The sequence below is a fragment of the Janthinobacterium lividum genome, from assembly GCF_011601275.1.
Classification (GTDB): domain Bacteria; phylum Pseudomonadota; class Gammaproteobacteria; order Burkholderiales; family Burkholderiaceae_D; genus Janthinobacterium; species Janthinobacterium lividum_E.
Genome location: NZ_JAAOLY010000003.1, coordinates 1 through 230686, shown reverse-complemented (window position 1 = coordinate 230686; position 230686 = coordinate 1). Strand labels below are relative to the sequence as shown.

Annotated in this window: 202 protein-coding genes, 7 tRNA genes and 1 pseudogene (1 of these 210 cut by a window edge); 85 read left to right on the top strand and 125 right to left on the bottom strand. The window is 62.8% G+C overall.

Translation table 11 applies throughout. The features are described from left to right. Positions 1-500: the 3' portion of a LysR family transcriptional regulator gene (locus GYK42_RS06335; RefSeq protein ID WP_166446781.1), read on the top strand. 427 nt of this gene lie to the left of the window's left edge; 500 of the gene's 927 nt are visible here — the last part of the coding sequence; the start codon falls outside the window, past its left edge; the stop codon is at positions 498-500. 160 nt (positions 501-660) lie between these two features. On the opposite strand, the gene GYK42_RS06330 is transcribed toward GYK42_RS06335, so the two are convergent. Then, complete coding sequence (locus tag GYK42_RS06330; protein WP_166446780.1) at positions 661-2931, bottom strand: carboxy terminal-processing peptidase; 2271 nt, start codon at positions 2929-2931, stop codon at positions 661-663. A 522-nt stretch (positions 2932-3453) separates the two neighbouring features. On the opposite strand from GYK42_RS06330, the gene GYK42_RS06325 reads away from it, so the two are divergent. Both GYK42_RS06325 and GYK42_RS06320 read left to right on the top strand, forming a co-directional pair. Then, positions 3454-5424 carry a methyl-accepting chemotaxis protein gene (locus tag GYK42_RS06325; RefSeq protein WP_166446779.1) on the top strand — a complete coding sequence of 657 codons (1971 nt, stop codon included), beginning with the start codon at positions 3454-3456 and terminating at the stop codon, positions 5422-5424. Between the two features lie 48 nt (positions 5425-5472). Continuing rightward, positions 5473-5745, top strand: coding sequence for a putative signal transducing protein (locus tag GYK42_RS06320; RefSeq protein ID WP_166446778.1), 273 nt, complete (start codon positions 5473-5475; stop codon positions 5743-5745). 14 nt (positions 5746-5759) lie between these two features. On the opposite strand, the gene GYK42_RS06315 is transcribed toward GYK42_RS06320, so the two are convergent. Next, a complete protein-coding gene (locus tag GYK42_RS06315; RefSeq protein WP_086136657.1) occupies positions 5760-6308 on the bottom strand; it encodes a thymidine kinase in 549 nt (182 codons plus the stop codon). A gap of 290 nt (positions 6309-6598) precedes the next feature. Between GYK42_RS06315 and GYK42_RS06310 the strand changes: the two genes are divergently transcribed. Then, the gene (locus tag GYK42_RS06310) at positions 6599-7990 is read left to right on the top strand and encodes a pyridoxal-phosphate dependent enzyme (RefSeq protein ID WP_431190152.1); all 1392 of its coding nucleotides are present in this window, start codon (positions 6599-6601) and stop codon (positions 7988-7990) included. Then, on the top strand, positions 7987-9168 hold the full coding sequence (locus tag GYK42_RS06305) for a trans-sulfuration enzyme family protein (RefSeq protein WP_205711293.1): 1182 nt from the start codon (positions 7987-7989) through the stop codon (positions 9166-9168). Before GYK42_RS06310 ends, GYK42_RS06305 begins: the two co-directional genes overlap by 4 nt. Positions 9169-9268: 100 nt before the next feature. Here GYK42_RS06305 and GYK42_RS06300 read toward each other — a convergent pair whose 3' ends face one another. Continuing rightward, positions 9269-11482 carry a penicillin acylase family protein gene (locus GYK42_RS06300; RefSeq protein ID WP_166446777.1) on the bottom strand — a complete coding sequence of 738 codons (2214 nt, stop codon included), beginning with the start codon at positions 11480-11482 and terminating at the stop codon, positions 9269-9271. Positions 11483-11495: 13 nt separating this feature from the next. Beyond that, positions 11496-12335 (bottom strand): hypothetical protein, encoded by an 840-nt coding sequence (locus GYK42_RS06295; protein ID WP_166446776.1) that lies wholly within the window; start codon positions 12333-12335, stop codon positions 11496-11498. Positions 12336-12446: 111 nt separating this feature from the next. Here GYK42_RS06295 and GYK42_RS06290 point away from each other — a divergent pair, with 111 nt between their 5' ends. The 8 genes from GYK42_RS06290 to GYK42_RS06255 all read left to right on the top strand — a co-directional run bounded on the left by GYK42_RS06290 (position 12447) and on the right by GYK42_RS06255 (position 19642). Continuing rightward, a complete protein-coding gene (locus tag GYK42_RS06290; protein ID WP_166446775.1) occupies positions 12447-12893 on the top strand; it encodes a DUF2939 domain-containing protein in 447 nt (148 codons plus the stop codon). Positions 12894-13018: 125 nt separating this feature from the next. After that, positions 13019-13522 carry a DUF2939 domain-containing protein gene (locus GYK42_RS06285; protein ID WP_058048724.1) on the top strand — a complete coding sequence of 168 codons (504 nt, stop codon included), beginning with the start codon at positions 13019-13021 and terminating at the stop codon, positions 13520-13522. Positions 13523-13573: 51 nt separating this feature from the next. Then, positions 13574-13786, top strand: coding sequence for a hypothetical protein (locus GYK42_RS06280; protein ID WP_034755154.1), 213 nt, complete (start codon positions 13574-13576; stop codon positions 13784-13786). 5 nt (positions 13787-13791) lie between these two features. Further along, a complete protein-coding gene (locus GYK42_RS06275; protein WP_205711292.1) occupies positions 13792-14181 on the top strand; it encodes a DUF4440 domain-containing protein in 390 nt (129 codons plus the stop codon). A gap of 265 nt (positions 14182-14446) precedes the next feature. Next, positions 14447-16171 carry a methyl-accepting chemotaxis protein gene (locus GYK42_RS06270; RefSeq protein ID WP_166446774.1) on the top strand — a complete coding sequence of 575 codons (1725 nt, stop codon included), beginning with the start codon at positions 14447-14449 and terminating at the stop codon, positions 16169-16171. Positions 16172-16606: 435 nt separating this feature from the next. Then, positions 16607-18901: a TonB-dependent receptor gene (locus GYK42_RS06265; RefSeq protein WP_431190151.1), complete on the top strand. Its 2295-nt coding sequence runs from the start codon at positions 16607-16609 to the stop codon at positions 18899-18901. A gap of 118 nt (positions 18902-19019) precedes the next feature. Then, a tRNA-Leu gene (locus tag GYK42_RS06260) sits at positions 19020-19106 on the top strand. Positions 19107-19405: 299 nt separating this feature from the next. Beyond that, positions 19406-19642, top strand: a complete 237-nt coding sequence (locus GYK42_RS06255) for a hypothetical protein (RefSeq protein WP_166446773.1) — start codon at positions 19406-19408, stop codon at positions 19640-19642. 20 nt (positions 19643-19662) lie between these two features. Here the strand turns inward: GYK42_RS06255 and GYK42_RS06250 are convergent, their stop codons facing one another. After that, the gene (locus GYK42_RS06250; RefSeq protein ID WP_166446772.1) at positions 19663-20586 is read right to left on the bottom strand and encodes a hypothetical protein; all 924 of its coding nucleotides are present in this window, start codon (positions 20584-20586) and stop codon (positions 19663-19665) included. 149 nt (positions 20587-20735) lie between these two features. On the opposite strand from GYK42_RS06250, the pseudogene GYK42_RS06245 reads away from it, so the two are divergent. Together GYK42_RS06245 and GYK42_RS06240 are read left to right on the top strand one after the other, a co-directional pair. Further along, positions 20736-21421, top strand: a pseudogene (locus tag GYK42_RS06245) (IS5 family transposase); the annotation flags it as partial. 363 nt (positions 21422-21784) lie between these two features. Next, positions 21785-26827: a diguanylate cyclase domain-containing protein gene (locus GYK42_RS06240; RefSeq protein ID WP_166446771.1), complete on the top strand. Its 5043-nt coding sequence runs from the start codon at positions 21785-21787 to the stop codon at positions 26825-26827. A 27-nt stretch (positions 26828-26854) separates the two neighbouring features. Here the strand turns inward: GYK42_RS06240 and GYK42_RS06235 are convergent, their stop codons facing one another. The 17 genes from GYK42_RS06235 to GYK42_RS06155 all read right to left on the bottom strand — a co-directional run bounded on the left by GYK42_RS06235 (position 26855) and on the right by GYK42_RS06155 (position 48219). After that, on the bottom strand, positions 26855-28354 hold the full coding sequence (locus GYK42_RS06235; RefSeq protein WP_240943482.1) for a nucleobase:cation symporter-2 family protein: 1500 nt from the start codon (positions 28352-28354) through the stop codon (positions 26855-26857). A 303-nt stretch (positions 28355-28657) separates the two neighbouring features. After that, complete coding sequence (locus GYK42_RS06230) at positions 28658-28837, bottom strand: hypothetical protein (RefSeq protein WP_166446770.1); 180 nt, start codon at positions 28835-28837, stop codon at positions 28658-28660. Between the two features lie 125 nt (positions 28838-28962). Then, complete coding sequence (locus GYK42_RS06225; RefSeq protein ID WP_166446769.1) at positions 28963-29289, bottom strand: hypothetical protein; 327 nt, start codon at positions 29287-29289, stop codon at positions 28963-28965. Then, positions 29286-29783, bottom strand: coding sequence for a glycoside hydrolase family 19 protein (locus GYK42_RS06220; protein ID WP_166446768.1), 498 nt, complete (start codon positions 29781-29783; stop codon positions 29286-29288). The genes GYK42_RS06225 and GYK42_RS06220 overlap by 4 nt, the downstream gene beginning before the upstream one ends. A gap of 14 nt (positions 29784-29797) precedes the next feature. Then, positions 29798-30226: a hypothetical protein gene (locus GYK42_RS06215; protein ID WP_058048714.1), complete on the bottom strand. Its 429-nt coding sequence runs from the start codon at positions 30224-30226 to the stop codon at positions 29798-29800. Between the two features lie 68 nt (positions 30227-30294). Continuing rightward, the gene (locus GYK42_RS06210) at positions 30295-32124 is read right to left on the bottom strand and encodes a hypothetical protein (protein ID WP_166446767.1); all 1830 of its coding nucleotides are present in this window, start codon (positions 32122-32124) and stop codon (positions 30295-30297) included. Beyond that, a complete protein-coding gene (locus GYK42_RS06205; RefSeq protein ID WP_166446766.1) occupies positions 32125-32979 on the bottom strand; it encodes a hypothetical protein in 855 nt (284 codons plus the stop codon). 447 nt (positions 32980-33426) lie between these two features. Continuing rightward, complete coding sequence (locus GYK42_RS06200; RefSeq protein WP_166446765.1) at positions 33427-35241, bottom strand: hypothetical protein; 1815 nt, start codon at positions 35239-35241, stop codon at positions 33427-33429. After that, on the bottom strand, positions 35241-36071 hold the full coding sequence (locus GYK42_RS06195; RefSeq protein WP_166446764.1) for a hypothetical protein: 831 nt from the start codon (positions 36069-36071) through the stop codon (positions 35241-35243). The genes GYK42_RS06200 and GYK42_RS06195 overlap by 1 nt, the downstream gene beginning before the upstream one ends. After that, a complete protein-coding gene (locus GYK42_RS06190) occupies positions 36071-38668 on the bottom strand; it encodes a hypothetical protein (RefSeq protein WP_166446763.1) in 2598 nt (865 codons plus the stop codon). The genes GYK42_RS06195 and GYK42_RS06190 overlap by 1 nt, the downstream gene beginning before the upstream one ends. Next, positions 38665-40134, bottom strand: a complete 1470-nt coding sequence (locus GYK42_RS06185; protein ID WP_166446762.1) for a hypothetical protein — start codon at positions 40132-40134, stop codon at positions 38665-38667. The genes GYK42_RS06190 and GYK42_RS06185 overlap by 4 nt, the downstream gene beginning before the upstream one ends. Continuing rightward, positions 40131-44696 (bottom strand): tape measure protein, encoded by a 4566-nt coding sequence (locus GYK42_RS06180; protein WP_166446761.1) that lies wholly within the window; start codon positions 44694-44696, stop codon positions 40131-40133. Before GYK42_RS06180 ends, GYK42_RS06185 begins: the two co-directional genes overlap by 4 nt. A gap of 114 nt (positions 44697-44810) precedes the next feature. After that, the gene (locus tag GYK42_RS06175) at positions 44811-45146 is read right to left on the bottom strand and encodes a phage tail assembly chaperone (protein ID WP_166446760.1); all 336 of its coding nucleotides are present in this window, start codon (positions 45144-45146) and stop codon (positions 44811-44813) included. A gap of 8 nt (positions 45147-45154) precedes the next feature. Beyond that, entirely contained in the window at positions 45155-45607 is a 453-nt protein-coding gene (locus GYK42_RS06170) for a hypothetical protein (RefSeq protein ID WP_166446759.1), read from the bottom strand. A gap of 74 nt (positions 45608-45681) precedes the next feature. Next, the gene (locus tag GYK42_RS06165; RefSeq protein ID WP_166446758.1) at positions 45682-46887 is read right to left on the bottom strand and encodes a phage tail tube protein; all 1206 of its coding nucleotides are present in this window, start codon (positions 46885-46887) and stop codon (positions 45682-45684) included. A 347-nt stretch (positions 46888-47234) separates the two neighbouring features. After that, positions 47235-47777, bottom strand: a complete 543-nt coding sequence (locus tag GYK42_RS06160; RefSeq protein WP_166446757.1) for a hypothetical protein — start codon at positions 47775-47777, stop codon at positions 47235-47237. A gap of 25 nt (positions 47778-47802) precedes the next feature. Then, a complete protein-coding gene (locus GYK42_RS06155; RefSeq protein ID WP_166446756.1) occupies positions 47803-48219 on the bottom strand; it encodes a FeoC-like transcriptional regulator in 417 nt (138 codons plus the stop codon). Between the two features lie 149 nt (positions 48220-48368). On the opposite strand from GYK42_RS06155, the gene GYK42_RS06150 reads away from it, so the two are divergent. Further along, positions 48369-49082, top strand: coding sequence for a S24 family peptidase (locus tag GYK42_RS06150; RefSeq protein WP_166446755.1), 714 nt, complete (start codon positions 48369-48371; stop codon positions 49080-49082). Positions 49083-49125: 43 nt separating this feature from the next. Here GYK42_RS06150 and GYK42_RS06145 read toward each other — a convergent pair whose 3' ends face one another. From GYK42_RS06145 to GYK42_RS06115, 7 genes are all read right to left on the bottom strand, one after another. Continuing rightward, complete coding sequence (locus tag GYK42_RS06145; RefSeq protein WP_166446754.1) at positions 49126-51012, bottom strand: propionate--CoA ligase; 1887 nt, start codon at positions 51010-51012, stop codon at positions 49126-49128. 102 nt (positions 51013-51114) lie between these two features. After that, positions 51115-52305 (bottom strand): 2-methylaconitate cis-trans isomerase PrpF, encoded by a 1191-nt coding sequence (gene prpF / locus GYK42_RS06140; protein ID WP_166446753.1) that lies wholly within the window; start codon positions 52303-52305, stop codon positions 51115-51117. 120 nt (positions 52306-52425) lie between these two features. Next, positions 52426-55020 (bottom strand): Fe/S-dependent 2-methylisocitrate dehydratase AcnD, encoded by a 2595-nt coding sequence (gene acnD / locus GYK42_RS06135; RefSeq protein WP_166446929.1) that lies wholly within the window; start codon positions 55018-55020, stop codon positions 52426-52428. A gap of 11 nt (positions 55021-55031) precedes the next feature. Continuing rightward, positions 55032-56186 carry a bifunctional 2-methylcitrate synthase/citrate synthase gene (gene prpC / locus GYK42_RS06130; RefSeq protein ID WP_166446752.1) on the bottom strand — a complete coding sequence of 385 codons (1155 nt, stop codon included), beginning with the start codon at positions 56184-56186 and terminating at the stop codon, positions 55032-55034. Positions 56187-56253: 67 nt separating this feature from the next. Next, a complete protein-coding gene (gene prpB / locus GYK42_RS06125) occupies positions 56254-57141 on the bottom strand; it encodes a methylisocitrate lyase (RefSeq protein WP_166446751.1) in 888 nt (295 codons plus the stop codon). A gap of 373 nt (positions 57142-57514) precedes the next feature. Next, complete coding sequence (locus GYK42_RS06120; RefSeq protein WP_034751890.1) at positions 57515-57763, bottom strand: hypothetical protein; 249 nt, start codon at positions 57761-57763, stop codon at positions 57515-57517. Between the two features lie 123 nt (positions 57764-57886). After that, complete coding sequence (locus GYK42_RS06115; RefSeq protein ID WP_070257673.1) at positions 57887-58123, bottom strand: hypothetical protein; 237 nt, start codon at positions 58121-58123, stop codon at positions 57887-57889. Between the two features lie 175 nt (positions 58124-58298). Between GYK42_RS06115 and GYK42_RS06110 the strand changes: the two genes are divergently transcribed. Both GYK42_RS06110 and GYK42_RS06105 read left to right on the top strand, forming a co-directional pair. Further along, positions 58299-59156, top strand: a complete 858-nt coding sequence (locus GYK42_RS06110) for an MBL fold metallo-hydrolase (RefSeq protein WP_166446750.1) — start codon at positions 58299-58301, stop codon at positions 59154-59156. Positions 59157-59283: 127 nt separating this feature from the next. Then, complete coding sequence (locus tag GYK42_RS06105) at positions 59284-60741, top strand: MFS transporter (protein ID WP_166446749.1); 1458 nt, start codon at positions 59284-59286, stop codon at positions 60739-60741. On the opposite strand, the gene GYK42_RS06100 is transcribed toward GYK42_RS06105, so the two are convergent. Further along, on the bottom strand, positions 60728-61633 hold the full coding sequence (locus GYK42_RS06100) for a LysR family transcriptional regulator (RefSeq protein WP_166446748.1): 906 nt from the start codon (positions 61631-61633) through the stop codon (positions 60728-60730). The two genes, GYK42_RS06105 and GYK42_RS06100, sit on opposite strands and share 14 nt — an antisense overlap. Positions 61634-61639: 6 nt before the next feature. Further along, positions 61640-63088 carry a M20/M25/M40 family metallo-hydrolase gene (locus tag GYK42_RS06095; protein ID WP_166446747.1) on the bottom strand — a complete coding sequence of 483 codons (1449 nt, stop codon included), beginning with the start codon at positions 63086-63088 and terminating at the stop codon, positions 61640-61642. 174 nt (positions 63089-63262) lie between these two features. Here GYK42_RS06095 and GYK42_RS06090 point away from each other — a divergent pair, with 174 nt between their 5' ends. The 3 genes from GYK42_RS06090 to GYK42_RS06080 all read left to right on the top strand — a co-directional run bounded on the left by GYK42_RS06090 (position 63263) and on the right by GYK42_RS06080 (position 65459). Further along, complete coding sequence (locus tag GYK42_RS06090; protein ID WP_166446746.1) at positions 63263-63793, top strand: GNAT family N-acetyltransferase; 531 nt, start codon at positions 63263-63265, stop codon at positions 63791-63793. A 120-nt stretch (positions 63794-63913) separates the two neighbouring features. Then, positions 63914-64360 (top strand): glycine zipper 2TM domain-containing protein, encoded by a 447-nt coding sequence (locus GYK42_RS06085; RefSeq protein ID WP_166446745.1) that lies wholly within the window; start codon positions 63914-63916, stop codon positions 64358-64360. 148 nt (positions 64361-64508) lie between these two features. Beyond that, entirely contained in the window at positions 64509-65459 is a 951-nt protein-coding gene (locus GYK42_RS06080; protein WP_166446744.1) for a PP2C family protein-serine/threonine phosphatase, read from the top strand. Here GYK42_RS06080 and GYK42_RS06075 read toward each other — a convergent pair. Next, entirely contained in the window at positions 65440-65859 is a 420-nt protein-coding gene (locus GYK42_RS06075; protein ID WP_166446743.1) for a DUF2177 family protein, read from the bottom strand. The genes GYK42_RS06080 and GYK42_RS06075 overlap by 20 nt on opposite strands. A 152-nt stretch (positions 65860-66011) precedes the next feature. Between GYK42_RS06075 and GYK42_RS06070 the strand changes: the two genes are divergently transcribed. The 6 genes from GYK42_RS06070 to GYK42_RS06045 all read left to right on the top strand — a co-directional run bounded on the left by GYK42_RS06070 (position 66012) and on the right by GYK42_RS06045 (position 74050). Then, positions 66012-66863: a class I SAM-dependent methyltransferase gene (locus tag GYK42_RS06070; RefSeq protein ID WP_166446742.1), complete on the top strand. Its 852-nt coding sequence runs from the start codon at positions 66012-66014 to the stop codon at positions 66861-66863. 226 nt (positions 66864-67089) lie between these two features. Next, complete coding sequence (locus GYK42_RS06065; protein ID WP_240943481.1) at positions 67090-68709, top strand: FHA domain-containing protein; 1620 nt, start codon at positions 67090-67092, stop codon at positions 68707-68709. Positions 68710-69245: 536 nt separating this feature from the next. Beyond that, complete coding sequence (locus GYK42_RS06060; protein ID WP_166446741.1) at positions 69246-69839, top strand: metal-dependent hydrolase; 594 nt, start codon at positions 69246-69248, stop codon at positions 69837-69839. Positions 69840-69955: 116 nt separating this feature from the next. Then, positions 69956-70474: a sigma-70 family RNA polymerase sigma factor gene (locus GYK42_RS06055; protein WP_200899222.1), complete on the top strand. Its 519-nt coding sequence runs from the start codon at positions 69956-69958 to the stop codon at positions 70472-70474. Further along, positions 70471-71436 carry a FecR domain-containing protein gene (locus tag GYK42_RS06050; RefSeq protein WP_166446740.1) on the top strand — a complete coding sequence of 322 codons (966 nt, stop codon included), beginning with the start codon at positions 70471-70473 and terminating at the stop codon, positions 71434-71436. Before GYK42_RS06055 ends, GYK42_RS06050 begins: the two co-directional genes overlap by 4 nt. A 139-nt stretch (positions 71437-71575) precedes the next feature. Then, on the top strand, positions 71576-74050 hold the full coding sequence (locus GYK42_RS06045) for a TonB-dependent siderophore receptor (RefSeq protein ID WP_166446739.1): 2475 nt from the start codon (positions 71576-71578) through the stop codon (positions 74048-74050). A gap of 6 nt (positions 74051-74056) precedes the next feature. On the opposite strand, the gene GYK42_RS06040 is transcribed toward GYK42_RS06045, so the two are convergent. The 5 genes from GYK42_RS06040 to GYK42_RS06020 all read right to left on the bottom strand — a co-directional run bounded on the left by GYK42_RS06040 (position 74057) and on the right by GYK42_RS06020 (position 80859). Next, positions 74057-74944: a pirin family protein gene (locus GYK42_RS06040; RefSeq protein ID WP_166446738.1), complete on the bottom strand. Its 888-nt coding sequence runs from the start codon at positions 74942-74944 to the stop codon at positions 74057-74059. After that, positions 74941-75339: an OsmC family protein gene (locus GYK42_RS06035; protein ID WP_046684109.1), complete on the bottom strand. Its 399-nt coding sequence runs from the start codon at positions 75337-75339 to the stop codon at positions 74941-74943. The genes GYK42_RS06040 and GYK42_RS06035 overlap by 4 nt, the downstream gene beginning before the upstream one ends. A gap of 78 nt (positions 75340-75417) precedes the next feature. Then, positions 75418-76137 carry an SIMPL domain-containing protein gene (locus GYK42_RS06030; protein WP_346768067.1) on the bottom strand — a complete coding sequence of 240 codons (720 nt, stop codon included), beginning with the start codon at positions 76135-76137 and terminating at the stop codon, positions 75418-75420. Positions 76138-76199: 62 nt separating this feature from the next. Further along, on the bottom strand, positions 76200-78521 hold the full coding sequence (locus GYK42_RS06025; RefSeq protein WP_166446736.1) for an SUMF1/EgtB/PvdO family nonheme iron enzyme: 2322 nt from the start codon (positions 78519-78521) through the stop codon (positions 76200-76202). Positions 78522-78540: 19 nt separating this feature from the next. Continuing rightward, positions 78541-80859: a hypothetical protein gene (locus GYK42_RS06020; protein WP_166446735.1), complete on the bottom strand. Its 2319-nt coding sequence runs from the start codon at positions 80857-80859 to the stop codon at positions 78541-78543. A gap of 334 nt (positions 80860-81193) precedes the next feature. On the opposite strand from GYK42_RS06020, the gene GYK42_RS06015 reads away from it, so the two are divergent. The 3 genes from GYK42_RS06015 (at position 81194) to GYK42_RS06005 (ending at position 83448) form a co-directional block, all read left to right on the top strand. Next, entirely contained in the window at positions 81194-81424 is a 231-nt protein-coding gene (locus tag GYK42_RS06015) for a hypothetical protein (protein WP_166446734.1), read from the top strand. A gap of 189 nt (positions 81425-81613) precedes the next feature. Further along, the gene (locus tag GYK42_RS06010) at positions 81614-82312 is read left to right on the top strand and encodes a YXWGXW repeat-containing protein (protein ID WP_240943480.1); all 699 of its coding nucleotides are present in this window, start codon (positions 81614-81616) and stop codon (positions 82310-82312) included. A gap of 107 nt (positions 82313-82419) precedes the next feature. Then, complete coding sequence (locus GYK42_RS06005; protein ID WP_205711291.1) at positions 82420-83448, top strand: transporter; 1029 nt, start codon at positions 82420-82422, stop codon at positions 83446-83448. A 54-nt stretch (positions 83449-83502) separates the two neighbouring features. On the opposite strand, the gene rnk is transcribed toward GYK42_RS06005, so the two are convergent. Beyond that, complete coding sequence (gene rnk / locus GYK42_RS06000) at positions 83503-83910, bottom strand: nucleoside diphosphate kinase regulator (RefSeq protein ID WP_162835757.1); 408 nt, start codon at positions 83908-83910, stop codon at positions 83503-83505. A 184-nt stretch (positions 83911-84094) separates the two neighbouring features. Between rnk and GYK42_RS29530 the strand changes: the two genes are divergently transcribed. Together GYK42_RS29530 and GYK42_RS05995 are read left to right on the top strand one after the other, a co-directional pair. Continuing rightward, positions 84095-84223, top strand: a complete 129-nt coding sequence (locus GYK42_RS29530; RefSeq protein WP_260687188.1) for a hypothetical protein — start codon at positions 84095-84097, stop codon at positions 84221-84223. A 266-nt stretch (positions 84224-84489) separates the two neighbouring features. Then, a complete protein-coding gene (locus tag GYK42_RS05995) occupies positions 84490-86382 on the top strand; it encodes a putative bifunctional diguanylate cyclase/phosphodiesterase (RefSeq protein WP_166446733.1) in 1893 nt (630 codons plus the stop codon). Between the two features lie 174 nt (positions 86383-86556). Here GYK42_RS05995 and GYK42_RS05990 read toward each other — a convergent pair whose 3' ends face one another. Further along, complete coding sequence (locus GYK42_RS05990) at positions 86557-88233, bottom strand: peptide chain release factor 3 (RefSeq protein ID WP_046684614.1); 1677 nt, start codon at positions 88231-88233, stop codon at positions 86557-86559. A gap of 174 nt (positions 88234-88407) precedes the next feature. Here GYK42_RS05990 and GYK42_RS05985 point away from each other — a divergent pair, with 174 nt between their 5' ends. Both GYK42_RS05985 and GYK42_RS05980 read left to right on the top strand, forming a co-directional pair. Beyond that, the gene (locus GYK42_RS05985; RefSeq protein ID WP_166446732.1) at positions 88408-90465 is read left to right on the top strand and encodes a methyl-accepting chemotaxis protein; all 2058 of its coding nucleotides are present in this window, start codon (positions 88408-88410) and stop codon (positions 90463-90465) included. Positions 90466-90691: 226 nt separating this feature from the next. Then, positions 90692-91501 (top strand): Crp/Fnr family transcriptional regulator, encoded by an 810-nt coding sequence (locus tag GYK42_RS05980; RefSeq protein ID WP_034751913.1) that lies wholly within the window; start codon positions 90692-90694, stop codon positions 91499-91501. 64 nt (positions 91502-91565) lie between these two features. On the opposite strand, the gene GYK42_RS05975 is transcribed toward GYK42_RS05980, so the two are convergent. The 12 genes from GYK42_RS05975 to GYK42_RS05920 form a co-directional block, all read right to left on the bottom strand. Further along, positions 91566-92981: a sensor histidine kinase gene (locus GYK42_RS05975; RefSeq protein WP_166446731.1), complete on the bottom strand. Its 1416-nt coding sequence runs from the start codon at positions 92979-92981 to the stop codon at positions 91566-91568. A gap of 144 nt (positions 92982-93125) precedes the next feature. Continuing rightward, positions 93126-93758 carry a response regulator gene (locus GYK42_RS05970; RefSeq protein ID WP_034783185.1) on the bottom strand — a complete coding sequence of 211 codons (633 nt, stop codon included), beginning with the start codon at positions 93756-93758 and terminating at the stop codon, positions 93126-93128. 210 nt (positions 93759-93968) lie between these two features. Next, entirely contained in the window at positions 93969-94373 is a 405-nt protein-coding gene (locus tag GYK42_RS05965; protein WP_166446730.1) for a MerR family transcriptional regulator, read from the bottom strand. Between the two features lie 10 nt (positions 94374-94383). Then, positions 94384-94731, bottom strand: a complete 348-nt coding sequence (locus GYK42_RS05960) for an integration host factor subunit alpha (protein ID WP_010399205.1) — start codon at positions 94729-94731, stop codon at positions 94384-94386. 170 nt (positions 94732-94901) lie between these two features. Then, positions 94902-97328 (bottom strand): phenylalanine--tRNA ligase subunit beta, encoded by a 2427-nt coding sequence (gene pheT / locus GYK42_RS05955; RefSeq protein ID WP_166446729.1) that lies wholly within the window; start codon positions 97326-97328, stop codon positions 94902-94904. Positions 97329-97414: 86 nt separating this feature from the next. Beyond that, positions 97415-98431 carry a phenylalanine--tRNA ligase subunit alpha gene (gene pheS, locus GYK42_RS05950; protein ID WP_034751917.1) on the bottom strand — a complete coding sequence of 339 codons (1017 nt, stop codon included), beginning with the start codon at positions 98429-98431 and terminating at the stop codon, positions 97415-97417. Positions 98432-98575: 144 nt separating this feature from the next. Further along, positions 98576-98935, bottom strand: a complete 360-nt coding sequence (rplT, locus tag GYK42_RS05945; RefSeq protein WP_010399214.1) for a 50S ribosomal protein L20 — start codon at positions 98933-98935, stop codon at positions 98576-98578. 26 nt (positions 98936-98961) lie between these two features. Continuing rightward, a complete protein-coding gene (gene rpmI, locus GYK42_RS05940) occupies positions 98962-99159 on the bottom strand; it encodes a 50S ribosomal protein L35 (protein WP_038493025.1) in 198 nt (65 codons plus the stop codon). Positions 99160-99386: 227 nt separating this feature from the next. Beyond that, positions 99387-99947 (bottom strand): translation initiation factor IF-3, encoded by a 561-nt coding sequence (gene infC / locus GYK42_RS05935; protein WP_205711303.1) that lies wholly within the window; start codon positions 99945-99947, stop codon positions 99387-99389. 12 nt (positions 99948-99959) lie between these two features. Beyond that, positions 99960-101867, bottom strand: coding sequence for a threonine--tRNA ligase (gene thrS, locus GYK42_RS05930; protein WP_166446728.1), 1908 nt, complete (start codon positions 101865-101867; stop codon positions 99960-99962). A 213-nt stretch (positions 101868-102080) separates the two neighbouring features. Further along, positions 102081-102157 (bottom strand) — tRNA-Val (locus GYK42_RS05925). A gap of 80 nt (positions 102158-102237) precedes the next feature. Next, positions 102238-102314 (bottom strand) — tRNA-Val (locus GYK42_RS05920). 136 nt (positions 102315-102450) lie between these two features. Here GYK42_RS05920 and GYK42_RS05915 point away from each other — a divergent pair. Further along, positions 102451-102915, top strand: a complete 465-nt coding sequence (locus tag GYK42_RS05915; protein ID WP_166446727.1) for a hypothetical protein — start codon at positions 102451-102453, stop codon at positions 102913-102915. Positions 102916-102918: 3 nt separating this feature from the next. Here the strand turns inward: GYK42_RS05915 and GYK42_RS05910 are convergent, their stop codons facing one another. Further along, complete coding sequence (locus GYK42_RS05910) at positions 102919-104031, bottom strand: acyltransferase family protein (RefSeq protein WP_166446726.1); 1113 nt, start codon at positions 104029-104031, stop codon at positions 102919-102921. A gap of 139 nt (positions 104032-104170) precedes the next feature. Between GYK42_RS05910 and GYK42_RS05905 the strand changes: the two genes are divergently transcribed. Continuing rightward, positions 104171-105133 carry a succinylglutamate desuccinylase/aspartoacylase domain-containing protein gene (locus tag GYK42_RS05905; protein WP_166446725.1) on the top strand — a complete coding sequence of 321 codons (963 nt, stop codon included), beginning with the start codon at positions 104171-104173 and terminating at the stop codon, positions 105131-105133. Here the strand turns inward: GYK42_RS05905 and GYK42_RS05900 are convergent, their stop codons facing one another. Both GYK42_RS05900 and sugE read right to left on the bottom strand, forming a co-directional pair. Then, positions 105134-105463, bottom strand: a complete 330-nt coding sequence (locus GYK42_RS05900; protein WP_205711302.1) for an SMR family transporter — start codon at positions 105461-105463, stop codon at positions 105134-105136. Between the two features lie 23 nt (positions 105464-105486). Further along, complete coding sequence (gene sugE, locus GYK42_RS05895) at positions 105487-105807, bottom strand: quaternary ammonium compound efflux SMR transporter SugE (RefSeq protein ID WP_166446723.1); 321 nt, start codon at positions 105805-105807, stop codon at positions 105487-105489. A gap of 209 nt (positions 105808-106016) precedes the next feature. Here sugE and GYK42_RS05890 point away from each other — a divergent pair, with 209 nt between their 5' ends. The 5 genes from GYK42_RS05890 to GYK42_RS05870 all read left to right on the top strand — a co-directional run bounded on the left by GYK42_RS05890 (position 106017) and on the right by GYK42_RS05870 (position 109910). After that, positions 106017-106379 (top strand): DUF1304 domain-containing protein, encoded by a 363-nt coding sequence (locus GYK42_RS05890; RefSeq protein WP_070258088.1) that lies wholly within the window; start codon positions 106017-106019, stop codon positions 106377-106379. 164 nt (positions 106380-106543) lie between these two features. Next, entirely contained in the window at positions 106544-107125 is a 582-nt protein-coding gene (locus GYK42_RS05885) for a hypothetical protein (protein WP_166446636.1), read from the top strand. Between the two features lie 72 nt (positions 107126-107197). After that, complete coding sequence (locus tag GYK42_RS05880) at positions 107198-108370, top strand: helix-turn-helix transcriptional regulator (RefSeq protein WP_166446722.1); 1173 nt, start codon at positions 107198-107200, stop codon at positions 108368-108370. 122 nt (positions 108371-108492) lie between these two features. Beyond that, positions 108493-108789 carry an ArsR/SmtB family transcription factor gene (locus tag GYK42_RS05875; RefSeq protein WP_166446721.1) on the top strand — a complete coding sequence of 99 codons (297 nt, stop codon included), beginning with the start codon at positions 108493-108495 and terminating at the stop codon, positions 108787-108789. A gap of 56 nt (positions 108790-108845) precedes the next feature. Next, positions 108846-109910 carry an alkene reductase gene (locus tag GYK42_RS05870; RefSeq protein ID WP_166446720.1) on the top strand — a complete coding sequence of 355 codons (1065 nt, stop codon included), beginning with the start codon at positions 108846-108848 and terminating at the stop codon, positions 109908-109910. Between the two features lie 109 nt (positions 109911-110019). On the opposite strand, the gene GYK42_RS05865 is transcribed toward GYK42_RS05870, so the two are convergent. Beyond that, positions 110020-110187, bottom strand: a complete 168-nt coding sequence (locus GYK42_RS05865; protein ID WP_166446719.1) for a hypothetical protein — start codon at positions 110185-110187, stop codon at positions 110020-110022. A 304-nt stretch (positions 110188-110491) separates the two neighbouring features. On the opposite strand from GYK42_RS05865, the gene GYK42_RS05860 reads away from it, so the two are divergent. Further along, the gene (locus GYK42_RS05860; protein ID WP_166446718.1) at positions 110492-111103 is read left to right on the top strand and encodes a 1-acyl-sn-glycerol-3-phosphate acyltransferase; all 612 of its coding nucleotides are present in this window, start codon (positions 110492-110494) and stop codon (positions 111101-111103) included. On the opposite strand, the gene GYK42_RS05855 is transcribed toward GYK42_RS05860, so the two are convergent. From GYK42_RS05855 to tssK, 12 genes are all read right to left on the bottom strand, one after another. Further along, positions 111100-111645 (bottom strand): HupE/UreJ family protein, encoded by a 546-nt coding sequence (locus GYK42_RS05855; protein ID WP_166446717.1) that lies wholly within the window; start codon positions 111643-111645, stop codon positions 111100-111102. The genes GYK42_RS05860 and GYK42_RS05855 overlap by 4 nt on opposite strands. A gap of 11 nt (positions 111646-111656) precedes the next feature. Further along, positions 111657-112295: an urease accessory protein UreG gene (ureG, locus tag GYK42_RS05850; RefSeq protein ID WP_086144768.1), complete on the bottom strand. Its 639-nt coding sequence runs from the start codon at positions 112293-112295 to the stop codon at positions 111657-111659. Positions 112296-112318: 23 nt separating this feature from the next. Further along, a complete protein-coding gene (locus GYK42_RS05845) occupies positions 112319-112999 on the bottom strand; it encodes an urease accessory protein UreF (RefSeq protein ID WP_166446925.1) in 681 nt (226 codons plus the stop codon). Then, complete coding sequence (ureE, locus tag GYK42_RS05840; RefSeq protein ID WP_166446716.1) at positions 112999-113523, bottom strand: urease accessory protein UreE; 525 nt, start codon at positions 113521-113523, stop codon at positions 112999-113001. Before ureE ends, GYK42_RS05845 begins: the two co-directional genes overlap by 1 nt. 13 nt (positions 113524-113536) lie before the next feature. Continuing rightward, complete coding sequence (gene ureC / locus GYK42_RS05835) at positions 113537-115237, bottom strand: urease subunit alpha (RefSeq protein WP_166446715.1); 1701 nt, start codon at positions 115235-115237, stop codon at positions 113537-113539. A 1-nt stretch (position 115238) separates the two neighbouring features. Further along, positions 115239-115568, bottom strand: a complete 330-nt coding sequence (locus tag GYK42_RS05830) for an urease subunit beta (protein ID WP_034751935.1) — start codon at positions 115566-115568, stop codon at positions 115239-115241. A gap of 23 nt (positions 115569-115591) precedes the next feature. Continuing rightward, positions 115592-115894, bottom strand: coding sequence for an urease subunit gamma (locus tag GYK42_RS05825; protein WP_034751936.1), 303 nt, complete (start codon positions 115892-115894; stop codon positions 115592-115594). A gap of 38 nt (positions 115895-115932) precedes the next feature. Continuing rightward, a complete protein-coding gene (locus GYK42_RS05820; RefSeq protein WP_166446714.1) occupies positions 115933-116799 on the bottom strand; it encodes an urease accessory protein UreD in 867 nt (288 codons plus the stop codon). A gap of 137 nt (positions 116800-116936) precedes the next feature. Then, positions 116937-119141: a two-component system response regulator gene (locus GYK42_RS05815; RefSeq protein WP_166446713.1), complete on the bottom strand. Its 2205-nt coding sequence runs from the start codon at positions 119139-119141 to the stop codon at positions 116937-116939. Between the two features lie 174 nt (positions 119142-119315). Beyond that, positions 119316-121481, bottom strand: a complete 2166-nt coding sequence (locus GYK42_RS29525; RefSeq protein ID WP_166446712.1) for a sensor histidine kinase — start codon at positions 121479-121481, stop codon at positions 119316-119318. Beyond that, positions 121478-124462: a sensor histidine kinase gene (locus GYK42_RS05805; protein ID WP_166446711.1), complete on the bottom strand. Its 2985-nt coding sequence runs from the start codon at positions 124460-124462 to the stop codon at positions 121478-121480. The genes GYK42_RS29525 and GYK42_RS05805 overlap by 4 nt, the downstream gene beginning before the upstream one ends. Before the next feature lie 248 nt (positions 124463-124710). After that, entirely contained in the window at positions 124711-126087 is a 1377-nt protein-coding gene (gene tssK, locus GYK42_RS05800) for a type VI secretion system baseplate subunit TssK (RefSeq protein WP_240943478.1), read from the bottom strand. A 144-nt stretch (positions 126088-126231) separates the two neighbouring features. Between tssK and tssF the strand changes: the two genes are divergently transcribed. The 7 genes from tssF (at position 126232) to GYK42_RS05765 (ending at position 135449) form a co-directional block, all read left to right on the top strand. After that, on the top strand, positions 126232-128037 hold the full coding sequence (gene tssF, locus GYK42_RS05795) for a type VI secretion system baseplate subunit TssF (RefSeq protein ID WP_166446710.1): 1806 nt from the start codon (positions 126232-126234) through the stop codon (positions 128035-128037). Positions 128038-128045: 8 nt separating this feature from the next. Further along, the gene (tssG, locus tag GYK42_RS05790; RefSeq protein ID WP_166446709.1) at positions 128046-129026 is read left to right on the top strand and encodes a type VI secretion system baseplate subunit TssG; all 981 of its coding nucleotides are present in this window, start codon (positions 128046-128048) and stop codon (positions 129024-129026) included. A gap of 28 nt (positions 129027-129054) precedes the next feature. Continuing rightward, on the top strand, positions 129055-129309 hold the full coding sequence (locus GYK42_RS05785) for a PAAR domain-containing protein (RefSeq protein WP_166446708.1): 255 nt from the start codon (positions 129055-129057) through the stop codon (positions 129307-129309). Between the two features lie 12 nt (positions 129310-129321). Beyond that, positions 129322-131916, top strand: a complete 2595-nt coding sequence (locus GYK42_RS05780) for a type VI secretion system Vgr family protein (RefSeq protein ID WP_166446707.1) — start codon at positions 129322-129324, stop codon at positions 131914-131916. Between the two features lie 225 nt (positions 131917-132141). Continuing rightward, positions 132142-133713, top strand: a complete 1572-nt coding sequence (locus tag GYK42_RS05775) for an esterase/lipase family protein (RefSeq protein ID WP_240943477.1) — start codon at positions 132142-132144, stop codon at positions 133711-133713. 56 nt (positions 133714-133769) lie between these two features. Next, complete coding sequence (locus tag GYK42_RS05770; protein ID WP_240943476.1) at positions 133770-134897, top strand: T6SS immunity protein Tli4 family protein; 1128 nt, start codon at positions 133770-133772, stop codon at positions 134895-134897. Between the two features lie 72 nt (positions 134898-134969). Continuing rightward, a complete protein-coding gene (locus GYK42_RS05765) occupies positions 134970-135449 on the top strand; it encodes a GNAT family N-acetyltransferase (RefSeq protein WP_166446706.1) in 480 nt (159 codons plus the stop codon). A gap of 4 nt (positions 135450-135453) precedes the next feature. Here the strand turns inward: GYK42_RS05765 and GYK42_RS05760 are convergent, their stop codons facing one another. From GYK42_RS05760 to GYK42_RS05735, 6 genes are all read right to left on the bottom strand, one after another. Further along, a complete protein-coding gene (locus GYK42_RS05760; RefSeq protein ID WP_166446705.1) occupies positions 135454-135627 on the bottom strand; it encodes a hypothetical protein in 174 nt (57 codons plus the stop codon). Continuing rightward, positions 135620-135997, bottom strand: a complete 378-nt coding sequence (locus GYK42_RS05755; protein WP_166446704.1) for a DUF2750 domain-containing protein — start codon at positions 135995-135997, stop codon at positions 135620-135622. The genes GYK42_RS05760 and GYK42_RS05755 overlap by 8 nt, the downstream gene beginning before the upstream one ends. Continuing rightward, complete coding sequence (locus GYK42_RS05750; RefSeq protein WP_166446703.1) at positions 135987-136247, bottom strand: hypothetical protein; 261 nt, start codon at positions 136245-136247, stop codon at positions 135987-135989. The genes GYK42_RS05755 and GYK42_RS05750 overlap by 11 nt, the downstream gene beginning before the upstream one ends. Position 136248: 1 nt before the next feature. Further along, a complete protein-coding gene (locus GYK42_RS05745) occupies positions 136249-136638 on the bottom strand; it encodes an Imm1 family immunity protein (protein WP_166446702.1) in 390 nt (129 codons plus the stop codon). After that, a complete protein-coding gene (locus GYK42_RS05740; protein ID WP_166446701.1) occupies positions 136635-138275 on the bottom strand; it encodes a SulP family inorganic anion transporter in 1641 nt (546 codons plus the stop codon). The genes GYK42_RS05745 and GYK42_RS05740 overlap by 4 nt, the downstream gene beginning before the upstream one ends. 67 nt (positions 138276-138342) lie before the next feature. Further along, positions 138343-138912, bottom strand: coding sequence for a TetR/AcrR family transcriptional regulator (locus GYK42_RS05735; protein WP_166446700.1), 570 nt, complete (start codon positions 138910-138912; stop codon positions 138343-138345). A gap of 127 nt (positions 138913-139039) precedes the next feature. Here GYK42_RS05735 and GYK42_RS05730 point away from each other — a divergent pair, with 127 nt between their 5' ends. From GYK42_RS05730 to GYK42_RS05720, 3 genes are all read left to right on the top strand, one after another. Then, entirely contained in the window at positions 139040-140026 is a 987-nt protein-coding gene (locus GYK42_RS05730) for an SDR family oxidoreductase (RefSeq protein ID WP_166446699.1), read from the top strand. 3 nt (positions 140027-140029) lie between these two features. Beyond that, positions 140030-140905 (top strand): Ku protein, encoded by an 876-nt coding sequence (locus GYK42_RS05725; protein WP_166446698.1) that lies wholly within the window; start codon positions 140030-140032, stop codon positions 140903-140905. Positions 140906-141025: 120 nt separating this feature from the next. Beyond that, positions 141026-143338, top strand: a complete 2313-nt coding sequence (locus GYK42_RS05720; RefSeq protein WP_166446697.1) for a PAS domain S-box protein — start codon at positions 141026-141028, stop codon at positions 143336-143338. Here GYK42_RS05720 and ligD read toward each other — a convergent pair. Then, positions 143322-145820 (bottom strand): DNA ligase D, encoded by a 2499-nt coding sequence (ligD, locus tag GYK42_RS05715; RefSeq protein WP_205711290.1) that lies wholly within the window; start codon positions 145818-145820, stop codon positions 143322-143324. The two genes, GYK42_RS05720 and ligD, sit on opposite strands and share 17 nt — an antisense overlap. A 210-nt stretch (positions 145821-146030) precedes the next feature. Between ligD and GYK42_RS05710 the strand changes: the two genes are divergently transcribed. The 6 genes from GYK42_RS05710 to GYK42_RS05685 all read left to right on the top strand — a co-directional run bounded on the left by GYK42_RS05710 (position 146031) and on the right by GYK42_RS05685 (position 149297). Continuing rightward, entirely contained in the window at positions 146031-146342 is a 312-nt protein-coding gene (locus GYK42_RS05710) for a hypothetical protein (RefSeq protein WP_058048662.1), read from the top strand. A 223-nt stretch (positions 146343-146565) separates the two neighbouring features. Beyond that, entirely contained in the window at positions 146566-146916 is a 351-nt protein-coding gene (locus GYK42_RS05705) for a hypothetical protein (RefSeq protein WP_166446696.1), read from the top strand. A 37-nt stretch (positions 146917-146953) separates the two neighbouring features. Continuing rightward, the gene (locus GYK42_RS05700) at positions 146954-147295 is read left to right on the top strand and encodes a hypothetical protein (RefSeq protein ID WP_166446695.1); all 342 of its coding nucleotides are present in this window, start codon (positions 146954-146956) and stop codon (positions 147293-147295) included. 120 nt (positions 147296-147415) lie between these two features. Then, positions 147416-148522, top strand: a complete 1107-nt coding sequence (locus tag GYK42_RS05695; protein ID WP_205711289.1) for a serine hydrolase domain-containing protein — start codon at positions 147416-147418, stop codon at positions 148520-148522. Between the two features lie 115 nt (positions 148523-148637). After that, entirely contained in the window at positions 148638-148988 is a 351-nt protein-coding gene (locus GYK42_RS05690) for a hypothetical protein (protein WP_166446694.1), read from the top strand. Positions 148989-149033: 45 nt separating this feature from the next. Next, the gene (locus tag GYK42_RS05685) at positions 149034-149297 is read left to right on the top strand and encodes a hypothetical protein (RefSeq protein WP_046684064.1); all 264 of its coding nucleotides are present in this window, start codon (positions 149034-149036) and stop codon (positions 149295-149297) included. A 68-nt stretch (positions 149298-149365) separates the two neighbouring features. Here the strand turns inward: GYK42_RS05685 and GYK42_RS05680 are convergent, their stop codons facing one another. The 6 genes from GYK42_RS05680 to GYK42_RS05655 form a co-directional block, all read right to left on the bottom strand. Continuing rightward, positions 149366-149923: a fasciclin domain-containing protein gene (locus GYK42_RS05680; RefSeq protein WP_431190150.1), complete on the bottom strand. Its 558-nt coding sequence runs from the start codon at positions 149921-149923 to the stop codon at positions 149366-149368. Positions 149924-150165: 242 nt separating this feature from the next. Next, positions 150166-151611, bottom strand: a complete 1446-nt coding sequence (locus GYK42_RS05675) for an efflux transporter outer membrane subunit (RefSeq protein WP_166446919.1) — start codon at positions 151609-151611, stop codon at positions 150166-150168. 44 nt (positions 151612-151655) lie between these two features. After that, on the bottom strand, positions 151656-154856 hold the full coding sequence (locus tag GYK42_RS05670) for an efflux RND transporter permease subunit (protein ID WP_166446693.1): 3201 nt from the start codon (positions 154854-154856) through the stop codon (positions 151656-151658). A gap of 2 nt (positions 154857-154858) precedes the next feature. Beyond that, positions 154859-156103: an efflux RND transporter periplasmic adaptor subunit gene (locus tag GYK42_RS05665; RefSeq protein ID WP_128142663.1), complete on the bottom strand. Its 1245-nt coding sequence runs from the start codon at positions 156101-156103 to the stop codon at positions 154859-154861. Between the two features lie 271 nt (positions 156104-156374). Beyond that, positions 156375-157235 carry an alpha/beta hydrolase gene (locus GYK42_RS05660; protein WP_058048657.1) on the bottom strand — a complete coding sequence of 287 codons (861 nt, stop codon included), beginning with the start codon at positions 157233-157235 and terminating at the stop codon, positions 156375-156377. Further along, positions 157232-157402: a hypothetical protein gene (locus GYK42_RS05655; protein WP_166446692.1), complete on the bottom strand. Its 171-nt coding sequence runs from the start codon at positions 157400-157402 to the stop codon at positions 157232-157234. Before GYK42_RS05655 ends, GYK42_RS05660 begins: the two co-directional genes overlap by 4 nt. Before the next feature lie 190 nt (positions 157403-157592). Here GYK42_RS05655 and GYK42_RS05650 point away from each other — a divergent pair, with 190 nt between their 5' ends. The 3 genes from GYK42_RS05650 to GYK42_RS05640 are packed head-to-tail and all read left to right on the top strand — an operon-like array spanning position 157593 to position 159978. Next, positions 157593-158555 (top strand): LysR substrate-binding domain-containing protein, encoded by a 963-nt coding sequence (locus GYK42_RS05650; protein ID WP_166446691.1) that lies wholly within the window; start codon positions 157593-157595, stop codon positions 158553-158555. After that, positions 158552-159523, top strand: a complete 972-nt coding sequence (locus GYK42_RS05645) for a D-2-hydroxyacid dehydrogenase (protein ID WP_166446690.1) — start codon at positions 158552-158554, stop codon at positions 159521-159523. The genes GYK42_RS05650 and GYK42_RS05645 overlap by 4 nt, the downstream gene beginning before the upstream one ends. Beyond that, positions 159520-159978, top strand: a complete 459-nt coding sequence (locus tag GYK42_RS05640) for a hypothetical protein (RefSeq protein WP_166446689.1) — start codon at positions 159520-159522, stop codon at positions 159976-159978. The genes GYK42_RS05645 and GYK42_RS05640 overlap by 4 nt, the downstream gene beginning before the upstream one ends. 3 nt (positions 159979-159981) lie before the next feature. Here GYK42_RS05640 and GYK42_RS05635 read toward each other — a convergent pair whose 3' ends face one another. From GYK42_RS05635 to GYK42_RS05620, 4 genes are read right to left on the bottom strand one after another with little or no spacing between them, the layout of a single operon-like run. After that, positions 159982-160482 (bottom strand): DUF1993 domain-containing protein, encoded by a 501-nt coding sequence (locus GYK42_RS05635; RefSeq protein WP_166446688.1) that lies wholly within the window; start codon positions 160480-160482, stop codon positions 159982-159984. 41 nt (positions 160483-160523) lie between these two features. Beyond that, positions 160524-161063, bottom strand: a complete 540-nt coding sequence (locus GYK42_RS05630; protein WP_166446687.1) for a GNAT family N-acetyltransferase — start codon at positions 161061-161063, stop codon at positions 160524-160526. A gap of 15 nt (positions 161064-161078) precedes the next feature. Beyond that, positions 161079-161426, bottom strand: coding sequence for an SMI1/KNR4 family protein (locus GYK42_RS05625; protein WP_166446686.1), 348 nt, complete (start codon positions 161424-161426; stop codon positions 161079-161081). Continuing rightward, positions 161423-161986, bottom strand: coding sequence for a GNAT family N-acetyltransferase (locus tag GYK42_RS05620; protein WP_166446685.1), 564 nt, complete (start codon positions 161984-161986; stop codon positions 161423-161425). Before GYK42_RS05620 ends, GYK42_RS05625 begins: the two co-directional genes overlap by 4 nt. A 178-nt stretch (positions 161987-162164) precedes the next feature. Between GYK42_RS05620 and GYK42_RS05615 the strand changes: the two genes are divergently transcribed. From GYK42_RS05615 to GYK42_RS05605, 3 genes are all read left to right on the top strand, one after another. Further along, a complete protein-coding gene (locus GYK42_RS05615; RefSeq protein WP_166446684.1) occupies positions 162165-162926 on the top strand; it encodes a CPBP family intramembrane glutamic endopeptidase in 762 nt (253 codons plus the stop codon). 136 nt (positions 162927-163062) lie between these two features. Beyond that, on the top strand, positions 163063-163860 hold the full coding sequence (locus GYK42_RS05610; RefSeq protein ID WP_166446683.1) for a DUF6624 domain-containing protein: 798 nt from the start codon (positions 163063-163065) through the stop codon (positions 163858-163860). A gap of 201 nt (positions 163861-164061) precedes the next feature. Then, the gene (locus GYK42_RS05605) at positions 164062-164568 is read left to right on the top strand and encodes an AAA family ATPase (protein WP_166446682.1); all 507 of its coding nucleotides are present in this window, start codon (positions 164062-164064) and stop codon (positions 164566-164568) included. Here GYK42_RS05605 and GYK42_RS05600 read toward each other — a convergent pair. Together GYK42_RS05600 and GYK42_RS05595 are read right to left on the bottom strand one after the other, a co-directional pair. Continuing rightward, positions 164565-165710 (bottom strand): alpha-hydroxy acid oxidase, encoded by a 1146-nt coding sequence (locus tag GYK42_RS05600; protein ID WP_070304600.1) that lies wholly within the window; start codon positions 165708-165710, stop codon positions 164565-164567. The genes GYK42_RS05605 and GYK42_RS05600 overlap by 4 nt on opposite strands. Positions 165711-165792: 82 nt before the next feature. Then, on the bottom strand, positions 165793-166764 hold the full coding sequence (locus GYK42_RS05595; protein WP_166446681.1) for a phytanoyl-CoA dioxygenase family protein: 972 nt from the start codon (positions 166762-166764) through the stop codon (positions 165793-165795). Between the two features lie 115 nt (positions 166765-166879). Between GYK42_RS05595 and GYK42_RS05590 the strand changes: the two genes are divergently transcribed. Then, positions 166880-167755 (top strand): helix-turn-helix domain-containing protein, encoded by an 876-nt coding sequence (locus GYK42_RS05590; RefSeq protein WP_166446680.1) that lies wholly within the window; start codon positions 166880-166882, stop codon positions 167753-167755. Positions 167756-167810: 55 nt separating this feature from the next. Here GYK42_RS05590 and GYK42_RS05585 read toward each other — a convergent pair. The 4 genes from GYK42_RS05585 to GYK42_RS05570 form a co-directional block, all read right to left on the bottom strand. Beyond that, positions 167811-167887, bottom strand: a tRNA-Arg gene (locus tag GYK42_RS05585). 160 nt (positions 167888-168047) lie between these two features. Next, positions 168048-168124 (bottom strand) — tRNA-Arg (locus GYK42_RS05580). 78 nt (positions 168125-168202) lie between these two features. Then, positions 168203-168279: transfer RNA gene (locus tag GYK42_RS05575), tRNA-Arg, on the bottom strand. 82 nt (positions 168280-168361) lie between these two features. Continuing rightward, positions 168362-168438, bottom strand: a tRNA-Arg gene (locus GYK42_RS05570). A gap of 431 nt (positions 168439-168869) precedes the next feature. Here GYK42_RS05570 and GYK42_RS05565 point away from each other — a divergent pair. Together GYK42_RS05565 and GYK42_RS05560 are read left to right on the top strand one after the other, a co-directional pair. Further along, entirely contained in the window at positions 168870-171377 is a 2508-nt protein-coding gene (locus tag GYK42_RS05565) for a hybrid sensor histidine kinase/response regulator (protein ID WP_166446679.1), read from the top strand. A gap of 304 nt (positions 171378-171681) precedes the next feature. Beyond that, positions 171682-172665, top strand: coding sequence for a GGDEF domain-containing response regulator (locus GYK42_RS05560; RefSeq protein WP_166446678.1), 984 nt, complete (start codon positions 171682-171684; stop codon positions 172663-172665). Positions 172666-172740: 75 nt separating this feature from the next. On the opposite strand, the gene GYK42_RS05555 is transcribed toward GYK42_RS05560, so the two are convergent. Next, entirely contained in the window at positions 172741-173136 is a 396-nt protein-coding gene (locus GYK42_RS05555) for a hypothetical protein (protein ID WP_166446677.1), read from the bottom strand. A 282-nt stretch (positions 173137-173418) separates the two neighbouring features. Between GYK42_RS05555 and GYK42_RS05550 the strand changes: the two genes are divergently transcribed. Then, positions 173419-174132 (top strand): sensor histidine kinase, encoded by a 714-nt coding sequence (locus GYK42_RS05550; RefSeq protein WP_166446676.1) that lies wholly within the window; start codon positions 173419-173421, stop codon positions 174130-174132. Between the two features lie 76 nt (positions 174133-174208). Further along, the gene (locus GYK42_RS05545; protein ID WP_166446675.1) at positions 174209-174724 is read left to right on the top strand and encodes a DUF6265 family protein; all 516 of its coding nucleotides are present in this window, start codon (positions 174209-174211) and stop codon (positions 174722-174724) included. 41 nt (positions 174725-174765) lie between these two features. Here the strand turns inward: GYK42_RS05545 and GYK42_RS05540 are convergent, their stop codons facing one another. The 13 genes from GYK42_RS05540 to GYK42_RS05480 all read right to left on the bottom strand — a co-directional run bounded on the left by GYK42_RS05540 (position 174766) and on the right by GYK42_RS05480 (position 188483). Beyond that, positions 174766-176064 (bottom strand): NAD(P)/FAD-dependent oxidoreductase, encoded by a 1299-nt coding sequence (locus GYK42_RS05540; protein ID WP_166446674.1) that lies wholly within the window; start codon positions 176062-176064, stop codon positions 174766-174768. A 15-nt stretch (positions 176065-176079) separates the two neighbouring features. Next, positions 176080-176586, bottom strand: a complete 507-nt coding sequence (locus GYK42_RS05535) for a hypothetical protein (RefSeq protein ID WP_166446673.1) — start codon at positions 176584-176586, stop codon at positions 176080-176082. Positions 176587-176676: 90 nt separating this feature from the next. Beyond that, positions 176677-177441, bottom strand: coding sequence for a transporter (locus GYK42_RS05530; RefSeq protein WP_240943475.1), 765 nt, complete (start codon positions 177439-177441; stop codon positions 176677-176679). Positions 177442-177518: 77 nt separating this feature from the next. Continuing rightward, on the bottom strand, positions 177519-179174 hold the full coding sequence (locus tag GYK42_RS29520; RefSeq protein ID WP_166446672.1) for a methyl-accepting chemotaxis protein: 1656 nt from the start codon (positions 179172-179174) through the stop codon (positions 177519-177521). A 160-nt stretch (positions 179175-179334) separates the two neighbouring features. Next, positions 179335-180717 (bottom strand): multicopper oxidase family protein, encoded by a 1383-nt coding sequence (locus tag GYK42_RS05520; protein WP_166446671.1) that lies wholly within the window; start codon positions 180715-180717, stop codon positions 179335-179337. A 2-nt stretch (positions 180718-180719) separates the two neighbouring features. Then, positions 180720-182093 (bottom strand): TolC family protein, encoded by a 1374-nt coding sequence (locus GYK42_RS05515; protein ID WP_166446670.1) that lies wholly within the window; start codon positions 182091-182093, stop codon positions 180720-180722. Then, positions 182080-182442, bottom strand: coding sequence for a hypothetical protein (locus GYK42_RS05510; protein ID WP_166446669.1), 363 nt, complete (start codon positions 182440-182442; stop codon positions 182080-182082). Before GYK42_RS05510 ends, GYK42_RS05515 begins: the two co-directional genes overlap by 14 nt. 111 nt (positions 182443-182553) lie before the next feature. Beyond that, a complete protein-coding gene (locus tag GYK42_RS05505; RefSeq protein ID WP_166446668.1) occupies positions 182554-182976 on the bottom strand; it encodes a hypothetical protein in 423 nt (140 codons plus the stop codon). Positions 182977-183017: 41 nt separating this feature from the next. Beyond that, a complete protein-coding gene (locus GYK42_RS05500) occupies positions 183018-183530 on the bottom strand; it encodes a hypothetical protein (RefSeq protein WP_166446667.1) in 513 nt (170 codons plus the stop codon). Positions 183531-183688: 158 nt separating this feature from the next. Then, entirely contained in the window at positions 183689-185263 is a 1575-nt protein-coding gene (locus GYK42_RS05495) for a sensor domain-containing diguanylate cyclase (RefSeq protein WP_166446666.1), read from the bottom strand. 155 nt (positions 185264-185418) lie between these two features. Beyond that, positions 185419-185976: an NADPH-dependent FMN reductase gene (locus GYK42_RS05490; protein ID WP_070222187.1), complete on the bottom strand. Its 558-nt coding sequence runs from the start codon at positions 185974-185976 to the stop codon at positions 185419-185421. Positions 185977-186064: 88 nt separating this feature from the next. After that, the gene (gene alr / locus GYK42_RS05485) at positions 186065-187180 is read right to left on the bottom strand and encodes an alanine racemase (RefSeq protein WP_240943474.1); all 1116 of its coding nucleotides are present in this window, start codon (positions 187178-187180) and stop codon (positions 186065-186067) included. 13 nt (positions 187181-187193) lie between these two features. Continuing rightward, the gene (locus GYK42_RS05480) at positions 187194-188483 is read right to left on the bottom strand and encodes a D-amino acid dehydrogenase (RefSeq protein ID WP_070302005.1); all 1290 of its coding nucleotides are present in this window, start codon (positions 188481-188483) and stop codon (positions 187194-187196) included. Between the two features lie 106 nt (positions 188484-188589). Between GYK42_RS05480 and GYK42_RS05475 the strand changes: the two genes are divergently transcribed. From GYK42_RS05475 to GYK42_RS05460, 4 genes are all read left to right on the top strand, one after another. Further along, entirely contained in the window at positions 188590-189090 is a 501-nt protein-coding gene (locus GYK42_RS05475) for an Lrp/AsnC ligand binding domain-containing protein (protein WP_034754979.1), read from the top strand. A gap of 148 nt (positions 189091-189238) precedes the next feature. Continuing rightward, positions 189239-189586 (top strand): hypothetical protein, encoded by a 348-nt coding sequence (locus GYK42_RS05470; protein ID WP_166446665.1) that lies wholly within the window; start codon positions 189239-189241, stop codon positions 189584-189586. A gap of 91 nt (positions 189587-189677) precedes the next feature. Further along, a complete protein-coding gene (locus tag GYK42_RS05465; RefSeq protein WP_166446664.1) occupies positions 189678-190244 on the top strand; it encodes a carboxymuconolactone decarboxylase family protein in 567 nt (188 codons plus the stop codon). Positions 190245-190333: 89 nt separating this feature from the next. After that, positions 190334-191191, top strand: coding sequence for a tetratricopeptide repeat protein (locus GYK42_RS05460; RefSeq protein WP_166446663.1), 858 nt, complete (start codon positions 190334-190336; stop codon positions 191189-191191). On the opposite strand, the gene GYK42_RS05455 is transcribed toward GYK42_RS05460, so the two are convergent. After that, on the bottom strand, positions 191174-192082 hold the full coding sequence (locus GYK42_RS05455; RefSeq protein WP_166446662.1) for a hypothetical protein: 909 nt from the start codon (positions 192080-192082) through the stop codon (positions 191174-191176). The two genes, GYK42_RS05460 and GYK42_RS05455, sit on opposite strands and share 18 nt — an antisense overlap. Positions 192083-192194: 112 nt before the next feature. Further along, a complete protein-coding gene (locus tag GYK42_RS05450; RefSeq protein WP_431190154.1) occupies positions 192195-193160 on the bottom strand; it encodes a GlxA family transcriptional regulator in 966 nt (321 codons plus the stop codon). 135 nt (positions 193161-193295) lie between these two features. Between GYK42_RS05450 and GYK42_RS05445 the strand changes: the two genes are divergently transcribed. Beyond that, the gene (locus GYK42_RS05445; protein WP_166446660.1) at positions 193296-193931 is read left to right on the top strand and encodes a cysteine hydrolase family protein; all 636 of its coding nucleotides are present in this window, start codon (positions 193296-193298) and stop codon (positions 193929-193931) included. A gap of 8 nt (positions 193932-193939) precedes the next feature. Here the strand turns inward: GYK42_RS05445 and GYK42_RS05440 are convergent, their stop codons facing one another. Continuing rightward, positions 193940-194449 (bottom strand): hypothetical protein, encoded by a 510-nt coding sequence (locus GYK42_RS05440; protein WP_166446659.1) that lies wholly within the window; start codon positions 194447-194449, stop codon positions 193940-193942. A gap of 152 nt (positions 194450-194601) precedes the next feature. Between GYK42_RS05440 and GYK42_RS05435 the strand changes: the two genes are divergently transcribed. Beyond that, a complete protein-coding gene (locus GYK42_RS05435; RefSeq protein ID WP_166446658.1) occupies positions 194602-195168 on the top strand; it encodes a YdcF family protein in 567 nt (188 codons plus the stop codon). After that, positions 195165-195527: a hypothetical protein gene (locus tag GYK42_RS05430; protein ID WP_166446657.1), complete on the top strand. Its 363-nt coding sequence runs from the start codon at positions 195165-195167 to the stop codon at positions 195525-195527. Before GYK42_RS05435 ends, GYK42_RS05430 begins: the two co-directional genes overlap by 4 nt. A 4-nt stretch (positions 195528-195531) precedes the next feature. Here GYK42_RS05430 and glpK read toward each other — a convergent pair whose 3' ends face one another. The 8 genes from glpK to glpD form a co-directional block, all read right to left on the bottom strand. Further along, positions 195532-197025: a glycerol kinase GlpK gene (glpK, locus tag GYK42_RS05425; protein ID WP_166446656.1), complete on the bottom strand. Its 1494-nt coding sequence runs from the start codon at positions 197023-197025 to the stop codon at positions 195532-195534. Positions 197026-197113: 88 nt separating this feature from the next. Further along, positions 197114-198841 (bottom strand): ABC transporter substrate-binding protein, encoded by a 1728-nt coding sequence (locus tag GYK42_RS05420; RefSeq protein ID WP_034779106.1) that lies wholly within the window; start codon positions 198839-198841, stop codon positions 197114-197116. Positions 198842-198912: 71 nt separating this feature from the next. Beyond that, complete coding sequence (locus tag GYK42_RS05415) at positions 198913-199215, bottom strand: DUF2160 domain-containing protein (RefSeq protein WP_240943473.1); 303 nt, start codon at positions 199213-199215, stop codon at positions 198913-198915. A gap of 1 nt (position 199216) precedes the next feature. After that, the gene (locus GYK42_RS05410) at positions 199217-200023 is read right to left on the bottom strand and encodes a carbohydrate ABC transporter permease (protein WP_166446655.1); all 807 of its coding nucleotides are present in this window, start codon (positions 200021-200023) and stop codon (positions 199217-199219) included. Next, positions 200020-200904: a carbohydrate ABC transporter permease gene (locus GYK42_RS05405; RefSeq protein WP_034754965.1), complete on the bottom strand. Its 885-nt coding sequence runs from the start codon at positions 200902-200904 to the stop codon at positions 200020-200022. Before GYK42_RS05405 ends, GYK42_RS05410 begins: the two co-directional genes overlap by 4 nt. After that, entirely contained in the window at positions 200904-201998 is a 1095-nt protein-coding gene (locus GYK42_RS05400) for an ABC transporter ATP-binding protein (RefSeq protein ID WP_166446654.1), read from the bottom strand. Before GYK42_RS05400 ends, GYK42_RS05405 begins: the two co-directional genes overlap by 1 nt. A gap of 1 nt (position 201999) precedes the next feature. Beyond that, a complete protein-coding gene (locus tag GYK42_RS05395) occupies positions 202000-203094 on the bottom strand; it encodes an ATP-binding cassette domain-containing protein (RefSeq protein WP_166446653.1) in 1095 nt (364 codons plus the stop codon). Between the two features lie 87 nt (positions 203095-203181). Next, positions 203182-204726, bottom strand: coding sequence for a glycerol-3-phosphate dehydrogenase (glpD, locus tag GYK42_RS05390; RefSeq protein WP_166446652.1), 1545 nt, complete (start codon positions 204724-204726; stop codon positions 203182-203184). Between the two features lie 192 nt (positions 204727-204918). Here glpD and GYK42_RS05385 point away from each other — a divergent pair, with 192 nt between their 5' ends. From GYK42_RS05385 to GYK42_RS05375, 3 genes are all read left to right on the top strand, one after another. Beyond that, entirely contained in the window at positions 204919-205677 is a 759-nt protein-coding gene (locus GYK42_RS05385) for a DeoR/GlpR family DNA-binding transcription regulator (protein ID WP_193316641.1), read from the top strand. A 355-nt stretch (positions 205678-206032) separates the two neighbouring features. Next, the gene (locus GYK42_RS05380) at positions 206033-206536 is read left to right on the top strand and encodes a MarR family winged helix-turn-helix transcriptional regulator (protein WP_166446651.1); all 504 of its coding nucleotides are present in this window, start codon (positions 206033-206035) and stop codon (positions 206534-206536) included. Positions 206537-206621: 85 nt separating this feature from the next. Next, positions 206622-207539 (top strand): pyridoxal-phosphate dependent enzyme, encoded by a 918-nt coding sequence (locus GYK42_RS05375; RefSeq protein WP_166446650.1) that lies wholly within the window; start codon positions 206622-206624, stop codon positions 207537-207539. 3 nt (positions 207540-207542) lie between these two features. On the opposite strand, the gene GYK42_RS05370 is transcribed toward GYK42_RS05375, so the two are convergent. The 7 genes from GYK42_RS05370 to GYK42_RS05340 are packed head-to-tail and all read right to left on the bottom strand — an operon-like array spanning position 207543 to position 218321. Then, positions 207543-209558: a diguanylate cyclase domain-containing protein gene (locus GYK42_RS05370; RefSeq protein WP_166446649.1), complete on the bottom strand. Its 2016-nt coding sequence runs from the start codon at positions 209556-209558 to the stop codon at positions 207543-207545. 4 nt (positions 209559-209562) lie between these two features. Beyond that, positions 209563-210132 carry an adenylyl-sulfate kinase gene (gene cysC, locus GYK42_RS05365; RefSeq protein ID WP_240943472.1) on the bottom strand — a complete coding sequence of 190 codons (570 nt, stop codon included), beginning with the start codon at positions 210130-210132 and terminating at the stop codon, positions 209563-209565. Between the two features lie 24 nt (positions 210133-210156). Beyond that, positions 210157-212826: a nitrate reductase gene (locus tag GYK42_RS05360; protein ID WP_166446647.1), complete on the bottom strand. Its 2670-nt coding sequence runs from the start codon at positions 212824-212826 to the stop codon at positions 210157-210159. 20 nt (positions 212827-212846) lie between these two features. Continuing rightward, on the bottom strand, positions 212847-214085 hold the full coding sequence (locus tag GYK42_RS05355) for an NAD(P)/FAD-dependent oxidoreductase (protein WP_346768065.1): 1239 nt from the start codon (positions 214083-214085) through the stop codon (positions 212847-212849). Continuing rightward, positions 214082-214435: a nitrite reductase small subunit NirD gene (nirD, locus tag GYK42_RS05350; RefSeq protein WP_166446646.1), complete on the bottom strand. Its 354-nt coding sequence runs from the start codon at positions 214433-214435 to the stop codon at positions 214082-214084. Before nirD ends, GYK42_RS05355 begins: the two co-directional genes overlap by 4 nt. A gap of 12 nt (positions 214436-214447) precedes the next feature. Beyond that, positions 214448-217000, bottom strand: a complete 2553-nt coding sequence (gene nirB / locus GYK42_RS05345; protein ID WP_166446645.1) for a nitrite reductase large subunit NirB — start codon at positions 216998-217000, stop codon at positions 214448-214450. Between the two features lie 10 nt (positions 217001-217010). Next, positions 217011-218321, bottom strand: a complete 1311-nt coding sequence (locus GYK42_RS05340) for an MFS transporter (protein WP_166446644.1) — start codon at positions 218319-218321, stop codon at positions 217011-217013. Positions 218322-218643: 322 nt separating this feature from the next. On the opposite strand from GYK42_RS05340, the gene GYK42_RS05335 reads away from it, so the two are divergent. Continuing rightward, positions 218644-220335, top strand: coding sequence for a CehA/McbA family metallohydrolase (locus GYK42_RS05335; RefSeq protein ID WP_166446643.1), 1692 nt, complete (start codon positions 218644-218646; stop codon positions 220333-220335). On the opposite strand, the gene GYK42_RS05330 is transcribed toward GYK42_RS05335, so the two are convergent. Next, positions 220319-221251 carry a LysR family transcriptional regulator gene (locus GYK42_RS05330; protein WP_166446642.1) on the bottom strand — a complete coding sequence of 311 codons (933 nt, stop codon included), beginning with the start codon at positions 221249-221251 and terminating at the stop codon, positions 220319-220321. The genes GYK42_RS05335 and GYK42_RS05330 overlap by 17 nt on opposite strands. Before the next feature lie 128 nt (positions 221252-221379). On the opposite strand from GYK42_RS05330, the gene GYK42_RS05325 reads away from it, so the two are divergent. From GYK42_RS05325 to GYK42_RS05315, 3 genes are all read left to right on the top strand, one after another. Beyond that, positions 221380-221805: a RidA family protein gene (locus GYK42_RS05325; protein WP_166446914.1), complete on the top strand. Its 426-nt coding sequence runs from the start codon at positions 221380-221382 to the stop codon at positions 221803-221805. 247 nt (positions 221806-222052) lie between these two features. Beyond that, on the top strand, positions 222053-222712 hold the full coding sequence (locus GYK42_RS05320; RefSeq protein WP_166446641.1) for a hypothetical protein: 660 nt from the start codon (positions 222053-222055) through the stop codon (positions 222710-222712). A 182-nt stretch (positions 222713-222894) separates the two neighbouring features. Beyond that, a complete protein-coding gene (locus GYK42_RS05315; protein WP_346768064.1) occupies positions 222895-225000 on the top strand; it encodes a prolyl oligopeptidase family serine peptidase in 2106 nt (701 codons plus the stop codon). 67 nt (positions 225001-225067) lie between these two features. Here the strand turns inward: GYK42_RS05315 and GYK42_RS05310 are convergent, their stop codons facing one another. Next, complete coding sequence (locus GYK42_RS05310) at positions 225068-225691, bottom strand: glutathione S-transferase family protein (protein WP_166446640.1); 624 nt, start codon at positions 225689-225691, stop codon at positions 225068-225070. 251 nt (positions 225692-225942) lie between these two features. On the opposite strand from GYK42_RS05310, the gene GYK42_RS05305 reads away from it, so the two are divergent. Together GYK42_RS05305 and GYK42_RS05300 are read left to right on the top strand one after the other, a co-directional pair. Beyond that, on the top strand, positions 225943-228636 hold the full coding sequence (locus GYK42_RS05305; RefSeq protein ID WP_166446639.1) for a M1 family metallopeptidase: 2694 nt from the start codon (positions 225943-225945) through the stop codon (positions 228634-228636). A gap of 535 nt (positions 228637-229171) precedes the next feature. Next, positions 229172-229912: a YceI family protein gene (locus GYK42_RS05300; protein ID WP_240943471.1), complete on the top strand. Its 741-nt coding sequence runs from the start codon at positions 229172-229174 to the stop codon at positions 229910-229912. Here GYK42_RS05300 and GYK42_RS05295 read toward each other — a convergent pair. Beyond that, positions 229875-230504 carry a LysE family translocator gene (locus GYK42_RS05295; protein ID WP_166446638.1) on the bottom strand — a complete coding sequence of 210 codons (630 nt, stop codon included), beginning with the start codon at positions 230502-230504 and terminating at the stop codon, positions 229875-229877. The genes GYK42_RS05300 and GYK42_RS05295 overlap by 38 nt on opposite strands. Positions 230505-230686: the final 182 nt, after the last annotated feature.

Genomic DNA, 230686 nt, shown 5'->3' with positions numbered 1-230686 from the left:
CCTTGCGCGTGGGCACCTTGCAAGATTCCGCCTTCATCGGCAAGCAGATCGGCCTGATGCGTTTCGTCACGTGCGCCTCGCCCGCCTACCTGGCGCAACATGGCACGCCGCACACCCTGGCCGATCTGGCAGTGCACCGGGGCATCATGCATTACTCGGGCCGCACGGGACGCGCCTTCGACTGGGATTTCCAACAAGGCAAGGAAGTCGTACGCGTGCAGATGGCCGGGCCCATCGCCGTCAACGACGCGGACGCCAGCGTTGATTGCGCACTGCAAGGGCTCGGTGTGGCGCAGGCGGCCGTTTACCAAGTGCGCGCGCACCTCGACAGCGGCGCGCTGGTGGCCGTGCTGCCCGACTGTCCGCCGACGCCCATGCCGATGTCGCTGCTGACGCCGCAAGGCCGGCTGGCCACGCCCAAGCTGCAGGCGTTTGCCGGCTGGATCACGGCCTTGCTGGCGGCCCACCCCGACGTGCAACTGCCTACGCCCAAGATCTGAGGCAAAAAAAAGCCCGCTACAGGAGCGGGCTGAATCTATTTTCTTGGAGGAGAATAGAGGAGACGAATGAATTATGCTGCATCGCGGCATATCAATCCAATTGATTGTTGGAATGATAGAAATACACGAAACAGATAACCCTCCCCTTACTCCACGTTCCTTACTTCGCTGTCGCCGCCACCGGCGTCGCCTTCACATCCGCCGCATACGGCAATACCTTGGATGCCAGGCGGGTATCGGCCTTGATCAGCGCCACCTCGTCGGCCAGGATGCGCGCCGCTTCGTTCAGCAGCACGTCCTTGGCGCTCTTGGCCGCCGTTTCGGCGTCCAGCTCGGCGCTCAGGGCCCGTTCGTCGCCCTGCAAGCCGTCATCGGTGCGCAAGGCGCCCTTCACGGCGGCGATCTGCTTGGCCGTCTTGCTGGCCGCTTTCGCGCCCTTCAGCACGTCCTTCGGATCCGGAATCACCACCAGGTCGTCGGCAGGATTCGAAATCTGCGCGATCAGGCGTTTTTCACGGGCCTTGGCGCGCGCTTCCTGGGCATCGCGCTCCTTGCGGCGCACGGTTTCATTGAGCGAAATCTGGTTTTCCTTGCGCTGCTTGACGACGAGAGCGATGTCATCGAGCAAGTACTGGAAGTCCTTGTCCTTGGCCACGCGCGCTTCATGCTTCTTGTCCAGCAGCGGCACGATATCCTTCAGGTCGCCCGTCGGCATATACGGCGCCGGCTTGATAGCCACCCATGGCAGGGCATTGTCATAGCTCGATTCGCCGAAGTTTTCCGTGTCCGACATGGCTGGCAGCTTGATGTCGGGGGTGACGCCTCGCAACTGCGTGGTGCCGCCATTGATGCGGAAGAACTGGGCGATGGTCATTTTCAGCTCGCCGAAGCGGGCTTTCTCGCTGCCCCCGAAACGGTCGAGGTTGAACAAGGTTTGTACGGTACCCTTGCCGAAGCTGCCTTCGCCGATGATGACGCCACGGCCGTAATCCTGCACGGCGGCGGCGAAAATTTCGGAAGCCGATGCGGAACCGCGGTTGATCAGCACGCCCATCGGACCATCCCAGGCCAGGCCCGTATTGGTATCGCTTTCCACGTCAACCTTGCCTTCGGCATTGCGCTGCATCACGACCGGGCCCTTGTCGATGAACAGGCCCGTCAGTTCGACGGCTTCGTTCAGCGAACCGCCGCCGTTATTGCGCAAGTCGATCAGGACGTTGTCGACCTTGTCCTTCTTCAACTCGGCCAGCAAACGGCTGACGTCGCGCGTGGCGCTCTTGAAATCCTTGTCGCCACGGCGGCGCGCTTCGAAGTCCTGGTAGAACGTCGGCAGGGAAATGACGCCGATGCGGCGCTTGACGCCGTTGTCGCGCACTTCGATGATCGATTTCTTCGCCGCCTGCTCTTCCATGCTGATTTTCTTGCGCACCAGCGGCAAGACCACGTGCTTGGCGTCCGGGCCGGCATCGGCCGGCAAGATGTCGAGGCGCACGACGGAATCCTTGGCGCCGCGGATCAATTGGACCACGTCGTCGATGCGCATGCCCAGCACTTCGGTGATGGGGCCGCTTTCGCCCTGCCCCACGCCGACGATGCGATCGCCCACTTTCAGCTTGCCCGACAGGCCGGCCGGGCTGCCCGGCACGACTTCGCGCACGACCGTGTATTCGTCGCGCGTCTGCAGCACGGCGCCGATGCCTTCGAGTGACAAGCGCATGGCGATGTCGAAGTTATCGGAAGCGCGCGGGCCCAGGTAATTGGTGTGCGGTTCGATCGACATGGCGTAGGCGTTCATGAAAATCTGGAACACGTCTTCGCTGTTGAGCTTGCGTGCACGGGTCGTGTAGCTTTCGTAGCGCTTGTCCAGGGTCTCGCGGATGGCCTTGTCTTCCTTGCCCGCCAGTTTCAGGCGCAGCCAGTCGTTCTTGACGCGCTTGCGCCACAGGTCGCGCACTTCCTCGTCATTCTTCGGCCAGGCGGCCTTTTCGCGGTCGATCTGGTAGCTCTCGTCGGCGGCAAAGTCGAACTTGGTTTTCAACAATTCACGGGCATACGCCATGCGCTCGTCGAAACGCTGCTGGTACAAGTTATAGATGGCAAACGGCGACGTCAGGTCTTCATTGATGATGGCGTCGTCGAGCTTGGTGCGCAGCGGGGCGAAACGGTCGATGTCGGCCTGCACGAAAAACAGTTTTTCCGCGTCCAGGGACTTGAAATAGCGGTCGAAGATTTTCTCCGACATGGCGTCGTCGAGCGGCATGGCCTTGTAATGGACGCGCGTCAATACGCGCGATGCCCACAAGGCGGCCTGCGTTTGCTGGGCCAGCGGCTTCATGGGGGGCGGAGGAGCGGCGCTCTTGTCCGTCTGGGCTGCGCCAGCGTTGGCTGACAGGGCAAGCACCAGGGTGACCAGCATCATTTGCTTCTTCATCGGCTTCTCCGAAAATTAGTTGAATCACTCCAGGCGGCGCAGATCGATCTTCATGCGCCTGCCGGCAAGGCAGTAAGGGGAATACACGACTGGTCTGCAGTTATTCTACAGGATACGGCCTGGCAGTCTCCCAAGGAATATCAGTTTCTTCCCGGAAGCTTAAACGCGGATTAAGGACGGCGCATCATTCATTACAAAGTGAAACATTCGTGACAAAAATTGCATCGCCTTTCAGCGATGAGTACCAAAACACATCATTGAAATCAAAAAAGTCAATGAGTCGCCTTTGCAATCCTTGATATGGATGATGTTTTTACGCGAAATATTAATTCCTGCGGGAAACACTTAGTAACAAAAGACAAGCAACATGCTATCATCGCCCCCTGAAATCCAGCTTGCCCGTGCGCGGCTCCCGCAGCCGGCGCACCTCCGTTTCAGCAGTCTCCCCACCAGATCCCCTCCCCGCGTGTCATGTCATGACCAGGAATGGCCGAGGTGATTACCCTTTGCCAGACTCAAACTATGCCTACAATTTCGTTCTCCCCCCGCCACTGGAGTGTCGGCGGCAAGATTACCGTGTTCACGTTTGCCCTCGTCAGCCTGATCCTCGCCAGCCTGACAACCTTGATCAGCATCCGTACCTCGACTGCACTGGAACAGCGCGCCGAAGCAGCCGTCACCAGCGAACTCAATAGCGTCATGACGACCACGCAAGTGTTCCATACAGCCATGGTCAACGAGGCGGCCAGCTTCGCGCGCCTGTTCGCGGCCGAATTTCCCGGCCCGTTCACGGTCGACACGGGCGCCATGGTGGCCGTCGCCGGCAAGGCCACGCCGGCGCTGGCCAACGGCGGCAAGGTGCTTAACCTCGACACAGCCCTGGTCGATCGCTACACGGCCCAGACGGGCGTGATCGCCACCATTTTTGCCGCCAATGGCGATGAATTCGTGCGCATCAGCACCTCGCTGAAAAAGCAGGACGGCGAGCGCGCCATCGGCACCCAGCTCGACCATAACCACCCCAGCTATGCGCCGCTACGCGCCGGCCAGCGCTTCGTTGGCATGGCCACCTTGTTTGGCAAGCAATACATTACGCAATACGATCCCGTGCGCGATGCGGGCGGCAAGGTGGTGGGCGTACTGTTCATCGGCCTCGACATCAGCAAGAATCTGGCCATGCTGAAAGAGAAGATTCGCCAGGTCAAGATCGGCCAGACGGGCTACATCTATATCGTCGACACGGCCCCCGGCGCCAACTACGGCCACCTGGTGCTGCACCCGAACAGCGAAGGCAAGAGCGCGCTCGAGTTCAAGGCCAGCGACGGCCGCCTGTTCATCCAGGACATGCTGGCGCAAAAAGACGGCGCCATGCGCTACACGTGGACGGCGCCCGGTGAAACGGCTGCCAGCGCGCGCGAAAAGCAGCTGTACTACCGTCAATTCAAGGATTGGCAATGGATCATCGCGGGCGGCACGTTCACGGACGAGATCACGGCGGAAGCGCGCCAGTTGCGCAACCAGCTGGCCGTTTCCGGCTTCATCGCCCTGCTCGTCTTCGCCCTGCTGCTGTACTGGCTGGTGCGCACCCTCGTGTCGCGCCCGCTGGCCGCCGCCGAGACGGCCGCCGCGCAAATCGCCGCCGGCGACCTGACGGTGCACCTCGATACGACAAGCCTGGACGAAATCGGCCGCCTGCTGCGCGCCATGAACCGCATCAGCGACAACCTGTCGCAAGTGGTCGGGAACGTGCGCGGCAGCGCCGGGCAAATCGCCACGGCGTCCGGTGAAATTGCCAGCGGCAACCTGGATCTGTCGAGCCGCACGGAACAGCAAGCCAGTTCGCTGGAAGAAACGGCCGCATCGATGGAGGAACTGAGCTCCACCGTGCGCCAGAACGTCGATCACGCGCAGCAGGCAAGCCGACTGGCGCACGACTCGTCCAGCCTGGCAGCGACAGGCGGCGCGGCCGTGGCGCAGGTGGCCAGCACCATGGACGCCATCCGCAGCTCGTCAAGCAAGATCGCCGACATCATCGGTGTCATCGACGGTATCGCCTTCCAGACGAATATCCTCGCCTTGAATGCGGCCGTGGAAGCGGCCCGGGCCGGTGAGCAGGGACGCGGCTTTGCCGTCGTCGCCACCGAGGTGCGCACCCTGGCGCAGCGCTCGACGGCAGCGGCGAAAGACATCAAGGACCTGATCCAGGCGTCCGCCAGCACGGTGGACCTGGGCCACGCACAGGTGAGCCAGGCCAGCGCCACCATGGACACCGTGGTAGCCAGCGTGCAGCAAGTGAGCACCATCATGGCCGAAATCGCCCAGGCCAGCGAAGAGCAGCGCAGCGGCATCGAGCAAGTCAACCAGGCCATCGCCCAGATGGACCAGGTGACCCAGCAGAATGCGGCCCTCGTGGAAGAAGCGGCCGCGGCCGCCGACGCCCTGCAGGAGCAGGCGCAGGAGCTGAACCAGGTGGTGAGCGTGTTCAAGCTGTAAAGCGGGGCCGGTGCTAAGATGGCGCAAACCACCTTGCCAGGAGACGCGATGCACGACGACTATGTTTTGATTGCCCGGCTGATGATCCCCACGGATGCGCACGTCATCCGCGGCTGCCTGGCGGCGGCCGGCATCGACGTGCTGCTGACGGACGACCAGCACATGCAGGCCGACATGCTGCTGGCAGCCGCCATTGGCGGCGCCCGCGTGATGGTGCGCGAGCACGACGTGAAGCGCGCCAATGAGATACTGGCCGCCTTCGAGCGGGGCGACCTGGCGCTATCGGATGACGCCGACGTGGGCGCGCCCGTCGCCGATTAATTTACGAGTAAAAATTACGAGTAAAAACAGCGCCCGCACGCCTGGCGGTAGGCTTCATTGCCGCCTATACTGATCTGCTCGCCTTCCTTGATGCGGCGGCCCTGCTCATCCACGCGGATGTTCATCGTGGCCTTCTTGCCGCAAGTACAAATATTCTTCAATTCCTCGATATCGTCGGCCAGCGCCAGCAGATAGGCCGAGCCGGGGAACGGTTCGCCCTTGAAATCCGTGCGCAAGCCGTAGCAGATGACGGGCACGCCCTTCACTTGCGCCAGCTGGTGCAGTTGCTGCACCTGGGCCGTGCTGAGAAATTGCGCCTCGTCCACCAGCAGGCAGGCCACCTGGGGAATATCGTCGAGGAAATTCGTGTCGGCATGGAAGATATCGACCTGGCGCTGCGGGCCCAGGCGCGACGTGACACGTCCCACGCCGTAGCGGCTGTCGATGGCGGCCGTGTACAGGCGCACCTGCTGGCCCTGCTCTTCATAGTTGTGCGCGACCTGCAACAAGGCCGTCGACTTGCCCGCGTTCATCGCGGAATACCGGAAATAAAGTTTTGCCACTGCCGCCTGCCCTGTCTGAGTAATTTCAATATTATTTAGTATCTTTTCGAGGCGTGATTATAAATCGCAATGGCGGACTTGCGGCAGCTTAATAGTCGCGCCATTGGCGCGGCAAGCGGGATAAAAACGGCGCATACTCGCATCGCGAACCTTGTCGCCGATATGCGAAGCGCGCATATGCAAGCATATAAACATTCGTTCGCCGCACTCGTCCACCCGCCTACACTGCGCGGCACGGAAGGCGGCTCGGGACACAATCCGGAGCCGTTGTTTCTCTGACAGGAGCCACCATGAATGATCGAATGCCATCCCCATCCCAGCCGCCAGCGCTATACAAGCTGATCGGCAACACCCCGCTGGTCGAAGTCACCAGGCTCGACACGGGCCTGTGCCAGCTGTTCCTGAAACTGGAATCGCAAAATCCCGGCGGTTCCATCAAGGACCGCATCGGCCTGTCCATCATCGAAGCGGCCGAAGCGGACGGCCGCCTGCAGCCGGGCGGCACCATCGTCGAGGCAACGGCCGGCAATACGGGCATCGGCCTGGCCCTGGTCGGCCGCATCAAGGGCTACCGCGTGATCCTTGTCGTGCCCGACAAGATGTCGACGGAAAAAGTGCTGCACCTGAAAGCCCTGGGCGCCGAAGTGCACACCACGCGCTCGGACGTGGGCAAGGGCCATCCCGAGTATTACCAGGATTACGCGGCGCGCCTGGCGCGCGAACTGCCGGGCGCCTTCTTCGCCGACCAGTTCAACAATCCCGCCAATCCGCTGGCCCACGAAACGACGACGGCGCCCGAAATCTGGGAGCAAAGCGGCCATGACGTGGACGCCATCGTCGTCGGCGTCGGTTCGTCCGGCACCCTGACGGGCCTGACCCGCTACTTCCGCAAGGCGCAGCCGAAACTGGAATTCGTGCTGGCCGACCCGCAAGGCTCCATCCTCACCGAATACATCGACACGGGCAAGGTGTCGGACACGAGCGGCTCGTGGGCCGTGGAAGGCATCGGCGAAGATTTTATCCCCTCGATCGCCGACATGGACAGCGTCACCAAGGCCTACACCATCACGGACCAGGAAAGTTTTGATTCCGCGCGCGCGCTCCTGCGCGCCGAAGGTATTTTAGGCGGCTCGTCCACCGGCACCCTGCTGGCCGCGGCCCTCAAATACTGCCGCGAGCAGACGACGCCCAAGCGAGTCGTTACCTTTGTCTGCGACACGGGCACGCGCTATCTATCCAAAGTTTACAACGACGGCTGGATGCGCGACCAGGGCCTGTTGCAGCGGGCCGTGTCGGGCGACTTGCGCGACCTGATCGGGCGCCGCTACGACGAGGGCGACGTCGTCAGCGTGGCCCCGGGCGACACCCTGCTCACGGCTTTCAACCGCATGCGCGCCAGCGACCTGGCCCAGTTGCCCGTCATCGACGACGGCAAGCTGGCCGGCATCATTGACGAATCGGACTTGCTGCTGCACGTCTCCAGCGACGCCGCCCATTTTGCATCGCTGGTGGGCGCCACCATGACGACACAGATCGAAACCCTGGCGCCATCAAGCGGCTTGCCCGCCCTGCGTGCCACCCTGGACCGGGGCTTGACGGCCGTCGTCGCCGACGATACCGCCTTCTATGGCCTGATCACCCGCTTCGACCTTCTCAACCACTTACGCAGGACACTATCTTGAGCCAGGAAACCACCCGCAAGAGCCGCCTCGCCACGCGAGTCATCCACGCCGGCCAGTCGCCCGACCCGTCGACGGGCGCCATCATGCCGCCCATTTACGCCACTTCCACCTTCGTGCAGGACAGCCCCGGCGTGCACAAGGGCCTGGACTATGGCCGCTCGCACAATCCCACGCGCTGGGCGCTTGAGCGCTGCGTGGCCGACCTGGAAGGCGGCAGCGCGGCGTTCGCGTTCGCCTCGGGCCTGGCCGCCATTTCGTCCGTGCTGGAATTGCTGGACGCGGGCAGCCACATCGTCGCCGGCGACGACATGTACGGCGGCACCTACCGTTTATTCGAGCGCGTGCGCCGCCGCTCGGCCGGCCACGAGTTCACGTATGTCGACCTGACGAATCCGGAAAACCTGCTGGCCGCGCTGCGCCCGGAAACGAAGATGGTGTGGGTCGAAACGCCGACGAATCCCATGCTGAAGCTGGCCGACTTGCGGGCCATTGCCGACATCTGCAGCGCACGGGGCATCATCGCCGTGGCCGACAACACGTTTGCCAGCCCGCTGGTGCAGCGCCCGCTGGAGCATGGCTTCGATATCGTCGTGCACTCGACAACCAAGTACTTGAACGGCCACTCGGACATCATCGGCGGCATCGCCATCGTCGGCGCGGAAGAACGGCAGGCGGAATGGCGCGAGCAGCTGGGCTTTTTGCAAAACTCGGTGGGCGCGATTGCCGGCCCGTTCGACAGTTTTTTGGCGTTGCGCGGCGTGAAAACCCTGGCCATCCGCATGCAGCGCCATTGCGAAAGCGCCCTGGCGCTGGCGCAATGGCTGGAACAGCAAAAGGGAGTGAAGAAAGTCTTCTATCCGGGCCTGGCCTCGCACCCGCAGCACGCGCTGGCGCAGCGCCAGATGGATGGTTTCGGCGGCATCATTTCCATCGACCTCGATACGGATTTGGCCGGCGCGCGCCGCTTCCTCGAGCGCTGCGAGGTATTCGCCCTGGCCGAAAGCCTGGGTGGCGTGGAAAGCCTGATCGAGCACCCTGCCCTGATGACGCATGCCAGCATCCCGGCCGAACAGCGTGCCAAGCTGGGCATCGGCGATGGCTTGATCAGGCTGTCGGTGGGGATCGAGGATATCGAGGATTTGCGGCACGACTTGCGCACGGCGCTTGATGCGATTTGATGGGTAGTTGTCGGATTACGCTACGCTAATCCGACCTACATGCAACATGTAGTGTAGGTCGGATTAGCCCGCAAGGGCGTAATCCGACGCACCACCAACATCACTCCCCCGGCCGGTACCTGCGCTCCAGGTGCCTGCTTACGTCCTCGGGATAGAACAACACCTCCTTGAATTCGCCGCGCGCATACATGGCCGCCTGGTCCTTGAAGTGCGGCGACTTCGGGTCGCCGCTCTGTCCACCGGCGAGGATGCTTTTCGCCCTGATGCGCGGACCGAATTCCACGGCCGCGACAAAGCTGTTGCCACGTTCACCGTAAATCCTGCGGGTCGCGCTCTTGCTGCTCTGGCCATACGCGGCCAGCGCGCCCCAGTTGCCTGACGCGTAAGGCACGGGCAAGCTCGGTTGCGCATCGTCGAACGGCTGCACCACGTCGCCCGTGAGGCGCTGGAAGCGGTTGATCTCGCCCCATGGCGTTTGCCAGTTGCCGAAATCGCGCTGCAATTTGTCCGCCGCCGTCACCAGCGCGGCCAGCCGCCGGGCCGCCGTGACCTTGTCCGTTGCCAGAAAATCGACCACGGGCACACCCTGCTCGCGCGCCTGTTTTCCCGTCAGTTCGGCCAGCTCCTGGCCCCAGAACACGGCCAGCGAGGTGGCGGTGGACGTCAGCGAGTAGCGCCAGTCCCAGGCTCGCAGCAAAGCCACCTTGTCGGCCAGCGCCAGCTTTTGCGCGTCGCCCGCTGGCAGCGCATCGTAGGCCTTGAACAGCGGCGGCAGCAGCGCTTCGAACGCCGTCAGTTCGCTGTCATACGAGGCGGCGATCAGCTTGTCGAGCGTGAAATCCTTCTTGTTCTGGAAAACCTTGACGGCATGCAGGCCGCGCGCGTTTTCGCCATACACGGACATGTAGGCGGGATAGTCCTGCTGGCGCGGGCTGTAGTCGCCGGCCGCCGAATACGGCCAGTTGTTCGTGTTTTGTATCCAGCCATTTTTCGGATTGAACAGGGTGATGGTTTGCGCCACCGTGTGCAGCCCTTTCCATTCCGTGGCCGGGTCGCTGCCGTCGACGGGCTGCTTCCAGTTGAAGCGCGGGTCGCGCACGGGGATGAAATTGCCGTGAAAGTAGGCGATATTGCCATCCGCATCCGCATACACGGTATTGTTCGACGAATTCGTGCGCAGTTCCATCGTTTTGTAGAAGGCCGCGTAATCGCGCGCCTTGGTGCGCGCATACGACTGCGTCAATGCCTTCAACGGTTCGTTCATCAGGCGCACGGCCACCCAGCGTCCATCCTGCGCGCGCACGATGGGGCCGTGGTGGCTGTAGTAGACGGTGATGGTTTTCGAGCCCATGCCGCCGTTCGCCAGTTTATATGGCAAGGTAATCGGCACGGCTTTCAAGGGAAGCAGGCCGCCGTCATAGCGGTAGAACCATGCGCCACCCTTGTCGACGATGCTTTCCAGGTACTCGTCGATGACGTCGCCGCCGCCCGAGGTATGCATCCAGCCGAGGCGGTCGTTAAAACCCTGGTAGACGAAAAACTGGCCCCAGGTGACGGCGCCATACGCATTCAGGCCTTCGCCGCTGATGACCTGCACTTCGGGACGGAAGTAGAACGAGGTGTGCGGGTTGATCATCAGCATTGCATGACCATTTTTCGTGATGGCGGGCGCGATGGCGAAACCGTTCGAGCCGCTCGGCTCAGGCTCCAACCCAGTTTCCACGCTGGCCAGCGCCAGCGCCACCGATGCAGGCTTGGTCTGCTGGCCGTAAAACGCTTCGAGCTGCGCCAGGTTGATCGATTCGATATCGCCGCCGATGCTGCCCTCGCTGAAACTCAAGGCCATCCACGGCTCGAAATGCACGATCAGCCTGGGTTTGACCTGCGGATGCGTGGCCAGGTAAAAATTCAAGCCATCGGCAAATGCATCCATCAACTTGCGCAGCCACGGCGGGCTGGCGCGGTACTGCGCCTGCAGCTCAAGCGGGTCGATGAAGAGCTTCATGCGCAGGTCGCGGTACAGCTCCCGCTCACCCTCCACTTCCGCCAGGCGCCCCATGGCGTTGATGTAATTGAGTTCGACGCGGGGGAAATCGTCTTCGGCCTGCGCATACATCAGGCCAAACACGGCATCCGCATCCGTCTTGCCCGTCACATGAGGAATGCCCCACGTGTCGCGCGCGATGCTGACATTGGCGGCCTGCGCCTGCCAGCGGGCCATGTCCGTGACAGAAACGGCGGGCGCCGCCAGCACGGGAGGAACGGCAACGGTGCCGCAGGCGATGGCGGCGAACAAGGCACTGCGACGTAGCATGGTCAATTCCAAATCAGGATGCGTCGATTAAAGCGGCTATGCGCTGGTTCAACTCGGTATTTTCCGCCTGCAGCTGCGCCACCCGCTGTTTCAAGCCGGCGATCTCGCCGCGCAGGCGCTCCGCTTCGGATGGCGCCTGGGCCGCATTCTCGGCCCATGGCTCGTTGCCCGTCTCCGGCGTATCCTGCGACACGTGGGGCGCCTTCGGCTCGCGCGGCGTGCGCGTGGCGGCGCGCTGTTCGCGGATTTCCTTGGCCGCCTGGCGCAGCAATTTCTTGCCACCGGCGACAGCCGCCACCTGCTCTTCCGGCGGCAAGGACGCCACGGTGGCCGCCGCATTGATGGAAATCGTGCCCGAACGGACGGCTTCCACCAGTTCCGGCGAAGCGGCCTTCTGGATCTTCTCGATCTGGCTGATCTGGTTGCTGCTCAATCTGGCCGCCTTGGCCACCTCTTCGCGCGTGCTCATGGGTGGCTTCGGCGCGTTTTCGCCTTCGGGCACATCAGCCGCGCTGACGGGCGCCGGGCTGCGCGCGGCGACGATTTCCTTCTTGCGCAGGGCCAGCACGCCGCGCTGGAAGTCCGACACGCTGCGGCGCGCCAAATGATTGTCGATCATCCACAGCATGACGTCGTCGAGCGAAGTAAAGCTGGTGTTCTGGATGGTCTTGAATTCGATGCCGTGCTGGCGGCAGATGGCGTAGCGGTTATGCCCGTCGATCAGCACGTCATTCCACAGCACCAGCGCATCGCGGCAGCCTTCGGCCTGCAGGCTGCGCTCGAGCGCCGCGTACTCGCTGGCGGTGAGCGGGTCGATATACGACTGCAGCACCTGATTGATAGTGATATTCATGGTTGTCCTCAATATTGCGGCGCGATGGTCCGCGCCGGCACGAATGCTACACCATCCGCCACCGCTGGCCGGGTAAAATCACGGCGGCACAGCTCATACAAAACACGGACCATGAAAAGAAAGTACGCCACCGCGATCATTTTTGCCGTCGCCGCCATCGGCTTCACCTGGGTCAGCCCCTACATCGCCATGTACCGCATCAGCATCGCGGCGAAATCCGTGCGCCTGGAAAACCTGGCGCAGCAGGCCGACCTGCCGGCCGTGCGCGCCAGCGTGGCGCGCCAGTTGCGGGCGGCCGGCGAAACGGCCAGCGAAGACGATTTCAAGGAAATGCTCGACGCCATCGTCTCGCCGCCCGGCATCACGGTATTGATCCTGCACGGCAAGCAGGGAGCGGATGGCACGCGCCACGACTTCGGCATGGAGTACCGCTCGTGGAATGAAGTAGTGCTGCGGCGCAGCGGCGCCGGCCCCGCCGCCAGCCGGTTCCTGCTTCGCCGCCATGGCATCTGGGACTGGAAACTGACGGACATTACCTTGCCGCCAGAATTACTCTGACGAAACTTGATCCAAAACAACACTTACCTAAACAGCCATATTGATTTTGAGAAATATTATGTAGAATGCCAACACTTCAGGCGCACCGGGTCGCCAGGCATCCAAGAGATTGCACGATGAAAAGAATGATGCTTCTCGCTGTAGCGGTACTGGTCGCGCTGGCCGGCGTCTTCTATGGCAGCCCGTATTTCACCATGGACAAGATCCACGCGGCGACCATGGACGAGGATAGCCAGGCCTTGGCTGCACAGATCGACCTGTCCCAGTTGCGCGGCAGCCTGGGGCAGCAACTGCATGCCCTGTTCTCGGCGCCGGAAGTGGCCGACGACATCAGTCCCGACGTCATCGATCCCTTGCTCGACACCATGCTGATGCCCGAAGGCATCGTCGCCTTGATGAAACTCAATGACCGCTATGAAAAACCGCTCGCCAAGGTCAGCGACATCAGCGGCCGCAAGCGCAACACCAAGCCCGACTACAAACTGCGCTACACCTCCTGGAACAGCGTCGTGGTACAGCGCGCCCACAGCAAAAGTCATATCGGTGAATTGACCCTGACTCGCGATGGCCTGTGGAGCTGGAAACTCACGTCGGTGGCGCTGCCCAAGAATCTGCTGGCCGACGCTTGAAACGGCCGCGCACTGCTATCATCTGCCCAACCACATTTCTTTGGAGGCAGCATGTCAGACCTGGTACAACACGCCCTGACCCACGCAGGCAAACCGGCCACCACGCCCTGGGTGGTGACCTTGATCAACGGTGAAAAACTCACCGGCCCTATTTCCCCGCTCAGCGACGGCTGCTACGCCATCGGCCTGGGACAAATCAAGTATTTTTCCAGCGACAAGGTCGCCTGCCTGAATGTATCGGGCGCCGGCGCGTTCCCCATCTGAACACCTTGGCAACGGACCACACGCAAGACAACGCACGCCTGGCGGCACATCTGCAGGCGCTGGAAGCGGCGCTGCAAAGCCAGGCCGTGCGCGCCGACAGCGCCAGGCTGGCAACGCTGTTGGCCGACGAGTTCGTCGAATTCGGCAGCTCGGGCACGCTGTGGACGCGCGCGGCAACCCTGTCGGACTTGCCAGGGGAAGACTTTTGCCAGCGCAGCATCAGCCATTTTCAGGCACGCTTGCTGGCCGACGATGTGGCCTTCGTTACCTACCGCTCGCAGCGCCACGCCAGCGGCGCCCTGCCCGCCAGCGCCAGCTTGCGCAGTTCGCTATGGAAGTGGCGCGACGGCCGCTGGCAGATGACATTTCACCAAGGTACACCGATACCCGCATGAACAAGTATTCCATGTCGAAAAGTTGTTTTTTGGCACGCAAAATCTCATTGATCTACTGAAATTTTTGTGCAAAAATGATTTTAATAAATAAAACAAATAAATTATTTAAATCAGTTTTCAAGTAACGCCATCCTCACACCACGAATCCGTGTTCTGGATAGAGAAGCACTGCGCAGGGTACAACTCGCTGCCAGGCAAGCGCCTGGCACCCGTCCCACGCACGCCCCCTTTCTAATCGTCACCACGTATTTTTGGGAGAGACATCATGGATAAATTCACCGTACGCACCCAGCTCACTCTGGCTTTCGGCCTGCTGGTCTTTTTACTCATCGGCATCTCGATCCTGTCCGTACGGAGTTTCTCTACCTTCAACGCCGGCTTTGACCAATATGTCAACGGCATCACGGCCCGCGCCAACACGGCGCACCGCGTGCGTGACGCGATCGACATGCGCGCCGTGGCGGCCAGGAACCTGGTGCTCGTGACCAAGCCGGAAGACCTGGAAATCGAACGCAAGCAAGTCTTGCAAGCGCACGCCAATGTCGTCAAGAACATGCAGCAACTGCTGCAGCTGGCACAGCAGCCGGGAGTATCGGACGAGGTGCGCGCCATCATCACCAAGATCGACAGCATCGAAAAACGCTATGCCCCCGTGGCACTGGGCATCGTGGACCTGGCGCTGCAAAAGAAAACCGAACTGGCCATCGTCAAGATGAACGAGGAATGCCGCCCGCTGCTGGCCGCCCTCGTTGCCGCCAGCGATGAATATTTCGCCCTGACGGAGCAACGCTCCACCGTCATCTTGCAAGAAGACAACGAGCGCTACATTCTCAACAGGAATATCCTCATCGGCGTCAGCTTGCTGTCCATCGTGCTGGCGGCCCTGGCGGGCTGGCTCATCACGCGCAGCCTGCTCAAGGCGCTGGGCGCCGAACCGAAGCAGCTATGCGACGCCGTCAGCCTGCTTGCCGGCGGCGACCTGACGGGCAAACTCAGCGTCGCACCGAACGATAGCGTCAGCGTGCTGTCGGCGCTGCAGCGCATGCAGGAGTCGCTGACTTCGGTCGTGTCCTCCGTGCGCCAGGATTCCGACACGGTCTCCCTTGCCGCCGAGGAAATTTCCACCGGCAATAGCGACCTGTCACTGCGCACGGAACAACAAGCCAGTTCACTGGAAGAAACCGCTTCCTCGATGGAAGAACTCACCAGCACCGTGCGCAAGAATGCGGAAAATGCCCGCGAAGCCAATGTGCTTGCCACCACCGCTTCGGACGTCGCCAGCAAGGGCGGCGCCGTGGTGGGCCAGGTGATGGGCACCATGGAGCTGATCAGCGAATCGTCGCGCAAGATTGTCGACATCATCAGCGTCATCGACGGCATCGCCTTCCAGACCAACATCCTCGCCCTGAACGCGGCCGTGGAAGCGGCGCGTGCCGGCGAACAGGGCCGCGGCTTCGCCGTCGTCGCCACCGAAGTGCGCGGCCTGGCCCAGCGCAGCGCCAGCGCGGCCAAGGAAATCAAGGCGCTGATCGACGATTCCGTGAGCCGCGTCGATGCGGGCTCCAGGCTGGCGGCGCAGGCGGGCACGACGATGTCCGAGGTGGTCGCCAGCGTCGCCCGCGTCAGCAACATCATCGCTGAAATCACCGTGGCCAGCCAGGAACAGTCCACGGGGATCGAGCAGATCAATCAGGCGGTGACCCAGATGGACAGCGTCACGCAACAAAACGCGTCGCTGGTGGAAGAAGCGGCGGCCGCGGCCGAATCCTTGCGCGACCAGGCCAGCCACCTGGTGCAAACCGTGAGCATCTTCAAGACGCACGACAGCCATGTGGCAGCATTCGCGCCAGCACCGGCGCGCGCCAGCCGCAAACCGCTGCGCCTGGTACCGGCGCCAGCCAGCAACCCCGTCAAGCGCCAGGCCGCGCCGGCAAAACACCGTTCAGTACAAGCGGAAGCCGTGACGGCCGGCGATTGGGAAGAGTTTTAATTCAGCCAATACGGGCATGCAGCCTTGCATGCCCTGCGTCACACGCACAGGGGGATAGCCGCAGGCGGTGCCTCCCCTGTCGCGCAGCAACAACACGCCCCTTCCCAAAAAATTCCGCGGCAGCTGTTGTATTTCCAGTGTCCGCAAGCGGGTAGCACGGCAAAAAACATCGCTCTCTTTGCGTTCACGCAGGAAACCCCGTCGCCACGCCCCGCCGATCTCCGCTCGCACAAGCCTGCCGGCACTCCACTATGCACCCGCCAGATATTGACGACAAATACGATTTTATTCGTGTATTCAGTCGAAACGGATATGAATAGCCGTCGCTGGAAAATGGCATGAATACCAAAACTTTCCGTGCTAGCATGACTTTTCGTCCAGCTGGCCAGCGCCAGCTTGCATGCCCCAACAACCTTGACCGACAGGAGCCGTTTCATGATGACACCGCATGCCAGCACAGTACGCCACACCCTGATTGCCCTGGCAATCACTGCCGCCTTCCCCTTGCAGGCGATGGCGCAGGCACAGGACAGCATCCCGGCGCCAGCCGCCGACGCCCCTGCCGCTCCGGCGGCACAGGCCGGACCTGGCCAGCTGGAAACGGTGATCGTGACGGCACAGCGGCGCGCGGAAAACATCAAGGACGTGCCGATGTCCATCGCCACCCTGAAGGGCGACAAGCTCGACACCCTGACGGCCGGCGGCGCCGACATCCGTTTTCTCAACAGCCGCTCGCCCAGCGTCTCCGTCGAATCGGACTACGGCCGCACCTTCCCCCGCTTCTACATTCGCGGCCTGGGCAATACCGACTTCGACCTGAACGCCTCGCAACCGGTGGGCCTGGTGATGGATGACGTGGTGCAGGAAAACGCCATGCTGAAAGGTTTTCCCGTGTTTGACGTCGACCAGGTCGAGGTGCTGCGCGGCCCGCAAGGCACCTTGTTCGGCCGCAACTCGCCGGCCGGCGTGATCAAGTTCGATTCCGCCAAACCCGTCTTCAAGACGGAAGGCTACCTGAGCGGCGGCTTCGGCAAGGATGGCATGAAAAACCTGGAAGGCGCCTTCAACGTGCCCGTCAGCGACACGGTGGCCCTGCGCTTTTCCGGCCAGACCCAGCGCCGCGACGACCGCGTGCACAACCCGCGCCCCACCGGCACGCGCGACTTCGAAGGCTATGAAGACAGCGCCGCCCGCCTGCAGGTACTGGTCAAGCCCACGCGCGACTTCACGGCCCTGTTCAACGTGCACGCACGCAACCTCGACGGCACGGCCACCTTGTTCCGCGCTAATATCCTCAAGCAGGGCACGAACGACCTGGTCGATGGCTTTGATTACGATAACTACCCGACCGACGGCATCAACCGCCAGCACCTGAAAACCAAGGGCGGCAGCATGCGCCTGAAATGGGACTTGCCCGGCGTCACCCTGCATTCGATCACCGGCTACGAAAAACTCGATTTCTTCAGCCGTGCCGACGTCGACGGCGGCTATGGCGCCGTGTACGCGCCGCCGATGGGCCCCGGCTTCATCCCCTTCGTCGTGGAAACGGCCGACGTGATCCCGAACCACAAGCAGATTTCGCAGGAGTTCCGCGCCGAATCGAGCGCAAAAGGCCCACTGCAATGGATAGCCGGCCTGTTCTACTTCAAGGAAGATATCCAGATCGACAGCATCAGCTTTGACAGCCTGGCACCCGGCAATCCGCAAAACAGCGCGTACGCCACGCAAAACCAGAGCTCGAAGTCGTACGCGGCCTTCGGTTCGCTCAACTACACGGTCTCGGACGCCCTGAAACTGCGCGCCGGCCTGCGCTACACGACCGACAAGAAGGATTTTTCCGCCAAGCGCGTGGAAGCGACCACGGCCGGCCCCTTCAACCTGAACGACACCTCGCACAACGTCAGCTGGGACCTGAGCGGCACCTATGTGTTGACGCCGGAAACCAACGCCTACGCGCGCATCGCCACCGGCTACCGCGCGCCGTCGATGCAGGGGCGCCTGAACGGCCTGGCCGACCGCCCTTCGTTTGCGGGCGCCGAAAAAGCGCTGTCCGTCGAAGCAGGCATCAAGCAGGACCTGTTCGACAAACGCGCGCGCCTGAGCCTGGCCGTGTTCCAGTACCGGGTTAAGGACAAGCAACTGACGGCCGGCAGCGGCGCTGTCAACATGAACCAGCTGATCAACGCCGACAAGGCCACTGGCCGTGGCGTGGAACTCGATTTCCAGGCTAACCTCAGCGATTCGCTCAGCATGACCCTGGGCGGCAGCTACAACCACACGGAAATCCAGGACAAGAAGCTGTTCGTGCAAAGCTGCGGCAACGCGCAAAACAACCCGGCCAGCGGCTGCACCGTCACCGACCCGCTGGGCCCGTTCAAAGGCACGGCCTACATCGACGGCAACCCGCTGCCGCGCGCGCCGGAATGGCAAACCAACTTCACTTTGAAATACAGCATTCCCCTGGCAAATGGCGAGTTCTACGCTTACACGGACTGGGCGTATCGCACCAGCTACAACTTCTTCCTGTATGAAGCGAAGGAATACAAGGCCAAGGAACTGCTCGAAGGCGGCTTGCGCGTCGGCTACAAATGGGACCGCTATGAACTCTCCGCATACGGGCGCAACATCACCAACCAGATCCAGTCGCTGGGCGCGATCGATTTCGACAACCTGACAGGTATCGTCAACGAGCCGCGCACGTATGGGGTGCAGTTCAAGGCGACGTTCTGACGGCGGTTCGTTTTGATGGCGGGTAGATAAAACCGCGCTGTCCGGCGCAAACGGGACTGCATGGCTCAGGCACAAGATGGCGTGATGCGCATCACCTGTGCTAGAATCTTGCCGCGCTGCCCGGATGGTGAAACTGGTAGACACTGGAGACTTAAAATCTCCCGCCTGTAAGGGCGTGCCGGTTCGATTCCGGCTCCGGGCACCAGCGCACAGATTCAGAAGCATCAGAAAAGCCATTAACTTCCAAGGAGTTAGTGGCTTTTTTACGTATCGCCATCCCTTAATCCAGATTAAACCCGACAAAAACCAGTAGCGATTACGCCAAATTTACGCCATGATTACGCCTCAACAATCGGTAGATATGGCATCGCGGTGAGCGCGCCCGACCTCTAGCTTATCTTTTGCCGAAGAGGGTAACGTGATGGCATCGCCTCTCTTTCATTCGAATACCGCTTCAAGCTCAACCTGATCGTCACTGATTACGCGGCCAACGCCGGCGCCATCATGGTGGCCCTGACCGCTTTGGAAAGTCCACCAGTTCGATTCGGTAAAAAATTTCCAGAGGAAGAAAATATGGATAAGAAGAAATGTCCTAAAGAATTATATAAAGATATTCTCACAAAAAATCTAGGGCAACGTCTCCAGGAAATGTCCAATACCGAGAGAATAGTATATTGGGGTTTTGTAATAAGTGGAATTATTACAATGATTTTCCTTGTGATTTTTTTAGGGAACCGCTGATTTAATCACTGCCCATCTGGCTACCTGCACGACGGAACAATGCTGGTTGGGCGACGCCCAGGCACTGGCAGAGGCAGTTCAGCCGATTTGATCGATTCAAGGGTTGGTGGCACGTGGCTACAGGTCAATGCCGCTTCGGCCCTTGCCCTTGCGTCGATCGAGGTGGGCGCGAGGAAGACGGCCTGGATCACCGACGACCCGCGCGGGGACATCTGTACCGGCGGGTCCGCATGTACAGCATCCATGTCGATATGCCCGTCATCCAGGCGCCGGATCCTGCGCTGCTTCGCCGGCGTTCCTTGGAAGGCGACCAGCGTTGCCCCCAACGCGAGGGCCGTGTAAGCGATGATGTGCGAAAAGCCCATCAAATCGTTTCTCATGACCGCATCGGCGGCGCCCAGCCTCACGAATCCCGCGTTTTCCCATTTTTCCACGGTGGCTTGCAAATCCTGCGTGTGGTCTAGCAGAATTCGCGCGGCTTCACATGTCTCCGGTTCCAGATGGGAAGTTGCAACCGGGGGCGGCGCACTAAGTTCAAACGTCGTGCTTCCATAGCCTCGCACGGTCCGGCCTGCCTCTCGTGCCTGTGACGAGGCCGGCGCCAGATAGACGGCTTGCGACAGAGCCGGCCAAGCCGTAGACACAACGACAGATGCTCCAATGGCTGCCGCCTCGAAGGGAAAGCCGCTCCGATCCAAGTTGTCGGCTAGCGATGTCTCACCGTACGGGTTGACCCGCACAAAGCCCAACTGCTCCCATTTGCGGACTGCAACCGGCAGGTCCGCGGTGAGTTCGAACTGGATGGTCACCAGGGCCACCTTGCTTGGCCCGATGTAGGGGACAGTTGGCGACACGGGAAGATAGTGTTCGGCAAGCGCACTGATAGTTTCGGGCGTGGGTTCAAGCATGACGTTGTTCGCTTGAGTTCGGATGAACAGCATCATAGCTGAATAAGCTTATGGGCGGTCCTCCAGAACAGGGGCGAATGTGCCCGAATAGTTGAGTATCCAGGGAAGCATTGATTTGAACCGGCAGCGGCCCGCCTGAGATCCTGAACTGGCACAATGACGTCTTCGATTCCTTCCAGACAGCCATGAAGCAAACCACGTTCTCCGACGCCGAGTTCATCCACAAGAAGAAGCAGACTCGCCGAGACCGTCGCTGGTAGCGGCGCTGCTGCCGTATTACCCGAAAGGCGATGGCCGCGGCCGTCCACCGACGGGCCTGGAGCGCATGTATATCGCGCAGCAGTGCTTCGGTTTGTTGGACGAGGGAATCGAAGATGCGATCGACGACAGCCAGTCCATTCGAGGCTTCGTCGGCATTGATCTCACGAACGAATCGGCACCGGACGCGACGACGTTGTTGAAGTTCCGTCGACTGCTGGAGAAGCACAATCTGACACGCCGGATTTTCGATGAGATCAACATGCACCTGGCCAGGAAAGGTTTGGTCATGCGCGAGGGGACGATCGTGGACGCGACATTGATCGCCGCGCCGCCGTCGACGAAAAATCGCGACAAGGAGCGCGATCCCGAGATGCACCAGTCGAAGAAAGGGAACGACTGGCACTTCGGCATGAAGGCTCATGTGGGCGTGGACATGGCGGCCGGCCTGGTGCACTCGGTGGTCGGCACGGCAGGCAATGTAGCCGACGTGACCCAGGCGCATGCGCTGCTGCACGGCGGCGAGAAGGCGGTGCTTGGCGACGCTGGCTACCAGGGCGTTGGCAAGCGTTCGGAAAACACGGACAAGACAATCGACTGGCACGTTGCGATGTTCGGCTCGGGTCGACACTCACCAACAAATGGCTGAAATGAGCCACCTCACGTGCCGGTAACGCGCACCTGGTCAGCGTCCAAGTCGGGCGTGCCGTCGGGATCCGCGCCTGCACCTAACCGGTAAGCAGCATCCACTCATCCCTCCTCCATATCCAACATGTTCGGCACCTCCGCCACTTCCGCTTTGCCGCGACCTCCACCCCGATCAATTCCCTCCCCCACTGGCATTTTTACAACACTCCCCATCAGCCCGCTGGCTCCCCCGCAGGTCCCTGCTGATATAATACTTACAATCAAGTAATATTCCGAAATGTGCGCCTTCCGGCTCCCGCAACCGTCTGTGTACTGCTAAGCCCAGCCCATGCGCTCCCTTTTCGATCACGAGATCATCAAACAGCTGCATAGCGGTGCCCGCTCACGGGTTTACCGCGCCAGGGCTGCGGATGGCACCGCGCTGATCGTCAAGAAACCCAATCAGCAGTTTCCCTCCTTTCAGCAACTGGCGCAATTCAAGCGCGAGTATGCGATCGCGCGCCGCTGCCGCCATCCTGGCGTGGCGCATCCGCTGGCACTGCAGCTGCACGGCGGGTGCTGGACGATGGTCCTCGAAGATGCTGGTGGCCAGGCGCTCGACCAGGTGTTGCGCGCGCAGGTGGCGGCGCGCAGGACGCCGTCGCTGCCTGCATTGGCGCTGGAGGACTTTTTCGACATCGCGCTGCAACTGTGCGTAGCGCTGGAAGAGGTCCATCATCAGGGCGTGATCCACAAGGACATCAATCCCTCCAACCTGGTGTGGAATGGCGAGCGGCGCCTGTTGCAGCTGATCGATTTCGGCATCGCCTGCGAACTGCCATACGAAAACCACGGCATCGTCAATCTCCAAGCCCTGGAAGGCACGCTGCGCTACATGGCGCCGGAGCAGACCGGGCGCATGAACCGGAGGATCGATTGGCGCGCCGATTTCTATGCGCTCGGCGCCACCTTCTACGAACTGCTGGCCGGCCAGGCGCCGTTCGAGTCGCGCGACGAGATGGAACTCGTGCATTGCCACATTGCGCGCAGTCCCGACTGGTCGCACCCGGCGCTGGCAAACTTGCCTGGCCAGCTGCTGCCGATCATCCAGCGGCTGCTGGAAAAAAATGCGGATCAACGCTACCAGAGCTTGCAGGGCTTGCGCAGCGACCTCGAAGCCTGCCGCGCGCAAAAGCCGGCGCAGGCGCTCAAGCTGTCCGACCACAACGGCCGCTTTCTCGTGCCGCAAACGCTGCACGGGCGCGAGGATGCCATCGCCGTGCTGCTAGCGGCGTTTGAACGCAGCGCCGCGGGCACGTGCGAGATGCTGCTGGTGGCCGGCCATTCGGGCATAGGCAAGTCGGCGGTCATCAACGAAGTACAAAAGCCCATCACCGCCCGGCGCGGCTGCTTCCTGTCCGGCAAATTTGACCAGCACCAGCGCGACGTGCCGTATGCCCCGCTGATCCAGGCATTCCAGGGACTGGTGCGCCAGCTGCTCGGCCAGCCCGAGGAAACGCTGCGGCAGTGGTCCGCCAAACTGCATGCGGCGCTGGGCAGCGGCATCGGCATGCTGGTCGAGCTGATTCCCCAGTTGGCGTTGATCGTCGGCCCCACGGACGCGGTGCCCGCGTCGGCGCCGGCACAGGCACAGCTGCGCCTGGACCGCCTCTTCCCCCGCTTCGTCGAAGTCTTCGCCTGCGCCGGGCATCCGCTGGTGCTGTTCCTCGACGACCTGCAATGGGCCGATGCGGCCACCTTGCGGATGATCGAACTGCTGATGGTCTCCTGCGACAATAGCAGCTTGCTGTTCATCGGCGCATACCGCGACAACGAGGTGGGTCCCGCGCATCCGCTCATCGCCCTGCGCGACAAGCTGCTGGCCCGTGACGTACGCCTGTCCACGCTGTTACTGAGCGCACTGACCGAGCCGCAGGTTGCGCAAATGGTCTCGGCCACCGTGCGCGTGACGGTCCCCGACTGCGCGCCGCTGACCAGTATTTGCTACCGCAAGACGGCCGGCAATCCGTTTTTCCTCAACCAGTTCCTCGCTTCGCTCAATGAGACGGGCCAGCTGCGCTACCGGGCCGCCGACGATTGCTGGGACTGGGACATGCCCGCGATAGAACAGGCCAGATATACCGACAACGTGGTCGAGGTACTGCTGGAAAAAATCCGCCGCCTGCCCACGGTGACGCAGCATCTGCTGCAACTGGCCGCCTCCTGCGGCAACCGCTTCGCGCTCGACACGCTCGCGCTGGCAGTGGACCGCGCGCCCCGGAAAACGCAGCAAGACCTGTGGCCGGCGCTCAGGGCAGGCTTGATCCAGCCGCTCGACGAACGCTATAAATACGTCGACGGCGACACCGATGCAGCCAGCAGCGGCGTCGCTTACCGCTTCCTGCACGACCGGGTGCAGCAGGCAGCCTACCTGGTCGCCGGCGACGATATGCGCACGGCCAACCATCTTCTCATCGGCCGCTTGCTGCTGCGGCATACGGCGCCGGAGCGTCGGGACGAGACACTGTTCGAAATCGTCGAGCAGCTCAACGCCGGCCGCGCGCTGATCAACGATGCGGGCGAGCGCGTGCAGCTGGCGATGCTCAATCTCCAGGCTGGCGCCAAGGCACGGCGCTGCGCCGCGTTCCAGTCCACGCTGGAGCACACACGCATTGGTCTCGACCTGCTGCCGGCGCAGGCATGGAACGCGCACGCTGACCTCTGGCTCGACCTGCAGCTGGGCGCGGCCGAAGCGGCCTACCTGTGTGGCCAGTTCGATGCCGCCGAGGCGATCTACCCGCTGGTGCGGGCCCGCACCTTGAGCCCCTTGCTGCAGGTTCGGTGCATTGCCATCCAGGCGCACCAGTATCAATTGCAGGGCCGCCTGCTCGACGCCATCGCCGTGCAACGCGATGGCCTGGCGCTGCTGCACATCGACATTCCGCACGACGTGGCGCAGATGAAGATGCGCTTCGCCGACATCCTCGCCGACATCGGGCGACAGCCTGGCGCGCAGGCGCCCGAGGCCTTGCTGGCGGCCGATGACATGTGCGAACCGGACGCGGTGGCCGCCATGCAGATGATGCAAGGCCTGTGGATGGCCAGCTACTACGCCGGCCAGCAGGATCTCAGCGCGCTGATGGTGGTGTCGATGACGCGGCTGTCCATGCAGCGGGGGAACAGCGATTTCAGCGCCGTCGCCTATGTCGGCTACGCGATGATGGTCGCGCTGTACAGCGGCGACATCGCGCGCGGCTACGAATTCGGCGCGATGGCGATGGCGCTGGCCAGGCGCCGTGCCAACCTGCAGACGCGCACGCTCACGGGCCTGATGTTCGGCGCGCTCAGCAACCACTGGACGCAGCCGCTGCGCAGCTCCGACGCCCTGTACGAGGAGGCGTTTGGCTGGGCCCTGGAAATCGCCGATTTCGTGCAGGTCGGCGTGGTGGCGGCCGTGCGCGCCACCGACCGTATCATCCTCGGCGACTACCTGCCGCACCTGATGCACGATATCGAGCACGATCTGGCGCTGATGCGCGCCAACGGTCAGCAGGCGATGGCCGATTGCTGCGTCGCCGCCGCGGTCCAGCCCATCAAATGCCTGATGGGCCTCCTGCCCCGCCACGACAGCTACGATGATGGGGCCTTCAGCGAGGCGCGCTTCCTCGATCAGTATGGCGACTCGCACCTGTACCGCGCCTACTTCTTGCAGGGGAAGATCCGCAACGCCTACCTGTTCGACGGCGCCGACGCCGAACCGCTGGCCGGCCAGCTCGGCATCGTCACCCAGATCATGCGCGGCCAGGCCAAGGTTGCCGAGTGCAGTTTCTACGCCGCGCTGATCCTGATCCGCGCCTTGCGGCGCCATCCTGCGCGCCCCGACGCGGGCGATCTGCTGACCGTGATCGGCACGCTGCAGGCGAGCCTCGCCAAGTGGGCCAAACAAGGCTCGGACAACAGCGGCGCCAAGCACCTGCTGGTGCTGGCCGAGATGGCGCGCTACCGGGAAGACCTGCAACTGGCCACGCGCCATTACCAGCAGGCGATCGACGCGGCCGGCCTGGCCGGCTACGTCAACATGCAAGCGCTGGGCAATGAGCTATGCGGCGAATGCTGGTTCGATCAGGGACATGCGCGCGTGGCCGGCGTCTTTATCCAGGACGCCATCGCGCATTACGGCCAGTGGGGTGCGCAGGGCAAGGTGGCGCAGCTGCAGGCACGCCACGGCATACTGTTATCAAGGATGGAAGGCCGCAGCACGCAACGGCATTCTGTCTCCCACACGCACGGCAGTTCCGCGCTCGACCTGGTGTCGCTGCTGAAGGCGTCGCAGATCCTGTCGAACGAAGTGGGCCTGCGCAAGGTGCTGACGCGCCTCATTGCCATCGTGTGCGAAAACGCCGGCGCGCAGGTAGCGCGCCTGCTGCTGCTGTCCGAAGGCAGCTACCAGCTGGAGGCCAATATCGATGGCGATGGCGTCACTGTCCTGCAATCGCGCCAGCTCGACCTGAACGCCGCCAGCGACCCGCAGTTCCCGCTGTCGCTGCTGCGCTACGTCGTGCGCACCGGTGCCGAGGTGATCGAAGATTGCATCACGGGCGCCTCGCGCTTTGCCGCCGACCCGTACGTGCAGTTGCACCTGCCGCGCGCCGTCATGTGCCTGCCGATACGCCACGGCGGGCAGATCGGCGGCATCCTGTACTTCGAGAACCGTCTGGCAGAAGCTTCGTTTACGGAAGAACGCGTGGCGTTCCTGCGCATGCTCGGCGCACAGGCGATGATCTCGATCTCCAGCGCCAGGCTGCATGACAGCCTGGAACGGCGCGTTGCCGAACGCACGGAACAGCTGGAAGACGCCAACCGCAAGCTGGCGACCTTGTCCATCACCGATGGCCTGACCGGCCTGGCGAACCGGCGCCATTTCGACGACGTGCTGCGCGCTGAATGTGCGCGTGCCACGCGCGTCGGCCAGCCGCTTGCCGTCATCATGCTCGATGTCGACTACTTCAAGCGCTTCAACGACCGGCATGGCCACCAGGCCGGCGACGCCTGCCTGACCCGGGTCGCGCAGGCGCTGGCGGCCGGCATGCGACGCGCGGGCGACCTGACGGCGCGCTACGGCGGCGAAGAATTTTCGATCGTGCTGCCGAACACCGGCGCGGACGAAGCGCGCCAGACCGGCGAAGCGCTGCGGCGCGCCATCGCAGATCTGGGCATCTTCCATGAAAGTGCGGATACGCAGCAGGTGACGATCAGCGTCGGCATCGCGGTCCAGTCGGCGCCGGGCGCAGCCGATCCGGACACCCTGCTGCGCCTGGCCGATGCCGCGCTGTACCTGGCCAAGGATGCGGGGCGCAATTGCGTGGTGCTGAGAATTCTGCCGCCTGGCTAATCCGCGTTCACGGCGCGGGGCGGCTACTCAATCGCTGCCATGACTGTTCTCCCGCGCCTGCTCCTGCGCATTTTCCTGCGACGCCAATCCGTTGAAGAACAGATTGAGCAGCACGGCGACGATGGCGGCCAGCAGGATGCCGCTGTGCAGCAATGGCGACAAGGCTTTCGGCATGTGCTGCGCGTATTGCTCGGCCACCAGCGGCAGCATGCCGAAGCCGATCGACAGGGCCACGATGAACAGGTTGTTGCGGTTGCTCTTGTAGTCGACCCCGGCCAGGATGCGGATGCCCGTGGCGGCGACCATGCCGAACATCACCAGCCCTGCCCCGCCCAGCACGAACGCCGGCACGGCTTCAGCCGTCTGCGCGATCTTCGGGATCACGCCCATGACGAGCAGGATGATGCCGGCCGCCACGCATACCCAGCGGCTGCGCACGCCCGTCACGCCTACCAGGCCCACGTTTTGCGAGAACGAGGTGTAGGGAAAAGTATTGAAGATGCCGCCGATCAGGGTGCCCAGGCCATCGACGCGCAAGCCGCGGCTGATGTCGGCCTGGGTGATGCGCTTGCCCGTCATCTCGCCCAGCGCCAGAAACATGCCCAGCGATTCGATCATGACGACGATCATCACCAGGCTCATGGTCACGGTGGCAACCACGTCAAAGGTCGGCATGCCGAACTGGAATGGCGTGACGACGGCAAAGGCCTTGGCGCTGGCCACCTTGGCGAAATCGGCCTTGCCCAGCGCAAACGACAGGGCTGTGCCGGCGATAATGCCGATCAATACCGCGATATTCGACAGGAAGCCGCGGCCATACTTGGCCACCAGCAAGATGACAGCCAGCACAAAAAAAGCGATGCCCATGTTGTCCAGCGCGCCATAGCCGGGGTTGGCGATCATCGGCACGGGACCAGCTGGCGCGGGCAGGCCGGCCGCCGTGGCGGCAGCGGCCATCTTGAGGAAAGCGGGATCGGCAATCTGCGCCATGGCCGGCGGCCCGCCCATGGCCCAGTTCACGCCCACGCGCATCAATGACACGCCGATCACGGCGATGATGCTGCCCGTGACCACGGGCGGAAAAAGCGCCAGCAGGCGGCTGATAAAGGGAGCGATCAGCATGGAAACGACGCCGGCGCCGATCACGGCGCCAAAGATGCCGGTGATGCCCAGGGCCGGGTTGTTCGCCATGGCCAGCATGGGACTGACGGCGGCAAAGGTCACGCCCATCATCACGGGCAGGCGGATACCAAAGTATTTTCCGATGCCCAAAGACTGGATCAGGGTCACGAGGCCGCAGCAGAACAGGTCGGCACTGATCAGCGCCGCCACCTGCTGGGGCGGCAGCTTGAGGGCGCGTCCGACGATCAGCGGCACGGCGATGGCGCCCGCATACATGACGAGCACGTGCTGCAAACCCAGCGTAAACAGCTTGCCGGTTGGCAGGATTTCATCGACGGGCGATGGCGCGGCAGGCGTGGCGCCCGGCACGCTGCGGTGGATGGATTTCAGACGGGGAGTGGCCATTTACGCTCCATTTCCTGGGTGACCGCGGCCCGGATGGGCGCAGGTGAAAGGGAAAAGCAAGACAGAAACGGGACAGCAGGAACACACTAGCGGCCGATGATGCATGCGAAGCTCCTAGGATGGGATGACCAAGGTAGCCATGCACGCATCGTGCCAGGTGGATTGTATACAGGAATTGTGCCGAAAATCGCCGAAGATCGTCCAATCTGGCGGTGGGTGCACCGTTTTATTGCGTCCCGCCCCTGCGCATGCACCAGAACGCGGCGTTGGCGGCGGCGCTGGCAGGCCGCTGGTGACTGCTGCTTAGCCGCCGGTGCAGGCATCGAGCAATATTTCCAGCTGGCGTACATGTGCGGCACGCAATTGCTCGCGCGCCAGCAAGGCTTGCACTTGCTCGAAGATGCCGTGGGCTGGCACAGCCGGCAAGACGGGCGCGGCGGGACGCGTGGCGATGCACGGCGCGCTCACCGGCCAAGCTTCCACCTGCGATGCCGGCGCCCATGCCGCGCAGCCGGTCAACAAGCTCGCCAGCAATACCTTGACGGCATACTTGAGACCCTTGAGACCCCGCGTCCTTGCCAGACACCCCGTCCTCCAACGCGGCGGCCTCATAGTATTTCGCTGGCGATCAGCGCCTCGGCGGCACGGCAGGCGTCACCTTCGGGCTGCAGCGCCAGGATGCGCGCCGCAGCCGCTTGCGCATCTGCCTGTCCGGCCTGCGCCGTGGCCAACGCCTGCCGTACCCGCGCCGACCGGCGCGCGCCCTCCTCGCGCATCACATTCAGGACCTGGTTCTGGCGCTGCAACACGGCTTGCAGCTCCAGCACTTGCGCCGCACACGCGGCACGGCCCGTTTCGCGGCCCCAGCGCTGAGCGCAAAACACGGCTGCCCCCAGCAACAGCAGCATGGCCACCATGCTCAATGACGGCTTCATGCCAGCACCTTGCGCGCTGTCTGGTACAAGGCCAAACGCTCAGCCAGGCCGTTCACGCCGCCGTTGATGCGGCGCGTCACCCGTTCCTGGTCGCCCGCGTCCGCCAAGCGATTCAAGCCGCGCGATTGCCAGAACCAGCCCGCCGAGCGGCACGCGCAAGTCGTTTGCTCCAGCAGTTGCGGCGCCGCCAGCAAATCCAAGTCCAGCGCCACACCGCACGCCGCATAGTTGGCGCGCCCCGTCACCTGGAGCAAGCCGCGCCCCTTGAAGCGCACACCATCGCCGGCGACCACATTGCCCAGGTCCACGCGCCCTTCATAGGCCGCGCCGCTGGCCAGCTCGCGCACATAACGCAATTGGCCCGATTCGTGGCCCACCTGCGCCAGGAACGCCGCCTGGCGCAGCGGCGTATCGATGCTGAACTCGGCCATCGCCGCATTCAAGGGCGCCAGGAACAGCGTAGCGCGGCGGCCGGCCAGGGGCATGATCTGCATCAATTGGGCGCCTGTCACAACATGCCCCGCACGTCCTTGACCGCAGCGGCCGCATCGGCCGCCAGTTCGCCGATATCCTTGCCGCGCCGCTTGTCGAACCAGCGCACGCAAGCGCCCAGCACCCACCAGGCGGGCAAGCCGGCCGCCACCATCACCGGTGCGGCGATGAACAAAAAACCCGTAGACGGGTCGCCGCCATACAAGCCGGCCACGGTCTTCGCGCTGTCGAACAGGCTGGGCCACCACGACAGCACGGCGGCCACGAGCACGGGGCCGAGAAAGGTGGAAATGATGATGCTGGAACAAAAACGAATAAATGCCTCCTTGGTGGACTGGGGCCACATGAACATGAAGCCCAGCGACGTGGCGGCGGCGCCGGCCAGCACGGGCACGCCAAACAGTTTGATCAATGCGCCGCCGGCGGCGGTGGTTTCGAGGGCCATGGTTGCCTTTCAGGTGGTGGAAATGAAAAAACCCGCCGAAGCGGGTTTGGGTGTGGCAAGCACAATCTTTATGCCACCTTCACGATGACACGAGCACGGCCATCGTCTTCGATGGCGATGACCTTGCCGATGGCACGCGTGTATTGCTGGAACGTCATGTCGTCCTCGCGCACGGCCAAGCCGCCGATGCCCTCACCTTTCTGCACCGGGACAATGTATTGCCCCGGCGTGGCATCCAGGACGTTCACAGGTACCTGGCCGCAGAAAGCGATGCGGTCAACCTGCTGGCGCGCCACTTCCAGTCCCGCCTCAAATGCCAGGCCAGGTGCGCATTTAAGGCCCCATTCTTCATCGGTATCGCCCGGTATTGTTTCTTGGCGATATTGCGCTTCGCGGGCCGGCACGGCAGGCGCAACCTCAACCAGCTTGCCATTGACCACTTCCAGCACGGCGTCAATGGCAGCCACAGCCTCACTGAGCAGCACTTGACGCGTGGAAGGCATGAGACGTTCAACAGGCACTGGCCGCTCACCCAAATGCCGCGCCCACCGGTCCCCGCCAACCATACAAGGATCAGTCGATTTAACAGCAAAGGCAATGGCACGCTGCCATTGGTCGGTTAGTTTTCCATCAACATCAATGCCGATAATCTGCCCCGGAAGAATACCCGTGCATTCAGGTGCCTTTAACATATATTCAGCGTAATCGGTACCGCCGGCGTTGATGGTGCCAGCGGCGCTAATCGAGCGCGATGTCGTGGAGTTTCGCCCTACGTATGCAACCGAAGCACTGTTGCCCCAACCGCCGGCACCATTGGACGCTCGAATGGCAAAACACGAGGAAGTGACCCCTGTCTCGACGCGTCCGACGTAGCAAAGTTCGCCGAACTCTGCAGTCCTACGGGTTAACTGATGCGCACTTAACGGGAGAACTGGGCCAGCAGTAATAACGCCTGGCAGAATAAGGTCGCCGGTGCCATTAATATCCAGAACTGATGTGACATTGTCAGGCAAGCCAGCATCGACAGCATTCAAACGTAGTTGGAATCCTTTTCCAGAGCTCCCCGGATGACTACGGGCACTCCAAAAAAATCTACCTGCATTGGAATAGCCTGGAACCGATGCGACGCCCATGGAGAGCACCTCATAATATATGCCAGCGCCCCCCGCAGCCCCATCATTCGGCGCCCGAAGAGCGCTTGCCCAAAGAGTACTAGATATCCCTCCGGCAATTATTTGCTTTGGACCAACCAGAACGGAGGAAGAATCGAAAGTAGTCCGCTGCCGCTCGAACGTAACCGTATTCTGCGCACCAAGTTTCAAGCCAAAGATAGAAGACGCCAAGGTCCCGGCTGGGGGCTCAGCCGCCACACCGTAATACGATACGTCAGAATCCTGCCAGCAAGTGGACTCGCAGTAAACGGCCAGGGAGAAGAAGGTGCCGCACAGGATATATACCTGACCATCATCCGCGATGGTCACTTCCGATACCGTGTTATTTGTCGTGCCACCTTCGTTATGGAAAACACCGCGTATCTTGCTGTCGTTGTCTACCCGGAGCTGGATGATGGTTGCCATGGCGTTCGACGTACCGGCAACAGCACCGTACGACGTGGTTCCACTTACACGAATTGATGCCTCCGTCCCCTGCTGTGCGGAATTAAACTTCCCGATTCGCCACCAGCCAGTCTTCATACCAGTGTTCACAATAGTGCCTGGGCCATAGGCGCAAGCTTGCACATATTGAGTTGTGATGATCGGGGCATTCGAATAGATCGTGCCCTTCATACTCCCCCCGGACAATGGCAAGGCATTGTAAGGTCCCGCCGCAAACGCCCGATCCATGTCATTCAATTTCTCGTTGACGTTGGGCATACCGTCATAAAATTTATCAGCCATTTAGATTCCTTCAATTTGTAGTGGTGCAGAATAAGTGTCAAAGTACGGCGCAGTTACCGCGTCGATATTGCTGGCCTTGCCATACAACATGTAGTCCTGCTCCAGCAGCGGGTCCGGGTTTTCCGGGAACAAACTGAACAGCATCGCCTTGCCCTTGCCGTTCTCGCGCAGGATGCGCATGAAGCGCGCGCGGTCCATCGGTGTCAGGTGCGTCAGATTGATGCTCAGCTTGTCGCTGGTCGCGCCCAGTGCGGTTTTCAAGACGCCAGCACCCGTGCGGTAATTTTCACTGCTATCTTGCGTCTGCAGCTGGGCGCCATACTCGGCGTTATATTGCGGTGACCAGTAGTTGCCCACCACCAGACGCGAGATTTCCAGGTAGCCTTCCGGGCTTTGTGGCGCAGAGACGTCGATCACTATCTGGCGCACGCGCACAGGGGCGAACCATGTCACGCCGTCAGAGCCGCCGCCGCGCAGCCAGGTGTTCACGCCGCCCCACTGATACGCGTTCCAGCCGAGCGGCAGCACGCCCCAGGGATAGGAACCATGCACAGCAGCCGGGCACGGGAAGATGCTGCCGGTGTCGAGTACCGGCACGGCGTCGCCCAGCTGGGCATAACCGCGCACGCGCATGCGCGCGCTGCTGGTCATATTGGTGGAGATTAGCGCCACGCAGGCGATGGACTCCTGTGTCGGCCAGGTGGCGGTGATGGTCTGTGCAGTGCCGCTGGCGCGTAACACGGCATTCTTGCTGTCGCGCTGCAGGTTGGCCGGGCCCAGTTCGCCGGTTTGGCTTGATGCAGTCAGCACCGCGCGGTCAGCGGCGTTGTCGTGGATGATGCGAAGATTGCTCATGGCAGCAGTGCCCTTTTCAGGATGAGGTAAGTGGTTGGCAAAATCACCCAGTGGTAACGCCGATAAGCTCGGTACCGGACGTGCGGCGCCACATGCCCCGCCACCGTCGTACGGCGTCGCTACGAAGCCGCAGGCAATGCCCATATCACCGGACCATCATGCGCAATACGGTACGTGGACCACCCGTATCGGCGGCCCAGGCTGAGGCCGTTGGCATTCCCGCTGTGGAAATGATGATGCGGGAACAAGAACGAATCAATGCCTCCCTGGTGGAACGGGGTCACATGAACATGAAGACCCGCGACGTGACGGCGACCAGCCCGGGCACGCTAAACAGTTTGATCAACGCGCCGCCAGCGGCGGTGGTATCGAGGGCCATGGTTGCCTCCAAGGTGGAGAGAATAAAAAACCCGCCGAAGCGGGTTTGGGAGGTGGATGACGGATTTGCTACACGGCCTTGACCATTACGTAGGCCCGGCCGTCCGGCTCGATCGAGATCACGCGGCCGACGGCGTGCAGGTACTGCTTCATGCTGAGATCGTCCTCGCGCACAGCGATGCCCTTGATGCCGACACCGTCCTGCACCGGCACGATGTAGTCGCCAGGATGGGCGCCCAGCACATTGACCGGTACGCGGCCGGCGATGGCGATGCGGTCGACACGTTGACGGGCTGCTTCCAACTTCGCATCAAATTCTGCCATCAGCATGCTGTCTTCATGCGATGCGTTTTCCCAATCTTCCAAAGATTTTGAGTAGGCAGCAAGCTTTACTTCCCACTCTTCATCTGTATCGCCGGGATCTACAAAAGCAGTGCCCATTTCAGGTGTATTCGTCTCTGGAAATTCGTCCAGTTCATGTTCAGCACGCACAGGCATTGCTGGTTTTTCACCTGCACTTGGTTCTGGATGCAGGCCTAAGTCATCGGCCCAAGAATCACCACCTACAAACGACGGGGCCGTGGACTTAATTGCGAACATTACCGCATCGTCCCACTTGTCAGAAACCTTGTTATCACCTGAAATTCCGATGATCTGGCCTGCCATCACCGTATTGCAGCCAACTTTCTTGGCAATGTATTCAGCGTAATCATTACCGCTGGTATTCACAGTTCCACCTGTGCGGATACTGCTCCCGGTCACGGTATGTGTGGCCACGTTCAATGCTGCCCCTGCCGTGTTACCGAAGTTACCGCTGACTACCTTGGCGAGCAGACAGTTAGGTACCGATAGCTTCGATACACCTTGCGCTTCGGTGTTAACAACACCAACTTCAAGAAGTCCCGGCACAATGACGGTACCGTTGCCTGCCACCGAAAGCAGGTCTGGACTAAAAGTGCCAGAACCGGAATCGCGTGCACGAATAGTCAACTTGTAGCCCGTTTTAAAAGGCACTCCCCCATTACCTTCTGAAGACATGAACGACCAGAAGCCGGGATGACTGGTTCCCGTCATACCCGACAAGCCAAGCCGGATAAGCTCATGGCTTGTGCCCGCCGGTAACGAATCGGCCACCACACCTCCTGAGATAAAGGAAGTCGAACCAATATTTCCATCACGGGAACGAATTTCGATATATTGATCAAAACTTGTGCCATTCGCGGAATCGCCCCCGGGACTTCCAGCAGTACCCCGAACACGGGGAGAAATATACCCAACAGTGCCTGGGGATGCAGTAGAGTCCCAAACCAAGGTGCCAGTCGCTGTAGTCGACTCAGGCGGAGCAGCATATGTAGTTGCTTGTATGCCATAAATCTGGAAAGACGCCTGTGCAAATGCCGCCGGAGGGAAAAACAGGTAGACGGATATTTGACCATCCGCTTCCAGATACGCAATGAATCTCGCGTTGTTGGGGACAATACGCGATGCGGTCCAATCAACAGAGATACCTTCCCGGCTCCCAATGACAATGGTCATTGCCGTAAGCTGAGATCCAACCCAGTTACCGAGCACCGCGTCAATACGCACCGATGAATAGGTACTGGATGCACTGGCTCGCAGTGATGCAATCTTGATTAGCCTTTGCGCACCGCCACCGCTCATATAGCTGTATCCAAATTTCCCCACCTCACCAGAACCTATGGGTATGTTCGAACGAATTGCTTTGTCCGCATCAAGCCACGCCGGATCCATATAGCCATTTGGCCCGCCCACCGGCGACATCCCCACCTTCGGCGCATACGACGCCACAACGGCGCCCCGTCCAGCCAACTCGTTCAATCGCTGGATCGTATCCTTCTGACCATAGTAAAAAAAATCCCCCATTACAGCTCCTCAATTTCAATGTTGGTGGCATAAGCCTGGAAAGATGGGGTGGTGATGGCGGCCAGATTGGCCAAGCGTCCATACACCTGGTGCGCCTGCTCCAGCTCGACGTCATCGCTATCCGGATACAGGCTGATGAAAAGCGGGCGCGACAGGCCGTTGCCGCGCACGATGCGCCACAGTTCGGCACGATCCAACGGCGTCATGTGATCGAGCGCCAGCGACAGCTTGCGGAACACTACGCCACGCTCCACCCTCTGTTCGCCGGCGCCATTGCGGTACTGGCTGCTGGTATCGACCGGCGCAATGCCGGCACCATACGAAGCGTTCTGCTCGGGACTCCAGTAAGCCCCTGCGACCAGGCGCGCAGCCTCAATGTAGCCGGCAGGATTGTCGGGATCGGCCAAGTCGATCACCAGTTTTCTGATGCTACGCATCTGGAACCAGCAACGGGCGTAGGTGCCGCCGCCGTAACTGTAGGCATTCAAGCCCAGCGGCAATGCGCCCCAATCCCACATGCCCAGCCGCGCATACTCGCATGCCGGCATGACGCCAGTATCGATTGCAGGCACAGCGTCGCCAGGCTCGATGTAGCCTCGCACGCGGATGGTTGCCGCTGGGGTCAGGTTGCAAAACGGCAGGGCCACGCCACCGATAATTTCCGGTGCCGGCCAGGTCGCCGTGATACTTAGTGCTGCGCCGATTGAACGCAATACCAGAGACTTTCCTTCGCGCTGCAAATTGGCAGGCCCCAGCCCGCCAGCCTGGCTCGACGCCGTCAAGATTGCGCGGTCGGTGGCGTTATCATAAATAATGCGTAGATTTTTCATTAGATTTTAACCAGCTTCCAAGTGATCTCAGTTGGGATAATGTAGCCATTGCCACTGACCGGGGTCCAGGTAAATCGAATGTATATCTGATTATCAATAGGCAGCAGGGAGGCACTAGCACTTTTGAGGCCATCACCAACAACAACAGACGCTTCGCAATAACCATTGCAGCCACCGCCTGGGCTCGATTTACCATCTGAAATCGTCGCGGTGGCCAAAAAAGTGTCCGACGGAGCCTCATGCCATGCAATATCGAATGTCTTCCCGGTATCGATGTAAACGGTAAAGGGGCGATATTCTTCACCAGTCCATCCAACTACCCCTGGGGAAATGGGCGTCTTTCCATGACGCACAAGATTCGGTGATGACAGGAGTCTGCGGGCAAAAGTACCTTCGCCATCGGCAGTGATTCGCACAGCTCCCGAACCTGCATAGATAAACGGCATACTGCCGGTAGCATTAAAATCGATGAACGTCGTGTTGTTTTCGTTTTGGCCACGTCCGGCAATAACGGTTTCTGCCGTCAACTTCCCGGAAAACTCACCATTAGCACCACGCAGTTCACCGCGAAAAGTGCCACTATTCGCGTGCAAATTTCCGTTTCGGTCCAGACACCATCCCGTTGTGCTGCCACTCCCACTCCAATTGCTGCTATAAATATCGCCGCCGATCTGCGCATTCACAATGGCGGCATTGGCGATGTAAGTCGGGGATGTGGACGGCGTGATCTGGCCGTAAATATTGTCGCCGAAACCTGCCCCTGGGCCATCCGCCCAGGCTGACGGCACCGTTTGCGCTGGCAATGCCACACCGAAGTACCACATGGAGAGGAAAAGATACGCATCGGTTCCCCCGTTGCCAACAAGCACGCTGCGTAACATTGCGTAAGCGGCGCCTGTGGGCGCGGCAACAAACAGCGTTGACCTGGGGAAATTAACCAACGCCCCCGAAGCTGACACGTTATCTACAGTATTACCTGCTAACTCCGACAGATAGGCGCCGCCGCTGTCGTAAAAAGCAACGTTTACAGCCCCACGGCAGCGGTGAGCGCCCATGTACACGCTGAACTCGTAACGCACGCCAGGAATCACGGGGAACTTACGATTTACTTCTCCCTGCCTTATACCCACAATAGCGGCGGTGGTGCTAGATGGCACAACTCCAGTGCAGCGAACATAGACACCACCAGCGCCGCTTGGCACGTAGGGAGGGTAGCCCGGCGCAAAAGTAGTCGTGCCGGGTGAGTAGGTGTAATCCAGGATAAAGCCCCCAAGTCCTCCTACACCATCTGCTGGCGGTGAGGGTGCGGAATTGCTGATCAAATTCCCCGCGCCTATCCCCGCATTCAGATAGTTCGACGTCAAGGGCGTGCCGGCGCTGAGGATAATGTTGCCAGCTGTATCCTTGATGCTCAGGCCGCGCGCATCAATCTTTTCTGCCGTCACGGAGTCTGCCGCCAGTGCCTGGGTGGCCACCGACCCGTTGACCAACAGATTGCCGTTCAGCACCGTGCCCAGCACCAGCCATGCGCCGCTCTCAAAATACTTCGTCATCACATGCGTGGCGTCATACAAGGTCACCACATCGCGGTTGATCGGAGCGCCATAACCTGCGCGTCCCAGTTCGTACACGGCAGACGCATCCGACCAAGCCGAATAGCCAGGCGCCGTCACCGTGACGGTACCGCGCTGGCCGGTGGCGCCGTCGGCGGCCAGGCGCGCCGCGGCCGCCCATTCGCCTGGGGCGATATCGTCGGTAGCCGTGCGTGAAACAGCCGTGGCGCCGGACGTGAACAGATAAGCGCCGCCCGCCGCCGGCACCTGGGCTGACCAGCCGTTGCTCAGGCCAGCCAGCGCGCCCGTGGCAAACGTAAACGTACAGGCGGCAGTCGGCAGCGGCGGCGCGATATTGGTCGCGCCGCGCTGGTAGATGCGCACGGGCGCCACATTCAAGCCGTCGGTACCATCCTTGGCCAGCTGCACCGCCCCCGCCCATTCATTGGCGGCGATATTGTCCGTGGCATTGCGCGAGCTGGCCGAAGCCACGCGCACGTACAGCGGCGCCGTGCCGGTCGGGATGTTCTTCGACCAGCCACTGGCCAGGTCGTTGCCGGCCGGCGTCGTGATGGCGGCCGTGGAAAAGGTAAAAATCACATCGCCCGGCGTATCGGCTGGCGCGGCGGCGGCACGCTTGTAGGCAAAGGCCTGGCCCGTGTTCAAACCAGCCAGGCCCGTCTCGCCGGCGGCGCCGTCGAAGACCTTGCTGACCATGTAATTGGCGAGGTAGTCGACGCCAAATTCACGGATGCGCGCCTGCACCAGGGCCGTATCGGTAGTCATGCTGGCAAAATCGACGGTGGCCACATTGCCGTTGACGGTCAACTGCGTGCCGGCGGATACGGAAAACACGATATCGCCCACCACGTTCACGGGCTTGGCCGTGATGGCGATCGAGCCGGGTGCACCTGCGCCGGCGCTATTCACGCGAAAAACGGGCGTGCTGGCGGCCATCAGGATCGCCTTGCCGTCTGCCGTCGTGCTGAAGCGGTCCGCCGTCGCCTGCAGCAGCCTGTCGCGTTCCCCCACGATGGCGCTCATACCAGTACTCCCACCGTCACTCGGCCCGTCAGCCAGAAGCGCGACAGCAGTACCACCACGCCCGGCAAGCCGTCCTGCAAGCCAAAGCGTTCAGCGCGCAACGTTACGGGCTGCCCCAGTTCCAGCATCATCATCTCGGGTTCTCCGTCAAATTCGTAAATGGTGCGCGGCACCTTGTTCAAGGCCAGGCGCCGCTGCGCTTCCGCACGGGCATCGGCTCGCGTCTTGAGGCACGTATCGATCTGCACCGGGTCGTCGGACAGGCGGTAACGCGTGCGCACCGCCTCGTCGACCACGGTTTCGGTCAGCCATTCCATCGCATACAAATCCGCATGCGCGGGCGGAATACTGGTCGTCAGGCCCGCCTGCAGCGTGTAATTGCGGTCGAAGCCGATCTTCACGGCCGCCGTCACCGGCAGGCGCTGCGCGGGACGCAGCGAGCGTTCGCGCATCTGCTCCGGACCGATCGCCAGCGGCAGGCCGGCGGCAGGCAAGGCGATCTGCACCAGGCGCAACTGGCCGGTGCGCGACATGATCGCCTGGGCGCCCACGCTGGCCGCCAGTTGCTGGATGGCCTGCGCCTGGTTCGTGCGGTCCGCAACATACAGTCCCGCCGGCTGCGGGTGGGCCGCATCGAAAGCGGCCAGGTTGTCCAAGTCCAGGTCGGCCAGAGTAAAACGGTCGGCCGCCTTGCCGTAGGCGGTGGCGATGCGCTGCACCAGCGGCGCGATGCGCGGCGCATAGCCGCCGCCCTTGTCGCCCTGCACGCTGGCCGTGATCGTGGTGGAAAATGGATCGGTCGTCAGGTTGAAGCGGCCCGCCTGGTCATTCAAGGCCACGGTAATCGGCTTGCCGTTCGTGCGCACCTCGAACGTCGATTCCACCGCGCCGAGAAAGCCGTATTCCAAGGTGGCCGGATTGGTCAGCAAGGGCACCACGTTGTGGCACTCGCCGAACGGAACCGGCAGGATGGCGTCCTTGTTCGGCGTCGTGCCTCCCAGCTTGGCTTCGGAGATCGGCGTATTCAGGCGCTGCAGCTTATCGCGCAGTACCAGGTTGACCGACTCGCGCCCCGCACTGGCCACGTCGGCGATGATGCCGTCAAAGACCAGCTGGAAGTCGGCACGCGGCCAGGAAGGATCGCCGGCCCAGGCCCTGATGGGCCGGTTCATCCAGACATCGCCCAGCCAGCCATCGAGCTCGCCGTCGCCGTTATCGAGTTCGATATCGCCGCCCGACAGCCCCGCCTCGCCGGACAGGCTGACCTGCTCGGTGAAGGCCAGGCCGCCCTTGGCCAGTGGCTGGTAGGCGGTATTCGCCGGTGCTTCATTCGGGCCGGTCACGTAGGGCCGCGAAGCGATATAACGCGTCACCTCGCTGCCAGCCACATTCACCTGCGCCTCGATCAGCACCATGCGGATGGCTGACGGACTTTGCAGCCACTCCTGAAATTGCGCATCGGTCATGCGTATTCTCCTTTCACTGCATTGGCCCAGGCAGATGCCCGGGACGATTTGTCCACGCCATCGACCACCGTCCTGGCGGCATTGGCGTTCGATTCAAAGGTGGCCTGGATGGTGGCGCCCGTTTGCGCGCGCTGGTCGGCACGCAAGCCTTCGAGCTCCACGCGCATGGCCTGGTTGTCTTCGCGCAGGCCGCGGATTTCGGCGACCAGCACATCGGAACCCACGTTCGCGGCCGAGGAGTAGCGCACGGGGTCGAATACAACCGGTGCTTCCAGCGCTGATTCTCCGAAAGAGGCGGCGACAGGCATGCCGGCAGCAGACGCAAACCGCATGCCACCCGTGATATCGGTCTGACCGCCGGCACGCAACGCAGCACCGAGCGCATCGACCGCTTGTTGGATACCAACCGCCGTCTGGTTTAAGTGAATCAACTGCCCCACTTGCGTATCAAGTGCCGTCAGCTGCTTCTGTGCATCATTTAACTGTGTACCGGTGATTGCAGCCAGCGCTGCCAGTTCGGCCTGGACCCTGGACGCATCGGCGGCATAGCTCGCGCTTGCAGCGTTCACAACCTGGCTAGCCGTCAAATACGCATTGGCCGTACCAGTCAGCGCCGATTGCGCGGTTGCATCGCCAGTCTTCGCCCTGGCCAGCGTGTCCTCGTACTGGCGCTGTGCCTCGGCCAGCTTCTGCATCGGCGTTAAGGTCGACAGGCTGCCCAGCAACAGCGAATCCTTGAAATTGCGGATGCCGTCGCCAAACGTTTTCAGGCGGTCGATGGTGGACTTGAGGGCCGACGACTCCGTTTCATAGGCACTGGCAATATCTTTCCGCGCCTGCAACTGGTCATACAAGGCCAGGTTGGCTGCATCGACTGCTGTACGCTCCCTGGCACGCAATTGCGCCGAAGTCATCGTCATCTGGTCGAGCTTTTCCTGGATACTTTTGCGCTCGTCGGCAATTCCCTGCTCCGATTTGCTCAGGCCTTCCGTTGCCGCATGCGTCTTCGCAAATGCATCGGCCAAGGCCATCAGGCCTGCATACTGCTCGGCCCCTGTCTTGGTGGCCAAAGCCCCGGAATTGACCAGTTGCAATACCGTGTCCTTGAATTGCGCGCGCGTGGTCACACTGGCATAGCCAAGGGCTGCCATCTGTTCCGTCACGTGTTTTTGCACGGGCGCCAGGCGCTCGGCTTCGGTCAGGTAGTTTTCGGCAAAGAACGCGCTCCGATTGCCCAGTGCTTCCACGCCGCCGGCGGCCTTGACCAACTGTTCACGTGCCGCCAGGGACGCCACGCCAACGACGCCGAATGCTTGCTGCGAGGTGCTGCCCAGGCTTGCGAGCACGGCTTCAACGGTCGCGTAATTACCTGCAAGGCGCTGCAGTGCAGCGCTCGCCGACTCGCCTTTCAATTTAAGCTGGGATAAGGAAGGCACCAATTCCATGGCCATGGAATCACCCACGCCAGTAAAGAACTCGGCAATGGCTTTCTGATTGGCCGCATCATCCTTGGTCATGACAATATTGAGCGACTGGGTGCGTGTGGCCAGGCCATCCGTATTCACGCCCAGTGTGCTGGCGAAGGAGCCCGTCACCACCTTCATCTGGGCATAGGTATCGCCAAGCGATGCGGCCAGTTCGGCATCGACTTCAGAGCGGTCGGTGCCTTTCTTATTCGAGCGGAATACGCCGCCCTTCTGGGTCCAGTTAGAATAACTTTCGCCCGTAAAGCCATCGGCACCAAGATTGCCCGTAATGCCAGCACTGCTGACCTTTTTCTCGCCCATGCCGAACAGTCGGTTCGCTGCGCCGCCCAACAAGCCTCCCACCAGCGCGCCCATCGCAGTGCCTACCACCGGGAAAATACTGCCGACGACAGCTCCGATCGCCGTACCAGCATTAACGACGCCATTGCGGCCATATTCACCCGATATCATCTTGCCGCCATACACGCCGCCCATGACGCCGGCGGCGACGCTTGCCGCCGCGCCCACACCGGTGGCAAATGCGCCGTTGGCCCCGGCCGTGTACGGAGTGCCTTGCAGCATGCTCATGCCACGCTGCACGCCATTTGCCACCGAAGTACCAATACCGGATAGTCCGTTGGACAGCGATTCATAAATGCCTTTCGCCGAACTCAAAAGAGACTGGATACCCCCGCCGTTAGCCAAACTGCCCTGCGCCTGCGCGGCGCCCGGATTCAGGAACGAGGCAAAGCCGGCCGCGATGGGAGACATGATCGGTTGCAGCACGAGGTTGTTGAACATGCTCTTCAACTTGTCCTTGAACATCGTCGCCAGGTTCTTGCCGCCTTCGAAGCCGTTCATGAAGGCGTCAGTCAGCGACTTTTCGATGTCCTTGGCGCTGGTAGCCCATTCATCGGAAGCCTTCTTGGCCGCATTGGCAGAGGCCTCCTTGGCAGCCAGTTCCTCCGTGGCAGTCATGCTGCGCTGCTTGGCGTCGATCAGTGCATTCAAATATTCGATCTGCGCGGCATTTTCCTTGCCCACCGCCAGCGCAGCGCTCTGTTCCTTCAGCAACGCCATTTCATTTTGCGCGATGGCGGTCTTGCTCATGCCATACACCGCCACCAGTTTTTCGCCAGCCTCGGCTTCTTTGACGGCATCGGCAACGGCCTGCGTCCGCGTATCGGATAGCGCCTTCGCGTCCGCCAGCGCCAGTTCCGCTGCTTCCTTGACTTTCTTGTCCACCTCGATCTTGTCAAGGTTGTCCTGCATCACCTTGCGCTTGACCTCGAATCCCGCCTTCTCCGATGCCGTGACTTTGTTCGTCCGATCCGCCAGGATTTCTTTCAACAGATAATCGTACTTTTGTGCCTCGTTCAGCTCGTTATAGCCTTCGGCTTCGCGCTTCAGGTCGCGGGCCTTGCCGCGCATGTCATCCATCAAGGATTCAAAAGGCGTTGGCGGAGCGGGAAGCGACGACACGCCTCTAGCAGGCCCGTTCTCCGGTTTGCCGGGCACTCCTTGCTGCTCAAGCTGCTTGAGCTTGCCCTGCAGCGCATTGAATTCGTCCTGCAGCTTTGCCATGCTGTTGCCTAGAGCGGCTTTGTCCAGGAACTGGTATTTTCCCGTGCGATTGCGCACCGCATCCATTTCTGTCGATATCTCTGCCATACGCTCGCCAGCCGGGGTATCTAATCCTTTCTGAGACACGCCCAGCTTTGCCAATTCATTGCGCTTTGTGAGCTGGACCATCTGCTTGTCGAGTTCAGCAATGATATCCTTGGTGCTCTTGCGCATGGGCTCTACGGCCTTCTCCGCATTGTCCTTCGATGAACTTCCCCACATGGCCCAGGCCGTTGCGCCCAAACCCAGCACTGTGACAATCAGCCCGATCGGACCTCCCAGGAATGCCAACGCACCACGCAACACGCCAGCGGTCACGGAAGCAGCACGCATTGCCGCTGTTTGCGCCACCAATGCGGCGGCATGGGCCTCCGCAGCAACTGCGGCACGGGCCTGGGCCGGAATCAGGCCATTGGTGGTCAACGCCAGTGCCACGTCGGCCTGGCTGGTGCGTATCGTCGCTTGCAATTCAACCACACGTGCAGTCGCCAGTGCCGAGGTGGCGGCGGTTGCCGTCACCTCGGCATTCGCCGCTGCCAAAGTGGATGCCAGCAAGGCCCGGTTGGCCGTGACCTTGCTATAAGTAGCGACCACGACGCCGGCAGCCCAGGTGGCAAATTTCGCGGTCGTCAGCGTTTCGAGCACGCCAACGACCAGATTCAGGTTATTCGACAGGAACTCGAGACCGTTCGTCATCAGGCGCACGGCGCCGGTCGATTCCACCTGTCTAGCCGTAAATTCCATCACGTTATTGCTCAAGACGGTAAAGCTGCCGCCGATGGTTTCGAACTGTGCAGCGTCCTTGCGCAACGCGCCCAGTGCGTTCGGCAGCGCGATGGCCATCACGTCGGCAGTGATCAATCCTGCGCCGGCGAGCCCGGCAAACGCTTCTTTCGACACGCCCAGGCCGGCGGCCATTGCCGACATGACTTCGGGCGCGGCCTGGCTGACAGCATTAAATTGCTGGCTGCTCAGGGTACCATCGGCAAAAGCATCGGACAGTCCCTTGAAGGCAGTGGCGGAATCCGCCGCCGATGCGCCACTGATCTTGACGCCAAGATTGAGCGCCTCAGTGATACCGGCCACTTCGGCCTGGCTGATACCCAGTTTTTTGGTCGCATCGTTCATTTGAGCATACAAGCCCGCTGTAGCGGCCAGATCCGTTTGCCCGGAGGAGGCAATGCGCTTGACGTTGTCGTAAGCCTCGCCATATTCCTGCGTTGAGCTGGTCGACAAGCGCAGTTGCGCAGTCAGTTTCGTATATTCATCAGATAATTTAACGATCTGGCCGATATTGTTGGAAATACCCAGGCTGGACAGTATCTCCGTGTATTTTTTCGTGACATCTTCGAGTTTGAAAGTCGACTTGGCAGCCCGCTCGCTGGCCTCGCGCATGCGTTCCAGGTCATCTGCCGCAATGCGCACATTGAGCGTATCGATGCGTATCTGTAGTGTTGCAATATCAACGGTCATAATTTACCCATAAAAAAAGCCACCGAAAGGTGGCAATGCAATCGAGGCCACCTTCGCGACGGCTGTTGTGTTTTCCGTGTCACCTCTGCTGTAAAAATCAGGGCAAAATCAAGGCTAAAGCGACCTGTTTTGATGGGAGATATACGCTGCGTCAAGCTGATCGATCAGCTCCTCTTCCCATACCGTCAGACGGATACGATGCCGCAGTTGCCATGCCAGGATATCCAGGCTGCTCAAGGGATTGACCGCCATGCCGTTCTGCCGCTTGCGGCTCATCTGCACGAAAAACTGCCACACATGCGCCAGTTCAAACGGCAGTTCTGCGCGAACGGGAGCCTGGGGCTCCCGGTAGAGTGGATGGCGCTTCGCGGCATCCAGGTGCTCACCTTTCGCGTTGCCATCTGCCGCCTTTGCCGAACGTTCGAACTGTTCATCGGCAAAGAGCAGCAAGGCAGCGGCTAGACCGTCAAAAAATTGCCGTCCGTCTCAAGTGCAGCCAGCACTTTTTCCTGCCAGGAAGGCATTTTTTCAAAAATCGCCTTCAGCAAAGCTGGGGAAGGCTGTACCGGAACACCCTTGTCGACGAAACCAGGCATGCCCACCACCACGGCTGTGGCAATCTTCAGATTGCGATTTTCCGCCAGGTCATACAGCTCGGCTGCGCCTTCATCGGTCTTCGCATCGATCTGCTTGCTCTTTTGCACCGAGCGCTTGATCGCGTGCAGCGACGTCTCGCGGATCACGGCACGGTACTGGTCGGAGTTCTTGCTGACGATTTCAAAGCCCGCCTTGTGGGCGCCGTCTTCATCAAACAGCACCGACACCAGGTGAACCTGGTCCACGGATTTGTTGCCATCATTCAACAAGGAAATATCAAAACCGGCCGAGGCGATCATTTGTGCGTTGTTCATGTATTTTGCTTTCTTGATTAAGGTAAAAATAAAAAGGCCGCCATCAAGGCGGCCCCGGTGCAAACGCCAGCTGCTTACAGCGCGCTGTCCTGGATGGTCAGGGTGGTCGCTTCATGCTGCGCATCGGCGCCCTTGTAGCGCAGGACGTCGAAGGCGCAGGTGACGATCTTGTTTTTCTCGCCGTCGTCGATCTTGGCCGAGGTGATCTTGATGCGGCCCATGGCCAATGCCAGCACGTCGGCTGCCGGCGCCGTGCCCGACGCCATGGCGTAGGCCAGCGGGATTTCCGTCTCCGACTTGAAGTAGTCGAGGTAGGTGGCGTCCTGCAGCAGCACCGTGAACTGGCCCGAGCCCATCACCTTGCCGCGCGAGGCGGCCGTGGCGTACTTCGAGCCGATCACGGGGTCGACCTTGACCTGGCCATCGAGCGAGACGGACATGCCGGTGCAGATCTGCGACGGGATGCCGTTCACCGACAGCATCGCCGTGGCGCCCGAGAATTTGCCCGTGCCCGGCGCGGCCAGCGGCGTGGGGAAGTACGGTACGGCCGTGGTCGGGCCTTCCGACTTGCCCATCAGGGTGAAGTCCAGGCTGGTGATGCCGTTCGGCTGCACGGCGATATCCATCTTGCTGACCAGCTGGTCGACGAAGCTGCGGTGCACGCCGATCTTCGGGTCCTGCACTTCGGCCGTGAACCAGTCGGTGGTATGACCGGTCAACGGGGTGAAGCTGCGCTTGCCGACCGCCGCCACGCCAACCGAATCGCCGGCCGCCTTGACGATCATCGCCGAGCCGTCCATGAACTGGCCATTCAGGTTGGTGGCCGTGACCGACGTGACGAAGAAGTTCTTCGCGTTGTTGGCGGCGGCCGGCGCCGTCATGCCCGTGATGCGCACCACGCTGCCGGCGCGGAAGCCTTCACTCAGCCAGGAACCGGCGCTGCGCGTCAGGCCGGAGGCGGCCGCAGCGATGGTGGTTTGCGCGGCAGCCACTCCGCCTGCCGTGAAGTCGCGGCGCAGCAGCGCAGCCATCAACGGCGCATACGTGCCGCACGCCGCTTCGGCCTTGATGGCGCCCGTGGTGCGGAAGTTGCCCAGGCGTGTATCGCCCTGCTGCTGGCTGGCGTCGATTTCGGCGCTTGCGTATTTGTCCGCTTCCGTGTCGAAGGTGGCCGTGACGCGGGGGTAGATCTGGCCGGCGCCGGCGGCGGCCTTGCTGCCTTCGGCGCTCTGTTTGCTGATAACGATCAAGCTGTCGATGCCGTTTGCTGTCGATGCCATAAGTAATACCTTTCGTGGGATGAAAAAAAAGACCGCATCTGCGGTCTTGAGGGGGAACTGCCAACAACCAGGAAAATAAAAAGCCCACGCGCGGCGAGGCGGCGGGCTGGCGTCCGGATGGCGCGGGGCCATGCCGGACGGAAGATGGGCGAAGGGGGCCATGAAGGCGGTTCGCTGCGCTGATTTCCCCTATCGGTGGCGCGCCAGCAGCGCGCCTATTACGAGTGGGGAAGCATGTGGTCCTGCTGTACTGCGGTGCTGCTGTCGTTGTTCCGACTGTTGCTGCTTGAACGAGGCTCTATTGTAGGGGGATTTTTTTCATCGCCAGGCATATTGCAAAAAATCTTTCAATGCCCCAGCCGGCGCATGGCGCGGGCGCCGTGCGACTGGAAGATACCTTCCAGTTCGCTGACCATGTCCTTGATGCGTTCGAGCTCGAAGCCGCCGGAGCAGCTGATGGCAGCTTCGCCTGCGCCGTGGCACGCCTTGCAGACGACAGGCGCGCCAGCCTGGACCGCAGCGACGACGCCCGTGCCATGGCACACCTTGCATTTGCTGTCGAGCCAATGCGCGAGCGACGCTTCGGCCACGCGGCGGTACAAGGTATTGGCCGCCTGCATGTCCCAGGCCGTCTTCGCCTTGACCCAGCGCCGCGCGCGGCCCTTCTGCGTCACGGCCACCGTCCAGGCCCGAAGCAGCTGCGCCAGGTTGCCCGCATTGCCTTCGAACAGGCGGCTGACGGTGCCGTCCGCATATTTGACGCGGCACAGCAAGGCGCCCATGTCGCCCGCCAGCGCGGCGGCCGCGATCACGTCCAGGTCGTGGTGGACGGCATCGTCGCGCAGGTTCTGCGACGACAGCGATGCGATATATTTTTCTGCAAATCCCATGATTTCTCCTCGTTCCTCGTTGATACTAATCGTTGTTACTTGCCGGGCCAAACAGGGCCGCCACCAGCGGATCGCGGCGCGCCGCACCGCGTGGCCAGCTGGCCGTGCGGCGAACTTGCGGCGGCAGTTCGGCCCAGCCGTCGACGTCCTCGTCCTGCTCGCCCAAGGCGTACAGGGCGGGCCGCTGGCGTCCCGGCTCCGTGCAATGGCGCTGCGCCAGGTGGATCTGCCCCATGCCGCACATGTGGCGCAAATAGCGGCTCATGGTGCCCGCATCGAGTCCCAGCAAGGCGGACAACTGCGCCGCGCTGGCCTGGCCCTGCTCGCGAATATACTGCGCGATGCGGGCGATATGCAGCTGCGACTTCTTGCTGCGTCCCTGTAACTGGCGCCCCTGCCGTGGCGCCGCCTTGCTTTCAACCAGCTGACTGCTGTTCAACATCTGCCTGACCTCCCGTGGTGTCGCCAACCGGCAGACGCTGTAGTGCGTTTGCGACAGGCAACTATTGGACTTTATCAATCGCTAATGTTAAAGTCAAGCATTTGGTAATTTATCAAACGGTAAATTTCGGGTTTAATGTGGAGATGAATATGTATCAATACAGACGCGACCGCCTGCTGGCCCTGATCCGCGAGCACTACGACAACACGCGCAAGAAAATTTCCGACGTCAGCGGCTGGAGCGAGGCGCGCATCTCGCAAATCCTCTCGCCCACCTACCGAGAAGGGCGCGCCTTCAGTGAAAAGATCGCGCGCAAACTGGAAGCGGACCTGCAACTGGACAGCATGTATTTCGACCAGGGCGCGGCGCCCGACCAGGCGGCCATCGCCGCGCGCGCGCTGGCCGGTGCGCAGCCCGTGGTCGTGGAAGATGGCGAGGATGAACGCTTCTACCCGATCCGCAAGGTGAAACTGCGGCTGTCGGCCGGCATCACGGGTTTTGCCATCGAACCGGAAACGCACGACGGCAGCACCATCAGCGTGCCGCGCAGCTGGGTCGAGCGCAATGGCTACCACCCTGAAAAACTGGTGGCGATCAAGGTCAAGGGCGAGAGCATGGAGCCGGCCCTGTACGAGGACGACGTGGTAATCATCAACACGGCCGACAACCGGCCGGCTGACGGCATCGTGTTTGCCATCAATTACGAAGGCGAACCGGTGGTCAAGCGCATGGCGCGCGATATCGGCGAATGGTGGCTGACGTCGGACAACCCGGACCAGCGCAAATACCACCGCAAGCTGTGCCGCGGTAATGAATGCCTGATCGTGGGCAGGGTCGTACGCAAGGAAAGCGACCGGATTTGAAAGCAAAGTTTATCGATTGATAAACCTTGCTCGCAGCATGGCGCTACGCCAGCGCTGCCTGAATCTGCTGCAGCGATGCCGGGTCGTCCATCGACGTCAGGTCGCCCGGGCTGCGTCCTTCGCAGATGGCCTGGATGGAACGGCGCAGCAGCTTGCCCGAGCGCGTCTTCGGCAGCTGCGTCACGAACAGCACGCGCGCGGGCCGCGCCACGGCGCCCAGCTGGCGGTCGACGACGGCCATCACTTCGCACTCCAGCACCGCTTTCGCTTCAGCGCTGTCGAAGCCTTGCGGGTCCTTCAGGATCACGAAAGCCATTGCCACCTGGCCTTTGAGCTTGTCCTCCACGCCCACCACGGCCACTTCCGATACGTTCGGATGACTGGTGATGCTTTCCTCGATTTCGCGCGTGCCCAGGCGGTGGCCGGCCACGTTGATCACGTCGTCCGTGCGGCCCAGGATGAAGTAATAACCGTCCGCATCGCGCACGCCCCAGTCGAACGTGGAATACACTTGCCGGTCGTTGAAAGTGGACCAGTAGGTATCGATGAAGCGCGCGTCGTCACCGTACACCGTCTGCATGCAGCCCGGTGGCAGCGGGCCTTCCAGCACCAGCACGCCCTTCTCGTTCGCGCCGCACTCCTCGCCCGTCGCTTCGTTGAGCAGCTTGACCTGGTAGCCGTACATGGCCAGGCCGGGGCTGCCCAGGCGCGTCGGCGTATCAGCCACGCCTTTTGCCACCGAAAGGATAGGCCAGCCTGTCTCCGTCTGCCAGTAATTGTCAATGATGTCCACTTTCAGCTCGTCAGCGATCCACTGCGACGTGGTTTCATCGAGCGGTTCACCCGCCAGGTACAGTGCTTTCAATGACGACAGGTCGTATTTGCGCATCAGTTCCACCGGGTGCTTGCGCAGCACGCGGATGGCCGTCGGCGCCGAGAACATGCGCGTGACCTTGTATTTCTCGACGATGCTCCACCAGATGCCCGCATCGGGGCAGATGGGCAAACCCTCGTACAGAATAGTGGTCATGCCGGCGATCAGCGGGCCATACACGATGTAGGAATGGCCCACCACCCAGCCTATATCCGAGGTGGCAAAGAAGGTTTCGCCGGGCTTGCCGCAAAACGTGTACTGCATCGACGACGCCAGCGCCACCGCATAGCCGCCCACGTCGCGCTGCACGCCCTTCGGTTTGCCCGTCGTGCCCGAGGTGTACAGCACATACGACAGCTCGTTCGACTCAAGCCAGGTGACTGGCACCTGCGCGTCCAGGTGCTGCTCGCGCAGGGTGGCGTAATCGACGTCGCGGCCCGCCGTCAGCTCCATCGGCACGAGATGGCGGTCGACCAGCAGCACCTGTTGCGGCTTGTGCGCGGCGATGCGGATGGCTTCGTCGAGCAGCGGCTTGTAGGCGATTGCCTTGCCATTGCGCGAACCGGCATCGGCGGAAAACACCAGCTTGGGCCGTGCATCGTCGATGCGGCTGGCCAGGCTGTTGGCGGCAAAACCGCCGAACACCACGGAATGCACGGCGCCGATGCGCGCGCAAGCGAGCATGGCAAACGCAGCCTCGGCGATCATCGGCATATAGATCAGGACGCGGTCGCCCCTGGCCACGCCCAGCGACAGCAAGATGGCGGCGCAGCGCTCCACTTCGCGCTGCAGCTCGCGAAAGCTGTAAGTGCGCTCCGTGTTCGTTTCCGTGGAAATAGCGATCAGCGCGGCGGCATCGCTCTGGCTGTCGACCCAGCGGTCGACGGCGTTGTGGCACAAATTGGTGGTGCCGCCGACGAACCATTTGGCAAACGGCGGGCGGGAATAATCGAGCACTTGCGAAAACGGCGTATGCCAATCGATCTTTTCCGCTTCTTCGCGCCAAAAAGCATCAGGCGTGTCAATCGAGCGTTGATAAAATGCTGCGAAATTCATGTCTCCTCCGGTATGCGTGCAATCCCTATCGGGCTTGGGCGAACTCGCCTGGCCGCCGCTTTATGTACACCACCTGTGTACCATCTTGCTGCGTATTTCTTATTAAAACGCGTCGCCGGGAACGCGCACCGTTCCTTCCATCAGCACGCGCGCGCTGCGGCTCATGATGGCCTTGGTGACGCTCCAGACGCCATCGGCCAGCGCCGCTTCCGCGCCCACCGCCAGGGTGCCGGACGGGTGGCCGAAACGCACCGAGTTGCGGGGGCCGCCGCCGGCCGCCAGGTTGACCAGGGTGCCGGAAATGGCCGCCGCCGTGCCGATGGCGACAGCGGCCGTGCCCATCATGGCGTGGTGCAGCTTGCCCATGGAGAGGGCGCGCACCAGCAGGTCGATATCGCCCGCTTCCACCGTTTTCCCGCTGGACGAAACGTAGCTGACCGGCCTGGCGACAAACGCCACCTTCGGCGTGTGCTGGCGCTTCGCCGCTTCATCGAGGTGGGAAATCAAACCCATGCGCAGCGCGCCATGCGCGCGGATGGTTTCGAAACGGGCCAGCGCGGCCGGGTCGCCATTGATGGCATCCTGCAGTTCCGTGCCCGTGTAGCCGATGGCGTCCGCGTCGACAAAAATCGTCGGGATGCCGGCGTTGATCATGGTGACTTTCAATACGCCGACGCCGGGCACGTCGAGGTCATCGACAAGATTGCCAGTCGGGAACATGGCGCCACCGCCCCCCTCTTCCTCCGCAGCCGGGTCGAGAAATTCCAGCTTCACTTCGGCGGCCGGAAAGGTCACGCCATCGAGTTCGAAGTCGCCCGTTTCCTGCACTTCGCCGTTGGTCATGGGCACGTGGGCGATGATGGTCTTGCCGATATTGGCTTGCCAGATGCGCACCGTGGCGATGCCGTTCTGTGGCACGCGGGCGGCGTCCACCAGCCCGCTGGCAATGGCAAACGAGCCGACGGCGGCCGACAGGTTGCCGCAGTTTCCGCTCCAGTCGACAAACGGCTTGTCGATGGAAACCTGGCCGAACAGATAGTCGACGTCGTGCTCCGGCTTGTTGCTTTTCGCCAGGATCACCGTCTTGCTGGTGCTCGACGTGGCGCCGCCCATGCCGTCGATCTGCTTGCCGTAGGGGTCGGGGCTGCCGATCACGCGCAGCAACAAGGCATCGCGCGCCGCACCGGGCACCTGGGCGCTGGCGGGCAAATCCTGCAGGCGGAAGAACACGCCCTTGCTGGTGCCGCCGCGCATGTAGGTGGCGGGGATTTTGATTTGGGGGGTGTGGGTCATGTCACTCCTGAAAAGTGGTAGGTCGGATTAGCGGGACATCGCCACGCGTAATCCGACACATTGTTGGCGCGTCTTTTGGCAAATAACGTCGGATTACGCTGCGCTAATCCGACCTACCTGTTACGCCGCCTTGGACGACTCGAGGAAATCCTGCGCGAACCGTTGCAGCACGCCGCCGGCCTCATAGATCGACACCTCTTCCGCCGTATCGAGGCGGCAGGTGACGGGCACTTCGACCGTTTCGCCATTCTTGCGGTGGAAGACGAGGGTCAAGGTGGAGCGCGGCGTGCGCTCGCCTACGACGTCATAGGTTTCGCTGCCATCGAGACCCAGGCTCTTGCGGTTCACGCCAGGGAGGAATTCCAGCGGCAAGACGCCCATACCCACCAGGTTGGTGCGGTGGATGCGCTCGAAGCCTTCGGCCACGATGGCTTCCACGCCGGCCAGGCGCACGCCCTTGGCGGCCCAGTCGCGCGAGGAACCCTGGCCATAGTCGGCGCCGGCGATGATGATCAATGGCTGCTTGCGCTCCATGTACACCTCGATGGCTTCCCACATGCGCGAGATGGTGCCTTCCGGTTCGATGCGCGTGAGCGAACCCGCCTTCACTTTACCGTCCTCGATGACCATCTCGTTTTTCAGGGTCGGATTGGCAAACGTGGCGCGCTGCGCTGTCAGATGGTCGCCCCGGTGCGTGGCGTAGGAATTGAAATCTTCTTCGGGCAAGCCCATCTTCGCCAGGTATTCGCCAGCCGCGCTATCGAGCATGATGGCGTTCGATGGCGACAGATGGTCGGTGGTGATGTTGTCGCCCAACACAGCCAGCGGACGCATGCCTTTCAATGGGCGCGCGCCAGCCAGCGCGCCTTCCCAGTACGGCGGACGGCGGATATATGTCGTCTGCGGACGCCAGTCGTACAGGGGGCTGACCTTGATGCCGTCGTCCGCCTGCGCGGCAAACATCGGAATGTACACCTTGCGGAACTGCTCCGGCTTGACGCTGGAAGCGACGATGGCGTCGATTTCCTCGTCCGATGGCCAGATATCCTTGAGCAAAATCGGCTTGCCGTCCGCATCAATCCCCAGCACATCCTTTTCGATATCGAAGCGGATGGTGCCGGCGATCGCATACGCCACCACCAGTGGCGGCGAGGCGAGGAAAGCCTGTTTCGCGTACGGGTGGATGCGGCCATCGAAGTTGCGGTTGCCCGACAGGACAGCCGTGGCGTACAGGTCGCGCGACACCACTTCATCCTGGATCACGGGGTCGAGCGCGCCCGACATGCCGTTGCACGAGGTGCAGGCGAAAGCCACGACGCCGAAGCCCAATGTTTCGAGCTCCGGCATCAGGCCCGCTTCCTGCAGATACAGCTCCACGGTTTTCGAGCCTGGCGCCAGCGACGATTTCACCCACGGTTTGCGCGTCAGGCCCAGGCGGTTCGCATTGCGCGCGATCAGGCCGGCCGCGATCATGTTGCGCGGGTTGTTCGTATTGGTGCAGCTGGTAATGGCCGCGATGATGACGGCGCCGTCGGGCATCTTGCCCGGTTCGTTCTCCACCACGCCGGATATCCCGCGCGCCGCCAGTTCCGAGGTCGGCACGCGGTTGTGCGGATTCGATGGCCCGGCGATATTGCGCACGACCGACGACAGGTCGAAGTTCAGGACGCGCTCGTACTGCGCGTCCACCAAGCTGTCGGCCCACAGGCCCGTCTCTTTGGCGTACAGCTCCACCAGTTTTACCAGTTCGTCGTCGCGGCCCGTCAATTTCAGATACTTGATGGTTTGCGCGTCGATGTAGAACATGGCGGCCGTGGCGCCAAATTCCGGCGCCATATTGGAAATCGTGGCGCGGTCGCCCAGGGTCAGGTGGGCAGCACCCTCGCCGAAGAATTCCAGGTAGGACGAGACGACCTTTTGCTTGCGCAGGAATTCCGTCAGCGCCAGCACCGTATCCGTGGCCGTGATGCCCGGCTGTGGCTTACCCGTCAGCTTGACGCCGATGATGTCTGGCAAACGCATCCACGAGGCGCGGCCCAGCATCACGCTTTCCGCTTCCAGGCCACCCACGCCAATGGCGATCACGCCCAGCGCGTCAACCATGGGCGTGTGCGAATCCGTGCCGACCAGGGTGTCGGGATAGGCCACGCCGTCCTGTACCTGGATCACGGGCGACATGCGCTCGAGGTTGATCTGGTGCAGGATGCCGTTCCCTGGCGGGATCACGTCGACGTTTTTAAAGGCTTTCTTGGTCCAGTCGATGAAGTCGAAACGGTCTTCGTTGCGACGGTCTTCGATGGCGCGGTTCTTGGCGAAGGCGTCGGGATCGAAACCGCCGCATTCGACGGCCAGCGAATGGTCGACCACCAGTTGCGTCGGGACCACCGGGTTGACCAGGGCCGGGTCGCCGCCCTGAGCCGCGATGGCGTCGCGCAAGCCGGCCAGGTCGACCAGGGCAGTCTGGCCCAGGATGTCATGGCAGACGACGCGCGCGGGGAACCACGGGAAATCGAGGTCGCGGCGGCGCTCGATGAACTGGCCCAGCGAAGCGTCCAGGGTGGCCGGGTCGCAGCGGCGCACGAGGTTTTCGGCCAGCACGCGCGAGGTGTAGGGCAAGGTGGCGTAGGCGCCGGGGGCGATGGCATCGACGGCGGCGCGCGTGTCGAAGTAGTCCAGCCCTGTGCCCGGCAGGGGTTTGCGGTACAGCGTATTCATGTTGGTGCTCATTATTTGCGGTCCTTGATCGGCACGAATTCCAGGTCTTCCGGGCCGACATAGTTGGCGCTCGGGCGGATGATCTTGTTGTCGATGCGCTGCTCGATGATGTGGGCGGCCCAGCCCGAGGTGCGCGAGATGACGAACAGCGGCGTGAACATCGCCGTCGGCACGCCCATCATGTGGTAGGACACGGCCGAGAACCAGTCCAGGTTCGGGAACATGTTCTTGATTTCCCACATGACCGTTTCCAGGCGCTCGGCGATGTCGAACATTTTCGTGGAACCGGCTTCCAGCGACAGCGAACGGGCCACTTCCTTGATGACGACGTTGCGCGGGTCGGAGATCGTGTAGACGGGGTGGCCGAAGCCGATCACCACTTCCTTGTTGGCCACGCGCTCGCGGATATCCGCTTCCGCTTCGTCAGGGTTGTCGTAGCGTTTCTGGATCTCCAGCGCCACTTCGTTGGCGCCGCCGTGTTTCGGGCCGCGCAGCGCGCCGATGGCGCCCGTGATGGCCGAGTGGATGTCCGACCCCGTGCCGGCGATGACGCGGCTGGTGAAGGTCGACGCGTTGAATTCGTGCTCCGCGTACAGGATCAGCGAGGTGTGCATGGCTTTTTCCCACGACGCCGAAGGTTTTTCGCCGTGCAGCAGGTGCAGGAAGTGGCCGCCGATCGAGTCGTCGTCCGTTTCCACTTCGATGCGCTTGCCGTTATGGCTGTAGTGGTACCAGTACAGCAGCATGGAGCCGAACGACGCCATCAGGCGGTCGGCGATGTCGCGCGCGCCCGGCGCGTTATGGTCATCTTTTTCCGGCAAGGTACAGCCCAGCACGGACACGCCCGTGCGCATCACATCCATCGGATGGGCGGCGGCGGGCAGCGCTTCGAGCGCCAGCTTCACGGCCGACGGCAAGCCGCGCAAGGACTTCAGCTTGGCCTTGTAGCCTTTCAGTTCCGCGGAAGTGGGCAGCTTGCCGTGCACCAGCAGGTAGGCGATTTCCTCGAACTCGCAGCTGTCGGCCACGTCCAGGATGTCATAGCCGCGGTAGTGCAAATCGTTGCCGGTCTTGCCGACCGAGCACAGCGCCGTATTGCCGGCGGTGACGCCGGACAGGGCGACGGATTTTTTAGGCTTGAAAGTGGCGGCTTGCGGTGCGGTCATTGTGTTCTCCAGATTAAATAGTCTCGGGTGCGTCACTGCGGGACCGGCATGCGGCCCCTGCTTCTGTTTATTTCTTTTGCGCGGCGAACAGCGCATCGAGCTTTTGCTCGAATTCGTGGTAATTGATCGATTCATACAGTTCCATGCGCGTCTGCATGGTGTCGACGACATTCTTTTGCGTGCCGTCGCGGCGCAGCGCCTGGTAGACGTTTTCGGCCGCTTTGTTCATGGCGCGGAAGGCCGACAATGGATACAAGGCCAGGCCCACGTGGGCGCTGCGCAGTTCGTCCAGGGTGAATAGCGGCGTGGAACCGAATTCCGTGATGTTGGCCAAAATTGGCACATTGACGGCCTTGGCGAAGGTGGCGTACATGTCCAGGTCCGTGATGGCTTCCGGGAAGATCATGTCGGCGCCCGCCTCGACGCAGGCGACGGCGCGTTCCAGGGCCGCTTCCAGGCCATCGACGGCCAGCGCATCGGTGCGCGCCATGATGACGAAGTTCGGGTCCGTGCGCGCATCGACGGCCGCCTTGATGCGGTCGACCATTTCTTCCTTGCTGACGATTTCCTTGCCTGGACGATGGCCGCAGCGCTTGGCGCCCACCTGGTCTTCGATGTGCAGGCCGGCGGCGCCGAACTTGATCATCGATTTGACTGTGCGCGCCACGTTGAAGGCGGAGGAACCGAAGCCCGTGTCGGCGTCGACCAGCAGCGGCAGGTCGCACACGTCGGTGATGCGGCGGATATCGGTCAGCACGTCGTCCAGGCTGGAAATACCCAGGTCGGGCAAGCCCAGCGAGCCGGCCGCGACACCGCCGCCGGACAGGTAGATGGCTTTATAACCGGCGCGCTTGGCCAGCAAGGCGTGGTTGGCGTTGATGGCGCCGACGACTTGCAACGGGGATTCTTCCTGGACAGCCTTGCGGAATGCGGCACCTGCGGAGTATTGAGTCATGTGTTCACCTTATGGGTTTCGGATGGCCCCGAATGTTTCACGGAGTGGCTATGAACATGGATATTGCAAATGCCGTGCCAGGCCGTCTCGGCGTGGCGAAAAACACCTGGCGACAGAGTGAAAACAGGGGTGGGAGCACCAACTGGCGCTGCTGCAGGGCTGTCCCGCCAGGGAACAGCGATGTCACGTTTGGCATAAAAATGTTTCATTATTGTTGCATGCAACGCATTTTTGAAACACTTGTTGAAACATGCAACGCATGGGCAGACGCGCAATAAAAGCCCGGGCTGGCAAGGCGCACAATAAAAACAGCCGGCGGGCGCCGGCTGAGAGTAAGACAAGTGATGCTGGGAGAACAAACTGCAAGGGCAAACTAGGCCAGCCGCACCAGCGGATTGGCGATGATGTTGTCGATCTGGCGCACGGCTTCTTCGCAGGCGGCGGCAATGGCGCCCTCCTCGTCGTCGCGCACGAATTGCATGGTCGAGCCTTCGAATACTTCCAGGCCTTCCGCCGTGGCGCGCTCGATGTCGCAACTGGCCGACCATTTGCCATCGGTGGTGGGCACGGCCAGGGGAACGATTTCCCAGCCTTTATAGTGAATTTTGGAACTGCTATTCATGGGGTGCCTCCTTGGCGACTGACTCAATAATGGAAATCGTAGCATGAAGCGCGACCGGCAGCGACGTGTTTCACGCGCCGGCCGTAGTCAGGCTGACTTTCGGGCTAAACGATTTACGCTGGCTCAAGGGCGCAGCAGGTTATCCACTTCCGTGCGGGCCACTTCCAGGCCGGCCGTGCAAGCCGTCTCGGGCGCCGCATAACCGCCCAGGGTGCGGCTGCGCGTGATCGCCTGTGCTTCCGGCTCGCCTTCGCGCTGCAGACGGTAGGTAAAATCCCATAAGTCGTCGTTATCCTTTTGCGGGGTCACGGAAATCGTAAAACCGCGGTACTGTTCGCTGCGTGCAGTGATATCGTTCATGAAATCCTCCTTGGAAGAATGAGGTTAGCACGCGGCAAGACACAGGGTGCGCACGGTAGTCGCGCGCCTGGCTCGCTCGCTTATCTGTTTTTCGCATGTTAAATGTTAATTTTCAACATTTTTTGGACGAACTCTGACGATATAATGTTATTCCCTGCCGCCCCCTGCCGCCGTGATGACTCCACAAATCCAAGCTTTCTTCGACCCCGCCACCGCCACCGTCACCTATGTCGTGTATGAGGCCGATGGGCACGACTGCGCCATCATCGATTCCGTACTCGACTACGATCCGAAGGCGGCCCGCACTTCGACCGCTTCGGCCGACAAGGTGATCGCCTTCGTGCGCGAACACGGCTTGCAATGCCGCTGGCTGCTGGAAACCCACGCGCACGCCGACCACCTGTCCGCCGCGCCCTACCTGCAGCAGCAGCTGGGCGGCGACGTGGCCATCGGCGCCGCCATCCAGACGGTGCAGCAGGCGTTCGCGGCCGTCTACCACCAGGATGACGCCAGGGCCGACGGCTCGCAGTTCGACCAGCTGTTCGCGCCCGACCAGGTCTTTCACATCGGCAAGCTGGAAGTGCGCGCCCTGCACGTGCCCGGCCACACGCCGGCCGACCTGGCGTACCAGATCGGCGACGCCGTGTTTGTCGGCGACACCCTGTTCATGCCGGATGTCGGCTCGGCCCGCTGCGACTTCCCCGGCGGCTCCGCTGCCCTGCTGTACCGCTCCGCGCAGCGCTTGCTGTCGCTGCCGCCGCAGACGCGGCTGTTCATGTGCCACGACTACCCGCCCAACGGCCGCGAGGCGCGCTGGGAAGTGACGGTGGCGGAACAACGGGCCAGCAACATCCACCTGCGCGACGGCATCACGGAAGCACAATTCGTGGCCATGCGCACCAGCCGCGACGCCACCCTCGACATGCCGACACTGATCCTGCCCGCCATCCAGGTCAACATCAACGCGGGCAAGCTGCCCGAGCCGGAAGACAACGGCGTGCGCTACCTGAAGATACCGCTCAATGCGATCTAGCCTGGCGATGTAGTTCCTTTCCGCTCGCATGGCGTCAGACGCAACAACACAATGCAAATGCTGCGTCTTCCGCCATGCCATATCCCTCAGTACCATGTGGTGACCCTATTCGAGGATCCGCCACGCCATGCATACACCTTCAAAATCCGCCCCACCCGAGCAGCAGGCCATCACGCTACCCGTGCGCGGCGCGCTTGCCAGCCTGTCGCTGGCCATGCTGCTGCCGGCGCTGGGCACCAGCATCGCCAACGTGGGCTTGCCCGACATGGCCACGGCCCTGCATGCGCCGTTCCAGGATGTGCAATGGATCGTGCTGTCTTATCTGCTGGCCATCACGGCCCTGATCGTCAGCGTTGGCCGCCTGGGCGACATGGTCGGCAGGCGCCGCCTGCTGCTGGCCGGCATCGCGCTGTTTGCCGTCGCCTCCATCCTGTGCGCGCTGGCGCCCACCTTGTGGCTGCTGGTCGCCGCGCGCGCCCTGCAGGGCCTGGGCGCTTCCATCATGATGGCGCTGACCATGGCCTTTGTCGGCAGCACCGTGCCCAAGGCCAGGACGGGCAGCGCCATGGGCCTGCTCGGCACCATGTCCGCCGTCGGCACCACGCTGGGCCCCGCGCTGGGCGGCCTGCTGATCGCGCGCTTCGGCTGGCAAGCCATTTTCCTCGTCAACGTGCCGCTGGCCGGCGTGGCGCTGCTGCTGGCCTGGCGCTACCTGCCGGCGGACCAGCGCGGCGCGCACGCCAAACGGCCCGTCTTCGACCACCGCGGCACCGTGCTGCTGGCGCTGACCCTGGTCGCCTATGCGCTGGCCATGACCCTGGGCCGCGGCGATTTCGGCGCGCGCAACGTGGGGCTGCTGCTGGCCGCCTGCGTGGGGGCCATCCTGTTCGTCCGCGTCGAACTGAAGGCGCCGGCGCCGCTGATACGCCTCGCCATGCTGCGCGCGCCCTTACTCAGCGCGGGCCTGGCGACCAGCATGCTGGTGTCGACGGTCATGATGTCCACCCTGGTGGTCGGTCCCTTCTACCTGGCGCGCGGCCTGGGCCTGGGCGCGGCCGTCACCGGCATGGTGCTGGCGGCGGGGCCGCTGGTGGCGGCGTTCTGCGGCGTGCCGTCCGGCTGGCTGGTGGACCGCTATGGCGCGCAACGCATGGGCGGCGCGGGCCTGTGCGGCGCGGCCACCGCCTGCCTGCCGCTGGCCCTCTTGCCCCCCAGCCTGGGCATTGTCGGCTACGCCGCACCCATCATGCTGCTGACGGCCAGCTACGCGCTGTTCCAGGCGGCCAACAATACGGCCGTGATGGGCGGCATCGCCCCCGACCAGCGCGGTGTCATTTCCGGCATGCTCAATCTGTCGCGCAATCTGGGGCTCGTCACGGGCGCCTCCGTGATGGGCGCCGTCTTCGCTGCCGGCGCTGGGGATATCGCCAGCGCCCGGCCAGCGGCCACGATCGTCGGCATGCATGCCACCTTTGGCGTGGCCAGCGCGCTCATTCTGGCGGCGCTGGCGATTTTCATGCTCGGCCGCTCCCTCGGCAGGGCTGGAAACCCGAATGATGCACGCGCAGGCATCAGCCCCCGTTGATCTGGCTCGCGCAGGCGTCGACCACGCAGCCGCGCAGCCAGCGGTGGGCGGGGTCGGCATCCATGCGCGGATGCCACATCAACGACACGGTCAGCTCGGGCATGCGCAGCGGCAGCGCAAACGTGAACATGCCGGCGCACAGATTGCCCGTATGCCGTTCTGGTACGGTGGCGATCAGGTCGGAGCCGGCGGCCAGCGCCAGCGCCGCCGTAAAGCCGCCGACGATGCTGGCGATCGTGCGCTGCAATCCCAGCGCGGCCAGCGCGTCGTCCATCGGCCCCGTATCCTGGTCGCGCCGCGCCACCAGCACATGCTGGCCGGCCGCATAGCGCTCGGCGCTGATCTCGCCTTGCGCCAGCGGATGGCCGCTGCGCACGACGCCCACGAAACGGTCGCCGAACAGCCTGCGCGTGCGCACTTCCGGGCTGGTGAGACTGCCGATCACGCCCGTTTCCAGGTCGATGCTGCCCTCGCGCAGCTGCACGCTTTCCCGGTCGGGCTTTTGCACGAAACGCAGACGCACGCCAGGCGCCTGCGCGCCGATATGCGCGAGCAGCGCAGGACCGAAATTTTCCACGAAGCCGTCGCTCGAACGCAGCGTGAACGTTTGCGCCAGCTGGCGCGGGTCCAATGCCTGCGCCGGCCCCAGCACAGCCAGCACCTCGCCCAACAGGGGGCCCACTCGTTCGCGCAACTCCAGCGCGCGCGGCGTGGGCACCAGCTCACGCCCGGCGCGCACCAGCAACGGATCGCCCGTCGTCTCGCGCAGCCGCGCCAGGGCGCGGCTCATCGCCGATGGACTCAAACGCAAGCGCCGCGCCGCGCGCGTGACGCTGCCTTCGGCCAGCAGGACGTCGAGCGTGATCAACAGGTTCAGGTCTGGTAGCGACATTGGCGCCTATTCACCCTGCTCCGGCGCGCGGCCGATCTCGCCGTCGATATTGGCCAGGAACCAGGCCAGCGACGACATCAGCGCCACGTTGCGCTTCAGGTTTTCGGGGTCGACCTTGTCCAGGGTGTCGGCCGCCGTGTGGTGGTAGTGGAAGTAGCTGTGGCTGTCGACCAGCGGCTCGAAGCTGGGCACACCGCCCGTTTCCAGGCGGTGCAAATCGCCCGTGCCCAGCGCGTCGCGGCGCGTGAACGCGTGCGCGCCCATAGGCTGCAGGGCGGCCAGCAAAGGCGTAAACAGTTTTTCCGCCTTCGCTCCCACGCTGGCCTTGATGCCGAACGGGCGGCCGGCGCCGCTGTCCATCTCGATGGCCGCATATTGTTTGCCGAGCGCCTGCTTGTGCGCTTCGAAATAGGCCTGGCCGCCACGCCCGCCGTTTTCCTCGTTCATCCAGGCGATCACGCGGATGGTGCGGCGCGGGCGGTAATCGAGCTTTTTCAGGGTTTCCACCACGCCCATGGCCGCCACCACGCCGGCGCCGTCGTCGTGCGCGCCCGTCGCCAGGTCCCAGGAATCGAGGTGCCCCGAGACCACCACCACTTCGTCGGCCTTGTCCGTGCCCGGCCAGTCGGCGATCACATTGTAGCTGTCGGCTTCCGGCAGGTTTTGCGGCGTCAGGGTCAGGTGCATTTTCAAGGGGCCGCGCGCAGCCAGGCGACCGATCAGCAAGGCGTCTTCCACGGTGACGGCGGCGGCCGGTATGCGTTTATTCTCATCGAGGCCCGTGGCGCCCGCGTGCGGGATGCGGAAGTTCGCGCCGCCCACCGAGCGCACCAGCGCAGCGGCGGCGCCTAGGTCGGCCGCCGCCTTCGGCCCGAGGAAACGCGAGCGCGAACCCTGGCCATAGGTGACGCCCGCCAGGCCACGCTCGGCCATCTCCTGGTCGAACGGCGTGTCGATCAGCACGATGGCTCCCTTCACTTCCGGCGCGCGCGCCTTGAGTTCTTCCAGGCTCTTGACGATGATCACGGGCGCCGTCAGGCCGGCGGCCGGCGTCGCGCCGGAGCCGCCCAGAGCCGTCAGCACCACGCGCTGCGACACGCCCTGCGGACGGCCGGCATAGTCGACGATTTCCGCCGTTTCCACGCCGCGCACCCAATGCGGCACTTTCACGGGCTGCAAGGTGACCTTGGCGCCCAGCTGGCGCATGGTGTCGGCCACCTGCTGCACGGCGGCGGCGGCGCCAGCGGAACCGGACAGGCGCGGACCGATCAGATCCGTCATGTCGGCCAGGCGGGCGTAGGCCCAGTCGCTTTGCAGCGCCGTATCGCGCACCTGCGCCAGCGCTTGTGGCGTATTGCCCGGCGCGGCGGCAAAGGCGCCGGCGCTGACGATGCAGCCAAGGGCAAGGGATAAAGCGGAACGGCGCAGTGGCGCGCCAGCCAGGATGCTATGCATGTATTCAAATCCAGTCAACGAGGTCGAAGCGGGTACGCCGTGGCCATGGGCAAGGCGCGACTTTTTCTACGATAGCGTATTTATTCTGTCATTGCAGCAACTTTTACGGGATCGATTGCCTGTTCCCCCCGGAGTCGATTACCATCAAGATCGTGATCGCTACCGGAAACCGACATGCTCAAGGGAACCCTCTGTACCGTCCGGCATTTGCAGGCCGCCGACCTGAATACCTATATCTCCCTCGTCAACGACCTGCCCTCGCGCGGCGAGTTTTTCTCGATGCAATTCAAGTCGCCCGAAGCGATGCGGCGCGACTTCCTGCAATCGGGCTTCGTCACCGAGGACAGCGAATTGTTCCTCATCGAAGATCACTCACAGCACATCATCGGCACGATCACGCACTTCAAGAGCCGCACGCCAGCCTCGCGCGAAATCGGCTACCGCCTGTTCGACCGGCAGCGGGACGGGCGCGGCTACATCAGCGAGGCGACGCGCCTGGTGGTGGACTACCTGTTCAGCGCCTATCCGTATCACCGGCTGGAGCTGCTGATGGACCCGCTGAACATCGGCTCCGAGCGTATCGCGCAAAAGAACGGCTTTACCCAGGAGGGCTTGATACGCCAGGCCTTCTTTATCAATGGCGTGATGCGCGATGCCAAAATGTACAGCTTGCTACGCACCGAATGGCAGGCGCGCCGGCGCTGACTTGTTACGGCCGGGGCAGGATTGTAATAAGTTGTATTAGACGTGGAACAAGCTTGCGGCAGCAGATATAGTCCACCTCATGCAGATCATTGTGATCTCGCCGGAATGGAAGGAAATGCCATGTTGAACAAGAAACTCCTGGGTGCGGTAATGGTAGCGGCAGTGGCGGTGTCTTCGGCCGCAGTTGCCGGTGACCGCGACTTCAATACCGTTGCAGGCGCCGTTGTCGGAGCGGCCATTGGCAACAGCACCGGCGGGCGCAATGGCGCGATCGTCGGTGGCGTGCTGGGCGCCGCCGTCGGCAACAGCATCAGCACGAATGACCGCTATTACGACCGTGGCGGCTATCGCGGCGGCTATCGCGAAACTTATTACGCGCCTGCGCCGCAATCGGTGTACTACGCCCCGGCGCCGCAGCCCGTGTACTACGCGCCGCCACCGCGCTACTACGGCCCGCCGGCTGTCGTCTACGTGCAACCGGGCCGCGGCTACTACCGTGATTATGACCGCCGCGACTACTATGACCGTGGTCACGGCCACGGTCACGGCTGGGGCCATCGCCGTTAAGCACGGCCCTGCACTGCACCATGAAAAACCTGCGCCAGCCTGCTGCCGCAGGTTTTTTTGCAAAATAGGCAAGGTATCGCTCCCGCACGATTTCGGCTAAGCTGTGTCCTATGATCAACATTGCTGGCCGCCTGGACCGCAAAAACCGATGCATTCAATCAAAGACGGGCTCGACTTCGGCCCCTGGCTCGACGCCGCCGCCGGCACCAGCGTGGGCGCAGGCCCCGTGCCGCGCCGCGAAAACCAGGACAACTTCCTGCTGATCGATGCCAGCGGCCATGCTGTCTGCCTGTCGCAGCAGGCGCCATTCCACTGCCAGGTGCCGGGCTGGCCGCGCGGCCATGTGCGCGCTGCCGTGCTCGACGGCATGGGCGGCCACGGCCATGGGCGCGAAGCGGCGGAAGCGGCCGTGCAAGGCTTGCTGGCCATGCCCGCCTGCCTCGACACGGCAAGCCTGACAGCCAGGCTCGACCAGTTGCACACGCGCTTGCAGGATACCTTCGCCAGGACCGAACCAGCCCAGGCGCGTCCGCCCGGCACCACCCTGACCTTGCTGGAAGTGCCGCCCGGCGAAGCGCCGCTGCTGTATCACGTGGGCGATTCGCGCCTGTATGAAATTGCCGACGGGGTGGCCAGCATCCTCACCGTCGACCACGTACCGGCCACCGTGTACGCCATGCGCGGCGCGCTCGACGAGACGCGCTGGCGCGCCGCCGTGCATGGCGAACATCATCCGCAAATCTCGCAGGCCTTTATTTTAGGCAACGCCATCAGCGACAGCTTGCAGCTCGACAAGCCCCTGCGCGGCCTCGACGCGGCCAACTTGCCGCCCTTCCTCGCGCACCTGGGCGACCGCCGCGTGCTGCGCGTGCGGCCCGGCGCCCACTATCTGCTGGCCAGCGACGGCTTCTGGGCTTGCGACGATCCGCTGGCCCTCACGGCCCGCTGGCCCGCCCTGTGCGCCGGCAAGACTGCGGCGCAGGCCGTCAGCGCCGTGTTCGACGACTTCCTCTACCAGCCGCCAAAAGGCTTACATAGCGACAACATTACCATGCTGGCGCTGCGCTTCGATGCGGAGTTCAGCCCCCTGACCGGCTAGCAGCCAGGTAGCCGGCCGTTGCCGACATGGCCGACAGCACGGCGCCCCAGGCCATGTCGATCGCCGTCAAGGCCAGCGGCCAATCGCGCAAGGTCGCATAGTTACTCAAATCATAAGTGCCATAGGCAAGCAGCCCGAGCAGCGCACCCAGCGCCGCCGCCGTGCGCCCGCGGCGTGCGCGCAAGCCGGGCAAGATGGCAAACACCACCAGCCCCGCCACGTACAGCAGGTAAAACAGCACGGCCGGCGCCCAGCGTGGCGTGTCCGCCAGCAATGGACCCAGCGCCGCGGCGTACACGGGTTTCATCAGCACAGCCAGCCACAGGGCGTCGAAGGCGAGAAATACGCACAGGGTGGCGCCATAGACAATGGCAAGCTGGAGCGGGCGTTGGACAGGCATGGTCATCTCTCGGCGTCAGGTGGCGTTGGGGAAACGGTTGCGCCAGCATAATGCAAAACGCCGCCGCGCTCATGACGGCCTGTATAAAAATGAACGATGCCCACGGCGCGCGGTCTGACGGAAAGATTTCTCCAACGTCACAGGAGCATGCCATGAGCAACACCATCCCCTCATCAGAGCAGGCCGGCGCCGGCGCGCCCGACTACGCCGCCATCAAGCAGCGCCAGCAAACAGGCTGGGCCAGCGGCGACTTCGCCGTCATCGGCGTGACCCTGCAGCCGGTCGGCGAATCGCTGGCCGAGGCCGCCGATATCCGCGCCCACGAAGACGTCATCGACATCGCCGCCGGCAATGGCAACGCCACCCTGGCGGCCGCGCGCCGCTTTGCCTGTGTCGTCTCCACCGATTATGTGCCGGCCCTGCTGGACAAAGGCCGCGTGCGCGCCGAGGCGGAAGGGCTGGCCGTGACCTTCCGCGTGGCCGACGCCGAAGCCCTGCCCTTCGCCGACGCCAGTTTCGACGCGGCCCTGTCGACCTTTGGCGTCATGTTCGCGCCCGACCACCGGCGCGCGGCCAGCGAAATGCTGCGCGTGCTGCGGCCAGGCGGGCGCATCGGCATGGCCAACTGGACACCGGACGGCTTTGGCGGGCAACTATTCAAGACCATAGGCAAGTATGTGCCGCCCCCGGCGGGCATGGTGTCGCCGGCCCGCTGGGGCGAAGAAGCCTATGTGCGCGACCTGTTCGGCCAGGGGGCGGAGCAGGTGCACGGCCAAAGCAAGGTCTTCAATTTCCGCTACGCGTCCGCCCAACACTGGCTGCAAGTGTTCCGCGATTATTACGGCCCCGTTCACAAAGCGTTTGCCGCGCTGGACGAGGCTGGCGCCGGGGCGCTGGAACAGGAACTGCTCGCTATGCTGGAGCGCCTGAATACGGCCGGCGCCGACGCGCTGGTGGTGCCTGGCGAGTATCTGGAAGTCATCGTCAGCAAACGGCGCGGCTGAACGCAGCCGCATACCGATAGCAAAATAACATATCCAGAAAGATATAAAATGTGTTTTTTAGCAATAGTTTCCATGACATGCATGACAAGGTGTGACCAGAGGCATGAATTTGGGCAAAAAGAGCGCATTCCGGTATCGCGAAAGTTGCCAAGCAGGCGAAAAAGCGCGTAAGCTCTCATGTATAACAGAGGGCAGAATGTCCCCGCTCGATTCGAGTCAGAATGTCATGAAAAAATGCAGCAACCCGGAGCACCCGCACTGTACGTTCTGGGTCTTGCCTGGGGAAACAGTCTGCGCGGGCAACCACCCGCAAGCAACGACTGCCTCCAGCAGCTACGACCTGTTGACCGCACTGCGCAGCGCCCGTTCCGAGCCATCGGCAACGGCGCTTCCGCACGCCCCTGCACATGATTCCGATATTTGCGATGCTGTTATTCGTGATGCCGTTATTCGCGATGCCGCCATTCAAACGGTAAGCCGCTCTGTACCTGCCTCCGCCGCCACCCCGGCCTTCAAGCCAGCGCCCGTTGCGCCGCCAACGGTACCGCCCGCTTACCAGCCCGTGCAAGCCCACCTGCACATCAGCGGCTTCGATCCGCGCGCGGCAGGCGGACGGCAAACCCTGAAGATGGAGTTGCGCGGCATGAGTGCCGCCTGCGCGCCGCAGCTGACCTTGCGCCTGCGCTCGGACCTGATCCCTCGCGGGCACGTGCAGCATGATTTCGTGCGCACCACGCGCGGCGACTGGCGTCCCGTGTTTGTCGAGTTTTCCTCGCGCAACAAGGAACACGGGCAATACCAGATCGAAGTGGAAGTGCACAGCCACGTCGATGGCGCCGTGGCGCAGAAATGGGTGTGCACGTTTGTCATCCTCGTGCCGCGACGCGACGCCACCCTGACGGAAATCCATCAGATCTTCCTCAGCACGCACAAGAACGTGCGCGTGATGGCGGACGACGCTTCGATCGCCCGCGTGACGGGCGGCGACGGCTGCAACCTCGACGTCACGGCGCGCAATGCCGGCATTGCGCACGTGGATCTGTCTGCGCCGCAAGGCAAGATCGACATGGGATTTACCACGATTGCCTGGGACGAGGAGCTGATCGAAGTCGACCTGCCCGCCGCCAGCCACTGCCATCCACACCCAAGCCAGGCCGCCTGTCTCGTCAATGCAGCGCCGGAAGCGGGCGAACAGCGCCAGATCCGCCTGTTCGCGCTGGAGGAATGCATGCTGGGCCGCTTCGAACTGGTGGACCCGGAAGCCGATGTCTTGCTCAGCCATTTCAGCCCCGACGGCCAGGACAACAATGGCTTGACGCGCCGCCTGTCGGGCCGCCACGCTATCATCCGGCGCAGCCAGCAAGGTTTTGAAATTGAGGACGTGTCGCGCTATGGCCTGCTGCTCGACGGCGTGTGGCCAGGCAAGCACAAGCCCGTACCCTTGCGCCTGGGCATGCGCATCGAATTGTCTGCCAGCATCAAGGGCATCGTCGTGCTCAGCGTCACGGCGCTGCTCGCGCATGGCGTGATCCTGCACCGCATCGACCACGGCGCCCGCGCCGAATGCTTTTATCTGCTGCTGCCCGACACCCAGCCCACGCCGGCAAGCCACCTTGCCACGCCGCAAGCCAGCTGCCTTCCCGTACTCTTCCACCGCAACGGCGGTTTCTGGCACCTGGACACGGCCAGCGGCAAGGAAACCGCACTGGCCCCCGCCACCGCGCTCGACAAGCTGAGCGGCTTCGCGCGGCACAACCGCTTCTCCAGCGAACCGTATCCGGAATGCTGGATCATCCGCACCGAAGGCGCGGCGCTGTGCGACAGCACAACCATGCAAACTGCCTAGGAACACTGAACCAAACCTCCTGCGCGTCGGTATAGGCGGCCTGCGATGCTCACCGGCTCGGCGCCCCCGCTCGGCGCCCCGTACAGAGTACGGCTGCGCTTCTCGACCACCTCTCCCTTCCGCTCGCTACGGTTTTGTTCAGTGTTGTAAATCCGCTGTCACCCACAATGCACTAGCGCGGTACCAGTACAAGAAAAATCAGCGACAAGCCAATAATGAACACCGCTTCCAGTGAAAACACGAGGGCGGGAATCTGCAATTCGCGCGGGATTTTCATGGCGACACCTCTTCAAAACGTAAGACTGTTTTCAGCATAGCGCGCCCTGCGCCAATTACATTATCAGCCGCACAACACAATTGACCCGCCGGCATGCATTGCCGAGCCCGCTGGCCTAGCCGCCCCGACACACAATTTAACAAATTATCAGCAGATATTCTGCAAATAGCACCCCTCCACGCCCTTGCATACTGTATATTCATCCAGTTAATATCCCCTGCATTTCACACAACGCCACGCATGGCGTTTTACATTTTCTATGGCTTCCAACAAAGCGCATCATGCGACCGGTTGGGCTGCCGGCGTGATCGCCGCGGCCCTGGTCGCGCACGCTGGCGCCGGTGGCCCCTACCAAGTGCTGAGCCTGCTCGCCTTTGTCATGGGCGCGCTGGGCGGCACGGCGCCGGACTGGCTGGAAGTGGCCTGGTGGGCGCGCACGCACAAGTTGTGGATCACGCACCGCACATGGACGCACTGGGGCCTGGCCTGGATCGCCCTGCTCGTCTACACGTATTTGCAATTGCCGCACCACCTGTGGGCGCCGCCCCTGTTCGGCTTTGCCGCCGGCGGCATCATGCATCTGCTGGCGGACTGGCCCAATCCGCTGGGCGTGCCGTGGATTTTCCGCCGCCACTCGCTGCGCTGGTGGAAAAGCGGGCGCCACGACATCATTGTCATCATCGCGGCCTGGCTGGCCGCCACCATCGTGGCCGACCACGTGTTTTTTGACGGCATCCACTGGCAGCGAAGCGTGCTGGCGCTGGACAGCCTGCTGCACTGGTCCGTCACTGCCCTGCAGCAAGCCTGGGCGGATCTGCAACAGTGGCAGGAGCGCTGGCGCCTCGGTGGCTGACGCCGATTGACGGGGGCCGCATGGCAATGTGATAATGAGTATCATTCTCAAAAAGCCCAGCCAGCCGGCACCCCCGCGTTCCGTCAGCCCAGCTCTTCCCTTGCCTGGAGAACGCAGTGATTACCGTCAGTCCCACCCATGCCAATCACCTGAGCACCCTGTACAGCGAGCATCACGGCTGGCTGTATGGCTGGCTGCGCGGCAAGCTGGGCAACCGCGCCGAGGCGGCCGACCTGGCACAGGACACGTTCCTGCGCCTGCTCGGCAAGCGCGAGGTGACACCGCTGGCGCCCCTGCGCGAACCGCGCGGCTACCTGGCGACGATCGCGCGCGGCTTGCTGATCGACCGCTACCGCCGCCAGGCGCTGGAGCACGCCTACCTGGAAGCGCTGGCGCAGCAAGCCGAACCGGCATCGATCTGCGCCGAAACGCATGCCATCATCATCGAAACCCTGCTGGCCATCGATCGCCTGCTCGACCGCCTGGGCGCACGCACGCGGGCCATCTTCCTGCTGGCGCAGATCGAGGAGCTCAGCTATGTGGAGATCAGCCGGCGCCTGGGCGTATCCTTGCCCACCGTGAAAAAACACCTGGTGCGCGCCTACACGGAATGCCTGATGCTGGCGGCCGCATGATGTCTGGCACATCCTCGTCCAATCCTATCGCCCGCAGCATCCTGGCCGCCGCCGCCCACTGGCACGTGGAACTCCAGTGCGGCAGCGCCGACCCGGCCGCCCTGCGGGCATGGCGCGACGCCAGCGCCGAGCATGAGCGGGCCTGGGAACTGCTGCAACGCATGGACGGCCAGCTCGGCGCGATACCGGCAGCGCTGGCAATGCCCGCATTGCGGGCGGCGCAGCAGCGCCGGCGCGCCGCCGCGAAAGTGCTGGCCCTGCTGGTGGCGGCCGGCGGCGGCATCGCGCTGGGCCAGGCGGGCCTGCGTTCCGGCCCATGGCAAGCCCTGACAGCGTCCTTGCGCACGGCCCCGGGCCAGCGCCGCCGCGTAACCCTGGCCGATGGCGGGCGCATGGAAATGAATACGGATAGCGCCGTGGATGTCGCTTACGGCGCCACGCACCGCCGCATCCGCCTGCACCATGGCGAAATCATGATCACGACGGCACCCGATGCGCGCCCCTTCCTCGTCGACACGCCGCACGGCGTGATCCGCGCGCTCGGTACGCGCTTCGGCGTGCGCTGCGATGCCGACGGCAGCACGGTCAGCGTCTTCGAACACGCCGTGGAAGTGCGCTGCGCGGCGCGCCCTGACGCCGTGCGCCGCCTGGAAGCGGGACAGCAGCTGCGTTTCAGCGACACTGGCGCGGATGACGTGCTGGCCATGCCGGCGCACCAGGACAGCTGGTTGCGCGGCATGCTGGTGGCCGCCGACTGGCCCTTGCAAAAACTGGTCACGGAACTGGCGCGCTACCGGCGCGGGCGCCTCGCGTGCGACGTCGGCGTGGCGCGGCGCCCCGTCACGGGCACGTATCGGCTGGACGATATCGATGCCGTGCTGGAAAGCCTGTGCGCCTCGCACGGACTGCAAGTGACGTACTTCACGCGCTACTGGGCCACGGTGTCGGCCCGAGCCACATAATTATTTTCAGTTTTTTTTGCGCCAGGGGTTGGTGTTTCGCTGCGCTGCTTCGGCTTCCTAGTTAAGTAGCCAATTAAGTAGCCAATCACGTAGTCGATTCATACGCCAATTCTTACCCCTTAGAGCAGAAAGACCGAGCATGCAGCTGACCACCCCCGTCCTCCATCCCGCCGCGCGCGCCATCCGCCTGGCCGTCATCGCCATGGCTTGCGCCGCCCCCGCCGCCTTTAGCGCCGCGCCCGCGCTGGCGCAAGGCCAGGCCGCCACTGCCCCGCAAGCCTACGCCGTACCGGCCGGCCCGCTGGCCACCGCCTTGAATGACTTTGCCGTCGCCGCCGGCGTCAGCCTGTCGACCGATCCCGCGCAGACGCGGGGACTGCGCTCGCCCGGTGTGCGCGGCAGCTTTGGCGTAGCCCAGGGCTTTGCCCAGGTGCTGGCCGGCAGCGGCCTGGAAGCCGTGCAACTGCCGAACGGCGCCTACGTGCTGCGCCAGGCGGCGCCATCGTCCGCAACCGCGGCCGGCGTGGAAAAGACCATGGCGCCCGTGACGGTCAGCGCCAGCATGGAACGCGACCCCGTCAGTGAACACAGCAACTCGTATGCGGCGCGCGCCGTCACCGTCGGCAAGGGCGTGCAAACCCTGCGCGAGATTCCTCAATCTGTCAGCGTCGTCACGCGCCAGAAAATGGACGACCAGAACCTCAACACCATCGACGCCGTGCTGGCCAATACCACCGGCATCACCATGTACGACAGCCCCATGGGCGGGCGTTATGTGTATTCGCGCGGCTTCATGGTCGACACTTACCAGTTCGACGGCGTCAACCGCGCCATGTACTACCCGCAGGCGAACAGCTTTACCAGCAATACGGCCGTGCTGGACAGGGTGGAAATCGTGCGCGGCGCCACCGGCCTGCTGCAGGGCACCGGTTCGCCGGGCGCCGCCATCAACATGGTGCGCAAGCGCCCGCTGGCGGAAAAGCAGGTGCAGCTGGCGTTGAGCGCGGGCCGCTGGAACGACGTGCGCGGCGAAGTCGACGTCACCGGTCCCTTGAACGAGTCGGGCAGCATCCGTGGCCGCGCCGTGGCCGCGCACGAGCAGCGCGATTATTTCTATGACGTGGCCGACAGCCGCACCGACGTGCTGTATGGCGTGCTGGAATTCGACCTGGCGCCGGGCAGCAAGCTGACGACGGGCGCCAGCTACGAAAAGCTGCATTCGACGCCGTTCTTTTCCGGCATGGCCCGCTACCGCGATGGCAGCGATCCGAAACTGCCGCGCGAAACCTTCCTCGGCGCCGACTGGAACCGCTGGGCTAGCCGCCAGACGGTCGTCTTCGCCGAATTCGAGCACCGCTTCGACGCCGATTGGCTGTTCAAGGCCAGCGCCAACTACACGCGCGAGCGGCATGACGTGAAATACATGTTCAGCCAGGGCGCGATCAATCCCGCCACCATGGCCGGCATGATGATGTATGGCGGCGTGTTCGACTACGGCAGCACCAACAAGGGCCTCGACCTGTCGCTCGACGGCAAATTCAACGCCTTCGGCCGCCGCCACGGCTTCAGCGCCGGCATCAACACGAACCGGCTGGAAAGCGACAGCGATTTCAGCCTGGCCTTGCTGCAGCAGCCGAACAACCCGCTGCGCCCAAATCACGGCGTGGCCGAACCGAGCGACGCCTGGTTCCGCGCAAACAGCTACCGCGGCGATCCCAGCTTGACGAAAATGACGCAGACGGGCGCCTACGGCGTGGCCCGCTTCAGCGTCAGCGATCCGCTCACCGTGGTGGCGGGCGCGCGCGTATCGAACTACAAATGGAGCAGCGTGTACCGCGACACGGGCGAGGTGTACATCGATCCGTACCGCGAAAACGGCGTCGTCACGCCGTATGGCGGCGTGATCTATGCGTTTGACAAGCGCTGGTCCGGCTATGCCAGCGTCTCCGACATCTTCCAGCCGCAAAACCAGCGCACGGCCGAAGGCGCCCTGCTCGACCCGCTCAAGGGCCGCAACCTGGAGGTGGGCGTGAAAGGTGAACTGCTCGACGGCAAGGTGAACACCTCGCTGGCGCTGTTCCGCATCGAGCAGCGCAACCGCGCGGAGCTGGACTTGGTCAATACCTGTTCCAGCGGCACGGAATGCTATTTCTCGGCGGGCAAGGTACGCAGCGAAGGCGTCGATGCGGAAATCAGCGGCGAAGTGGCGCCGGGCTGGCAGCTGTTCGCCGGCTACACGCTGAACAACTTCAAATACCTGGAGCAGACGTCGAATGCGGGCGTGATGTTCGCCAGCACCTACTCGCCGCGCCACATGCTGCGCGCGTGGAGCGACTACCGCCTGCCCGGCGCCCTGCAGAAGTGGAGCGTGGGCGGCGGCGTGAACTTCCAGACGGAGAGTTCGCGCGTGACGCAGAACGTCACGGTGGCGCAAGGCGCGTATGCCTTGTGGAGCGCGCGCGGCGCCTACCAGATCGACCGCAACTGGACGGCCTCGCTGTCCGTGACGAACTTGCTCGACAAGCGCTACTACCAGACGGTGGGTGCGCCGGCCTGGGGCAATTTCTATGGCGAGCCGCGCAAGGCGCAACTGACCTTGCGCGCGCGGTTCTAATCCAGCTTATGCCGGAGGACGCAATGGCGCCTTCGGCAGCGGGATGAATTCCGTCTCGCCCGGCACGCTCCCCATGCGCTGGGCGGTCCAGTCGTCGGCCGCTTGCGACAATCGCTCCTTGCTCGAGGAGACGAAGTTCCAGAACAGGAAGCGGTGGCCGTCCAGCGGCTCGCCGCCGATGACGACGAACTGCACCGGGCCGCCGCCTGCCGTTACGACAGGCACCGTGCCCGCTTCCAGCAAGGCCATGGTGTGCGGCGCGAGCGCCACGCCATCGACCAGCACTTCCCCGCTGATCGGATAGATCGCCGCTTCCGGCGGCAAGCCTTCCAGCCGTAATGTACGCCCCGCCTGCAGCGCCACGTCCAGGTACACCGTCTGCATATAGGTGCGCACGGGCGAGGTCTGGCCAAAGGCTGTGCCGATCAACACCTTCACCACGGCGCCATCGAGCGGCACGACGGGAATGTCGGCCTGCGGCGTGTGCGTGAAACTCGGTTCGTCTTCCTCGTGCGCCTTGGGCAGCGCGGCCCACAGCTGCAAGCCGTGGGTGCGGTGCGGTTGTCCGGCCAGGTCGTGCGGCGTGCGTTCCGAATGCACGATGCCGCGCCCGGCCGTCATCCAGTTGATGGCGCCCGGTTCGATGCGCTGGCAGGAACCGATGCTGTCGCGGTGGTCGATCGCGCCTTCGAACAGATAAGTGACGGTGGCCAGGCCGATATGCGGATGGGGGCGCACGTCGTGGTTGGCGTCGGGGGCGACGTCGATGGGGCCGAAATGATCGAAGAAGATGAAGGGCCCGACAGCCTGTTTTGCCGCGGAAGGCAGCAAGCGCCGCACGACGAAGCCGCCGCCCAGGTCCTTTTCGTGGCTTTTCAGGATGGCCGCGCTCATGCCAGCACCGTCGTGATTTCCGTGGTGACGGCCGTCATCAGCTTGTGGATCGGGCATTTGCCGGCCACGGCCAGCAATTCCTGGCGCTGCGCATCCGTCAGCTCGCCCGTCAGGTGCAGGGTGGCGGCCAGGCGGTACACGCCCTTGCGCTCTTCGCTGGCGTCGCGCTCGGTCGACACTTCCACGTGTTCCAGCGGGATGCCCTTGTGCCGGGCGTACCAGACGACGGTGAGCGCCTTGCAGGCCGACAGGGCCGCGTCGTACAGGTCGTGCGGCGAAGGGCCGGCGTCGCCGCCACCCTCCTCCACCGAGGCATCGGCGGAAATGATGTGGTCGCGTACGTGCACGATGTGGCGCATGGGTTGCGACTGGTCGCGGATGGCTTTGATGGTCATGGCGTTCCTTGGTGCGTTTGGAAAGCCACAATTTACACCGTTTGGCCGCTTGGCGCAGCCTGCTGCCCTGCTACCTGGTCATTTGATACGGAATACGGCGTCGACCGTCTGTCCCATCTTGAGGACAGTGACCATCAGCATGTCGTCGGGATTTTGCCGCTGGCGGCTGTTGGCGCGCTGGTAGCGGTCGGACGGCACCAGGCCCACCGCATTGCCCAGGTTTTTCAGCTGGTCCGACGAGATGCCGGCCACGGCACCCACGCGCTTGCCCAAGCCGCGCGCCATGGCGTCGGCCTTGCGCTGCGCATCCTTGACGGCCTCGCCCACCAGCTCCTCTTCCAGGCGGATGCGCTGCGTGGCGCCGAAGGTGACGGCAAACGCATCGAGGTTGGGCATGGCCAGCAGCGGGCCCATGACGGCGGGCCATTTCGACAAATCCGCCACGTTGATATGCACGCTGGCCTTGATCTGGTACTGCGGATTGGCCGGATCCTGTTCTGCGCCCTTGCGGATTTCCTTGCGCACGTCGCGCACCTCGATGCCGGCCGCCGCTTCCGGCAAACCCTGCTCCATTAGCAGCGCCTTGATTTCCGTGATGCGCGTCTTCACCAGCGCGGTGGCCACGTCAGGCGCCGGGTCGAAGGCGCTGACATCGAAGTCGATCTCGCCCAGGTCCGGCGTGACGAAGCTGTAGGCCGTGCCCGTCGCGTGGATGAAGGGATAGGAAGGCAAATCGCCGGCCAGAGCGGAGATGGGCAAGCAGGCGAACACGAGGGACAGCAGGCGGCGTTTGAACACGGACACTCCAGCACGGTTAAGGTGCATGAAGTATCCGCCAAGATGGCCAATATGACAATGGATTAGTCGAGCGTGCGCGCCACGCGGAAGCCCACGATATCGTTCGACAGCACGCTGGAAAAGCCGTTGCGCAGGGCCGAGCGCAGGTAGCGCGGGTGGTACAGCCAGGAGCCGCCGCGCAGGATGCGCCGGCTGCTGTCGCTGCCCTCTTCCCAGGCACTGCCATCGACGGGCGCGCCTTCGTAATTGTCGTGCACGACGTCCTGCACCCATTCCCACACATTGCCATGCATGTCGAACAGGCCCCAGGAATTCGGCGCGAAAGTGCCCAGCGGCGTGGTGCCGCCCCGGTACACGCCGCGCGGGCCGCCGTTGTAGACGTACAGGCCGTCGTAATTGGCTTGCTCGGTGCTGATCGTGTCGCCCACGTTGAAGGCCGTGCGCGTGCCGGCGCGGCATGCGTATTCCCACTCCGCTTCGCTGGGCAGGCGGTAGCGCCGGCCCGTGCGCTCGCTCATCCACGCCATGTACAGCTGCGCGTCATTCCAGCTCACGCCCACCACCGGGTGCTGGTCGTTCTGCACGAAGCCGGGATTGTCCCAGTCCGTTTCCGAGCCGCCCGCCCAGCCGGTCGCCTTGACGAAGGCCCGCCATTCGCCCACGCTGACGGGGTGGCGCGCCAGCGCGAACGGGTGCTCGATGCCGACCCAGTGCTGCGGCGTTTCACGATCCAGCCACGTCTGCTGCGAGCCGGCCTGGATGGCGGCCTTGTGTTCCGTCTCGTGCGCGCCCATCTGGAAGCGCCCACTGGGAATGAGCACCAGTTCCGGCCCCTGCCCCGAGCCATCGAGAAAATCGTCGCGCAAGACGCCTTCCGCATTGGGCACCGGTTCCACGTGCTCGGCTTCCGGCGCCGGCGCGGATGCCGGCGCAGGGGCAGCTGCTGCGGCGGCGCGGCTGGCCTGTTCCTTGCGCGCGCGTTCCTGCTCGGCGCGGTAGGCCGCTTCCGCCTTGGCGACGATGGCCTTGCGCTGCAATTCCTGGTGTTCCTGCAAGGCGGTGGCCGCATCGGCTTCGCGGCGCGCGCGCAGCTGGCCGCGCAGCGCTTCCTTGCGCAGCTTGCGCGCCTCTTCCGCTTCGAAATGGCGCTGCGCCTCCTGTTCGCGGCGCAGTTTATCTTGCCGCTGCTTTTCCAGCGCGGCCGCCTGGATCTCGGCCTTGCGGCGCTGGTCCAGTTCTTCCTGGCGCGCCCTCGCCTCCTTGACCGCCGCCTCGCGGGCCTGTTCGGCCACCAGCGCCGCCTCCCGTTGTTGCTGCGCCTGCTGCGCCGCGCGCGCCTGCTGCTGGCGCGCCTGTTCCGCCAGTTCTTCAGGCGACGGCCCGGCCGCACGCTCCAGGTTTTCCAGCAAGGCTTGCACGGATTGGGGCCGCAGTTCCGGTGTCAGCGAAAAACCGTTCTGCAGTACTTGCCACTGCTGCGCGTTGAGCGCTTGCGGCGCGGACGGCAAATGGCTGGCGCTGCGCGCGTCGTCGAACGGCATGCGCCCTTCGAGCATCTGATAGATCATCACGGCCACGGCGTACACGTCCAGGCCCGGGCTGGGCTGGCGCTGGTTGACGCCGGCCTCGGGCGCCCGGTAGCCGTGCGTACCCGCATTCGGCATGTCCAGCGCCAGGCTGCTGTCCGCATTGCGCACGCGCGAAGCGATGCCGTAATCGAGCAGCTTGACGTCGCCCCTGGCCGTCAGGAAGACATTGCCCGGCTTGATGTCGCGGTGCACGAGCTTGTGCTTTTCCCACGCATACGACAGGGCTTCGGCCACCGGCTGCAGCAGTTCCTGCACGGTGGACAGGGGCAGCGCGCCCTCGCGCGCCAGATAGTGCTCGAGGTCTTCGCCATCGAGGCATTCCATGATGATGAAATAGCTGGCCGTGGCCGGATCCTGCGCCCACTCGTAGACGCGCACGATGTTTTCATGCGCGAGCTTGCGTGCCTGCGTCGCCTCCTCGATCAGCAGCTTGGCGTGCGTGGCGCTTTGCGTCAGCTGCGGCGGCAAGATCTTCAGCGCCACCATTTCGCTGCTGCCCAGCTCCGCGTGCGTGGCCAGGTCGGTCGCTTGCCACACCTGCCCCATGCCGCCCGTGCCGATCAGCCGCTCGAGCCGGTAGCGGCGGTTTTGCGGGCCGATTTCCTGGCCCGTCATGAAGCCCAGCTCCGTGCCCTGGCGTACGGGCAGCGGCGCCGGCACAGACGCAGCGCTGGGTGGCGCGTACTCGGCGTCGAGGATGGCGTTCTTGCGGCGTTCAAATTCCTGCTCGCTGAGCAGCCCGTCGTCGTGGAGGGCGCGCAGTTCCCGCAGTTTGTCTCGTGCTTTTTGCATCATCTGGGGTGAAACGCTTCCATCAAGGCTGCAAGGCGACGCCGCAGGCGGCGCAGAATTTATCTTCCGGATGGCCCGCGCGCTGCGCATGGCCGTTCTTGCAGCGCAGCGGCGCCGACCCGCCACCGGACTGCGGCTGCAGCGCCTGCGCCACGGCCACGCCCAGCTGCGCCTGCGCCGACAGGCCATGCGCGTGCGCCGCATTCTGCAGGTTGATCAGGTCGAGCTGCTGGCGCCGTTCGCGTTCCGCCTGGCCTTCCAGGTAGTTGCGCTCCTGCGCCACGCTGTCCTGCGCCATGCGCATGGCGTCCAGCGGCGCGATGCTGTTTTCGGCCGCCGCCAGCGCCGCCAGCGCGTGGATTTGCTCGGCGCTCATGCCTGCCTGCAGCTGCGTTTTCAGCACTTGCGCCAGCACGGCCGCATTCTGCCCGGCGGCCATGGCCACCTTGCCCGTGTCGCTCAGCGAGCCGATTTTCTCGATGCGGTCGATATCGATGCGCGCCAGTTCGGCCGCATGCGCCTGCTGCGCCAGCAGGGCTTCATACTCCCCCTTCCAGCGCGCGTAATCGCTTTCGCGCTGCTGCGCCATGGCCAGCAGATCGCGCTGCCATTGCGCTTCCTGTTCCAGCTGGCGCAGCTGCTGGCGCTGCTCCTCGATGGCCAGCGCGTCGAGCTGCGCCAGCTGCGTTTGCTGCTGCAGCTGGCGCGCGTGCACGCCATCGGCCTCGATGGTGCGCAGCAGTTTTTCCTGCTGCGCGACGGCGTCCTCGCGCGCGCCGCCGCGCCGCAGCGCCGCCACCTTTTCCGCGATTTCCGCCGCCTGCACCTGGGCCGCCTCATCCTTGTGCGCTTCGGCGCGCAGCAGTTCGCGCTGGCGCGCCAGTTGCATCTGGTCTTCCCACTCCTGCACCCGCTCCGCTTCGCGCTTGCGCGCCGCATTCGCCAGCATCAGTCCCTGCCACGCGGCCTGGTGCTGCTCCGCCTCCAGCTGCGCCTCGCGCCGGGCCGCATCCGCCTCCGCCTGGCGCAGGCGCGCCAGCTGGGTGCGGCGGCCCGTCTCGTCGTCGATCAGCAGCGCGCTTTCCACCTGCTGCGCGATCGACTGCAGGTGGACCTGATGCGTAAAGCGCTGCTGCGCCAGCTGGATCTGTTCGCGACCGTGCAGCTGCGACAGTTCCAGCTCGCTGCGCATCTTGATGCCGGCCAGCGCCCGCACGTGCTCCCAGTTGGCCGCTTCATCGGCCCGCTGCGCGCCCTTTTGCGCCAGTTCCTGTTCCAGCTCGCCCAGCGCCAGCGCGGCGCCATGGTCGAGCGCCTGGCGTCGCGATTTCGCTTCCAGGATGCGGCCATACAGGTCGATCTGGCGCCCGCGCAGCGCTTGCAGGCGCTCCGCTTCCTGGTGGTTCAGTTCCGCCTTTTCCAGCGTCGCATCCTGCCGCAGTTCGGCGCGGCGGTGCGCGTGGCGCGCCGCCAGTTCCTCGCGGCGGATGCGCTGCCACTCTTCCTCGTCATACAGCTGGTCGAGCTGCTTCATGCGCTCCAGGCTGTGCTGCTCGAGTTCCTGCGCCGGCAAGCCGCCCAGCCACAGGGTGCCGATGGCCGCATCGCCGTCGCCCTCGCGCTTGTCGTGCCGCAGGCTGAGCGTTTCCACGCGCGCCACGGCCAGGCCACTGGGCGCCAGGCGCTGTGTCAGGGCCGATTGCAGGCGTTCGTTCAATTCAGGCCGCAGGTCGGCGTTCGCATCCATCTCGCGCAGCGCGCGGCTGGCGACAAATTCCAGTGCAATCTGGCGCACGGACGGCAGCAGCAGCGCGTGCAGGTGGGCGCGCGTGACGGCGCCCGGCGCACGCATGAACTGGCGCGCGAACGCGTCGGGCTGGCCCAGCGCGATGTCCACGCGCAGCGATGCGGCGACGCCCAGCATTTCAGTCGTGGCCAGGCCAGGCAAATCGAAGTCCAGGCTGATGGCATCGGCACGCGCGATCAGCACTTCGGCCGGGCGCGCCGGCAGCAGCGCCGGCAGGCGCGCAAAGAAGGCGGCGCTATCGTAGTCGCCAGCCGGTATCAAGGTGAAAGCGTCCGATTGCACGATCCAGGCGCGCGATTCGGCCGGTACCTGCAAGCGCCGCGCCGCGCTGCCGAACAGCGAGGAGAGTTCGCGCACGCCGAAGAACAGGGCCAGTTGCCCATCGGCAAGATGCCATTGATTGGCATGCAGCACCGCGTCGCTGTCGGGCGCGCCCAGCGACAAGCCACATTGCGCGCAATAGCCGGCGGCAGCGCCATTCTTGTGCTCGCAGCGCGGGCAGCGGGCGCCGCCAAAACCAAACAATTGGAACATGTGTGACTCCTGATGATATTTTTATCCACGTGATCGGGCTGCCATGTCGATTCTAGCAGGACAGTCGGCGCAGCACCTGCCACGCACGGCATGGGCACAACACTGTGCAGTGTCAAATAATGCCATGCGGCAAGTGCATTCATAAGCACGGATACAGGCCTAATTAGGCCTCAATTCAAGCGGTCGACCGGTGCGCTGGCGCTCCGGCATTCCAGCGCCGTTTTTTTGCAGGCCATCCCGCCAAAACCACGTCTGGTCGCATGTGCATGGCGCACCAGCGCGCGTCTGGCTACAGTGCAGACATACCCACCCGCCACCCCCGAAAGGAATAATGATGAAAACCCTGAAAAACATGGAAGCCATCTTCACCATCGCCGTCGCCATCGCCTGCGGTGCCAGCTATGTCAGCTTCATGCAGCCATCGGCTGCCAGGACGGCCGATGTGGCGCAAGCCATTCCCGTCGTCGTGGTCAGCGCCAAGCGCATGACGGAACAGGAAAAGAAAATCTCGCTGATCGAGGAACGGCAAGCCTTGCTGGGCAACGCCACCGCCAGCACCCTGTGAGCCACCGATGCTGACACCACGCCGCCTGGCGCCCGCTTGAATACCGCCGCGCCAGGCCGCCATTTGTATCCGCCACGGATACACGGACACACAGCATTGTGTCAATTGTAATAAGTTGAATCAAAGGCGATCTGCCCGCCAGCAAGCGCCTATAGTCCATTTCACGCAATCACCGAAATGGAGCACATCATGAAACCCGTCACACTCTACGCAGCAGCCATGCTTGCCATCAGCACCGCGGCCTTCCTGCCTGCGCAAGCGATGGCACAGAATCAGCTCGGCGTCAGCATTGTCATCGGCGACGCCCCGCCTCCGCCACGGTTTGAAAGCGCCCCGGCGCCGCGCGCCGGCTATGTCTGGGCGCCCGGCTACTGGAACTGGGATGGCCAGCGCCATGTCTGGAACAACGGCGAATGGCTGCGCGAACGGGGCGGCAACCAGTACCGCCGCGCCGCCTGGATACAAGAGAACAACCGCTGGCGCCTGGATCGTGGCGGCTGGGTCGCCGCGCAAGTGCAGCCCGTGCGCTATGACGAGATCCGTATCGCCCCGCCGCCGCCGCGCCGCGAAGCCATCCCGCGCGCGCGCCATGGCTACACGTGGGCGCCCGGCCACTGGGAATGGCGCAGCCAGCGCTACGCTTGGACGCCAGGCGTATGGATCGCCGAACGCCCCGGCTACGTGTATGCGCCGCCCGCCTGGAACCAGCGCGACGGCCGCTGGCAGATGGAGCAAGGCCGCTGGTCGCCACGCGGCCCGAACGGCGACCGCGACCGCGACGGCATCCCCAACCGCTATGACCGCGACAATGGCAACCGCCACGACCGCGATGGCGACGGGATTCCGAACCGCGATGACCGCCGCCCCGATAATCCGCACCGCAACTAAACAGCGAACACCAAGGCCACCGTTCGCGGTGGCCTTGTCATTTTCCCGACACATCCGTGTATTAGAATCGCGCGACGATCAATCACACTGCGCGAGAAAGATTCACGATGGCGATGGAAACTGCCGGTTTTACCTACGGCTCGGACACCTCGGGCCTGGTCTGGGGCTTCCTGTTTGGCCGCGAGGCGCAGCCGCTGGCGCTCGACTCGACGGCGGCGCTGGCCTGGCTGGCCGATGGCGCGGCGCGCCCGGCGCAGGAATTCGTCTGGCTGCATTTCAATTTGTCGCATGCGGCCAGCGAAAAATGGCTAATGGCGCACACGCAGCTGGCCGATGAATTCTATGAAACCCTGCACCAGGGTTCCCGCTCGACGCGCATCGAACAGGCGGAAAACACCTTGATCGCCGTGGTCAACGATGTGGTGCACAATTTCTCGTTCGAGGCCTCCGATATTTCCACCATGTGGGCCAGCGTGGCGCAAAACCTCGTCATTACGGCGCGCCGCGCGCCGCTGCAGTCGATCGAGCGCCTGCGCCAGGCCGTCATCAAGAACCACGAGCCGATACGCTCGTCGGTGGAGCTGCTGATCCATCTGCTGCGCGACCAGGCCGACGTGCTGGTCAACATCGTGCGCGACGCCGTGGCGCGGGTCGACGATATCGAGGATCACTTGCTGGCCGGGCGCCTGGTGCCGAAACGCGAAGACCTGGGCGCCATGCGGCGCGTGCTGGTGCGGCTGCAGCGCCTGCTGGCGCCGGAACCGGCCGCCCTGTTCCGCCTGCTGCAACGCCCGCCCGCATGGGTGTCGGAGCTCGACAGCCTGGAACTGCGCCAGTCGACGGAGGAATTTTCCGTCGTGCTCAGCGACATGTCTTCGCTACAGGAACGCATCAAGCTGCTGCAGGAAGAAATCGCCGCCAGCGTCAACGAGGAAAACAGCCGCAGCCTGTTCGTGCTGACCATCGTCACCGTGCTGGCCTTGCCGATCAATATCATCGCCGGCATGCTGGGCATGAACGTGGGGGGTATTCCGCTGGCCCAGCATCCGCAGGGATTCTGGATCATCGTCGCCATCATCGTCACGTTTACGGTCGTGGCGGGATGGCTGGTGGTGCGCGTGCAACGCAATAGTTGACTATCGAAAACACGGCCTTGCAGGCGAACGGCAGGCGCCGTTCGCCATCACTGCTTATCGGTGATATTCGCCGGCCCGTTCAGGCTGATAAACGATTTCCTCGATCTTGACCTTCACCACGCCGCCCGGCATGGGCCAGGCGATGCTGTCGCCAACGGACAGGCCCAGCAGCGCGCTGCCGACGGGCGCCAGCACGGAAATACGGTCGGCCTGGCCTTCCACATCCTTCGGATACACGAGCGTCAGACAGAATTCCTCCTTGTTTTCCACCGTGAAGCGCACGGTGGAATTCATCGTCACGACGGTCGGGGGAATCTCTTGCGGCTCGAGCACCTCGGCGCGGCCCAGCTCGTCGAGCAAGGCGGCCTTGTCCGGCGATAAGTTATTACCCAAGGCATACAACAACGCTTCCAGTCGTTCCAGGTCTTGTGACGACAAAATAATTTTTGGTTTTTTTTCCAAGATATCCTCACTATTGATCATTAGGGCGACGTCCGGTTTTACTGGCGGCTGCTGACTTGGCCGCGGCAGACAAAACAAACAGCATCAGAACGTCCATCATCAGCGGATTATGGACGAACTCGCGGAGCAAGGCCATAGCGTTCTCGCATTCTTCATTAAAATTTATTAAAATCAATGGCTTGCAATGGCTGATGCAGTAAAAAAGTTAATCCGTGCCGGGATGACTGCAAGCATGGAAGTTATTCTCGGTAGTATTTTGTTTACCATCAGCATGTTTTTAGAGAAAAAAAACGGCGGGCAAAAAAAGGATTAAAATTCAGCATGAATTATTATTAGAAAGACACGCCCTCTTTTTCCGCCTGTCTTGTCGCCTTGCTTGCCGCCACCGGTGCGCGGCATGGACACTAAATTGCCGCGCACCCTGTACTTTCGCGCTGCAAAATGACAATATGTCGGCCTTAGCAACACGTTGAGAGTTCCGGCTCACTTCGGTTTTCATCAGACTGGAACGTAAAGTATGGCAGGGCGAGGCGCGATCACACGGGGCGGCGGCAAGCGGGGCCGGCAGGAGGAAGCGTCATGATGGCGCCATTGATGCTGCCGTCGTCGCAATTGCGCGGCGACCGCATAGCCCGGCTGAACCTGCTGGCCGCGGCAGCCATGCTGGCCATGGCCAGCCTGTTGCTGATCATCTTCCAATTGTTTTCCCTTCAAGCATCCTTGCAGCGCAACCTGTATATCCAGGCCGACATGCTGGCCCCCGCCGCCGCGCAAGCCATGCGCCAGGACAATCGCCTTGCAGCCCAACAACTGCTCGCTCCCCTCGCCGCCGCGCCGCATATCCGGCAAGCCCTGCTCTACAGTCCCTATGGCACGCCATTTGCCCGCTACGCGCGCAGCAGCAACGATGCCGTGCCGGCGGCGCCGCGCAACGGCATGCACATCGATTACCTGGACGGCAGCGCCGCGATATTGAAGGCCTTGCCCGGCGGCGGCGCGCTGTACCTGCGCGCCAGCCTGACGCCGCTGTACGCCAGCCTGGCGCAATTTGCCGCCTTCACCCTGCTCGTCTGCCTGTGCGCGTTTGGCCTGACGTTCCTGATGGTGCGCCGCACGCGCACCGCCGCCCAGCATGCGGAAAACCATTTGCACTACCTGGCCCACGTCGACTCCGTCACGCAGCTGCCGAACCGCCATGAATTCAACGACGCCCTGGCCTACGCACTGGCGCGCGCCGACCGCCAGGACAGCAGCGTGGGCCTGCTGCTGCTGGACCTGGACAACTTCAAGGTGGTCAACGATACGCTGGGCCACCACTGCGGCGACCAGCTGCTCAAGCTCGTCGCCGAACGCCTGGTGGCCATCCTGCGCGGCACCGACATCATCTGCCGCATCGGCGGCGACGAATTCGTCGTCATCGTCGAACCGGCCGACGACGCCTCGGAAATGGCCAGCGTGGCGCGCAAGATCCTCGCCGTGCTGGCCCCGCCGTTCGACCTCGAAGGCCACCAGCTGTATGTCAGCGCCAGCATCGGCGTGAGCCTGTATCCTTTCGACGCGCAGGACGTGGCCACCCTGACGCGCAATGCCGATACGGCCATGTACCACGCCAAGCACCAGGGCAAGAACCGCTACGCCGTGTTCAAGGCTGAAATGGAACTGCGCGCCCAGCGCCGCCTGCGTATGGAAGCGAACCTGCGCCGCGCGCTGCAAAACGAGGAACTGTATCTGCACTACCAGCCGCAGATCGACTTGCGCAGCGGGCGCATCGTCGGCGTGGAGGCGCTGGTCCGCTGGAATTGCCGCGAGATGGGCCAGCTGAGCCCCTCCGAATTCATCCCCGTGGCCGAGGAAAGCGGCATCATCGTCGACCTGGGACGCTGGGTGCTGCAAAGCGCCTGCCGCCAGGCGGCCCTCTGGTGCAAGGCGGGCCTGCTCGATTCGCTCGAGCACGTGGCCGTCAACCTGTCGGCCTGCCAGGCGCGCGATCCGGGCCTGATGGACGACATCCGCGCCATCCTGCACGAAACGCAGCTGCCGCATGGTTTGCTGGAGCTGGAAATCACGGAAGGGGTCCTGATGGACAATATCCACGCCAACGTGGAATTGATGCGACGCCTGCAGGAAACGGGCATCCACCTGTCGATCGATGATTTCGGCACCGGCTATTCCTCGATGTCCTACCTGAAGCGCCTGCCGATCGACCAATTGAAAATCGACCGCAGCTTCGTGCACGACCTGCCCGGCGAAGGCGAAGCCATCGTCACGGCCATCATCGCCATGGCGCACAGCCTGCATCTGAAAGTGGTGGCCGAGGGTGTGGAAACCTTGCGGCAGGTGGAGTTTTTGAGGACAGCGGGCTGCGACAACGTGCAGGGCTTTTTCTTCGCGCGTCCGATGACGGCGGCGCAGTTGACGGCATTGCTGCTGGAGCGGCGCGACTGGAGCACGCGCACGATTTTGCCGGCTTGAGTGACTGCCAACGATGGTGTCGGATTACGCGGCGTGCCGCCGCTAATCCGACCTACACAATGAACAGGTAGGTCGGCGTAGGTCGGATTAGCGCACAGCGCGTAATCCGACATCACCGGCCCATACCCCCGTAGGTCGGGTTAGCGCGCAGCGCGTAACCCGACACCACCCACATCAGGCCAATTTCGCCGAATGCTCGCGCGTCGCGTGGAACGTCAGCTTCGGCCAGCGCTCCTCCGTCAAACGCAGGTTGACGCCCGACGTGGCCAGGTAAGCCATGTTGCCGGCCGCATCGTAGGCCACGTTGTGGCCCAGCGCGTTTTCAAAGTCCTGCAGGATGCGCTTGTCGTCGCAGCTGACCCAGCGCGCGCTGCTGATGCTGGTGCCTTCGAAGACGGCATCGACGCCATACTCGTTGAGCAAACGGCTGGCCACCACTTCGAACTGCAGCACGCCGACGGCGCCCAGTACCAGTTCGCCGCCCTGCACCGGCTTGAACACTTGCACCGCACCCTCTTCGCCCAGCTGCTGCAAGCCCTTGTGCAACTGCTTGATCTTCAGCGGATTACGGATGCGCACGGAGCGGAAGAAGTCCGGCGCAAAATACGGGATACCCGTAAAGGTCAGCATCTCGCCTTCGGAAAAACTGTCGCCGATCTGCATGTTGCCGTGGTTCGGCAAGCCGATGATGTCGCCCGCGTACGCCTCTTCCACCTGTTCGCGCGACGATGCCATGAAGGTCACCACGTTCGACACCTTGATCTCGCGCCCCAGGCGCAAGTGCTTGACCTTCATGCCGCGCTCGAAACGTCCCGAGCACACGCGCAAAAAGGCGATGCGGTCGCGGTGGGCCGGGTCCATGTTGGCCTGGATCTTGAAGACGAAACCGGTAAACGGCTGCTCGGACGGCGCCACCGAACGCACGGTCGCATCGCGCTCGCGCGGCGCCGGCGCCCAGTCGACCAGCGCGGACAGAATCTCGCGCACGCCGAAGTTGTTGATGGCCGAACCGAAGAACACGGGCGTCTGCACGCCCGAGAGGAATTCCTCCAGGTTGAACGGGTTCGACGCGCCGTGCACCAGTTCCACTTCCATGCGCAATTGATCCATCTCGAGCGGGAACATCTCTTGCAGGCGCGGGTTGTCGATGCCCTTGATGATTTCAAAGGCGCCGTCGGCCTTCTCCTCACCGGCCTTGAACAGCATGATCTCGTCGTTCAGCAGGTGGTACACGCCGCGGAAGTTCTTGCCCATGCCGATAGGCCAGGTGACGGGAGCGCACTGGATCTTCAGCACCGATTCGAGTTCGTCGAGCAGGTCCAGCGGATCGCGCGTCTCGCGGTCCATCTTGTTCATGAAGGTGACGATCGGTGTATTGCGCATGCGGCACACGGCCAGCAGCTTGATCGTCTGCGCTTCCACGCCCTTGGCCGCATCGATCACCATCAGCGCCGAGTCGACCGCCGTCAGCACGCGGTAGGTATCTTCCGAAAAGTCCTGGTGGCCCGGGGTGTCGAGCAGGTTGACGACGTGGTCGCGGAATTCGAACTGCATCACCGAGGACGCGACGGAAATGCCGCGCTGCTTCTCGATCTCCATCCAGTCCGACGTCGCGTGGCGGCCCGATTTACGGGCCTTGACGGTACCGGCCATCTGGATCGCGCCCGAGAACAGCAGCAGTTTTTCCGTCAGGGTGGTCTTACCCGCATCCGGGTGGGAAATGATGCCGAAGGTGCGGCGGCGCTGCACTTCGCGCGCGATCACGGCCGGCGCCTTGCTGCTCGCTGGCGCTGCTGCGCTGTCCGCGTTGTCGCTGGAATCGGGGGTGTTGATGTCGTTCTCGTTGGCCATATTGGTGACCATAATATGGCCCTCGCAAAAAACCCTCGATTTTACAGAAGGATCGCCCGTCCGTGTGAACTGCTTCACTCTGGCGAACGGCAAAATTGGGCACTTCATCAAGAGGTCACAATCCGCAGGCAACATTGCACTGCAGAAATGTTGTCACCCTACCCTGGAAACCCGATGAAAATCCTTCTCACGCCCGCCATCCGACTCATGCAGCGCTTGCGCCTGCTGCCCAAATTCATGCTTGTCTGCCTGGTCTTCCTGCTGCCTTTGGCACTGGCGACCACCCTGCTGATTTCGGAGCTGGGCAAATCGCTGGCCCAAGCGCAGGATGCGCAGCGGGGCGTGGCCTATGTGCGCCAGCTGCAGGAAGGCACGCGCCTGCTGCAGCAACGGCGCGGCCTCGAGCACTTGCGCCTGAGCGGCAAGGCGGGCATGGACAACACGACATTGAACGCACGCATCACGGCCACACTGGCGGCCCTGGCGCGCCTGCCTGCCGGCGCCGGGCTGCCGCAGGCGGCCGAACTGACCAAGCAGTGGCAAGCCCTGCTGGGCCGCCAGACGGGCCTCGCGGCGCGCGACAGCTACGCGGCGCATACGGCGCTGCTGCGCCAGGCGGCCAAACTGGGCCAGCTGGTGGCTGACCGTTCGCACCTGAGCCTGGACCCGGACGCGGGCGCCAACCACTTGAGCGCCGTCTTCACCGCCACCCTGCCCGACTTGGCCGAGAGCCTGTCCGACATCGCCGGGCGCGGCGCCGCCTACATCGACACGGGCTTGTTCGAAGCGAATGAAGATCAGCTCGTCAACGCCAACGCCCTGATCGCGCGCCATGAACTGGAACGCCTGCCGGCCCGTTTCGACGAAATCCTCGCCGCCAGGCCGGAACTGCGCGCCAGCCTGCAACCGTCCCTGAAAGCCGTGCCGGCCGCCCTGGCCTTCCTCGAACGCACGAAAAACGAAGTGACCAATTCCTACGACCAGACCTCGGGCGCGCAATTCCACGCGGCCGGCATGCAAGCGATCGCCGCCCTGCACGCGCTCTCCGGCGCCTCCGCCAGCGCTCTGGACGATTTGCTGGCGCAGCGCATCGCCCGCGACGAGGCGCGCCGCGCTCTGATCCTGGCGGCCATGCTGCTCGTGCTGCTGGCCGCCGCCTATCTGTGCGCAGGCTTCTATGCCGCATTCGCGCGCGACGTGAAGCAATTGCGCGCGGCCGTCGGCGCGGCGGCGGCGGGCGACCTGTCGCAGCGCATCACCTCGCAAGCGCACGACGAGATCGGCGACCTGGTGCGCGACTTCGGCGCCATGACGCATGGCCTGGCCACCCTGGTGCAGGAAATCCGCGGCGGCGCGGCCGTCATCGCGGCGGCCGGCGCCGATATCGCCCGGGGCAACGCCGCCCTGTCCGGCCACACGGCCACGCAAGCGGACGCGCTGGGCGCCACCGTAGACTCGATGCGCGAGCTGACGGCCACCGTGGGCCGCAACGAAGCGCACGTAGGACAGGGGCGCACCCTGGTGGCGACGGCCGCCGATGTGGCCCGGCGCGGCGGACAGACCGTGGGCGCCGTGGTCGACACCATGGCGTCCATCAAGGCCAGCTCGCACAAGATCGTCGACATCATCGGCGTCATCAACGGCATCGCCTTCCAGACGAATATCCTGGCCCTGAACGCGGCCGTGGAAGCGGCGCGCGCGGGCGAGCAAGGGCGCGGCTTTGCCGTCGTCGCCTCAGAAGTGCGCAGCCTGGCGCAGCGCTCGAACGAGGCGGCGCTGGAAATCAAGCGCCTGATCGGCGATTCCGTCGCCACCGTGGACGCGGGCGGCGACCTCGTCAACGCCGCCGGCAACACCATGCGGCAAGTGGTCGACGCGGTACAGCAGGTGGCCGTGGTGATCGGACGCATCAGCAGCGCCGGCGCCGAGCAGAATGGCGAAATCGCCCGCATCAACCAGGCGCTGGCGCAAATCGACGACATGACGCGCCAGAACGCGGGCCTGGTCGACGAGGCGCGCGCCGGTTCGCAGCGCCTGCACCAGGAAGGCGAGGCGCTGACGCAGGCCGTCAGCCGCTTCCGCCTGGGGGAACACGAGACGCCAACCCCGCGCCAGGCGCCGGCCGCAGCCGTGCGCGACAGCTTGCCCAGCGTGCGTCCGGCCGGCCTGTGGAGCGCCAACAAGCCGCGAGTCATATCACAAAATCGCGCGGAACGGCGCAAGGCTAGCTAGTCAAAAGTGTGAGCGTAGGACAAGGACTACAATTCCGCCTCAAAAGAGACTACAAAGTGGCGACTGCTAATCTTATGTTCGCCACTTACATAAGCTTTTAAAGTAGCTACATCGCGATCTGCACCGCGCGGTCGAACAAAACACCGTTACCAAATGGATATGGCAACTTTTTTTGACCAGCAACGCGGCAGTCGCACTCCGATGTAAAAAGCCTGTGAGGAATACTATGAACCAAACTCAACTTAGCACCCCGGTCCAGAAGAACCAGTTGCTGCCGCGCGCCATGCCGGCGGCCGGACGGGAAATCAAGCTTGCGTCGCGGGTTAGCCTCAGCAGTGCCCAACAGAATGAATTGCTGGCCGCCCTGCCGCGCGCCGCGCTTGAATCGCTGTTCGAAGACCTGGAACTGGTGGAACTGCCTTTCGGCAAGGAATTGTATGCCTACGGTAACAACCTGGAATACAGCTACTTCCCCACCACCGCCATCATTTCGCTGCTGTACGTGATGGAAGATGGCGCAACGACGGAAATCGCCGTCGTCGGCCATGAAGGCGTGGCCGGTGCCTCACTGCTGGCAGGCGAGCGCGCCATGTGCACGGCTGTCGTGCAAAGCGCCGGCTACGGCTACCGCCTGAAAACGCAAAGCCTGCGCGATGCCTTCAATCAAGGCGGCGCCCTGCCCCAGCTGCTGATGCGCTACACCAACGCCTTGTTTGCGCAAATGGCGCAGAACGCCGTCGGCGGCCGCCACAGCTCGATCGAGCAAAAGCTGTGCCGCTGGCTGCTGGACCGCCTGGACCGTTCGCCATCGAATGAATTGAAAGTGACGCAAGAGTTGATCTCGATCATGCTGGGCGTGCGCCGCGAAAGCATCACGGCCGCTGCCGGCAAGCTGCAGGAAGAAGGCTTGATCCACTATCGTCGCGGCAATATCACGGTGCTGGACCGCGCTGGCCTGGAATGCTATGCGGGCGAGTGCTACAAGGTCGCCAAGACGGAATACGACCGTTTGCTGCGCGACGTTTCCCGCTGCTGATCATGCAAGATAGCTAAAAAAATGGCCGGGCTGCATGCCCGGCCATTTTTTTACTCAAAGAAAATTACGCTTCGATATCCGCATCGATGTCTTCCAGCTCCGGCGTCAGCGGCAGGGGAATCACGGCTTCCACGCACGTCCCCTTGCCTTCCGGCCCCTGGCGCACGGTGAGCGTGCCGCCCAGCAGCAAAGCCCGTTCGCGCATGCCCAGCAAGCCGTGCGACATGGGTTTTTGCAGCGCAGCTTCCGTAATGCCGATACCGTCGTCGATCACGCGCAGCACCAGGCCGTGCTCGTTGCGTTTCAAGGTCACGCTGACCATGCCGGCGCGCGCATATTTCATGATATTCGTCAGCGATTCCTGCACGATGCGGAACAGGGCAATCGTCAGGGTGGCTTCGCGGTTGTCGATATTGATGGCCACGTCCGTTTCGCAGCGTACCGAGCTCATGCGTGCAAAATCCTCGCAATAGCTTTCGATGGCGGCGCACAGGCCCAGGTTGTCCAGCAGGCTGGGGCGTAAATCCTCGACGATGCGGCGCTTGAGCTCCACCGTTTCCAGCAAGGTCGCCTTGGCGCGGCGCAATTGCGCGGCAAGTTCGGGCTGCGTGTGCGCCAGTTGCTGCGTGACGGCGCCCAGGTCCATGCTGATCGACGTCAGGTTGGCGCCCAGCTCATCGTGCAGCTCGCGCGCCAGGCGTGCTTTTTCCACTTCGTTGACGCTGATCAAATGGCGCGACAGCACGGATAGCTGCTCGGTACGCTTGCTGACCGTCGATTCCAGGGTGTCGTTGGCATTTTGCAATGCATATTCGACGGCCGCGCGGTTCTGGAAGCTGCGCCGCACCAGCTGGTAAAACATGATCAGCACGAGGATGGCCAGGGCATTGATGCCGATGCCGAGCAGCACGGCCTTCTGGTACTCATGATAAAAGGCGGCGCTGCCGTTCGACAGCGCTTCATTCTGCTCGCGCGTCATGATCACCACCTGCAGGCGGATTTCGTCCATGGTGGCGCGGTCATCGGTCACGCGGGAAATGTTGACGATCTCGGCCAGCCCGCCCTGCTTGTAGACGTCGATAGACTGTTGCAACATCGACATCTTACGCCGGATCAAGCTTTTCAGCTGGCCCAGGTTTTTCAGCTGGGTGGGACTGCCCGCGAGCAAGGTTTGCAGCTCGTTGAATTCGTTTTCGATTTCCGTGGTGGCCGTCTTCGACGGTCCCAGATACGTTTCCGAGCCGGAAATGAAATAGCCGCGCAAGCTGCTTTCCGCATCGAGCACGAGCACGTTCAAATACTGCAGGCGGTCGGCCACGCGGGCGCTCTGGCTGAGCAAGGCATTCGTGCCCTTCAGCGACTGCAGGTTGTGATAGAGACTGAAACCATTGAGGACAAGCAGCAAGGCGCACGTCACGCACAGGATCGTCTTGTACAGGGGCAGGCGGTGATTCGGGGCCGGTTCAGCGGTGAAATACATCCTGATGTGCATCCTTAGCAAGGTTCGGCGCGGGAAAGAGCGCCTGCGCCGGCCAATTATAGTCCTCGCCACAAACTGCTGCACTGCACAAGTCGTGCTTGCTAGCGGGCTGAGCGATCATGTTTCCATGATCGCACCGCAACGCTAGTCAAGCAAATTGTTTTTCATTGCGTAATAGGTCAAGTCGCTGTTGGATTGCAAGCCCATTTTTTCCATGATGCGCGTACGGTAGGTACTCACCGTCTTGATGCTCAACGACAAGGCCACGCCGATGTCGGACACGGTGGCGCCACGCGCCAGACGCAGGAAGACCTGGAACTCGCGGTCCGACAATTCCGTATGCAGGGCGGCATTCGTGTCGCGGTCGAACGACTGCGCCAGCAATTCGCCCACGGTGGAGCTGACATAGCGGCGCCCCTGGAACACGGTGCGCACGGCCGTCATCAGCTCGTCGGCTTCGCATTCCTTGTTCAGATAGCCATTCGCGCCCATCTTGAACAGGTTCAGCGCGTATTGTTGCGCGGGATAGCCGCTGAGTATCAGCACGGGCAATTCCGGCTGGCCCTGGCGGATCGTGCGCAAGGTATCGATGCCGCTCTGATCGGGCATGGCGATATCGAGCAGCAATACATCGCAAATTTCGCGGCGGGCGATATCGAGCGCTTCGCGCCCGGTACCGGCTTCCGCCACCACACTGAAATCGCTTGACGATGAAAAAATCTGTTTGAATCCAGCTCGTACTATTTGGTGATCATCACAAATGGCAACGCGTATCATTGTTTCCCCTTAAATTTTCCTGGCCTGGGAAAGACTACCGGAACCTGAACGCTGCTCCGGTTCAGCGTCACTAACAAAAACGCAACATTAACATTATATTCAAAATATGGCGCGCCGTACGGTAGCGTCAACGCCAAGGCGGAGCATCCATGCAGTATAGTCAACTTGGTCAACTGCTACCGGACAACCCCACCTATATTGGTACAAATCTTATTTTAGCAAGTTTAAAATCGCAATTAATTCATTGCGTATCCACACGCGGTCCAGTGGCGCTTCCTGCGGCACGGCAGGCATGGCCGGCGGCACTGGCAGCTCGTCGGCGATGCCATGCGATGCGCCACGGCTGTCGAGCTTGTTGCGCGCACCGCTGATGGTAAAGCCCTGCTCGTACAGCAATTCGCGGATGCGGCGTATCAGCAGCACCTCATGGTGCTGATAATAACGGCGGTTACCACGTCGTTTGACCGGCTTGAGCTGGGAAAACTCCTGCTCCCAGTAGCGCAGCACGTGCGGTTTGACGCCGCACAACTCGCTCACTTCACCGATCGTGAAATAGCGTTTCGCCGGAATGGGCGGCAAGGCGATCAACTCGGTTTTACTGATGCGCTCGTTCATCGCCACTCACTCAGGCAGCACGTGCCAGCGGACTGGTCTCTTCGACCATGCTTTTCAGCTTCTGGCTCGCATGAAAGGTCACGACACGGCGCGCCGTGATGGGGATCTCTTCGCCCGTCTTCGGATTGCGGCCCGGCCGCTGCGGCTTGTCGCGCAACTGGAAATTGCCGAAACCGGACAACTTGACGGCCTCGCCACGCTCGAGCGCATTGCGGATTTCATCGAAAAAGGTCTCGACCATATCCTTTGCTTCGCGCTTGTTCAGGCCCACTTGCTCGAACAACAGTTCAGCCAGTTCCGCCTTGGTCAAGGTGGGTAAATCTTTTTCCGCTTCCTGGCGCACTTTGGCAACCAGCATGGCCCGATGCAAATCGGCGGCCAGTGCGGATTGCAGTACGGCGGAATCAACGTCGCTATTATTAATTTTCCTGCCCTGCCTTTTCTGTGCGCCCGAGCCCGCCACATGGCAAGCTCGTCTACGGTTGACGACGGAAAGGCCGTCACGCAAGGCGACGGCCGGTCCGGTAATTACGAACGCAGTTTCGCGTCGTGGCCCTGCTTGGCCGCATCGATCAGGACAGCCATCAGGCCATCGACGACATCGTCTTGCAGGGTGTTTTGAGTATCTTGCAAGCTAATCCGGAAAGCAAGGCTTTTTTCGTCCGCTTCCAGCCCTTTTCCACGATATTCATCAAATAAAACAATGGCTTGCACGATACGCGCCGCCGGGCTCGACTTTGCTGCGGCGTGGAAGCTGTCGAGCAGATCCTGCACGGCCACCGATTGCTTGACGACCACGGCCAAGTCGCGGCTGGCGCCAGGGAATTTCGAGATTTCCTGGTATACGGGCACGACTCGTTGCGTCAAGGCAGCGGCATCGACTTCGAACAGCACGGGCGCCAGCGGCAAGTCATACTTTTGCATCCAGCGCGGGTGCAATTCACCGATGAAACCGATGACCTTGCCATCGAGCTCCACGTTGGCCGAACGGCCAGGATGCAGGGCCGGATGTTCCGCTTTGGTGAAACGCAAGACCAGCGGCGCGAACAGCGCTTCCAGGTCCGCCTTCACGTCGAAGAAGTCGACCGTGCGCGAGGCCTGGCCCCACTGCTCGTCGGCAACCGCGCCGTAGGCCATGGCGGCCACACGCTTCGGCTGGGCATAGCCAGCCACCGACAGCGGGCCATTTTCCACGCTGTCGTCGCGCTGATAGATGGCGCCCACTTCGAAGATGCGCACGCGGTTCGTCTTGCGGTTCAGGTTGTAGCGCACATTGGCGATCAGGCTGCCGATCAGCGAGGAACGCATCACGCTCATCTGGCTGGCGATCGGATTCTGCAATTTGATCGGGTTCGTGTTGCCCGAGAAATCGCGCTCCCATGCCGTATCGACAAAGCTCATGTTAACCACTTCCTGGAAGCCCAGGTCGGCCAGCTCATGACGTACCGCAAACAGCGAGCGGGTATTTTCCGGCGCGATCTGCATCACGTTCGCGGCCACGGGCGGCAAGGTCGGGATGTTTTCAAAGCCGTACACGCGCGCCACTTCCTCGATCAAGTCTTCCTCGATCTCGATGTCGAAACGGTAGCTGGGCGACGTCACGGAAAACACGCCATCGGCCAGGGTGTATGGCAGGGCCAGGCGCGTGAAGATGTCGGCGATCAGCTCATCGTTGAGCGGCACGCCGATGACTTTTTGCGCGCGCGCCGTGCGCATCGATACGGGCTGGCGCTGCGGCAAGTTCACCACGTGGTCGTCGACGGGGCCGACGGTCGTCGCTGGCGTGCCGCAGATTTCCACGATCAATGCCGTGATGCGCTCGATGTGCTCGACGGTGGTGGCGAAATCGACGCCGCGCTCGAAGCGGTGCGCCGCATCGGTGGAGAAATTCAAGCGGCGCGCGCGGCCTTGGATGGCGTTCGGCCACCAGAATGCCGCTTCCAGGTAGATGCTGTCCGTATCGTCCGAAACAGAGCTGGCGTCGCCGCCCATGATGCCGGCCAGGGATTCGATTTCTTTATCATCAGCAATGACGCCGATCCACTCGTCGACGGCGATGGTGTTGCCATTCAAGAGCTTGACGGATTCGCCCGCCTTACCCCAACGCACGTCGAGGCTGCCATGGATCTTCGCCAGGTCAAACACGTGGCTAGGACGGCCCAGTTCCAGCATGACATAGTTGGAAATATCAACCAGGGCCGACAGCGGACGCTGGCCGCTGCGCTCGAGGCGCTGCTTCATCCAGTCCGGCGTGGCCGCCTTGGCGTTCAAACCGCGGATGACGCGGCCCGTAAAACGGCCGCACAGGTCCGGCGCGCTGACTTTCACGGGCAGGATTTCATCGCTGGAAACAGGCACGGTGCGGAACTGCGGCGCATGCAGGGGCACGCCCGTCAAGGCCGACACTTCGCGCGCCACACCCAGCACGGACAGACAATCCGCCTTGTTCGGCGTCAACTTGATGGTGAATTTCAAGTCGTTGAGCGCAAAGTAATCGCGGAAATTCTGGCCGATTGGCGCGTCGTCCGGCAACTCCATCAAGCCGGCGTTTTCTTCCGACAATTTCAATTCGCGCGCGGAGCACAGCATGCCTTGCGACTCGACGCCGCGCAGCTGGCCCACCTTGATTTCAAACGGCTTGCCATCGGCGCCAGGCGGCAGCATGGCGCCGGCCATGGCGCACACGACTTTCAAGCCCGGGCGCACGTTCGGCGCGCCGCAAACGATGTTGAGCATGGTGCCCGTGCCGACGTCGACCTGGCACACATTCAGGCGGTCCGCGTTCGGATGTTTTTCCATCTCCAGGACCAGGCCCACCACCACGTTCGAGAACGGAGGCGCGACAGGATCGACGTCCTCGACTTCGAGACCGGACATGGTCAGCAGATGGGCCAGTTCGTCCGAAGTCATCTTCGGATCGACCATGGTACGGAGCCAGTTTTCGGAAAATTGCATAATCAAGCCTTCAAAGGGTCAAAGTTCACAGCGCGAGCACAATGGATGCTGGGCGCTCAAGCGCCATGAATCAAACGGAACAACGCTTAGTTGAATTGCTTCAAGAAACGCAAGTCGCCTTCATAGAACAGGCGCAGGTCGTTGATGCCATAACGCAGCATCGTCAAGCGTTCCAGGCCGGAGCCGAAAGCGAAACCGATGAATTTCTCGGGATCGAGGCCGAAGTTCTTCACCACGGTCGGATGCACCTGGCCGGCGCCCGACACTTCCAGCCAACGGCCTTTCAAAGGACCGGAGCCAAAGGCGATGTCGATCTCGGCCGACGGTTCCGTGAACGGGAAGTACGACGGGCGGAAGCGCACCTGCAAATCGTCCGTTTCAAAGAACGCCTTGACGAAATTCAGGTACACGCCCTTCAGGTCGGCAAAGCTGATGTCTTCGGCAATCCACAGGCCTTCGACCTGGTGGAACATCGGCGAATGGGTGGCGTCGCTGTCGACGCGGTAGGTGCGGCCCGGCGCGATGACCTTGATCGGCGGCGTATGCGTGCGCGCATAGCGCACCTGCATCGGGCTCGTGTGGGTGCGTAGCAGCAAGGGCTTGCCATCGGTGTCGTTGCCATCGATGTAGAAGGTATCTTGCATGGAACGGGCCGGGTGGTTTTCCGGGCTGTTCAGCGCCGTGAAGTTGGTCCAGTCGTTTTCGATTTCGGGGCCGTCGGCCACATCGAAACCGATGGAGCGGAAGATTTCCTCGACACGTTCCCACGTGCGCATCACGGGATGGATGCCGCCTGGCATGCGGCCACGGCCTGGCAAGGTCACGTCGATCGCTTCGGCGTTCAGACGGCCTTGCATTTGGGCATCGGCCAGCGCATCACGGCGCGCCGTCAGCGCGTCCTCGATCTGCACTTTGACGGCATTGATCAGGGCGCCCTGCGCCTTGCGCGCGTCCGGGTCCAGCTTGCCCAGGCCCTTCATCATTTCGGTAATCTGGCCAGTCTTGCCCAGGTAGCGGGCTTTGGCGTTTTCAAGTGCGGCAGCGTCTGCGGCGGCGATAAAGTCAGCCTGGGCCGAGACGACGAGTTCTTCTAAGGAGTTCATGCGGCATTTCCTGTTTTGGACATCAATTCTGGACTCGGTTAGCTAAAATCCAACAATCAAAAACGGAAACGGGGCACAAGGTTCACACCTCTGCCCCGCTCTTTATAACGTCACCCTACGGATGACGCTGTGCAATGACCGTGCTTACGCAGCGATTTTTGCTTTAACTGCGTTGACAATCGCAGCGAATGCTGGCTTGTCCATCACAGCCATATCGGCCAGGACTTTACGGTCCAGTTCGATATTTGCTTTTTTCAAGCCGTTCATGAATACGCTGTACGTTACGCCATGCTCACGGGAAGCGGCGTTGATACGGGCGATCCACAGGCGGCGGAAAACACGCTTCTTGTTGCGGCGATCGCGGTAAGCGTATTGGCCAGCGCGCATAACTGCTTGCTTGGCAACACGGTATACACGGCTGCGGCGACCACGGTAGCCTTTAGCTTGAACAAGAATCTTCTTATGACGGGCACGAGCTGTAACCCCACGTTTTACTCTAGGCATAGTAACTCCTTAAATTGAGTGTGAGATTAAGCAGTCGGCATCATGCGCATGACGGATGTGACATCCGATGCGTTGATGTTACGGGTACCGCGCAACTGACGTTTGTTTTTGGTGGTTTTCTTGGTCAGGATGTGGCGTTTGAACGCGTGACCCGACTTGACTGTTCCACCTGGACGCACGCGAAAACGTTTTTTCGCGGAGCTTTTGGTCTTCATTTTAGGCATAGCAATCTGTCCTCTTACGGACAGCTCCATTTATAACAGGATTGCAGGTGGCAACACGACGCTGCGCTTAGATGCCTGCTTTCACATGTTGTGCAGCGGATGCGAGTCCGCTACAGTTCACGCGGCCCGCACATTGCTGAGCGGGCCGCGCAAATTCTGCCTGGAATCTGGTGTCGCGCCCATGCAGGCACAAACCACGTCGATCCACAGTAAAACGCTATTGTAGCTTACTTCTTCTTCTTAGGCGAAAGAACCATGATCATTTGGCGGCCTTCCATCTTCGGGAACTGCTCGACCTGGCCGTACGGCTCCAGATCGGCTTTCAGACGTTCCAGCATGCGGAAGCCAATATCCTGATGCGCCATCTCACGACCGCGGAAACGCAAGGTGATCTTGGTTTTATCGCCATCTTCGAGGAACTTGATGAGATTACGCAACTTGATATTGTAGTCACCATCATCAGTCCCCGGACGGAATTTGACTTCCTTCACGAGGATGATCTTTTGCTTCAATTTGGCTTCGTGAGCTTTCTTTTGCTCCGAATACTTAAATTTGCCGTAGTCCATCAAACGGCACACCGGTGGCTGCGCGGTAGGCGCAATTTCCACCAGGTCGACGTTTGCCTCTTCCGCCAGGCGGAAGGCTTCAGCCAAACTTACGATACCGAGTGGCTCGTTATCGACCCCGCTTAAACGCATTTCAGGGGCAGTGATTTCGCCATTGATGCGATGTGACTTGTCAGTAGCTATTGTAATTTCCTTTAAAAATCTTGTAAGACGGTCGTGCAGCGAGTTTCCTCGTCAGGCCTTGGTGTCGACTTCATGTTTGAGTCGCTCTATCAGGGCATCGACGGACATCACGCCCAGATCGACATTGCCCCGCGCCCGCACGGCCACTGTATTCGCATCCCGCTCTTTGTCGCCAATCACTAAGATGTAAGGCAATTTTTGTACGGAATGTTCACGTATTTTATAGGTAATCTTCTCGTTACGCAAATCAGCCTGTACGCGCAGCCCCGCTTTGCGCAGTTTTGTTGTTACTTCCTGTACATAATCAGCTTGAGCGTCGGAAATATTCAACACCGACACTTGTACCGGCGACAACCACAGCGGCATGGCGCCCGCATAGTGTTCGATCAGGATGCCGATGAAACGTTCCAGCGAACCGACGATCGCGCGGTGCAGCATGATCGGCACCTGGCGCGTGTTGTCCACGGCGACGTATTCCGCACCCAGACGGCCCGGCATCGACGGATCGATCTGCACCGTGCCCACTTGCCATGCGCGGCCCAGACTATCCTTCAGATGGTACTCGATCTTCGGACCATAGAACGCGCCCTCGCCCGGCAATTCCGTCCATTCCACGCCGCAGGCGCGCAAGGCCGAACGCAGGGATTCCTCGGCAAAATCCCACGACTCTTCCGTGCCGATGCGATTATCGGGGCGCAAGGCCAGTTTCACATCGATATTCGTGAAGCCGAAAGCCGTGTACACATCCATCGCCTGCTGGTGGAACGCCGTCACTTCGCCGGCGATCTGCTCTTCCAGGCAGAAGATATGGCCATCATCCTGCGTAAAGCCGCGCACGCGCATCATGCCGTGCAAAGCGCCCGACGGCTCGTTGCGGTGGCACTGGCCGAATTCGCCGTAACGCAATGGCAGGTCGCGGTAGCTGCGCATGCCATTGTTGAAAATCTGGATATGGCCAGGGCAATTCATCGGTTTCAGCGCATAGGCGCGGTTTTCCGATTCCGTGATGAACATGTTTTCACGGTAATTATCCCAGTGACCGGTTTTTTCCCACAGGCCGCGGTCGAGAATTTGCGGCGCCTTGACTTCCTGGTAGCCGTTGACCTGGTACACATTGCGCATGTATTGCTCGACTTGCTGCCAGATCGACCAGCCTTTCGGGTGCCAGAAGATCAGGCCTGGCGCTTCTTCCTGGAAATGGAAGAAATCGAGCTGCTTGCCCAGCTTGCGGTGGTCGCGCTTTTCCGCCTCTTCCAGGTTGTGCAAATACAGCTCCTGGTCTTCCTTCTTGGCCCAGGCCGTGCCATAGATACGCTGCAGCATCTCGTTTTTCGAGTCGCCGCGCCAGTAGGCGCCAGCCAGCTTCATCAACTTGAAGACTTTCAGCTTGCCCGTCGATGGCACGTGCGGGCCGCGGCACAAGTCCGTGAACTTGCCTTCGGAGTACAGTGACACTTCCTGGTCGGCCGGAATCGAACCAATCAGTTCAGCCTTGTACGCTTCGCCGATGCCCTTGAAGTACTCGATGGCTTCGTCGCGCGCGACAACCTTGCGCGTGACTTGCTCATCCTTCTTGGCCAGTTCCGCCATTTTCCTTTCGATCGCGGTCAGATCTTCCGGCGTGAACGGACGCTTGTAGGCGAAGTCATAGTAAAAACCGTTGTCGATCACGGGACCGATGGTCACTTGCGCGTCCGGGAACAATTCCTTGACGGCATACGCCAGCAAGTGGGCCGTCGAGTGACGGATCACCTCCAGGCCATCGGCGTCCTTGTCCGTCACAATCGCCAGCTCCGCGTCTTGCTCGATCAGATAGGAAGTATCGACCAACTTGCCGTCGACCTTGCCGGCCAGGGCAGCCTTGGCCAGGCCGGTACCAATATTGGCCGCAACCTGGGCCACGGTGACCGGGCCGTCAAATTGACGGGCGGAACCATCGGGAAGTCGGATTGTAAGCATATTGATCTCCATATCGGCGCTGGCGCCAGGTAAAACTGCAATGTGGTGTGAACTAAAAAACTGAAAGGAAAATGCGGACGCAAAAAAACGCGGACTAGCCGCGTTTTTCACTTTCTTGAGACAAAGGAAACCCGTTCGACTAGCGTCACTCCCAAAGCTTGGTAGTAGTTCGCGGTGTCATAACCGGGTTTACCTTTCTCTCTAACTGCATTCTGGTGGGCGGTGAGGAATTCGAATCCCCGACCCCTTGGATGTCGACCAAGTATTCTAACCAGCTGAACTAACCGCCCGTAAAACTTTTGTTGATCATTTTATTTTAAATGACCGCTTGCGGCTTGCGCCAGCTTAAAAACCATCTACTGCAAAATTCTGGTGGGCGGTGAGGAATTCGAATCCCCGACCCCTTGGATGTCGACCAAGTATTCTAACCAGCTGAACTAACCGCCCCGAAGACCAGCATTATAGAGAGGCTTTCCCAGAATGACAAGGGCTGTTTTACAGGAAACTTTAATCATTCTCCGGGCGTCAGCCTCCTTTATATGGAGGGGGCCCGCAGCGCCTTGAATGCCGCTAGAATCGGGGCATGAATTCCACCATATTAACTTGGCTGAAAACCCTGAGCCGCATCTGCGGTTTTGAAACGGCCGACTCCTTCCCGCCCCATCATCCGTATGCGCGCACGCGCTGGGACGCCGCGTATTTCGATATCGCTTCCGACGTGAAGCCTGACGAGATCGAACGGCGCATCTGCGCGGCCATCGCCAACACGCCGAGCGTCTTTGCCTACATCACCAATCCCACGCCGCGCATGCAGCGCGCGCTGCTGAACGTGATCCACGACCGGCTGCGGCGCCAGCCGGGCGCGGGCGCCACGGACTTGGTCTTGTTATTGATTAATGCCTACGCCAGCGACCACATCACGGAAGCCGTGCCGGGCCTGCGCAACCTGATCTTCAACACCCAGCACGAAGACACGAACCTGCGCGTGCATGCCATCCTGGAACTGCTGGTGGGTACCCCACGCGGTCTCGACGTGATCGACATGTAATCGTCACGCATGATTGGCGGGAACGTAGCGCGCCCGCAAGCGCATGAACGGCGTTTCCACCAATGCATATAAAAGCCAGCCCGTGGCGATGCTGACAGCGATACTGGCCAGTATCGCTGTCATGCTATCCGGCCCATAACCGATATCCCGCAAGATCGGACGCAGCAAAATGCACAGCTGCTTGTGCAGCAGATAAATCGCATACGACCACAGGGCCAGACTGGCCGCGCCCGGCACGCGCAGTTTATACAAGGCGCTGGCCGGACTGAGCGCCGCGATCAGCAGCAGGGCAAAACTGGCGGCCAGGGCCGGATAGCCGAACACCGTCACCGAATAACCATAGTGATCGGTGAGGAACACATAAAACATCAGCGCCGTGCCCGCGATTCCCGCCAGCAAGGTGCGGTTGCCATACGAGGTCAGGCGTGCCCAGGCGGCCGGATGGTAATTCTTCAGCAGCGCCAGCGCCACACCCGCCACCAGCTCGTCGAAGCGGCACCACGACGCGTAATAAATATACTTGTAATAGCCGAGGCCGCCGCGCGGCACTTGCACATATTCATCCCACAGATACGCACGCACCAGCATGCCCACGATAAAGCTGACGGCCACGGCCAGCCACGCCCACAGCAGGGACTTGCGGCAGGCGGCGATCAACAGCGCCACGGCCGGCAGCAGTACGTAGAACTGCTCTTCCACGCAGAGCGACCACGCATGGGAAAACGCCGTGCCCGGCGTCAGATTGATGTTTTGCGTAAAGGTCAGGAATTTCCACAGCGGCAATAACGCGCTATCGCCGCGAAACGCGGGCCATAAATAATACAAGGCCAGCACGGCATAGAAACTGGGCAAGGTGCGCAGGAAGCGCCGCGCATAGAAATGGGGCAAGGAAAAACCGTGCTCGCTGCGCAAGGCCGCAAAGATCTGATTGCCGATCAGGTAGCCGCTAAGGGCAAAGAACAGGTCCACGCCCGTCCAGCCTATTTCGCCCCAGAAACCGAACGCCCCGCCCTCGCTGACGAACAGCAAATAATGGTTCATGAAGACGAGCACGATTGCCAGCGCACGCAAGGTGTCGAGGCCGTACAGGCGGGAAGGACGGGAGGTGCTAAACATGGAATCGGCAAGGAAAAACAACGGTGGCGCCGATCATGCCATGCCGGGCCCGGCCATGCGCACATTTTTACGGGAGCCTGTGGCGAATCCCGCTAAAATATGCCGACCCCGCTTTCCCTTTCCCGCAACAGCATAGGATATGTCCAGCATGAGCAGCGCACTCCACTTCAAGTCCATCAACTACACGGGCCAGGGCAGCGGCCCGCGCCTGATCGTCACCGGCGCCGTACACGGCAATGAAACCTGCGGCACCAAGGGCATCCACCGCGTGATGGCTGAACTCGACAGCGGCGCCCTCTCCATCGTGGCCGGCAGCGTCACGTTCGTACCCATCACCAACCCGCTCGCTTACGCCAAGGGCGTGCGCAGCGGCGACCGCAACCTGAATCGCAACCTGTTTCCGAACGACAATCCGCAGGATTTCGAAGACAGCATCGCCAACTGGCTGTGCCCGCTACTGGGCCAGCACGACGTGCTGCTGGACTTGCACTCGTTCAATGCCGACAGCCAGCCTTTCGTGATGGTGGGACCGCGCAACAACGATGGCACGCTGCAGCCGTTCAAGCACGAGGACAAGGAACGCGCGCTGGCGCGCCGCCTGGGCGTGCGCCGCTTCGTCGATGGCTGGCTGCAAACGTATGGCGCCGGCGTACAGCGCCGCCTGGGCAGCAGCGACCAGGTGGGCATGGTCTTGCGCTATGGCGTGGGCACCACGGAATACATGCGCTCGACGGGCGGTTATGCGCTGACCCTGGAATGCGGCCAGCACGCGGACCCGGCCGCACCGGACGTTGCCTACCGCGCCATCATGAACACGCTCGCCTTCCTCGGCTTCATCGACGCGCCGCAGCCGGAAGCCATCGCCGACGCCGACATGGAAGCGCTGAACATGGTCGTCGTGCACGACAAGCTCGATGCAGGCGACCGCTTCATCAAGACCTGGTCCAGCTTTGACAAGGTGAAACAGGGCGAGCAGATCGGCGTGCGCGCGGACGGCACGCCCGTGACGGCCGAATTCGACGCCTACATCCTGTTCCCGGACGTCAACGCGCAAGCCAATGCCGAGTGGTATTACCTTGCAAGAGTCGCTGCCAGCTTTTGATTAGTGGCCGACGGATTTTGAAAACAGGTTAATCACGAGCACGCCGGCAATGATCAGCCCCAAGCCGATCAAGGCCGGCGTATCGAGGCTTTGCTTGAACCAGAACCAGCCGACGGCGGAAATGAGCACGATGCCCACGCCCGACCAGATCGCATACACGATACCGGTAGGAATGACCTTCAAGGTCAGGGACAAGCACCAGAAGGCGATGCCGTAGCCAACCACGGTGATGACGCTGGGCCACAAGCGGCTGAAGCCCTCGGACGCCTTCAAGGCGCTGGTGGCGATCACTTCGGCGACGATGGCGATGGCCAGGTAGAAATACGTCATGGCGAGGCTCATGCTGACATCCTTTATTGTGGGCTGAGCAATTTCAAGCCCAGGATGCCCGACACGATCAGGGCGATGCAGGCGATGCGCGCGGCGCTGGCCGGTTCGCCCAGCACCATGATGCCGAAGATGGCCGTGCCGACGGTGCCGATGCCCGTCCAGATGGCGTAGGCCGTGCCCAGCGGCAAGGTGCGCAAGGCCAGGCCCAGCATCACAACGCTGCCGACCATGGAAACAGCCGTCAGCACGGATGGCACGAAGCGTGTAAAACCGGCGCTGTACTTGAGGCCGATGGCCCAGCCGATTTCCAGCAAACCCGCCAATACCAGAATGATCCACGCCATACTTTTCTCCCGAGGCGGCAGGGTCGTCCCCGCCATACAGCCCCCACATCGAGCGGGGTCGTCCCCGCAGGAGCAAAGGGAAAAGTATACCATTGGGTGAAAAATCTTGCCCCAAGTACACTATCGCTAGTGCAGCCGCTCTAATCGAAAGTTGCCAAAAAACATGCACTTGGCAGCATAATTGCCGCATCCATTCACTTTCGGGAACAATGATGCTACTTCTGGCCCAGATTCTTACCGCCCTCATCCTGCTGCTGCACGTGTACATCGTGCTGCTGGAAACCGTGCTGTTCGATGCGCGCGGACGCAAGGTGTTTGGTCTGTCCAAGGAAAAGGCGGAGATCGTGCGTCCCGCCATGTCGAACCAAGGCTGCTACAACGGCTTTCTCGTCGCCGCGCTGGCGCTGGGATTTTTTCACCCGGACGCGGCCATCGCTTATGCCTTCACCGTGTTCGGCCTGGCGTGCATCGCCGTGGCCGGCGTGTGGGGCGCGGCCACCGTCATGACGCGCATCCTCTATTTGCAAACGGTGCCTGCAGTCATCGCCTTGCTGCTGTTCCACTTCGCCTGATGCCTGCCGGGGCGGCCAGCCAGCCGCCCTATCCCGCGCCGCGCCGCCTGCGCATACCTCAAATGGGTGATGTTTCCAAAAAACATGCCCGATACAATTCCTTGTAGCAATAAAAAAGATACCACCAGATACATGGTGGCACATCACAGTCCACAGGGGAAATCATGCAAGCACATCCAACCACCCTAGCCGTCACCTTGCTCGGCTGCCTCATGCTGTCCGCCTGCGGTGGCGGCGGCAGCGAAGACAGCGGTTCGGGCAGCGGCTCCACCAGCGCCGGCGGCACCAGCGGCACTTCGGCAAGCTGCCAGTACAGCAATCTGATCAGCGACTCGGAACGCAAGCAGGCCAGTGCCTGCGGCATCCAGGTATCAGGCAACTACGCCCAGGCCGATTCCGGCTACGACAGCGTGATCGCCGCCTGCAAGCTGGGAGAAAAAGCCAAGGCCGATGCCTACTACAGCGGCACGTACCAGAAAATGGTCGACTACGCGCGCAGCGTGAGCAAGGAACTCGGTTGCGGGCAAAACAATGGCCCCACCTTGCCCAACAACAGCACGGCAAGCAACTACAATTTCTGTGTCAAAAGCACCACCGTCAATGGTAAGCTCAGCTATGAAGGCGCTTGCTACGGCCCCGTCAAATCGGGCGAAGGCGGCTGCGGCAGCGGCTATAACTACGTGAGCCAGTACAGCAGCCTCAGCACGTGCACGTCCGGCGGCAAAAGCTGGCTGGAATCGCGTTAAGAAAGCCGGGCGGCCTAAGCAAAGGCCGCCCTTGTTTGTCTTGCCCACCGCTTGCCGCCATGAGGATCGCCAATGACGCCATCGCTCGCCGTCGCCAGCCAGGCACTGATTACCCTGATCTACGAAGCGGCCACGCGGCATGGCGCCTGGTCGCAATTCCTGGCCGCCCTGGCGCAACAGCTGAAGTCGCACGCGGGCCTGATCTGGGCCAATGATTTCAGCAACCGCTCGGTCGACGTCCTGCTGCCGGGCAGCGGCCTGGCCGCCACGTATGGCTTCGAATCGGACGCCATGGCCAGCTTTGCCAGCTATTACGGGGCACGCAATGTGTGGCTGGAAGACGCCTCCCTGCACCGCGAAGGCGCCGTCGTCACGGGCTCCATGCTGTTTCCCGACCATTGCCTGAAGAAAACCGAATACTGGACGGACTGGCTGCGCCCGCAAGACATCTTTTATACGGCGGCGGCCATCGTCGAACTGCGCGCCGAGCGCTCCACCAACGTCACCGTGGTGCGCCGCGAACAGGCGGGCGCCTACGACGCGGGCGAGCTGGCGCTGATCCGCAACCTGATGCCGCATTTGCAAACGGCGTTTGCCCTGCAACGCAAGCTGCGCCGGCTGGAAGTGCTGTCCCAGAGTTCCACCCAGGTGCTGGAATTGCTGCCGTTTGGCGTGCTGTTGCTCGACGCCACGTCGCAATTGCTGTACGCCAATGAGCGGGCGCTGGCCATGACGGCTTCGGCACGGCTGCTGCAACTGCGCGAAGGCGCGCCCCTGTATTGCCCGCGCGAAGCGGACAACGGCGCGCTGCGGCGCATGCTGCATGAGGCCGCGCAAACGGGCACGACGGCGACAGGCGGCCCCGGCGGCGTGCTCAATCTGAACGGACTGACGGGTGAACAGCTGCGCCTGCGCGTCACGCCCCTGCCCTCCTGGCACAGCCCGTTCGGTTCGGCCAGCGCCATCGCCGTTTTCCTCAGCGATAGCAGCGACCTGATCACCTCCCTGGCGGCCACCCTGCGCAATTTCTATGGCATGACAGTGGCCGAGGCGCGCCTGACGGAAGCGCTCGTCAATGGCTATTCCTTGCAGGAATACGCCGAGCGCCAGCGCATCTCCATTCACACGGCGCGCACGCAGATCAAGAGCGCCACCGCCAAGGCCGGCGCCCAGCGCCAGGTCGACCTGGTGCGCATCGTGCTGACAGGTCCTGCCGTGCTGCAGCGCAATCCCCTTCCTGCCTGAACCCTGCCAAAAACGGGGCGCCAGCACGCTTTTCATTTATATCGTAATATGACGATATTAGAATTTTAAAAACACGATATATACATCGCTGGAAAGCGAATTGTATATTCAGGAGAAACAATATGGATATCGACGCCATCCACAAGGCGCTGGCCAATCCAGTGCGCCGGCAGATTTTGCAATGGCTAAAGGAACCGGAGCAGCATTTCTGTGAACAGGACCACCCGCTGCACCTGGGCGTGTGCGCCGGACTGATCGACCGCCGCCTGAACCTGTCGCAATCGACGGTGTCGGCGCACCTGGCCAGCTTGCAGAAGGCGGGCCTGATTTCCACCAAAAAAGTGGGCCAATGGAGTTTCTTCAGCCGCAATGAAGCCATCATCCAGGCCTTTCTCGATCACATGCAGCAAGGTTTGTAACTGCAACCCCATCCACATCGCCGCACGCGGCATTCTCGACAGGAAAGACAACCATCATGGCAACCTTATTCGACCCCATCACCATTGGCAGCCTGCAACTGAAAAACCGCATCATCATGGCGCCGCTGACGCGTTCGCGCGCCGGCAATCCGGGCCGCGTGCCCAACGCCCTGATGGCAGAGTACTACACGCAGCGCGCTTCGGCCGGCATGATCATCTCGGAAGCGACGGCCGTCACGCCGCAGGGCGTAGGCTACGCCGACACGCCAGGCATCTGGTCCGAGGAACAGGTGGAAGGCTGGAAACACATCACCAAGGCCGTGCATGACGCGGGCGGCTTGATCGTGCTGCAACTGTGGCACGTGGGCCGCATTTCCGCACCGCTCTTCCTCGACGGCGACCTGCCCGTGGCGCCCAGCGCCGTCAAACCGGCCGGCCACGTGAGCCTGGTGCGCCCGCAACAGGAATTCGTCACGCCGCGCGCGCTCGATACGGAAGAGATTCCCGGCATCGTGGCAGCCTACCGCCTGGGCGCGGAAAATGCGAAAAAAGCGGGCTTCGACGGCGTGGAAATCCACGGCGCCAATGGCTATCTGCTCGACCAGTTCCTGCAAGACAGCACCAACTTACGCACCGACAACTACGGCGGCTCGATTGAAAACCGCGCCCGATTGATGCTGGAAGTGACGGACGCATGTATCGAAGTATGGGGCGCGGACAAGGTCGGCATGCATCTGGCGCCGCGCCGCGATGCGCACGACATGGGCGATTCCGACCCGCGCGCCACCTTCGGCTATGTGGCGCGCGAACTGGGCAAGCGCGGCATCGCCTTCATCTGCGCGCGCGAAGCGCTCGGCGACGACCGCCTGGGCCCGTACCTGAAGCAGGAATTCGGCGGCGTGTACATCGCCAATGAAAAAATGGACAAGGCGGCGGCCGAAGCCCTGCTGGCCAAGGGTGAAGCCGATGCCGTGGCCTTTGGCCTGTGGTTCATCGCCAACCCCGACCTGCCCATCCGCCTGCACAGCGACGCGCCACTGAACCCGCTGAACCCGGCCACCCTGTACGCACCGGACGCAGCCGGCTACACGGACTATCCGCCGCTGGCGGCCCACGGCTGAACGGCACCCTGAGCAGCAATGGGCTGCTCCTCCCCCTGGCGGCGGGCGCAACGATACCAACGCAACTGATTGCGTGACGGTCGCGGCGCCCGCCGTTTTTGTCTGCCCTTCAGCGCCATCGGCGCCGTGCCGGCCGTGCCGGACGGCGCGCCTGCACGCTGCTGAAGACACGGCGTATCACCTCGGCCGGCACCGCGTGCTCGCGCAGGTAGGCCGTCGCCACCGTTCGTCCCAGCGCATGATGAAACGCCACGCCCCGCTCTACGAGCTCGGCCATCACTTTGTCCGTTCGGACTTGCTGCCCATGTACATCATCGATATTGTTTTTCATGCCATGGCTCCCTATCGGGTGGATCAACCTTGCATCAAGTTTTGACCACATTGTGCGCATTTAGTGCCAGACACAGTGGCAAAGCATCGTTAAAATAGCAGCGGCAATCGCCCCGACACCGCATGAATAGCGGCCTCGGCTGCTTGTCGCCACCGCCAGCCCCGTATAGAATGCCTGCGCAGAATTTTTGCTTCAAGGAAAATGGCCACTAGCGCCATCCCATCAAGAACAGTGTCACTGAAGGGTATCAATGGACGATTTATTTGTACAAGCGGGCGACTTGCCGACCTGGCACCAGCGCTGCGCGCTGCGCGTGCTGCACCTGTTCGGCTGGCGCATGCGCTTTCGCCCCTTGCCGGGGCCGCGCGGCATCGCCGTCGTCTACCCGCACACGTCCAACTGGGATTTCATGGTGGGCCTGTTCGGCAAATGGGCGCTGTCGCTGCCCTTCCGCTGGCTGGCCAAGGATTCGCTGTTCCGCGGCCCGATGGGCAAGGTGCTGCGCTACCTGGGCGGCGAACCCGTCGACCGCAGCACCACCAGCGGCACGATACAGCGCCAGGCCGAACGCATGCTGGCCGCCGACTGGTACTGGCTGGCCATCACGCCGGAAGCGACGCGCAGCTACCGTCCAAACTGGAAAAGCGGCTTTTATCACCTGGCCGTGGCGGCCAAGGTGCCCTTGCTGCTGGTCTACATCGACTACCCGAACAAGGTACTGGGCGTCGTCGATCATTTGTATTTGACGGGCGACAAGGACGCCGACATGGCCGCCATTGCCGCCGTGTATGCGGGCCACCAGGGCTTGCACCCGGAAAACGCGGCGCCCATCGTGCTGTCGGAACGTCGTCCCGGCGCCTAAGCAACTCCCATCAGCACCACGCCGGCGGCGGTCAAGGCTACGCCGGCCACGCGCAGCATGCGTTCGGCCAGTACCTGACCGGTGAAACGTCCCGCACACAGCAGGACAGCCGAGGCCAGCATGAAGCCGCAGGCGGCCGAGGCGGCCGGTAATTCCTGGCCGTGCGCATTGCCATGCGCCAGCGCGAACACACCCACCAATCCCATGCCGAGCCAGTTCGGCAAGGCCAGCGCCAGCGCGATGGCCAGTCCTACGAGCGCCACCGTGGCGGCGATGCCCGTTTCCAGCCCGGGAATGCTCAAGCCCGCCATGCCGGCCAGCGCGCCGAGCAGCATCATGCCGAGAAATGTGGCAGGCTGGGCCAGGCCGCGGCGCTGCTGGCCGCCCCAGATACCCACGCCCAGCATGGCCAGCAAATGGTCGATGCCCGTGAACGGATGGGCGAAACCGGCCAGGAATCCCGCGCTTTCGCCGTGGCCGGGGTGGGCCATGGCGGGCATGGCCAGCAGGCACAGGGCCGCCACGGCGGCTGTTTTTCTCATCAGTCTTGCAGTCATTGCAGCTCCTTGCCTGGTTGATCGAGCAAACCTTGCTCGCGGATAAAATCGATGACGACCTGCACGCCGTCGCCGCTGCGCAGGTTGGTAAATACGAAGGGGCGCTCGCCGCGCATGCGCCTGGCGTCCTGCGCCATCACGTCGAGGTTGGCGCCCACGTACGGCGCCAGGTCCGTCTTGTTGATGATCAGCAAATCGGAACGGGTGATGCCGGGCCCGCCCTTGCGCGGGATTTTTTCGCCGCCCGCCACGTCGATCACATAAATGGTGAGGTCCGACAATTCCGGGCTGAAGGTGGCGGCCAGATTGTCTCCGCCCGATTCGACGAGGATCAAATCAAGGTTGGGGAAATCTGCCTGCATGCGCGCGATCGCTTCCAGATTGATCGATGCATCTTCGCGGATGGCCGTGTGCGGGCAGCCGCCCGTTTCCACGCCCATCAGGCGCTCGGCCGGCAAGGCGTCCGCGCGCAGCAGGATTTCCATGTCTTCCTTGGTATAGATGTCGTTCGTGATGACGGCCATGTCGTAGCGCTCGCGCATGCCCTTGCACAGCATTTCGCACAGGGCCGTCTTGCCCGAGCCGACGGGGCCGCCGATGCCCACGCGCAGCGGATTGGAGGTGATCGATGTCATAGTATGGTCTCTCGTTGTTGTGTTCAGGAACGGTACAGGCGGCTGTACTGCACTTCGTGGCGCATCGACAGCAGCGACAGGCCGGGCGCCCAGTTGCCCATCTCGTCGTCTTGCAAGGTTTGCGCCGTCAACGCCGCCGCTTCCAGGTCCGGCCGCAGCGACAGCAGCAATCGCTGGCCAGCCACCTGCCCCAGCGGCACGGATTTCACGCACACGAGGACCTGGTTTTCCGCCCACGCGAACAGCATGGCCAGCAGCGCTTGCTCGCGCGGAATGGCCAGCGCCGCCACGGCGCAGGCATAGGCCGTCGGCAGGGCCACTTCCGCCTGTCCCTGCAGCATGTCGATCAGCACGCCGTCGGCCACGCCCAACTCGGCCAGCAGCTTGGTCAATGAATATCCCATCTGGATGGTCTCGGCGCGAAATTCCGCCGTGTCGCGCGAAGCGATGAAACGCTCGCTCCAGCGCTGCACGGCGCACAAATCCTGTTCTTCAAACGCCTGCATCAGCCGCCAGCACAGCGGTGCCTCCCAGCGCGACACCACATGCGCCAGATGCTCGGCGATCCAGCTACGCGCCATGACCGCGTCGCTCACCAGGCCGGATTCGAGCGCCGCTTCCAGACCCTGCGAATAACTGTAGGCGCCGATCGGCAGGGCCGGACTGGCGAACTGCAGCAGGTGCAGCAGGGCCGACGCCTGCATCATGCAGCGCCTGGCACATCGCCGGGACGGTGGATTTTCTGCCGCAGCGGCACGGGCGCCAGCAAGTGTTGGCCGTGGCCGTCGTGATGACCATGGCCGCCGCCGTACGCACCCGCCTCCGGCTCGAACGGCGCACTTTCTTCCGTCACCATCGCCTGCAAGCCTTCGAGCATCTCCTTCAGCACGACGTCCTTGCGGATGCGCAGAAAGCCATCGCCCACCTGCGCCTGCGTGTGGCGGTTCCCCAGGTGAAAAGCGCAGCGCAGCAAGGTGTGGGCATCCGCGCACCGCACCAGATAGGTCGGTTCGCGCGCGGCGATGATCTGCACCACCTGCCCTTCCGGCCCGGTCATGCGCTCGCCGTCGCGCAGCACCGTGCCGCGCACGGTAAACACGGCCACGTCGTCGCCATTCGACAGCACGGCGCGCAACCGGCATTTTTCGCGCTGGTCGTAGGGCAGAACCAGTTGCGCGGTGGGTACCCGCTCATCGTCGGGACCTAATTTGGTATGCAAAGTCAGCATGCTTGTCTCCCACTTAAAATAGAAAATAGCGCTGCGCCATCGGCAGCACGGCGGCCGCCTCGCACACGAGCAGCTGGCCGTCGGCGCGCACGGCATAGGTTTCCGGGTCCACTTCCATGTGCGGCGTGGCGCTGTTGTGGATCATGTCGTGCTTGCGCAAGCCGCGCATGTTCTTCACAGCGATGACGGATTTGTTCAGTTTCAGCTGATGCCCGATATCGAGGTCGTAGGCCGCCTGCGAGACAAACGTAAACGACTTTTTCAGGCCGCCGCCGAAAGCGCCGAACATCATGCGGTAGTGCACGGGCTGCGGCGTGGGAATTGAGGCGTTCGGGTCGCCCATCTGCGCGGCCGCGATCATGCCGCCTTTTAAAATCATCGACGGCTTGACGCCGAAAAAGGCCGGTTTCCACAGCACGATATCGGCGATCTTGCCCGCTTCGATGGAGCCCACCACGTGCGAGATGCCATGCGTGATGGCCGGGTTGATCGTGTACTTGGCGATATAGCGCTTGGCGCGGAAGTTGTCGCTGCGCGCCGTGTCGGGCGCCAGCGCGCCCCGCTGCACCTTCATCTTGTGCGCCGTCTGCCAGGTGCGCATGATCACTTCGCCGACTCGGCCCATCGCTTGCGAGTCGGACGACATCATCGAGATGGCGCCGATGTCGTGCAGGATGTCTTCCGCGGCGATGGTTTCGCGGCGAATGCGCGACTCGGCAAAGGCCACGTCTTCGGCAATGGCCGGGTCCAGGTGGTGGCACACCATCAGCATGTCCAGGTGCTCGTCGAGCGTATTGACGGTAAACGGGCGCGTGGGATTCGTCGACGAGGGCAACACGTTGGCTTGCCCCACGGCGGCGATGATGTCGGGCGCATGGCCGCCGCCCGCCCCTTCCGTGTGAAACGTGTGGATGGTGCGGTCCTTGAAGGCGGCCAGCGTGTGTTCCAGGAAGCCGCCCTCGTTGAGGGTGTCGCTGTGCAGCGCCACCTGGATATCCATGCGGTCCGCCACCGACAGGCAGTTGTCGATGGCAGCCGGCGTGCTGCCCCAGTCTTCGTGCAGTTTCAGGCCGATGGCGCCCGCGCGCACTTGCTCGACCAAAGGCAGCGGCAAACTCACATTGCCTTTGCCCATGAAGCCCAGGTTCATCGGGAAGGCATCGGCCGCCGCCAGCATCGCGTGCAAGTGCCACGGTCCCGGCGTGCAAGTGGTGGCGGCCGTGCCGACGGCCGGTCCCGTGCCGCCGCCCAGCATGGTGGTCACGCCGCTCATCAGCGCTTCCTCGATCTGCTGCGGGCAAATGAAGTGAATGTGCGTGTCGACGCCTCCAGCCGTGACGATCATGCCTTCGCCGGCGATGATTTCCGTGGCGCCGCCGATGGGCAAGGTCACGCCAGGCTGGATGTCGGGGTTGCCCGCCTTGCCGATGCCGAAAATCAGCCCGTTTTTCAAGCCGATATCGGCCTTCACGATGCCCCAGTGGTCGAGGATGACAGCATTCGTGATGACGGTATCCATCACCTCGGCCGCGCAGCGCTGCGACTGGCCCATGCCGTCGCGGATCACCTTGCCGCCGCCGAATTTCACCTCTTCGCCGTAGATCGCATAGTCATGCTCGATCTCGATGAACAATTCCGTGTCGGCCAGGCGGATGCGGTCGCCCTTGGTGGGGCCGAACATTTCGGCATACGCGCTGCGGGGAATACTGGCCATCTCAATCCTTTCCCGGTGGAGTGTCTTGCAGTTCGCCCATCACTTCGCCGTTGAAGCCGTAGACCTTGCGCTCGCCCGCCAGCGCCACCAGTTCCACGGTGCGCTGCTGGCCCGGTTCGAAGCGCACGGCGGTGCCGGCCGTGATGTTCAGGCGCATGCCGTAGGCGCGCCAGCGCTCGAACGCCAGTGCCGGGTTGACTTCAAAAAAGTGGAAGTGCGATCCGACCTGGATCGGCCGGTCGCCCCGGTTGGCCACCACCACGGTGGCCGTGGCGCGCCCGGCATTCAAGCTGATTTCGCCTTCTTCCAATTGGTATTCGCCTGGTGTCATGACGGACTCCTTCTCAAAAAAAACTACGGTATCGGGTGGTGCACGGTCACCAGCTTGCTGCCATCGGGGAAGGTCGCTTCCACCTGGATGTCGGGGATCATCTCGGCGATGCCGTCCATGACGTCGGCGCGCGAGAGGATCTTGGTACCGTCCGACATCAGCTGCGCCACCGACTTGCCATCACGCGCGCCTTCCATGATGGCCGCGCTGATCAGGGCCACCGCTTCCGGATAATTCAATTTCAAACCGCGCGCCAGGCGCCGTTCGGCCAGCAGCGCGGCCGTAAAAATGAGCAGCTTGTCTTTTTCTCGGGGAGTCAGGTCCATGGTTTTCCTTGCGCTTCTTTCCTGCGCTTCTTTCGTGATTAAGTGTTCCAGATGCGGGGCACGACGGCGTCGCGCCCCAGCATGGCGGGGCGCAGCAGCTGCCAGGCGGTCAGCATGATGCGGCGCGCCGCCTCGCTGTCGCCGCACAGCAGGCGCACCACCACCAGCGATTTCATGTGCGTGGCGCCAAACGCGGCGCCGGCCGGCACGCCGATCTCGCGCACGGCAGCCAGCACGGCAGGCGTAACTTGTGTGCCGACGGCGATCAGGGTGGCGCACACGGTGTGGCCCCCCAATCCCAGCGGGCTGGCCATCAGTGCGCCACCGGCCGCCAGCACGCCCTGCTCCCACCACAGCAGCTTGCCGCCGCGGCGTATCCGCACCTGCTGGCTGATGCTGCCCGTGTTGAAAACTTCGCCCGAGGCGCTGCGGCCCAGGCAGATGATGTCGCAGCCGATGTAGCTGGCGTCCGGCGCCAGTTCGACTTCGTGGCGCAGGCGCACGCAGGCCTGGTCGAAGAAGATGCTTTCCTGCGGCAGCCACTCGATGGCCGCGCCGCTACCGGCGCGCAGCACGATGTGCTGGCCCGAGACGTGGCCGTTGGCGCGGTACCACTTGGCCGCGCCCGGCGACGTGAGCAAGGCGCGCGCGCCCTCGCCCACCGTGACGTCGACGGCCAGCTGGTCGCCGCCCACCACGCCGCCGGGTGGATGGATGATGATGGCGTGGCAGACGGCATCGCCTTCCGGGTACAGGGGCTTTTGCACGCGCAGGGGGCCGCTGTGCGTGCGCTCGACGAGGCGGCTGACGCCATCGTGCAGCGCAAAGCCCAGGCGCAAATGCGCCTGCCAGGCGCCGTGGGCGCTGGCTGGTAAAGGCGTGGCTGGATGGGGACTGTCTGGCATGCAGGGCAATCGCGTAAATAAGCGATTACCTAAGCAGGATATGTGCCAGCGTCAGGGGATGGAAAAGTGAGAATCGCGCACCGCGCTGCAGCGGACGCACCGGCATGGTGCATCGGCCGCACCGCAGTGCTTACCTCTTACGCCACGGCCAGGGTGCGCCGTTCGCGCAGCAAGGCCGTGAAGGCGTCCGCCGCCAGGGGGCGGCTGAAAAAATAGCCCTGCATTTCATCGCAGCCGTGTTCCGTCAGGAAGTCGACCTGTGCGCGCGTTTCCACCCCTTCGGCGATGACGCGCATGTCGAGGTTGTGCGCCAGCGAGATGACGGAACGGGCGATGGCCGCGTCGCTGCTGCTGGTGGTGACGTCGTCGACGAAGGATTTGTCGATCTTCAGCACGTCGATGGGAAAACGTTTCAGGTAGCCGAGGCTGGAATAGCCGGTGCCGAAGTCGTCGAGCGAAATGCCCACGCCGATATCCTTCAGGCGCGTCAGGGCCGCCACGGCCTTGTCCGGGTCGCCCATCACCGTGCTTTCCGTGATCTCGATGCCCAGGCAGGCGGGCGCGATGCCGTATTTGCGCAAGGCCGCCTCGACGAACGGCACCGTGCGGTCCTGCGCGAACTGTTTGCCGGACAGGTTGACGGCCACCTTGATGCTGCCCAGGCCCGCGTCGTGCCAGGCGCGGATTTGCGCGCACACGCTTTCGAGCACCCATTCGCCGATGGCCGTGATCAAGCCGTATTCCTCGGCCAGCGCGATGAACAGGCCGGGAGGCACCTTGCCCAGCACCGGATTATCCCAGCGCAGCAGGGCTTCCGCGCCCAGCAAGGCGCCCGTGCGCAAGCACATCTGCGGCTGGTAGTGCACTTCGAATTCATCGCGGCAGATGGCGCCGCGCAGCTGCTGCTGCATGGCCAGGCGGGCGCGGATATCGCTGCCCATGCGCTCCGTGAAGAAGGCGTAATGGTCGCGCCCCATTTCCTTGGCCCGCACCAGGGCCGTGTCGGCATGGCGCAGCACGTCGTCGAGGCTGTCGCCGTCGGCCGGGCACATGGCGATGCCAATGCTGGTCGTCAGCGCCAGGCGCTCGCCGTCGACGCTCAGTTCCTCGCGCAAGCCGGCCAAGATGGTTTGCGCCAGTCCCAGGGTACGCCCCAGCAGGGCATCGTCCTGCAGCAGGATCTGGAATTCGTCGCCGCCCTGGCGCACCACCGTGTCGCCCTCCTGCACGCAGCCGGACAGGAAACGCGCCACCACTTGCAGCGCCTTGTCGCCGACGGCCTGGCCATGCGAATCGTTGATGTTCTTGAAGCGGTCCAGGTCAAGACACATCAGCACCACCTGCTGGCCGTCGCGCAGAGCGTTCGCGCGCGCCTGTTCGAAGCGCTCGCGCAGCAGCACGCGGTTCGGCAAGCCCGTCAGCGCGTCGTGGTAGGAGAGGAAATCGATCAGATGCTGCTCGGCCTTGCGTTCGCTGATGTCGAGGAAGACGCCGATATAGTTGACGACGGCGCCATCGGGGCCGTGCACGGTGGAGGCGCTGAGCAGGCAGGGATAGGTGTCGCCGCTCTTGCGTCGTGTCTGCACTTCGCCAGACCAGCAGCCGCTGCTGCGCAAGCCCTGGCGCATGGCCTGCAACACCGCTTCCCCGGTGTGTTCCGCATGCAGGCGCAGGATGTCCGTGCCCACCACTTCCGGCGCCGCGTAGCCGGTGATGCGTGTAAAAGCGGGATTAGCCGTGACGATGACGCCGGCCGCATCCGTGATCAGGATGGCGTCCTGGGTCGCTTCGAAGACCTGGCCCGACAGGCGCAGCAATTCCTCATTGGCGCGGCGGATCTGCACTTCACGCGCCAGGGTGCTGGCCACCTGCTCCAGTTCGGCCGTGCGTTCGGCCACCCTCCGTTCCAGGTTGGCGCGTTCCTGCGCCAGCTGCAGCTGCGCCCGCGCCAGGCGCACGTGGGCGTCGGTGCGGGCCAGAATTTCCTCTGCCTGGAAGGGCTTGGCGATGAAATCGACGGCGCCCAGCGCAAAGCCGCGCACCTTGTCGTCCGTATCGTACTGGGCCGACAGGAAGATCACCGGCACCTGGCGCAGGGACGGTATCTCCTTCAGGCGGCGGCACACTTCAAAGCCGTCGAGGCCGGGCATGCGCACGTCGAGCAGGATCAGCTCGGGTGGGCGCGCCTGGGCCGTCCACAGGGCCAGTTCACCGTTCGGCGCCTGGCGCACGGCATAGCCGGCGCCGCCCAGCAAATCGCTCAACAGCTTCAGCGAAGCCGGCGTATCTTCAACGATCAGTACTTCGCCCTTCGAGTTCACTTCCGAAAAATCGCGGTGCATGTAGCAGTTCTCTCAGCTTTGGATGAGGCGCGGCGGTCGGTTGCCGCGCTGGACAAGACATTTCTTTGCGATGAACTACGTACTATCATCATAATCTTTATTGCAATTTAGCACCATCCATCGGCGCTACTTAGTCCTTCTTTTCAGCGAATCCGATGTTGTCAGCCCACACTTTCAAACGTGCGCCAGCGCCCCCTCATGATCCAGCAAGTCGCATAACTGGCGGTACTGATGCTGGTCGAGCATGGCCTGCAGCGGCGCCAGCAAGGGCGCAGCCGCCGCCGGCAAGGCCGCCAGCAGCTGTGCCACCCTCGCCAGGTTCAATTCGCGCAGCGCCACCAGCAAGGCGGCGCGTTCTTCCCCGGCCAGCAGCAGCAAGTCTTGCGCGCGCAGTGCCGGCAACACCTCGGGCGCCGGCGCCACGGGCTGCGGCACGGGCGCCGGCACGGGCGCTTCGGCCGCCTGCGCGGGTATGCTGAAACGGAAGGTGGCGCCCTGCCCCGGCGCCGATTCCACCGTCAGTTCGCCTTTCATCAGCTGCACGAATTCGCGCGAGATGGCCAGGCCCAGGCCCGTGCCATCCTTCGGTCCCGCGCTGTCGGCCTGCACGAAGGGCTCGAAGATGCGCTGCTGGTCTTCCTGGGCGATGCCGATGCCCGTGTCGCTGACGGCGAATGACAAACGCCACGTGGCTGCATCGCACCGCTCGCCGCGCACGCGCAAGGTGACTTCGCCGCCGCCGGCAAACTTGACGGCGTTCGACATCAGGTTCAGCAGCACTTGGCGCAAGCGCATCGCGTCGAGCAGCACGGCCGCCGGCAGGCCCGCACAATCGAGGCGCAGGGCCAGCCCCTGCTGCTCGGCGCGCATGCCCAGCATGTCCATCACTTCCTGCAGCAGGGGCGCCAGCGCCACCACGGCCGTCTGCGCCTGCAGGCGCCCCGCCTCGCCTTTCGACAGTTCGAGGATTTCATTGATCAGGGTGAGCAAATGATTGCCGGAACGGTGGATGATGGCCAGGTTGCGCTTTTCATCGTCGTGCATATTGGGCGAGGCGGCCATCAGGCGCGAAAATCCGATCACGGAATTCAGGGGCGTGCGCAGTTCATGGCTCATGTTCGCCAGGAAGGTGCTCTTGGCGCGGTTCGCCGCCTGCGCCTGGCTGACGGCCACCGACAGGGCGCTCGTGCGCTCGGCCACCAGTTCTTCCAGGTGATGGCGGTGGCGCAGCAGTTCCAGTTCGGCCTCGCGGTGCGCCGTGATGTCGTAGTTCGAGCCCACCAGGCGCATGGGCAGGCCTTGCCCGTCGCGGAAGATCACGGCATCGACCTTGATGTAGCGGATGGCGCCATCGGGCCACAGGATGCGGTACTCGTGCGTGAACGCCTGGCCGGCGCCCAGCGCGGCGCGCAAGGCTTCCTTCGCGGCCGGCACGTCGTCGGGCATCAGCGCCGCGCGCCAGATCGCCGCCGGCGCCGTGCCGCTGTCGGCATCGGCCTTGAACTGCGCGTACATCTGCTCGTCCCACTGCAAGGCGCCGCTGCGCACGTTCCAGTCCCAGATGCCGATGCTGGCCGCGCCCGTGGCCATCTGCACGCGCTCCTCGCTGCGCTGCAAGGCGCGGTAGCGGCTGTCGAGCAGCGCCACCATGTCGCGGATGGAGCGGTACAGCGTGCGCAGCTCGCCCAGGAACCACGCTTTCGGCGGCGTGCCGAACGCTTCCCCCTGCCCCGCCTGAATACCGGCCGCATACTGGCCGATCGCCTTCAGAGGCTTGAGCATCAGGCACCACATGAGCAGCCAGATGCCGGCCACGAGGATCACGTCAAGCGCCACGATCATGGCGCCGATGCCCAGCGCACGCTGCCGCAACTGCGCGTGCAGCAGGGCCGGCGTCGCATACACGGCAACGCTGCCGATGACTTGTCCGCCCATCGTCACGGGGCGCCGCTGCACCAGCCAGTCCGGTTCCGCAGACAGCGAGGAAAAGCTGCCGATGGCGCCGTCCGCGGTGCGGCGCAGGACCAGCGCTTCCTTGCCGATGCCCGGCGTCAGCGAGCTGGCCACCAGGTCGCGCTTGCCCAGCATGCTGCGCATGATGGCCTGCATCTGCTTTTCATCGAGATTCCACAAGGGCAGTTCGATGGCCACGGCCAGCTGGTCCGCGCTCACGGACAGGCTGCGCTGCAGCTGCTGCCAGCGCTGCTCGCGTTCGGACTGGTAAAACAGCACGGCAAACACGAGCAGCAGCGCCGTGACGACAAACGTCAGCGCCACGCTGACGGCCAGCACGATGGACACGCCGCCCAGGCGCGCGCCCTTGGATGCGTGAAGCGTCATGCGTCTTCGCCCTGCGGCTCGCTGGCCAGCTGCGCCAGCAAGGCGCACAGCGGCTGGTATTGATGCTGTTCCAGCATGGCGGCGATGTGCGCGGCCAGCTGCGGCAGGCTGGTCGCCACGCCTGACAACACGATGGCGCTGCGGCGCAAATCGAGGGCTTGCACGGATTCGAGCAGCGCCTGACGCTCGGCCGCGCCCAGCTGGCCCAGCGACCGCTGCAAGTCGAAGGTGGCCGCCGGCACGCGCGGCGGCATGGCGCCGGTGCGCTGGAAGCGCACGCCCAGCTGCTGCTCCAGCATGGCGAACAGGTGTTCCTGCTCGATCGGCTTGCGCAGGAAGCCGTCGGCGCCAGCCGCCAGCGCCTCCTGCTTTTCTTCCTCGAAGGCGGAAGCGGTCATGATCACCAGGCGCGGTTGCACCAGCGCCGGCTGCGCGCGCAGCCAGCGCGTCAGCGCCAGGCCGTCCATGTCCGGCATGCGCCAGTCGCTGAGCACGATGTCGTAGCGCTGCGCCGCCAGCATGGCTTGCGCCTGCACGCCGCCCGCAGCCTCGTGCAACTGGAAGCCCAGCGGCGCCAGCAAGCCGGCCAGCAGCTTGCGGCAGTTGTCGTCATCGTCGACCAGCAGCACCATGCGCCCGCGCTGGGCCGGCGGCAGGCGCGCCACGCGGCCCGGCGCCAGCGCTGCGATGGCCGGCTGCTGCAGCACCGGTGCACGCAGTTCGAAACTGAAGCGGGAGCCGGCACCCAAGGTCGATTCGACGCGCAGCTCGCCGCCCATCAGGCGCACGAACTCGCGCGAAATGGTCAGCCCCAGTCCCGTGCCGGCCTGCGCCACGGCGCTGTCGGCCTGCACGAACGGTTCAAAGATGCGTTCCAGATCCTCTTCCGCGATGCCGCTGCCCGTATCGCGCACGGCGAACGCCAGCGCCGCCTGCCCATCGCCGCCCGTCTCGCAGGCCAGCGACAAGGTCACGCTGCCCTGCTCGATGAACTTGAGCGCGTTTGACAGCAAATTGAGCAGCACCTGGCGCAGCTTGGCGCCATCGAGGCGCACCAGCGGCGGCACGCCGGCACGTTCGAGCCGCAGCGCGATGCCTTGGTCGCCGGAGCGCATGCGCACCATCTCGAGCACTTCGTCGAGCAAACCGTTCAAGTCCACGGGTCCCGCTTGCAGCTGCATGCGGCCCGCCTCGATTTTCGACAATTCCAGGATATCGTTGATCAAGGTGAGCAAATGATGGCCGGCGCGGTTGATGATGGCCAGGTTATGTTTTTCTTCCTCGAACATGCTGCTCGAATCGGCCATCATCTGCGAAAAGCCGATCACGGAATTCAAGGGCGTGCGCAATTCGTGGCTCATGTTGGCGAGAAAGACGCTTTTTGCGCGGTTCGCCGATTCGGCCTCGGTGACGGCCACCGACAGGGCGGCCGTGCGCTGCTGCACCAGCTCTTCCAGGTGGTCGCGGTAGCCGAGCAATTCCTGCTCGCTTTGCTTGCGCTCGGAAATGTCGACTATACCGCTACGCACCAGGCGCCGCCCTTCCATCGGCAAGCGCACCAGCCGCACTTCACAAGGGAAGATGCTGCCGTCGGCGCGCCGCACATTGCGCTCGACCAGGATGGGTTCACCGAGCATGGCGCGGCGCAGATGCTCTTCCATCATCAGGCCCAAAGGCATGCCGTCGGGCTGCTCCATGCTATACAGGTCGAACGGTCCACGCGCCAGCAGCGCTTCGCGCGACATGCCCAGCATGCGCTGCGCACTGCTGTTGGCGTCGATGAAGCGGTCCTGGTCCAGGTCATACACGACGATGGCTTCGGGCGCATGCTCGACGAGGATGCGGAAGCGCTGTTCGCTCTCGCGCGCCTCGCTCTCGGCGCGGCGCAAACGCCGCCGCTGCAGCAGCAAGGCGCTCAGCAAGCCGGCCATCACGATGAAGACGCCGGCCGCCAGCAGCACGGCGGCGCGGTGTTCGTGCCACAGCTGCGGCGGACGGTTGAAGAACAGGGTGTCTGGCGGCAGCTGGCTGATATCGGCATCCCAGCGCTGCAGCTGCTCCCAGTCGTACATGGGCACCGGGCGGACCGGCGGCAGCAAGGCGCCCGGCGCGGCAGGGGCCTTGCCGGCCAACACGGCCAGCGACATCTGCGCCACCTGCTGCGCGGCCCCTTCGATGTGCAGGATGGAGCCGCCCAGAATGCCCTTGCCCACGTTCGTGTTGTACATGCCGAAGGCAGGTACGTTCGCCAGCCGCGCCAGTTCGCCGGCAAACTGCACGGGCGTGGCGATGGCGCCTACCACGTCGCGGTTGACGTTGCCCGCCAGCAGCAGCGTATCGGCGGGCAAGTGCGCCACCTTCACGCGCATCTGCGCCAGGGTCAGGCCGTCGAGATACTCCATATAAACCCTGCCCTGCCAAGCCTGCGCCGCCTGCTGCATGTTGCGCTTCAGGGCCTGGTCGGCTTCGCTCGCGCCGACGGCCACGACGATGGTTTTGGTCTCCGGGAACAGCGCCATCGCTTGCGCCAGGGTGCCGGGAAAATCGACGTTCGCCTTTTGCTGCCAGATGGCCAGCGGGCTGCCGGCCGGCAAGGCCTTGCCCGAGGTGTTAATCGCCAGCACGGGCACGCCGCGCGCCAGCGGCGCCAGGTCGGACAGCAAAAAATCGAGCGCCGGCTGCTGCATGGCGATGATCAGGTCGGCCTTGCGGCCCATCATCTGGGTGTATCTTAAAAGCAACAAATCACGCATCTCGTTGCGCAGCGCCGGGTCGCCCTGGGTATTGAGGTTCAGGTGCTCGACCATGATATCTTCGCTGGCCAGGCCCGCGGCGGCCATGGCGGCGACATAAGTGCGCGTGTACGATTCCACGCCGGCACGGCCGTAATCGTAGGCATTGAGGACCAGCACGCGCTGGCCCCGGTGCGGCGGCGCGGCGCTTGCAGCCAGCGCCGGCGCAGCCACAGCGGCGCATAGCATCAACAGCAATGCGCGGCCACAGCGACGCACCGCTGCCCTGCCCATCCCGCCGCCAAGCCGCAAGTCACCCGGCACATCACGCATCATTCGCCATGCCCATGCTCACTCCCGCTGTCACCATGTTTCACCATTGCGCCGACTGCTCAGCCACCGACACTTACAAAAACATGATAACGTCAACTGCTGGGACAAGTCTATTCCTTAGGGCAATCTTTTGACAAGACAACCACCCGCCACGCCAACTATCGTTACGCGGCGGTGCCGCTGATACCGAACAATTCCAGCTTCAGCCCTTTTATGCCGGACGGCACATAAATCGCAATCGCCTGTGCCTTGATCATGCTGTCATAGATACTGCCCTTGTTATCGATCGAAAAGTAATACGTATTGGGCCGCACGGGTACTTCAGCAGGAACCTGGGCCATATGCCGCAGCTCGGCACCCGGCAACGCCCGGCCCAGTAATAGTTCGATATTGTCCGGAGAGGATATTTTGAACTGCAACGGCACCGTGGCAACCAGTTCCAGCGCCGGCATATCAGCGTTGACCGCAAGACAGAGCTCGGTCTGCCGGTCAATCCGCTTGGCATCGAGCAAGCCGTGATAGTGGGTGTTTTGTTGCGTGTCGTTGGACAATGGAATCGGGAAGTAACGCGACAGGAGCACCGTATCGATCAGGTCACGGATGATGCCATCGAGCTTGCCGAAACCGGGAGCCGCGTCATCGTGACAATACGCCGGCAAGTCGCTCAGCGTGTATTTTTTCGAAAACGTCATCAAGCCACCGGCCAATGCCATCAATTTTTCAAACACATATACAGGATGGTGGCGCCGATAACTGGCGCAATGACTGAGCGTGGCGCTGGCCGTGCTCAAGGTATTGAGCATCCAGAACGAGGAAACATCCCCGCCTTGGAATTCAACCGTATTGTTACCGGGTTGACGGTGGCGGCTGTACAGCGCCTCAATTTTCGCGCCCATGCGGTCGATCAGCGAATCGAGCATTTTCTGCAGCGAAGACTCGGCGCTGATGGTCAGGCCAGGCGGAATGAAGGAGGCATCGATTTCAAAGCTGCCATTGCCGGCGCGGTACAAACGGATCACCGGGATGGCAAGGTAATCATGCAGGGGGTCCAGTTGCGACAACAGATACACGCGCTTCTGCAGGTAAGCCACATCGACGCTGACTGCCTCGCTGTACAGATCCGGGGTTTCGATATCCGCCTGGACATAGCGCGCGCCGGCAGCACTCACATTGCCGCCATGTGCCCGCAGCGTGGGCAACGCGGCATAAAAAGTAAAACTATGTTCGCTGGAAGGCAGCTTGGACAAGTCAACTGCACTGGGCAATACATCGCCAAGCGGCGCTTCAAAGAACTCTCCATCCTGAAAGACGAGCGACATGGCGTCCGCCCGCAGGCTATTGTTGGCCAGTGCATCCGCATTCCAGCTGACGCCGTGCACACCCCATAAATGTGGATTGATGAGTGAAGCCAGACGCTGCAGGCGCGCTTCATGGTAGCGGTCCAGCTGCTGGAATTGCTGGGGGCCGATGGCCAGGCCCTCGGACCAAAGTAATTTGGATGGCAATGTCATTGCATTCTCCATGTTGACCGTTGGAATCATGCTGCCTTGCCAGTCTGATGTTGCCAGCTTGGAAGTCCTTGATATTGCACAGCAACCCTGTTCAATTATTGCGCAAACGCAATTTGCCTCTGAGCAAACACTCGGATACTGACCACTCCGCCGCGAAGACACAGGAAAAGAGAGATGGAGGACTTGCTGCCGTATTTCGAACGCGAACTGGTGATGCTGCGACGGCATTGCCGTGAGTTCTCCGAACGCTATCCGAGAATTGCCGGCAAATTGCACATGTCCGGCGAGTCTTGCGAAGATCCGCACGTCGAACACTTGATCGAATCGGTGGCCATGCTGGCGGCACGCATCTCGAAACGGCTCGATGACGACTATCCGCAATTTACCGAAGCCTTGTTCGAAGCCCTGTTCCCGCATTATCTGCGCCCCTTTCCGTCCTGCACCATCGTGCACCAGTCCGCCCCAGCGGCTGAAGCGGGCGTGTTGCACCTGCCGGCCGGCAGCGAAATGGACGCAACGCCTGTGCGCGGCGTGCGCTGCCGCTTCAAGACGGTCTACGGCATGACGACAGGAACATCGGTAGTGGAAAGCGCGGCTTTCGATGCGATGATCAAGCCGCCGCCAGGCGTACGCCTGCCAGCATCAGCCAGTTCCGCGCTGAACATTGGCATCCGACATCTCGATGCGGCGCCAGCATCACTGCGCTTTTTCATCGATGGCGAAGCCTCTTTTTCCGCCGCCTTGCGCGATGCCCTGTTCCTGCATGCAGTCTGCGCTTTTGTGTCCATCGACGCGGTGCAATGGATGGCCTTGCCCGCCTTGCCCTTGACGCCCGTCGGCTTCGCCGACGCCGATGCATTGATACCTTTCGGTGCCCGTTCGCAGCCGGCCTACCGCATCCTGAGCGAGTATTTTGCATATCCGGAAAAATTCAATTTCTTCGACATCGATATCGCGGCGCTGAGTACTGCCCTGCCGCCTGGTTGCCGGCGCTTTACCCTGCATTTGTGCATGGCCGGTTTGCGACCCGACTCCGCTGCGGCGCGCATGTTGTCCAGTATTTCCAGCGACAACTTAAGGCTGGGCTGCAGTCCGGCGGTCAACCTCTTCCGCCAGGAAGGCGTGCCGATCGCCATCACCCGGCAAAAAACCGACTATTCCGTGCTGGCCCATGCGACCCATGCCCATGGTTACGAAGTCGTCACTGTCGATGCGGTGCGTTTGCTGCGCCAACGCGGAGGGGAAAGCACGCTGACCGAATTTCGCCCTCTGTACAGTCTGCGCCATGGCGAGGGCGCGGCGCAACAAGGCCATTACTGGGTCATGCGCCACGACACGACGCTTGCCCTCAAAAGCCCTGGCCATGAAAAGAAAATCACGCTGGTCGATAGCGACTTCAATCCCTTGGTCAATGAAAAAGCCAGCTTGTCGCTGTCGCTGACATGCAGTAACCGCGATCTTCCACTGTCACTCAAATACGGCCAACCGCAAGGAGACTTGCAACCGTGCGGCGGCGGACCTGCACTGCACATGCTGCGACGCCCCAGCCAGCCCCGACGTTTCCCACCGGGCGCGGGCCTGCACTGGCGCCTGATTTCACACCTGGCGCTGAATCATCACGCGCTGGTCCAGGAGGGCCTGCCGGCGCTGCGCGAAATGCTGACGCTATATGACCAGTCCCAATCGGCAAGCTCGCAGCGCCAGATCGGCGGCATCGTCGCGCTGGCGCACTCGCCGACCACGACATGGCTGCGGCACAAGCGCGGCACCTCGCTGGCGCATGGCGTGGAGGTGCGCCTCACGCTTGACGAGGAAGCGTTCGTCGGCAGCGGCATGCACCTGTTTGTACAGGTGATCGATCACTTCCTTGGGTTGTATGTGCAAATCAACAGTTTCATCGAACTGGTGGTGCTGTCAGGGCAAAGCGGAAAGGAGCTGATCCGATGCAAACCAAGAAGCGGACTGCAGAATCCGGTGTAGTCCAACACTTGCTAGCCGAGCCATACCGCTATCAGTTCGTGCAGGCGGTGCGTATTCTGCTGTGCTGGCTGCGTCAGCAGAACGTGTCCCATGCGCAAGCCTTCGGCCACGTGCTGCGCTTCAAGAACAGCTTGTCCTTGAGTTTTCCCGCCAGTGAAATCGAACAGCTCTCGCTCGACGACAATGAGCAGCTGACCCTGACACCCACGTTCATGCGTTTTCTCGGCGTCGGAGGCACCTTGCCCTTGCACCATTCGGAACGCATCGCCGGCCACCGCTTGTCGAGCAAAGACGCTGGCGTATCGGCCTTCCTCGATATCTTTTCGCACCGGATGCTCACACTGTATTACCAAGCATGGGAAAAGTATCGGCTGGAATCCACGCTGCAGACCCAGGCAAGGGATGCACAACTGCCTTTGCTGACGGCACTGGCCGGCGTGCGGCGCGGCGCACTGCCGTCGAGCGGCGAACCGGATGCCGTGACACAGGACGTCGCGGCCTGGTACGCGGGTCTGCTGCGCTGCCGCCCCGTCTCCGCGCAAGCGATTGGTCCCGTGCTGGCCGAGTACTGCGGCGTACCCGTCACCGTGCAGCAATTTGTCGGTGGCTGGGACTATCTGGAAAAAAACCGCCGCAGCCTGCTAGGCAGTGGCAACTTTACCCTGGCACGCGGAGCAACGCTTGGCCTGCGGCTTTGGCGTCAGGACATGCGCGTCTGCCTGCATATCGGCCCGCTGGATCCCGCTGGCCTGCAACGCTTCCTGCCGCGCAGTACAGGCGCGGCGGCACTGGCAAAAATGCTGGCGCTGTTTGGCGTACCGGATTTGCAATATGAAGTGCGGCTGATACTGAGTCCGCCGTGCATCAGGCCCCTGCTCCTGAGTTCCAACCCTTCGGAAAGAAGGCGCCTCGGCTGGACGACGTTCTTGCAGACGGCACAAGGCAAGGTACGCGGCGCGCAGGTGCGTTATCTGCTGCAGCTGGCTTGAGCAGTTTATCCCTGAAAGCGAGGCAAGCATGAAACATGCGGGACGCGGCGTCATCCGGCTAGGAGACGCAACCGATCACGGCGGCAAGGTCACCAGTGCATCGTCAGGCAGCACCGTGATGGGGAAGACGGCGGCGCTGGCCGACGACATGACTTTCTGTCCCAAGTGCAAGGGCAGCTTTCCCATCACGCCGGACGGCACCGGCGCAAAGCACATGGGCAAGCCATACGCCTATGACGGCGACGCCACCGCCTGCGGCGCCCGCCTGATCACATCGCTGTAACGGAGGCAGGGCATGCATGCAAGCATACAGGCGGCGCTATCGGTCTTCGACCTCGCCGCACAAGAGCGGCGCCTGCTGAAGATCGAATTCCCCCATGACGATGGGCCGGCCGGCGCCATCCTGCTGGTCAATTCGCTGACCGCCAGGGAAGAAGTATCGCGCGACTTCCGTTTCGAAGTGGAATTGCTGTCCGATGACGCACACATCGCGCTCAAAGCCATGATGGGCCGGATGGTGACCATTTCCATGGTGCGCGACGACGGCACGCTACGCCACTTTAACGGCTATGTGGGCGAATTCTGCCTGCTGCGCGCCGATGGTGGCTTTGCCTGGTACCGGACGGTGCTGCAACCGTGGCTGGCCTTCGCCCGGCTGCGCCAGGACAATGTGTCCTTTCATGGCCAAAGCGTGATGCAGCTGACCGAAACGACGTTTGCGCACTACGAGCAGCGCGACTGGAAAACCAGCATCCATGGCGACGATCCGCAGATCAGCTGCGCCAACCAGCACAATGAAACCGACTACAACCACCTGCACCGGCGCTGGGAAGCGCTGGGCTGGCACTACTGGTACGAACACCGCGCCGATGGCCACACCTTGTGGCTCGCAGACAATAGCACCCTGGCGGACATGATCGCCACGGCATCCGGCGACGGCGCCATACGTTTCCACTCCGAGTCGGGCTCCATGGAAGACGATGGCCTGCAACAATGGCAAGCCGTGCGCCGGATCGGCTCCGGGCAACTGACCTTGGCCAGCTTCGATTATAAAAACCCTAGACCACATCTTGCCAGCGGCTACTCCCTGAATCGCCAGGGCGACGTCTTTGCCCACGAATTGTATGAAAATACGGGCGCCTATGGCTACAGGACTGTCGATGACGGGGAGTCTCTGGCACAACGCCGCATGGAAGAAAGCGACCATCTGCGCCAGTATTTCGAGGCGGCAGGCAATCATCGCGGCGCACAGCCCGGCCTTTGTTTCCGGCTCGACGGCCATTTCAGCGCCGAGGAAAAGCGCTATCAGCCTGGCCAGGAACGCCCGGACAGTATTGCCGAACGCGAGTACCTGATCCTGTCAGCCGAGCATATCGCCAGCAATAATTATCAGGCTGAACCGGGCGCTCCATCGCATTACGCGAACACGCTCACCTGCGTGCGCCGGGACATACGCTGGCGCCCCGGGCACGGCTACAACAGCACGCCCTGCATCGTTGCCGGCGTGCAGACGGCACTGGTGGTCGGGCCGGCCGGGGAGGAAATCCATACCGATGCACTGGGACGCATCCGCCTGCAATTTCACTGGGACCGCCTGGGCACATTCGATGAACGCAGCTCGCCATGGATAAGGGTCATGATGCCGATGGCGGGACCGCAAATGGGACAGATCGCCTTGCCGCGCGTGGGCCAGGAAGTCGTCGTGCAATTCCAGGACGGCAATATCGACCACCCCATCGTCATCGGCGTCGTCTACAACAGCGCCAACCCGCCGCCGTGGCAACTGCCGCAGCAACGCGCCCTGTCCGGCGTGCGCAGCCGCGAATTGGGCGCGCGCAGCGCCAACCACCTGGTACTCGACGATACTAAGGGCGCGATCCAGGCACAGCTGCGCAGCGAGCACCAGGACAGCCGGCTGTCACTGGGCAACATCACCCGCATCGATGACCATGCCGGGCGCAAGGAAGCGCGCGGAGAAGGATTCGAGCTGTCCAGCAACGCCTGGGGCGCCCTGCGCGCTGCCAAAGGCATGCTGATCACCACAGAAACACCGGCAGGAACTGGATCGATCAAACAGCTCGACGAAACGCACTCCCGCCTGGCGCAGGCGCGCCAACTGCATGAGGGGCTGGCCGGCATGGCCATGGACGGGGGCGCGCAGGACAGCACCGCACAGCAAGGCGCCGTGGCCAACGCCATCCAGCGGCAAAATGCCGCCATCAAGGGCAGCGGCGGCGATTTTCCGGAATTATCGGAACCACATCTGCTGCTGGCCAGTCCGGCCGGCATCGAGCTGAGCACGGCCGAATCGATCCACTTGGCCGCCAGCGAACATGTGGCGCTCACCAGCAGCAAGAATATCTCGCTCGCCAGCGGCGACAGCATGTTTGCCAGCATCGCCAAAAGCTTCAGCCTGTTCGTGCACAAGGCCGGCATGAAACTGATTGCCGCCAGCGGCAAGGTGTCCATTCAGGCGCACAGCGACGAGGTGGAAATCATTGCCCGGAAAGTCTTGTCGCTGATCAGCGAAGCGGACTGGGTCAACATCAAGGGCAAGAAAGGCGTACGCCTGCACGGCGCCAGCCACATGCTGGAAATCAGCGACAAGGTGCAGTTCTTTACCTCCTCGCCCGTGCTCTTCAACGGCAACCTGGAAACCCTGGCGCCGAAGAGCGTGTCGCAGGAATTCAATCAACGGCCACACAGCAGTTTTGACCAGGAAGTGTTGCTGGTGAATGTCGACGATACACCGGCTGTTGGCGTTGCTTTTGAAATTCTGCGCGATGACGGCAACATGGCCGGCAAAAGCGCGCAAGACGGTTCCACACAACTGCAGAAATCCACGGGCATGGATAGCTACATCATTCGCTATAAGGGAGAACTGCCATGAGCAAATGCGATGACTTGAATAAGCGCGGTAATCATCCTGAAAAGTTTGGCCAAGGCGTGGGAGGCTGGGCAGAACTCGCCGTCTCAATGACGGAAACAAAAGATACCGCCCGCCATGAGGTCACCTTACCACCAGGCAAAGTAATTCCTGTCATTTTCCTGCCCGAGCAAGCTTCGTCAAGAAGAATTACGCCGTCCGGACAATCGGGCCTGGCGGCCAGACGATATGATGGGCGCGGGAGGCAAGGCCGCTGTCCTCACAAGCAATGGCCTGGGTGGCTGGTTCAAAACTGCGTCGCCACGGCAGCGTCAATTGGTGTTTGACCCCACTGAAAACGAAGTGGAGTACTACCACTATACGGAGAGCAACAGCCGCTTCGACCCAGACGGTGCGGAAACCAAAGCTGCAGATGCACGGCATCAAAATGTGCCCGATAGCTTTACCCCCATCCCTCCCTTGATGGGGACTAACAGGATCGCGACAACAACGCGTCCGAATCAAGGTAAAGCCTGCTCGTATCAAAGCCCAGCTCAAATAGCCCGTTGGCGAGGATGGAGTGAAGTGCTATTTGCTGGTGCGTACGGAACAATGCTACGGGCTGCCGAATTGCATCTCAATAACATGATTTCCGACGGTAAGTTACATCCTGTCTGGCGTCAAACGAGTGGCCTTGGTGCACTGCTTTTGCAAGATCCAACAAATTTTGGCGCGTCATCTGGCAAAGCAATTACCGTCAGCGATTTAAAGAAAATCGCTCCTTGCTGGTATCCAGTGCATGCGATGGGTTACAACTTTATTAAGAGCAATGGGGTATCCGCCATCACTATTGCAGAGCGACTACGCGGCTTGGTCAAAGGCTACCAGCAACGCGGATTCAAATGCAACGAAGTCATCATCGTCACACATAGCATGGGGGGCTTGCTGGCCCGTGCATTGATACACCCCAGCTATGGAAAGATGCTAGACGATAAAGATGTAAAAATCTTGGGCATTTATCACAACGTGATGCCAACCATTGGAGCCGCAGGGGCGTATAAACGCATGCGTTTTGGTTTTCAGGAAAGAGAAGGTAATGTAGCAGAAATAGAAGCCAAAATTCTGGGCATCGACGGTATGCATGCTACCGCCATTCTGGCTAACGCACCGGCACCACTGGAAATGTTGCCAGGTGCGGCATATGGCCAGAATTGGCTGAAAATTGTAGATGCACAGGATAAAGTTTTATGGAGCTGGCCTCGCGATAAGGCCACGGCACTGGAAAGCATTTACCTTCAACCCGCCAATGCGTGGTGGAGGCTAATCAATCCAAAATGGGTAAACCCCGCAGACCTCCCTTATGAAAAAGGTGGGGGTATAGAAAGAACAATGGAGAGAATAACATACGCCTCAAAATTTCTATCGTCCATAGAAAAAAATTTCCACCCAAACACTTATGCAAGCTATTGCGCTTCCCGAAATTTTTTAAGTTACGGCGACGTCGTATTTAAATTAATTGAAGGTCTTCATAGTGGCTCAAATGATCCGTGGAATAAATTCGAGCCGTTACCTGAAAAATGGAAGTTACTGGAAGATGATGCAAAGGGACAACTCCTGGTCCAGGCCGGAGGTAAATTCTTAAAGTTAAAGCTACAAGCAGCTAATGCACGTGGTGATGGAACGGTGCCGTCAGACCATTCTGCCCGGCACGTCACAGGCACACTTTTCGTACATGGCACGGCGGAAGCGAACGGTTATGAACACCAGAACAGCTACGCCGATACAAATGTAATGGCATCCATGCTGTATTCCATCGCGTGATGGGTAGCAATCTACGGATGGTACAAATTGCCAAGACGGCAAAATGGGAGTAAGCCATGAATAATAAGATAGAGAAAATAGTTCTTCTCATAATCGCAATTATTGCGATGGTATTCTTATACGCCTACGCGAAAAAAAATACGGACAAGGAGAACATAATGACCGGAAACTTCAAACTTAGCAAACGCCTGGGAACACTATTTTTAAAAACAAAAATAGTATGCTTCGGGCGCTATGCCCTAGAGGTTCCGCAAGAAGCGCAGCTGATATCAGGAGGGACAACAATTCTTTCGGAAATTAAGACCATACCAGGCGGAATATCAGAAAAAAACGAACGCATAGCAGAAGAAATTGAAAAAATAAAAAAAAATGACCCAACCTCTGAAATTACATACAATGGAAAGGGTCCAATAGAAAATAGCTGGCAACTTCAATACTATGATGGAGAATTCTCCAAAGAAAGTGAGCGTTTAATCTTCAAGACCTACATCACAAAAGGAATCCATATATTCATTCTTGACGGATCAACACGAAAAGGTGAAACAATAGCAGATTCCACACGAAATCAAATGATCCGCGCTAATAATTTACGTCTGCGCGATGAAAATGAAGTTCCCAAGGAACCTGGCTATTGCGTCAAACATGGTTTTATGAGCGACGACAAGTACGACAGTCAGGAAATGGCGGATGCAGGCCTGTATTTTCCCAGCTTTCCAGATGTTACTTTTTCCATTACATCGAATAAAAATGCCTACGGGGACTATCCTCCTGCCGAATATGATGCAAAAGTACGTGGAAAATTATCATTACTTGCTCGTATCCAGGAAGCAAAAGAGCAGCAAGGCAAGAATTATCCCGCTCGCACACTGCTACGCGAAGGCAAGCGTGACGTGCAACATTGGCATGGCGAGGAATCGTTGATACGGCGCACCGATGGCGTGCATGATTTTGAATGGACACTGGTCGGTACGCCGCGCGATATCGCCTATCCAGCGGTATTGGAAGCATCCATGTACACCAAAGTCGCCCACAACATGGTCGGCGCCGCCGAAGCCGCGTCGCTGACCGACGAGGAAGCCATCGCCTTGTGGGACAAGCTGCTGTCCGGCCTAAAGTTCCGGGTGAAGGTGCCGGGTGCGCCACCGGGTTCGTACTATATCGATCCGGACAAGCCAGCGCAGTGACAGCTGAATAAGCTCATGCTGGCGCCATGCCAGCCATTGCGCTAGCATCATCCTTTTGCCCCGAAAGCTTCCATGCCCACCACCCTGCGCCCCGCCCTGCCCGACGATATCGACGCCCTGTGGGCCCTGCGCACGGCGGCCGTGCGCGTCAGTTGCGCCACGCACTATGCGCCGGAACAGATCGCCGCGTGGACGGCTTCGCCCGTGCCGGCATCGTATGGCGCCATGCTGGCTACCGGTGGCGGCATCGTGGCCATGCAGGACGAGGCCATTGCCGGCTACGCCATGCTGGACGTGGATAAACAGGAAGTCGATGCCGTATTCGTCGATCCCGCCCGCGCGGGACTCGGCATCGGCAAGCGCCTGCTGGCGGCGCTGGAGCAACTGGCGCGCGGGCGCGGCATTGCGCGCCTGCACCTGTCCGCGTCGCTCAATGCCGTGCCGTTTTACCAGGCCGCAGGTTTTGTTGCCTTGCGCGAGGAAGCGTATGCGCATCCGAGCGGCATCAGCCTGGCCAGCGTGGCGATGGAAAAAGCGCTGGCGGCCGCCTGAACCTTCAATCAGGCAACGCGCCTGCCTCGGACTCGACCAGGCATTGCTGCAGCTTGGCGATCAGGGCGCGCACTTCGTCGTCGCCCAGGTCCAGCGGGTCGCCCTGCGCGCCGACGGCGATCAGGCAGATGGCCGAGCCGTCGTACCAGGCGTCGAGGCGTTCTTCTTGATTATTCATATTGTCTGGTTTCATCTCGCAGGTCGGCAAGCAAGTCAGCAGGCGCCGCGATGCTGGCGCTGCCTTGCGGTACGGGAAATACGAAAGCCAGCTGGCCATTGCTCGCCATGCCGGGCAGCCATTTGTTCAGAAAGTCTTCGAGCGCAATGGCGCGCGGCTGGAAATCCGCCCAGTCGCCGCTGGCACACGCTTGCGCGAATGCGGTTTCCGGCCAGAATGGGATAGCGACGTGGCCATGGGCTTGCGCCGTGGCCCAGCCGTTATGGTGCAAGCCCCACACTTGCTGCGTGTCGACCACCTTGCGCACAAAATAGGCAAAGCGCCGTGGCGTCGACAACTCTGCCACTTGCCTGTTTTTTTCAGGATGCATGATCGCTCCAAACCCGTAACTGCGGCCCGCACCAGCCCGTCACGATGTCGAGGGCGTCGAGTATCACGTCGTCCAGCGCGCCCTCCTGCGTGGCGGGGCGCAGTTCGTGCAGCAAGCTTGCCACCTGCGCGGCCGTCACGCCGCTGGCCTGGTAGCGCAGCAGGATGGCGTGCAGCGTGAGCAAACCTGCCCTGGCGTCCAGCGCGGCCAGCAAGTCCCTGTCGATGTCGGCGATGATGGTTTGCGGCATCTCAATCGGCCTGCCACGCGATGGCGGCCGGCCGCGCGCCGCCCGTCCTGAAAAACGCGACACAGGCGCGCTGGCACTGTTCCACGTCCACGCACCACGCCTCCGGGTATTCATCGACCTGGCCGTTGGCCAGCAGATAGCTGCACGTGCCCTGCGCCTCCTCGTCGCCCAGCGTATGAAAACTCAAGTCATCCTGCCCGGACAGATACATCAACCAGGCATTCTTTCCATTGCGCAGCATGCACAGGGCCGGGCCCTGTTCCGCATCCACGGCACGGGTCAGCCACAGCTCACATTGCGCCAGGGCGCGCGCCTCAAGCAGCGCCTGTTCCAGCGCCAGCACGCTGTCGATCGCACGCGCTTGGCCATGCAAATTGAGTTCCATTGTCATGCGTTTTCTCCACTCAAGTCGTTTGTCGCCAGCGCCGTGCTCAGGTACAGCTTGCCGCTCAGGTCGTGCAGCAGGCTGCTCTGGCGCAAGCGGTCCATCACCGGACCCTTCACTTCGGCCAGGTTCAGGCTGATGCCGCGCTTGGCCAGCGTGCTGTTGAGTTCGATCAAGCCCAGCAAGGCCGTGCTGTCGATCTGGTTGACGGCCGACAGTACCAGCACCAGGTGGCGCGCCGTCGGGTGGCCCCGCAACTCGTCTTCCACGCGCTCCGTGACGGCTTCCACGTTGCCGAAGAACAGGCCCGCATCGATGCGCAGCAGCAAGACGTCGGGCAGGGTTTGCGCTTCATAGCGCTCCACGTTGCGGAAGTGCTCGCTGTTCGGGATACGCCCCAGCACGGCGATGTGCGGGCGGCTGGCGCGCCAGATCAACGTGCCCATCGACAGCAGCACGCCGATCACCACGCCCGCTTCCACGCCCAGCACCAGCACGCCGGCCGTCGTCGCCAGCAGGGCCAGCGCATCGCTGCGGTCGTAGCGCCACGACAGTTTCAAGGTGTCCCAGTCCAGCAGGCTGCTGACGGCAAAGATGATGGTGGCCGCCAGCACGGGCAGCGGCAACAGCGCCAGCCAGCCCGTGGGCGCCACCAGCGCCAGCGCGAGCAGTCCCGCCGTAATGATGCTGGCCAGGGGTGTGTTGGCGCCCGCCTGGAAATTGACGGCCGAGCGCGAGATCGAGCCAGTGACGGGGAAGCCGCCCGACAGCGCGCTGGCCACGTTGGCCGCGCCCAGACCCAGCAGTTCACAGTTTGTATGCAATTTTTCACCGCGCTTTTGCGCCAGGGTCTGAGCGGCGGACATGCTCATCAAAAAGATGATGAAGGCGATCAAGAGCGCCGGCGACAGCAAGGTGCGCCAATGGGCGCTCGAGGTGGCCAGGTTCAGGCCCGGCAAGCCGCTGGGCACATGGCCCGTCGTCTGCACGCCCATCGCTTCCAGGCCGCAATAAGACACCAGCGCGATGCCGGCCAGCACCAGTGCCATCGGTGCCAGGCGCGCGCCCACGTCGGCCGCCACCTTGTTCAAGCCGCAGCGCTGCAGCAGACGCGACAGATAGCGCTTGGCCAGCCACAGGAACAGCAGGCCGGACAGTCCGAGCACGAGGCTGGGCGTATGCCAGTGGGGCCAGGTGGCGCCCAGGAGCGGTGTGATTTGCCCCCAGATGATCAGGATCGCGGCGCCATTGCTGAAACCGCTGATCACGGGGCGCGATAAAAAGCTGGCCATGAAACCCAGGCGCAGCACGCCGCACAGCAGCAGGACGAGGCCACTGATGAAGGCCAGCTGGGCGGCCAGCACGATGTAGAGGGAGGAACCGGGGTCGGCCAGCGGCGCCAGTGCCGCGGCCGTCATCAGGGAAACGATGGCCATGGGCCCCACCGATTGCGTCATGCTACTGCCGAACAAGGCGTATAGCACGGGCGGCAGGATGCTGGCGTAGATGCCCACCACGGGCGGCAAGCCGGCCACCAAGGCGTAGGCCATGCCTTGCGGCACCATCATCATGGCGACAACGATACCGGCAGTGATGTCCCCGGCCAACAGAGGACGCCGGTATTGCCTGAGCCAAAGCAGCATGATGAGATCCCAAAATCTGAAAACCGAAGCCTATCATGCGACGAGGCCGGCTGACAGGGGGATGTGCTTACTCTTGCAGCAATTGCACCTTCACGGCGTCGAGGATTTCCGCCGATAACACCTCGTCATCGACGCAGCGCGCCAGCACCATGGCGCCCACCATGGCGGCAAACGTGGCGATCGCCTGCCGGCGCCGTTCTTCCGGCGCGCCTTCGGGCAGCAAGCCTTCCAGCAGCGCGAACTGCTGCTGCGTCGCCTTGGCAAAGACGGGACGCGCGCCGGGCGACATGCGCGCCGCATCGACGCCCATGGCCGCCGCCGGGCAGCCGCCGCCGGGCTGGTCGCGGTGCCGGGTGGTCAGGTAGTTGTCGATAATCGCCGGCAGCGCCCGTTGCGGATCGCTGGCGACTTTCGCCCGCCAGCCTTCCAGCGATTTCTCCAGGGCATGCTGGCACGCCTCGATCATCAAGTCTTCCTTGGACGCGAAATGGCCATAGAAGCCGCCATGCGTGAGGCCCGCGTTCTTCATCAGGTCCGCCACGCCGATGCCGTCATAGCCCTTTTCGCGGAACAATCTGGCCGCCACCTCCACGATGCGCTCGCGGTTCAGCGCCGCCTGCTCCCTGCTTACTTTCATGCTGCCCTCCTACATTTATGTCAACCATCATATAACTTTGCGCCCGTTTGCGCCACTCTGTTAGCAAGCGCACCGTGTGATGCGCATGCCGCGCCGATACTGGACCTTCGTTTACAAGGAGGCCAGCATGAACGAGAACAAGGACCAGTCCGCCGGCAATTTGCAGCGCAGCATCCAACAGGAACAGGACCATAACGATAAGCAGCGCGATGCCGCCAAATCCGGCAAGGAAAGCAAGCAGCCCGTGCAGACGGGCCACGGCAGCCAGCCTGTCCCGCCCCTGCCCGCCCAGCATCTGGACAAGCCGGGCATCGAAGGACAGATGCAGCTCAAACCCCGCTTCCTGGCGCCCGACTACTGCGGCAGCGGCAAGCTGGCCGGCATGGTGGCCGTCATCACGGGCGGCGATTCGGGCATCGGCCGCGCCGTGGCCGTGCTGTACGCGCGCGAAGGGGCCGATGTCGCCATCATTTACCTGAACGAGCATGAAGACGCCCACGAAACGAAGCGCTACGTGGAAGCGGAAGGCCAAAACTGTCTCCTGATTCCCGGCGACGTGCGCGACCAGGGGTTTTGCCAGCAAGCCGTCAGCCAGGTGATGGCCAAGTTCACGCATATCGATGTGCTGGTGAACAACGCCGCCTTCCAGGAACACGCGGAGTCCTTGCTCGACCTGAGCGAGGAACGCTTCGACCTCACCATGAAAACCAATGTCTACGGTTACTTTCACATGGCCAAGGCCGTGCTGCCCCATTTGCAGCGCGGCGCGTCCATCATCAACACGGGTTCCGTGACGGGATTGCAAGGCTCGAAGCACTTGCTCGACTATTCCACCACCAAGGGCGCCATCCATGCATTTACCATGGCGCTGGCCGGCAATTTGCTCGACAAGGGCATCCGCGTCAACGCCATCGCGCCCGGGCCCGTCTGGACGCCGCTCAATCCGGCCGACAAATCGCCCGAGGACATCCAGAAATTCGGCCAGGACACGGACATGCGCCGCCCTGCCCAGCCGGAAGAACTGTCGCCCGCCTACGTCTTCCTGGCTTCGCCCGCCTGTTCCAGCTACATCAGCGGCATCGTCCTGCCCGTCACCGGCAGCGTGGGGGAATAAGCGATGGCGCGCGCACTGTGGAAAGGCGCCATCAGCTTCGGCCTCGTGCACATCCCCGTCGAGCTGGTTTCAGCCAGTCTCGACCATGAACTGGACTTGTCCATGCTGGACCGGCGCGACTTCGCGCCCATCGGCTACAAGCGCTACAACAAGAAGACGGGCAAGGAAGTCGAATGGGACGACATCATCAAGGGCTATGAATACAAGACGGATGAGTACGTGGTGCTGTCCGAGGAAGATTTACGGCAAGCCAATGTGAAGGCCACGCAAACCATCGACATATTGACCTTTGTCGATGCGCTTGAGGTGCCGTTGACCTTTTACGAGCACCCGTATTATTTGCTGCCTGCCAAGGGCGGCGAGAAAGTCTATGCCCTGCTGCGCGAAACCTTGCGCAAGGCCAATAAAGTGGGCATCGCCAGCGTGGTCATGCGCACCAAGCAGCATTTGTGCGCACTCGTGTGCGTGGGCGACGCCATCGTGCTCAACACCTTGCGCTATGCCGATGAAATCCGCCCCACGGACGACCTTGATTTGCCCGCCAGCACCCTGAAAGCGGCGGGCATTTCCGACAAGGAACTCAAGATGGCCCTGTCGCTGGTGGAAGGCATGAGCGAAGCGTGGGAACCCGGGCAATACCACGACAGTTACCGCGAAGACGTGCTGGCGCTGGTGAAAAAGAAAATCAAGGCCAAACAGACCAAGACCATCACGCCGCCCGCGCCCGAGCCGGAAGAAGAGCACGGCAGCAACGTGATCGACCTGGTGGCCCTGCTGCAGCAAAGCCTGGGCAAGAAAGCGCCGGCCGCGCCGGCCCGCAAGCGCGCGGCCTCGTCCACTACCCGCAAACCGCCGCCTTCCAGGCGCAAGGCGGCCTGAAACACGCCTCGCAGCCAGGAGAATCTTCAACAATATAAATGCATTGACTTTGATCAGGCTTCTCGCTACGTTATGCACTGGCCTGCCACCCGGCAAGCCTTGTCATGCGTGCGGGAAAAAATGGATGCCGAGTTAGATCAGCTTATCCTCAACGGCGCCCCTGGCGGCGTTGTCATCACGAACGAAGAGCATGCCGTCGTGCGCTGGACGGCCGAGGCGCAGCGCATTTTCGGCTATGCCAGCGACGAAGCGCTGGGCCGCACGCTGTGGGAGCTGATTTCCTTGCCGGGACAGGCCGAAGCATCCCCGATGATCGACGAGCAGCTGGCCTTGCACGGCAGCTACGACCGCGAATCGCTGCGGAGGCGCAAGGATGGTGAGCTCATCTACGTCGACGTCGCGTGCCAGACGGCACAGGCCGGTGTGGGCGCCACCCGCTACCTGATTTCCACCATGAAGGACACGACCTTGCTGAAGGCGGCGCGCGACGCCCAGTTCGTCGACGTGCGCTACCGCGTGCTGTTCGAATCGACGCCGGACAGCGTCATCATGGTCAATGCCACGGGCGCCATCGTGCTGGCCAACCAGCAGGCGCAGCGCCTGTTCGGCTACGCGGAAGGCGAATTGAACGGCAGGCAAATCGATAGCCTGCTGCCGCAACGCCTGCGCCATTCGCACGTGGCGCACCGTTCGCGCTATTTCGACCAGCCGCGTACGCGCACCATGGGCGCCGACCTGGAATTGCTGGGCGTCCGCAAGGACAACATCGAGTTCCCCGTGGAAATCAGCCTGTCGCCGATCCAGACGGAGATCGGCACCTTCGTCATCAGCGCCATCCGCGACGTCAGCGACCGCCGCCGGGCCGAGCAGAAGTTCCGCGGCTTGCTCGAATCGGCGCCGGACGCCATCGTCATCGTCAACGGCGATGGCGAGATCGTGCTCGTCAATTCGCAAACGGAGCGCCTGTTCGGCTATTCGCGCGCAGAGCTGCTGGGGCGCAACGTGGAAGTGCTGATCCCGGCCCGCTACGCCCACGATCATCCGCGCCACCGTCAGAGCTTTTCCACGGCGCCGCGCGCCCGCTCCATGGGCGCGGGGCTGGAACTGTACGGCTTGCGCCGCGATGGCACCGAGTTTCCCGTCGAAATCAGCCTGTCGCCGCTGGAAACGGACGAGGGCGTGCTGGTCTCGTCGGCCATCCGCGACATCACCGAGCGCAAGCGCATCGAACGCACGCTCAACGAACAGAAAATTGAACTCGAGCGGGCCAGCCAGGCGAAGGACCGCTTTCTCACCAGCATGTCGCATGAACTACGCACGCCGCTGAACGCCATCCTCGGCTTTGCCCAGCTGCTGGCCAACGAAGCCTTGCCCGCCACCGTGCTGCAAAAGCGCGCCTTCGTGCAAAACATCGTCACCTCGGGCCGCCACCTGCTCACCCTGATCAATGAAATCCTCGACCTGGCAAAGATCGAATCAGGCAGTCTGAGCCTGTCGATGGAAGCGGTGACGCTGCCCGCGCTGATCGAGGAAGTGCGCGTGATGGTGGAAGACCAGGCGCAGCAGCGCCAGATCCACCTGGTTGTTCCCGCTTGCGCGCCGCTGACGCTCAGGGCTGACCATACGCGCCTCAAGCAAGTGCTGCTGAACCTGCTGTCGAACGCCATCAAATACAACCGCCCGGACGGCAAGGTGGAACTGGAAATTTCTCAGCCCGATGCGCAGCGCGTGCGCATCGCCATCCGCGACACGGGCAAGGGCCTGGACGAGGCGCAAATGGCCGAACTGTTCCAGCCGTTTAACCGCCTGGGACAGGAGGCGGGCAGCGAGGAAGGCACGGGCATCGGCCTGGTCGTCACCAAGCGCCTGGTCGAGCTGATGGGCGGCAGCATGGGCGTGCACAGCTGCGTTGGCGTGGGCAGCATGTTCTGGATCGAACTGGGCACCACGGCCGCCCCGCCCGCCAGCCGGCTAGCGGAAACGGAATACCTGCCCGAGCCTGCCGGCGACGCCGGGGACGGTGACGGCGGACAGGCGCTGCTGCTGTACGTGGAAGATAATCCGGCCAGTTTGCGCCTGGTGGAAGACATCGTCAGTTTCCTGCCCCACCTGCGCATGATCTCGGCCACCGACGCGCGCCAGGGCATCGCGCTGGCGCTGGAGCGCCGGCCCGATGTCATCCTGATGGATATCAACCTGCCCGGCATGAATGGCAACCAGGCGCAGCGCATCCTGCGCAACGATACGCGCACGGCGCACATCCCCGTCATCGCCCTGACGGCCAACGCCATGAAAGGCGATATCCGGCACGGCCTGGCGGCGGGCTTTTTCCGCTACCTGACCAAACCCGTCGAGATCACCCTGCTCAACGCGGCCATCGAGGAAGCGCTACAACTGGCCCGCACCGCCCTGCCGCTCAAGCCGGAGGAGTAAACGCCAGCTTTTTCATGGCAGCACCGAGACCTTTCGCGCTGCGCGCATAGCCGTCCCACGGCGTGTTGCCCACGTCGAGGCGGCTGTGTACATTGCCCACGTTCCACTGGTCGCCCGCCGTCAGCTCGTCGAGCTCCTCCCAGGCCAGCGGCACGGAAATGCCCAGCCCGGAACGCGTGCGGGCCGACCACGCGCACACGGTGGTGGCGCCCCGGCCGTTACGTAAATAATCGATGAAGATTTTGCCGACGCGGTTGGCGGGGCCGCTCTTGACGACAAACCTCTCCGGGATGTGCTGCGCCATGTGCGCCACGATGGCTTGCGAGAACGCCTTTACCGTGTCCCAGTCATGCTTGGGCCGAATCGGCACGACCACATGCAAGCCCTTGCCGCCGCTGGTTTTCAGCCAGGCGGGCAAGCCCAGCTCCGTCAAAAAGGCGCGCAGCAGCACGGCCGCCTCGCGGATGGCCGGCCAGGCCACGCCCTTGCCCGGGTCCAGGTCGAATACCAGGCGATTCGGCGTGTCGTAGGCACTGGCCAGCGCGTTTTGCGTGTGAAATTCCACCACATTCCACTGCGCCGCCGACAATAGCCCCTGCAGGCTGGCCACTTCCAGCATGGGCGGGTGTTCCGGGTCCAGCCGTGCATCGAGCTGTTTGACACCGGGCATCTTCGACGTTTCCACATGCTTCTGAAAGAACAGCTCGCCACCAACGCCCGATAGCGCGCGCACCAGCGACACGGGCCTGCCGCGCAAATGCATGAGCATCAGCTTGCCCACCAGTGCGTAATAGCACACCAGGTCGATCTTCCTGGCGCCGCTGTCCCTGTCGATCACGCGGTCCGCATGGCTGACCTTGAAACTGGACGGCAAGACGCAGTCCGGCGTGGATTTACTCTCCATTGTCTTCTCCCTGTCGAGTCGCCGCGCCCGCTCGCGCACGATGGCGGCCGGCTTTTTATCCTCGCGCAAGCCGTGAAACACGGCATGGCGGACGGCGCCGCCACTCGTCCATTGCGCAAAACCGACCTCGGCCACCAATTGCGGCTGGACCCAGATGGGCTGGCGCACGCCGCCAGCCTTGCCTTCAAACGGACTCGTCTCGATAGCCAGCGCATCGAGCCGGCGCCGCAAGTCGCGCAGGCTGGCATCGTCAAAGCCGCTGCCCACATTGCCCGCATAGCGCAGCTTGCCTTGCGCATCATGCACGCCCAGCAAAAGTGAACCGATCCCTTCGCGCGCGCCCTGCGGCGCCGTATAACCGCCGATGACGAATTCCTGGCGCAACCCGCATTTGAGCTTGATCCAGTCGCCGGAACGCCGCGTGACATAGGGCGAGCCGCGCCGCTTGCCGATCACCCCTTCCAGCCCCAAGCGGCAGGCGTGGGCCAGCAGTTGCTGCGGAGCAGCATCGAGCGCGTCGCTGAAGCGCACCAGCGGCGACGCGGGCAAGCTCTGCAACAGTTGTTGCAGCAAGGCCCTGCGCGCCTCGACGGGCTGTCCCCGCAGATCGTGGCCATCGAAATACGGCACGTCGAACAGGTAATACGCGATGTCGCTGGTCGTTTCCGCATCGAACGCGCGCTGCAAGGCGCCAAAATCCGGGTGGCCGCTGGCGTCGTTGACGACGATTTCACCGTCATACCAGCCTGGCGGCAAGCCCAGTTTTTCCAGCGATCGCCGCAGCTTCGGCAGTTTCGCCGTCCAGTCGTTGCCATTGCGCGTCATCAAGCTGACCTGCTCCCCATCGCAACGCGCGAGGATGCGGTAACCGTCGAATTTCACCTCGAAAATCCAGTCTTGCGCATCCGGCGGAGGCGTATCGACGAGGGTGGCCAGCTGCGGCGACAAGGTAGCGGGCAGGTCGGCATCGGGCGCTGCGGAGCGGTCCGCCCTCTTCTTGCGCTTGGGCATGGCCTTGTTCCTGACGCTGTCAGGGAACTCGTCGACGACAGAAAATTCCGCTGCCGGCCGTGCGTAGTCGTCTTTTTCCTTGATCAGCAGCCAGGCCGGCTGCTTTTCGCTGCGTTTGTCTCCCCTGCCTTTCATGCGCACCAGCACCCACTTGCCATGCATCTTGTGGCCATGCACGGTGAATTTCAGCTCGCCGGCCGCCAGCGCCTTGCGCGCATCGGGCGTGGCGGGCTGGGGCTGCCACGTTCCTTTATCCCAGATGATGACCTTGCCCGCGCCATACTGTTTTTCGGGGATCGTGCCTTCAAAACTCGCATACGCAATCGGATGGTCTTCCACCTGCACGGCCATGCGCTTGTCGCGCGGGTCGTAGCTGGGCCCTTTCGGCACGGCCCAGCTTTTCATCGTGCCATCGAGTTCCAGCCGGAAGTCATAGTGCAAACGGCTGGCCCAATGCTTCTGGATGACGAAGGTGAGCGCGTCGTTCGCGTCCTTGTCGCCTCCGGCAGGCTCGGGCGTGACGGCGAAATTGCGTTTGGACCGGTAGGTTTTCAGGTCGGCTTTCATGATAAACCCAAGCAATATGGATGGCATCGACTGTAAGCCGCAGCGGAACGTGGCGCGGTACGCCAGCTAACAGAGTGCCGGCCCCGGCAAATGTAAGTGTTTGTAATTCGCAAAAATCGTGTCAACGCTATTGCCTCACGGCGCGTTTTTGGCTCAGTGACAGGGGATTGATCTCCTGAACTACAACCCCACTTCTCGAGGAACTGCACCATGAAAAAAGTAATCGCTACTCTGATCGCCGGCTTGTTCGCTACCGCAGCCTTTGCTCAAACGCCAGCCGCGCCTGTCAAGGCCGAAGCCAAGCACACCAAGGAAGTGGCCAAAGCGGAAGCCAAGGAAACCAAGGCCGTAGTCAAAGCCGACGCCAAGGAAGCGGCCGTCGTCGCCGATGCGAAAGCCGATGTCGCCAGCGCCAAGGCCGACGCCAAAGTCACCAAAGCCAAAGCCCATCACAAAGCGAAAAAAGCCAAGGCCAAGGCTGACGAAGCCAAAACTGAAGCAACCGCAGCAGCAGCCAAATAATCGCCTCCGCGCGTTTTTTTGCACCAGAAAAAAAGACAGCTTCGGCTGTCTTTTTGCATTTTCAAACCGCCTTCTTTAATTAACGTCGCCTAAATTACCCGATTGTAAGAAAGTGTAAACAAGGTCAACGATAACCTTCCGGGCCGCGTTTTATGCTCAGTGACACGGGAATCATCCCGGCACCAACAGACATACCAGACAAACCACCACTGAGGACTGCACCATGAAAAAAGCAATTGTTACCCTGATCGCCGGCCTGTTCGCAACCGCAGCCTTCGCCCAAACCCCGGCAGCACCTGCGGCCGCTCCGGCAGCCTCGGTACCAGCGAAAGTGGAAGCGGCCCATACCAAGGCTGTCGTGAAAGCGGATGCCAAGGAAGCGCAAGCCGTCGTCAAAGCGGATGCCAAGGAAGCGAAAGCAGTCGTTGCCGCGAAAACGGACGTCGCCAGCGCCAAGGCGGAAGCGGCCACCACGAAAGCCAAGGCACACCACAAGGCCAAGAAAACCAAGGCCAAGGCTGACGAAAAGCTGGCATCGGCCACCACCGAAGCCGCACCAGCAGCAGCCAAGTAACCCCCTGCCATCGCCTACCACTCACCAGGAAAATACAATGAAAAAAGTTATCGCCACCCTCATCGCCGGCCTGTTCGCAACCGCAGCCTTCGCCCAAACCCCTGCCGCTCCGGCAGCATCGGCTCCGGCCAAGGCGGAAGCGGCCCACACGAAAGCCGTGGTCAAGGCTGAAGCCAAGGAAACCAAGGCCGTCGTGAAAGCCGATGCGAAAGAAGCAGCCGTCGTCGCCGATGCGAAAGCCGACGTCGCCAGCGCCAAGGCCGACGCCAAAGCCACCAAGGCCAAGGCCCATCACAAGGCCAGCAAAGCCAAAGTAAAGGCGGATGCGGCGAAAGCGGCGGAAACCGCTCCAGCAGCACCGGCAACGCCAGCGAAGTAAGCGCGAACGACGTCACGCAAGCGCATCCGCCGGGTCTGCGCTTGCGTGACCACTTCGCCCGCAGTTCCAGGGACAGCTTCGGCTGTCCTTTTTGCATGGCGCGTCCGCCAACGCATCTTCATGCAAACTTCATCGAACCAGGCAGCTTGCGCGCGACAAAGCGGCGCAGATGGGGGACACTGGCACTCCGACCATCGCCGCGAAGCCTATCCCATGCGCCACCTGCTGCTGATTACCGCCCTGTCCCTGCCTTGCGCCGCCAATGCGCAAACCGCCCCCGCCACCCTGGAGCAAGTCCTGCAAGCCCAGGACCGCGACAGCCATGGCGACTTGCGCGCCGTCGTCGTGCTGCGTGACGGCGCCATCGTGGCCGAGCGCTATTACAACGGCGAGACGGCCGACACCCTGCACGACATCCGCTCGGCCGGCAAGAGCATCACAGCCCTGCTGGCGGGTGCGGCCGTGGCGCGCGGCCAGCTGGCGACAGCAAAAACGGTGGGCGATTACTGGCCTGAAGTCGCTGGCAGCCCGGCAGGCAAGGTGCTCATCGACGACCTGCTGACCATGCGTTCGGGCCTGGCCGCCTTCGATGAAGACGAACAGTCGCCGGGCAATGAAGACAAGCTCGATGCGGCGCCCGACCCGGCCGCCTTCGTGCGCGGCGTGCCCGCTGCCACGGCGCCGGGCAGCGCCTACCGCTACAACTCGCTGGGGGCGTATGTCGCGGGCAGAGTGGTGGAAAGCGCCAGCGGCGCCGACCTGGAAGATGTCGCCGCCAAGGTGCTGTTCGCGCCACTGGGCATCACCCGCTGGAGCTGGGGCCGCGACGTGGCCAACCATCCGAAGGGCCAGGGTAATCTGTCGCTGCGCGCGCGCGACACGGCAAAAATCGGCCAGATGGTGCTCGACGACGGCGTAGTTGACGGCAAGAGGGTGATCGATACGAGCTGGCTGCAAGCGGCGCTGGCGCCACGCGTGGCCACCGGCGCCGTCGACCGCTACGCCGACAGCTACGGCTATTTCTGGTATGCGAAGACGCAGGACATCGGGGGACAAAAGATCGCCGTGCATTTCGCCTCGGGCAATGGCGGCAACAAGATCTACGTGATACCCGCGCGCCGCATGGTGGTGAGCATTACGTCCAGCGCGTATGGCAAGCCTTATGGACAGCGCCGTTCGGAAGACATCCTGAAGGCCATCCTGAAGGCGGATACAACGCAGATGTAAGCGTTTGTAATGACCGTCAACGCAAGCGATCAGGGGCGCGTTTTATGCTCAGTGACACGGGAATCATCCCGGCACCAACAGACATACCAGACAAACCACCACTGAGGACTGCACCATGAAAAAAGCAATTGTTACCCTGATCGCCGGCCTGTTCGCAACCGCAGCCTTCGCCCAAACCCCGGCAGCACCTGCGGCCGCTCCGGCAGCCTCGGTACCAGCGAAAGTGGAGGCGGCCCACACCAAGGCTGTCGTGAAAGCGGACGCCAAGGAAGCGCAAGCCGCCGTCAAAGCGGATGCCAAGGAAGCGAAAGCAGTCGTCGCCGCAAAAACGGAAGTCGCCAGCGCCAAGGCGGAAGCGGCCACCACGAAAGCCAAGGCGCACCACAAGGCCAAGAAAACCAAGGCCAAAGCTGACGAAAAACTGGCATCGGCCACCGCTGAAGCGGCACCTGCAGCAGCCAAGTAATTCATTCTCACTGCATCAACCCGAAAAAACACCAAGGATCTCATCATGAAAAAAGTTATCGCCACCCTGATCGCCAGCCTGTTCGCCACCGCCGCTTTCGCCCAGACGCCAGCCGTTGCGCCAGTCGCTCCAGTGGCACCGATTCCTGTCGTCGCCCCTGTCGTCAAGGCCGAAGCGCCGGCAGCCGCCGTCAAGCCAGCGGCGCACAAGAAAGCCAAGCATCACAAGGCGAAGAAAGCCGCTCCAGCCGACAAGGCAGCACCTGCGGAACCAGCGGTGCCGGCAACGCCAGCAGCGCCAGCCAAATAATCACGGCGGCATAAATGAAAAAAGACAGGGTTTTCCCTGTCTTTTTTTTCGTCCGCTTTTTCGTTCGCTTATTTAGGCATCAGCACCGAGTCAATGACATTGATCACGCCATTCGACTGGTACACGTCATAGGTGCTGATGTTGGCGCTATTGCCGCTTTCATCCATCACCACGATATTGTGCATGCCGTTCATGGCGAACATCAGCTTGCCGCCGCTGGCCGTCGGCAGGGTCGCCTTGCCATCGTGCATCTTGATTTCCTTGGCCAGCGCCTTGAAGTCGTATTTGCCCGGCACCACGTGGTAGGTGAGGATTTTCGTCAGGGTCGCCTTGCTTTCCGGTTTCACCAGGGTGTCGACGGTGCCGGCCGGCAGCTTGCCGAAGGCCGCATTCGTCGGCGCGAACACGGTAAATGGACCCTTGCCTTTCAGGGTATCGACCAGGCCGGCCGCCTTGACGGCGGCGACCAGGGTCGTGTGGTCGGCCGAATTGACGGCGTTATCGACGATGTCCTTGGACGGATACATGCTCTGGCCACCGACCATGGTCGTCATGTCGGCGGCGAACGGAGCGCTGGCGGCCAGCATGGATGTAAAGAACAGTGCTGCGGGAACAAAGGTGCGCATGATGGTATCTCCTGGATGACGGCGTTTGCATGATTGCAGGAGTACTTACGTGGTCGGACGGGGATTGGATTCAATTTATTTTGTTGATCTGGTCTGGGTTGGAGGCGCGGGTGGTGTCGGCTTACGCGCTATGCGCTAAGCCGACCTACCGCGCCTCGCGCCACCAACGCCACCCCATAAAAAAACGGCGCCGTGCAAAGCACGACGCCGTTCTTGAGAGGCTTATCGCCGCGGACCGGAAACTAGTTGGCCGCTACTTGCGGCTCCGTCTCGCCCCAGCCGCCGCCCAGGGAGCGGATCAGCGCCACCGTGGTGACGGCGCGGTTGCCGCGCAGTTGCACGGCGTTGCGCTCGATGGCCGCCAGGTTGCGCTGCGCGTCCAGCAGATCGAGGTAGCTGGAACGGCCAGCGTCGTACAGCTTTTGCGCCAGGTCGGCCGAGCGGCGCGCCGAGACGACGGCTTCGTCGATCTGCTGCGTCTGGCCCGACAGGATGCGCAGGCCGGCCAGGTTGTCTTCCACCTCGGCGAAGGCCACCAGCACGCTCTGGCGATACGTCGCCACCGACTCTTCGAGCTGCGCTTCGCTGCGGCTCACGGCCGCCTTGTTGCGGCCGCCGTCGATGATCGGCATCGACATCAGGGCGCCCAGCAGCCAGGAGCGGCTGCTCCACTTGAAGATGTCCGAGAAGGTATCGGACGCGCCGCCGCCGGAAGCGTTCAGGGTCAAGGCCGGGAACATGGCCGATTTCGCCACGCCGATGCGCGCATTCGACGCTTCCATGGTGCGCTGCGCCGACGCGATGTCGGGACGGCGCTCCAGCAGCGAGGACGGCATGCCGGCCGGGATCACGGGCAGGAAGCCGCTATCCTGCAGCGGGTTGACGGTCGCCGTAAAGCTGGCGGCAGGTTTACCCAGCAGGACGGCCAGCGCATGTTCGCTGGTGGCGCGCTGGCGCTGCAGGCCGATGGCTTCGGCACGCACGGTCGACAGCTCCGTGCGGGCACGCGACAGATCGAATTCGCCGATGTCGCCCAGGTCATAGCGGCGCTGGTTCACATGCACGCTTTCCTCGCGCAAGCGCACCGTCTGTTCCAGGGTCGCCAGTTCGGCGTCCGTGGCGCGCAGCTGGAAGTAGGTCTGCGCCACGTCGGCCTGCAAGGACAGCAGCACCGAGCGGTAAGTCGCTTCCACGGCCAGCGCATCGCTGCGCGAGGCGCTGACGTTCGATGCCACGCGGCCGAACAGATCGACTTCGTAGCTGGCCGTCAGGTTGGCCTGATAGACATTCGTGGCCGCCACCGGCGCGCCGTTCGGCAAGCCGAGCGACACGGCGGAAGCGCGGTTGCGCTGGCCGCCCACGTTCACGCCCACTTGCGGGATGCGGTCCGCTTCGGCGATGCCGGCAATGGCCCTCGCCTGCTTGACGCGGGCGGCGGCCACGGCCAGGTTGGCGTTGGCCTGCGTGGCTTCGTTGATCAAACTGGTCAAAGCCGGATCACTGAACGCCAGCCACCACTCGCCGCGCGCCTGGCGCTCGGCAGGTACGCCCTGTTTCCAGCGCGTGCCATCGGCCGCCGTCTGCACGGCGGGCAAGGTTTGCGCTTCCTTGAACGCGGCCGGCGTCTCGATCTGTGGCTGCTTGAACTCCGGCGCCGCGCAGGCGGCCAGCAGCACGGCTGCGGCCATGGCGGTCAGCACGGGTTTGACGCGCCAGATGATTTCCTTGGTTTTCAATATATATCTCCTTCCAGGTCCAGCGCTGGCGCGGCGACAGGCTTGGCGGCAGCGGCGGCTGGTTTTTTCTCAAAACGCTGCGCCAGGGTGCGCAGCAGTACGTAGAACACGGGCGTCAGGAACAGGCCGAAGAAGGTCACGCCCAGCATGCCGGCGAAGACCGCCACGCCCATGGCATGGCGCATTTCCGAACCGGCGCCGTTCGAGAACACCAGGGGCACCACACCCATGATGAAGGCGATCGACGTCATCAGGATCGGACGCAGACGCAGACGGCATGCTTCCAGCGCCGCTTGCACGACGGTACGGCCATGCTCTTCCAGTTCGCGGGCAAATTCCACGATCAGAATCGCATTCTTCGACGCCAGCCCCACCAGCACGAACAGCGCGATCTGGGTAAACACATTGTTGTCGCCACCGGTCAGTTTCACGCCCAACAGAGCACACAGGATCGACATCGGCACGATCAGGATCACGGCCAGCGGCAATGTCCAGCTTTCGTACTGGGCGGCCAGCACCAGGAACACCAGCAGCACGCACAGCGGGAACACATAGATCATCGTATTGCCGGACAAGATGTCCTGGTAGGTCAGCTCCGTCCACTCATACGAAATCCCCTGCGGCAGCACTTCCTTGGCGATGCGTTCCAGCGCCGCTTGCGCCTGGCCGCTCGATACGCCAGGGGCTGCGCCGCCATTGAAGTCGGCTGCGGCGTAGGCGTTGTAGCGCTGCACGCGGTCCGGACCATAGCTGTCCTTGACGCGCATCAGCGACGACAGCGGGATCATCTCGCCCTTGTCGTTGCGTACCTTCAGCTGCGCGATATCCTGCGCATGCGAACGGAACGCCGCATCGGCCTGCACGCGCACCTGGTAGGTGCGGCCAAACTGGTTGAAGTCGTTGACGTACAGCGAACCGAGGTTGATCTGCAAGGTCTGGTAAATCGTTTGCAGCTGCACGCCCATCTGCTTGGCTTTCACGCGGTCGACGTCGGCAAACAGCTGCGGCACGTTGATCTGGTAGCCCGAGAACACGCCCGCCAGTTCCGGCGTCTGGTACGCTTTCGCGGCCAGCGCCTGGGTGGCGTTGTACAGCGCGTCGTAACCGAGGTTGCCGCGGTCTTCGATCATCATCTTGAAGCCGCCGATGGTACCGAGGCCGTTGACCGGCGGTGGCGGGAAGACCATGATGAAGGCGTCCTGGATACCGCCCAGGCGCTTGTTGATCTCGGCCGCGATGGCGCCGCCCGACAATTCCTTGCTGGTGCGCTCGTCGAACGGTTTCAGGGTGGCGAACACGATACCGGCGTTCGGCGCATTGGTGAAATCGTTGATCGACAGGCCGGGGAAGGCGATGGTCGATTCGACGCCAGGCACCGACTTGATGACGTCGGACATGCGGCGCACGACATCTTCCGTGCGGTCCAGCGAAGCGGCGTCAGGCAATTGCGCAAAGCCTACCAGGTATTGCTTGTCCTGCGCTGGCACGAAACCGGCCGGCACGGACTTGAAGGTGAATATGGCGGCAACGACCAGCAGCGCATACACGCCCAGCGAAGCGCTCTTGCGGCCCAACACACCTTTTACGCCCGCCTCATAGCGGTGCGAAGCGCGGCCGAAGAAGCGGTTGAACCAGGCAAAGAAGCGGCCGAAGACCATGTCCATGCCGCGCGTCAGCGCGTCTTTAGGCGCATCGTGCGGTTTGAGCAGCGCGGCCGACAGGGCTGGCGCCAGGGTCAGCGAACTGAAAGCGGAGATCACGGTCGAAATGGCGATGGTCAGCGCGAACTGGCGATAGAACTCGCCCGACAAACCAGGCACGAAGGCGATCGGCACGAACACGGCGCACAGCACCAGGGCGATGGCGACGATAGGACCGCTGACCTCTTTCATGGCCTGGATAGTGGCGTCGCGTGGCGACAAGCCTTCCTCGATATTGCGCTCGACGTTTTCCACCACCACGATGGCGTCATCGACGACGATACCGATGGCCAGCACGAGACCGAACAGCGACAGCGTGTTGATCGAGAAGCCAAAGCCCAGCATCACGGCAAAGGTGCCGACGATGGAGACGGGAACGGCCAGCAGCGGGATGATCGATGCGCGCCAGGTTTGCAGGAAGATGATCACCACCAGCACCACCAGGGCGATGGCTTCGAGCAGGGTATGGATCACGGCTTCGATGGACGAACGCACGAACTGCGTCGGGTCGTACTCGATACGGTATTCCACGCCTTGCGGGAAGTCTTTTTTCAGTTCGTCCATCTTGGAGCGCACGTCGGAAGACAGTTGCAGCGCGTTGGCGTTCGGTGCCTCGAAAATACCCATGCCGACGGCAGGATTATTGTTCAGCAGCGAACGCAGCGAGTAGCTGTTGGCGCCCATTTCCACCCGCGCCACGTCCTTCAGGTGCGTCACGGCGCCGTCGGCATTGGTGCGCACGATGATGGCGCCAAATTCCTCGGGCGTCTGCAGACGGCCCTGGGTGTTGACGGTCAGCTGAAAGTCAGAATTCTTCGCTGGCGAGGCGCCGATCACGCCGGCGGCCACCTGCACGTTCTGCTCGCGGATCGCGTCGACGACGTCATTGGCCGTCATGCCGCGCGCCGCTACCTTTTGCGGGTCGAGCCAGATGCGCATGGCGTAGTCGCCGGCGCCGAAGATCTGGATGTCGCCCATGCCGGGCAAGCGGGCCAGTTGATCCTTGACGTTCAGCACCGCGTAGTTACGCAGATACATATCGTCATAGCGCTTGTTTGGCGAGACCAGATGCACCACCATGGTCAGGTTGGGCGACGACTTGACGGTCGTCACGCCGATCTGGCGCACTTCCTCGGGCAGGCGCGGCAAGGCGCGCTGCACGCGGTTCTGCACCTGCGTCTCGGCCTGCTCGACGTTGGTGCCGATCTTGAAGGTCACGGTCAGCATCATCGCGCCATCGGACGTGTTTTGCGAGGACATGTAGAGCATGTTCTCGACGCCGTTGATCTGCTCTTCGAGCGGCGCGGCCACGGTTTCGGCGATCACTTTCGGGTTGGCACCCGGGTACTGCGCGCGCACCACCACGGATGGCGGCACGACGTCGGGATATTCGGAGATGGGCAGGCCGAAAATCGACAGCAGCCCGGCCACGAATATGACTATCGACAGCACCGCCGCGAAAATCGGCTTGTCGATGAAAAAGCGGGAAAAGTTCATGTTTATTCCTTGGAAGTCGATGCTGCTTTCGCGGCGATCTTGGCATCTTTTGCTTCAGGTTTTGCGGGGGCGGCAGGCGCGGTCGGATCGAAATCCATGGCCACCATCTGCGGCGTCACCGGGGCGCCGGGGCGCACGCGCTGCAAGCCGTTGACGACGATTTTTTCGCCCGCTTTCAAGCCTTCACGCACCACGCGCAAGCCGTCCGAGGTCGGGCCCAGCTTGACGGCGCGGTATTCGGCCTTGTTGTCGGCGCCCACCACGTAGACGTATTTGCGGCTTTGATCCGTGCCGACGGCGCGGTCGCTGATCAACAGGGCCGTGCTTTGCGCCTGCGGGCCGTTGCCGCCATCGAGCTGGATGCGCGCGAACAGGCCAGGCACCAGCTGGCGCTCGGCGTTGGCGAAGGTGGCGCGCATGCGCACGCTGCCCGTGGCCGGATCGAGCTGGTTGTCGACGAATTCCAGCTTGCCTTCATGCGGGAAGCCCGTTTCGTTGGCCAGCCCCACCTTGACGGTGACGGGCGTGCCTTTTTGCGCCGTGCCAGCCACGCGCAGATACGTATCTTCATCGCCGTCGAAGCTGGCGTAGATGCGGTCCGTCGACACCACAGAGGTGAGGATGGCGGAAGCGTCGATCAGGTTGCCGACGGTGATTTCCGCCTTGCTGACGCGGCCGCTGATCGGTGCCTGCACCTGCGTGTACGACAGGTTCAGTTTCGCCGCTTCATACGCTGCCTGCGCCGAGCGGACATTCGCATCCAGCTCTTTCAGGCCCGAGGCTTTTTCATCGAATTCGCGCTGGGCGATGGCTTTTTCAGCCAGCAGCTTTTCAGCGCGCGACAGTTCCAGCTTGGCCAGTTCCGCCTTGGCGCGGGCCGAGGCGGCAGTGCCTTCGGCGCGCGACACTTCGGCCTGGAATGGGCGCGGATCGATGACGAACAGCACGTCGCCCTTTTTGACTTCGCTGCCCGGTTTGAAATTGACGGCCGTGATGAAGCCGCCGACGCGCGAGCGGATTTCCACGCGCTCGATCGCTTCCAGGCGGCCCGAAAATTCCTGCGTTTCCGTGATCTGTTTTTCAACGACGGCGGCGGCCGAGATGGGCGGGCCACCGGCCGCTGGCGCGTCGGGCACCTTGCTATTGGCCGAATCGCAGCCGGCCAGGCTCACGGCCACCAGTCCTGCCAGCGCGAGCGAGGCAGCCAGGGGCTTGAGCAGAGTGGAAAATTGTTGAACGTTTTTCATTTTATTTCCCTGTTTTATGAAAATTTCTAATGGTATGGGCGGCAGGAAGCAACCCAACTGAAAAAGTGAATGGTGGTGCCATGGCGCCCGACGGCGCTCGATCAAAGGTAAACAGGCCGCCAGCTGTTTAAAAGCGGACGGGGACGACATAGCTGGCTGTGCGAGCGCACAACTCAGGCAAGATGGGAACTACACTCCGTAGTGTAACAACCGAAACTCAAAAAGTAAACTGATTAGTGTAAGTTTTTTTGCTGTGCCGCAGATGGCGGCGTCATGACTCGGGCTCCTGCCCCAGTCCAGCGACAAAGCTGGCGATTTCACTCAAGGCATGTACCTTGCAGGCGCACTCATTACGCGCGCCCGCATCCTGCAGCGGCGCGGCGGGCATGCGCCGCACGGTGGTCTTGATGCCGCAGGCGATCAGCTTGCTGCCGTATTGTTCAGCCTCATCGCGCAATGGGTCGTCTTCGCCGGACAGGATGAGCGCCGGCGGCAGGTTCTTCAATCGACTCGACTGCAATGGCGACGCGTACGGATGGGTACGGTCAGCGGCATTTGGCAGGTAGCCACGGTAGGCGGCGGCGCATTGATCAGCCACTTCCGCCAGGTCTGGGCACGTCGGCAAGTTGCGCATCGAGCAGGTCGACAGGCCAGGGTCGAGCATGGGCATGATCAGCACCTGGCCCGCGAGCGGCGGTCCGCCCCGGTCGCGCGACATCATGGCGCACACGGCAGCCAGGTTGGCGCCCGCTTCGATGCCCGACACCACCATCTGCTTGCCCGTCCAGCCCAGCTTGGACTTGTTCTTTTTTGCCCACAGCAACACGGCATGCGCGTCTTCCACGGCGGCGGGGAACGGCCGCACCTTCGCCAAGGTGTAGTTCGCGGCCAGCACCACGTGGTCGGGGTTGCTCAGCACGAGGCAGCGCAGGAAGTCGTCCGCGTCGTCCAGGTCGCCGTCGACAAAGCCGCCGCCATGGAAGAAGACGATCAGGCTCGACTGCTTGGCGCCCGGCACGCCGGCCGTGTAGACGCGCGCGCCAAGCGCATCCTGCGCACCTTGCACCTGGATGTCGCGTATCTTCAGCGCCTGGCCAGGTGCCAGTTCAACCGCGGTGCCGGCAACGCTCATTGCGCCACCACCGGCTGCACCGCAACATCGAGTACCGTGTCGTTCAGGCACAACAGGACGCCACCGCCCACTTCATGGGTCAGGGCGCTATAACCGCTGGCTTCGCTTTGCGCCGCCATCGAGTACGCATCCGTCGATACCATCGCGGCCAGAGCGAGCGAGCTCATAGCGAGAGCGATCACTGCAAAGATTCCATTCCGATGACCCATGATATTTCTCCTGTGAACTTCCTGCGGCAATCACATTTATGCTGCAGTACAACAACTATAGACTTGATCTACAATCTGATAAAGAGTGCAATGACGAATTGATTGTTCAGGATTCTGAATAATCGCGTCTAAAGTGATAGGAAATCAAGTGAACAAGCTGCAAGCCATGGAAGTTTTCATTCAAGTCGTCGATGCGGGCGGCTTTACGCGCGCGGCGGAAAACATGCAGCTGCCGAAAGCCACCGTATCGACCCTGATCCAGTCGCTGGAAGCGAGCCTGTCGGTTAAATTGCTTAACCGCACCACGCGCCACGTCAGCATCACGTCGGACGGCGCCGCCTATTACGAACGCTGTGTGCGTATCCTGTCGGACGTGCGTGAGGCCGAGGAATCGCTGTCGCGCACGCGATTGAGCCCCAGCGGACGGCTGCGCGTGGATGCGCCCACGGCCCTGGCCAGCGAACTGATCATTCCCGCCCTGCCCGATTTCTTTGCCCGCTACCCGGACATCTCGCTGGAACTCGGCTGCAGCGACCGTCCCGTCGACCTGATCGAGGAAGGCGTCGACTGCGCCGTGCGCGGCGGCGAATTGGGCGACCTGAACCTGATAGCGCGCCGGGTCGGCGTGCTGCACTTCATGACGTGCGCCTCGCCCGGCTACCTCGCGCACCACGGCACGCCGCTGCATCCAAACGACCTGCCGCGCCACCGGGGCGTGAATTTTTTCTCCGCCAAGACGGGTAAAACGTTTGACTGGGATTTCACGCGCGCCGGCGAACGCATCCAGATCGCCATGCCCAGCCATATCGCCCTGAACGATTCGAATGCCTACTCGGCCGCGGGCCTGGCGGGCCTGGGCATCGTGCAAATGACGCATTTCATGCTTGCGCCGCTGATAGAACAGGGCAAAATGGTGGAATTGCTCAGTGAATGGGAATCCGACCCGCTGCCCATCCACGTGATCTATCCGCCCAACCGCCATCTGTCCGCCAAGGTGCGCGTGTTTGTCGAATGGGTCGCCGACATGTTTACCAACCACCCGGCCACGCAGCTCAAGAGCAGGAACACCAGCCCGAGCGCGCGCGCCACCCTGACCGAGGCCCAGCCATGACCGCAGCAAGCACATCGCCCCACCGCATCGTCTTCCTCGACCGCGACAGCCTGATCGCCACCGTGCGCCCGCCCGCCTTCGCGCACAGCTGGGAAGAACATGCGCACACCAAGGGCAGCGAGCAGACGGTGTCTCGCCTGCAAGGCGCCAGCATCGCCATCACGAACAAGGTGCCGCTGCGCGCGGCCGAGCTGGCGCAATTGCCCGACTTGAAAATGATCGCCGTGGCCGCTACCGGCACGGATATCCTCGACCTGGCCGCCTGCCGCGAACGGGGCATCGTCGTGGCGAATATCCGCGACTATGCGCGCGCCACCGTGCCGGAGCACACCTTGGCCCTGATGCTGGCCCTGCGCCGCCAGCTGGTGGCCTACCGCGCCGACGTGGAAGCGGGCCTGTGGCAAGCATCGGACCGCTTCTGCCTGTTCGGCCATCCGATCCGCGACCTGGCCGGCAGCCGCCTGGGTTTGCTCGGCTACGGCGCGCTGGGCAAATCCGTGGCGCAGCTGGGCCGTGCCTTCGGCATGCAAGTCATCGTACATAACCGCTCGCCCATCGAGGACGACGACGTGACGCAAGTGACGTTCGACGAGCTGCTGGCCACGTCCGACGTGCTGAGCCTGCACCTGCCGCTGACGGACACCACGCGCAACATCATCAGCGCGGCAGAACTGGCGCGCATGCAGCCGACGTCCCTCCTGATCAACACGGCGCGGGGCGGTCTCGTCGATGAAGCGGCGCTGGCCCATGCATTGACGAACGGCGTGATCGCCGGCGCCGGTTTCGACGTGTTATCGAAGGAGCCGCCCCTGCCCGACAATCCCCTGTTGAACTTGCGCCTGTCCAACTTCATCCTCACGCCACACACGGCCTGGGCCAGTGGCGAGGCCATGCAAAAGCTGGCCGACATCCTGATCGGCAACGTGGAAGCATTCGAACGGGGCGCGCCCGTGAACGTGGTGGCATGAGCGTATTGCACGACCTCGATGAACTGCTGGGCCTGGACAGCGACGAATATGACCGCCTCGACCTGTTTCAGGAGGCGGATGAGCTGATCGGGCAATTGCGGGCGGCCGACGTGCCCGCGTTGCTGGCCCTGTGGCAGGCGCGCAGCCTGTGCTGGCAGCAGCGTTTCACGCAAGCGAGCACCAACATCGACGGCGCCGTGCTGCGCGCCCTGCTGTCCGGCTTGTTGCAGGTCAAGGAGACGCCTCACGGCGTGTTCGAATTGATGACTCGCCTGCCTGCGACAGCCGACGCCTCCCCGCTCAGCGACGCCCTGCTCGATTATGCCGAGCAAGCCTGGCATGCGCAGGGGCCGGCAAGACACCGGAAAATCCAGATCAGCTGCTGGAGCTGCGGGCTGTCGGGCCGGCTGCTGAAACGGCTGGGGTTTTCCGCCTGGAAGGAAGCGGGACTGTAATTATTACGATGCGCCCGGCGTCTCGAATGAAAATCCCGGCGCATACGCGTGATAACCGTCGAAATCGCCCTTGCCGATGGGGGCACCCTGGCTGCGCGCAATCGCATACGCCATGCTGAAGTGAAAATAGAAATTCGGCAGGATGTACAAATTCAGGTATTCACCGGCCGGCAGCGCGATGTCGGCAAAGCCGGCGCGGTCGCGGCAGATGCGCCCGGGCGGCCCGTCAAAACGTTCGGCGGGAATATCCTTGAGATAGCACATGGTCTGTGCGATCTGCTCCTGCAGGCTGGCGGCGGCGCTGAAATCGGCCACGTCCAGCCCCGCCAGCGGGCAGCAGCCGCGCAGGGAAAAGCTCACGGCCGCGCGCACCTGCTGGGCGAACGGCAGCATGTCTGGGTGCAAACGCGCCGCCAGCATGTGCGGCGCGGTGCCGGTCTTGTCGAGCATGGCGGAAAGCTGCGCCAGCGAGCGGCAAAAGATGGTGACGGGACTGATTTGCATGAGGTTCTCTTCCAGTTGAAAATGCTGTGCAAGACCTTGGCTCATGGCACGCCGGCGATGCGCGCATACAACCAGAAGTTGCCGGATTTTCCGCGAATTTTCCGGTAGCAGCGCAGATAGCCTTCGCGTTCGAAATCACAGCGCTCGAGCACGCGGATCGAGCGTTCATTGCTATCCAATACAGTTGCCTGGATGCGCAGGAAACCGAGGTGCTGGAAGCCCCAGTCCACGACCAACGCGGCGATGGACGTGGCCACGCCCTGCCCCCATACGGAAGGAGACAGATCGTAGGCAATCTCCGCCGTGCGGTGCTGCGGGGAAACGGCATTGAAGCCGATGGTGCCCACCAACTGGCCACCCTCGCGCAGCACGATGGCCAGGCGGATGGACGACGCTGGCTGGGCCGATGCATAGTCATCGAAATTGGCCTGCAAATCGTCGACGCAACCCAAGTCCCAACTCGTGTGCTCCACGACAACAGGATCGGCCAGGTAGGCATACCAGGCGGGTGCGTCGCTACGTTCCAGGTGGCGCAAAGTCACCAATGGATGGGCTGAAACAGGTAAATCGGCAGTTTTCATCGCTTGGCATTCTCCTCAGTCCAGCGGGCAATCGGCGGCCAGCCAGGATGTAAAATCATCGGCGGCCACCTCGAAATCGTCGCGTTGCATGGAACCGTGCCCGACCAGATACACGGCGCGGTCGCCGCCATCGAGCGCCAGCATGACAGCGCGCCCGCCGCTGTCGTCGCCGATGGTCATGTAGCCGGGACAGGATTGCAGCGTGTCATACGTTTCGTTGCGCTCGATTAAACTTTCCACGCCGTACAGTAATACCTGTTCACCGCGCATGTCCTCTTGCCAGCCCTGCAGAAAGCGCAGGTAGTGCGCCGACAAAGCGTGGCCCAGCCAGCGCTGGAGCGCTTCGATAGCTGGCCCGCTCACGCGGCGCTCTTGCGCCGCGCCTCCCACTCGCGCCGCAGCAAGCCGTACAGGGCCGTATCGCTGACGTGGCCACCGACGATCCAGCGTTCGGGCAAGAAACCTTCCTGCTTGAAACCCTGGCGTTCCAGGGCGCTGGCCGAAGCCGTATTGAGCGGGTCGATATCGGCTTCCAGGCGGTTCAGGTCGCGCTCGGTGAACGCGTATTCCAGCAACGCCGACAAGGCTTCCTGCATATAGCCCTTGCCCCAATGCGGGCGCGCCAGCGCATAGCCGATTTCGGCACGGCGGTTCTGGCGGTGCTCGGAAAACAGGCTGCAGCTGCCCATATATTCGCCCGTCGCCTTCAGCGTGACGGCGAAGCGAAAGAATTCCTCGCTCTCGAAAGCGGCGATGTCCTCGGCAAGCTTGCGCGTGGCGATGCCGGCATCTTGCCATGGCGGCTCGCTGAAATAGCGCATCACTTCAGGATCGGCATGCATGGCGAAGAAGGCCGCTTCATCCGATGGTTGCGGTTTGCGCAGGATCAGGCGCTCGGTGGTGATGTTTTTCGTGTAGGCCATGCAACTCCAATCAAAGGTTCAAAGGGCAATGCTTATTATTCCATGCAACTATAATGATGTGGCAACTTTGTGGCTTTGCTTTTTAATGTAGTATGGCAATATTTCACCATATCATAGATGCAACTTCATAATCCGCCTATGCCCGCAGTAAAAGAAGCAGCACACATCGAAGCCGGCCATGTCCATCCTTAAAATCCACCTCACCATGCCGCTGTCCCTCATCGCACTGGCCGTCTGGCTGGGCTTGAGCATGGGCGGCCGCTGGCTGGAAGCCGCCGGCTACGCCTTGCCAGGCGCAGCCGTCACCGGCCGTATCGGCCTGTCGTGGGCGCTGGCCGCAGTGTTCGCGCTGGCGCTGCTGCTGGCGTCAAGCCGGCCCCGCGAAGCGGGCCTAGGCGCGCCGCAGCCCTGGAAATCGCTGTGGCTCGTCTGCCCTCCCCTGCTGTATGCGCTGCTGATGCTGTTGCTGGCCTGGGCCGGCGGCTGGCCGCAGCCGCGCGTGCTGCTGATCGTGGCGTGCAATGCGGCGCTGGTCGCCATCTCGGAAGAACTGATGTTCCGCGCCATCTTGTTGCAGGGCATGCTGGACCGCTACGCCGTGTGGCCGGCCGTGCTGATTTCCTCGGCGCTGTTCGGCCTGGCCCACACGGCCAACGGGCTGGCCACGGGCGACGTCAGCGGCGCCTTGTGGCAAGCCGTGGCCGCCACCTTGCAGGGCGTCGGCTATGCGGCCATCCGCCTGCGCACGCGCTCCATCTGGCCGATGGTGCTCGTGCATGGCCTGTGGGACTACGCGCTGGTGACGGCCACCTTGCCCAACCCGGCCGAAGACGGCGCGTCCATCTTGCCGTATGTCGCCCTGCTGGCCGTGCTGCCCCTGTGCCTGTACGGCGTCTACCTGCTGCGCCCCAGCCAGCGTGCGGCCATCTTGCAAGCATAAGGAATCCGCATGGCGTTTTTTTCACGTGATTACGAACTATTCCTGTTGCTGGCCGCGCCCGGTGCGGCGCCGCTGTGGGATGCGGCGCAATGGACGCGCATTGAACTGACGCCACACCTATCCTGATCGGACTGCCATGCGACGCCTGCTTTGCGCCACCCTGCTCTGCTTCAGCAACCACGCGGGTGCCTTTGAACTGAGCGGCGCCATCCGCAGCAATGGCGCGCCGCTGCCGCCCGCCATCAGCATCGTTGCCGAGCGCATGCACGGCGAGCCGCAGATACATGGCACGGTCGAGAATGGCCGCTACCGCATCGACGTGCCGGAAGGCACCTTGCTGGCGCTGGTCGCGCGGGCGCCGCAATGGGAAGCGGAACCGAGACTCATCCACGACGCCGCCACGGCGGGCGCGCCGGACATCCTGCTGTATCGGGCTGCCGTGCCGGAAGCGGCGCTGGCGCAGGAATTGCTGGCCATGGAAAAGGAAGACGTGGCCGCACGCACGGATTGGCCGGCGACAGGCATCGACCTGCAGGCACGGCAGCGCATGCGCGAGACGGACGCGAGGAACGAAGCGCGCCTGCGCCACATCATCGCCAGCAAGGGATGGCCCACGCAAACAATGGTCGGTTACAAGGCGGCGGCCAGCGCATGGCTGATCGCCCAGCACGGCTCGGACGCCTTTCTCAAAAGCAGCCTGGCGCTGATGCGCACGGCGGCTGCACAAGGTGAAATCACACCGTCCAGGCTGGCCCTGACGATCGACCGTGACTTGACCAATGACAAGCTGCCGCAGCTGTACGGCAGCCAGTTCCAGACGGGCAGCGACGGCAAGAACGTCGCTTTCCCCATCGCCGATCCGCAGCATCTGGAGCAGCGCCGCGCCAGCGTGGGACTGGCGCCGTATGCGCAATACAGGCAAGCCTTCGAGTGAACTATTGACAAGGCCGCCGATCGCGTGGCATCGTTACGCCATGCAATCGCCATTCCCTCCCCTGCCCACCATTATTGCCGCCATTCCAACGATGGTGGCTTAGCAACAGTGTGATTGCCAAAGCCGCCTGAGGGGCGGCTTTGATGTGCAGTCACTGGTCAAACCGTCTCGCAGGCTTCATTTCTTTTTTAGCGAGCGACCATGACCCTGACTTCCAGCACCAACGCCTCCCCCACCCTGCACCTCGTGTGCGGCAAGATAGCCTCCGGAAAATCCACTTTGACCAACCAGCTTGCGCAAGCGCCGCACACGGTGCGCATCAGCGAAGACACTTTATTGGCGCAGCTGTATCCGGGCCAGATCGCCAGCCTGGCCGACTACGTGGCGTGTGCGGCGCGGCTGCGCGCGGCCATCGCCCCCTTGGCCCTGCAGATGCTGCGGGCGGGCGTGTCCGTCGTGCTCGATTTTCCCGCGAATACGCCGGCCAGCCGCACCTGGATGCGCGAACTGTTCCAGCAGGCAGGCACGCCGCACGTGCTGCATTACCTGGACGTGCCGGACGAAGAATGCAAGGTGCGCTTGCGCCAACGCAATGAAAGCGGGCTGCACCCGTTCTCCACCAGCGACGCGCAATTTGATGAAATCACGCGCCACTTCGTGCCGCCCGACTCTTCGGAAGGCTTTGATATCGTGCGGATTGCCGCTTAAAACGTGCCCGGCAGCAGGATCTTTTTATCCACCTGCTGCAAGTCGCGCAAGCCGCAAAAGGCCATTGTCAGGTCCAGTTCATTGCGGATGATGTCCAGACATTTAGTGACGCCCGGCCCGCCCATGGCGCCCAGGCCGTATAAAAACGGGCGGCCGATGTACACGCCTTTCGCGCCCAGGGCCACGGCCTTGATCACGTCCTGGCCCGAGCGGATGCCGCCATCCATGTGCACTTCGATCTGGCTGCCGACGGCGTCGACGATGGCGGGCAAGGCTTCGATCGACGATTGCGCGCCGTCGAGCTGGCGCCCGCCGTGGTTCGAGACGATCAGCGCGTCGGCGCCGCTTTCCACGGCCAGGCGCGCGTCTTCCGGGTCCATGATGCCTTTGATGATCAGTTTGCCGCCCCAGCGCTGCTTGATCCATTCCACGTCCGCCCACGACAGGCTGAGGTCGAACTGTTGCTGCGTCCAGGCCGACAGCGACGACATGTCGGAGACGGACGTGGCGTGGCCGACGATGTTGCCAAAACCGCGGCGTTTCGTGCCCAGCATTCCCGCCACCCAGCGCGGCTTGGTGGCCATGTTGATGATGTTCGGAATCGTCAATTTCGGCGGCGCCGACAGGCCGTTGCGCAAGTCCTTGTGGCGCTGGCCCAGCACCTGCAAGTCCAGGGTCAACACGAGCGCGCCGCATTTCGCCGCCTTGGCGCGGTCGATCAGGCGGTTGATGAATTCGCGGTCCTTCATCACGTACAGCTGGAACCAGAACGGCTTTGTCGTGTTCGCCGCCACGTCCTCGATCGAGCAGATGCTCATGGTCGACAGGGTGAACGGCACGCCGAAGCGCTCGGCCGCCTGGGCCGCGAGGATTTCGCCATCCGCATGCTGCATGCCCGTCAGGCCCGTGGGCGACAGGGCTACCGGCATCGATACGTGCTGGCCCACCATCGTCGAGGCCAGGCTGCGGTTTTCCAGGTTGACGGCCACGCGCTGGCGGAATTTGATCTTGGCGAAATCGCTGTTGTTGGCGCGGTACGTCGACTCCGTCCAGGAGCCGGAATCGGCGTAGTCGTAAAACATGCGCGGCACCCGTTTCTGGGCCAGCACGCGCAAGTCTTCGATGCTGGTGATGATACTCATGCGTTTCCTCGGTCGATGGCAAGTCGAACCATGATCGTGCATTTGCCTGCAATTGTCTATCCGGCAGGCAATGCCGCCACGCTTACCAAGCGCGCGCGCCGAGAATTTTCTCGCCCAGTTCAGTCAACTGCGCCTGCGGATAGCGCAGCTTTTCCTTTTCCTCGGGGTCGCCGGGAAACGCATAGCCTTGCGGCGCGCTGCGCTCGCGCCAGCTTTGCACGCGCCAGTCGCGCAAGGAGTGATTGTCTTCCTGCGCTGGCGTAAAGGAAATGTATTGCGCCAGGCGCACCTGGTCCGTCGACGTGTTCGGGCGGATACCATGCGCCAGCAGGCTGTTAAAGATCAGCAACTCGCCCTTCTTCATGGCGATGAATTCCATCGGATACGGCACCGTTGCCAGGTCCGGCTGCCACGGGTTGCGGTCCCGCGGCACCGACTTGCGCCACGCCAACAAGTTGTTGAACAGTTCCGGATAACACTGGAAACCGCCGCTCTCGGGCGAGGTATCGGACAGGGCAAGCACGCCTTGCACGTTGACGGGCAGCGGATCGAGCGTGGTGTCGGCATCCCAGTGGATGAAGCCGCCAAACTTGCGCTTGCCATTGTTCGGCGTGTTCAGATTGGCGCGGTCTATCGTCACCCACAGGTCCTCGCGATCCCAGATGTCGACAAAAGCGTCGTAGACGCGCCGGGTCTGGCGGTTGTCCCACAGGGTCTGGTTGTGGTAGGCCTCGACCATGCCGGAGCCGTTGAGCTCTTTCATCGCGTGATCGCGCAGCTGGTCCTGGTTCCAAGTGGCGGGGTCGTTTTCGTTGAGCCCCTGGAATTCCCACAGGAAATCGGTTGTGCGCCTCACTTGCTCGGGCGGCACGGCATCCTTGACGATGACGTAGCCGTAGGTTTGCCAGTGCAAAAAATCGCTGTCGGACAGCACGCGCAGCGGCAGCTGTTTCTGGATGTCACGCAACTGGGTTTGTTCCGTGTAGGCCACGGACGGGTTGCCGGGACGGTCTTCGCCGTACTGCGGGTTTACATACTGAACCTGGTCTTGCATCGCTGTCTCCTGTGTTGGTGTGAGACAGATTGTGCGACGGAAGATTAAAGGGAAATGCGTGCGGAGCGACCGATACTGATACTATCCTGATCATCCATAGCTAGCAAACGTCACGATGACGCCTTTATTTGAACAAGTCACGATCCCGACGGGCCACTCCTGGGGCTTGCTGTGGCGCGAACTCGACGCCATTCCCTTCATCTGGCATTACCACCCGCAATTCGAGCTGACCCTGACGGTCAATGCGCGCGGGCAACGCTACATCGGCGACCACCTGGGCGACTTCGAACCGGGTGACCTGGTGCTGCTGGGGCCGAATTTGCCGCACACGTGGTCGGCCAGCGAACGCATCGACAGCACGCAACCCATGCTGGCCGTCGTCGTGTGGTTTTCGCTCGAGTGGGTGGAGCAGCTGGCCGCCTGCTTTCCGGAGTTGCACAGCGTGCGGCAACTGGCCGCCCGCGCCGGCCCGGCCCTGCATTTTTCAGCGGACGCGAGCGCGCGCTGCGCCCATCAACTGCTGCAGCTGAACTCCCTGCCCGTGCCGCAGCGCCTGCCGCTGCTGCTCGACGTGCTGCTGGACCTGGCGGGCGATGACGCCGCGCGGTCGCTGGCGTCGGCAGCGCAGGCGCCGGTGCATGCCGATGGAAAGCAAAAGCGCATGGCAATCGTGTTTGACTTCATGCACGCGCATTTCCGGGAAGAGATCGCACTGGAGACCTTGGCGCAGCGGGCCGCCCTGTCGCTGGGCGCGTTTCACCGCTGTTTCAAGCGCCACGCGCATTGCACGCCCGGCGAGTATCTGGCGCGGCTGCGCATCGGGCGCGCCTGCCAACAGCTGATTGAAAGCAATCTTGCCATCGCCGTCATCGCGCAAGAGGCGGGCTACCGCAACCTCGCGCATTTCAACCGCCAGTTCCGCGCCGCCAAACACGTCACGCCGCGCGCGTTTCGCCTGCAATACCGGCGCGGCGCCAACGACCTGTCGTAAATCCGTTCGGAAACGAAAAAGGGGATCAGATTTTACAATCTGACCCCCAATATTCTGGTGCGGCTGGCAGGAATTGAACCCACGACCCCTTGGTTCGTAGCCAAGTACTCTATCCAGCTGAGCTACAGCCGCCTAAGACAAGATTATAGCAGGGCTTTGCAGAATGGCAAAGAGCGTCGTGCGGATATTTCACAATTGCCCAGGCTGCCAGCGTGGTCGCTGCCAAGGCACCGTGATGACGAAAAAAAACCCGGAAAGCGAACTTTCCGGGTTTTTTCACTACTGCTGATACTGGTGCGGCTGGCAGGAATTGAACCCACGACCCCTTGGTTCGTAGCCAAGTACTCTATCCAGCTGAGCTACAGCCGCAAACTCTGACACACTTCGCCGGATGGCGCGAAGCTTGAAACTTTCATCAAAACGAAGCGAACTTCATCTTGGCAATACTGGTGCGGCTGGCAGGAATTGAACCCACGACCCCTTGGTTCGTAGCCAAGTACTCTATCCAGCTGAGCTACAGCCGCAAAACTTCTACAACATTCCATTAACAACATGGAGGTGAAACTTGCTACAACAAAACCAGGCAAAGTCTGATTTTCAGTATTCTGGTGCGGCTGGCAGGAATTGAACCCACGACCCCTTGGTTCGTAGCCAAGTACTCTATCCAGCTGAGCTACAGCCGCGCAGGCAAACATTATAGCGTATTCATTTCGCTTTGAAAAGTTCGATTTTTCAATCGCTTAGCTGATTTTGCAGAATACCGCCCCCGCATGATCGACTACCTTTTCACTGCCAAAAAGCGCACGCCTTTTTATCGATGGACGCTTCTGCTTTCACAGTGGCGCCCAGCAAATCGAGAAGTTGCTGCCTCGAAAGAAGCGGGATTATAGGGACTGCTTTCCAGCCTGTCCAGTGCTATCTGCAGGCGGCGCGCAAGCGTGCGGTGGCGGCGCGCCGCTTGGGGCTACAATACCAGCCAGACAGGGGCGTTTGCGCCCCCCCCCTAATGCATGACGGCGGGCATTGAGCATCATGACCTATTTAACTGAGCTTAGCGGCGGCGGCCCGGCGGGGCAAGAGCCCGTGCGGCAGACTCACTGTTGCAGGATTTCCGATGGCCAAGCATGACCGCGAGCAAGACCTGCTTCCCCCATCAGCGCCGCTGAGCCTCTCCGACGAGCGCCTGTCCAATTTGCTGGAAGGTATTACCGACGGCTTTTGCCTGCTCGACCGCGACTGGACCATCCGCTACCTCAACACGCGCGGCGCCGCCATGCTGGCGCCGCAGCACGCGCCTGGCGCCAGCCTGACGGGCAAGAACCTGTGGCAAGCCTGCCCCGACTTGCATGGCACGGAACTGGAAACGCAGTACCGGCGCGCCATGGCGCAGCAGCACAGCTGCAGTTTCGAGCTGCTGTATCCGCCGCTGGGGCGCTGGCTGGAAGTGCGCATCTTCCCTTCCAGCGACGGCCTGACCACGTATATCCAGGACATCAGCCAGCGCAAGGCGGCCGAGGAAAGCTTGCGCCACAGCGAGGAAGACTTGCGCGCACTGGCCAATTCCATCCCGCAACTGGCCTGGATCGCCAGCTTCGACGGCACCATTGCCTGGTACAACCAGCGCTGGCACGACTACACGGGCACGACTGCCGAACAGATGGCGGGCGACGGCTGGAGCATCGCCTACGACGCGCAGCACCTGCCGCCCATGCGGCACGCGTGGAAGGCCGCCTTGCGAGATGGCACGCCCTTCGAGATGGAGTTCCCCATCCGTGGCGCCGACGGCCAGTACCGCTGGTTCCTGACGCGCGCCAATCCCGTGCGCGACCGGGGCGGCCAGCTGCTGCGCTGGTTTGGCACGAGTACCGATGTCGACCAGGTCAAGCGCGCGCAGGAAGCCTTGCGCGACGAAACGCGCGTGCTCGAGTTGCTCAACAATACGGGCGCGGCCCTGGCCAGCACCCTCGACTTGCCGGCCCTGCTGCAGGAAACCGTCGATGCGGCCACGCGCATCAGCGGCGCGCGCTTCGGCGCCTTTTATTATGACGATGCGGGCGAGATCCACGACAGCGCCGCTCCCCTGCCATCGGCGCGCGCCGTCAACGGCATCAGTCTGCGCCAGGCCGACGCCGTCGCCACGGAACTGCGCCAGGGAGCTCCCATGCGCCAGAACGATTTGCTGGCAGCGCCCGACGCCAGCGCCGGCGGCGCGCCGCCGCTGCGCAGCTGCCTGAGCCTGCCCGTCAGTTCGCGCTCGGGCCTGTTGCTGGGGCGCTTGCTGCTCGGTCATCCGCAGGCGGGCATGTTCAGCGCGCGCAGCGAACGCATCGTTTCGGCCATCGCGGCCCAGGCCGCCGTTGCGCTCGACAATACGCGCCTGTACGCGGCCGCCACGCGTGCTGCCGAAGAGCGCAAGGTACTGCTCGACAGCGAACGCGAAGCGCGCGCCGAGGCCGAGCGCACGAACCAGCTGAAAGACGATTTCCTCACCACCCTGTCGCACGAATTGCGCACGCCGCTGTCGGCCATCCTGGGCTGGGCGCAAGTGCTGCGGCGCGGCACGCGCGACCAGGCCGACCTGCACCGCGGCCTGCAAAGCATCGAACGCAATGCGCGCGCGCAGGCGCAACTGATCGAAGACTTGCTCGACATGAGCCGTATCACTTCCGACAAGGTGCTGCTGGACCTGCAAACCGTCGTGCCCGCCAGCATCATCGCCTCGGCCATCGAAACCCTGCGCCCGGCGGCCGACGCCAAGCACATCGCCATCCACAGCAACATCGCCAGCGATGCGGGCACCATTACGGGCGACCCCAGCCGTATCCAGCAAGTGATCTGGAACCTGCTGTCGAATGCCCTCAAATTCACGCCGCAAGGGGGGCGGGTCGAGATCGGCGTGCGCCGCGAGGCGAGCCGCCTGGTCATCACGGTGGCCGACAACGGCGTCGGCATCAAGAAAGACTTCCTGCCCCACGTGTTCGACCGCTTCCGCCAGGCCGACGCCTCCACCACGCGCCGGCATGGCGGCCTGGGACTGGGGCTGGCGATCGTCAAGCACTTGGTGGAGCAGCATGGCGGCACGGTCACCGTCAGCAGCGCCGGCGACATGCAGGGCGCCAGCTTCACCGTGCGCCTGCCCCTGGGGACGCGGGCCGCGCCAGCACGCCCAAGGGGCGGCGACCTGTCCGCCAGCCCTGACTTGCGCGGCGTCACGGTGCTGCTGGTCGATGACGAGGCCGATGCGCGCGAACTGACGGCGCGCATCCTGCGCGACAGCCACGCCGAAGTGCATGGCGCCGACAGCGTGGCGCAGGCGCTGCAACTGTTGGACCAGGTGCATCCGCATGTACTGGTCAGCGACATCGGCATGCCCGACGCGGACGGTTTCGACTTGCTGGCGCACATACGCGCGCACCCCTCCCCCGATGCGGCCTGTCTGCCTGCGCTGGCGCTGACGGCGTTCGCGCAACCGCAGGACCGCCAGCGGGCGCTGGCCAGCGGCTTCCAGGCCTGGATCTCGAAACCGCTCGACCCGGCCGAACTGCTGGCGGCCGTGGCGCAACTGGCTGCAACGCGCATGCCCGCCCAGCGCCCTGAACAGGGCCGCAATACACAGCCCTAAAAAGATGATGCAAGAAATACATAGTGCAGTACAAAATGACTATTTTCATGGGTTAGCCTTCCTACTTGCAGACGCGGCACTGTCCTACAAGCAACTAAGCCAAAGTTTGCTACACTGAAATGCAGAAGCACACCTGCACGGCAGGCTGGAGACGGCAGCCCTGGCCGACTAGAATGGCAAAAGCGAGCTCAAGCGCTGTTGTGCGCCCTATCTTGTTGCAAGGCGCTACTATCTTTCCACTGCCGTCAACCTATCATTTGCGGTAGAAGCCAGCGTTGCATAGACCGTATAACCGAGACCTTACATGCCCAGCCAAGATGAGATTTTGAAAGCCAAAATTTTGGTCGTCGACGATTCACCCGACAATGTTGACCTGATGCTGGAAATCCTGCGCGATGCCGGCTATACCAATGTGACGGCCACCATGCGTCCGGCCCAGGTTTGCCCCCTGCACCGGGAGCATTGCTACGACCTGATCTTGCTGGATCTGCAAATGCCGGAACTCAATGGTTTCCAGGTCATGAAAGGCTTGAAGGAAATCGAGCATGGCGGCTACCTGCCCGTGCTGGCCCTGACGGCACAACCAAGTTTCAAGATCGCCGCCCTGGAAGCGGGCGCGCGCGACTTCATCAGCAAACCCTTCGACCTGATGGAAGTGCACAAGCGCATCCACAACATGCTGGAAGTGCGCCTGCTATACAAGGAACTGGCGCAATACAGCAAGCAGCAGCAGGAACTGGCGCTGCACGATCCGCTGACGGGCTTGCCGAACCGGCGCCTGCTGGAGGACCGCATCGAGCATACCTTGCAACAATCGGCGCGCAGCCGCGGCAAGTCGGCCATCCTGTACCTGGACCTCGACGGCTTCAAGGCCATCAACGACAGTTACGGCCACGGCTATGGCGATGAAATCCTGAAAATGGTGGCGGCCCGCCTGGTGGGCGCCTCGCGCAAGGAAGACACGGTAGCGCGCATCGGCGGCGACGAGTTCGTCATCGTGCTGGGCAACCTGGCCGGCAAGGGCGACGCGCGCGAACCGGCCGCCAAGCTGATCGAAGTCATTTCCGAGCCGTATTTCATCAACGACCTGACATTGCGCCTGTCGACCAGCATCGGCATCGCCATCTACCCGGACGATGCCAGTACCGTCGACTCGCTGCTGGGCGCGGCCGACACGGCCCTGTACGAAGCCAAGCGCGCCGGCAAGAACCGCTTTTGCTGCATCCCGCACGAGGTAATCGCCGCGCAGGTCAACATGCAAAAAAGCAGCATCCCCTCGATCGCCTGAGTTTTTACGCCGCGTGGCACGTAAAAAAAACCGGCAAGCCATGAGGCTTGCCGGTTTTTTTATGGGCAGGAGGCTTTATTTCTTGACAGCGGCCGCTTCATGCTGGCCCGCGTGCTGGTGGTCCGTTTGCGCATCGACCGTTTCCGGCGGCACTTCGATGCGCGTGATGCCGGCATCGACGGAAATCGGGTCGCTGGCGGGGAAAGTCATTTCCACGGCGTCGTCGAGCAACTCTTCCTTGGCCCGCTCTTCGCCGCTCATGCCCTCTTCATCGGCCAGGATGGCCAGCGCACTGGCCCATTTGACGAAATTGAGATTGGCCAGTTCGCGCACGGTGTGCACGCCAAACGCTTGCTGCAAGGCCTTGGCGTCCTTCGGGCTGACGCCGCGCAGGGCGCTGATGGGCGCATTGACGATGTCGCGGAAGCTTTTGTCGGCGTATTCCTGGTCGACGATGGTATCGATATTCATGGCATGTCCTTTCGTTTCGGTAAGCGGGCCTGTGCTGCATGGAGAAAATGCATGACACCACTATGGCAGCGTACGGCGCCCCGGTATGTGCGCAGCCGTACGTAACGGCTGGAACGGCATCTGCTGGCGCAAACGATAATATTGCCTGGCATATAAAAATGATGGAAGGAGATCAAAATTGCCGAAAAGACAGAAATTTTCCATCCATGCGCCCCGCGATGAAATCCTCATGTATGATCCACAACTTGAATTTGGTCCACCTTTCACCATTCACGGGGCGCTATGTCCGCACAAACAGATCCGAACAAGGAAACGGCCCAGGCCGATGCGGAACGCGCCGCCGATCTCAGCGAGTTGCTCGGTCATGTCAACACCAGCTGGGACAATGAACGGCGCGCCCTGTCGCGCCAGCTGCACGACAGCCTCGGCTCGTCGCTGACGGCGCTGACCATGCACTTGTCGCTGCTGACGCAAAAGATGCCGCAGGAAGCGGCCTTGCTCGACCGCGCGGCGACCATGAAGCAATTGCTGCTGAATGTGATCGAGACCAACCGCCAGATGCAGATGAAGCTGTGGAACGACAAGCTCGAGTTTCTGGGCGTGAATGTCGCGCTCGGCGAGCTGGCCGCGCAATTTGCCGAACAGCACAAGATCACCGTGCGCTGCAGCCTGCCCGAAGATGAACTGATTTGCCCGCGCAACGTGGGCGTGGCCCTGCTGCGCACCCTGGAAGAAGCGCTCGGCAACATCGCCGCGCACGCCAATGCCACGCAGGTGGACATCATCATCGACGACAATGACGAAGCGTTGATGATGACCGTCAAGGATGACGGCGTGGGACTGCCAGCGAGCGAACCCGTCGAAATGAGCAAGCACGGCCTGCGCGCCGTGCGCGAGCGCGTGCATTACCTGGGAGGCACCCTGAGCCTGTCAACCAATCCGCAAGGCGGCACGGCCCTGACCGTCGTCTTGCCGCGCATTACGCCGAAAGAATAGTCTTTGCCAGGCCGCATCAGGCCAGAACACTGCCGGAACGCCCAAACCGCAGAACGATTCGACGACAGGAGACCGCATGCACCGACTGATCCCCACCCTGCTGGCAGCGCTGCTGGCCATGGGCGCCGCCCAGGCCGCCGACAACACCGTGCCGCCGCCGGAAACCGTCGACAAGCTGGCCTGGCTGGCTGGTTGCTGGAACGTCGACGGGGCCGAACCCGGTTCCGGAGAACAATGGAGCACGGCTGCCGGCGGCACCATCCTCGGCACCAGCCGCACCGTCAAGGGCGGCAAGACGACGGCCTTTGAATTCGTGCAGATCCGCCTTACCGACCCGGGCCAGCTGGCCTACATCGTGCAGCCGTCGGGAGAGCCGCCCGTGATCTTCAACCTGCTGCGCCAGGACAAGCCGAATGAATTCATCTTCGCCAACCTGGACAATGACTTCCCGAGCCGCATCATCTACCGCCACGACAGCGAGCGCATCTTGCACGCCAGCATTACCGGCACCTTGAAGGGCAAGCTCACCACCATCGCCTTTCCCATGACGCGGGGCCGCTGCGAGGCGGCGCCAATTACGCGCAGCAAATAAAAAGGGGCCTCGCGGCCCCTTTTTGATGGAATGGAAACGGCTTAATGCAGCTTGACCTGCGGCGTACTGCGCTTGATCAGGAAACGGCCCATGGCCATGACGGCCGTGCGCACGCTGCCCAGCACGGCGTTGTGGTGCATCAGGTGCAGGCTCACATACATCATGCGCGCGACAAAGCCTTCGACGAACCAGCTCAGCCCCTTCAGCGAACCCATCAGGGTACCGACCGAGGTGGTGCGGCCAAACGACACGAGCGACCCGTAGTCCAGGTATTCGTAGGGCTTGGTTTGCGGCGGCTTGCCCTTCGCTTTCAGCAGGAATGTTTTCAGCAGGTAATCGGCTTGCTGGTGGGCAGCCTGGGCGCGCGGCGGCACCAGCTTGCCGTCCGGCCCCGTGCAGGCGGCGCAGTCGCCCAGCGCGTAGATATTCGCATGGCCCTGCACATTGAGCATGCCCGTCACTTCCAGCTGGCCGGAACGGTTGGTCGGCAAGCCCAGGGTAGCGAGGAATTCCGGCGCGCGAATGCCTGCGGCCCACACGCAGATGTCGGCCGCGTAACTGGTGCCGCTGGCCACCGTCACCTTGTCCGCTTCGATCGTGGTGACGCGCGTATCGGTCACCACCGTGATGCCATGCTGGTGCAGCAGTTTCGAGGCGGCAATCGAGACGCGCTCGGGCAGCGGCGCCAGAATGCGCGGCGCCCCTTCGAGCAGGGTGATGCGCACATCCTTGATGGCGTTGAGATTCTGGAAACCATACGCGGCATACACGCCGCTCGCTTCGCGCAATTCGGCCGCCAGCTCGACGCCCGTGGCGCCGCCGCCGATGATGACGATGTCGACACCGGGATGGCCCGCGTCGCCCTGGCGCTGCTCGGCCATGGCCAGCAGTTTCAGCAGGGTCAGGCGGAAACGTTCGGCGTCTTCCGTGGCATTCAGGGAGATCGTATTTTCCTTGGCGCCGGGCACGCCGAAGTAATTCGACGTGCTGCCCACGGCCAGCACCAGCTGGTCGTAGCTGACAGTGCGCTGCGGCAAGAGCTGCTCGTCCTTGTCGGTGGCGATTCCGCCCACGATGAGGCTGTTCGACGCGGCGTCGAGCGCGATCAAGGGACCATAGACATAGGTAAAACCATTGTCATGCGCCAGCATCTGGTACGACAGGCCCTCTTGATGAATGTCCAGGGTGCCGGCCGCCACCTCATGCAGCGACGGCTTCCAGATATGGTACAGGCGGCTGTCGACCAGGGTGACCTGGCCTGGGCCGAGCTTACGGCTGAGTTTGCAGGCCAGCTCCAAGCCGCCTGCACCTCCTCCTACGATAACGATTTTACTGTGCAAAGATCCTCCTGCTTGTTAATCCCTGTGCCCGTTGCCGTTGCCATTCCCGCGGCCATTGCCGTTGCCATGGCCTTTGCCCGGATGGTCATCATGCTTGTCGCGCTTGCCTTCATGCTTGTCATAATGCTTGTCGTAATGCTTGTCGTCGTGACGGCCGCGGTCGCCGTAATCGGGACGGCCATGGTCGCCATGCTGCTGGCGGTAACGGGGCACATATTGATTGTTATACCAACTATCTTGGACGAAATATACCTCTTGGTTGCAGGCATTATACTTGCGGCAGTGCTTGGACCAGTGTTTGGCATGGCCGGGCGGCACGCGCAGGTAGATCGGACGGGCCGAATAGTATTGCGGACGCTGCACGATGACGGGCTGGGCATAGATCAATTGCGGCGCGGGATAGTCGCCGATGTCGAGGCGTCCGTAAAAGCCTGGCTGGCCGACGGTAACGGAGACGCCGACCTGGGCGACGGCGGCGGTGCCGGCCGACAGCAAGACAGCAGCAAGAATCAGGGTTTTCATGGTGACACTCCTTTTAGTTATGCCATCATTGTAGACCTTGTGTGACCAACTGTTTGTTCGCAAGGACACATAAGGATTGCCGTGGCAATCTCACCACAGCTTGCCCAAGGGCACGACCAGGCCGCTGAACAGGGACCAGTCTGGCGACGCCGCCGTCAAGCCGCGCGCCATGCCGATGTCGATGGCCAGCCGTGGCGTGGGACTGTAGGTGGCGGCCAGCAGCAGCTGCGCCGTGGCCGGCGCGCCGCGCAAGCGCGTGCCCGACACTTCGGCCGTGGCGCCCCAGCGCTCGCTGACGGGCGTGGAAAAGGAAGTCGCCCAGCCCGTTTGCACCCTGCCGGTATTCGGCTCGGATGCCCCCAGACGCGTGGCGTTCAGGTTGGCATCCACGTGCACGGCGCCCAGGTCGCGGCTGACGATGCCGTTCAGCGACACGTCGCTCTTGCCGCTGCCGATGCTGTCCTTGGCAGTCGGCAACTTCCAGCCCAGTTCCAGGCCCAGCGCCGTGGCGCTGTCGAGCAAAAAGGCGCGCTTGAGCACGACCGTCGTGTCGCCCACGCCCGTTTCGCGTCGCCCCGTGTCATCGCGCGCACGCACGAATCCCTCGCCTTCGAGCAGCACGCCCCACTCGGGCGTGAAAGCCAGTTTGAACGTGTACGGCAGGCTGGCGCGGCGCGTTTCGTCCGTTTTCGACAGCAGACCGCCGGCCTCGAATTCCAGCTGGCCCGGCACGGGCAACTGGGCGGGGCTGGCCACGGAAGGACGGTAAGGCAGGACGGGATCGCCCTGCTGCGCCTGCGCCAGGGGCGCCAGGGATAGCAGCAGGGATAAGCAAAGCAAGCGGGGAGACGGCATGAAAGATCCTGAAGTGGCAAACGCGCAATAACGACAGCCTACCACCGCCGCGCCGATTGCGCCGGCGCCCGCCGCCGTCAGGCCAGGCGCCGCACGTCCTGCCTGGCGGCCGGCGCTGAGCGGCGCAGCGGCCTGACGTTGCTCGCTGCCGGCATGGCCATCTGTTGCGCCTGGGCGTGCAGGCGGAATACGCCCACCAGTTCCGTCAGGGTCTGCGCTTGGTCCTGCAGCGATTCGGCGGCCGCCGCCGCCTCTTCCACGAGGGCCGCGTTTTGCTGCGTCACCTGGTCCATCTGCAGCACGGCCTGGTTGACTTGCTCGATGCCGGCGCTTTGCTCGGTGCTGGCGGCCGTGATTTCCTGCATGATGTCGGCCACCTGGCGCACGCTGGCCACCACTTCATCCATCGTCTTGCCCGCGTCATGCACGAGTTTGGAACCGATTTCCACCTGTTCGACGGAGTCGCCGATCAGGGTCTTGATTTCCTTGGCGGCACTGGCCGAGCGCTGCGCCAGGTTGCGCACTTCGGCCGCCACGACGGCGAATCCGCGCCCCTCCTCGCCCGCCCTGGCCGCTTCCACGGCCGCGTTCAAGGCCAGGATATTCGTCTGGAAGGCGATGCTGTCGATGACGCTGATGATGTCGACAATCTTGCGCGACGATGCATTGATCGATTCCATCGTCTGCACCACCTGCCCCACCACGGCGCCGCCCTTGCCGGCCACGTCGGACGCGGCGCCGGCCAGCGCATTGGCCTGGCGCGCATTGTCCGCGTTCTGCCGCACGGCCGAGGTCAGCTGCTCCATCGACGACGCCGTTTCTTCCAGCGAACTGGCCTGCTCTTCCGTGCGGGACGACAAGTCGAGGTTGCCCTGGGCGATTTCGCCCGAAGCCGTATTGATGGTGTCCGTACCCGAACGTACCTGGCTGACGATGCCCACGAGTTTGTCGCGCATGGTTTTCATGGCGAACAGCAGGCTGGCGCTGTCGTGGCCGGCCGTGCGGATATCGACGGTGAGGTCGCCTTCCGCGATGGCGCCGGCGATCCTGACGGCATACGCCGGTTCGCCACCGAGCTGGCGCGTCAGTCCGCGCGTGATCAGCGCGCCCAGCGCCAGGCCGGCCGCCACGCTGCCCAGCACCAGCGCGATCATGAAACTGCGACTGGCCTGGTACACGCCGGACGCCTGCTCGGCAGCCGCCTTGGCCCGTGCTTCCTTCTGCAATGACAATTTATCGAGCACGCCATCCAGCTCATCGGCATGCTGGCGCGTCTTGGCCAGCAGCGCCGTCAGCTGCGCGCTGCGCTGCGCCAGCGGCTCGGCCGCCGCCAGCGCCAGCGATTGCTGCAAGGTGCTCACATACTCGGCCTCAACGGTGGCGAAGCGGGCAAACAGCTCCTTGGCGGCCGGCGTGACGAACAGCGGCTGGGCCTTGGCCAGGTTGCTCTTGTTCTGTTCCAGATATTTGGCGATATCGGCCTGGCGCCCGGCGCGCTCTTCGCTGGTAGTAGCCAGCAGGAAATTGCTGCGCGCGCGGCCCACCTTGATGAGGGCGATATTCGCTTCCTTGATGTACGACAGCCCCAGCAACTCATGGTTGTACATCTGCCCCGCCATGGTATCGATCTTGCCCATATTGAAGATGCCGATGCCGGCCACGATGGCCCCCATCAGCGCCACGCAAAAGAAGGCCGCGAGCAGGCGCGTCCCCACTTTCATTTGATTCAACATGTTTCCTCCTGGACAAGATGGTAGCCAATAATTTAAGCGTATGACTTGAATATAGGGAAAAAACAGGCACTAAAATGCTCGGATTGTCACTAAGCAATAATTCCTTGATCTAAAGCAACATGTCCCGGAGCTTGCCGTGCTAGCAAGCCCCGGGGGAGCGTCAATGTCCGCTGTGCCCTGCCGGCTTGCGCACCGTCATCTCCACGCCACCTTTCACCACCTGCTTGCCCGCGCCCTGCCCGCGCACCGGTTCCGGCAAGGCGCCCGTCCATTCATAGGCCACGCTGCCGGCCGGATGCTTGTACCAGCCGGGGTCGCGGTAGTCGCCCGGTTTCTGGTCCTTGCGTACCTTGACCGTGGTAAACATCCCGCCCATGCCAATGGCGCCGAACGGGCCGTCGCCCGCCATCATCGGCAAGGTGTTGTCGGGGATGGGCATCTGCATCTCGCCCATGTCGGCCATGCCCCGTTCGCCCATCACCATGTAGCCGGGCACGAGCTGGTTGATCTTTGCCGCCACGCCCTGGTGGTCAACGCCGATCATGGTCGGCACGTCATGCCCCATGGCATTCATGGTGTGATGCGACTTGTGGCAGTGGAAAGCCCAGTCGCCCAGGTCCGTGGCCGTGAATTCCACGGCGCGCATCTGGCCCACGGCCACGTCCGTGGTGACTTCGGGCCAGCGCGACTCGGGGCGCGTCCAGCCGCCATCCGTGCCCGTCACCTCGAATTCATGGCCATGCATGTGGATCGGGTGGTTCGTCATGGTCAGATTGCCCACGCGCACGCGCACCTTGTCGCCCTGGCGCACGACCATGGGATCGATGCCGGGGAAGACGCGGCTGTTGAAGGTGAACAAGTTGAAATCCGTCATGGTCATGATCTTCGGCGTGTAGCTGCCGGGATCGATGTCGTAGTTGCTGAGCAAGAAGACGAAATCGCGGTCCACCTTCATGAAGTTCGGGTCTTTCGGGTGCGTCACCCAGAAGCCCATCATGCCCATGGCCATCTGCGTCATTTCATCGGCATGCGGGTGGTACATGAAGGTGCCGGGCCGCTTGGCGACGAATTCATAGACAAAGGTTTTACCGGGGGCGATGCCCGGCTGGGTCAGGCCCGTGACGCCATCCATGCCGTTCGGCAAGCGCTGGCCATGCCAGTGCACACTCGTATGTTCCGGCAATTTGTTGGTGACAAAGATGCGCACCCGGTCGCCCTCCACCACTTCAATCGTTGGCCCTGGCGACTGGCCGTTATAGCCCCACAGGTTGGCCATCATGCCGGGCGCCAGCTCGCGCACGACGGGTTCCGCCACCAGATGAAATTCCTTGACATTGTTGTTCATGCGCCAGGGCAAGGACCAGCCGTTGAGGGTGACGACGGGGTTGTACGGGCGCCCGTTCGGCGGCGGTGGCGGTGCCTTGGTGTCGGCGCCAGCCATGCTGACGGCTTCCGGCAACGATGCCGCACCGACTCTACTGACGGCCGCGGCACTGAGGGCGACGGCGCCCGCATTCATGAAAAAGTTTCTACGTGTAATCATCATTATTCCTTGTTGGCTGGGCCGCTGCCATTGATGGCGCCTTGCAGTTCGGTTTGGGCAATCCAGAAATCGCGCTGGGTTTCGATGGCGCTGTTGACGCTGGCGACCTGTTCGCGCGCGTCGGCCAGCAGTTCAAACACGCTGGCCAGCATGCCGTTGTAGCGCAGCAGCACTTCATGCGAGATCGTCTTGCGCAGTGGCACGACTTCATCGCGGTAGTGGCGCGCCAGGTCGTAGGCCGTGCGGTAGCTGGAATACGCCTCGCGCACTTCCGAGCGGGCTTTGACAGCCGTGCCCGCCGTGCGCTGCAGCGACTGCTCGTACAAGGCTTGCGCCTTGGCATTGCGCGCCGAGCCCCAGTCGAACAGCGGCAGTTCCAGCGACACTTCATAGCCGTTTTCGCGTGGCGCCTCGCTACTGCTCTTGTTGGTGTAGCCCACGTCGAGCACGTTGATAAAACCCGTCACCTTGGACAAGCCCAGCGCATCGGCCGTCGCATGCGCGTCGAGTTTCGCTCTTTGCACGTCGAGGCGCTGCTCCATCGCTTGCGCCTCGATATTGCCGGCGTCCGCCGCCTGGGCCGGCAAGTCGGGCAAGCGCGACGGTAAAGTAAAACTGGTCTGCTTGCCCCACAGGCCCAGCAAGCGCGTCAGGTGCTCGCGCGTGGCCGTGCTCTGGTGGCGGGCGCGGGCCAGGTCGCCGACGGCATCCGCATAAAACACTTGCTGGCGCGCCTGGTCGAGGCGGCTCCAGTTGCCCGCCTGCTGCAAGCGCGTGGCCAGTTCGGCGCCCGCCTCGGCCGACAGCAGCGCGCGCTGCATGAACGCTTCCGTCTGCACGGCGGCCACGGCGTTGAAATACGCGCGACGCGTGTCAAGCGCCAGCTGCACGGCGCTGCTGGCGGTCTGCAGCTTGGCTTGCTCGAAACGGCCCCGCTCGATGTTCACGCGCATCGGCATCGTCAGCAAGCCGGCCAGGTCGAAGCTGACGCCGCGGTCGATTTCATTGCCGTGGCTGCCATGCGAGCGGCCGAACGACAGGCCGGGATTGCGCAAGCGCCCCGCTTGCACGAGGTCCGATTCGGACGCACCCAGTTCGGCCAGCGCCACTTTCATGCCGTGATTGTTCATCAGGGCGATGCGCACGGCGCTGTCGGCGTCCAGGGGCTGGGCCAGCAGGCTGGCCAATTTTTCCTCGCCGCCCTTGTCCGCCAGCGCTGCGGGGGCGCCCGTGCGGGCGTCGGCCAGCGCGGAGACCGTCTGCATGCCGCCATCCTGGCTGAAGCTGGCGCAGCCGCTGAGCAGCAAGACGGCCGCCAGGGCCAGCGGCGTGAGGCCATACGAGTTCTTGAAACGCGCCATGTCAGTGTCCTTCATGCTGGTGTTGCTGATGTTGCGGGGCAGGCTTGGTATCCGGCTTGGAGCTGGGCTGAGCCATCGGCATCTTGTGCCCTTCCATTTTGTTGCCATCCATCCTGTGGCCATCCATTTTCATCATGCCCATGTGGCCGCCGGCCTTGCCGACTTTGTCGTTGACGGCGCGCCAGGTCTGGTCGGGCGTAGCCTCGTCCTCGGCGGCGGGACGGTAGCCGGCAAAGGCGGAGCGGTAAGTGGTGGCCGGCACCGACGCTTGCGCCTCTTGCGGGGAGGACGGGGACGGCGACGGGGATTGCGCTGCGGCGGCCAGCGGCAGCACGGCCAGCGCAAGGCTGAACAGGTATTTCATGGTATTCCTTGAATGACAGGGTATGACGCGGCGGGCGCGACTGGAACGCTGGCGCGGCCGGTGCAACGTGCAGGGACGTGCGACGGCGGCGCCGCCAGGTTCAACGGGCGGTCAGGCGGAGCGCGTGCTTCTCGGGGGACGTTCGGGACCAGGCGGGATATGCCCGGAGAACGGGGACTCGGGCGCCAGCGCCGGAGGCGGCGCGCGCAGGATCAAGGCGTGCAAGGCAGGCATGCCTGGCGGCGCCGTGGCGCCCACGGTACACGCGCCGTGGTTGCTGCAATCGTGGCCAGGGTGGCCGGCGCCAGCGCCGCCATCGTCCATGGCCATGTGCAGCGGCTGGCCTTGCATCTGCATGTCGCCCATATCGTGGCACTGGGGCGTTTCCATCGCTGCAGCGGTGACCGTGACCACTGCCGCCCGCTCGTCCACGCAGCAGCTGCGCATGGCCGACGCAAAGCCCTGCAAGGGCAGCGTGACGGCTAGCAGCCAGAGCAGCGAGCGGGCGAGAAAGCGGAAAAAGGCACGGTTCATGGCACAACTATAAACCTTCCCACGCGAGGAAGGTCAAGTCCCTATTTGCGCCCGTAGCCGTGCGTCAGCCAGATCACGTAGACGCCGTAGTAGCCCTGCCCTTCGAATATGACCTGACCATCGGCAAAGGAGACTGTCTTCACTTCATTGACGATGAAATACGCGCGGTTGTCCGCCGCCTCCACGTCGCCCCAGTAGCGTGGAACCTGACTCCGGTAGCCGCTGGCTCGCCCGATCGCGTCCATTAAATCGCTGATCATGAAGTCGTACAGCATTTCGGCCAGCAGCTGCCGGTGGCCGGCCAGCATGGCCGTGATGTCGGGGTAGCCCGCTTCCTTCAGCGCGGGCAAGTCGCTTTCCTCGTCCTGCAGGTCGTCCTCGCGGCAAGTCTGGATAAAACTGTTGAACGGCTCGTCGAGCAGGGGCGCCAGCGCCGCTTCCGGCACGCTCAGGCGGAACGGATGCAGCGGCAGCACGCTGTGCTGGCCATAGTTGAGTCCGCGGCAGCCGAGATAGGCCATCGGGTGCAGCTGGCCATTGACTTCGCAGCGCATGCCGGGTTCTTGCTCAAACGTTATCAATATCAACCCCTGCCATGCCTGTTGTCCTCGTGATGCGTTCCAGGGCTAGATGGTAAGCGCTGGCGGGCAAACGGGACAGGCTCAGATGCAACAGAAAACAGCGGATCAGTTCATGCCGCACGGCACGCCTGTCAGGCCGGTTCCGTGATGCCCACGCAATTGCGCCCGTTTTCCTTGGCCACGTACAGTGCCGCATCGGCGGCCAGCAGCACGGCGTCCGTGGTGCCCGCCTCCTGTTCCGACGACACGACGCCCAGCGAGACCGTGATGGGGCCCGCGCCGGGAATCACGGCGGCGGCCACCCTGGCGCGCAGGCGCTCGGCCACCTGCAGGGCCGCGTCCAGGTCGGCGTCGGGCAAGAGCATGATGAATTCATCGCCGCCATTGCGGCACAGCACGTCGGCATCGCGCGAACAGGCGCGCATCAGCTGCGCCAGGCGCAGGATGACGTCGTCGCCCACGGCATGGCCCCACTGGTCGTTGACTTGCTTGAAATGGTCGATGTCGATGGCGATGACGGAAAACGGCCGCGCCTGCGCCTGCCAGACATCGAGCGCCGCCGCCATGCCGCGCCGGTTCGACAGGCCGGTCAGCGGGTCCGTCTGCACGTCGGTCTTCAATTTGCCGATCTTGTTCTGCAATAACATCAACCCCTTCAGCAAGGCTTTCTTGATCTGCGCCGCCTCCACATACCAGGCGCGGATGGCGGCGATGTGCTCGGTCGTGCCGGGCGCATCCATGCGCCGCGCGCCGTCGGCCAGCTGCATCAGGGGCCGCGAAATCAGGCTGGCCAGCCACCAGATGAATGGCAGGCTCAGCAAGGCGATCGGCAGCGAATGCCATACCGTGTCGGCCATCAGCTGGTTCAGCGGGGCCAGGGTCATGGCCGTGGGACGCTGCGCCACGATGCCCCAGCCCGTCGACGGCATGACGGCGTAGCCGGCCAGCATGTCCACGCCCAGGCTGTTGTGCATGCGCCGGTTGCCGCCGCCCTGCTGCGCGATGATGTTGTCGATGACGTCATTCTTGCCGGCCAGGTCGCCCAGGCGCTCGGGGTCCGGGTGGTACAGCAGGCGCCGGTTCTGGTCCACCACGTACAGGTAGGAGCCGTCGCGGTAGTAATGCTGGCCCAGCATGGTGTACAGGATGTTTTTCTGTTTCAGGTAGATGCTGCCGCCCACATAACCGAGGTAGCGGCCATCCTTGCCAAGGATGGGATGCGAAATGAAGACCACCAGGTTGCCGGCCGAGGACACGTACGGCTGCGTCACCAGCGGTCGCCGCTCGCGTAGCGCCTGGATGGCGCCGGCCGAATCGAGCGTGCGGTTTTTCAAGGCCAGGGTTTCCGGCGACACGCCCAGCACCTTGCCGTCCGCATTGACGATGAGCACGGAATTGAAGCTGTTCGTTTGCAGGCGCAGGCGCTGCGCCTCGTCCGTCAGCCAGGCGTCGTCCCCCATGCGCGATGGCAGGCTGCCGGCGCTGTAGGCCAGTTGCTGGCGCGCCGACTGCAAGAAATCCTCGGCCGTGCTGGCCAGCTTGCTCGCATACGCGTGGTTCGCTTCCAGGGTGGTGTCGATCAGCAACTGACGCTGCACGCTGTAGCTGGCATAGAAGGTATTGGCGAGGGACACCAGGGCGCTGGCAAAGGCCACGAGCACGATCAAACGGCGCAAATTCATGCGCAGAACAGGTTTAGTCCACATGGAGTCGGCAAGGAATTGGAAAGTATTGCGCTAAAGAAAGAGCGCATTATACCGAGACGCTCGTGCCAATATTGAAATATTGGCATCCATGGTCAAAGAAAAGATACTAGCGGCAACGCAGAACGCTGCCGCTTTGATCTGCATCAAGCGTCGAATCAAGCGTGGATCGCGTGCTTGCGGACCCAGTCCACGTAGCGCTGCATCCAGCCCTGGAAGAAACCGAGGCTGGCCGGGCCGATGCCGCCATGCTCGTCAAACAGGCCATCCTTGGCCTGAATAAACATTTCAGGCTGTCCCAGCAGCGGCACGTCGAGGTAAGCGAGCACATTGCGCAAATGCTGCTGCGCCAGGGCCGTCCCCGTGGCGCCGACGGACACGCCGAGCACGGCGCCCGGCTTGCCGCCCCACACGCTCTGGCCATACGGACGCGAACCGTGGTCGAGGGCGTTTTTCAGCACGCCGGGGATCGAGCGGTTGTATTCGGGAGTGAGGAAGAGCAAGGCTTGCGAAGCGGAAATATCCGACTTCAGGCGCAGCACCTGCTCGGCCTGCGCACCATCGTCATCCTGGTTATACAGCGGCAAGTCGCCGATTTCGATGTGTTTGAAGGAAAATTCGGGCGGCGCCAGCTTGATGATGGCGTCGGCCAGCTTGCGGTTGAAGGAATCCTTGCGCAGGCTGCCGACGATGATAGCAACGTTATATTGACTCATATAAATCCCCGATCTTGGTAAAAGAATAGCCCTGGAGTGAAGCTCACTACAGGGCTATCTTGCCACACAATCATGGGTTTCGCGCTGTTTAGCGTGCGCCGGCCAAGCCCCGGTATTCGCGGTAGTAGCGTCCGCCCAAATTGGTCAACACCTCGTAGCCGATGGTATTGGCCATGGCCGCCACGGCGTCGACCGGGTGTTCGGCGCAGATCAGGTCGACCAGGCTGCCCGGCGCCACGCGCTCTTCGGCGATGGCGCTCACGTCGAGCGTGATGGAATCCATCGAGATGGCGCCGATCTGCGGCACTTTCACGCCGTCGACGATGGCCAGGCCCTGGTTGCTCATGCTGCGCAACCAGCCATCGGCATAACCGACGGAAACAGTCGCCACCTGGCGCGGCTCGCTGGCCGTGTAGCGGCGGCTGTAGCCGACGTGGTCGCCGGCGGCAATGGTGCGAGTCTGCAGCACCTTGCCTTGCAGGCGCACCACGGAGCGCAGAGGATTCGGTTCGCCGCCCTGCGGCCCGATGCCGTACAGTGCCGCTCCCGGGCGCACCAGGTCGAAGTGATAATCGGGCGACAAGAAGATGCCCGAGGAATTGGCCAGGCTGGCGCGGTATTGCGGCAAACGGGCGCGGATGGTGATGAAGCGGGCCAGCTGCTCGCTATTCATCGGGTTGCTGCGCTCGTCGGCGCAAGCCAGGTGGCTCATGAGGTAGCGCACTTTGATGCCGTCGAGAAAGTGCGGATCCAGCAGCCAGGCGTCGATTTCCTGCGGCGACAGGCCCATGCGCGACATGCCCGTGTCGACCTGCACATTCGCTTCCAAGGTTTTGCCCAGCGCCTTCGCATGCGCGCGCCAGCCAGCCACCTGCGGCTCGCTGTTGAGCACGGGAATCAAACCATGGGCCGTAAATTCGCCTTCCGTGCCGACGGGCGGGCCGTGCAGCACGAAGATGTCGGCATCCGGCGCCACGTGCGGGCGCAGGCTGATGCCCTCTTCCAGGTGCGCCACGAAGAAATGCCGGCAACCTTCCTCATACAGGGCCGCGCCCACTTGCGCGGCGCCCAGGCCATACGCGTCGGACTTGACGACGGCCGAGCAGGCGGCCGGGTGCGCCTTGTCGCGCAGCAAGCGGTAATTGGCACGCACGGCGTCCAGGTCCACCGTCAGAATGGCACCGCTACGTTCCTTTGGAGGCATGCTGGCCGCCATCTCAGGCCGCCGCGTGTTGCAGTTTGCCATGGCCCTGCGCGCCGCTGTAGCGGCTGACGGACAGGTCGTCGGCCAGGATGGCCGGTTTCTTCGACGACATCAGGTCGGCCAGCAACTGTGCAGAGCCGCAGGACATGGTCCAGCCCAGGGTGCCGTGGCCCGTGTTCAGGAACAGGTTGCGCAGCGGCGTGCGGCCAACGATAGGCGTGCCGTCCGGCGTCATCGGACGCAAGCCCGTCCAGAATGTCGCTTCGGCCGTGTTGCCGCCGCCGGGGAACAGGTCGTTGACGACCATTTCCAGGGTCTCGCGGCGGCGCGGGTTCAGGTTCAGGTTGTAGCCGGCGATTTCCGCCATGCCGCCCACGCGGATGCGGTCGTCGAAACGGGTGACGGCAATTTTATAAGTTTCATCGAGGATGGTCGACACGGGCGCCTTGGACGCGTTGACGATAGGCACGGTGATCGAATAGCCCTTCAACGGATACACGGGAATGTCCAGCAGCGGCTTCATGAAGCCCGTCGAGTAGGAACCGAGGGCCACCACATAGGAATCGGCCTTGACGATTTCCGCGCCGCATTGCACGCCGGCGATTTCATCGCCCTGCGTCAGCAGCGCGTCGATCGATACGCCGTAACGGAACTTCACGCCCAGCGCCACGGCCATCTCGGACAGGCGCGTGGTAAACAGCTGGCAATCACCCGTTTCATCGTTGGGCAGGCGCAAGCCGCCGAACAGCTTATCCTTGACGGCTTCCAGGGCCGGCTCGGCACGCGACAGTTCGTTGCGCTGCAGTACTTCGTACGGCACGCCGGCGTCTTTCAACACTTCGATATCTTTTGCGGCGTCGTTGTATTGCTTTTCAGTGCGGAACAATTGCATCGTGCCTTGCTGGCGGCCTTCGTAGGTGATGCCCGCCTCGGCGCGCAAGACCTTGAAGCAGTCGCGGCTGTATTCGGCCAGGCGCACCATGCGTTCCTTGTTCACGGCATACGCTTCCGGTGTGCAATTACGCAACATCTGCCACATCCATTTGAGCTGGGCGGCGCTGCCGTCGAGCGAGATGGCCAGGGGCGCGTGGCGCTGCATCATCCATTTCACGGCTTTCAAGGGAATACCGGGCGCAGCCCATGGCGAAGCGTAGCCGGGCGAGATTTGCCCCGCATTCGCGAAGCTGGTTTCCAGTGCCGGGCCAGGCTGGCGGTCGATGACGGTCACCTCATGTCCTGCCTTGGCCAGATAGTAAGCACTGGTGACGCCGATGACGCCGCTACCCAGAATCACGATACGCATAGTTTCCTCATTATATTTTTTTAGGCTGACGCCAGATTAACCGCTATCATATTGGGAAAGAGCCAGTATTTGTTCACGTATAAATCGAGATATTCAGCAATAAATCATGAGAATCCTTAAAGAATCGGCACGTGGCCTCGACAAGCTGGATCGCCACATCCTGCGCATCCTGCAACAGGATGGCCGCATCTCGATGAAAGACCTCGGTGAACAGGTGGGCCTGTCCATCACGCCCTGCATCGAGCGGGTCAAGCGCATGGAGCGCGACGGCGTCATCACGGGCTACCATGCCAAGGTGAACCCGGCCGCGCTGGGGGCCAAGCTGCTCGTCTTTGTAGAGATTACGCTCAATCAAAAATCCGCGTCCGCCTTCGAGCAATTCCGCCGCGAAGTGTTGCAAATTCCCGAGGTGCAGGAATGTCACCTGGTGTCGGGCGACTTCGATTACCTGATCAAGGCGCGCATCCATGAAATGGCCGAGTACCGCAAATTGCTGGGCGACATGCTGCTGCAGCTGCCCGGCGCCGCGCAATCGAAAAGCTATGTGGTGATGGAGGAAATCAAGGAAACCCTGGCGCTGTCGACCGACGTATTGCAGAGCCGATAAAAGTACCGGCTGCCGGCACCAAAGGCACCGTTTTATGCACCTTTGTATAATCTTGTAGCACATTGCTGGCTTCGCAAGCACACTCCTCTCCTGACATCACGCCCGTCCCCTCTGAGATTGGAAGCAGTGATGCACACTGGGAGTCCGTATGAACACATTGATAAAACTGGCAGCTTCCTGCCTCGCGGGCCTGGCCGTGGCCATGTGCACCGCCAGTGAATACAAGGTCAACCGCGCGCCGGACAATGGCGCCATCTATCAGAACATCAAGGTGGGCAAGACCACCCGCCTCGACCTCGACGCAGCCCTGGGCAACGCCACCGTCGTCAGCTTCGATCCCGGCTATGAAGTCTGGGTCTACAAGAACCAGCTGCAAGCGCCGAAAGTGACACGCCTGCTCCCCCTGCTGGGCGAAAAAGGCACGCGCGAAGTGGCCGTCATGTTCGACCAGGCTGGTATCGTCAGGAAATTCCGGATACACGAGCCGCGCAAATAGGCGCGCAGCGAACGGGCGCCGCCAGCCATGCTGGCTATACTGGCTGCTGGCTCCGGCGTCCCGCCGGCCACCACCCCAGCAAGGAGTTTGCATGCGCCTTCCCCTGATCGCTCCACAAGACCTGACACCCGAACAAAAGCCGCTGTATGACGATATGCGCAAAGGCATCAGCAGCAATTTCAACGATTTCATCGCCGTGCGCGAAGACGGCGCCCTGATGGGACCGTGGAATCCGTGGCTGCACGAACCGGCCATCGGCAAGGCCATCTGGAACCTGACCCTGGCCATGACGGCCAACGCCACCTTGCCCGACAAGGTGCGCCAGATTGCCATCCTGGTGGTCGGCGCACGCTACAACGCCGCCTATGAAATCTACGCCCATATCGCCGTCGCGGAGCGTGAAGGCATGTCGGCCGAGCGCCTGGCCACCTTGGTGGCCGATGTCAAGCCCGTCGACCTGGACCAGCACGAGAGCATCGCCTACGACCTGGCTTACGCGCTCAGCGGCGGCGGCACCTTGCCGGAGCCGCTGTACCGCCTGGCGCTGGCCACCTTTGGCCAGCACGGGACTAACGAACTAATCTACCTGGTGGGCCTGTACGCGCTGGTCTCGACCACCTTGAACGGCTTCAACGTGCCGGTGCCGGAACGCGACTGAAGGGCCTTGCCCCTGCCAACTTGCCGTGACAGGGAACGCCAGTGGACGCGCTCTTGCTCTACACTGGCATTTTATCCTCTGCAACTTCCATGCAACTACCTGCAAACCTCGCCCACATCTCGGTCGAACAAGACTGGCAACACACGACTGCGTATCCGCCGCTAGGCTTCACCCCGTTCGCCGAGGGCGCGCTGGGCAATGGCGACACCTTCGGCCTGTACTGGCCCATCGGCCGCGAAGCGGCGGAACCGATCGTCGTCGAAACGTGGCACGACGAGTGGCGCATCCAGCCCCACTTTTCCAGCCTGGCGGCGTTTCTGTCAGCCTACGCAAGAGCGGAAGACGAGTACGTCGCCACGCCATCGCTGGCCGACGACCCCGCCTCACCGCGCGCCGCGTTCCTTGAGGCCAAGGAATTGATTGCGCAGCGCAAGCCTGACGCGGCCATCGCGCTGCTGGAAGCGGCGCTGGACATCGTGCCCGAATATACGGATGCGCTGGTGCTGCTGCATGGACAGTATGTGCGCATGGGAAGAACCGATGATGCCGTCAAGGTGGCCATCCAGGCCATCATTGCGCCACCGTCATTTGGCGGCCCCCCGTTCAAGGCCTTGCAATGGCTGCGCACGCAGCCTGTGCCGGAGGGGGAGCCAGACCCCATCTGGCGCGCCTGCGGGCAATTGTCGTTCAACTTTGGCGGCAGCAAGGAAAATGCCGATTACCCCGTGCTGCTGGCCGCCATCGACACCTATCTGGAACAAGGCAAGCATCTTTCCGCCTCAACCCTGATGCAGACGTATGCCGAACTGATGAGCGCGGAAACCGTCTCGTTCCAGGAACGCTACGCCTTCGCGCCGGCCGCCTTCATCGCGCGGCAAATCGCCGTCAGCGCGAAGCTGCCCAACGGCAACCGGGACCCGGCGACGATGCTATTCAAAGGTCAATGACTGGAAGAATCGCTGTCGGGATGCGAGCGACTGCGCGTCATGCTCCTTGTCGGCAATGATGCTCAACATATACGTTCCACCAGGCACCCGGAACCACAGTCCATGCGTGATTTTTGCGCCATTGCTTTCAGGTAAAGTCCCCTGCGTGATGACGGCATCGGCGCCCTTGAACTTGGTGACATTGGCATTCGGCTTGAAATATGCCTCGTCAAACGTTGCGCCCATACTCGAACCAGGACCGGACCGTTCAAACACAGCCATGAACGTGGAGCCATGATGATCGGTTCCACGCAGCATGAACGCCGCTTGCCCGGCACCGCCCTTCGTCATATCGGAAAAAGGGCCGGGCATGTCCACTGAAAAACCGCCATCTACCGAGCGTGCCCGGGTCCAGCCCTGCGCATCGAACGGCGCAGCGATAGGCAGCTGTTTTTTATCAGTATATTCCTTGCGCACCACGGCAATGGCAGGCATGGCCGGGGCGACGGCTTGCACGAAGAAAAAGCGGCGTCCCCCGCCTGCTGTCAATTTTGTGCCATAAAAGCGCATGCGCTTGCCGACGAGCTGACTGGCGGCGGCCTTACCCCGCACGGGTATTGCGCTTTCTGAAAGACACGTATCGGCGATCAACATGGCACTGAAGAAACGGGGTGAACGCTCAAGCTCGTATTCAACCTTGGCATTGTCAATGCTGACATGAAGACGCTCAGGGTCGGAATGCATGCGCACGACATCGACGACATCGCCATCGATCACCCAGTCCGCCCTGTCTGCCGCGTCTTGTGCGGACTGGACGATGGCGGTGCAGTCCTTGCCTGTCTGGGCAAGCGCCGTGTTTGAGAACAGGAAGAAGGCCAATACAGTGATGGGAAATGGAAATAGGTTTTTCAAGCGCGTCTCTTTCGGCTGGGTAATGTCAATATATAAAATCCGCGTGAATATTACCCCAGCACAACTAGAAATGCACTTTATTAATTAACAACAAGAAGGGCCGTGTCCGGACTCAGGCCACACCATCGGCCGAGCGCTGCCGGAACAGCTTGCGATACGCCGACGGCGACGTCTGCAAGTGCGCCCGGAAATGCTGGCGCAGCGACAGGGCCGTGCCGAAGCCGGCCTCCTGCGCGACGACATCGATCGAGGCGGCGCTCTTTTCCAGCAAGCCTTGCGCATGCGCGAGGCGCTGGTTCAGCAGCCACTGCTTGAACGAGGTGCCCGTCGCTTGGCGGAAATGGCGCGTGAAATTGCGCCGGCTCATGGCGGCCCGTTCGGCCAGCGCGTCGATGCTGTGCGCCTGGCCCAGCCTGGCCGTCACGCAGGCCAGCACCTCGGCAAAGCGCCCTTCGCTGCCGGACACGGGCAGCGGGCGCTCGATGAATTGCGCCTGCCCGCCCTGGCGGTGCGGCGCCACGAGCAGCCGGCGCGCCACGCGGTTGGCCACCTCGGCGCCCGCCAGCTGGCGCAGCAGATACAGGCAGCAGTCGAGACCGGCGGCCACGCCGGCCGACGTCAGCACGGCGCCATCGTCCACGTACAGCACTTCGCGGTCCACCTTGACCTTGGGATAGCGGGCCGCGAGACGCTCGGCCATGCCCCAGTGCGTGGCTGCGCTCTTGCCGTCCAACAAGCCCGCCTGCGCCAGGGGAAACGCGCCCAGGCACAGGCCCACCATGCGCGCGCCGCGCGCGCTGGCCGCCCGCAGCGCGTCGACCAGGGATAGCGCCGCGTCGCGGCAATCGTCGTGCCAGGCCGGCATGATGACGATGTCGGCGCCTTCCAGTCCTTCCAGGCCGAACTCGGGCGTGATGCCGAAGCCGGCCGCCGTGCGCAAGGGCACGGGGTCGGCGGCGCAGACGCGCACGTGGAAAGGCGGCAGATCGGCCTCGTCGGTCTGGGCGCCAAACACGAGACAAGGCACGGACAAGTGGAATGGCGTCATGCCGTCAAAGGCGATCACGGCGATGGTCAAGGGGGCGGAAGCAGGAAAGGTAGGCATGGCCCGATTTTATCGCATACAGGCCTTCGGGCCACTTTTTATTTGCGGCACGCAGGCGGAAAATAGCTGCATAGAGGAAGCCTTCCTCTTCACCATACAGGAGAATCCATGTCCACCACCCCACGCCGCGCCCTGCTCGTCATCGACGTTCAAAATGAATACTTCACGGGCGACATGCCCATCGAATATCCGTCCGTCGACATCTCGCTGCCCAACATCGTGCAAGCCATGGCCGCCGCGCGCGCGGCCGGCGTGCCAGTGATCGTCGTCCAGCACGTTGCGCCGGAAGCCTCGCCCATTTTTGCCAAAGGCAGCGATGGCTGGCAGCTGCACCCGCAAGTGGCAAGCTTTGCTGCCGACCACCGCATCAACAAGGTCATGGGCAGCGCCTTTGCAGGCACAGACCTGCGCGCCTGGCTGGAGGGCCGCGGCATCGATACATTGACGGTGATCGGCTACATGACGCACAACTGCGACGCCGCTACCATCTACCAGGCCGCGCACGATGGCTTGCAGGTGGAATTCCTGCAGGACGCCACGGGCACCCTGTCGTACGCGAATGCGGGTGGCACGGCCAGCGCCGAGGAAATCCACCGCGTCTTCAGCGCCGTGTTCCATTCGAATTTCGCCGCTGTGGCCAGCACGCAGGACTGGCTAGCTGCCGTGCGCGAAGGCAAGCCGCTGGAAATAGACAATATTTATCTGTCGAACCAGCGCGCGCGCAAGGCTGCGTCCGCTGTCTGATAGCGTGATTAAAATCGCCGGTGCCCGTCATCGGCGTCGCAGCGCCCGCTGAACTTGATCATGCCGTCGACCGTGATCACGCCGCTGCGGCGGTTGATCACCACGGTGGGACGGTTCAGGCTATTAAGCTGGAAACGGCCACGTATCTCGTCGTGGCCGACGACCAGGTCCATCAGATCCCACCAGCCGTTGTTGCTGTCGCCGTGAATAGGCGGCACCAGCTGTTTCGGCAAGCGGATCTGCGCCGCGCTGCCCTGCACGCTGACATTGACGGCCGTATCGAAATGACTCTGGCCTGTCTCCAGGGTGGATTTCTGCACATACTTGTGCTTGTCGTAATCCCACTCCATGCCGGAATGGTTTTCCAGCGTGGTCTTCTCCGCCTCGCCGTAACACACAAGCTGGATATCCTCGCCACGCTGCGCCCGCTCCTGGCGCTCATACTGGCCCGCAGCGTCATATTGACCCGACTGTGCGGCAAAGGCCATGGCAATCAACAGGCTGGAAATGGCTGTCATGCGGGTTCTCCAATGCTGGGTGGGCAGGCCAAGTTTGCCTGATCGCCAAGCTTAGCACGGAAGGCAGGCCGTTTGCGACGGCTTGGGAACAGTCAAACCGGCACGCGATCTGCTACAGTCGCGCTCACGAAAAACCTGCCGGATGCATCACGATGCGTAAATTGATAATAGGCGCCCTGCTGGCGCTAATGATTTTCCTGCTGGCCACCGCCACCTTGGTGCTGGCGGGACTCAACGACAAAGAAGCCCCCGCCGACGTCATCGTCGTGCCGGGCAACACCATCTTGCCGGACGGCACGCCCAGCCCCCGCCTGCAGGCGCGGCTCGACGCGGCTGTGAAACAATTCCAGGAACACAGGGCGCCGCGCATCCTCGTCAGCGGGGCGACGGGCAAGGAGGGGTTCGACGAAGCCGCTTCCATGGCGCGCTACTTGCGGTCGCGCGGCGTGCCGGCCAACGCCATCACCGAGGACAATCAAGGCTGGACCACGGAAGCCACGGCGCGCAATGCGGCCGTTCTGATGCGCGCGCACGGCTGGCGCACGGCCATGGTGGCCACGCAGTATTTTCACGTCCCCCGCTTCCGGCTGGCCTTGGAACGGGCCGGCATCGCCGTCAGCGGCAACGTGCACGCGCCCTACTTCGAACTGCGCGACCTGTATTCCGTGCCGCGCGAAACCGTCGGCTATGCCGTCTACTATGTGAAAGCAGGAAGATGAGACCACTGTTCTTTGCCGCCGGTTTTGCCCTGGTAGCGGCCTGCGCCGTACCGTCGATGGCCGCCACCGATGCGGAGCCGATCGGCGCCGCTGCCACCTTGTATCTATTTGGCGCGCTGGTGCTGGGGATATGCATCGCCGCCTTTGGCGCAGTGGCGCAGCGCCGAAATGCAACAATCGCCCGCCTGCCATCGGCCTGCGCCGGTGCGCTGTGCGGCGTGCTGCTGTACGGAAGTTTCGCGCTGGCATTTGCCACGCCGTCGATCACGCCGATCCTGGCCTACGCCGCCAGCGCCCTGTGCGCCACCGGCGCGGCCCTACTGCTGCCGCGCCTGTTAAAAGCCGTGGCACGCCAGTAAGCTGTCACTCGCTCCAGTCGCGCGAGCGTTCCACGGCGCGCTGCCACTTGTGCAGCCGCGTCAGGCGCTCGTCGGCCGCCATTTTCGGTTCAAAACGGCGGCCCACCTGCCATTGCGACGCGATCTCTTCCTCTGAAGCCCAGAAGCCCACGGCCAGGCCCGCCAGGTAGGCGGCGCCCAGGGCCGTCGTTTCCGTCACCACGGGACGCACCACGGGCACATTCAATATGTCGGCCTGGAACTGCATCAGCATGTCGTTGCGGGCCGCGCCGCCGTCCACGCGCAATTCGGAAAGCGCGATGCCCGCGTCGTCCTGCATGGCGGACAGTACATCCACGTTCTGGTACGCCACGCCTTCCAGCGCCGCGCGCGCGATGTGCGCCTTGCCCGTGCCGCGCGTGATGCCGATCAGGGTGCCGCGCGCATACGGGTCCCAGTACGGTGCGCCCAGGCCCGCGAACGCGGGCACGAAGACCAGGCCGCCCGAATCGGGCACGCTGGTGGCCAGCGCTTCCACTTCGGACGAGTCGCGGATGATGCCCAGCCCGTCGCGCATCCATTGCACGGCCGCGCCCGCGATAAAGGCGCTGCCTTCCAGCAAATAATCTGTCTTGTCGCTACCCGCGCCCAGGCTCCAGCCCACCGTCGTTAACAGCCGGTTTTTCGATGGCAAGGGGCGCTTGCCCACATTCATCAGCATGAAGCAACCCGTGCCGTAGGTATTCTTGGCCATGCCTGGCTTCAGGCACGCCTGGCCAAAGGTAGCCGCCTGCTGGTCGCCCGCGATGCCGGCGATCGGCACGGACACGCCCAGCAGTGCCGCATGCGTGTGCGCGGCCACGCCGCTCGAGGGCACGACGTCGGGCAGCAGCGAGGCGGGAATGCCGAGCAGCGCCAGCAAGTCCGTGTCCCATTGCAGGGTGTGGATATTGAACAGCATGGTGCGCGCCGCATTGCTCGTGTCCGTGATGTGCGCGCCGCTCATCTTGTAGATCAGCCAGCTGTCGACCGTGCCGAAGGCCAGCTCGCCCCGTTCGGCGCGCGCGCGGGCGCCGGGAACGTTATCGAGCAGCCATTTGAGCTTGGTGGCGGAAAAATAGGCATCCAGCACCAGGCCCGTCTTTTGCTGGATCAGCTCCGCCTTGCCCTGCTCGACCAGCTGCTCGCAGTAAGCCGCATTTCTGCGGTCTTGCCAGACGATGGCGTTGGCGACAGGCTCGCCCGTGGCGCGGTCCCACAGCACCGTTGTTTCACGCTGGTTGGTCACGCCGATGGCGGCCACGTCGCTTGCCGCCACGCCGCTGTCGCGCAGCACCTGGTGCAGCACGCCCTCTTGCGAGGCCCAGATTTCAGCGGCGTCATGCTCGACCCAGCCCGGCTGCGGGAAAATCTGGCGGAATTCGCGCTGCGCGCTGGCGTGCGGCCGGCCCGCATGGTCGAACAGGATGGCGCGCGAACTGGTGGTGCCCTGATCTAAAGCAAGTATGTATTTGGTCATTGTCTGCTGGTACGAAAATCGGATTAAAACAGGCACGGAGCCATGCGGCTCCGTGCCCTCAGGACAGGGGCGGCGGAAGTTTACACGACTACCTTACCTTGCCTTCTTTCCAGGCTTGCAGCAGCTTGTCGTAGGCAATCGTTTCACCCTTCGGTTTTTCATTTGCCAGCTTTTTCCATGGAGCGTGCTGGTCCGACAGATACTGGTTCGGATCAACCTTGGGATTGAGCTTGGGCGCGCACGCCTTCATACCGGCCCGCTGCAGACGTGCCATGACCTGGTCCATTTCCTCGGCCAGGTTATCCATGGCGGCCTGCGGCGTTTTTTCCGCCGTAATCGCCGTGGCCACGTTCTTCCACCACAGCTGCGCCAGCTTCGGATAGTCGGGCACATTGTTGCCTGTCGGCGTCCACGCCACGCGGGCCGGGCTGCGGTAGAACTCGATCAAGCCGCCGTATTCGTTCGCGTGTTTCGTGAAGTAATCGTGGCGGATGTCGGAATCGCGGATGAAGGTCAGGCCGACGATCGATTTCTTCAGTGACACGGTTTTCGACGTGACGAACTGCGCGTACAGCCAGGCGGCCGCCTTGCGGTCATCCGGCGTGGACTTGAACAGGAACCAGGAACCCACGTCCTGGTAGCCGTTCTGCATGCCCTCTTTCCAGTACGGGCCGTGCGGCGACGGCGCCATGCGCCATTTTGGCGTGCCGTCCTTGTTCACCACCGGCAAGCCCGGTTTCGTCATGCCGGCCGTAAACGCCGTGTACCAGAAGATTTGCTGGGCAATTTCGCCCTGCGCCGGCACGGGACCCGATTCCGAGAAATTCATGCCGTTCGCCTGCGGCGGCGCGTATTTCTTCATCCAGTCGATGTATTTCGTCAACGCAAAGACGGCCGCTGGCGAATTGGTGGCGCCGCCGCGCGACATCGAGGCACCCACGGGCGTGCACTTGTCGGCCGCCACCTTGATGCCCCATTCGTCGACCGGCATGCCGTTCGGAATGCCCTTGTCGGCCGCGCCAGCCATCGACAGCCACGCATCGGTGAAACGCCAGCCCAGGGACGGGTCTTTCTTGCCATAATCCATGTGGCCATAGACTTTCTTGCCGTCCAGTTCCTTCACGTCATTCGTGAAGAAATCGGCGATGTCTTCATACGCGGACCAGTTCTGCGGTACGCCCAGTTCGTAGCCATACTTGGCCTTGAACTTGGCTTGCAAATCCTTGCGCGCAAACCAGTCGGCGCGGAACCAGTACAGGTTGGCGAATTGCTGGTCGGGCAATTGATACACCTTGCCATCCGGCGCCGTGGTGAAGCTGATGCCGATGAAATCTTTCAGGTCCAGGCCAGGATTGGTGAATTCCTTGCCCTTGGCCGCCATGTAGTCGGACAGCGGCTCGACGGCGCCATAGCGGTAGTGGGTGCCGATCAGGTCCGAATCGGAAATCCAGCCGTCATAGATGCTCTTGCCGGACTGCATCGACGTTTGCAGCTTTTCCACCACGTCGCCTTCCTGGATGATGTCGTGGCGCACCTTGATGCCCGTGATTTCCTCGAAAGCCTTGGCCAGGGTCTTCGATTCGTAGACGTGGGTGTCGATGGTTTCCGAGACCACGGAAATTTCCTTGATGCCCTTGGCTTTCAGCTTGGCCGCCGCATCGATGAACCACTTCATTTCAGCAAGCTGTTGCTGCTTGCTCAGGCTGGATGGCTGGAATTCCTTGTCGATCCAGGTTTGCGCCTGCTTGGCGTCGGCCAGCGCCGCATTCGACACGAGCATGGCCGCAGCCGCGAAGACCGTGAACTTCAATTTCATCGTGAATCTCCTTTTATTTTATTACCGGCCGCCTGCTGACGGTCCGGCCTCCATCAACGCCGGCAAGCCGGTCATCCCCAACGCATCAAAATCAACAACAACACAAAACTGATGGCGGCGCCTATCGCCTGCTGCATTTCCGTAAACCCCGCCCACGCCAGATTCACATAGGCCGCCGTGAGCAATCCGATGAACAACCTGTCGCCGCGCGTCGTCGGCATGGGCAGGAAACCCTTGCGTTCGATGCTGGGCGAACGGATTTGCCACACCGTCATGCCGGCCAGCATCAAGCCGATGCAAATAAAGAAGATGGCCACTTCCGGCGTCCACGCCATCCAGCCGAACAGGCTGGCCGTGCTATCGGTATTTTCCATGTCACACCCTCCCCATCGCGAAACCCTTGGCAATGTAATGCCGCACAAACCAGATCACCAGCGCGCCGGGCACGATGGTCAGCACACCGGCCGCCGCCAGCACGCCCCAGTCCATGCCGGCCGCCGAGACGGTGCGCGTCATGGTGGCGGCAATCGGCTTGGCGTTGACGGACGTCAAGGTACGCGCCAGCAGCAATTCCACCCAGCTGAACATGAAGCAGAAGAACGCCGTCACGCCCACGCCCGACTTGATCATCGGCAAGAAGATACGGATGAAGAAGCGGGGGAAACTGTAGCCGTCGATATATGCCGTCTCGTCGATTTCCTTCGGCACGCCGGACATGAAACCCTCCAAGATCCACACGGCCAGCGGCACGTTGAAGACCATGTGCGCCAGCGCCACGGCAAGGTGCGTGTCCATCAGCCCCACCGTCGAATACAGCTGGAAGAAGGGCACGAGGAAGACGGCGGGCGGCGTCATGCGGTTGGTCAAGAGCCAGAAGAACAAGTGCTTGTCGCCCACGAAGTTGTAGCGCGAGAAAGCATACGCGGCCGGCAAGGCCACCGTGACCGACATGACCATGTTCAAGGCCACGTAGATCATGGAATTGATGTAGCCGCTGTACCAGGACCGGTCGGTAAAAATCGTGTGGTAGTTGGAGAACGTCAGTTGCTGTGGCCACAGGCTCAGGACGCCCACGATTTCCTCGTTGGTCTTGAGCGACATGTTGAGCATCCAGTAGATGGGCAACAGCGAGCCCAGCAAAAAGACCACGAGGATGGTGCTGCTCATTTTCTTGTGCATCATTTCTGGTCTCCCGTGCCAACGCGCTGCATCCACGTGTACAGCACAAAGCAGAACAGCAGGATGATGAGGAAATAGATCAGGGAAAAAGCGGACGCCGGCCCCAGATCGAACTGGCCCACGGCCTTCTGTGTCAGGTATTGCGACAAAAAGGTAGTGGCATTGCCCGGACCGCCGCCCGTCAGCACGAACGGTTCCGTGTAGATCATGAAACTATCCATGAAGCGCAGCAAGACGGCGATCATCAGCACATTGCGCAGTTTCGGCAGCTGGATGTAGCGGAACACGGCCAGGCGCGAGGCGCCGTCGATGCGCGCCGCCTGGTAGTACGCGTCGGGAATGGCGCGCAAGCCCGCATAGCACAGCAGCACTACGAGAGGCGTCCAGTGCCAGATATCCATCACCATCACCGTCAGCCACGCGTCGAGCGAATTGCCGTTGTAGTTGTAGTCAAATCCCAATTGATTCAGGGTATAGCCCATCAGCCCGATGTCGCCGCGGCCAAAAATTTGCCAGATGGTGCCGACCACGTTCCACGGTATCAAGAGGGGCAGCGCGATCAGCACCAAGGCGAGGGACGCCTTCCAGCCATCGGCCGGCATGCACAGGGCGATCAAAATTCCCAGCGGAATCTGGATGGCCAGCACGGAGCCGGAAAACAGCAGCTGGCGCAGCAAGGCGCTGTGCAAGTCGCCGTCCAGCATGACCATGCGGAACCACTCCGTGCCCACGAACACCTTTTGCGTGGGACTCAGAATATCCTGCACGGAATAGTTCACCACCGTCATCAGGGGCAGGATGGCGGAAAAGGCCACGCACAGCAGCACAGGCAGTATCAGCAGCCAGGCGCGGCGGTTGTTATCGGTTTTACCGTTATGTATCATCAGGCCACCCGCTTATCGTTGACATAGAAAAGAGTGCGTTGCGGCGGAAAGCGCAGCCGCACAGCATTCCCGGCGACGGCGTCGATGGTGCGCAACTTGGCCGCCACCGTCGCGCCGCCCAGCTGGAATTCCGCCAGATAATGCGTGCCCATATTGCGCACGGCCGTGACCGTGGCGTCCAGGCAATGGTCGTCACCGCCCTCGCCTGCTTTCACGCATTCGACGAATTCCGGCCGCACGCCGACCGTGATCTTCCCTTGCGCGCCAGAGAGCGCCGCGCGGGCGGCAGCGGACACGGCCAGTAGCTGTCCCGCCACGCGCACGCCGCCATCGTCCAGAGTGCAATCGAGCAAGTTCATGCCCGGGTTGCCGATGAAATAGCCGACAAATGTGTGCTCGGGTTCCTCGAACAGCGCCTGCGCGCTGCCCGTCTGCACCACTTCGCCCTGCGTCATGACGACCACCTGGTCGGCAAAGGTCAGCGCTTCCACCTGATCGTGCGTGACGTAGATCAATGACAATTTCAGTTCGTGGTGGATTTCCTTCAATTTTCTGCGCAACAGCCATTTCAGATGCGGATCGATCACCGTCAGCGGTTCGTCGAACAGCACGGCCGCCACGTCGGGGCGCACGAGGCCGCGGCCCAGCGAAATCTTTTGCTTGGCGTCCACGGACAAGCCGCTGGCGCGCAGCTTCAAGTCGCCCGTCAATTCCAGCATCTGCGCCACTTGCTGCACGCGCTTTTTCACCTCGATCTCTTTCCAGCCGCGATTACGCAGCGGAAACGCCAGGTTGTCGTGCACGGTCATGGTGTCGTAGATGACGGGAAACTGGAACACTTGCGCGATATTCCTCGCCTCGGTCGGCAGTTGCGTCACGTCCTTGCCGTCGAACAGCACCTTGCCATGCGACGGCTTTACCAGGCCGGAGATAATGTTGAGCAAGGTCGTCTTGCCGCAGCCGGATGGCCCCAGCAAGGCGTAGGCACCGCCGTCATGCCACGCCATGCTCATGGGCCGCAGCGCATAGTCGGCGGGGGCCGTCGGGTTCGGTTTGTAGGCGTGAGCCAGGTCGACCAGTTCGATGCGCGCCATGTCACACCCCTCCTTGCGCAGGAGCGAACAGCAGGCCGCCGTCTTGCGCGAAGATCAGCAAGGCATGCGGCTGGCAATACACGGTGCAGGCGCTGCCGATCTCCAGGTTGTGCACGCCGCCGAGTTGCGCCACCAGGGCCAGGTCGCCGCGGCGCGCATGCACATAGGTTTCCGAGCCGCTGATTTCCGCCAGATCCACCTGCGCCGCGATGGCCACGTCGCCATCGGACTGCGGCGACAGATGCAGACTGTGTGCGCGCACGCCGAGGATCACCTCCGTGCTGTCGCCCAGGCGGGCGCGCTGCGCGCCGCTCAGGTGTATCGACAGGCCGTCCGTCGCCTGCGCCACGCCCTGCGCATCGACGCGGGCCGGGATCAGGTTGATCGGCGGGTCGCTGAAGGTGCGCGCCACGTCGATGGAATTGGGGGCGTTGAAGACGTCCAGGGTCGGCCCTTGCTGCAGCAAGCGTCCCTCGTGCAGCACGGCCACGTGGCCGCCCAACTGCAGCGCTTCCAGCGGTTCCGTGGTGGCGTACACAACCGTCGTGCTGCCGCTGGAAAACAGTTCCGTCAATTCGCGGCGCAATTCCTCGCGCAGCTTGTAGTCGAGATTGACGAGTGGCTCGTCGAGCAGCAGCAGCGACGCATCCTTGATCAGCGCGCGCCCCAGCGCCGTGCGCTGCTGCTGGCCGCCGGACAGTTCGCCCGGCGTGCGCTGCAGGTAGGGCGTGATGTGCAGGCGCTCGGCCAGCGCCAGCACTTTCGTGCGGATCTGCTCCTCGGGCTCCTTGCGCAAGCGCAAGGGCGAGGCGATATTGTCGTAGACCGTGAAGGCCGGATAGTTGATGAATTGCTGGTACACCATGGCCAGGTTGCGACGGCTGACGGGCACGCCCGTCACGTCGACGCCATCGGCCGTCACGGTGCCCCCGCTGGGCTTGTCCAGGCCCGCCATCACGCGCATCAGGGTCGTCTTGCCGGCACGCGTGGTGCCCAGCAGAACATTGATGGCGCCCGGCACGAGGGCCAGCGACATCGGATATAAAAAGTCGTCAGCCCCCTGCTTCCTGCTGATCTTGTCCAGTACCAGTTGCACGCGCTTCTCCTCCAGTGATGGTTTCTTATTCTTCGCCGCACCCTCTGCGGGGCGCGGTCGCCAACGTGTGCTGCTTACTGCTTACTCTTACGGCAAAGGGTGCCGCAACAGCCAGGCGTCGAGCGTGTCCGCCGTCTCGCGCGGCAGGTGCAAGCCCAGCTTGGAGCGCCGCCACAGGATGTCGGCCGCGCTGACGGCCCACTCATGGCGCCGCAAATAGTCCACTTCCGCCGCGTACAGGCCGGCGGCAATTTCCTCGCCCATGGCCGCCACATCCGCCCTGCCATCGAGCAGCACATGGATGCGCGTGCCGTAGGCGCGTGCATAGCGCGCCACCAGCGCCGCCGGCAGCCACGCATACTCGCGCTGCAAGCCTTGCACGAACTGGCCGAACTCGCGCACGGCCCGGTTCTGCGGCACGGCGCCATACACGTCGCCGCCAGGCAGGCACGCCTGCTGCGTCCAGGCTGGACGCGCGTTGCCCAACAAGGGCGCCAGCATGTCCATCGCTTCCTCGGCCAGCTTGCGGAATGTGGTGATCTTGCCGCCGAAAATACTCAGCAGCGGCGCCCCTTCCTGGTCCAGCTCGAAACGGTAATCGCGCGTGACGGCCTTGGCGTCGGCCGCCGCATCTTCCACCAGCGGGCGCACGCCCGCATACGTCCAGACCACGTCGGCCGGCACAATGGGCTTGCTGAAATAGTAACTGGAAAGCTCGCACAAGTAACGAATTTCCTCGTCATCGATTTCCACCTTGCCACGGTCGCCTTGGTAGTCGAGGTCGGTGGTGCCGATCAGGGTGAAATCGTGCTCGTACGGAATGGCAAATACGATGCGCCCGTCCGGATGCTGGAAGATATACGCGTGATCATGGTCGAACAGGCGCTTGACGACGATATGGCTGCCTTTGATCAAGCGCAAATGCCGGCCCTGCCCACCGGGCGCCGCCTGTTGCAGGAACTCGGCCGTCCACGGCCCGGCCGCATTGACGACGCTGCGCGCACGCACGGTCGTCTGCCTGCCGCTGGCGTGCTGCAAGGTGGCCAGCCAAGCGTCGCCTTCGCGCGCCAGCATAGTGCAGCGCGTGCGCGTCAGCATGTGCGCACCGTTGTCGGCCGCGTCGATGGCGTTCAGCACCACCAGGCGCGCATCGTCAACCCAGCCGTCGGAATACACGAAGCCGCGCTTGAACTGGGGTTTCAAGGGTTTGCCGGCCGCATGGCGCGTCAGGTCGATGCCGCTGGAGGCCGGCAAGATTTCCCGCTTCGCCAGCATGTCGTAGAGGAACAGGCCGGCGCGTATCAGCCACGCGGGACGCTGGGCCTTGGCGTGCGGCATGACGAAGCGCAGCGGCCACATGATGTGCGGCGCCGAGCGCAGCAGCACTTCGCGCTCGATCAGCGCCTTGCGCACGAGGCCGAATTCATAGTATTCGAGGTAGCGCAGGCCGCCATGTATCAGCTTGGTGGAAGCGGACGAGGTGTGGGAAGCCAGGTCGTCCTTTTCGCACAACACCACGGACAAGCCCCGTCCCGCCGCGTCGCGCGCGATGCCGGCGCCATTGATGCCGCCGCCGACCACCAGCACGTCGCATTTGATCGCTGTCTCCACGCCCTGCTGTGCTGCGGCCATCGGGACTCCATGTCTGTCGGGGACGCGCCGGCGCGGAAAGACTAGGCATCGCCGGCGACTGTCGTTAAGATCACCATTTCATAATACGCATGCAATATGAATAAGGTTACGCCAGAATACGAACTCATAGCAACATATTTTTAGTACTATTTGTTCGTTTCTGTTCGTTTTGTGATTTTTAAAGAGAGCACCATGATCTTGAATCCCCGCCAGCGCCGCCTGCTCGAAGTGGTGCGCCAGAAGGTCACCATGTCCGTCGAAGAGCTGGCCCAGCAGCTGGACGTGACGCCGCAAACCGTGCGCCGCGACGTCAAGCAGATGGAAGAAGCGCGCCTGCTGGCCCGCTACCACGGCGGCGTGGGCTTGCCCTCGTCCGTGGAAAACATCGATTACAGCCAGCGGCAAGTGTTCAACAGCGACGCCAAGCGGCGCATCGCGGCCGCCGTCGCCGCGCAAGTGCCGCACGGCTGTTCGTTGCTGATCAATATCGGCACGACGACCGAGGAAGTGGCGCGCGCGCTGGGCCGGCACACGGGCTTGCACGTGGTGACGAACAACCTGAACGTGGCCGCCATCCTGGCCGACAACGCGGCCTGCGAAGTCATCGTGGCCGGCGGCGTGGTGCGCGGGCGCGACCGCGGCATCGTCGGCGAAGCCACCATCGACTTCATCCGCCAGTTCAAGGTCGACATCGGCATCATCGGCATTTCCAGCATCGACGAGGACGGCAGCCTGCGCGACTTCGACGCGCGCGAAGTAAAAGTGGCGCAAGCCATCATCGAACAGTCGCGCGAAGTGTGGCTGGTGGCCGACCAGCATAAATTCGGCCGCAAGGCACTGGTGCGTCTGGCCGACCTGGCGCAAGTCGACATCTTGTTTACGGATGCGCCACCGCCGCCGCGCTTTGCCGAAGTGCTGCGCGAAGCGGGCGTGAAAGTGGTGTTGGCCTGAGCGGACTGCATTTCTGCGGGAAAACCTCGCCCTGTCGCGTGGGCAATACGTCTTGTGTGGGCCAGCATACAGAATGATATGAAATGTTTATCAATTCGGCAAAAATGCTGTTACCATTGATGCAACATGAGTTATTTTTTTAATCTTCCTCTCTAGCAATACGATTATTTGCTTGATATTGCTTTTTATGCACCTGGAGCAAGAAAAAAGGAAAAACTCTTTGCCGCTGAGTGATTTCCTGTGAAAACAGTGTTAAAAATACCTCAAGCACGATGATTGTTCCCAAACAAACCACTCGACAGCAAGCGTGAAGGCCTTAACCATGCCGGCAACGCCGCCCAGTGAAGGAAGAGAAATGAGCCATAATTTTGAATCGGCCGCCATGCCGCAAGCCGCCCATCCCAACAGCGTCCCCGTCAGCGAGCTGGAAGCCCACCTCGGTTACTGGCTGCGTTTCGTTTCCAACCACGTTTCCCACAGCTTCCAGAAGAAGGCCGAAGCCAATGGCGTGACCGTGTCCGAATGGGTGGTGCTGCGCGAAATGTTCCGCCTGGGCTGCACCTCGCCCACGGTGCTGGCGCAAGTGTCCGGCATGAGCAAGGGCGCCGTCTCGAAACTGATCGACCGCCTGGAAAGCAAGGGCATGGTCAGCAAATCGATCCTGCTGGCCGACCGCCGCCAGCACTCGATCGAACTGACGACGGAAGGCGAAGCGCTGGTACCCGTGCTGGCCGAGATGGCCGACCAGAACGACGAGGAATTCTTCGGCAAGCTGCCGCGCCAGCTGCGCGACGACCTGCTCGAAGCGATGAAGGAAGTGGCGCGCACACACAAGCTCAAGAGCGCCCCGCTGAACTGACAGCAGTAACACACGAGGCAAGGGTGACGCGGCGGCGCGCGTGCTTCGGCTATGATGCTGGCCTGACTGTTTACCAGGAACACGCATGGCCCTGCACATCGAAACTCCCTTGCTCAACTCTCGCGCGCTGAGCCTGCACAGCGAACGCGCCATCTGGCTCAAGCTCGAAGCCTTGCAGCCGCCCGGCTCCTTCAAGATCCGCGGCATCGGCCTCGCCTGCGAAGAATACGCGCGGCGCGGCGCGAGCCGTTTCATCTCCTCTTCCGGCGGCAATGCCGGCATCGCCGTCGCCTATGCGGGACGCCAGCTGGGCATTCCCGTCATCGTCGTCGTACCGGAAACGACCAGCGAACGGGCCAAGGCCCTGATCGCGCAGGAAGGCGCCGAAGTCATCGTGCACGGCGCCGCCTGGCAGGAAGCCAATGCGCTGGCCCAATCGATGCTCACTCCGCAAGACGCTTTTTTGCATCCGTTCGACGACCCGCTGCTGTGGCAGGGCCATGCCGGCATGATCGATGAAGTGGCAAGCGCGGGCCTGAAACCGGATGCCGTGGTGCTGTCGGTGGGCGGCGGCGGCCTGCTGGCCGGCGTGGCCGAAGGCTTGCAGCGCAACGGCTGGGATGACGTGGCCATCGTGGCCGTGGAAACGCAAGGCGCCGCCTCGCTGGCGGCGGCCGTGGCCGCGCGCGAACACGTGGCCCTGCCCGCCGTGACGAGCATCGCCACGTCGCTGGCCGCGCGCCAGGTGTGCGCGCAGGCATACGCCATCAGCCAGACGCGCCGGCTGCACAGCGTGGTGGTGTCGGACCGGGCCGCCGTCGACGCCTGCCAGCGTTTTATCAGCGACCAGCGCCTGGTGGTGGAGCCGGCCTGCGGCGCGGCGCTGGCGGCCGTCTACGGCAAGGCGCCGGAACTGGCGCCGTACCGCAATGTGCTCGTCATCGTGTGCGGCGGCGTGACGGCCACCACGCAGCAGCTCGACCACTGGACTGCCACGCTGTAGTCGCTACGGCGCCGCCTCGAGCAGCGCCACGCCATCGCGGCCCTGCCCCTTGGCGGCGTACAGGGCCTGGTCGGCCAGGTCCAGCAACTGCGCCGCCGTCAGCCCGCCTTCGCGGAAGATGGCGATGCCGATGCTGGTCGTCACCGGCAGCGGGCCGCTGGCCAGCTCGAAGGGCTGGCGGATGGCGTCGATGATCTTGGCGCCGACCTGGCGCACTTCGGCCGCGCCGTTCACGCCTTCGAGAATGATCACGAATTCATCGCCTGCCAAGCGCGCCACCAGGTCGCTGGCGCGCACGCTGCGCACCAGGCGCGCGGCGAATTCCTTCAGCACCTCGTCGCCCGCCTTGTGTCCCAAGCTGTCGTTGATGGCCTTGAAACGGTCGATATCGAGATAGGCCAGCGCCATCGGCGCGCGCGCGGTCCGCGTGCGCTGCATGCTTTGCGCCAGCTGCTCGTCGAAGCGGCGGCGGTTGGCGATGCCCGTCAGGGTGTCGGTGGCGGCGGCAAACTGCAGCGCCGTGTGCATCGCCTTGGTCTTCGTGATTTCGTGAATCAGGCCATACACGCCTTCCACTTCGCCGCTCTCGCCCACGTCGGGCACGTAACTGGTCTGGAAGGCGCGCCGGCCGGCGTCCCCCTCGCCATCGATGGTAAATTCATACTCGACCTCCTCGCCCGCGAAGGCGCGCAGCAGGTATTGCTCGCGCAGCTGGTAGGCTTCCTCGCCCAGCACCTCGCGCATCGACTGCATCAGGCTTTCCTGCTGCGACGTGCCGAACCATTTTTCAAACGTCGCGTTGATGAACTGGTAGCGGTGCTCGCGGTCGATGTAGACGATCACCACGGGCACGTGGTCCGTCAGCAGCTTCAGGCGCCGCTCGCTGTCGCGCGTCTGCGCCTCGGCCATTTCGCGCTCGGCCACCAGTGAGTAAAAATCGCGGCTCAAGTCGCCAATCTCGTCGCGCCGCTCGATTTGCAGCACGTCGATACCCAGGCGATGGCGGCGGATCTCATGCACCTGGTGGCGCAAGCGCGCCAACGGCTGCAACAGGCGCAGCACCACGCGCCAGCCGGCCAGGCCCGCCAGCGCGGCCAGCAGCACGGCGGCCAGCAGGATCTTGCTGCGGATGGCGTGCAGCGGCGCGAAGGCTTCGCTCATCGGATACACGGACGCCAGTATCCAGCCCGTCGAGGCGATGCGATGGTAGGCGAACAGGGCATCGATACCTTGCGTGGTGGTGCCCGTCATCCAGCCCTCATAGCCCTGCATGGCGCGCCGCGTGGGCACGCTGACGGGGCCATGGGCTTCGATATGCTGCATGATGCGCGACTTGTCGGGATGCTCGACGATGACGCCCTCGCTGGTCATGATGTACAGGTAGCCGCCCGGGCCAGGCTTGAGCGAACCGAGACGGCCGAGGAAATCGGGCTGGCGCAGGTTGACGCTGGCCGCCAGCACATAGCGCACGCCGCCCTGCGCGTCGAACACGGGCTGCGTCACCACCACGATGGGCATGCCGGAAATACTGCCGTTGAGCGGCGCGGAGATCACGGAGCGCCGCGTCGCCAGCGTCTGTTCAAAGTAGGGCCGTCCCTTCACGTTCAAACCCGCCTGCGGCTTGAAGGGACTCACGCTGGCCAGCACAAAACCGTCGACACCGACCACGCCGGCCGAATAGAACTCCTTGCTCAGCACTGTTTGCGCGGCCAGGAAGCGCTGCAGGCTTGCGCCGTCGTGCGCGCCGCCGGCCGCCAGGCTGTCCGCCATCGCGCGCAGCACATTGCGCTTCGCGCCGAGTTCCTCGTCGATGAAGACGGCGGCGCTAGCCAGCGACACGTACTGCTGGCGCCCCATCACGTCGCGCATGCCGCGCTCGGCCACGGCCAGGGTGGCCAGCGCCAGCGAAGCGACCGCGCCCAGCACGAGCAGGAAGACGACCATGCTCATGCGCGCTTTCAGGCTGGCTGGCAGGCGCCGGCGCAGCCATTTACGCAATATATCCTTTGTCGCCGTCATGCCGTCACGTCCGCCGCTGCAAATGCCGGCGCAGGCGCTCGACCGACTCGTCCAGCGCCAGGGCATCCGTATCCAGGGTCAGCGCGGCCGCCAGCGGCGCTTCGTAAGGCGAGGAAACGCCCGTGAATTGCGCGAGCTGCCCCGCGCGCGCCTTTGCATACAGGCCCTTGGGATCGCGCGCCTCACATGTGGCCAGCGGCGTGCTGACGTGGACTTCAATGAAATGCGCCGCGCCGATGATGGCGGCGGCCATGGACCGGTCGGCGCGGTACGGGGAGATGAAGGCGGCGATGACGGTCAGGCCCGCCCCGTTCATCAGGCGCGCCACTTCGGCCGCGCGGCGGATGTTTTCATGCCGGTCTTCCGGCGTAAAACCGAGGTCGCGGTTCAAGCCGTGGCGCAGCTGGTCGCCATCAAGCACCGCCACGGCGCGGCCCTGCGCCTTGAGCTGGCGCGCCAGCGCGTCGGCGATGCTGGACTTGCCGGCGCCGCTCAAGCCCGTCAGCCAGACCGTGTCGTGTTGTCCTGCTGTCATCACACTGCCTCTCTCCTTGTAGAGCTGGCAATATAACAAAGCCGCGCAGGAAAGGACAGATGATCAGGCAGCGCTGCGCGCCTCAAGCAGCAACTGTCGTATCTCCGGCACGCAGGAGCCGCAATTGCCGCCCGCCTTGACGCAGGCCGTCACCTGCGCCGTCGTCGTCAGTTTTTGTTCCTGAATGGCGGCGCAAATGGTGTTGCGCCCCACGCCAAAGCACGAGCACACGGTGGGACCGGCGTCCACGCCCTTGCCGATGGGCTGGCCCAGCAGCACGCCGGCGCGGTCCGCCGCATCCATTTGCGCATGCGCAAACAGGCCCGCCAGCCAGCTGCGCGACGGCAGGTCGGGACGGGGCGAGACATACACGCATTGCGCGATGCGCCCCTCGTCCAGGTGCACGGCGCGGTACACGCCGGCGCTGGCGTCCGTGTAATCGAGCCAGTCCGCGTTGTCGTCCGAGACGCCGAGCAGCGCGCGCGCCCAGGCGCCGAGGTCTTCGATGCGCTGGCGGCCGGCCAGCTCGTAGCGCAGGCACTGCTCGCCCTGGACGCGCGTCCAGTGCGCCACGCCGTCCAGGTTCAAGGGCGTGCGGCTCAACACGAAAGCATGCCAGTGCACGCGGAACTGCTCGATGCGCACGGGCGTGTGCTTGAATTCGGGCTCGCCCGAGACGGGATCGACGACGGGGTTGACGACGGCGCCCACGCGCGCGTCGGAGGCATTCGCGTCGCTCCAGTGGATCGGCACGAAGACCTGGCCGCGCGCGATGCCGCCGCCATGCACGACCCTGGCCACCATCGCGCCCCAGGCGCTGGAAACGCGCGCCAGCTCGCCTTCGCGCACGCTGTACAGCAGCGCATCCTGCGGGTGGATATCGATGAAGGCTTCGGCGACGTGGCCCGACAGCTTGGCCGCCTTGCCCGTGCGCGTCATCGTATGCCACTGGTCGCGCACCCGGCCCGTATTCAGGATGAGCGGATAGTCCTCGTCGGGCATGTTCCTCGGAGCGCGCGGCGCCGTCGGCACGAAGCGCGCGCGGCCATCCGCATGCGCGAAGCGGCCATCGCCGAACAGGCGCGCCTGGCCCTGCGGCCACTGCTGCGGCACCAGGGCGTCGTAACGCGCCGCATCCAGGCCGGTCAGGTGGCCCAGGTTGAACATGCGCTTTGTGGCCCCTTCGTTGCGGAAGGCGGACAGGCGCGCGTGTTCGTCGAAGATGGCTTGCGGCGCCGTGAAATCGAAGCCGGGATAACCGATACGGCGCGCCACGTCGCACAACACGTCCCAGTCGGCGCGCGCGTCGCCGGGTGTCGGCAAGAAGGCCCGCTGGCGCGAGATGCGGCGCTCGGAATTGGTCACCGTGCCATCCTTTTCGCCCCAGCCCAGGGCCGGCAGCAGCACGTCGGCATGGGCGTTCGTGTCCGACCCGGCGCTGATGTCCGACACCACCACCAGTTCGCACTTGGCCAAAGCGCGGCGCACCTGGTCGGCGTCCGGCATGCTGACGAGGGGATTGGTGGCGATGATCCACACGGCCTTGACCTTGCCCGCCTCGATGGCGTGGAACAGCTCCACCGCCTTCAGGCCAGGCTTGTCGGCGATGCGCGGAGAGTCCCAGAAGGTTTGCACGGCTTCGCGGTGCGCCGGCTTGTCGAGATCCAGGTGCGCCGCCAGCATGTTGGCCAGGCCGCCCACTTCGCGCCCGCCCATGGCGTTCGGCTGGCCCGTGAGGGAAAACGGTCCCATGCCGGGCTGGCCGATGCGCCCCGTCGCCAGGTGGCAGTTGATGATGCTGTTGACCTTGTCCGTTCCGGAAGACGACTGGTTCACGCCCTGCGAAAAGGCCGTGACGACCTTGCGCGTGGCGGCAAACGCCTGGTAGAACGCCAGCAAGGCTTGCGGGTCGACCTTGCAGATTTTCGCCACCTGCAAAGGATCGTAACAGTCGACATGGGCGGCCGCCAGCGCCTCATCGAGGCCGCTGCTGTGGCGCGTCACGAAAGCATCGTCGATCACGCCTTCCTTCGCCAGGTAGCACAATAGCCCGTTGAACAACCACACGTCGGTGCCCGGTTTCACGGGCAGGTGCAGGTCGGCCAGCTCGCAAGTGGCCGTGCGGCGCGGGTCGATCACCACCAGTTTCATCTCCGGCCGGGTTTCGCGGATGCGGGCGATGCGCTGGAACAGGATCGGGTGACACCAGGCCGTGTTCGAGCCGACCAGCACCACCATGTCGGCCAGCTCCAGGTCTTCATAGCAGCCGGGCACGATATCCTCGCCGAACGCCCGCTTGTGGCCCGCCACGGCAGACGACATGCACAGGCGCGAATTGGTGTCGATATTCGCGCTGCCCACATAGCCCTTCATGAATTTGTTGGCGATGTAATAGTCTTCCGTCAGCAGCTGGCCCGAGACGTACAGGGCGACGGCATCGGGGCCGTGCTTGTCGATGATGGCGCGCAGGCCGCCGGCCACCTTGTCCAGCGCGACATCCCAGGAGGACGGCTGCAAGGCGCCACCGACGCGCACCTGCGGTTGCAGCAAACGCTTGTCGAGGTCCAGCGTGTCGCCCAGCGCCGAGCCTTTCACGCACAGCTTGCCCAGGTTGGCCGGGTGATTGGCATCGCCGGCAATGCGGATGGCGCCGTCGGGCAGGCGTGTCGCTTCCACGCCGCAGCCGACGCCGCAATACGGGCAAGTGGTTTTCACGGGCGTGCAAGTGGTCATGAGGGTCCTGTTGGTCGCTGTCAGGCGGCCTGGGCGCACAGCGCCTGGCCAAACAATAAATGGGCGCGCAGCTTGCTGATGTCGCGGCGCTGCTGGATCAGGTCGAAATACCAGGGGCCGTCCCGCACGTCGCCATACAGCACGGCGCCGGCCAGGCGGCTGCCCTGCACCACCAGGCGCTTGTAGACGCCGCGGCGCGGATCGCGCAGCACCAGGTCTTCGCTGCCCTCGCCGCCGATGATGTCGCCGGCCGAATACAGGTCGATGCCCGTCACTTTCAGTTTGGTGGCGCTGGCCTGCTGCACGTAGCGGCGATGCCCGGCGCCGGCCAGGTGCGCGCCGCACACGCGGGCCTGTTCCCAGATGGGCGCAACCAGGCCGAAGGTGGCGCGCCGGTGCTGCACGCATTCGCCCACGGCGTACACGCGCGGGTCGTAGCTTTGCAGGCAGTCGTCGACGACGATGGCCCGTTCGCAATGCAGGCCGGCCGCTTGCGCCAGCGCGATATTCGGGCGCACGCCGGCCGTCATCACCACCAGGTCGGCGGGGATGCTGCTGCCGTCCGCAAACTGCACGCCTTCCACGCGGGTGCTGCCGATGATGGCGGATGTTTGCGCGTGCATCAGGAAACGCAGGCCGCGCGCTTCCAGCGCCGTTTTCAGCAGTATAGATGCGGGTGCGTCCAGCTGCTGGTTCATCAGGGCGCCGCTCATGTGCACGACGGTGACGTCCATGCCCTGGCGCTGCAAGCCGTTGGCCGCTTCCAGTCCCAGCAAGCCGCCGCCGATGACCACCGCGTGGCGGTGCGTGCGCGCCGCCTGCAGCATGGCGTCGACGTCGCTGATATCGCGAAAACCGATCACGCCGGGCAGATCATGCCCGGGCACGGGCACGATGAATGGCGTGGAACCGGTGGCCAGCAGCAGGCGGTCGTAGGCCACCGTGATACCCGACAGCGATTGCACGGTACGCGCCTTGCGGTCGATGCGCACGACGGGGTCGCCCGCGTGCAGGGTGATGCCGTGCTGCACATACCAGTCGCGCGTGTGCAGCATGATGTCGTCCACCGACTTTTCGCCAGCCAGCACGGGCGACAGCAAAATGCGGTTGTAATTGCCGTACGGCTCCGCGCCGAACACGGTGATGTCGTACAGGTCCGGCGCCAGTTTCAGGAGTTCCTCGACCGTGCGCATGCCGGCCATGCCGTTGCCGACGACGACGAGCGAGGGACGCGCAGTGGCCTTGGCTGGCGGGTTCACAGGGCCACCCACACCATGTCGGCAAACACGCGCGCCGGCCAGGCGGCGACGGAGTGTTCGGGCGCTTCGATGCACTCGCCGCTGGCCAGGTCGAAGTGCTGCTTGTAGATCGGCGACGCTACCACGACGCGCTCGCCGATGCTGCCGACCAGCCCCCGCGACAGCACGGAAGCGCCCGCGTTCGGGTCGATATTGTCGATGGCGTACACGCGCGGCGACGTATCGCCGACGCGGAACACGGCCACGTGGCGGCCACCCAGCAACGCGCACACGCCCGTGTCGGGCACAATGTCGGTCAAGGGACAGATGGCCACCCAGTTGTCGGCGGTGGCGCCGGAAAGTTCATTCATCGCATTCATCGCTCAAGCCTCCACGGCAAGGATGGGGATCACGGTGCTGCGGCGTTCCATCTCGGTGGCGGGCCGGATCTGGCCCCGCTCTTCGACGAACACCACGTTTTCATCGCTCTTTTCGCTGTTGACGAAATGGCGGAAGCGCTGGCGCACGGCGGGATTGGAAACGGCTTCCTTCCACTCGCAGGCATAGGTGTCGACCACGTGCTGCATGTCCGCTTCCAGTTCGTGGGCGATGTCCAGGCTGTCGTCGATGATGACGCGCTTGAGGTAATCGAGGCCCCCTTCCAGATTGTCGCGCCACACGCTGGTGCGCTGCAGGCGGTCGGCCGTACGCACGTAAAACATCAGGAAGCGGTCGACATAGCGCACCAGCGTGGCTTCATCGAGATCGGAGGCGATCAGTTCCGCATGGCGCGGCTTCATGCCGCCATTGCCGCACACGTACAGATTCCAGCCCTTTTCCGTGGCGATCAGACCGATGTCCTTGCCCTGCGCCTCGGCGCATTCGCGCGTGCAGCCGGAGACGCCGAACTTGATCTTGTGCGGCGTGCGCAAGCCCTTGTAGCGGTTTTCCAGCTGGATGGCAAAACCCACGCTGTCGGCCACGCCATAGCGGCACCACGTGGAGCCGACGCACGATTTCACCGTGCGCAGCGACTTGCCGTAGGCGTGCCCCGACTCGAAACCGGCCGCGATCAATTCTTCCCAGATGGCCGGCAACTGGTCGACTCTTGCGCCGAACAGGTCGACCCGCTGGCCGCCCGTGATCTTGGTGTAAAGGCCGTATCTTTTCGCCACCATGCCCACGGCGATCAAGCCGTCGGCCGTCACTTCGCCGCCCGGCATGCGCGGCACCACCGAGTACGTGCCATCTTTCTGGATATTGCCGAGGAAGTAATCATTACTGTCCTGCAGGCTGGCGTGCACGGGAGACAGCACGAAATCGTTCCAGCACGAGGCGAGGATATTCGCCGCCACGGGCTTGCACACGTCGCAACCGAGACCCTGGCCATGCGCAGACAGCAGCGCGCCGAAGCTGCGGATTTTGCCGACGCGGACCAGGTGGTGCAATTCCTGGCGCGAGTACGCAAAGTGCTCGCACACGTGGTTGTTCACCATCAGGCCCTGCTTCTGCATTTCCGCCTTCATGATCTGCGTGACCAAAGGCACGCAGCCGCCGCATGCGGTGCCCGCCTTGGTGCAGCTTTTCAGGGCGGCTATGGTGGTGGCGCCCTCGGCGACGGCCGCGCACAGCGCGCCTTTCGACACGTCGTTGCACGAGCAGATCTGCGCCGATTCGGGCAAGGCGTCCACGCCCAGGCCCACCTTTTGCTGGCCATCGGCCTGCGGCAGGATCAGGAATTCGGGGGATGCCGGCAGCTCGATCTTGTTGAGCATCATCTGCAGCAAGGTGCCGTACTCGCTGGCGTCGCCCACCATCACGCCGCCCAGCAGGTATTTGCCGCAATCGGAGACGACGATCTTCTTGTAGATCTGCTTGCGTTCATCCATGAACTGGTAGGAGCGGCTGCCCGGCGCATTGCCGTGCGGGTCGCCCAGGCTGGCCACGTCCACGCCCATCAGTTTGAGCTTGGTGCTCATGTCGGCGCCCTTGAACGACGCTTCGCCCTCTTCCTGCAGCAGGTGGCGCGCCGCGATGCGGGCCATTTCGTAACCGGGCGCCACCAGGCCGAACACCAGGCCGCCCCACAGCGCGCATTCGCCGATCGCGTAAATATCCGGATCGGAGGTGACGCAGCTGTCGTCGATGGCGATGCCGCCGCGTGGTCCCACGTCCAGGCCGCAGGCGCGCGCCAGTTCGTCGCGCGGACGGATGCCGGCCGAGAAGACGATCATGTCCGCTTCCAGATGACTGCCGTCGGCGAACTGCATGCGGTGCGTGGCCGCTTCGCCGTCGACGATGGCCAGGGTGTTCTTTTGCGTGTGCACGGTCACGCCCAGCTCTTCGATCTTGCGGCGCAGGACGCGCGCGCCGCCCTCGTCGACCTGCACGGCCATCAGGCGCGGCGCGAATTCCACCACGTGGGTGTCCAGCTTCAAATCGCGCAAGGCTTTCGCGCATTCGAGGCCCAACAGTCCGCCGCCGATCACCACGCCCGTCTTTGACTTTCCGCCCCAGGCCAGCATGGCTTCCAGGTCTTCGATGGTGCGGTAGACGAAGCAGCCCTCGCGCTCCTTGCCCGGCAGCGGCGGCACGAACGGCGTCGAGCCGGTGGCGAACACCAGCTTGTCGTAGGCCAGCACTTCACCGGTGCTGGCCGTGACGGTTTTCGCCGCGCGGTCGATGGACACGGCCCGCGCATTGAGCTTCAACACGACGTTGCCCTTGTCGAAAAAGCCGGGCGCCACCAGCGACAGGTCCTCGGCCGATTTGCCGCTGAAAAATTCGGACAGGTGCACCCTGTCGTAGGCGGGGCGCGGCTCTTCGCACAAGACCGTCACGGACAGGCGCGTATTGTTTTCCAGCGCCAGCCGTTCGAGGAACTTATGCCCGACCATGCCATGGCCAAGGACGACGATATTCAAGGGGTGGTTCATTACTCTCTCCTCAGGCCGCGGCCATGTTCGGTTCGGCCGCTTCTCGGGTAAAACGCACGGCGATGGCGCACAGGGCCGAGATCACCACCAGCGCGCTGAGGATGATCAAAGTCTGGCGGATGTCGCCCGTGCCCTTCATCAGGAAACCGGCCGCCACGGCGCCCACGTTGCCGCCCGCGCCGATGATGCCGGCCACGCCGCCCAGCGCCTTGCTGTCGATGAAAGGCACCAGCGCGTAGGTGGCGCCGCAAGCCATGTGGGTGAACAGGCCGAAGACCAGCATGGCGATGACGGCATACGTGACGCTGTCGACCTTGGCAAACCACAGCAGGCCCACGCCTTCGCCGATCATCAGCATGAACAGCAGGGTCACGCGGCTGTTCAGGTTGCCGCGCAAGGCCAGTTTGTCGGACATCCAGCCACCCAAAGCGCGGGCAAACAGGGCCAGCAAGCCGAAGCTGCCGGCGGCCAGGCCGGCCGATTTCAGGGACAGGCCAAAATGGTCGACGTAGTACACGGCGGCGATGTTGTGGATGAAAATCTCGATGCCGAAGCAGGCGCCGTAGGTGACGAACAGCAGCCACACGCGGTAGTTGGCGCTGGCCGCCTTGAAGCTATCCCAGCCGCCGGCCGGAGCATGTCCGGCCTTCCCGCCTTCGATGGCGACGCCGGCGGCACGCAAGTCCGAGTAATTACCTTCAGGGCAATCCTGCGTATAGCGCCAGTAGAGAACGGCCATCACCAGCATCAGCACGCCCGGCACCAGCAGGGCCACGCGCCAGCCCAGCGATTCGGACACACCCAGCATGACTACGGCACCGAGCAGCAGTGGCATCAGCGCCTGCGCCGCACCGCCGCCCGCATTGCCCCAGCCGGCGGCGGCGGCATTCGCCGTCCCCACGACGCGGGGAGCGAACATCACCGAGGTGTGATATTGCGTGATGACAAAGCTGGCGCCGACGGCGCCGATGCCCAGGCGGAAGAACAGAAAGCTTTCATAGCTTTGCGAGGCGGCCACGCCCAGCACGGGGATGGCGCCCAGCAGCAGCAAGCCCGTGTAGGTCTTGCGCGGGCCGTAGCGGTCGCACAACGGCCCCACGATCAGGCGCACGAGGATGGTGATGGCGACGGCCGCGATATTGATGTTGGCCACTTGCGCCAAGGAAAGGCCGAACTCGCCCTTGATGACAGGCATCAGGGGAGCGCAGGCGAACCAGGCAAAGAAACACACGAAAAATGCCATCCACGTCAGGTGGAATGCGCGCATGGGCGGCGTGGCGAGGGAGAAGAGCGCGATGCGCGTTGCTTTTTGGCTGGCCATATAGGTTCCCGAGGTATCCCGTTGATAAAACAAAACGGCGCCCGCCCCCGCCGATAAAAAATCAGCCTGGGCGGACGCCGTTGTCCATGTGGTCCGTCGTTGGACCGTTGTGCGTTTATTCAGGGGATCGCCGTTGATCCGTACCTTCTGTTTAGCAAGCGCCGTGCCAGCTTGTCTGAGGGGCAAACGGCAGCATTCGCAACTGCTTTGCGCCAGATCATGGCCAATCACGGTGCAAGCACGCCACTTGCTGGTGCATGCGGGAACCAGTAAGTGGCAACTCTTGTCTAACTGCCATCTGAAGCAGTAGCGGGAGGCCACGATGGTCAAGACACTGCGGCGTCGCTTGCGGCCGCCATGGCTGGCATATGCGTGCGCCGGGCTATTGCTCATTGCGTGGAGCAACACTGCTGCCGCGCAAGAGCCGAAAGAACACAGCGAGCTCGATGCCACCGTCGTCGCGCCCTTTCACGCCGCACGCGGCGAGCGGGTCACGCAGGCGCGTACATTTGTCGTACGGCTCACCTATCCCGACGAGGGGCGCACCCATGCCGTGCGCTGGACATTGACCTTGTCCGGCCCCGGCCCGCAAGGCGCCGCGCTGCGGCGCTGGTCAGGCACGGAACAGGTGGGGGCCGGCGGCAAGAGCGTGAACTTGCCCTGGGATGGTCGCGCCGACGCCGATGCGCGCGAACGGCGCGCGCTGGCGCCGGACGGCATGTACGAACTGCGCCTGCTGGCCGTGGCCGATGCGGGCACGCCGCAGCAAGCGCAGGTGGAACAGCAATGGCACATCCAGGTGCAGCGCGGGGCAAGCACGGCGCCCAGGGTGAGCGCCTTCCAGGCCGGATTGCAACAATTGCCCAGCCTGGAAGGCCAGCCCGGCTACCGCATCGTCTATGCCAACATGCACAGCCAGACGCGCCACAGCGACGGCGGCGCGGCGCTCGACGCCTGCCATGGCGCGCAAGACCCGCAAACGGCGCCCTACGGCCCCATCGATGCCTACAAGTATGCGCAAGACCACGGGCTCGACGCCCTGCTGACGTCCGAGCACAATCACATGTACGACGGCTCGGACGGCACCAACGCCGCTGCCACCCCTGCCGAAGCGATAGCCCTGTACCAGACGGGCCTGGCCGAAGCGGCCGCGTATTCGGCCGCCCACCCGGGCTTCCTGGCCCTGTACGGCATGGAATGGGGCGTCATCAACAAGGGCGGCCACCTGAACATTTTTAACGGCGAGCAGTTGCTGGGTTGGGAAAAAAATGCCCAGGGCGAGCTGCTGGCCGATATCGAGACGCCGAAGGGCGATTACGCGGGCCTGTACAGCTTGATGCGCGAAAGGGGCTGGATCGGCCAGTTCAACCACCCGGCCCAAACGGGCCAGTTTCTCGTCAACGGCCAGCCGCTGGGCTACACGCCGGACGGCGACGCGGCCATGGTGCTGTGCGAAGTGATGAATACGTCCGCGTTTTCCACGAACGACGAGGAAACGGAAACGCGGCGCAGCAATTACGAGGCGGCCTGCAACCGAGCCCTGGCGGCCGGCTACCACGTGGCCTTCAGCAGCAACCAGGACAACCACTGCGCCAACTGGGGCGCGTCGTATGGCAACCGTACGGCCGTGCTGGTAGCCAGCCCGGCCGCCGGCATGGCCGTGTCACGCGACAGCTTCCTCGACGCGCTGCGCGCGCGCCGCGTGTTTGCCACCATGGACAAGCACGCGCAGCTGCTGTTCACGGCCAACGGCAAGCTGATGGGCGAGCGTTTCGACAACCGCGGCCCCTTGCAGCTGGCCACCAGCTTCAGCAACAGCGCCGGAAGGCAAGCGGCCGCCATCGCCATCTTCCACGGCGTGCCGGGCGGCAACGGTTCCGTCACTCCCATCTCGGACCAGGCCGAGCTCACCGTCACGCCCGCGCCCGGCCCCCATTTCTATTACGCGCGGCTGACGCAGGACGACGGCAATATCGTCTGGTCGGCGCCCGTGTGGGTCAATCAGTTGCCCTGACGGCAACTGGGCTGGCGGAATGCCGGGCCATCAATTCGACCACCCAGTCGATGAAGACGCGCAGTTTCTTGCTGACATGGCGGTTCGGCGGATAGGCGAGATAGAGCGGCATGGGATCGACCGTCCATGCTTCGAACAGCGGCAGCAGCTCACCCCTGGCCACGTGCGGCCGGGCCATATAATCGGGCAGCCACAGAACGCCCAGCCCCGCTACCCCGGCCGCCAGGTAGGCGTTGCCGTCGTCGATCGACAGCACGTACTGGCCATGGATCTTGACGCTCTGGCCCTCGCGGTGCATCACGTATGGAAAGCCGTTGGCGCTGCGGGCCCAGCGAAAGCGCACGATGCGGTGCGCGCTGCCCTGCAAGTGCTGCGGATGCAGGGGCGTGCCCACCCGTTGCAGGTAGGCCGGCGCCGCATACACGCCCAATGGCAAGTCGGCCAGCTTGCGCGCCATCAGCGACTGGTCGGTGATGTCACCGCCGCGTATCACGCAATCGACATTGTCGGCGATCACGTCGACCATGCGATCGCTGGCGCCCATGTCGAGCACGATATCGGGATACAGCGCATGAAACGTGGGCAGCGCCGGCACCAGCAGCAAAGCGGCAAGCGGACTGGGCACGTCCACCCGCAACTGGCCCCGCGGCAAAGCGGCGGCGTGCGGCAAGCTCGTTTCGATCTCCTCCAGCGTATCGAGCACCTGCACGATGCGCTCGTAGTAGCTGGCGCCATCGGCCGTCACATTGACCTTGCGCGTGGTGCGGTTCAGCAGTTTCAGGCGCAGGCGCGCTTCGAGCTGCTGCACCAGTTGCGTCACCGTGGTGCGGCTCATGTGCAAGGTCGCGGCCGCCCGCGTAAAACTGCCCGTCTCGACCACCCGCACGAACGCCTTCATCGCATCAAACCTGTCCATCCACGCCTCCGCCATTCGATTGTTTGGATTATACAAATAGTCCAGTCCGATCTGGCCGCTTTATCCGCAGGTTAGCAGCAGATAAAGTGTTCTCCAGGCAGCAACTTCGCTGCATCAACAAAGGAAAGCTGATGAAACGCGACGTCGTATTCCCTCCGGGCCGCCAGGCCCTGTATGAACAGAACCGCTATTCCCCTGCCGTCCGTGCCAACGGCCTGCTGTTTGTGTCGGGGCAGGTCGGCAGCCGCGAAGACGGCACGCCCGAACCTGGGCTCGAAGCCCAGGTTCGGCGCGCGTTCGACAACCTGAACGCCATCTTGCAAGCCGCCGGCTGCACTTTCGACGACGTGCAGGACGTGACCATCTTTATCGTCGATCCGCAATCGAACTTCCAGCGCATCTGGGATATCGTACAGGCGGAGTATTGGGGCCAGGCGCCGCACCCGACGGTCACGGCCGTTGGCGTGACGTGGCTGTATGGTTTCCAGTTCGAGATCAAGGTAGTGGCCAAGCTGCCTGACCGCCACGCCCCTGAAACCACCGAGGAAAAATAACAAAAAGGCAGGCTTTCCCGCGCACGATTGCCCGCCGCAGCGTTCGCTCGCACTGATCTATGGCAACATGGCAGCGCCGTTTTGACAGCAAGGCGGCGCCACCGACCAATACCAAGACCTGCGATGTTGATCTGATGCCGGGCAATCAGCATGCCTTGCGGGCACGGAACGCGGCGTTGCCTGTTGGAAGAAAAGAGAGATCGCTTTGCGGATGGAACAATACGTCAATGCCTGAAAACGCTACATCATGACCGAGATCACGTGCCCCTACAATGGCGACTGCGGGCGCCACTTCGCCCCCAGCGCAATGGACGCCCCGGATGGCGCGTTTTTAAAAACGGCCATCGCCAAAAAAATGACCTTCATGTTCCTGCACTGCCCCGCATGTGCAAGGATGTTCCAATTCAATCCAATGGCATGGACAGCGCAGGCTTGCGAAGCCGTCGCGCCCAAGGCCGCCAAAGTAGCGAAGAAAAGCGGCAAGCAGCTGGAAAAATTGCTGGCCAGGGAAAACGTGGCCCTGCCCCAGGCCTATCTTGAACACCTCCGCAGCGGCAAATCACGTTCCGACGTTGCGGTGGTCAGCGATGAAGATCACTTTACGCTGTACAGCCTGGACGCGCTGTGTCAAGACGTCGATGTGGATGGAACACGGTATCTGGCAGCCAGACAACTGGCAGGCTTTGCTCAGGCCCTGACACAAGTGGCGGGAACAGGTGCGACGCAGGCAGCGCCGTTCAGTCCCACCGAGCTGGCGGCGTGCGTGGCTATCGGCGAAGAAAACACGCGCATCCTGTTCATCGACAGCCGCGACAACGATGCATTGTGGATTTATCACCCCGACGGCGGCGATGTCGAAAAAACGGGGCTCACGGTGACCTCGCTGATCGGGCTCTGCGCATCCTGAAGGAAGCAATACGCCGCAGATTCTGCGGCCAGCGTCCATTCCAGCAAACAATATTGGAAAAGCATGGTTTTTCCCCGGTCAGCGCCTGCAGACGCTGGTTGCATCCGGCAATCCGTGGCAACATGGCTGCGCCGTTTTGACAGCAACACGGCACAACCGACCATCGTCAAGGAATCCTGTCCATGTCTTTTTATCGCACCTTCGCCGGCAGCATGCTGCTCGGCATGGCCGCAGCGGGCATCGCCCATGCACAAGCACCCTCGCCCGCAGCCGCCAACACCGATCCCCATTTGTGGCTGGAAGAAGTCCTCGGCGACAAGCCGCTGGCCTGGGTCAAGCAGCACAATGCCGTCACCGTCAAGGAACTGGAAAGCCAGCCCGGCTTCCCCGCCTTGCAGTCACGCTTGAAGACCATCCTCAATTCCAAGGAACGCATACCCTACGTCAGCAAGGAAGGCGAGTATTACTATAATTTCTGGCGCGACGCCCAGCATGTGCGCGGCATCTGGCGCCGCACCACCCTGGCGCAATACCAACTGGCCGAACCCGCCTGGGAAACCGTGATCGACCTGGACCAGCTGGCGGCCGGCGAGAATGAAAACTGGGTCTGGGGCGGCGCCTCCTGCCTGTATCCAAAGGGCGAACGCTGCCTCATTTCCCTGTCGCGCGGCGGCGGCGACGCCAAGGTGCTGCGCGAATACGACGTGGCCAAGCGCGCCTTTGTCGAGGGCGGCTTTACCCTGCCCGAAGCGAAGGGCAGCGCCAGCTGGATCGACCAGGACACCCTGTTCGTCTCCACCGATTTCGGCCCCGGCTCGATGACCAGCTCGGGCTACCCGCGCATCATCAAGCAGTGGCAGCGCGGCACGCCGCTGGCGCAGGCGCAAACTTTGTACGAAGCCAAGCCCGACGACCTGAGCGCCGGCGCCTACAAGGATTTCACGCCCGGCTACGAACATCAATTTATCGAACGGCAGATCGATTTCTACAGCGGCGAAACCTTCTTGCGCGACGGCGCGAACCTGACTAAAGTGCCGAAGCCGGACGACGCCACCGTGTTTACCGTGCGCGACCAGTTGGTCATCACCTTGCGCTCGGACTGGAAAGTCAACGGCAAGACCTATCTGCAAGGCTCCTTGCTGGCCACCGACTTCAAGGCCTTCATGCAGGGCAGGCAAGACCTGGAAGTGCTGTACGCGCCCACGGCCACGTCTTCGCTGGACAATGTCACGGCAACCAAATCAGCCATCCTCGTCACCACCCTGGACAAGGTCAAGAACCGCCTGACGGAACTGCGCCACGTGAACGGCAAGTGGCAGCGCCGCGCCGTCGACGCGCCCGAGCTGGGCACCCTGGCCGTCAGCGCACTCGATTCGGTCGACTCGGACCAGTACTTCCTGACGGTGACCGACTTCCTCAATCCGACCACCTTGTACCTGGCCACGGCGCAAAGCGACAAGCGCACGAAAATCAAGTCGCTGCCCGCCTACTACGACGCCACGCCATACAAAGTGGAGCAGTTCGAATCGACGTCGAAGGATGGCACCAAGGTGCCGTATTTCGCCATCATGGGCAAGCAGACGAAGTTCGACGGCAGCAACCCCACCGTGCTGTATGGCTATGGCGGCTTTGAAGTGTCGCTCAAGCCCAGCTACAGCGGCACCACGGGCGTGGCGTGGCTGGAAAAAGGCGGCGTGTATGTGCTGGCAAATATCCGCGGCGGCGGCGAATTCGGTCCACGCTGGCACCAGGCGGCACTGAAGGAAAACCGCCAGCGCGCGTATGACGACTTCATCTCCGTGGCGCAGGACCTGATCAAGCGCAAGATCACCAGCCCGCGCCACCTGGGCATCATGGGCGGCAGCAATGGCGGCCTGCTGACGGGCGCCGTGCTGGTGCAGCGTCCCGACCTGTTCAACGCCGTCGTCAGCCAGGTGCCGCTGCTCGACATGCGCCGCTATAACAAGATGCTGGCGGGCGCCTCGTGGATGGGAGAGTACGGCGACCCGGACGTGCCGGAACAATGGGCGTACATCAGCAAGTACTCGCCGTACCAGAACGTCTTCAAGGACAAGAAATATCCGCGCGTGCTGTTTACCACCTCGACGCGCGACGACCGGGTCCACCCTGGCCATGCGCGCAAGATGGTGGCAAAGATGGAAGAGCAAGGCCACGACGTGCTGTACTGGGAAAACACGGAAGGCGGCCATGCGGGCGCCGCCAACAACGACCAGCAGGCGCTGATGTGGGCGCTGACCTACACCTTCCTGCTGGAGCAGCTGAAATAATGGGGCTGATGTCGGATTACGCGCTCACGCGCTAATCCGACCTGCCCAACCTGCCCGGCCTACCCGGTTACTTCGCCTGCGCGCTGGGCCGTTCCGCGATGCGGTCGCGGTAGGCCTGCAAGTGCTGCAACCCTTCCGCGCCCGGCCGGTACTTCATCAGGCCGCGTGCGAATTCCAGCGCGCAGAAGGCCGTGATGTCGGCAATCGTGAAGCGGTCGCCGGCGATGTAGGGCTGGCTGGCCAGCACCTGGTCCAGCCATTGCGCCGTCTCGCGCAGCTTGCCCGCCTGCGCCGTGGCGAAATCGGGAAACTGCGGATTTTCCAGCGCCACCAGGGCCGGATGGCCGTGGCGCACCCAGTTGGCGGCGGCGCTGAACAAATGCAGTTCCACGCGGCGGTCGGCCATCTCGATAAACGCGCGCTCCTCGTAACCCTCGCCCATCAGGTTCGGCTGCGGCTGCAAGCCTTCCAGATAAGTGCAGATGGCGCGCGTTTCGGTCAGCACGCGCCCGTCGTCCAGCTCCAGCACGGGCACGCGGCCCAGCGGGTTTTTCGCCAGGAAGGCGGGATCGCGGTGATGGCCCGCCATCAGGTCGAGCGCCACTTCCTCGATGCCGGTGATGCCCTTCTCGGCGATGAACATGGTGACGCGGCGTGGATTGGGCGTGCGGGGGCTGATAATCAGTTTCATGTGCTTGGGTCTCGTCTCGTTATGGGGGGACAATCCGCTGCGGGGCTGGCCTGCGGCTGTACGGTCACGCGTCCATCATACCAGCGCACCGCCATGGTGCGGCGCCCCTGGCGCGTTGACTTTGCCCCCGTTTCGCCTTAGATTGCTGTAGGGGAACGCTGGCCGCCAGTTCCAGCATGTCCCCCACACGTCATCAACGCCCGCAGCCTATCCGGCTGGCGGGCGTTTTATCCATGAAACTAGGGCATACCATGCATCGCACACCGACTCCGCGCTTCCGCCACAGCCAACTGGCCGCCGCCGTCCTGGCACTGGCTTCCATCACCGCAGCCCATGCGGGCCACGCTGCCGCGGTCCCAAAATACGCCTCGGCCAGCCATGCCGCGACGACCACCACGCAGCTGCCGCGCGGCGTCACGCCCTTGCACTATATCGTGTCGATCACGCCGGACGCCGCCGCCGCCACCTTCAAGGGCGAAGCCGCCATCAAGGTGGCCGTCGACAAGCCGACGGCCAGCATCACCTTCAATGCCTTGAACCTGGCGTTTGCGGCCGCCGCCATCGAAGGCGCGGGCGGCAGCAAGCAGGTGACGCGCAAGATCGAGTTCGATACGGACAAGCAGACGGCCACCGTGCATTTTGCCCAGCCGCTGGACAAGGGCGAGTACCTGCTGCGCATCGATTACAGCGGCAAGATCGGCACGCAGGCCACGGGCCTGTTCTCGCTCGATTACGACACGCCGCAAGGGCGCCAGCGCGCGCTGTACACGCAGTTCGAAAACTCGGACGCGCGCAGCATGCTGCCGTCGTGGGATGAACCGGACTACAAGGCCACCTTCGATCTCAGCGTGGTCGTGCCGAGCGGCCAGATGGCCGTCAGCAACATGCCGATTGCCCGCAGCGAGGAGATGGGCCATGGCATGAAGCACGTGTACTTTGCCACCACACCGCGCATGTCGACGTATCTGCTGTTCTTCGGCCTGGGCGACTTCGAGCGGGCCACGGCCATGAGCGAAGGCACGGAAATAGGCGTCATCACGAAACGTGGCGCGCTGGCGCAAAGCCGCTTCGCGCTCGACGAGTCGGCCGCCCTGCTGCGCGAATACAATGACTATTTCGGCGTGCGCTACCCGCTGCCCAAGCTCGACAACATTGCCGCGCCGGGCCGCAGCCAGTTCTTCGGCGCCATGGAAAACTGGGGCGCCGTGTTCACCTTCGAGTACGGCCTGCTGCTCGATCCGGCCATCTCGACCCAGGCCGACAAGGAAAACATCTACACCACGCTGTCGCATGAAATGGCGCACCAGTGGTTCGGCGACCTGGTTACCATGCGCTGGTGGGACGACCTGTGGCTCAACGAAGGTTTCGCCTCGTGGATGGAAGGCCGCACGACGGAGCGTCTGCACCCCGAGTGGAACACGGCCCTGTCCAGCGTCGGCGGACGCGAGTCGGCCATGAGCCAGGACGCGCTACGCACCACGCACCCGGTGGTGCAGCGCATCGCCACCGTGGAACAGGCCAGCCAGGCCTTTGACGGCATCACCTATCAAAAAGGCGAAGCGGTGATCCGCATGCTCGAAGCGTATGTGGGTGCCGATATCTGGCGCACGGCCGTGCGCAACTACATGCGCAAGCATGCGTATGGCAATACCGTGTCCGACGACCTGTGGCGCGAAGTCGATGCGGCCGCCGGCAAGCCTGTCAGCGCCATCGCCCATGATTTCACCTTGCAGCCGGGCGTGCCGATGATCACGGTGGGTAACGCCGTGTGCAGAAACGGCAATACGCGCGTGCGCCTGACGCAGACGGAATTTTCCAAAGATCAGCCAAATAAAAAGCCGCTGTCGTGGAAAGTGCCGGTGATCGCCTCGACGGTGGGCAACGGCAAGCTGGCCACAGTGCTGGTCAAGAATGGCAAAGCGACCCTGAACGTGCCCGGTTGCGGCGCCCTGCTCGTAAACGCGGGCCAGAGCGGCTATTACCGCACCGTGTACGCGCCGGCCAACGCGCGCGCGCTGGCGGGCAGCTTTGCGCGCCTGGCGCCGATCGACCAACTGGGCTTGCTGGCGGACAGCCAGTCGCTGGGCCTGGCCGGTGCGCAAAACCTGGCCGATTTCCTGGAACTGGTGCAAGCGACGCCGCTGTCGGCCGATCCGCAGGTGCTGGGCAAGGTGGCCGCTTCCTTGGGCAGCCTGTACCAACAGTATGCGGGCGATGGCGTACGCCAGCAGGCTTTCGGCCGCTTCGCCATGGCGCGCCTGGCGCCGATGGTGGCGCAGACGGGTTGGGAAGCGCGCGCGGGCGAAGCATCGAGCGTGGCGACCCTGCGCGGACAGCTGATCGCCATCCTCGGCGACATGGGCGAACCGGGCGTGATCGCCGAGGCGCGCCGCCGTTACGCGGCCAGTGAGCAAGATCCCGCCGCCATGCCGGCGCCGTTGCGCCGCACCATCCTGGGCGTGGTGGCGCAGCATGCGGACGCGACCACCTGGGAGCAGCTGCACGCCAAGGCGCGACAGGAACAGACGCCGCTGGTCAAGAACCAGCTGTACGACCTGCTGGCCTCGAGCGATGATCCCGCCCTGGCGCAGCGCGCATTGGCCCTGGCGCTGACGGACGAGCCGGGCGTGACGAACAGCCCCGCCATGATCTCGCGCGTGTCGCGCACGCATCCGGAACTGGCTTTCGACTTCGCGCTGGCGCACCTGGAACAAGTCAATGCGCGCATCGACGCCAGCTCGCGCAGCCGCTACTTCCCGCGCCTGGCCGCCGGCTCGGCGCAGGCGGACATGATCGCCAAGCTGGAAGCGTACGCGCAAGCGCATCTGCCGGCCAGCGCGCGCGGCGACGCCGACAGTTCCGTGGCCGGCATCAAGTACCGCATCAAGCTGCGCGCCGAACGGCTGCCGGCCGTCGATGCGTGGCTGGCGAAACAGGCGGGCTAATAGGGAACAAACAAGCCTCCCGACGCCTGGCGCCGGGAGCAAGAAAACGCAGGCAAAAAAAACCGGCTTCGCAAGGTGCGGTAGCCGGTTGAAACGCTGTTTCAGAGCGCAGGGATAAAACGGGAAACACATGCAAAAGTGGAAATCGTGCCGGTCATTGAGGTGTCCGGCAACCTTGCGCCCGGGGTTTCCGTGCGCCATGTGTCCACTATGCCAGCCCTTCATGAAGACAGGCTTAGGACTTCATTAAATCCCCGCCCGATTCCCATTTTCCCCCTGCCCTACCCGGCAATTATTGCTAAAAAACAAGTTTTACGTGTCTGGTGCCGATGGTTGAGCTCACCGGCTAAGCTGTTGAGTCATGCCTGCATCCTATCGCTCCCGGAGCGTAGTGATTTGCGCAATGCATGCTATGTGCCAACAAAAGCATCATAGCAGCGGCATATGACGGGCTTATGACGTAGCTCTAACATTGCACGCGCGCCGCCGCGCGGATCGCGTACTATTCCCCTATCGTCCTTGTCCCATCTGCCCCATGCTCAGCCAGAACCACCGTCTGCCCTCTGCCATCCGCACCACCTTTCTGCTGGCCTGCGCCGCGCTGGCGTCCTGCACGCCCTTGCCGCCCGCTCCTGCCACTGCTCCCGCGCCAACTGCTGCCATGCCCGCGCCTGCATGGCAACAGCAAGGCGTGCAACTGCTGCACATCGCGCCCGACGAATCCCTGCTGACCATCACCGTGCGCCGCGGCGGCGCGCTGGCGCGGCTCGGGCATGACCATGTGGTGGCCAGCCATACCTTGCAAGGCATCGTGGCGCCCGCGCTGGGACACGCGCAGTTCCGCTTCCGGCTCGACGAGATGAGTGTGGATGAAGAAAGCCTGCGTCAGGCGGCCGGCTTGACGACGACGCCGTCGGCCGACGCCATCGCCGGCACACGCCACAACATGCTGGTGCGCGTGCTCGAGGCGGAACGCTATCCGTGGGTCAGCATCGCCGCCCGGCGCATGGGAAACAAGGAAGTGTTTGATGCCGACATCACCCTGCATGGCGTGACGCGCACGGTGCAGCTCCCGGTGCACATCGAGGAAGCGGCCGATGGGCGCCGCCTGCAGGCCAGCGGCAGCCTGCTATTGAAACAGAGCGACTTCGGCATCGTGCCGTTCGCCGTCCTGGGCGGCGCCATGGCCGTGCAGGATCAGATGGAATTGGCGTTTCGCATTACCGCCCGACAAGAACTCAGCGTGCCAGGATCAATCGCAAGCCCAGGCCGATGAAGATGGTGCCGGCCACCCGGTCCAGCCACAGGCCGGCGCGCGGGCGGCGGTTCAGCCACAGGCCGACGGCGCCGGAAAAATAGCCGAGCAGGCCGAACAGCACGCACGCCTGCGCCGTGAAGACCAGGCCCAGCTGCGCCGTCTGCCAGCTGGCATTGCCCTGGCCCGCGACGATGAACTGCGGCAGGAACGAGAGGAAAAACAGCACGACTTTCGGATTGATACTGTTGGCAAACAAACCCTTGCCGAACAGGCGCAGCAAGGATTCGTCGGGCAAGGCCGCCGCGCCATCGACTCTGGCGCCGCCACGGCTGCGCAAGGCGCCGATGCCCAGCCACACAAGATACAGCCCGCCGGCCACTTTCAGCATGGTAAATGCCGTGGGCGAGGTGGCCAGCAGGGCCGACACCCCGATAGTCGCCAGCACGGTGTGCGTGAGACAGCCAAGGGCGCAGCCCAGGCCGAACGCCATGCCCTGGCGGCGCCCGCGCGACATGCCCACGCCCAGCACCATCAGGTTGTCGGGGCCGGGGCTGGCGGTAATCAACACGGCGGCGGCCAGGAAGGCCAGGAACTGGTCGGGACTGAGCATGAATATCTCGCGGGCAAAGGCGCCATGATACCGGAGCGGGCGCCAGGCGGGCATGACATGAAATTGCCCGTGTGTCACCGAGAGTCGATTAAAATGGGCATTCAATAGCAAACGGCGTTGCCGCCCATTCCCGCGCGATCATCACCAAGCCCATCGATGCCAGCCCACCCGCCCCCATTCCG

Coding starts and splice junctions, on each gene's coding strand:
- GYK42_RS06330 (WP_166446780.1), bottom strand. CDS start 2,931: ATGAAGAAGCAAATGATGCTGGTCACCCTGGTGCTTGCCCTGTCAGCC.
- GYK42_RS06325 (WP_166446779.1), top strand. CDS start 3,454: ATGCCTACAATTTCGTTCTCCCCCCGCCACTGGAGTGTCGGCGGCAAG.
- GYK42_RS06320 (WP_166446778.1), top strand. CDS start 5,473: ATGCACGACGACTATGTTTTGATTGCCCGGCTGATGATCCCCACGGAT.
- GYK42_RS06310 (WP_431190152.1), top strand. CDS start 6,599: ATGAATGATCGAATGCCATCCCCATCCCAGCCGCCAGCGCTATACAAG.
- GYK42_RS06300 (WP_166446777.1), bottom strand. CDS start 11,482: ATGCTACGTCGCAGTGCCTTGTTCGCCGCCATCGCCTGCGGCACCGTT.
- GYK42_RS06295 (WP_166446776.1), bottom strand. CDS start 12,335: ATGAATATCACTATCAATCAGGTGCTGCAGTCGTATATCGACCCGCTC.
- GYK42_RS06290 (WP_166446775.1), top strand. CDS start 12,447: ATGAAAAGAAAGTACGCCACCGCGATCATTTTTGCCGTCGCCGCCATC.
- GYK42_RS06285 (WP_058048724.1), top strand. CDS start 13,019: ATGATGCTTCTCGCTGTAGCGGTACTGGTCGCGCTGGCCGGCGTCTTC.
- GYK42_RS06280 (WP_034755154.1), top strand. CDS start 13,574: ATGTCAGACCTGGTACAACACGCCCTGACCCACGCAGGCAAACCGGCC.
- GYK42_RS06270 (WP_166446774.1), top strand. CDS start 14,447: ATGGATAAATTCACCGTACGCACCCAGCTCACTCTGGCTTTCGGCCTG.
- GYK42_RS06265 (WP_431190151.1), top strand. CDS start 16,607: ATGATGACACCGCATGCCAGCACAGTACGCCACACCCTGATTGCCCTG.
- GYK42_RS06255 (WP_166446773.1), top strand. CDS start 19,406: ATGGTGGCCCTGACCGCTTTGGAAAGTCCACCAGTTCGATTCGGTAAA.
- GYK42_RS06250 (WP_166446772.1), bottom strand. CDS start 20,586: ATGATGCTGTTCATCCGAACTCAAGCGAACAACGTCATGCTTGAACCC.
- GYK42_RS06240 (WP_166446771.1), top strand. CDS start 21,785: ATGCGCTCCCTTTTCGATCACGAGATCATCAAACAGCTGCATAGCGGT.
- GYK42_RS06235 (WP_240943482.1), bottom strand. CDS start 28,354: ATGGCCACTCCCCGTCTGAAATCCATCCACCGCAGCGTGCCGGGCGCC.
- GYK42_RS06225 (WP_166446769.1), bottom strand. CDS start 29,289: ATGAAGCCGTCATTGAGCATGGTGGCCATGCTGCTGTTGCTGGGGGCA.
- GYK42_RS06220 (WP_166446768.1), bottom strand. CDS start 29,783: ATGCAGATCATGCCCCTGGCCGGCCGCCGCGCTACGCTGTTCCTGGCG.
- GYK42_RS06215 (WP_058048714.1), bottom strand. CDS start 30,226: ATGGCCCTCGAAACCACCGCCGCCGGCGGCGCATTGATCAAACTGTTT.
- GYK42_RS06210 (WP_166446767.1), bottom strand. CDS start 32,124: ATGGCTGATAAATTTTATGACGGTATGCCCAACGTCAACGAGAAATTG.
- GYK42_RS06205 (WP_166446766.1), bottom strand. CDS start 32,979: ATGAGCAATCTTCGCATCATCCACGACAACGCCGCTGACCGCGCGGTG.
- GYK42_RS06200 (WP_166446765.1), bottom strand. CDS start 35,241: ATGGGGGATTTTTTTTACTATGGTCAGAAGGATACGATCCAGCGATTG.
- GYK42_RS06195 (WP_166446764.1), bottom strand. CDS start 36,071: ATGAAAAATCTACGCATTATTTATGATAACGCCACCGACCGCGCAATC.
- GYK42_RS06190 (WP_166446763.1), bottom strand. CDS start 38,668: ATGAGCGCCATCGTGGGGGAACGCGACAGGCTGCTGCAGGCGACGGCG.
- GYK42_RS06185 (WP_166446762.1), bottom strand. CDS start 40,134: ATGACCGATGCGCAATTTCAGGAGTGGCTGCAAAGTCCGTCAGCCATC.
- GYK42_RS06180 (WP_166446761.1), bottom strand. CDS start 44,696: ATGACCGTTGATATTGCAACACTACAGATACGCATCGATACGCTCAAT.
- GYK42_RS06170 (WP_166446759.1), bottom strand. CDS start 45,607: ATGAACAACGCACAAATGATCGCCTCGGCCGGTTTTGATATTTCCTTG.
- GYK42_RS06165 (WP_166446758.1), bottom strand. CDS start 46,887: ATGGCATCGACAGCAAACGGCATCGACAGCTTGATCGTTATCAGCAAA.
- GYK42_RS06160 (WP_166446757.1), bottom strand. CDS start 47,777: ATGGGATTTGCAGAAAAATATATCGCATCGCTGTCGTCGCAGAACCTG.
- GYK42_RS06155 (WP_166446756.1), bottom strand. CDS start 48,219: ATGTTGAACAGCAGTCAGCTGGTTGAAAGCAAGGCGGCGCCACGGCAG.
- GYK42_RS06150 (WP_166446755.1), top strand. CDS start 48,369: ATGTATCAATACAGACGCGACCGCCTGCTGGCCCTGATCCGCGAGCAC.
- GYK42_RS06145 (WP_166446754.1), bottom strand. CDS start 51,012: ATGAATTTCGCAGCATTTTATCAACGCTCGATTGACACGCCTGATGCT.
- prpF (WP_166446753.1), bottom strand. CDS start 52,305: ATGACCCACACCCCCCAAATCAAAATCCCCGCCACCTACATGCGCGGC.
- acnD (WP_166446929.1), bottom strand. CDS start 55,020: ATGAATACGCTGTACCGCAAACCCCTGCCGGGCACAGGGCTGGACTAC.
- prpC (WP_166446752.1), bottom strand. CDS start 56,186: ATGACCGCACCGCAAGCCGCCACTTTCAAGCCTAAAAAATCCGTCGCC.
- prpB (WP_166446751.1), bottom strand. CDS start 57,141: ATGACTCAATACTCCGCAGGTGCCGCATTCCGCAAGGCTGTCCAGGAA.
- GYK42_RS06120 (WP_034751890.1), bottom strand. CDS start 57,763: ATGAATAGCAGTTCCAAAATTCACTATAAAGGCTGGGAAATCGTTCCC.
- GYK42_RS06115 (WP_070257673.1), bottom strand. CDS start 58,123: ATGAACGATATCACTGCACGCAGCGAACAGTACCGCGGTTTTACGATT.
- GYK42_RS06110 (WP_166446750.1), top strand. CDS start 58,299: ATGACTCCACAAATCCAAGCTTTCTTCGACCCCGCCACCGCCACCGTC.
- GYK42_RS06105 (WP_166446749.1), top strand. CDS start 59,284: ATGCATACACCTTCAAAATCCGCCCCACCCGAGCAGCAGGCCATCACG.
- GYK42_RS06100 (WP_166446748.1), bottom strand. CDS start 61,633: ATGTCGCTACCAGACCTGAACCTGTTGATCACGCTCGACGTCCTGCTG.
- GYK42_RS06095 (WP_166446747.1), bottom strand. CDS start 63,088: ATGCATAGCATCCTGGCTGGCGCGCCACTGCGCCGTTCCGCTTTATCC.
- GYK42_RS06090 (WP_166446746.1), top strand. CDS start 63,263: ATGCTCAAGGGAACCCTCTGTACCGTCCGGCATTTGCAGGCCGCCGAC.
- GYK42_RS06085 (WP_166446745.1), top strand. CDS start 63,914: ATGTTGAACAAGAAACTCCTGGGTGCGGTAATGGTAGCGGCAGTGGCG.
- GYK42_RS06080 (WP_166446744.1), top strand. CDS start 64,509: ATGCATTCAATCAAAGACGGGCTCGACTTCGGCCCCTGGCTCGACGCC.
- GYK42_RS06075 (WP_166446743.1), bottom strand. CDS start 65,859: ATGCCTGTCCAACGCCCGCTCCAGCTTGCCATTGTCTATGGCGCCACC.
- GYK42_RS06070 (WP_166446742.1), top strand. CDS start 66,012: ATGAGCAACACCATCCCCTCATCAGAGCAGGCCGGCGCCGGCGCGCCC.
- GYK42_RS06065 (WP_240943481.1), top strand. CDS start 67,090: ATGAAAAAATGCAGCAACCCGGAGCACCCGCACTGTACGTTCTGGGTC.
- GYK42_RS06060 (WP_166446741.1), top strand. CDS start 69,246: ATGGCTTCCAACAAAGCGCATCATGCGACCGGTTGGGCTGCCGGCGTG.
- GYK42_RS06050 (WP_166446740.1), top strand. CDS start 70,471: ATGATGTCTGGCACATCCTCGTCCAATCCTATCGCCCGCAGCATCCTG.
- GYK42_RS06045 (WP_166446739.1), top strand. CDS start 71,576: ATGCAGCTGACCACCCCCGTCCTCCATCCCGCCGCGCGCGCCATCCGC.
- GYK42_RS06040 (WP_166446738.1), bottom strand. CDS start 74,944: ATGAGCGCGGCCATCCTGAAAAGCCACGAAAAGGACCTGGGCGGCGGC.
- GYK42_RS06035 (WP_046684109.1), bottom strand. CDS start 75,339: ATGACCATCAAAGCCATCCGCGACCAGTCGCAACCCATGCGCCACATC.
- GYK42_RS06025 (WP_166446736.1), bottom strand. CDS start 78,521: ATGATGCAAAAAGCACGAGACAAACTGCGGGAACTGCGCGCCCTCCAC.
- GYK42_RS06020 (WP_166446735.1), bottom strand. CDS start 80,859: ATGTTCCAATTGTTTGGTTTTGGCGGCGCCCGCTGCCCGCGCTGCGAG.
- GYK42_RS06015 (WP_166446734.1), top strand. CDS start 81,194: ATGAAAACCCTGAAAAACATGGAAGCCATCTTCACCATCGCCGTCGCC.
- GYK42_RS06010 (WP_240943480.1), top strand. CDS start 81,614: ATGAAACCCGTCACACTCTACGCAGCAGCCATGCTTGCCATCAGCACC.
- GYK42_RS06005 (WP_205711291.1), top strand. CDS start 82,420: ATGGCGATGGAAACTGCCGGTTTTACCTACGGCTCGGACACCTCGGGC.
- GYK42_RS29530 (WP_260687188.1), top strand. CDS start 84,095: ATGGCTGATGCAGTAAAAAAGTTAATCCGTGCCGGGATGACTGCAAGC.
- GYK42_RS05995 (WP_166446733.1), top strand. CDS start 84,490: ATGATGGCGCCATTGATGCTGCCGTCGTCGCAATTGCGCGGCGACCGC.
- GYK42_RS05990 (WP_046684614.1), bottom strand. CDS start 88,233: ATGGCCAACGAGAACGACATCAACACCCCCGATTCCAGCGACAACGCG.
- GYK42_RS05985 (WP_166446732.1), top strand. CDS start 88,408: ATGAAAATCCTTCTCACGCCCGCCATCCGACTCATGCAGCGCTTGCGC.
- GYK42_RS05980 (WP_034751913.1), top strand. CDS start 90,692: ATGAACCAAACTCAACTTAGCACCCCGGTCCAGAAGAACCAGTTGCTG.
- GYK42_RS05975 (WP_166446731.1), bottom strand. CDS start 92,981: ATGTATTTCACCGCTGAACCGGCCCCGAATCACCGCCTGCCCCTGTAC.
- GYK42_RS05970 (WP_034783185.1), bottom strand. CDS start 93,758: ATGATACGCGTTGCCATTTGTGATGATCACCAAATAGTACGAGCTGGA.
- GYK42_RS05965 (WP_166446730.1), bottom strand. CDS start 94,373: ATGAACGAGCGCATCAGTAAAACCGAGTTGATCGCCTTGCCGCCCATT.
- GYK42_RS05960 (WP_010399205.1), bottom strand. CDS start 94,731: ATGCTGGTTGCCAAAGTGCGCCAGGAAGCGGAAAAAGATTTACCCACC.
- pheT (WP_166446729.1), bottom strand. CDS start 97,328: ATGCAATTTTCCGAAAACTGGCTCCGTACCATGGTCGATCCGAAGATG.
- pheS (WP_034751917.1), bottom strand. CDS start 98,431: ATGAACTCCTTAGAAGAACTCGTCGTCTCGGCCCAGGCTGACTTTATC.
- rplT (WP_010399214.1), bottom strand. CDS start 98,935: ATGCCTAGAGTAAAACGTGGGGTTACAGCTCGTGCCCGTCATAAGAAG.
- rpmI (WP_038493025.1), bottom strand. CDS start 99,159: ATGCCTAAAATGAAGACCAAAAGCTCCGCGAAAAAACGTTTTCGCGTG.
- thrS (WP_166446728.1), bottom strand. CDS start 101,867: ATGCTTACAATCCGACTTCCCGATGGTTCCGCCCGTCAATTTGACGGC.
- GYK42_RS05915 (WP_166446727.1), top strand. CDS start 102,451: ATGAATTCCACCATATTAACTTGGCTGAAAACCCTGAGCCGCATCTGC.
- GYK42_RS05910 (WP_166446726.1), bottom strand. CDS start 104,031: ATGTTTAGCACCTCCCGTCCTTCCCGCCTGTACGGCCTCGACACCTTG.
- GYK42_RS05905 (WP_166446725.1), top strand. CDS start 104,171: ATGTCCAGCATGAGCAGCGCACTCCACTTCAAGTCCATCAACTACACG.
- GYK42_RS05900 (WP_205711302.1), bottom strand. CDS start 105,463: ATGACGTATTTCTACCTGGCCATCGCCATCGTCGCCGAAGTGATCGCC.
- sugE (WP_166446723.1), bottom strand. CDS start 105,807: ATGGCGTGGATCATTCTGGTATTGGCGGGTTTGCTGGAAATCGGCTGG.
- GYK42_RS05890 (WP_070258088.1), top strand. CDS start 106,017: ATGATGCTACTTCTGGCCCAGATTCTTACCGCCCTCATCCTGCTGCTG.
- GYK42_RS05885 (WP_166446636.1), top strand. CDS start 106,544: ATGCAAGCACATCCAACCACCCTAGCCGTCACCTTGCTCGGCTGCCTC.
- GYK42_RS05880 (WP_166446722.1), top strand. CDS start 107,198: ATGACGCCATCGCTCGCCGTCGCCAGCCAGGCACTGATTACCCTGATC.
- GYK42_RS05875 (WP_166446721.1), top strand. CDS start 108,493: ATGGATATCGACGCCATCCACAAGGCGCTGGCCAATCCAGTGCGCCGG.
- GYK42_RS05870 (WP_166446720.1), top strand. CDS start 108,846: ATGGCAACCTTATTCGACCCCATCACCATTGGCAGCCTGCAACTGAAA.
- GYK42_RS05865 (WP_166446719.1), bottom strand. CDS start 110,187: ATGGCCGAGCTCGTAGAGCGGGGCGTGGCGTTTCATCATGCGCTGGGA.
- GYK42_RS05860 (WP_166446718.1), top strand. CDS start 110,492: ATGGACGATTTATTTGTACAAGCGGGCGACTTGCCGACCTGGCACCAG.
- GYK42_RS05855 (WP_166446717.1), bottom strand. CDS start 111,645: ATGAGAAAAACAGCCGCCGTGGCGGCCCTGTGCCTGCTGGCCATGCCC.
- ureG (WP_086144768.1), bottom strand. CDS start 112,295: ATGACATCGATCACCTCCAATCCGCTGCGCGTGGGCATCGGCGGCCCC.
- GYK42_RS05845 (WP_166446925.1), bottom strand. CDS start 112,999: ATGCAGGCGTCGGCCCTGCTGCACCTGCTGCAGTTCGCCAGTCCGGCC.
- ureE (WP_166446716.1), bottom strand. CDS start 113,523: ATGCTGACTTTGCATACCAAATTAGGTCCCGACGATGAGCGGGTACCC.
- ureC (WP_166446715.1), bottom strand. CDS start 115,237: ATGGCCAGTATTCCCCGCAGCGCGTATGCCGAAATGTTCGGCCCCACC.
- GYK42_RS05830 (WP_034751935.1), bottom strand. CDS start 115,568: ATGACACCAGGCGAATACCAATTGGAAGAAGGCGAAATCAGCTTGAAT.
- GYK42_RS05825 (WP_034751936.1), bottom strand. CDS start 115,894: ATGGACCTGACTCCCCGAGAAAAAGACAAGCTGCTCATTTTTACGGCC.
- GYK42_RS05820 (WP_166446714.1), bottom strand. CDS start 116,799: ATGCCAGACAGTCCCCATCCAGCCACGCCTTTACCAGCCAGCGCCCAC.
- GYK42_RS05815 (WP_166446713.1), bottom strand. CDS start 119,141: ATGCACCGCGATTTTTCGGAAGTGAACTCGAAGGGCGAAGTACTGATC.
- GYK42_RS29525 (WP_166446712.1), bottom strand. CDS start 121,481: ATGACGCTTCACGCATCCAAGGGCGCGCGCCTGGGCGGCGTGTCCATC.
- GYK42_RS05805 (WP_166446711.1), bottom strand. CDS start 124,462: ATGCTATGCGCCGCTGTGGCTGCGCCGGCGCTGGCTGCAAGCGCCGCG.
- tssK (WP_240943478.1), bottom strand. CDS start 126,087: ATGATTCCAACGGTCAACATGGAGAATGCAATGACATTGCCATCCAAA.
- tssF (WP_166446710.1), top strand. CDS start 126,232: ATGGAGGACTTGCTGCCGTATTTCGAACGCGAACTGGTGATGCTGCGA.
- GYK42_RS05785 (WP_166446708.1), top strand. CDS start 129,055: ATGAAACATGCGGGACGCGGCGTCATCCGGCTAGGAGACGCAACCGAT.
- GYK42_RS05780 (WP_166446707.1), top strand. CDS start 129,322: ATGCATGCAAGCATACAGGCGGCGCTATCGGTCTTCGACCTCGCCGCA.
- GYK42_RS05775 (WP_240943477.1), top strand. CDS start 132,142: ATGATGGGCGCGGGAGGCAAGGCCGCTGTCCTCACAAGCAATGGCCTG.
- GYK42_RS05770 (WP_240943476.1), top strand. CDS start 133,770: ATGAATAATAAGATAGAGAAAATAGTTCTTCTCATAATCGCAATTATT.
- GYK42_RS05765 (WP_166446706.1), top strand. CDS start 134,970: ATGCCCACCACCCTGCGCCCCGCCCTGCCCGACGATATCGACGCCCTG.
- GYK42_RS05760 (WP_166446705.1), bottom strand. CDS start 135,627: ATGAATAATCAAGAAGAACGCCTCGACGCCTGGTACGACGGCTCGGCC.
- GYK42_RS05755 (WP_166446704.1), bottom strand. CDS start 135,997: ATGCATCCTGAAAAAAACAGGCAAGTGGCAGAGTTGTCGACGCCACGG.
- GYK42_RS05750 (WP_166446703.1), bottom strand. CDS start 136,247: ATGCCGCAAACCATCATCGCCGACATCGACAGGGACTTGCTGGCCGCG.
- GYK42_RS05745 (WP_166446702.1), bottom strand. CDS start 136,638: ATGACAATGGAACTCAATTTGCATGGCCAAGCGCGTGCGATCGACAGC.
- GYK42_RS05740 (WP_166446701.1), bottom strand. CDS start 138,275: ATGCTGCTTTGGCTCAGGCAATACCGGCGTCCTCTGTTGGCCGGGGAC.
- GYK42_RS05735 (WP_166446700.1), bottom strand. CDS start 138,912: ATGAAAGTAAGCAGGGAGCAGGCGGCGCTGAACCGCGAGCGCATCGTG.
- GYK42_RS05730 (WP_166446699.1), top strand. CDS start 139,040: ATGAACGAGAACAAGGACCAGTCCGCCGGCAATTTGCAGCGCAGCATC.
- GYK42_RS05725 (WP_166446698.1), top strand. CDS start 140,030: ATGGCGCGCGCACTGTGGAAAGGCGCCATCAGCTTCGGCCTCGTGCAC.
- GYK42_RS05720 (WP_166446697.1), top strand. CDS start 141,026: ATGGATGCCGAGTTAGATCAGCTTATCCTCAACGGCGCCCCTGGCGGC.
- ligD (WP_205711290.1), bottom strand. CDS start 145,820: ATGAAAGCCGACCTGAAAACCTACCGGTCCAAACGCAATTTCGCCGTC.
- GYK42_RS05710 (WP_058048662.1), top strand. CDS start 146,031: ATGAAAAAAGTAATCGCTACTCTGATCGCCGGCTTGTTCGCTACCGCA.
- GYK42_RS05705 (WP_166446696.1), top strand. CDS start 146,566: ATGAAAAAAGCAATTGTTACCCTGATCGCCGGCCTGTTCGCAACCGCA.
- GYK42_RS05700 (WP_166446695.1), top strand. CDS start 146,954: ATGAAAAAAGTTATCGCCACCCTCATCGCCGGCCTGTTCGCAACCGCA.
- GYK42_RS05695 (WP_205711289.1), top strand. CDS start 147,416: ATGCAAACTTCATCGAACCAGGCAGCTTGCGCGCGACAAAGCGGCGCA.
- GYK42_RS05690 (WP_166446694.1), top strand. CDS start 148,638: ATGAAAAAAGCAATTGTTACCCTGATCGCCGGCCTGTTCGCAACCGCA.
- GYK42_RS05685 (WP_046684064.1), top strand. CDS start 149,034: ATGAAAAAAGTTATCGCCACCCTGATCGCCAGCCTGTTCGCCACCGCC.
- GYK42_RS05680 (WP_431190150.1), bottom strand. CDS start 149,923: ATGCGCACCTTTGTTCCCGCAGCACTGTTCTTTACATCCATGCTGGCC.
- GYK42_RS05675 (WP_166446919.1), bottom strand. CDS start 151,611: ATGGCCGCAGCCGTGCTGCTGGCCGCCTGCGCGGCGCCGGAGTTCAAG.
- GYK42_RS05670 (WP_166446693.1), bottom strand. CDS start 154,856: ATGAACTTTTCCCGCTTTTTCATCGACAAGCCGATTTTCGCGGCGGTG.
- GYK42_RS05665 (WP_128142663.1), bottom strand. CDS start 156,103: ATGAAAAACGTTCAACAATTTTCCACTCTGCTCAAGCCCCTGGCTGCC.
- GYK42_RS05660 (WP_058048657.1), bottom strand. CDS start 157,235: ATGAGCGTTGCCGGCACCGCGGTTGAACTGGCACCTGGCCAGGCGCTG.
- GYK42_RS05655 (WP_166446692.1), bottom strand. CDS start 157,402: ATGAGCTCGCTCGCTCTGGCCGCGATGGTATCGACGGATGCGTACTCG.
- GYK42_RS05645 (WP_166446690.1), top strand. CDS start 158,552: ATGACCGCAGCAAGCACATCGCCCCACCGCATCGTCTTCCTCGACCGC.
- GYK42_RS05640 (WP_166446689.1), top strand. CDS start 159,520: ATGAGCGTATTGCACGACCTCGATGAACTGCTGGGCCTGGACAGCGAC.
- GYK42_RS05635 (WP_166446688.1), bottom strand. CDS start 160,482: ATGCAAATCAGTCCCGTCACCATCTTTTGCCGCTCGCTGGCGCAGCTT.
- GYK42_RS05630 (WP_166446687.1), bottom strand. CDS start 161,063: ATGAAAACTGCCGATTTACCTGTTTCAGCCCATCCATTGGTGACTTTG.
- GYK42_RS05620 (WP_166446685.1), bottom strand. CDS start 161,986: ATGGCCTACACGAAAAACATCACCACCGAGCGCCTGATCCTGCGCAAA.
- GYK42_RS05615 (WP_166446684.1), top strand. CDS start 162,165: ATGTCCATCCTTAAAATCCACCTCACCATGCCGCTGTCCCTCATCGCA.
- GYK42_RS05610 (WP_166446683.1), top strand. CDS start 163,063: ATGCGACGCCTGCTTTGCGCCACCCTGCTCTGCTTCAGCAACCACGCG.
- GYK42_RS05605 (WP_166446682.1), top strand. CDS start 164,062: ATGACCCTGACTTCCAGCACCAACGCCTCCCCCACCCTGCACCTCGTG.
- GYK42_RS05600 (WP_070304600.1), bottom strand. CDS start 165,710: ATGAGTATCATCACCAGCATCGAAGACTTGCGCGTGCTGGCCCAGAAA.
- GYK42_RS05595 (WP_166446681.1), bottom strand. CDS start 166,764: ATGCAAGACCAGGTTCAGTATGTAAACCCGCAGTACGGCGAAGACCGT.
- GYK42_RS05590 (WP_166446680.1), top strand. CDS start 166,880: ATGACGCCTTTATTTGAACAAGTCACGATCCCGACGGGCCACTCCTGG.
- GYK42_RS05565 (WP_166446679.1), top strand. CDS start 168,870: ATGGCCAAGCATGACCGCGAGCAAGACCTGCTTCCCCCATCAGCGCCG.
- GYK42_RS05560 (WP_166446678.1), top strand. CDS start 171,682: ATGCCCAGCCAAGATGAGATTTTGAAAGCCAAAATTTTGGTCGTCGAC.
- GYK42_RS05555 (WP_166446677.1), bottom strand. CDS start 173,136: ATGAATATCGATACCATCGTCGACCAGGAATACGCCGACAAAAGCTTC.
- GYK42_RS05550 (WP_166446676.1), top strand. CDS start 173,419: ATGTCCGCACAAACAGATCCGAACAAGGAAACGGCCCAGGCCGATGCG.
- GYK42_RS05545 (WP_166446675.1), top strand. CDS start 174,209: ATGCACCGACTGATCCCCACCCTGCTGGCAGCGCTGCTGGCCATGGGC.
- GYK42_RS05535 (WP_166446673.1), bottom strand. CDS start 176,586: ATGAAAACCCTGATTCTTGCTGCTGTCTTGCTGTCGGCCGGCACCGCC.
- GYK42_RS05530 (WP_240943475.1), bottom strand. CDS start 177,441: ATGCCGTCTCCCCGCTTGCTTTGCTTATCCCTGCTGCTATCCCTGGCG.
- GYK42_RS29520 (WP_166446672.1), bottom strand. CDS start 179,174: ATGTTGAATCAAATGAAAGTGGGGACGCGCCTGCTCGCGGCCTTCTTT.
- GYK42_RS05520 (WP_166446671.1), bottom strand. CDS start 180,717: ATGATTACACGTAGAAACTTTTTCATGAATGCGGGCGCCGTCGCCCTC.
- GYK42_RS05515 (WP_166446670.1), bottom strand. CDS start 182,093: ATGAAGGACACTGACATGGCGCGTTTCAAGAACTCGTATGGCCTCACG.
- GYK42_RS05510 (WP_166446669.1), bottom strand. CDS start 182,442: ATGAAATACCTGTTCAGCCTTGCGCTGGCCGTGCTGCCGCTGGCCGCC.
- GYK42_RS05505 (WP_166446668.1), bottom strand. CDS start 182,976: ATGAACCGTGCCTTTTTCCGCTTTCTCGCCCGCTCGCTGCTCTGGCTG.
- GYK42_RS05500 (WP_166446667.1), bottom strand. CDS start 183,530: ATGCGCTGCGAAGTCAATGGCCAGCTGCACCCGATGGCCTATCTCGGC.
- GYK42_RS05495 (WP_166446666.1), bottom strand. CDS start 185,263: ATGTGGACTAAACCTGTTCTGCGCATGAATTTGCGCCGTTTGATCGTG.
- GYK42_RS05490 (WP_070222187.1), bottom strand. CDS start 185,976: ATGAGTCAATATAACGTTGCTATCATCGTCGGCAGCCTGCGCAAGGAT.
- alr (WP_240943474.1), bottom strand. CDS start 187,180: ATGCCTCCAAAGGAACGTAGCGGTGCCATTCTGACGGTGGACCTGGAC.
- GYK42_RS05480 (WP_070302005.1), bottom strand. CDS start 188,483: ATGCGTATCGTGATTCTGGGTAGCGGCGTCATCGGCGTCACCAGTGCT.
- GYK42_RS05475 (WP_034754979.1), top strand. CDS start 188,590: ATGAGAATCCTTAAAGAATCGGCACGTGGCCTCGACAAGCTGGATCGC.
- GYK42_RS05470 (WP_166446665.1), top strand. CDS start 189,239: ATGAACACATTGATAAAACTGGCAGCTTCCTGCCTCGCGGGCCTGGCC.
- GYK42_RS05465 (WP_166446664.1), top strand. CDS start 189,678: ATGCGCCTTCCCCTGATCGCTCCACAAGACCTGACACCCGAACAAAAG.
- GYK42_RS05460 (WP_166446663.1), top strand. CDS start 190,334: ATGCAACTACCTGCAAACCTCGCCCACATCTCGGTCGAACAAGACTGG.
- GYK42_RS05445 (WP_166446660.1), top strand. CDS start 193,296: ATGTCCACCACCCCACGCCGCGCCCTGCTCGTCATCGACGTTCAAAAT.
- GYK42_RS05440 (WP_166446659.1), bottom strand. CDS start 194,449: ATGACAGCCATTTCCAGCCTGTTGATTGCCATGGCCTTTGCCGCACAG.
- GYK42_RS05435 (WP_166446658.1), top strand. CDS start 194,602: ATGCGTAAATTGATAATAGGCGCCCTGCTGGCGCTAATGATTTTCCTG.
- GYK42_RS05430 (WP_166446657.1), top strand. CDS start 195,165: ATGAGACCACTGTTCTTTGCCGCCGGTTTTGCCCTGGTAGCGGCCTGC.
- glpK (WP_166446656.1), bottom strand. CDS start 197,025: ATGACCAAATACATACTTGCTTTAGATCAGGGCACCACCAGTTCGCGC.
- GYK42_RS05420 (WP_034779106.1), bottom strand. CDS start 198,841: ATGAAATTGAAGTTCACGGTCTTCGCGGCTGCGGCCATGCTCGTGTCG.
- GYK42_RS05415 (WP_240943473.1), bottom strand. CDS start 199,215: ATGGAAAATACCGATAGCACGGCCAGCCTGTTCGGCTGGATGGCGTGG.
- GYK42_RS05410 (WP_166446655.1), bottom strand. CDS start 200,023: ATGATGCACAAGAAAATGAGCAGCACCATCCTCGTGGTCTTTTTGCTG.
- GYK42_RS05405 (WP_034754965.1), bottom strand. CDS start 200,904: ATGATACATAACGGTAAAACCGATAACAACCGCCGCGCCTGGCTGCTG.
- GYK42_RS05400 (WP_166446654.1), bottom strand. CDS start 201,998: ATGGCGCGCATCGAACTGGTCGACCTGGCTCACGCCTACAAACCGAAC.
- glpD (WP_166446652.1), bottom strand. CDS start 204,726: ATGGCCGCAGCACAGCAGGGCGTGGAGACAGCGATCAAATGCGACGTG.
- GYK42_RS05385 (WP_193316641.1), top strand. CDS start 204,919: ATGATCTTGAATCCCCGCCAGCGCCGCCTGCTCGAAGTGGTGCGCCAG.
- GYK42_RS05380 (WP_166446651.1), top strand. CDS start 206,033: ATGAGCCATAATTTTGAATCGGCCGCCATGCCGCAAGCCGCCCATCCC.
- GYK42_RS05375 (WP_166446650.1), top strand. CDS start 206,622: ATGGCCCTGCACATCGAAACTCCCTTGCTCAACTCTCGCGCGCTGAGC.
- GYK42_RS05370 (WP_166446649.1), bottom strand. CDS start 209,558: ATGACGGCGACAAAGGATATATTGCGTAAATGGCTGCGCCGGCGCCTG.
- GYK42_RS05360 (WP_166446647.1), bottom strand. CDS start 212,826: ATGACCACTTGCACGCCCGTGAAAACCACTTGCCCGTATTGCGGCGTC.
- nirD (WP_166446646.1), bottom strand. CDS start 214,435: ATGAATGAACTTTCCGGCGCCACCGCCGACAACTGGGTGGCCATCTGT.
- nirB (WP_166446645.1), bottom strand. CDS start 217,000: ATGAACCACCCCTTGAATATCGTCGTCCTTGGCCATGGCATGGTCGGG.
- GYK42_RS05340 (WP_166446644.1), bottom strand. CDS start 218,321: ATGGCCAGCCAAAAAGCAACGCGCATCGCGCTCTTCTCCCTCGCCACG.
- GYK42_RS05335 (WP_166446643.1), top strand. CDS start 218,644: ATGGTCAAGACACTGCGGCGTCGCTTGCGGCCGCCATGGCTGGCATAT.
- GYK42_RS05330 (WP_166446642.1), bottom strand. CDS start 221,251: ATGGACAGGTTTGATGCGATGAAGGCGTTCGTGCGGGTGGTCGAGACG.
- GYK42_RS05320 (WP_166446641.1), top strand. CDS start 222,053: ATGACCGAGATCACGTGCCCCTACAATGGCGACTGCGGGCGCCACTTC.
- GYK42_RS05315 (WP_346768064.1), top strand. CDS start 222,895: ATGTCTTTTTATCGCACCTTCGCCGGCAGCATGCTGCTCGGCATGGCC.
- GYK42_RS05310 (WP_166446640.1), bottom strand. CDS start 225,691: ATGAAACTGATTATCAGCCCCCGCACGCCCAATCCACGCCGCGTCACC.
- GYK42_RS05305 (WP_166446639.1), top strand. CDS start 225,943: ATGCATCGCACACCGACTCCGCGCTTCCGCCACAGCCAACTGGCCGCC.
- GYK42_RS05300 (WP_240943471.1), top strand. CDS start 229,172: ATGCTCAGCCAGAACCACCGTCTGCCCTCTGCCATCCGCACCACCTTT.
- GYK42_RS05295 (WP_166446638.1), bottom strand. CDS start 230,504: ATGCTCAGTCCCGACCAGTTCCTGGCCTTCCTGGCCGCCGCCGTGTTG.